This is a genomic window from Caulobacter segnis (genome assembly GCF_031454995.1).
Classification (GTDB): Bacteria; Pseudomonadota; Alphaproteobacteria; order Caulobacterales; family Caulobacteraceae; genus Caulobacter; species Caulobacter segnis_E.
In genome coordinates, this window is the sequence record NZ_JAVDRV010000002.1 from 1140445 (window position 1) to 1343793 (window position 203349).

General features: G+C 67.4%; 204 protein-coding genes, 3 tRNA genes, 6 pseudogenes and 1 riboswitch (1 of these 214 only partly in view). Of the genes and pseudogenes, 73 read left to right on the forward strand and 140 right to left on the reverse strand.

The window, feature by feature from the left end; all coding sequences use genetic code 11:
• The 3 genes from J2728_RS11210 to J2728_RS11220 form a co-directional block, all read right to left on the reverse strand.
• On the reverse strand, nt 1-898 hold the 5' portion of the coding sequence (locus tag J2728_RS11210) for a homoserine dehydrogenase (RefSeq protein WP_309999116.1). Its footprint begins 392 nt before the window's first position; the window shows 898 of its 1290 coding nt (coding positions 1-898); the start codon lies at nt 896-898; its stop codon lies off the left edge, out of view.
• A 36-nt stretch (nt 899-934) separates the two neighbouring features.
• Entirely contained in the window at nt 935-2155 is a 1221-nt protein-coding gene (locus J2728_RS11215; protein ID WP_013078823.1) for an LL-diaminopimelate aminotransferase, read from the reverse strand.
• A 109-nt stretch (nt 2156-2264) separates the two neighbouring features.
• Nucleotides 2265-2681, reverse strand: coding sequence for a hypothetical protein (locus J2728_RS11220; RefSeq protein WP_309999118.1), 417 nt, complete (start codon nt 2679-2681; stop codon nt 2265-2267).
• A 114-nt stretch (nt 2682-2795) separates the two neighbouring features.
• Between J2728_RS11220 and J2728_RS11225 the strand changes: the two genes are divergently transcribed.
• A complete protein-coding gene (locus J2728_RS11225; RefSeq protein ID WP_309999122.1) occupies nt 2796-4766 on the forward strand; it encodes a class I poly(R)-hydroxyalkanoic acid synthase in 1971 nt (656 codons plus the stop codon).
• Here J2728_RS11225 and argC read toward each other — a convergent pair.
• The 3 genes from argC to rplM all read right to left on the reverse strand — a co-directional run bounded on the left by argC (nt 4763) and on the right by rplM (nt 6764).
• Complete coding sequence (argC, locus tag J2728_RS11230) at nt 4763-5716, reverse strand: N-acetyl-gamma-glutamyl-phosphate reductase (RefSeq protein WP_309999124.1); 954 nt, start codon at nt 5714-5716, stop codon at nt 4763-4765. The two genes, J2728_RS11225 and argC, sit on opposite strands and share 4 nt — an antisense overlap.
• A 97-nt stretch (nt 5717-5813) precedes the next feature.
• Entirely contained in the window at nt 5814-6287 is a 474-nt protein-coding gene (gene rpsI / locus J2728_RS11235; protein ID WP_004624294.1) for a 30S ribosomal protein S9, read from the reverse strand.
• Between the two features lie 3 nt (nt 6288-6290).
• A complete protein-coding gene (gene rplM, locus J2728_RS11240) occupies nt 6291-6764 on the reverse strand; it encodes a 50S ribosomal protein L13 (protein WP_013078819.1) in 474 nt (157 codons plus the stop codon).
• Nucleotides 6765-7000: 236 nt separating this feature from the next.
• Here rplM and J2728_RS11245 point away from each other — a divergent pair, with 236 nt between their 5' ends.
• Nucleotides 7001-8401, forward strand: a complete 1401-nt coding sequence (locus J2728_RS11245; protein ID WP_309999131.1) for an alkaline phosphatase PhoX — start codon at nt 7001-7003, stop codon at nt 8399-8401.
• A 767-nt stretch (nt 8402-9168) separates the two neighbouring features.
• On the opposite strand, the gene J2728_RS11250 is transcribed toward J2728_RS11245, so the two are convergent.
• On the reverse strand, nt 9169-10671 hold the full coding sequence (locus J2728_RS11250) for an alkaline phosphatase (protein WP_309999133.1): 1503 nt from the start codon (nt 10669-10671) through the stop codon (nt 9169-9171).
• Nucleotides 10672-10748: 77 nt separating this feature from the next.
• Entirely contained in the window at nt 10749-11780 is a 1032-nt protein-coding gene (locus J2728_RS11255; protein WP_309999134.1) for a COX15/CtaA family protein, read from the reverse strand.
• 138 nt (nt 11781-11918) lie between these two features.
• On the opposite strand from J2728_RS11255, the gene J2728_RS11260 reads away from it, so the two are divergent.
• Nucleotides 11919-12170: a GlsB/YeaQ/YmgE family stress response membrane protein gene (locus J2728_RS11260; RefSeq protein ID WP_309999136.1), complete on the forward strand. Its 252-nt coding sequence runs from the start codon at nt 11919-11921 to the stop codon at nt 12168-12170.
• A complete protein-coding gene (locus J2728_RS11265; RefSeq protein ID WP_309999137.1) occupies nt 12167-12394 on the forward strand; it encodes a DUF2842 domain-containing protein in 228 nt (75 codons plus the stop codon). The genes J2728_RS11260 and J2728_RS11265 overlap by 4 nt, the downstream gene beginning before the upstream one ends.
• 85 nt (nt 12395-12479) lie before the next feature.
• Here J2728_RS11265 and J2728_RS11270 read toward each other — a convergent pair.
• The 7 genes from J2728_RS11270 to J2728_RS11300 form a co-directional block, all read right to left on the reverse strand.
• Nucleotides 12480-12556: transfer RNA gene (locus tag J2728_RS11270), tRNA-Pro, on the reverse strand.
• Between the two features lie 83 nt (nt 12557-12639).
• A complete protein-coding gene (locus tag J2728_RS11275) occupies nt 12640-13065 on the reverse strand; it encodes a MerR family transcriptional regulator (protein ID WP_309999139.1) in 426 nt (141 codons plus the stop codon).
• A gap of 10 nt (nt 13066-13075) precedes the next feature.
• Complete coding sequence (locus tag J2728_RS11280; RefSeq protein WP_066686891.1) at nt 13076-13378, reverse strand: integration host factor subunit alpha; 303 nt, start codon at nt 13376-13378, stop codon at nt 13076-13078.
• 199 nt (nt 13379-13577) lie between these two features.
• The gene (locus J2728_RS11285; RefSeq protein ID WP_309999140.1) at nt 13578-14555 is read right to left on the reverse strand and encodes a beta-ketoacyl-ACP synthase III; all 978 of its coding nucleotides are present in this window, start codon (nt 14553-14555) and stop codon (nt 13578-13580) included.
• Nucleotides 14552-15637 carry a phosphate acyltransferase PlsX gene (plsX, locus tag J2728_RS11290; protein WP_309999142.1) on the reverse strand — a complete coding sequence of 362 codons (1086 nt, stop codon included), beginning with the start codon at nt 15635-15637 and terminating at the stop codon, nt 14552-14554. The genes J2728_RS11285 and plsX overlap by 4 nt, the downstream gene beginning before the upstream one ends.
• A 96-nt stretch (nt 15638-15733) precedes the next feature.
• Nucleotides 15734-16273, reverse strand: coding sequence for a YceD family protein (locus tag J2728_RS11295; RefSeq protein WP_309999144.1), 540 nt, complete (start codon nt 16271-16273; stop codon nt 15734-15736).
• Nucleotides 16258-16788 carry a ubiquinol-cytochrome C chaperone family protein gene (locus J2728_RS11300; RefSeq protein ID WP_309999146.1) on the reverse strand — a complete coding sequence of 177 codons (531 nt, stop codon included), beginning with the start codon at nt 16786-16788 and terminating at the stop codon, nt 16258-16260. The genes J2728_RS11295 and J2728_RS11300 overlap by 16 nt, the downstream gene beginning before the upstream one ends.
• Nucleotides 16789-16909: 121 nt before the next feature.
• Here J2728_RS11300 and J2728_RS11305 point away from each other — a divergent pair, with 121 nt between their 5' ends.
• Together J2728_RS11305 and J2728_RS11310 are read left to right on the forward strand one after the other, a co-directional pair.
• Nucleotides 16910-17395: an outer membrane protein assembly factor BamE gene (locus tag J2728_RS11305; protein ID WP_309999149.1), complete on the forward strand. Its 486-nt coding sequence runs from the start codon at nt 16910-16912 to the stop codon at nt 17393-17395.
• A gap of 252 nt (nt 17396-17647) precedes the next feature.
• Nucleotides 17648-18202, forward strand: coding sequence for a response regulator (locus J2728_RS11310; RefSeq protein WP_309999151.1), 555 nt, complete (start codon nt 17648-17650; stop codon nt 18200-18202).
• Nucleotides 18203-18266: 64 nt separating this feature from the next.
• Here J2728_RS11310 and J2728_RS11315 read toward each other — a convergent pair whose 3' ends face one another.
• From J2728_RS11315 to glyA, 7 genes are all read right to left on the reverse strand, one after another.
• Nucleotides 18267-20405, reverse strand: coding sequence for a sodium-translocating pyrophosphatase (locus J2728_RS11315; RefSeq protein ID WP_309999153.1), 2139 nt, complete (start codon nt 20403-20405; stop codon nt 18267-18269).
• 260 nt (nt 20406-20665) lie between these two features.
• Nucleotides 20666-21157: a hypothetical protein gene (locus J2728_RS11320; protein WP_309999154.1), complete on the reverse strand. Its 492-nt coding sequence runs from the start codon at nt 21155-21157 to the stop codon at nt 20666-20668.
• 98 nt (nt 21158-21255) lie between these two features.
• Nucleotides 21256-22314: a thiamine-phosphate kinase gene (gene thiL, locus J2728_RS11325; RefSeq protein ID WP_309999155.1), complete on the reverse strand. Its 1059-nt coding sequence runs from the start codon at nt 22312-22314 to the stop codon at nt 21256-21258.
• Complete coding sequence (gene nusB, locus J2728_RS11330) at nt 22274-22723, reverse strand: transcription antitermination factor NusB (RefSeq protein WP_309999156.1); 450 nt, start codon at nt 22721-22723, stop codon at nt 22274-22276. The genes thiL and nusB overlap by 41 nt, the downstream gene beginning before the upstream one ends.
• Nucleotides 22720-23184 carry a 6,7-dimethyl-8-ribityllumazine synthase gene (gene ribH, locus J2728_RS11335; protein WP_299003844.1) on the reverse strand — a complete coding sequence of 155 codons (465 nt, stop codon included), beginning with the start codon at nt 23182-23184 and terminating at the stop codon, nt 22720-22722. The genes nusB and ribH overlap by 4 nt, the downstream gene beginning before the upstream one ends.
• Before the next feature lie 61 nt (nt 23185-23245).
• A complete protein-coding gene (nrdR, locus tag J2728_RS11340) occupies nt 23246-23719 on the reverse strand; it encodes a transcriptional regulator NrdR (RefSeq protein ID WP_013078801.1) in 474 nt (157 codons plus the stop codon).
• A gap of 122 nt (nt 23720-23841) precedes the next feature.
• Nucleotides 23842-25128, reverse strand: coding sequence for a serine hydroxymethyltransferase (glyA, locus tag J2728_RS11345; protein ID WP_309999159.1), 1287 nt, complete (start codon nt 25126-25128; stop codon nt 23842-23844).
• 164 nt (nt 25129-25292) lie between these two features.
• Between glyA and J2728_RS11350 the strand changes: the two genes are divergently transcribed.
• Nucleotides 25293-25739 carry a Ros/MucR family transcriptional regulator gene (locus tag J2728_RS11350; protein ID WP_309999162.1) on the forward strand — a complete coding sequence of 149 codons (447 nt, stop codon included), beginning with the start codon at nt 25293-25295 and terminating at the stop codon, nt 25737-25739.
• A gap of 100 nt (nt 25740-25839) precedes the next feature.
• Here J2728_RS11350 and hemA read toward each other — a convergent pair whose 3' ends face one another.
• The 6 genes from hemA to J2728_RS11380 form a co-directional block, all read right to left on the reverse strand.
• Complete coding sequence (gene hemA, locus J2728_RS11355; protein WP_309999163.1) at nt 25840-27066, reverse strand: 5-aminolevulinate synthase; 1227 nt, start codon at nt 27064-27066, stop codon at nt 25840-25842.
• 157 nt (nt 27067-27223) lie between these two features.
• Nucleotides 27224-28120 carry a 3-hydroxyisobutyrate dehydrogenase gene (gene mmsB, locus J2728_RS11360; RefSeq protein ID WP_309999164.1) on the reverse strand — a complete coding sequence of 299 codons (897 nt, stop codon included), beginning with the start codon at nt 28118-28120 and terminating at the stop codon, nt 27224-27226.
• 68 nt (nt 28121-28188) lie between these two features.
• Nucleotides 28189-28992 (reverse strand): class I SAM-dependent methyltransferase, encoded by an 804-nt coding sequence (locus J2728_RS11365; RefSeq protein ID WP_309999166.1) that lies wholly within the window; start codon nt 28990-28992, stop codon nt 28189-28191.
• 57 nt (nt 28993-29049) lie between these two features.
• Nucleotides 29050-30102, reverse strand: a complete 1053-nt coding sequence (locus J2728_RS11370) for an enoyl-CoA hydratase/isomerase family protein (RefSeq protein WP_309999168.1) — start codon at nt 30100-30102, stop codon at nt 29050-29052.
• Nucleotides 30103-30118: 16 nt separating this feature from the next.
• Complete coding sequence (locus tag J2728_RS11375) at nt 30119-30727, reverse strand: histidine phosphatase family protein (RefSeq protein WP_309999170.1); 609 nt, start codon at nt 30725-30727, stop codon at nt 30119-30121.
• A gap of 7 nt (nt 30728-30734) precedes the next feature.
• Nucleotides 30735-31874 carry an isobutyryl-CoA dehydrogenase gene (locus J2728_RS11380; protein ID WP_309999172.1) on the reverse strand — a complete coding sequence of 380 codons (1140 nt, stop codon included), beginning with the start codon at nt 31872-31874 and terminating at the stop codon, nt 30735-30737.
• Nucleotides 31875-32132: 258 nt separating this feature from the next.
• Here J2728_RS11380 and J2728_RS11385 point away from each other — a divergent pair, with 258 nt between their 5' ends.
• The 6 genes from J2728_RS11385 to J2728_RS11410 all read left to right on the forward strand — a co-directional run bounded on the left by J2728_RS11385 (nt 32133) and on the right by J2728_RS11410 (nt 37727).
• On the forward strand, nt 32133-32597 hold the full coding sequence (locus J2728_RS11385; protein WP_309999173.1) for a DUF2147 domain-containing protein: 465 nt from the start codon (nt 32133-32135) through the stop codon (nt 32595-32597).
• A gap of 135 nt (nt 32598-32732) precedes the next feature.
• Entirely contained in the window at nt 32733-34232 is a 1500-nt protein-coding gene (locus tag J2728_RS11390; protein WP_309999174.1) for a flavin-containing monooxygenase, read from the forward strand.
• 79 nt (nt 34233-34311) lie between these two features.
• Nucleotides 34312-35313, forward strand: a complete 1002-nt coding sequence (gene hemB / locus J2728_RS11395) for a porphobilinogen synthase (RefSeq protein ID WP_309999175.1) — start codon at nt 34312-34314, stop codon at nt 35311-35313.
• A gap of 1 nt (nt 35314) precedes the next feature.
• Nucleotides 35315-36178 carry a helix-turn-helix domain-containing protein gene (locus tag J2728_RS11400; protein ID WP_309999176.1) on the forward strand — a complete coding sequence of 288 codons (864 nt, stop codon included), beginning with the start codon at nt 35315-35317 and terminating at the stop codon, nt 36176-36178.
• 30 nt (nt 36179-36208) lie between these two features.
• Nucleotides 36209-37297 (forward strand): serine hydrolase domain-containing protein, encoded by a 1089-nt coding sequence (locus J2728_RS11405; RefSeq protein ID WP_309999179.1) that lies wholly within the window; start codon nt 36209-36211, stop codon nt 37295-37297.
• Between the two features lie 34 nt (nt 37298-37331).
• Entirely contained in the window at nt 37332-37727 is a 396-nt protein-coding gene (locus J2728_RS11410; protein ID WP_309999180.1) for an NUDIX hydrolase, read from the forward strand.
• Between the two features lie 64 nt (nt 37728-37791).
• On the opposite strand, the gene J2728_RS11415 is transcribed toward J2728_RS11410, so the two are convergent.
• Nucleotides 37792-38418, reverse strand: a complete 627-nt coding sequence (locus J2728_RS11415) for a TetR/AcrR family transcriptional regulator (RefSeq protein WP_309999181.1) — start codon at nt 38416-38418, stop codon at nt 37792-37794.
• 70 nt (nt 38419-38488) lie between these two features.
• Here J2728_RS11415 and J2728_RS11420 point away from each other — a divergent pair, with 70 nt between their 5' ends.
• The 3 genes and pseudogenes from J2728_RS11420 to J2728_RS11430 all read left to right on the forward strand — a co-directional run.
• Nucleotides 38489-39328: a metal-dependent hydrolase gene (locus tag J2728_RS11420; protein ID WP_309999469.1), complete on the forward strand. Its 840-nt coding sequence runs from the start codon at nt 38489-38491 to the stop codon at nt 39326-39328.
• 120 nt (nt 39329-39448) lie between these two features.
• Complete coding sequence (locus J2728_RS11425; protein WP_309999183.1) at nt 39449-40426, forward strand: c-type cytochrome; 978 nt, start codon at nt 39449-39451, stop codon at nt 40424-40426.
• Nucleotides 40427-40438: 12 nt separating this feature from the next.
• Nucleotides 40439-40531 (forward strand): annotated as a pseudogene (locus tag J2728_RS11430) (hypothetical protein); the annotation flags it as partial.
• 45 nt (nt 40532-40576) lie between these two features.
• Here the strand turns inward: J2728_RS11430 and glyS are convergent.
• The 4 genes from glyS to J2728_RS11450 form a co-directional block, all read right to left on the reverse strand.
• A complete protein-coding gene (gene glyS, locus J2728_RS11435) occupies nt 40577-42850 on the reverse strand; it encodes a glycine--tRNA ligase subunit beta (RefSeq protein WP_309999186.1) in 2274 nt (757 codons plus the stop codon).
• Between the two features lie 6 nt (nt 42851-42856).
• Nucleotides 42857-43756, reverse strand: coding sequence for a glycine--tRNA ligase subunit alpha (locus J2728_RS11440; RefSeq protein ID WP_309999188.1), 900 nt, complete (start codon nt 43754-43756; stop codon nt 42857-42859).
• 98 nt (nt 43757-43854) lie between these two features.
• Entirely contained in the window at nt 43855-44796 is a 942-nt protein-coding gene (locus J2728_RS11445) for a fasciclin domain-containing protein (protein WP_309999190.1), read from the reverse strand.
• An 84-nt stretch (nt 44797-44880) separates the two neighbouring features.
• Entirely contained in the window at nt 44881-45231 is a 351-nt protein-coding gene (locus J2728_RS11450) for a DMT family protein (protein ID WP_309999191.1), read from the reverse strand.
• A gap of 328 nt (nt 45232-45559) precedes the next feature.
• On the opposite strand from J2728_RS11450, the gene J2728_RS11455 reads away from it, so the two are divergent.
• The 3 genes from J2728_RS11455 (at nt 45560) to J2728_RS11465 (ending at nt 48371) form a co-directional block, all read left to right on the forward strand.
• Nucleotides 45560-45898: a P-II family nitrogen regulator gene (locus tag J2728_RS11455; RefSeq protein ID WP_004623580.1), complete on the forward strand. Its 339-nt coding sequence runs from the start codon at nt 45560-45562 to the stop codon at nt 45896-45898.
• Between the two features lie 22 nt (nt 45899-45920).
• Nucleotides 45921-47450 (forward strand): ammonium transporter, encoded by a 1530-nt coding sequence (locus J2728_RS11460; protein ID WP_309999194.1) that lies wholly within the window; start codon nt 45921-45923, stop codon nt 47448-47450.
• Between the two features lie 117 nt (nt 47451-47567).
• Entirely contained in the window at nt 47568-48371 is an 804-nt protein-coding gene (locus J2728_RS11465) for a lipid II flippase Amj family protein (protein WP_309999195.1), read from the forward strand.
• Here J2728_RS11465 and J2728_RS11470 read toward each other — a convergent pair.
• The 4 genes from J2728_RS11470 to J2728_RS11485 all read right to left on the reverse strand — a co-directional run bounded on the left by J2728_RS11470 (nt 48368) and on the right by J2728_RS11485 (nt 53422).
• On the reverse strand, nt 48368-49003 hold the full coding sequence (locus J2728_RS11470) for a peptidylprolyl isomerase (RefSeq protein ID WP_309999197.1): 636 nt from the start codon (nt 49001-49003) through the stop codon (nt 48368-48370). The two genes, J2728_RS11465 and J2728_RS11470, sit on opposite strands and share 4 nt — an antisense overlap.
• An 11-nt stretch (nt 49004-49014) precedes the next feature.
• Nucleotides 49015-49887, reverse strand: coding sequence for a 4-(cytidine 5'-diphospho)-2-C-methyl-D-erythritol kinase (locus J2728_RS11475; RefSeq protein WP_309999199.1), 873 nt, complete (start codon nt 49885-49887; stop codon nt 49015-49017).
• 41 nt (nt 49888-49928) lie between these two features.
• Entirely contained in the window at nt 49929-51662 is a 1734-nt protein-coding gene (locus J2728_RS11480) for a tetratricopeptide repeat protein (protein ID WP_309999200.1), read from the reverse strand.
• A gap of 89 nt (nt 51663-51751) precedes the next feature.
• Nucleotides 51752-53422 (reverse strand): electron transfer flavoprotein-ubiquinone oxidoreductase, encoded by a 1671-nt coding sequence (locus J2728_RS11485; protein ID WP_309999201.1) that lies wholly within the window; start codon nt 53420-53422, stop codon nt 51752-51754.
• A gap of 211 nt (nt 53423-53633) precedes the next feature.
• Here J2728_RS11485 and J2728_RS11490 point away from each other — a divergent pair, with 211 nt between their 5' ends.
• Both J2728_RS11490 and J2728_RS11495 read left to right on the forward strand, forming a co-directional pair.
• Nucleotides 53634-54452, forward strand: a complete 819-nt coding sequence (locus J2728_RS11490; protein ID WP_309999202.1) for a uracil-DNA glycosylase — start codon at nt 53634-53636, stop codon at nt 54450-54452.
• Between the two features lie 57 nt (nt 54453-54509).
• On the forward strand, nt 54510-56108 hold the full coding sequence (locus J2728_RS11495; RefSeq protein ID WP_309999203.1) for a lytic transglycosylase domain-containing protein: 1599 nt from the start codon (nt 54510-54512) through the stop codon (nt 56106-56108).
• An 8-nt stretch (nt 56109-56116) separates the two neighbouring features.
• Here the strand turns inward: J2728_RS11495 and J2728_RS11500 are convergent, their stop codons facing one another.
• The 6 genes from J2728_RS11500 to J2728_RS11525 form a co-directional block, all read right to left on the reverse strand.
• The gene (locus J2728_RS11500; protein WP_309999205.1) at nt 56117-56581 is read right to left on the reverse strand and encodes a cell wall biosynthesis glycosyltransferase; all 465 of its coding nucleotides are present in this window, start codon (nt 56579-56581) and stop codon (nt 56117-56119) included.
• A gap of 253 nt (nt 56582-56834) precedes the next feature.
• Entirely contained in the window at nt 56835-57935 is a 1101-nt protein-coding gene (locus J2728_RS11505; RefSeq protein WP_309999206.1) for a PA0069 family radical SAM protein, read from the reverse strand.
• 140 nt (nt 57936-58075) lie between these two features.
• Nucleotides 58076-59341 carry an RNA polymerase sigma factor gene (locus tag J2728_RS11510; RefSeq protein WP_309999207.1) on the reverse strand — a complete coding sequence of 422 codons (1266 nt, stop codon included), beginning with the start codon at nt 59339-59341 and terminating at the stop codon, nt 58076-58078.
• Nucleotides 59338-59709 carry a YciI family protein gene (locus J2728_RS11515; protein WP_309999208.1) on the reverse strand — a complete coding sequence of 124 codons (372 nt, stop codon included), beginning with the start codon at nt 59707-59709 and terminating at the stop codon, nt 59338-59340. The genes J2728_RS11510 and J2728_RS11515 overlap by 4 nt, the downstream gene beginning before the upstream one ends.
• An 18-nt stretch (nt 59710-59727) precedes the next feature.
• On the reverse strand, nt 59728-60777 hold the full coding sequence (locus J2728_RS11520) for an acyltransferase family protein (RefSeq protein ID WP_309999210.1): 1050 nt from the start codon (nt 60775-60777) through the stop codon (nt 59728-59730).
• Nucleotides 60778-60796: 19 nt separating this feature from the next.
• Nucleotides 60797-62047, reverse strand: coding sequence for a class I SAM-dependent RNA methyltransferase (locus J2728_RS11525; RefSeq protein WP_309999211.1), 1251 nt, complete (start codon nt 62045-62047; stop codon nt 60797-60799).
• Between the two features lie 166 nt (nt 62048-62213).
• Here J2728_RS11525 and J2728_RS11530 point away from each other — a divergent pair, with 166 nt between their 5' ends.
• The gene (locus J2728_RS11530) at nt 62214-62825 is read left to right on the forward strand and encodes a hypothetical protein (protein WP_309999212.1); all 612 of its coding nucleotides are present in this window, start codon (nt 62214-62216) and stop codon (nt 62823-62825) included.
• Nucleotides 62826-62972: 147 nt separating this feature from the next.
• On the opposite strand, the gene J2728_RS11535 is transcribed toward J2728_RS11530, so the two are convergent.
• Nucleotides 62973-63710 carry a TlyA family RNA methyltransferase gene (locus J2728_RS11535; protein WP_309999213.1) on the reverse strand — a complete coding sequence of 246 codons (738 nt, stop codon included), beginning with the start codon at nt 63708-63710 and terminating at the stop codon, nt 62973-62975.
• Between the two features lie 120 nt (nt 63711-63830).
• Here J2728_RS11535 and J2728_RS11540 point away from each other — a divergent pair, with 120 nt between their 5' ends.
• Nucleotides 63831-65318, forward strand: a complete 1488-nt coding sequence (locus J2728_RS11540) for an amidase (RefSeq protein WP_309999216.1) — start codon at nt 63831-63833, stop codon at nt 65316-65318.
• 15 nt (nt 65319-65333) lie between these two features.
• Here J2728_RS11540 and J2728_RS11545 read toward each other — a convergent pair whose 3' ends face one another.
• From J2728_RS11545 to J2728_RS11555, 3 genes are all read right to left on the reverse strand, one after another.
• Nucleotides 65334-65693, reverse strand: coding sequence for an iron chaperone (locus J2728_RS11545; protein WP_309999218.1), 360 nt, complete (start codon nt 65691-65693; stop codon nt 65334-65336).
• Nucleotides 65694-65717: 24 nt separating this feature from the next.
• On the reverse strand, nt 65718-67472 hold the full coding sequence (locus J2728_RS11550) for a class I adenylate-forming enzyme family protein (protein WP_309999219.1): 1755 nt from the start codon (nt 67470-67472) through the stop codon (nt 65718-65720).
• A 123-nt stretch (nt 67473-67595) separates the two neighbouring features.
• Complete coding sequence (locus tag J2728_RS11555) at nt 67596-68969, reverse strand: serine hydrolase (protein ID WP_309999221.1); 1374 nt, start codon at nt 68967-68969, stop codon at nt 67596-67598.
• A 171-nt stretch (nt 68970-69140) separates the two neighbouring features.
• On the opposite strand from J2728_RS11555, the gene J2728_RS11560 reads away from it, so the two are divergent.
• The 3 genes from J2728_RS11560 (at nt 69141) to J2728_RS11570 (ending at nt 72299) form a co-directional block, all read left to right on the forward strand.
• Complete coding sequence (locus tag J2728_RS11560) at nt 69141-69794, forward strand: HAD-IA family hydrolase (protein ID WP_309999222.1); 654 nt, start codon at nt 69141-69143, stop codon at nt 69792-69794.
• 289 nt (nt 69795-70083) lie between these two features.
• Nucleotides 70084-71064 (forward strand): GlxA family transcriptional regulator, encoded by a 981-nt coding sequence (locus tag J2728_RS11565; RefSeq protein WP_309999223.1) that lies wholly within the window; start codon nt 70084-70086, stop codon nt 71062-71064.
• Between the two features lie 170 nt (nt 71065-71234).
• The gene (locus J2728_RS11570) at nt 71235-72299 is read left to right on the forward strand and encodes a M23 family metallopeptidase (protein ID WP_309999224.1); all 1065 of its coding nucleotides are present in this window, start codon (nt 71235-71237) and stop codon (nt 72297-72299) included.
• Between the two features lie 132 nt (nt 72300-72431).
• On the opposite strand, the gene J2728_RS11575 is transcribed toward J2728_RS11570, so the two are convergent.
• The 4 genes from J2728_RS11575 to J2728_RS11590 all read right to left on the reverse strand — a co-directional run bounded on the left by J2728_RS11575 (nt 72432) and on the right by J2728_RS11590 (nt 78125).
• On the reverse strand, nt 72432-75155 hold the full coding sequence (locus J2728_RS11575; protein WP_309999225.1) for a valine--tRNA ligase: 2724 nt from the start codon (nt 75153-75155) through the stop codon (nt 72432-72434).
• Nucleotides 75156-75281: 126 nt separating this feature from the next.
• Nucleotides 75282-75848 carry a pole-organizing protein PopZ gene (popZ, locus tag J2728_RS11580; protein WP_309999227.1) on the reverse strand — a complete coding sequence of 189 codons (567 nt, stop codon included), beginning with the start codon at nt 75846-75848 and terminating at the stop codon, nt 75282-75284.
• A 133-nt stretch (nt 75849-75981) separates the two neighbouring features.
• Nucleotides 75982-77424, reverse strand: a complete 1443-nt coding sequence (locus J2728_RS11585; RefSeq protein WP_309999228.1) for a TolC family outer membrane protein — start codon at nt 77422-77424, stop codon at nt 75982-75984.
• A 128-nt stretch (nt 77425-77552) separates the two neighbouring features.
• Nucleotides 77553-78125 (reverse strand): protein-L-isoaspartate O-methyltransferase family protein, encoded by a 573-nt coding sequence (locus tag J2728_RS11590; protein WP_309999229.1) that lies wholly within the window; start codon nt 78123-78125, stop codon nt 77553-77555.
• 292 nt (nt 78126-78417) lie between these two features.
• On the opposite strand from J2728_RS11590, the gene J2728_RS11595 reads away from it, so the two are divergent.
• The 3 genes from J2728_RS11595 (at nt 78418) to J2728_RS11605 (ending at nt 81965) form a co-directional block, all read left to right on the forward strand.
• Nucleotides 78418-78615: a hypothetical protein gene (locus J2728_RS11595; RefSeq protein ID WP_309999230.1), complete on the forward strand. Its 198-nt coding sequence runs from the start codon at nt 78418-78420 to the stop codon at nt 78613-78615.
• A gap of 98 nt (nt 78616-78713) precedes the next feature.
• Nucleotides 78714-79787: a glycosyltransferase family 4 protein gene (locus J2728_RS11600; protein WP_309999231.1), complete on the forward strand. Its 1074-nt coding sequence runs from the start codon at nt 78714-78716 to the stop codon at nt 79785-79787.
• A gap of 15 nt (nt 79788-79802) precedes the next feature.
• The gene (locus J2728_RS11605; RefSeq protein ID WP_309999233.1) at nt 79803-81965 is read left to right on the forward strand and encodes an amylo-alpha-1,6-glucosidase; all 2163 of its coding nucleotides are present in this window, start codon (nt 79803-79805) and stop codon (nt 81963-81965) included.
• Nucleotides 81966-81972: 7 nt separating this feature from the next.
• Here J2728_RS11605 and J2728_RS11610 read toward each other — a convergent pair.
• From J2728_RS11610 to J2728_RS11620, 3 genes are all read right to left on the reverse strand, one after another.
• Nucleotides 81973-82047 (reverse strand) — tRNA-Asn (locus J2728_RS11610).
• Nucleotides 82048-82202: 155 nt separating this feature from the next.
• A tRNA-Asn gene (locus J2728_RS11615) sits at nt 82203-82277 on the reverse strand.
• 212 nt (nt 82278-82489) lie between these two features.
• A complete protein-coding gene (locus J2728_RS11620) occupies nt 82490-83194 on the reverse strand; it encodes a glutathione S-transferase N-terminal domain-containing protein (protein ID WP_309999235.1) in 705 nt (234 codons plus the stop codon).
• 164 nt (nt 83195-83358) lie between these two features.
• Here J2728_RS11620 and J2728_RS11625 point away from each other — a divergent pair, with 164 nt between their 5' ends.
• Entirely contained in the window at nt 83359-83781 is a 423-nt protein-coding gene (locus tag J2728_RS11625) for a hypothetical protein (protein WP_309999237.1), read from the forward strand.
• A 1-nt stretch (nt 83782) separates the two neighbouring features.
• Here the strand turns inward: J2728_RS11625 and J2728_RS11630 are convergent, their stop codons facing one another.
• Genes J2728_RS11630 through J2728_RS11640 form a run of 3 tightly spaced genes read right to left on the reverse strand, consistent with a single transcriptional unit; the run spans nt 83783 to nt 86944 of the window.
• Nucleotides 83783-84220, reverse strand: coding sequence for a VOC family protein (locus tag J2728_RS11630; RefSeq protein WP_309999239.1), 438 nt, complete (start codon nt 84218-84220; stop codon nt 83783-83785).
• Between the two features lie 58 nt (nt 84221-84278).
• Nucleotides 84279-86207, reverse strand: coding sequence for an ABCB family ABC transporter ATP-binding protein/permease (locus J2728_RS11635; protein WP_309999471.1), 1929 nt, complete (start codon nt 86205-86207; stop codon nt 84279-84281).
• A complete protein-coding gene (locus J2728_RS11640; protein WP_309999241.1) occupies nt 86138-86944 on the reverse strand; it encodes a hypothetical protein in 807 nt (268 codons plus the stop codon). The genes J2728_RS11635 and J2728_RS11640 overlap by 70 nt, the downstream gene beginning before the upstream one ends.
• A gap of 74 nt (nt 86945-87018) precedes the next feature.
• On the opposite strand from J2728_RS11640, the gene J2728_RS11645 reads away from it, so the two are divergent.
• Entirely contained in the window at nt 87019-87627 is a 609-nt protein-coding gene (locus J2728_RS11645) for an LOG family protein (RefSeq protein WP_309999243.1), read from the forward strand.
• A 103-nt stretch (nt 87628-87730) separates the two neighbouring features.
• Nucleotides 87731-88057 (forward strand): DUF8200 family protein, encoded by a 327-nt coding sequence (locus tag J2728_RS11650; RefSeq protein ID WP_309999245.1) that lies wholly within the window; start codon nt 87731-87733, stop codon nt 88055-88057.
• Nucleotides 88058-88136: 79 nt separating this feature from the next.
• Here J2728_RS11650 and J2728_RS11655 read toward each other — a convergent pair whose 3' ends face one another.
• The 4 genes from J2728_RS11655 to J2728_RS11670 all read right to left on the reverse strand — a co-directional run bounded on the left by J2728_RS11655 (nt 88137) and on the right by J2728_RS11670 (nt 92160).
• Entirely contained in the window at nt 88137-88271 is a 135-nt protein-coding gene (locus J2728_RS11655) for a hypothetical protein (protein WP_309999472.1), read from the reverse strand.
• Between the two features lie 400 nt (nt 88272-88671).
• Entirely contained in the window at nt 88672-89811 is a 1140-nt protein-coding gene (locus J2728_RS11660) for an acyl-CoA dehydrogenase family protein (RefSeq protein WP_309999247.1), read from the reverse strand.
• A 101-nt stretch (nt 89812-89912) separates the two neighbouring features.
• Nucleotides 89913-91127 carry an acyl-CoA dehydrogenase family protein gene (locus tag J2728_RS11665; protein ID WP_309999248.1) on the reverse strand — a complete coding sequence of 405 codons (1215 nt, stop codon included), beginning with the start codon at nt 91125-91127 and terminating at the stop codon, nt 89913-89915.
• Between the two features lie 151 nt (nt 91128-91278).
• Complete coding sequence (locus J2728_RS11670; protein WP_309999250.1) at nt 91279-92160, reverse strand: nicotinate-nucleotide--dimethylbenzimidazole phosphoribosyltransferase; 882 nt, start codon at nt 92158-92160, stop codon at nt 91279-91281.
• A gap of 97 nt (nt 92161-92257) precedes the next feature.
• Here J2728_RS11670 and J2728_RS11675 point away from each other — a divergent pair, with 97 nt between their 5' ends.
• Nucleotides 92258-92485: a DUF1289 domain-containing protein gene (locus J2728_RS11675; RefSeq protein WP_309999251.1), complete on the forward strand. Its 228-nt coding sequence runs from the start codon at nt 92258-92260 to the stop codon at nt 92483-92485.
• A gap of 4 nt (nt 92486-92489) precedes the next feature.
• On the opposite strand, the gene J2728_RS11680 is transcribed toward J2728_RS11675, so the two are convergent.
• The gene (locus tag J2728_RS11680) at nt 92490-92813 is read right to left on the reverse strand and encodes a hypothetical protein (protein WP_309999252.1); all 324 of its coding nucleotides are present in this window, start codon (nt 92811-92813) and stop codon (nt 92490-92492) included.
• A gap of 280 nt (nt 92814-93093) precedes the next feature.
• Here J2728_RS11680 and J2728_RS11685 point away from each other — a divergent pair, with 280 nt between their 5' ends.
• Nucleotides 93094-93612, forward strand: coding sequence for a TIGR02281 family clan AA aspartic protease (locus tag J2728_RS11685; protein WP_309999254.1), 519 nt, complete (start codon nt 93094-93096; stop codon nt 93610-93612).
• 2 nt (nt 93613-93614) lie between these two features.
• Here the strand turns inward: J2728_RS11685 and dusA are convergent, their stop codons facing one another.
• Complete coding sequence (gene dusA / locus J2728_RS11690; RefSeq protein ID WP_309999256.1) at nt 93615-94628, reverse strand: tRNA dihydrouridine(20/20a) synthase DusA; 1014 nt, start codon at nt 94626-94628, stop codon at nt 93615-93617.
• Between the two features lie 185 nt (nt 94629-94813).
• On the opposite strand from dusA, the gene J2728_RS11695 reads away from it, so the two are divergent.
• From J2728_RS11695 to J2728_RS11720, 6 genes are all read left to right on the forward strand, one after another.
• Entirely contained in the window at nt 94814-95209 is a 396-nt protein-coding gene (locus tag J2728_RS11695) for a DUF2946 family protein (RefSeq protein ID WP_309999257.1), read from the forward strand.
• 148 nt (nt 95210-95357) lie between these two features.
• The gene (locus J2728_RS11700; RefSeq protein ID WP_404979750.1) at nt 95358-97376 is read left to right on the forward strand and encodes a TonB-dependent receptor family protein; all 2019 of its coding nucleotides are present in this window, start codon (nt 95358-95360) and stop codon (nt 97374-97376) included.
• A gap of 202 nt (nt 97377-97578) precedes the next feature.
• Nucleotides 97579-98040 (forward strand): copper chaperone PCu(A)C, encoded by a 462-nt coding sequence (locus J2728_RS11705; RefSeq protein WP_309999259.1) that lies wholly within the window; start codon nt 97579-97581, stop codon nt 98038-98040.
• Nucleotides 98040-98621, forward strand: coding sequence for an SCO family protein (locus J2728_RS11710; protein WP_309999260.1), 582 nt, complete (start codon nt 98040-98042; stop codon nt 98619-98621). Before J2728_RS11705 ends, J2728_RS11710 begins: the two co-directional genes overlap by 1 nt.
• 100 nt (nt 98622-98721) lie before the next feature.
• Nucleotides 98722-100887, forward strand: a complete 2166-nt coding sequence (locus J2728_RS11715) for a transglycosylase domain-containing protein (RefSeq protein WP_309999262.1) — start codon at nt 98722-98724, stop codon at nt 100885-100887.
• Nucleotides 100888-101069: 182 nt separating this feature from the next.
• A complete protein-coding gene (locus J2728_RS11720; protein WP_309999263.1) occupies nt 101070-101723 on the forward strand; it encodes a DUF2799 domain-containing protein in 654 nt (217 codons plus the stop codon).
• A 3-nt stretch (nt 101724-101726) separates the two neighbouring features.
• Here the strand turns inward: J2728_RS11720 and J2728_RS11725 are convergent, their stop codons facing one another.
• Together J2728_RS11725 and cobO are read right to left on the reverse strand one after the other, a co-directional pair.
• On the reverse strand, nt 101727-102131 hold the full coding sequence (locus J2728_RS11725) for a DUF1636 domain-containing protein (RefSeq protein WP_309999265.1): 405 nt from the start codon (nt 102129-102131) through the stop codon (nt 101727-101729).
• Complete coding sequence (gene cobO, locus J2728_RS11730; protein ID WP_309999267.1) at nt 102128-102766, reverse strand: cob(I)yrinic acid a,c-diamide adenosyltransferase; 639 nt, start codon at nt 102764-102766, stop codon at nt 102128-102130. Before cobO ends, J2728_RS11725 begins: the two co-directional genes overlap by 4 nt.
• Nucleotides 102767-102796: 30 nt before the next feature.
• Nucleotides 102797-102975, reverse strand: a riboswitch (cobalamin riboswitch).
• A gap of 176 nt (nt 102976-103151) precedes the next feature.
• Here cobO and J2728_RS11735 point away from each other — a divergent pair.
• Nucleotides 103152-104192 carry a substrate-binding domain-containing protein gene (locus J2728_RS11735; protein WP_309999269.1) on the forward strand — a complete coding sequence of 347 codons (1041 nt, stop codon included), beginning with the start codon at nt 103152-103154 and terminating at the stop codon, nt 104190-104192.
• Between the two features lie 55 nt (nt 104193-104247).
• Here J2728_RS11735 and J2728_RS11740 read toward each other — a convergent pair whose 3' ends face one another.
• The 4 genes from J2728_RS11740 to J2728_RS11755 form a co-directional block, all read right to left on the reverse strand.
• Nucleotides 104248-104631: a GFA family protein gene (locus J2728_RS11740; RefSeq protein ID WP_309999271.1), complete on the reverse strand. Its 384-nt coding sequence runs from the start codon at nt 104629-104631 to the stop codon at nt 104248-104250.
• A gap of 96 nt (nt 104632-104727) precedes the next feature.
• Nucleotides 104728-105066 carry a hypothetical protein gene (locus J2728_RS11745; RefSeq protein ID WP_309999272.1) on the reverse strand — a complete coding sequence of 113 codons (339 nt, stop codon included), beginning with the start codon at nt 105064-105066 and terminating at the stop codon, nt 104728-104730.
• Between the two features lie 15 nt (nt 105067-105081).
• Nucleotides 105082-105720, reverse strand: a complete 639-nt coding sequence (gene mepK, locus J2728_RS11750) for a peptidoglycan L,D-endopeptidase MepK (RefSeq protein ID WP_309999273.1) — start codon at nt 105718-105720, stop codon at nt 105082-105084.
• 75 nt (nt 105721-105795) lie between these two features.
• Nucleotides 105796-107295 (reverse strand): L,D-transpeptidase family protein, encoded by a 1500-nt coding sequence (locus J2728_RS11755; RefSeq protein ID WP_309999275.1) that lies wholly within the window; start codon nt 107293-107295, stop codon nt 105796-105798.
• A gap of 220 nt (nt 107296-107515) precedes the next feature.
• Here J2728_RS11755 and J2728_RS11760 point away from each other — a divergent pair, with 220 nt between their 5' ends.
• From J2728_RS11760 to otsA, 4 genes are all read left to right on the forward strand, one after another.
• Complete coding sequence (locus J2728_RS11760; RefSeq protein ID WP_309999280.1) at nt 107516-109315, forward strand: glycoside hydrolase family 15 protein; 1800 nt, start codon at nt 107516-107518, stop codon at nt 109313-109315.
• 104 nt (nt 109316-109419) lie between these two features.
• Nucleotides 109420-112299: a porin family protein gene (locus tag J2728_RS11765; RefSeq protein WP_309999282.1), complete on the forward strand. Its 2880-nt coding sequence runs from the start codon at nt 109420-109422 to the stop codon at nt 112297-112299.
• Between the two features lie 118 nt (nt 112300-112417).
• On the forward strand, nt 112418-113203 hold the full coding sequence (gene otsB, locus J2728_RS11770) for a trehalose-phosphatase (RefSeq protein ID WP_309999284.1): 786 nt from the start codon (nt 112418-112420) through the stop codon (nt 113201-113203).
• Nucleotides 113200-114690 (forward strand): alpha,alpha-trehalose-phosphate synthase (UDP-forming), encoded by a 1491-nt coding sequence (otsA, locus tag J2728_RS11775; RefSeq protein WP_309999286.1) that lies wholly within the window; start codon nt 113200-113202, stop codon nt 114688-114690. Before otsB ends, otsA begins: the two co-directional genes overlap by 4 nt.
• On the opposite strand, the gene J2728_RS11780 is transcribed toward otsA, so the two are convergent.
• Nucleotides 114687-115703 carry an AraC family transcriptional regulator gene (locus J2728_RS11780; protein WP_309999287.1) on the reverse strand — a complete coding sequence of 339 codons (1017 nt, stop codon included), beginning with the start codon at nt 115701-115703 and terminating at the stop codon, nt 114687-114689. The genes otsA and J2728_RS11780 overlap by 4 nt on opposite strands.
• 169 nt (nt 115704-115872) lie before the next feature.
• On the opposite strand from J2728_RS11780, the gene J2728_RS11785 reads away from it, so the two are divergent.
• A complete protein-coding gene (locus tag J2728_RS11785) occupies nt 115873-116694 on the forward strand; it encodes a DUF2306 domain-containing protein (protein ID WP_309999289.1) in 822 nt (273 codons plus the stop codon).
• Between the two features lie 112 nt (nt 116695-116806).
• Here the strand turns inward: J2728_RS11785 and J2728_RS11790 are convergent, their stop codons facing one another.
• The gene (locus J2728_RS11790; RefSeq protein ID WP_309999291.1) at nt 116807-117175 is read right to left on the reverse strand and encodes a BlaI/MecI/CopY family transcriptional regulator; all 369 of its coding nucleotides are present in this window, start codon (nt 117173-117175) and stop codon (nt 116807-116809) included.
• Nucleotides 117176-117360: 185 nt separating this feature from the next.
• Here J2728_RS11790 and J2728_RS11795 point away from each other — a divergent pair, with 185 nt between their 5' ends.
• The 3 genes from J2728_RS11795 (at nt 117361) to J2728_RS11805 (ending at nt 120690) form a co-directional block, all read left to right on the forward strand.
• Nucleotides 117361-118185: a 2-keto-4-pentenoate hydratase gene (locus J2728_RS11795; protein WP_309999293.1), complete on the forward strand. Its 825-nt coding sequence runs from the start codon at nt 117361-117363 to the stop codon at nt 118183-118185.
• A gap of 30 nt (nt 118186-118215) precedes the next feature.
• Complete coding sequence (locus tag J2728_RS11800) at nt 118216-119505, forward strand: MFS transporter (protein ID WP_309999294.1); 1290 nt, start codon at nt 118216-118218, stop codon at nt 119503-119505.
• A 126-nt stretch (nt 119506-119631) separates the two neighbouring features.
• Complete coding sequence (locus J2728_RS11805; protein ID WP_309999295.1) at nt 119632-120690, forward strand: oxidoreductase; 1059 nt, start codon at nt 119632-119634, stop codon at nt 120688-120690.
• A 165-nt stretch (nt 120691-120855) separates the two neighbouring features.
• Here the strand turns inward: J2728_RS11805 and J2728_RS11810 are convergent, their stop codons facing one another.
• Nucleotides 120856-121152 carry a GIY-YIG nuclease family protein gene (locus J2728_RS11810; RefSeq protein WP_309999296.1) on the reverse strand — a complete coding sequence of 99 codons (297 nt, stop codon included), beginning with the start codon at nt 121150-121152 and terminating at the stop codon, nt 120856-120858.
• Nucleotides 121153-121250: 98 nt separating this feature from the next.
• Between J2728_RS11810 and J2728_RS11815 the strand changes: the two genes are divergently transcribed.
• Nucleotides 121251-122489, forward strand: coding sequence for a PQQ-dependent sugar dehydrogenase (locus J2728_RS11815; RefSeq protein ID WP_309999297.1), 1239 nt, complete (start codon nt 121251-121253; stop codon nt 122487-122489).
• A 53-nt stretch (nt 122490-122542) separates the two neighbouring features.
• On the opposite strand, the gene J2728_RS11820 is transcribed toward J2728_RS11815, so the two are convergent.
• On the reverse strand, nt 122543-125422 hold the full coding sequence (locus J2728_RS11820) for a TonB-dependent receptor (protein ID WP_309999300.1): 2880 nt from the start codon (nt 125420-125422) through the stop codon (nt 122543-122545).
• Between the two features lie 264 nt (nt 125423-125686).
• Here J2728_RS11820 and J2728_RS11825 point away from each other — a divergent pair, with 264 nt between their 5' ends.
• Nucleotides 125687-127237 carry a tryptophan halogenase family protein gene (locus J2728_RS11825; protein WP_309999301.1) on the forward strand — a complete coding sequence of 517 codons (1551 nt, stop codon included), beginning with the start codon at nt 125687-125689 and terminating at the stop codon, nt 127235-127237.
• 72 nt (nt 127238-127309) lie between these two features.
• Complete coding sequence (locus tag J2728_RS11830) at nt 127310-127537, forward strand: CsbD family protein (protein ID WP_309999303.1); 228 nt, start codon at nt 127310-127312, stop codon at nt 127535-127537.
• 10 nt (nt 127538-127547) lie between these two features.
• Here the strand turns inward: J2728_RS11830 and J2728_RS11835 are convergent, their stop codons facing one another.
• Together J2728_RS11835 and J2728_RS11840 are read right to left on the reverse strand one after the other, a co-directional pair.
• Nucleotides 127548-128162, reverse strand: coding sequence for a hypothetical protein (locus J2728_RS11835; RefSeq protein WP_309999305.1), 615 nt, complete (start codon nt 128160-128162; stop codon nt 127548-127550).
• 163 nt (nt 128163-128325) lie between these two features.
• Nucleotides 128326-129690 (reverse strand): cation:proton antiporter, encoded by a 1365-nt coding sequence (locus tag J2728_RS11840; protein WP_309999306.1) that lies wholly within the window; start codon nt 129688-129690, stop codon nt 128326-128328.
• Between the two features lie 206 nt (nt 129691-129896).
• Here J2728_RS11840 and J2728_RS11845 point away from each other — a divergent pair, with 206 nt between their 5' ends.
• Together J2728_RS11845 and J2728_RS11850 are read left to right on the forward strand one after the other, a co-directional pair.
• On the forward strand, nt 129897-130136 hold the full coding sequence (locus J2728_RS11845) for a type II toxin-antitoxin system Phd/YefM family antitoxin (protein ID WP_309999307.1): 240 nt from the start codon (nt 129897-129899) through the stop codon (nt 130134-130136).
• Nucleotides 130136-130636 (forward strand): PIN domain-containing protein, encoded by a 501-nt coding sequence (locus J2728_RS11850; protein WP_309999308.1) that lies wholly within the window; start codon nt 130136-130138, stop codon nt 130634-130636. The genes J2728_RS11845 and J2728_RS11850 overlap by 1 nt, the downstream gene beginning before the upstream one ends.
• A gap of 3 nt (nt 130637-130639) precedes the next feature.
• On the opposite strand, the gene J2728_RS11855 is transcribed toward J2728_RS11850, so the two are convergent.
• Together J2728_RS11855 and pip are read right to left on the reverse strand one after the other, a co-directional pair.
• Nucleotides 130640-131380, reverse strand: coding sequence for a hypothetical protein (locus J2728_RS11855; RefSeq protein WP_309999310.1), 741 nt, complete (start codon nt 131378-131380; stop codon nt 130640-130642).
• Nucleotides 131381-131436: 56 nt separating this feature from the next.
• The gene (gene pip / locus J2728_RS11860; protein ID WP_309999311.1) at nt 131437-132522 is read right to left on the reverse strand and encodes a prolyl aminopeptidase; all 1086 of its coding nucleotides are present in this window, start codon (nt 132520-132522) and stop codon (nt 131437-131439) included.
• 70 nt (nt 132523-132592) lie between these two features.
• On the opposite strand from pip, the gene J2728_RS11865 reads away from it, so the two are divergent.
• From J2728_RS11865 to J2728_RS22290, 3 genes and pseudogenes are all read left to right on the forward strand, one after another.
• The gene (locus J2728_RS11865; RefSeq protein WP_309999312.1) at nt 132593-132901 is read left to right on the forward strand and encodes a DUF1244 domain-containing protein; all 309 of its coding nucleotides are present in this window, start codon (nt 132593-132595) and stop codon (nt 132899-132901) included.
• 62 nt (nt 132902-132963) lie between these two features.
• Nucleotides 132964-133653 (forward strand): helix-turn-helix transcriptional regulator, encoded by a 690-nt coding sequence (locus tag J2728_RS11870; RefSeq protein ID WP_309999313.1) that lies wholly within the window; start codon nt 132964-132966, stop codon nt 133651-133653.
• Nucleotides 133654-133932: 279 nt separating this feature from the next.
• Nucleotides 133933-134082, forward strand: a pseudogene (locus tag J2728_RS22290) (hypothetical protein); the annotation flags it as partial.
• Between the two features lie 248 nt (nt 134083-134330).
• Here J2728_RS22290 and J2728_RS22295 read toward each other — a convergent pair.
• Nucleotides 134331-134452, reverse strand: a pseudogene (locus tag J2728_RS22295) (hypothetical protein); the annotation flags it as partial.
• Between the two features lie 15 nt (nt 134453-134467).
• Here J2728_RS22295 and J2728_RS11880 point away from each other — a divergent pair.
• Nucleotides 134468-134797 carry a hypothetical protein gene (locus tag J2728_RS11880; protein ID WP_309999314.1) on the forward strand — a complete coding sequence of 110 codons (330 nt, stop codon included), beginning with the start codon at nt 134468-134470 and terminating at the stop codon, nt 134795-134797.
• On the opposite strand, the gene J2728_RS11885 is transcribed toward J2728_RS11880, so the two are convergent.
• From J2728_RS11885 to J2728_RS11915, 7 genes are all read right to left on the reverse strand, one after another.
• Nucleotides 134794-135900 carry a sugar kinase gene (locus J2728_RS11885; protein ID WP_013078702.1) on the reverse strand — a complete coding sequence of 369 codons (1107 nt, stop codon included), beginning with the start codon at nt 135898-135900 and terminating at the stop codon, nt 134794-134796. The genes J2728_RS11880 and J2728_RS11885 overlap by 4 nt on opposite strands.
• 6 nt (nt 135901-135906) lie before the next feature.
• Entirely contained in the window at nt 135907-136581 is a 675-nt protein-coding gene (locus J2728_RS11890) for a bifunctional 4-hydroxy-2-oxoglutarate aldolase/2-dehydro-3-deoxy-phosphogluconate aldolase (protein WP_062099881.1), read from the reverse strand.
• A 687-nt stretch (nt 136582-137268) separates the two neighbouring features.
• Nucleotides 137269-139998: a phosphoenolpyruvate carboxylase gene (gene ppc / locus J2728_RS11895; protein ID WP_309999316.1), complete on the reverse strand. Its 2730-nt coding sequence runs from the start codon at nt 139996-139998 to the stop codon at nt 137269-137271.
• A gap of 174 nt (nt 139999-140172) precedes the next feature.
• Nucleotides 140173-140928, reverse strand: a complete 756-nt coding sequence (kduD, locus tag J2728_RS11900) for a 2-dehydro-3-deoxy-D-gluconate 5-dehydrogenase KduD (protein ID WP_309999317.1) — start codon at nt 140926-140928, stop codon at nt 140173-140175.
• Between the two features lie 156 nt (nt 140929-141084).
• Nucleotides 141085-141927, reverse strand: a complete 843-nt coding sequence (gene kduI, locus J2728_RS11905; RefSeq protein WP_309999319.1) for a 5-dehydro-4-deoxy-D-glucuronate isomerase — start codon at nt 141925-141927, stop codon at nt 141085-141087.
• Between the two features lie 24 nt (nt 141928-141951).
• The gene (uxaC, locus tag J2728_RS11910; RefSeq protein ID WP_309999320.1) at nt 141952-143415 is read right to left on the reverse strand and encodes a glucuronate isomerase; all 1464 of its coding nucleotides are present in this window, start codon (nt 143413-143415) and stop codon (nt 141952-141954) included.
• A gap of 108 nt (nt 143416-143523) precedes the next feature.
• A complete protein-coding gene (locus J2728_RS11915) occupies nt 143524-144597 on the reverse strand; it encodes a LacI family DNA-binding transcriptional regulator (protein WP_309999321.1) in 1074 nt (357 codons plus the stop codon).
• A 158-nt stretch (nt 144598-144755) separates the two neighbouring features.
• On the opposite strand from J2728_RS11915, the gene J2728_RS11920 reads away from it, so the two are divergent.
• Nucleotides 144756-146264, forward strand: coding sequence for a UxaA family hydrolase (locus J2728_RS11920; RefSeq protein ID WP_309999322.1), 1509 nt, complete (start codon nt 144756-144758; stop codon nt 146262-146264).
• A gap of 83 nt (nt 146265-146347) precedes the next feature.
• Nucleotides 146348-147796: a mannitol dehydrogenase family protein gene (locus tag J2728_RS11925; protein ID WP_309999324.1), complete on the forward strand. Its 1449-nt coding sequence runs from the start codon at nt 146348-146350 to the stop codon at nt 147794-147796.
• On the opposite strand, the gene J2728_RS11930 is transcribed toward J2728_RS11925, so the two are convergent.
• From J2728_RS11930 to J2728_RS22300, 3 genes and pseudogenes are all read right to left on the reverse strand, one after another.
• On the reverse strand, nt 147793-148353 hold the full coding sequence (locus tag J2728_RS11930; protein ID WP_309999325.1) for a sugar transferase: 561 nt from the start codon (nt 148351-148353) through the stop codon (nt 147793-147795). The two genes, J2728_RS11925 and J2728_RS11930, sit on opposite strands and share 4 nt — an antisense overlap.
• A 15-nt stretch (nt 148354-148368) precedes the next feature.
• A complete protein-coding gene (locus J2728_RS11935) occupies nt 148369-151017 on the reverse strand; it encodes a coiled-coil domain-containing protein (protein WP_309999326.1) in 2649 nt (882 codons plus the stop codon).
• A gap of 291 nt (nt 151018-151308) precedes the next feature.
• Nucleotides 151309-151381 (reverse strand): annotated as a pseudogene (locus J2728_RS22300) (hypothetical protein); the annotation flags it as partial.
• A 227-nt stretch (nt 151382-151608) separates the two neighbouring features.
• Between J2728_RS22300 and cysD the strand changes: the two are divergent.
• Together cysD and cysN are read left to right on the forward strand one after the other, a co-directional pair.
• Complete coding sequence (gene cysD / locus J2728_RS11945) at nt 151609-152574, forward strand: sulfate adenylyltransferase subunit CysD (RefSeq protein ID WP_404979736.1); 966 nt, start codon at nt 151609-151611, stop codon at nt 152572-152574.
• Nucleotides 152574-154481 (forward strand): sulfate adenylyltransferase subunit CysN, encoded by a 1908-nt coding sequence (gene cysN, locus J2728_RS11950; RefSeq protein ID WP_309999332.1) that lies wholly within the window; start codon nt 152574-152576, stop codon nt 154479-154481. Before cysD ends, cysN begins: the two co-directional genes overlap by 1 nt.
• 61 nt (nt 154482-154542) lie before the next feature.
• Here the strand turns inward: cysN and J2728_RS11955 are convergent, their stop codons facing one another.
• Together J2728_RS11955 and metG are read right to left on the reverse strand one after the other, a co-directional pair.
• A complete protein-coding gene (locus tag J2728_RS11955) occupies nt 154543-155757 on the reverse strand; it encodes an MFS transporter (protein WP_309999475.1) in 1215 nt (404 codons plus the stop codon).
• 4 nt (nt 155758-155761) lie between these two features.
• Nucleotides 155762-157471, reverse strand: coding sequence for a methionine--tRNA ligase (gene metG / locus J2728_RS11960; RefSeq protein ID WP_309999333.1), 1710 nt, complete (start codon nt 157469-157471; stop codon nt 155762-155764).
• 160 nt (nt 157472-157631) lie between these two features.
• On the opposite strand from metG, the gene J2728_RS11965 reads away from it, so the two are divergent.
• Nucleotides 157632-158045, forward strand: coding sequence for a DUF1761 domain-containing protein (locus J2728_RS11965; RefSeq protein WP_309999334.1), 414 nt, complete (start codon nt 157632-157634; stop codon nt 158043-158045).
• A 12-nt stretch (nt 158046-158057) separates the two neighbouring features.
• Here the strand turns inward: J2728_RS11965 and J2728_RS11970 are convergent, their stop codons facing one another.
• The 4 genes from J2728_RS11970 to J2728_RS11985 form a co-directional block, all read right to left on the reverse strand.
• Nucleotides 158058-159335, reverse strand: coding sequence for an MgtC/SapB family protein (locus tag J2728_RS11970; protein WP_309999336.1), 1278 nt, complete (start codon nt 159333-159335; stop codon nt 158058-158060).
• 17 nt (nt 159336-159352) lie between these two features.
• Nucleotides 159353-160885 carry an acyl-CoA carboxylase subunit beta gene (locus tag J2728_RS11975; RefSeq protein WP_309999337.1) on the reverse strand — a complete coding sequence of 511 codons (1533 nt, stop codon included), beginning with the start codon at nt 160883-160885 and terminating at the stop codon, nt 159353-159355.
• Between the two features lie 114 nt (nt 160886-160999).
• Entirely contained in the window at nt 161000-161329 is a 330-nt protein-coding gene (locus tag J2728_RS11980; RefSeq protein ID WP_309999339.1) for a YnfA family protein, read from the reverse strand.
• A complete protein-coding gene (locus J2728_RS11985; RefSeq protein ID WP_309999340.1) occupies nt 161326-162048 on the reverse strand; it encodes an ATP12 family chaperone protein in 723 nt (240 codons plus the stop codon). The genes J2728_RS11980 and J2728_RS11985 overlap by 4 nt, the downstream gene beginning before the upstream one ends.
• Nucleotides 162049-162102: 54 nt before the next feature.
• Here J2728_RS11985 and J2728_RS11990 point away from each other — a divergent pair, with 54 nt between their 5' ends.
• The 3 genes from J2728_RS11990 to J2728_RS12000 all read left to right on the forward strand — a co-directional run bounded on the left by J2728_RS11990 (nt 162103) and on the right by J2728_RS12000 (nt 165964).
• On the forward strand, nt 162103-163548 hold the full coding sequence (locus J2728_RS11990; protein ID WP_309999343.1) for a DUF1800 domain-containing protein: 1446 nt from the start codon (nt 162103-162105) through the stop codon (nt 163546-163548).
• Nucleotides 163545-164819 carry a DUF1501 domain-containing protein gene (locus J2728_RS11995; RefSeq protein ID WP_309999345.1) on the forward strand — a complete coding sequence of 425 codons (1275 nt, stop codon included), beginning with the start codon at nt 163545-163547 and terminating at the stop codon, nt 164817-164819. The genes J2728_RS11990 and J2728_RS11995 overlap by 4 nt, the downstream gene beginning before the upstream one ends.
• Before the next feature lie 107 nt (nt 164820-164926).
• Nucleotides 164927-165964, forward strand: coding sequence for a MerR family transcriptional regulator (locus J2728_RS12000; protein WP_309999347.1), 1038 nt, complete (start codon nt 164927-164929; stop codon nt 165962-165964).
• Between the two features lie 45 nt (nt 165965-166009).
• On the opposite strand, the gene J2728_RS12005 is transcribed toward J2728_RS12000, so the two are convergent.
• Nucleotides 166010-167008 (reverse strand): RluA family pseudouridine synthase, encoded by a 999-nt coding sequence (locus J2728_RS12005; protein ID WP_309999348.1) that lies wholly within the window; start codon nt 167006-167008, stop codon nt 166010-166012.
• On the reverse strand, nt 167005-167388 hold the full coding sequence (gene crcB, locus J2728_RS12010) for a fluoride efflux transporter CrcB (protein ID WP_309999350.1): 384 nt from the start codon (nt 167386-167388) through the stop codon (nt 167005-167007). The genes J2728_RS12005 and crcB overlap by 4 nt, the downstream gene beginning before the upstream one ends.
• Before the next feature lie 165 nt (nt 167389-167553).
• Here crcB and J2728_RS12015 point away from each other — a divergent pair, with 165 nt between their 5' ends.
• Nucleotides 167554-168783, forward strand: coding sequence for a hypothetical protein (locus tag J2728_RS12015; protein ID WP_309999352.1), 1230 nt, complete (start codon nt 167554-167556; stop codon nt 168781-168783).
• On the opposite strand, the gene J2728_RS12020 is transcribed toward J2728_RS12015, so the two are convergent.
• The 11 genes from J2728_RS12020 to J2728_RS12070 all read right to left on the reverse strand — a co-directional run bounded on the left by J2728_RS12020 (nt 168780) and on the right by J2728_RS12070 (nt 177722).
• Complete coding sequence (locus J2728_RS12020; protein ID WP_309999353.1) at nt 168780-169289, reverse strand: CC0125/CC1285 family lipoprotein; 510 nt, start codon at nt 169287-169289, stop codon at nt 168780-168782. The genes J2728_RS12015 and J2728_RS12020 overlap by 4 nt on opposite strands.
• Before the next feature lie 12 nt (nt 169290-169301).
• Nucleotides 169302-170117, reverse strand: a complete 816-nt coding sequence (locus tag J2728_RS12025) for an RluA family pseudouridine synthase (protein WP_309999354.1) — start codon at nt 170115-170117, stop codon at nt 169302-169304.
• Nucleotides 170114-171415 (reverse strand): replication-associated recombination protein A, encoded by a 1302-nt coding sequence (locus J2728_RS12030; RefSeq protein WP_309999356.1) that lies wholly within the window; start codon nt 171413-171415, stop codon nt 170114-170116. Before J2728_RS12030 ends, J2728_RS12025 begins: the two co-directional genes overlap by 4 nt.
• A gap of 40 nt (nt 171416-171455) precedes the next feature.
• Nucleotides 171456-172895, reverse strand: a complete 1440-nt coding sequence (locus J2728_RS12035; protein WP_309999358.1) for a DegQ family serine endoprotease — start codon at nt 172893-172895, stop codon at nt 171456-171458.
• 93 nt (nt 172896-172988) lie between these two features.
• Nucleotides 172989-174242, reverse strand: coding sequence for a TCR/Tet family MFS transporter (locus J2728_RS12040; RefSeq protein WP_309999359.1), 1254 nt, complete (start codon nt 174240-174242; stop codon nt 172989-172991).
• The gene (locus J2728_RS12045) at nt 174239-174733 is read right to left on the reverse strand and encodes an SRPBCC domain-containing protein (RefSeq protein WP_309999360.1); all 495 of its coding nucleotides are present in this window, start codon (nt 174731-174733) and stop codon (nt 174239-174241) included. Before J2728_RS12045 ends, J2728_RS12040 begins: the two co-directional genes overlap by 4 nt.
• Nucleotides 174730-175059 carry an ArsR/SmtB family transcription factor gene (locus J2728_RS12050; protein ID WP_309999362.1) on the reverse strand — a complete coding sequence of 110 codons (330 nt, stop codon included), beginning with the start codon at nt 175057-175059 and terminating at the stop codon, nt 174730-174732. The genes J2728_RS12045 and J2728_RS12050 overlap by 4 nt, the downstream gene beginning before the upstream one ends.
• Nucleotides 175056-175391 carry an MmcQ/YjbR family DNA-binding protein gene (locus J2728_RS12055; RefSeq protein WP_309999364.1) on the reverse strand — a complete coding sequence of 112 codons (336 nt, stop codon included), beginning with the start codon at nt 175389-175391 and terminating at the stop codon, nt 175056-175058. The genes J2728_RS12050 and J2728_RS12055 overlap by 4 nt, the downstream gene beginning before the upstream one ends.
• Nucleotides 175388-175840, reverse strand: a complete 453-nt coding sequence (locus J2728_RS12060; protein WP_309999365.1) for a VOC family protein — start codon at nt 175838-175840, stop codon at nt 175388-175390. The genes J2728_RS12055 and J2728_RS12060 overlap by 4 nt, the downstream gene beginning before the upstream one ends.
• 114 nt (nt 175841-175954) lie before the next feature.
• Nucleotides 175955-176329: a hypothetical protein gene (locus tag J2728_RS12065; RefSeq protein ID WP_309999366.1), complete on the reverse strand. Its 375-nt coding sequence runs from the start codon at nt 176327-176329 to the stop codon at nt 175955-175957.
• Nucleotides 176330-176495: 166 nt separating this feature from the next.
• Complete coding sequence (locus tag J2728_RS12070) at nt 176496-177722, reverse strand: alkaline phosphatase family protein (protein WP_309999367.1); 1227 nt, start codon at nt 177720-177722, stop codon at nt 176496-176498.
• Between the two features lie 171 nt (nt 177723-177893).
• On the opposite strand from J2728_RS12070, the gene J2728_RS12075 reads away from it, so the two are divergent.
• Both J2728_RS12075 and J2728_RS12080 read left to right on the forward strand, forming a co-directional pair.
• Nucleotides 177894-178811 (forward strand): ABC transporter ATP-binding protein, encoded by a 918-nt coding sequence (locus tag J2728_RS12075; protein ID WP_309999369.1) that lies wholly within the window; start codon nt 177894-177896, stop codon nt 178809-178811.
• Nucleotides 178811-179638, forward strand: a complete 828-nt coding sequence (locus J2728_RS12080) for an ABC transporter permease subunit (protein WP_309999371.1) — start codon at nt 178811-178813, stop codon at nt 179636-179638. The genes J2728_RS12075 and J2728_RS12080 overlap by 1 nt, the downstream gene beginning before the upstream one ends.
• 375 nt (nt 179639-180013) lie before the next feature.
• Here the strand turns inward: J2728_RS12080 and rplQ are convergent, their stop codons facing one another.
• The 28 genes and pseudogenes from rplQ to J2728_RS12220 all read right to left on the reverse strand — a co-directional run bounded on the left by rplQ (nt 180014) and on the right by J2728_RS12220 (nt 194678).
• The gene (rplQ, locus tag J2728_RS12085) at nt 180014-180427 is read right to left on the reverse strand and encodes a 50S ribosomal protein L17 (protein WP_066684384.1); all 414 of its coding nucleotides are present in this window, start codon (nt 180425-180427) and stop codon (nt 180014-180016) included.
• 200 nt (nt 180428-180627) lie between these two features.
• Nucleotides 180628-181644 (reverse strand): DNA-directed RNA polymerase subunit alpha, encoded by a 1017-nt coding sequence (locus J2728_RS12090; RefSeq protein ID WP_013078664.1) that lies wholly within the window; start codon nt 181642-181644, stop codon nt 180628-180630.
• Between the two features lie 76 nt (nt 181645-181720).
• Complete coding sequence (gene rpsK / locus J2728_RS12095) at nt 181721-182110, reverse strand: 30S ribosomal protein S11 (RefSeq protein WP_013078663.1); 390 nt, start codon at nt 182108-182110, stop codon at nt 181721-181723.
• Between the two features lie 13 nt (nt 182111-182123).
• The gene (gene rpsM / locus J2728_RS12100) at nt 182124-182492 is read right to left on the reverse strand and encodes a 30S ribosomal protein S13 (protein ID WP_004616895.1); all 369 of its coding nucleotides are present in this window, start codon (nt 182490-182492) and stop codon (nt 182124-182126) included.
• Between the two features lie 175 nt (nt 182493-182667).
• Nucleotides 182668-183237: an adenylate kinase gene (locus J2728_RS12105; protein WP_309999376.1), complete on the reverse strand. Its 570-nt coding sequence runs from the start codon at nt 183235-183237 to the stop codon at nt 182668-182670.
• 133 nt (nt 183238-183370) lie between these two features.
• Entirely contained in the window at nt 183371-184726 is a 1356-nt protein-coding gene (gene secY / locus J2728_RS12110; protein WP_309999378.1) for a preprotein translocase subunit SecY, read from the reverse strand.
• Between the two features lie 219 nt (nt 184727-184945).
• Nucleotides 184946-185431, reverse strand: a complete 486-nt coding sequence (rplO, locus tag J2728_RS12115) for a 50S ribosomal protein L15 (protein ID WP_013078660.1) — start codon at nt 185429-185431, stop codon at nt 184946-184948.
• A gap of 163 nt (nt 185432-185594) precedes the next feature.
• On the reverse strand, nt 185595-185780 hold the full coding sequence (rpmD, locus tag J2728_RS12120; RefSeq protein WP_058348448.1) for a 50S ribosomal protein L30: 186 nt from the start codon (nt 185778-185780) through the stop codon (nt 185595-185597).
• 3 nt (nt 185781-185783) lie between these two features.
• Nucleotides 185784-186389 carry a 30S ribosomal protein S5 gene (rpsE, locus tag J2728_RS12125; protein WP_309999381.1) on the reverse strand — a complete coding sequence of 202 codons (606 nt, stop codon included), beginning with the start codon at nt 186387-186389 and terminating at the stop codon, nt 185784-185786.
• A 10-nt stretch (nt 186390-186399) separates the two neighbouring features.
• Nucleotides 186400-186750 carry a 50S ribosomal protein L18 gene (rplR, locus tag J2728_RS12130; protein ID WP_252634392.1) on the reverse strand — a complete coding sequence of 117 codons (351 nt, stop codon included), beginning with the start codon at nt 186748-186750 and terminating at the stop codon, nt 186400-186402.
• Nucleotides 186751-186753: 3 nt separating this feature from the next.
• The gene (gene rplF, locus J2728_RS12135) at nt 186754-187287 is read right to left on the reverse strand and encodes a 50S ribosomal protein L6 (RefSeq protein WP_309999383.1); all 534 of its coding nucleotides are present in this window, start codon (nt 187285-187287) and stop codon (nt 186754-186756) included.
• A gap of 18 nt (nt 187288-187305) precedes the next feature.
• Complete coding sequence (rpsH, locus tag J2728_RS12140) at nt 187306-187704, reverse strand: 30S ribosomal protein S8 (protein WP_013078656.1); 399 nt, start codon at nt 187702-187704, stop codon at nt 187306-187308.
• A 10-nt stretch (nt 187705-187714) separates the two neighbouring features.
• Nucleotides 187715-188020 carry a 30S ribosomal protein S14 gene (rpsN, locus tag J2728_RS12145; protein WP_013078655.1) on the reverse strand — a complete coding sequence of 102 codons (306 nt, stop codon included), beginning with the start codon at nt 188018-188020 and terminating at the stop codon, nt 187715-187717.
• Nucleotides 188021-188043: 23 nt separating this feature from the next.
• Nucleotides 188044-188601, reverse strand: coding sequence for a 50S ribosomal protein L5 (gene rplE / locus J2728_RS12150; RefSeq protein ID WP_010919139.1), 558 nt, complete (start codon nt 188599-188601; stop codon nt 188044-188046).
• The gene (rplX, locus tag J2728_RS12155; protein ID WP_309999387.1) at nt 188594-188908 is read right to left on the reverse strand and encodes a 50S ribosomal protein L24; all 315 of its coding nucleotides are present in this window, start codon (nt 188906-188908) and stop codon (nt 188594-188596) included. The genes rplE and rplX overlap by 8 nt, the downstream gene beginning before the upstream one ends.
• Nucleotides 188908-189276 (reverse strand): 50S ribosomal protein L14, encoded by a 369-nt coding sequence (gene rplN / locus J2728_RS12160; protein WP_010919137.1) that lies wholly within the window; start codon nt 189274-189276, stop codon nt 188908-188910. The genes rplX and rplN overlap by 1 nt, the downstream gene beginning before the upstream one ends.
• Before the next feature lie 17 nt (nt 189277-189293).
• A complete protein-coding gene (gene rpsQ, locus J2728_RS12165) occupies nt 189294-189533 on the reverse strand; it encodes a 30S ribosomal protein S17 (RefSeq protein ID WP_013078652.1) in 240 nt (79 codons plus the stop codon).
• Nucleotides 189534-189543: 10 nt separating this feature from the next.
• Nucleotides 189544-189735 carry a 50S ribosomal protein L29 gene (rpmC, locus tag J2728_RS12170; protein ID WP_004616922.1) on the reverse strand — a complete coding sequence of 64 codons (192 nt, stop codon included), beginning with the start codon at nt 189733-189735 and terminating at the stop codon, nt 189544-189546.
• 5 nt (nt 189736-189740) lie between these two features.
• Nucleotides 189741-190172, reverse strand: a complete 432-nt coding sequence (rplP, locus tag J2728_RS12175; RefSeq protein WP_309999392.1) for a 50S ribosomal protein L16 — start codon at nt 190170-190172, stop codon at nt 189741-189743.
• 13 nt (nt 190173-190185) lie between these two features.
• The gene (gene rpsC / locus J2728_RS12180) at nt 190186-190938 is read right to left on the reverse strand and encodes a 30S ribosomal protein S3 (protein ID WP_013078650.1); all 753 of its coding nucleotides are present in this window, start codon (nt 190936-190938) and stop codon (nt 190186-190188) included.
• Nucleotides 190938-191318 carry a 50S ribosomal protein L22 gene (rplV, locus tag J2728_RS12185; RefSeq protein ID WP_013078649.1) on the reverse strand — a complete coding sequence of 127 codons (381 nt, stop codon included), beginning with the start codon at nt 191316-191318 and terminating at the stop codon, nt 190938-190940. The genes rpsC and rplV overlap by 1 nt, the downstream gene beginning before the upstream one ends.
• A gap of 2 nt (nt 191319-191320) precedes the next feature.
• Entirely contained in the window at nt 191321-191599 is a 279-nt protein-coding gene (gene rpsS / locus J2728_RS12190) for a 30S ribosomal protein S19 (protein WP_309999395.1), read from the reverse strand.
• Nucleotides 191600-191602: 3 nt separating this feature from the next.
• On the reverse strand, nt 191603-192442 hold the full coding sequence (gene rplB, locus J2728_RS12195) for a 50S ribosomal protein L2 (protein ID WP_309999397.1): 840 nt from the start codon (nt 192440-192442) through the stop codon (nt 191603-191605).
• A gap of 4 nt (nt 192443-192446) precedes the next feature.
• Nucleotides 192447-192743, reverse strand: a complete 297-nt coding sequence (locus tag J2728_RS12200) for a 50S ribosomal protein L23 (RefSeq protein WP_010919129.1) — start codon at nt 192741-192743, stop codon at nt 192447-192449.
• A complete protein-coding gene (gene rplD, locus J2728_RS12205; RefSeq protein WP_013078647.1) occupies nt 192743-193381 on the reverse strand; it encodes a 50S ribosomal protein L4 in 639 nt (212 codons plus the stop codon). The genes J2728_RS12200 and rplD overlap by 1 nt, the downstream gene beginning before the upstream one ends.
• Nucleotides 193381-194145, reverse strand: coding sequence for a 50S ribosomal protein L3 (gene rplC / locus J2728_RS12210; protein WP_013078646.1), 765 nt, complete (start codon nt 194143-194145; stop codon nt 193381-193383). The genes rplD and rplC overlap by 1 nt, the downstream gene beginning before the upstream one ends.
• Before the next feature lie 13 nt (nt 194146-194158).
• Nucleotides 194159-194467, reverse strand: a complete 309-nt coding sequence (gene rpsJ, locus J2728_RS12215) for a 30S ribosomal protein S10 (protein WP_004616952.1) — start codon at nt 194465-194467, stop codon at nt 194159-194161.
• A gap of 13 nt (nt 194468-194480) precedes the next feature.
• Nucleotides 194481-194678: pseudogene (locus tag J2728_RS12220) on the reverse strand (hypothetical protein).
• Between the two features lie 402 nt (nt 194679-195080).
• On the opposite strand from J2728_RS12220, the gene J2728_RS12225 reads away from it, so the two are divergent.
• Entirely contained in the window at nt 195081-195839 is a 759-nt protein-coding gene (locus J2728_RS12225; RefSeq protein WP_309999402.1) for an outer membrane protein, read from the forward strand.
• Between the two features lie 93 nt (nt 195840-195932).
• Here J2728_RS12225 and J2728_RS12230 read toward each other — a convergent pair whose 3' ends face one another.
• The 3 genes from J2728_RS12230 to fdhD all read right to left on the reverse strand — a co-directional run bounded on the left by J2728_RS12230 (nt 195933) and on the right by fdhD (nt 199987).
• A complete protein-coding gene (locus tag J2728_RS12230) occupies nt 195933-196784 on the reverse strand; it encodes a GIN domain-containing protein (protein ID WP_309999403.1) in 852 nt (283 codons plus the stop codon).
• Nucleotides 196785-196874: 90 nt separating this feature from the next.
• A complete protein-coding gene (locus J2728_RS12235) occupies nt 196875-199172 on the reverse strand; it encodes an FdhF/YdeP family oxidoreductase (protein WP_309999404.1) in 2298 nt (765 codons plus the stop codon).
• Entirely contained in the window at nt 199172-199987 is an 816-nt protein-coding gene (gene fdhD / locus J2728_RS12240; RefSeq protein WP_309999406.1) for a formate dehydrogenase accessory sulfurtransferase FdhD, read from the reverse strand. The genes J2728_RS12235 and fdhD overlap by 1 nt, the downstream gene beginning before the upstream one ends.
• A gap of 118 nt (nt 199988-200105) precedes the next feature.
• On the opposite strand from fdhD, the gene J2728_RS12245 reads away from it, so the two are divergent.
• Together J2728_RS12245 and J2728_RS12250 are read left to right on the forward strand one after the other, a co-directional pair.
• Nucleotides 200106-201749 carry an FAD-dependent oxidoreductase gene (locus J2728_RS12245; RefSeq protein ID WP_309999409.1) on the forward strand — a complete coding sequence of 548 codons (1644 nt, stop codon included), beginning with the start codon at nt 200106-200108 and terminating at the stop codon, nt 201747-201749.
• A 10-nt stretch (nt 201750-201759) separates the two neighbouring features.
• Nucleotides 201760-202065 carry a UBP-type zinc finger domain-containing protein gene (locus J2728_RS12250; protein WP_309999411.1) on the forward strand — a complete coding sequence of 102 codons (306 nt, stop codon included), beginning with the start codon at nt 201760-201762 and terminating at the stop codon, nt 202063-202065.
• A gap of 471 nt (nt 202066-202536) precedes the next feature.
• On the opposite strand, the gene J2728_RS12255 is transcribed toward J2728_RS12250, so the two are convergent.
• The gene (locus J2728_RS12255) at nt 202537-202782 is read right to left on the reverse strand and encodes a hypothetical protein (RefSeq protein ID WP_404979738.1); all 246 of its coding nucleotides are present in this window, start codon (nt 202780-202782) and stop codon (nt 202537-202539) included.
• Nucleotides 202783-202968: 186 nt separating this feature from the next.
• Between J2728_RS12255 and J2728_RS12260 the strand changes: the two are divergent.
• Nucleotides 202969-203118 (forward strand): annotated as a pseudogene (locus tag J2728_RS12260) (hypothetical protein); the annotation flags it as partial.
• Nucleotides 203119-203196: 78 nt separating this feature from the next.
• Here the strand turns inward: J2728_RS12260 and J2728_RS12265 are convergent.
• Nucleotides 203197-203349: EF-Tu C-terminal domain-related protein (locus tag J2728_RS12265; protein WP_473701036.1), on the reverse strand; the 153-nt coding region annotated here is incomplete at its 5' end.

Consider the following 203349-nt stretch of genomic DNA (forward strand, 5'->3'; position numbering starts at 1 on the left):
GCCCCTGGATGAAGATCCGGCCGATCCGCGTGCCCTCGATGAACAGGGCGTTCAGCGCCCCGCCGGCCTGGGCCAGCGGATGATCCAGCGGGACTAGCGACGGATGGACCTTCACCGCGACGCCGTCCTCGGCCTTGGCGGCGCCGGCGATCAGCTTGATGCGATAGCCAAGGTCCTTGGCCAGCTTGATGTCGAGCAGGTCGACGTCGCTGATGCCCTCGATCTCGGCCGCCTCGAAGTTCGGAGCGCAGCCAAAGGCCAGGGCGGCCAGGATGCTGATCTTATGGCCGGCGTCGAAGCCGCCGACGTCCATGGTCGGGTCAGCCTCGGCGTAGCCCAGGCCCTGGGCTTCGCGCAGCACGTCGGCGAACGAACGGCCCGTCTTCTCCATCTCCGAGAGAATGAAGTTGCAGGTGCCGTTGAGGATACCCGCCACGCTGATGACGTCGTCGCCGACCATCGCCTCGCGCAGCATCTTCACCGCCGGGGTGCCGCCCATGACGGCCGCCTCGAACAGCAGCGGCACGCCTTGGGATTCGGCCAGGGCGGCGAGTTCGGCGCCGTGCACGGCGATCAGCGCCTTGTTTGCCGTGACCACCGGCTTGCCGGCCTTCAGGGCGGTTTCGACGGCGGCCTTGGCCGGACCGTCGGAGCCGCCGATCAGCTCGACGAAAAGGTCGATGTCCGGCGAGCCGGCCAAGGCCACCGGATCATCGAACCAAGCGAGGTTCGAAATATCGACCGAGCGCGGGCGCGACTTGGACCGGGCCGAGACCGCGGTCACGACCGCCTTGTCGCCGGCCGGCGCGAAGCCGGGACGCTCGGCCAGGAACCGCAGGAGACCGCCGCCCACGGTGCCCAGGCCCGCGACGCCGACGCGCCAGGTCTTGTTGGTCATCTTCGAGTCCTCGTTACGCCGTCGGGAAAGGCCTGATCAGGCCTGTTCCATCTTGTTGTGGGCCTTGGCCAGGATGGAGTCGGCGTTGGCGATGAATTTCTTCACGTTGCGCGCCGCTTGGCGGATGCGGTGCTCGTTCTCGACCAGGCCGATCCGCACGTAGCCCTCGCCATACTCGCCAAAGCCGATGCCGGGAGCGACGGCGACGCCGGCCTCCTCGATCAGCAGGCGCGAGAACAGCATGGAGCCGGCCTCGCGGTACTGTTCGGGGATCTTGGCCCAGGCGAACATCGAGGCTGGCGGGTTGGGGATGTCCCAGCCCGCGCCCTGCATCGACTTGATCAGGGTGTCGCGACGGCTCTTGTAGATGGCGCGGATCTCATCGACGCAATCCTGCGGGCCGTTCAGCGCCGTGGCGGCCGCGACCTGCACCGGCGTATAGGCGCCGTAGTCCAGATACGACTTCACGCGAGCTAGCGCCGCGCAGATGCGGCTGTTGCCGACCACCATGCCCACGCGCCAGCCAGCCATGGCGTAGGTCTTCGACAGCGAGTTGACCTCGACGGCGATGTCCTTGGCGCCGTCGACCTGCAGCACCGACGGCGGCGGGTTGTTGTCGAAATAGATCTCGCCATAGGCCACGTCGCTGATGACCAGCAGGTCGTGCTTCTTGGCCAGCGCGATGGCGTCCTTGTAGAAGTCCAGATCCACCCACTGGGCGGTCGGGTTCGACGGATAGGACAGGATCAGGACGCTCGGCGGCGGCACCGAGTGCTTCACCGCGCGGCTGATGTTGGAGAGATACTCCTCCGGCGACAGGGCCGGCACGTGACGGATGATGCCGCCAGCCATGATGAAGCCGAAGGCGTGGATCGGATAGGCCGGGTTCGGGCAGATGATCACGTCGCCCGGACCGGTTAGGGCCTGGGCGAGGTTGGCGAAGCCCTCCTTCGAACCCAAGGTCGCGATGACTTCGGTGTCGGGGTTCAGCTTCACGCCGAAGCGGCGACCATAGTAGTTGGCCATGGCCTTGCGCAGGCCCGGAATGCCCTTCGAGGCCGAGTAGCGCCCGGCCTTAGGGTCCTTGGCGGTCTCGATCAGCTTGTCGACGATATGCTGCGGCGTCGGCATATCGGGATTGCCCATGCCGAAGTCGATGATGTCGGTGCCCTCGGCGCGAAGGCGCGCCTTGATCTTGTTGACCTCTTCGAAGACGTACGGCGGCAGACGACGGATACGGTGGAAATCGGTGCTCATGACGGCTCGTTGCGCCGCGTCGGCGCTTTGGGAGCGGAAAGTCGGGCATGGATAGACCCCGAGCGGGGCCAAGCCAAGCCAGTTCAAGGAAGATTATGCCTCCGTCGCCCTATTGGGGCTGAGACGGAGGCGCGCTAGCTCGGCCGCGAGCCGCGCGGGCGAAGGCTTCGGTGTTGGCGCGGTCGGTCTCCGTCGGCGCTTCGAAGGCCGGGGGCGTGACTTCGCGGCGAGCCTTGGCGGCGTACGACTCGGTTTCCTTGAGTTCCCAGGTGCCCGGCGCGGTGGCGCGCGAAAGCGCGTCGCCGGCGGCCCGCTGCTGGGCGACGGCCTTACGGATCTGGCCAGCGCTCGGGATGTCGCTCGGGATGGCCGGAATCTCAGACAGCTTGCGGCGCGGCCCGCTGGTCTTGGCGGCGCTGGCGACCGCGGCGGCCACGGGAGAGCTGGGGTCCACCGGCGCGGACTTGAACGGGTTCGCGCAGGCGCTCGCGCCGGCCGCGAGGCCGACGATCAAACCGAGACGCATGATTTTGCGGGTTTCGCCGTTCATTGGTTCTGGTCTTATGCGATGATCGCGACAAGCGAAAGGCATTCGACGTCGCTTTTCGCGAACTGGCTTTGGACAAGCGGAGGAAACCTCATGGCCACGGCGAAGGCCGCCCCCAAGCCCAAGAAGAAAGCCGCACCGAAGAAGGCGCGGGCCCCGTCGAATACGGCCCCTTCGCCCGAGACCGACCGCTCGCAACCGCCGCCCAAGACCGAGTCACCGAATCCATCGGCGGGCGCTTCGCCCCCCCCGGCGTTCGACACGCTGCTGTCGCCCGAGCAGGTGAAGCTGGTGGAGACCCTCTCGGCGAACCTGGCCCGCGCGGCGGTCACCGCCCAGGGCGCGATCGCCGAGGCCGCCTTGCGCCAGGCCGACCGGCCCTCGTCTCTGACGCCCGATCCTTTCCACGTCGCGCCGGCGCTGAACGAGGTGATGACCCGCCTCGCCGCCCAGCCCGACCGACTGGTGCGGGCCCAGGCCGATCTGTTCAGCCGCTACATGGACCTTTGGCAGTCGGCGGCCCGTCGCGCGGCGGGCGAGAAGGTCGAACCCGTGGTGTCGCCCGCGCCCGGAGACAAGCGCTTCAACGATCCGGACTGGGTCGCGAACCCGATGTTCGACATGATGAAGCAGTCGTACCTGCTATCGTCGAACTGGCTGAACAGCCTGGTGGCCGAGGTGGACGGCGTGGATCCCGCCACCAAGCGTCGCGTCGAGTTCTTCACCAAGATGCTGACCGACGCCTTCTCGCCGTCGAACTTCCTGATGTCCAATCCGGCCGCCTTGCGCGAGGCGGTCCAGACCCAGGGCGAAAGCATCGTCCGGGGCATGGAGAACTTCGCCGCGGACCTTGAGCGCGGCGGCGGACAGCTGGCGATCAGCCAGACGGATCTGGCCAAGTTCAAGGTCGGCGAGAATGTCGCCACCGCCCCCGGCAAGGTCGTCTATCAGAACGACATCCTGCAGCTGCTACAGTTCGCCCCCAGCACCGAGACGGTTTGCGAGATCCCGCTGCTGATCTTCCCGCCGTGGATCAACAAGTTCTACATCCTGGACCTGCGCCCAGAGAACTCGATGATCCGCTGGCTGACCAGCCAGGGCTTCACGGTCTTTGTCGCCTCCTGGGTCAATCCGAACGAGGCGCTCGCGGCCAAGACCTTCGAGGACTACATGATCGAGGGCGTCTACGACGCCACTCAGCAAGTCATGACCCAGTGCGGCGTCGATAGGGTCAACACCGTCGGCTACTGCATCGGCGGCACCCTGCTGTCGGTCGCCCTGGCCCACATGGCCGCGCGCGGCGACCAGCGGATCAACTCGGCCACCTTCTTCGCCGCCCAGCAGGATTTCGCCGAGGCTGGCGACCTTCTGCTGTTCACCAACGAAGAGTGGCTGAACGAGATCGAGCAGCGGATGGATCAGGCTGGCGGCTTCCTGCCCAGCCAGTCGATGGCCGACACCTTCAACGCCCTGCGCGGCAACGACCTGATCTGGTCGTTCTTCGTCAGCAACTACCTGATGGGCAAGGAGCCCCGCCCCTTCGACCTACTGTTCTGGAACGCCGACCAGACGCGGATGCCCAAGGCCCTGCACCTGTTCTATCTGCGCAATTTCTACAAGGATAACGCCCTGGCCAAGGGCGCGCTGACGATCGGCGGCGAGCGGTTGGACCTGTCGAAGGTGAAGATCCCGGTCTTCGTGCAGTCTTCCAAGGAAGACCATATCGCGCCGTATCGCAGCGTGTTCCGGGGCGCGAAGCTGTTTGGCGGTCCGGTGACCTTCATGATGGCCGGCTCGGGCCATATCGCCGGGGTGATCAATCCGCCCGGCGCGAACAAGTATCAGCACTGGATCAACGAGCGGACGTGCGAGTCGGTCGAGGCCTGGCAGGCCGGCGCCAAGGAGTTCCCGGGGTCCTGGTGGCCCTATTGGGGCGAGTGGCTGAAAGCGCGCTCCGGCGGACAGCTCCCCGCCCGCGATCCGGCGAAGGGCAAGCTGAAGCCGCTGGAGGACGCGCCTGGCAGCTTCGTCTTGGTGAAGTCCAATCCGATCGACGCGGGCTAGAGGCCCGCGTCTTCCTTCAGGCCCAGCGCGATGTTCAGGTTCTGAACCGCCGCGCCCGACGCGCCCTTGCCCAGGTTGTCGAGCAAGGCCACCAGGCGGGCCTGACCGCTGTCGTCCGAGCCGAACACGAAGAGCTTCAGGCGGTTTGTGCCGTTCAGGCCTTCGGGGTCCAGGGTCGTCAGGGACTTGGCTTCGTCCAGCGACGCGACTTCGACGAACGCCTCGCCCTTGTAGTAGCTGTCGAGCGTCGCGTGGATCTCGCTGAGCGACGGCGCGCCGTTCAGGCTCGAGACGTGCAGCGGCAGCTCGACGATCATGCCCTGGGCGTAGCGGCCCACGGCCGGGGTGAAGATCGGACGGGTCAGCAGACCGCCGTGCTTTTGCATTTCCGGCACATGCTTGTGGCTCAGCGACAGGCCGTAGATGAAGTACGGTGCCCGGGTGTGATTGGGGGCGCTCTCATCCTCGAACTGGGCGATCATCGCCTTGCCGCCGCCCGTGTAGCCCGAGACGGCGTTGTAGGAGACCGGCAGGTCGGCCGGCAGGACGCCCGCGCTGACCAGCGGCCGCGTCAGGGCGATCGCGCCGGTAGGATAGCAGCCCGGATTGGAGATCCGCTTGGACGCCGCGATCTTGCCGCGCTGGTCCTTGTCCAGCTCGGCGAAGCCATAGGTCCAGTCCTCGGCCGTGCGATAGGCGGTCGAGGCGTCGATGATCACCGTGTCCGGATTGGTCACCAGCGAGACGGCCTCCTTGGCCGCGTCGTCGGGCAGGCACAGGATCACCGCGTCGGCGCCGTTCAGCATTTCGGCGCGGGCGGCCGGGTCCTTGCGCTTGTCCGGATCGATCGAGACCAGCTGGAGATCGCCGCGGGCCAGAAGGCGCTCGCGGATCTGCAGGCCGGTGGTGCCGGCTTCGCCGTCGATGAAGACCTTGGGGGCGCTCGCCATGGGCGGACTCCGATCCAGACAGAGACAGGGAAAAGACCAAGAAAAAGGGCGCTTCGGAAACCCGAAGCGCCCTTTTCCAAACGCGTACGAACCGCGTTTAGCGCTTCGAGAACTGGAAGCTGCGGCGGGCCTTGGCCTTGCCGTACTTCTTACGCTCGACGACGCGGCTGTCGCGGGTCAGGAAGCCGTGCGGCTTCAGGACCGGGCGCAGGCCGGGTTCGTAGTAGGTCAGAGCCTTCGACAGGCCGTGACGGATGGCGCCGGCTTGGCCCGACAGGCCCGAGCCTTCCACGGTCACGACGACGTCGAATTGACCGAGACGATCGGTCACTTCCAGCGGCTGGGCGATCATCATGCGCAGCACCGGACGGGCGAAGTAGACTTCCTGGTCACGACCGTTGATCGTGATCGAGCCCTTGCCCGGCTTGATCCAGACGCGAGCGATCGCGTTCTTGCGCTTGCCGGTCGCGTAGGCGCGGCCTTGGGCGTCGATCTTGGGTTCGGCCGGAGCGGCCGCTTCCGGGTTGCTGGACAGGCTGGCCAGCGCGTCAAAGCCTTGTGCGTCGGTCATGGCTTAGAGGCTCCGGATGTTCTTGGCGTTGCGGCCCGCGAAGTCGACGACTTCGGGGTTTTGCGCTTGGTGCGGGTGCTCACCGTTGTTGTAGATGAGCAGGTGGGTCAGCTGCTTGCGAGCCAGCGGGCTCTCCTTGGGCAGCATGCGCTCGACAGCCTTCTCCAGGACGCGTTCCGGGAACTTGCCGCCCAGCACCTTGCGGGGGGTGGTTTCCTTGATGCCGCCCGGGTGACCGGTGTGACGGTAGTAGACCTTGTCGTCCAGCTTCTTGCCGGTGAACTTCACCTTGTCGGCGTTGATCACGACGACGAAGTCGCCGCAGTCGACGTGCGGGGTGTAGTCAGGACGGTGCTTGCCGCGAAGACGCATGGCGATGAACGAAGCCAGACGGCCGACAACGGCGTCCTGGGCGTCGACCACGATCCACTTCTTCTCGACCTCGGCTGGCTTCAAGGAAGCCGTGATCTTCTGCATGGGATTGATCCGTAATTTCTAGGCGTCCGACCCCGAGAAATCCGGTTTCGTCCGTGTGAGGCGCGGCATGTACGGGAGGGTTCGCCACGTGTCAACAATCGCGCGACAAAAACTTACAAAACCCAATATAAACAAAGCCATAAGCGATGCGGTAACATAATACCACACATCCATGCTCAAAACTGTCATGAAAGGCGTGCATAGCGCTGAACGTTACATTCTAACAGGGGCGCTCCATGACCTTCTCCCGCCGTAGCTTCCTGGGCGCGACCGCCACCAGCCTGGCCTTCACCGCCTTCTCCGCCCGCGCCCAAGAGGAAGCCGTCGAGGCCGAGACCTATCTGAACGAAGTGCAGGGCTACGGCGCGCTGGTCCCCGATCCGAAAGGCATGATCGATCTGCCGCCGGGCTTCCGCTACCAGGTCATCTCCCAGGCCGGCGAGACGATGAGCGACGGCCTGCTCGTGCCCGGCAAGGCCGATGGCATGGGCTGCTTTCCCGTCGACGCCGAGCGCGTGCTGCTGGTCCGCAACCACGAGCTTTCGGTCAGCGACATCCACAACGGGGCGTTCGGCCTGAGCGAGCGCCTGATCGATCGCATCGACCGCTCCAAGGTCTGGGACTTCCAGAACGGTCAGCGCCCCCTGCCCGGCGGCACGACCACCCAGCTCTACAATCTCAAGACCGGCCAGACCGAGCGCCAGCACCTCTCGCTGGCCGGCACGCTGATCAACTGCTGCGGCGGCGTCACGCCCTGGGGCTCCTGGCTGACCTGCGAGGAGACGACGCTGGAGGCGGGCCTCGAGGTCGGCAAGGACCACGGCTGGGTGTTCGAGGTGCCCTCGGCCCATGTGGGACTCGTCGAGCCCGTCGCCCTGAAGGGCCTGGGCCGCTTCAAGCACGAGGCCGCCTGCATCGATCCGCGCACGGGCGTCGTCTATCTGACCGAGGACGTCGCCGACGGCCTCTTCTACCGCTTCCTGCCCAACGACCGCCGCGACCTGGCCGCCGGCGGCCGCCTGCAGGCCCTCGGCCTCGTGGACGCGCCTCGGGGCGGCGACACCCGCAATCAAGAAGAGAAGACCTTCCCCATTGGCGGCTGGAAGGCCGCGCGCTGGATCGACCTGGACGGCGTCGACAACCCGCATGACGACCTGCGCCGGCGCGGCCACGCCAAGGGCGCGGCGGTGTTCTGCCGGGGCGAAGGCGTGTTCTTCGGCCAGGGCGAGCTCTATTTCGCCTGCACCGCCGGCGGCGCGGCCGGCTCGGGCCAGATCTTCCGCTATGTCCCGTCGGCCGTGGAAGGCCAGGCCGGCGAGAAGGATCAGCCCGGCAAGCTGCAACTGTTCGTCGAAAGCCAGAACGACCGCGTCCTCGACTACGCCGACAATCTGGTCGTCGCGCCGTGGGGCCACGTGATCGTCTGCGAGGACCGCTATTCGGACACCCTGCGCAACCACCTGCGCGGCGTGACGCCCCAGGGCAAGATCTACACCCTGGCCCGCAACGTCTTCACGGGGAACTCCGAGTTCGCCGGCGCCTGCTTCTCGCCGGACGGCGGAACGCTGTTCGTGAACCTGCAGAACCCGGGCGTGACCCTGGCGATCACGGGACCTTGGGCGACGGTGAAGGCGTAGAACGGTCACGGCTGGTCATCCTCACGCGGCATGCCGCTGAAGGAATGGGAAGGGACGCGGAGCGCCGGACATCCGTCCGGAGGTTTGGAAGTTAAGTACCGTTTCGACGAAGCCAGACGCTCCGCGTGGCGCGTTATCCGGTGAGCCCGCGAGGCGCGGGGTTTTAACCCGCTCTCGCCGCTAGGCCCCCGACGGGCGGGCCGGGGCGACGACCCCGGTCCCGGAACGCCCGGGCGATTTCAGCCCGGACCCGCCGCGTCGCCGAAGTCTCCGCCGCCAGGGCTTCGTCCCGATGTTTCAGGGAGCCCGCCGCTGGACCGTCGCGAAGACGTCTTCCCGAAGAAAGACCGGCGAGCGCTTCCCGCTCGACCACCCCCGACAGCCGTCACGATCGCCGGCCGGACGTCCCTTCCAAGCCATCGGGTGAGATCAGTATGGGCGGGGTTTGAACGCGGATGATCCAGCGGCGTGTAAAAGTGATAAGTCATTGAAATCGTTCGGTTGGATTCCGGATACGCGGATGATAGAGCGCCGCGAACGCTCGTAGTTTTCCCTCTCCTCCCCCATCGGGGGAGGGGGACCGCCGAACGGCGGTGGAGGGGCCAGCCGAGCCAATCACCTCCACCGTCAGATCAGAACGGCGCGCTCTCCGCCGACCACAGGATGTGACCCCGCCGCACAAGACCCCTCCACCAGCTTCGCTGGTCCCCCTCCCCCGATGGGGGAGGAGAGTAACTCTGGTCTGGCTTCGCTCTTGCCGCCAACCCTCAGCGCTTCTTCACCACCTCGGCCTTGCCGTCGAACCCGAACGCGTGGCGCATGACCTGGAAGATGTAGCTCTCCTCGACGACGCCGCGCAGCAGATAGGCCCGCGGACCGTCGGCGAAGACACCGACGTCCTCGCCCGAGTGGGCGGCGCTGTAGAGGTTCACGACCGCCTGCTGGTGGTAGTCGATGTCGTCCAGGTCTTCCTTGGCCGGATCGGCGCGGGTGTCGGCGCCCAGCGGGCCGCCGGGACCCGTGGCGAACATCAGGGTCGTATAGGCCTTGCCGTCGGCGGCGATCGCCGGCTCGCCCTCGTTGCCCGCCACGCCCAGGATCGGCGCGTTGCGCGGCGCATAGCCCGAGATGACGAGGCCGTGGCTGTGATCGGCCGTGACCACGACCAGGGTGTCCTTCAGGTCGATCTTGCCCAGCACCGCCTCGACGGCCTTGGAGAACTCGACCGTCTCGCTCAGCGTGCGCTTGGCGTTGCCAAGGTGGCTGCCCATGTCGATCTTGCCGCCCTCGACCATCAGGAAGTAGCCGTTCGGGTTCTTGGACAGCACGTCGATGGCCGACAGCGCCATTTCCGACAGGGTCGGGACGCCCTGCCCCAGCACCGGACGCTCGACCTCGTAAGGCAGATGTTCCGACGCGAACAGGCCCAGCACGTGCTGGGTGTCGGCCGGTAGCGCCTTCAGCTGATCGACCGTGGTGACATAGGCGGAAGCCCGGCCCTCGGCCTTCAGCCACTCGGCGGTCAGGTCACGGCCGTCGCCGCGCTTACCGTCCTTGGCCTCCGGCAAGAAGCGCGAGCGGCCGCCGCCCATGACCACGTCCAAACGCAGGGCGTCCGGCGCCTCGACCAGCTGGCGGGCGATGTCCTTGCAGCCCGCCCGCAGCGCCTCGACCGGCATGTCGCCGTCGCCTTCCCAGTCGCGATAGGCGGTGTGGGCGTAGGCGCCGGCCGGCGTGGCGTGCGTCACGCGCGTGGTCGTGACAACGCCAGCGGCCTTGCCGTTGGCCTTGGCCAGCTCGGCCAGGCTCTCGACGGCATTGCCCTTTTCGGTCTCGCACTTCTCGCCGATCGCCGCGCCGGTCAGGCCGATGATCTTGTTGCGGGTCTTCACGCCGGTCATGATCGCCGTGATGCCGGCGGCGCTGTCGGTGACCTGGGTGTCGTGGCTGTAGGTCTTGGAAAGCGCCGCGTAGGACAGCTTCTCGAAGGCCAGCGAATTGGACTCGCCGTCGACGCCCTTCAGCTGGCCGTCATGGATGCGGCCGGCGGTCACCGTCGAAATGCCCATGCCGTCGCCCAGGAACAGGATGACGTTCTTGGCGCGGCCGGTGTTGGGAACCACGGTAAGTTGCCGGGCCAGGGCCGCCTCGCCCGCCTTGTAGTAGGGATCGGCGGCGCTGACCGCCGCCATTGGGCCGCTCGCCTGGGCGTGGGCGAAAGTCGAGATCGAGGCGGACGCCGCGAGGGCGAGAACGAGGGGGCGGATCAAGGCCAAGCTCCATGAGGAATTGGCCCGATTTGCTCCTGGCGTGTGACAGTTTTTCCGTCGGTGCGGCGGATCGCGAACTAGGGCCGCCGCACACGCCAGGCGAAGGCGGTCGCCGCCGCTAGCAGCACCGCGGCCCCCGCCTGGTGCAACACGCCCAGGGTGATTGGCACGGCCGCCATCAGCGTCCAGACGCCCAAGGCGGCCTGCAGGACCACGATCACCGCCAGGGCGGCGGCGATCACCTTGCTGCCGGTGGCCAAGGGCCTGTCGCGCCGCGCCACGACGGCGATGGCGATCGCCGCGACGAACAGGGCGTAGGCCATCAGACGGTGGTGCAGTTGCACGGCGCCCTGGCTGTGCGCCAGCGTGCCCCAGACGCCGTCTCCAAAATAGTCCGCCGGGAACAGCCGGCCGTTCATCAGCGGCCAGTCGTTATAGACCAGACCGGCGTCGTTGCCGGCGACGAGGGCGCCCAGCAGGCTCTGGAAGAACACCGCGCCCAAAAAGGCCAGCGCCCAGCCCCGCCAAGACGAGCGCTCCTCGACACGGGGCGAGCCGCTCCAGGCGTCCAAGGCCGTCCAGATCAGGACCACGAACAGCGCCAACGCCAGACCCAAGTGGATCATCAGCCGCTCGGGCGCGACCGAGACGCGTTCGGACAGGCCGCTCGACACCATCCACCAGCCGACCAGCCCTTGCAGGCCGCCCAAGCCGAGCATGACGGCGCAGCGCCAGATCAGGCGGCGCGGAATGTCCCGGCGGATCAGGAAGACGATGAACGGGATCGCGAAGACAAGACCGACGGTGCGGCCCAGCAGGCGGTGGGCCCACTCCCACCAGAAGATGCCCTTGTAGCCCTCCAGGGTCATGTCCGGATTGACCAGCTGGTACTGCGGGATCTGCTTGTAGAGCTCGAAGCTCTCGCGCCAGGCCTGGTCCGACATCGGCGGCAAGGCGCCCATGATCGGTTTCCACTGGGTGATCGACAGGCCCGAGTCGGTCAGGCGGGTCGCGCCGCCAACGACGACCATGGCGAAAACCATGGCGGCCACGATGAAGAGCCAGATCGCGACGGGACGCGAGCGGTCGGAACGCAGGAAAGACGTCATGGAGTCGGAAAAGCGTCACTTCTGGGCCGAAATGCGGCCGAACCCTCCCTACGCCCCCCTTGCGCGCGCATCAATGCCGTAAGCCTACGCATGACGAGGCGCGCGCATCGTGCCAAAAGCGCCGTCTAGGAGGAGCGGATGAGCGGTACGGGCGTCTTCGCGGCCGCGATGGTCGGCATCATCGCCGGCTGGATCGCGGATCATGTTCTCGATCGACGCCACTCGCTGTTCATCAAGCTCTTGGTCGGCGTGGTCGGGGCCTTCATCGGGGCCTTCACGGCCACGCGCATCGATCTTCCCATCGACGGGCTGGTCGGCGAGTTCACGGTCTCCATCGTGGGGGCCGTTCTCTTCCTGGCCTTGCTCGGCCTTATCCGGAGACCCGCGTGAACGCCCCCCTCATCCCCGCACGCCCGCGCAAGCTTATCGGCTCGATCGCGGTGATGGTCGTCCTGTTCGCCTGGATCTGGATCTTCACCAGTCTGTACGACCGCCTGCCCCAGAATCGCTTGGTGCACCTCGTCTATTTCGTGGCGCTGGGCATGGGCTGGATTCTGCCGGTGATTCCGCTGATCTCGTGGATGGGCAAGGCCGACAAGCCGGTCGTGAAATAGCCAAGTCCCACTAGAATAGGCTGGCGGACATGAAAAAGGGCCGCCTTTCGGCGACCCTTTCGGCTTCCGCAATTCCCGAAGGAAATGGTCGGAGCGACAGGATTCGAACCTGCGACCCCTTGACCCCCAGTCAAGTGCGCTACCAGGCTGCGCCACGCTCCGACGCGGAAGAGGCGCCCTTATAGGCGCCGGTCCGGGGTTGGGCAACTGCCATTTCGGACGAAATCGTCGGACCCGGAATCCCCCTAGCGGGAGAGCAGTCCGTCCAGCCGCGATTTGACCTCGGTAAGGTCGCGCAACATGAAGGCCAGACGCTCGCGGGCCTCGCCTTCCAGCCCCCGCGCGCCTTTGTCGAGTGCCCCGTAGTCCATATCAGCCGCCAGCTTGGCGGAGCCATTGGCGCCAAGGCCCGCGGCGATCACCTGGGCCAGGCCATGGTCGCGATGCAGCTTCTGCACGCCCTTGATGGTCAGGCCTTCGCTGTGGAGCAAGGTGCGGACGCCGTTCAGCACGGCCACGTCCTGAGGACGGTAGAAGCGCCGTCCGCCGGCGCGCTTCATGGGGCGGATGAAGGAGAACTTGGTCTCCCAGAAACGTAGGACGTGCTGCGGCACGCCCAGCTCGTCGGCGGCTTCGGAGATCGTGCGGAAGGCGTTCGGCCCCTTCGCCACCGCACGAATCCTAGTCGCCCAGGGCGCGGTCGATTCGCGCCTTCATGACCTGGGAAGCGCGGAAGCCGATCACGCGCCGCGGCTCGATCTCGGCGGGCTCGCCCGTCTTGGGATTGCGCCCCATCCGAGCTCGCTTGGCGCGAACCTGGAAGACGCCGAAACCGGAAAGCTTGACCGTCTCGCCCTTCTCCAGGGCCTCGGCCACCAGATCCAGGGTGCGCTCGACGAGGCCGGCGCAGTCCTGACGGGTCAGACCGACCTCCTCATGGACCGCCTCGCATAGGTCGGCCCGGGTCAAAGTAGAGCCCTTCATGCAACCCCCTCCACGCGTATCCTGGCGGCCCCGAGACCACCTCCGATAGAGCACTCGCGGCGGATAAGGACTGATTGCGGTCGCCCTCAACCGACCGCGCCCTCACCCACCGATGACCTCATGCCGTGATTATCGCGTGAAGTCAAAGGCTCAAGGTCAACAGTTCATGCCATCCGCGAAGCCCGCGCCATGATGCGCGTCAAAGGCGCAGAACGCAGGCGCCCCAGGTCAAACCGCCGCCCATGGCCTCGAGCAGCAGCAGATCGCCCTTCTTGATCCGGCCATCCTTGACCCCGTGGGCCAGGGCCAGCGGAATCGAGGCGGCCGAGGTGTTGGCGTGGGTGGCGACGGTCGAGATCACCTTGTCCTCGTCGATGCCGCAGCGATGGGCCACGCCGGCCAGGATGCGCTGGTTGGCCTGGTGCGGGATGAACCAGTCCACGTCGGCGACCGCGACGCCGGCCTTGTCGGCGGCGGCGTGAATCGCTTCGGAGATGTTGACCACGGCGTGCTTGAAGACCTGGTTGCCCAGCATCCGCAGCTTGCCGACCGTGCCCGTCGTCGACGGCCCCCCGTCGACATAGAGCAGCTCCTGCTTCGTGCCGTCCGCCCGCAGGGCAAAGCCCAGCATGCCGCGATCGTCGGTAGTCCCCTCGCCTTCGCCGGCCTCCAGCACCACCGCGCCGGCGCCGTCGCCGAACAGCACGCAGGTGCCCCGATCGCTCCAGTCCATCAGGCGGGTCATGGTCTCGGCGCCGATGACCAGGGCGCACTTGGCGTTGCCGCGCGCCACGAAGCCGTCGGCGACGCTCAGCGCGTAGACGAAGCCCGAGCACACGGCCTGGACGTCGAAGGCGATCCCGACCGGCGCGCCCAGCTTGCGCTGCACGATCGTCGCGACCGCCGGGAAGGTCAGGTCGGCCGTGGTCGTGGCGACAATGATCAGGTCGACGTCGGCGGGCGTCTTGCCGGCGGCGGCGAGCGCTTCCTTGGCGGCCTCGACAGCGAGGTCCGAGACCGGCTGGTCGTCGGCCGCCTGGTGACGTTGGCGGATACCCGTGCGCTCGACGATCCACTCGTCGCTGGTGTCGACGAACTTGGCCAGATCGTCATTGGTCACGATCTTGGGCGGCAGATAGGCGCCGACGCCCGTCACTACGCTACGAACTACGCTCACTCGGCCGCTCCCTGGGGATCCACGCCGGAATTGGGCTCCTCGCCGGAGGCTCCATCCTTGGCCGCGGCGGCGGTCAGGCGCTTCAGATTTCTGTCGATCTCGGCGCGGAAGTCGCTGCGCGCGAGGTTGGTCGCGACCCGGATCGCCGAGGCGAAACCGCCCGCGTCCGCGCCGCCGTGGCTCTTGACCACGATTCCGTTGAGGCCCAGCAGCGGCCCCCCGTTCACCCGGCCTGGGTCCAGGCGATGACGCATCTTTTTCAGCGCCCCCGAGGCCACGGCCGCGCCCAGCATCGCCAGCGGCGTCGAGGTCAGGGTGCTCTTGATCTCGTTCGAGAAGAATCGCGCGAGGCCCTCGGCGGTCTTCAAGGCGACGTTGCCGGTGAAGCCGTCGGTGACGACGACGTCCACGGTGCCGTAGGCGATGTCATTGCCCTCGACGAAGCCATGATAGTCGAAGTCCAGCTTGGTCTCGCGCAGGATGGCGTGCGCCTCGCGCACTTCCTCGTGGCCCTTCTGCTCCTCGGAGCCGACGTTCAGCAGGCCCACGGTCGGACGGTGCGAGCCATGCACCGCGTGGTGGAAGGCCGCGCCCATGATGGCGAACTCGACCAGTTGGGCCGCGTCGCTCTCGACATTGGCGCCGACGTCCAGCACCGCCGTCACGCCCTTCATCGTCGGCCAGTTGGCGACGATGGCCGGACGCTCAAGGCCCGCGCCCATGCGCAGGATCAGCTTGGAAATCGCCATCAGGGCGCCGGTGTTGCCGGCGGAGACGCAGGCGTGGGCCTCGTTCTCGCGCAGCGCTTCGACCGCGTTCCACAGGCTCGAGCCCTTGCCCCGGCGCATGGCCTGGGCGGGCTTTTCGTCCATGCCGATCGCCTTGTCGCAATGGCGGACTTCGCTGACCGCCTTGGCGGCGGGGTATTTGGCCAGTTCCGCCTCGATGGCGGCCCCGTCGCCGTGCAGCAGGAAGCGCACGCCCGGCAGCGCCTGGGCCGCCAGAGCGACGCCAGGCACCACGATCGAGGGGCCATGATCGCCGCCCATGGCGTCGATCGAGATGACTACGGATTGAGACACGTGGCGCTGAGAGCTCCGGCAGGCGGCCCGGCCGCCCCTCAAGGCGGCGGACGATACATCCGCGTGAATATCACGCAAGCGGTCGAGTCGGGGCGTCTAGCCCTGCTCGTCCTTCAAATTCAGACCTTTCAGCGCCGCGAACGGCGACAGTTCCACCGGTTCGGGCGGCTGGACGAAGACCGCGCCGGGCTTGCGGGGGAACGGATCCAGCTCCAGAGCCAGATGCTCGACCACGTAGCCGGACACGTCGACGGTCTGGCCTTCCAGCACGTCGGGCGGATCGTCGCCGTCGGGATCGGCGCCTAGATCGCCGAACTCCTCCTGTGGCGCGTTCTCGCTGTTGGCCGGCAAGACGCGGAGATTGAAGCGGGCGTCGATCGGGGTCTCGAAATCATCAGCGGTGGCGCTGCAGGTCTGGATCACCCGCGCGCGCAGGACGCCGGACACCTCCGCGCCGTCGAGCCACGAGGTCAGGAAGACTTCGGCCGAGAGCGCCTCCAGGCTGACGAGGCCCAGTTGCTTGGCGATCGCGCCGCGTTGCTCTTCGCTCGGCTCCAGGCGCAGCTTCACGGCGCCACGATCCACCTGGGACAGCGGAATCTCGCAGGGCCAGGGCGCGGTCACGGGTTCGGCCAAGTCACATCTCCTTGCAGCAGGGCGTCCAGCGGCAGGCCCGCCAGCGCCGCGCGCGTCTTGATCAGATAAGTGGTCAAGGCGGCGACGTCGCCCTCGCCTCTTTCCTCGAACGCGGTGCGGGCCAGGAAGTCGCGCGTCGCCGCATCGTCCGGAAGGCTGGCGACGGCCTCGTCATAGGCCTTCAGGCGGCCGTAGAAGGCGCCGGCCAGCTTCTTCATTTTCTTGCCGACGGCGGTGTCGGCCACGCCGATCTCGCGGAACGCGTCGTCGAGACCCTTCACGTAGGAATCAAACACCGCCTGCGACGTCTCCGCCGCCGCGTCGCCTTGCCCCTTCAGCCGTTCGATCAGGAAGATCACATGCAGGCTGAACAGCTCGAACCGGCCTTCCATCGAGTCGCGGACACCGAAATCGCGGTAGAAAGCGGCGGAACGCGCCTGCGCCACGGCCGAAGCGTAGAGCTTGGCTCCCGCCGCCTTGGCGGGCCTGGGCTTCAGCCATCGATCCAGAAACATTGAAACGCCTCGATTTCGCCGCGACATCCCGCTAGAGGCGGGGTCCGCTTTCACGCGGGCATTGAACTAAGCTCCCGCGGGCGATAGGTCAAAGTCTGCATTTTTCCGGTTCGGAGCCTTGATGTCTCGCCCCGCCGTTTTCGCCGCCGCCGCCCTGGCGCTGGCTCTCGCCACTTCGGCCTGCACGCCGCTGACGAGCTATTCCGGCTTCCAGGCCATCGAGGCCAGGCCCGCCGACATGAAGGTCGGCGAGGACAGCAAGTCCACGCTGATGGAAAAGCTGGGTTCGCCGTCGGCCGTTTCGACCTTCGACAACAACACCTGGTACTACATCTCGCAGACCACCGACCGGGTCGCCTTCTACTATCCGCGCGTGATCAAGCGCGACGTCGTGGCGATCAAGTTCAACCCGGCCGACGAGAAGGTCGCCTCGGTGAACACCTACACGCTGAAGGACGGCAAGGTCATCGCCTACAATGGCCGCGAGACCCCGACTCGCGGTCGCGAGATGACGATTCTCGAGCAGTTGCTCGGCAACGTCGGCCGCGGCGGCATGCTCCCGCAGGACGACGAGGCCCCCGGCCAGCGTCCAGGCGATCGTCGTTAAGCCAAAACACCATCGCAAGCTTTACGAAGCCGCTCGCCGCAAGGTGGGCGGCTTTTCTTATACCGCCTAGAGTATTCAAAGGCGGCGAAATTCAGTCGCGGCGGCGCGTTTACTGTAAATATAAAATTTACCTTTATTCTTGAGACACTTTGCCGCACTGTCACACCTCCTTAAACTGAACTTGAACGGCCCGGGAACTCTTCAGTCGCGCATGGCGCGCCAAGGAGTTCACGCAAGCGGAGGAGGCGCACTGTGGAGACGACGGACCTTCGCGCCCTATCCATCCTGCTGATCGACGACAACGCCAATATGCGCAGGGTGATCACCACCATCCTGAAGTCGGCGGGCGTTCGCAGGATCCATGAAGCCGACGACGGCTTGAGCGCCTTGCGGATCTTCCAGTCCAAGGAGATCGACATCATCTTCACGGACTTGGTCATGCAGCCGGTGGACGGCCTGGCGTTCGTCAAATGGGTCCGCACCTCCTCGGCCAGCCCCAACCGCTATGTGCCGATCATCATGATGACCGGCCACGCCACGCAGCGCACCTTGAACGACGCCCGGATGGCCGGCGTCACCGAGTTCCTGGTCAAGCCGCTGACGGCGCGGACGGTGATGCATCGGGTCAACGAGATCATCAACAATCCCCGCCCCTTCGTGCGGGCCAAGGAGTATTTCGGCCCGTGTCGCCGGCGGCGCATCGATCATGATTTCGTCGGCGTGGAGCGCCGCGGCGATGTGCCCATCGACGTGATCCCCAAGCCCCAGGATGCTCTCGTCGAGATGGATCCCGAAGAGGTCTACTAGCCGAAAAAGACAAACGCCCCGGAGTTTCCTCCGGGGCGTTCCAGTTTTACGGCCTTCCTCGTGATCAGCCGCCGTGGGCCAGGACCGCCAGCAGCAGCAGAGCCACGATGTTGGTGATCTTGATCATCGGGTTCACGGCCGGGCCCGAGGTGTCCTTGTAGGGATCCCCGACGGTGTCGCCGGTGACGGCGGCCTTGTGGGTCTCGCCGCCCTTCTTGTGCAGGACGCCGTTCTTGTCGGTGAACCCTTCCTCGATCACCTTCTTGGCGTTGTCCCAGGCGCCGCCGCCGCTGGTCATCGAGATGGCGACGAACAGGCCGGTGACGATCACGCCCATCAGCATGGCGCCCAGCGACGCGAAGGCGTCGACCTTGCCGGCGATGGCCTTGATGACGAAGAACAACACCACCGGCGAAACGACCGGCAGCAGGCTGGGCACGATCATCTCGCGGATGGCCGCCTTGGTCAGGATGTCGACGGCGCGGCCATATTCCGGCTTTACCTCGCCCGTCATGATGCCGGGGTTCTCGCGGAACTGGCGACGCACCTCGGCGACGACCGACTCGGCCGCGCGGCCGACGGCGGTCATCGACATGCCGCCGAACAGGAACGGCAGCAGGCCGCCGAACAGCAGGCCGACCACGACATAGGGGTTCGACAGATCGAAGGTCACCGGGCCCATGCCGTCGAAGAAGCTGCCCGGCGTCGCGTTGGCCGAGAAGAACTTCAGGTCTTCGGTATAGGCGGCGAACAGCACCAGGGCGCCGAGACCAGCCGAGCCGATGGCGTAACCCTTGGTCACGGCCTTGGTGGTGTTGCCCACGGCGTCCAGGGCGTCGGTCGTGACGCGGACCTCCGGCGGCAGACCCGCCATCTCGGCGATGCCGCCGGCGTTGTCGGTGACCGGGCCGAAGGCGTCCAGGGCGACGATGAAGCCGGCCAGCGACAGCATGGTCGTGGTGGCGATCGCGATGCCGAACAGGCCGGCCAGGTTATAGGTGACCACGATGCCGACGATGATCGTCAGGGCCGGCAGGGCCGTGGCTTCCAGCGACATGGCCAGGCCCTGGATCACGTTCGTGCCGTGACCCGAGACCGAGGCCTGGGCCACCGACTTCACCGGACGGAAGTTCGTGCCGGTGTAGTACTCGGTGATCATCACGATCGCGGCCGTGACGGCCAGACCGACTAGGCCGCAGTAGAACAGGCCGTCTGCCGTATAGGTGCGGGCCTCGGTCACGACAGGAACCGGAATCAGCTGGTGCAGCACGTACCAGACCGCCGGGATCGACAGGGCGCCGGTCACGATCAGGCCCTTGTAGAGCGCGCCCATGATGTTCTGACTCTTGCCCAGGCGGACGAAGAACGAGCCGATGATCGAGGTGACGATGCAGACCGCGCAGATGGCCAGCGGCAGCAGCATCATCGCGCCCACGGCCTCGTGGCCGCGGAAGAAGATCGCCGCCAGGACCATGGTCGCGACTGTGGTCACGGCGTAGGTCTCGAACAGGTCGGCGGCCATGCCGGCGCAGTCGCCGACATTGTCGCCGACGTTGTCGGCGATGGTCGCGGCGTTGCGGGGATCATCCTCGGGGATGCCGGCCTCGACCTTGCCCACCAGATCGCCGCCCACGTCGGCGCCCTTGGTGAAGATGCCGCCGCCGAGGCGGGCGAAGATGGAGATCAGCGAAGCGCCGAAGCCTAGGGCCACCAAGGCGTCGACGACGCCGCGGCCGGTGGGCTCAAGGCCGAGAACCTCCGTCAGCACCCAGTAGTAGCCGGCCACGCCCAGCAGGGCGAAACCCGCCACCAGCATACCGGTGACCGCGCCCGAGGTGAACGCCAGCGACAGCCCCTTGGCGAGGCCTTCGGAGGCGGCCTGGGCGGTGCGGACATTGGCGCGCACCGAGATCAGCATGCCGGCGAAGCCCGCCGCGCCCGACAGCACCGCGCCGACCAGGAAGCCGAGAGCCGCCCACAGGCCGAGCAGCAGGTACACGGCGACCAGGATGACCGCGCCGACGATCGAAATGGTGAGATATTGCCGCCGCAGATAGGCTTGAGCGCCCTCCTGGATCGCCGCGGCGATCTCCTGCATGCGTGCGTTGCCGGCCGAGGCCCGCATCAGACTGGCTGTCTGCACGGCGCCGTACAGCACCGCCAGCAGCCCGGCCCCGATGGCCAAATAAAGCCAAAGACTCATTAGGTTCTTCGCCCCTTCGCGCTTCTTTGCAACGAGGGGACGCCGATCCATCGACGGGGACCTTGAGCCAACTCAAACAAGCCAACTCAATCGCCGTCGAGGCCGACAGGCGGGCCTTATTGGCCTCGTGCCCCCTCGTTCTCCCTGAAATGACAACCGAACGGCGTCATCCGAAGAACACTGTCAGATGGCCGGGAGGCGCGCAACCCGCGTTGGCGCAAGCGATTCAGCGTGGAAAAGCGCCAGGGACTCCGCGGAAATCAGGGGTTGGGCGTGTCCGGCTTCTGTTGAAGCGCGCGCAGCACGGCGGCGTTCGGCGGCATGACATGCTGACGAGGAACCTGCTTGGCGATGTCCACGGCCGCGACCTTGCCCTTGCCGAACAGAACGGCGCATTGCCCCAGGACGAACGCCTGAAGGCGCGGTCCATCGACCTCCTGCCAGGTGTCCTGACGAACGAAGGGCGTGCGGTAGGCCGCGCGCATGATGGCGTCGCGCAGCGCGGGCTCCTGGGCCTTGAAGCTCTCCACCTCGGTGCCAGACGCGAGCCGGAGCGTCAGGGCCACGAAGACGTAGTTCACGATCCGGCCGTTGACGATGATGGGGATCGTCATCGAGCCGAGCTTGTAGGTGGGATCGAGCGCCTGGCCCTCCCCTTCCTTCTTCTTCTCGGAGCTGGCGAGCGCGGGGCCAGCCATCGTCGCGGCGGCGGCGAGGCTCAGCAACAATCGGCGAGAGAGGATCGAACTCATGCCCCGCTTCTAGCGAACGGAGCTTGATATTCCCCTACTGGCTCTGTCTTGGAGCGCGGCGGACGCCGAAACCGCTCACACTTTCGGCCGCCGCCGCTCTAGCCGTGCAGCCAGCCCAGGCGCGATGGCGTGACGTCGCGGCCCTTGTAATAGGCCGAGACGCCCTCGCCTTCGACGAACTCGCCGATCTCGCTGACCTTGACGCCGGCCGCGGCCGCGGCGATGCGGAAATTCCAGGCTTCGTTGGGGTCGACGGCGCAGACGATCTCATAGTCGTCGCCGCCGGACGCCAGGGAGATGCGGCCTTCGACCTGCTCGGGTTGGACGTCCAGCCAGGCCTGGCCGCCCGGCGAGAGCGGCAGGCGCTCGAGATCGACCCGCACGCGGCAGCCGCTGGCCTTGGCGATATGGCTGCTGTCGGCCAGCAGGCCGTCGGACACGTCGGCCGCGGCCTTGGCGTGCTGGCGCATGGAATCGCGAAGACCAATGCGCGGCTCGGGCTGGCGATAACGGCGAAGAAGCCCGCCATCTGGATCGGCCACCTCGCCCCATTGGGCCAGCAGGCCGAGCCAGCCGTCGCCGATCGTGCCGGACACCATGAGCTTGTCGCCAGGCTTGGCGCCCCGGCGCAGGATCGCCGCGCCTTGGGGAACCCAGCCCAGCAGCGTCGCCGACAGCACCAGCGGACCCGAGGTGGTCACGGTGTCGCCGCCCAGCAGCGAGATGTCGAAGAAAGCGCCGTCTTCCGCCAAGCCGCGCGCGAACGTCTCGCGCGAGGTGACATCCGAACCCGAAGGCCAGCCGACGGACAGGAAATAGCCGTAGGGCTCCGCGCCCTTGGCCGCGAGATCCGAGAGATTCGTCCGCAGCAGCTTGCGCGCCACCACGTCGAGCGCCTCGTCGACGAGGAAATGCACGCCGCCGACCATGGCGTCCTTGGTGATCACCAGGTCATAGCCAGGACGCGACGGCAGCACGGCCGCGTCGTCCAGCAGATCGAGCGCGGCTGGATCGCCTCGCGTCAACGGACGCAAGAGTCGTTCGATATGGTCGAACTCGGTCGCGGGCGCCACCGCTGTGGATGGCGCCTCGTCTTCAGCGAACCAGTCTTCTTCGTCAGTCTCTTGCATCACGGGCGATCGCGTCGAGGGCGCCATTGATGAAGCCTGACTCAGGACCCTCAAAAAAGGATTTCGCTATCTCGACATACTCATTGATGACGACTTCGGTCGGAACGTCCGGCCGATACATCAATTCGTAGGCGCCGGCGCGCAGGACGGCGCGCGCGGTGGCGTCCAGCCGCTCGAGCCGCCAGCCCGAGGCCAGACGCTTGACGATTCCCTGATCCACCTTGGCTTGCTGGGCCACGACGCCCTTGGCCAGGTCGGCGAAGAAGGTTTCGTCGGCCTGCGCCAGGCGTTCGCCCTCGACGTCGCGATCGAAGCGATGCTCGGAAAACTCGCGGATGACCGAGTCGACCCCGGCCCCCGAGACTTCCATCTGGTAGAGGGCCTGAACGGCCGCGAGGCGCGCGACCGAGCGCGGTTGGGTGCGGGGTGCGCTCATCTGCCGCGCCCCAGAAGCTGACGTTTCAGCGCGATCGTCTCAAGACAGGCCTTGGCGGCCGCGCCGCCGCGATCGCCTTCGCTGACCTTGGCCCGCGCCCAGGCTTGCTGTTCGTCGTCGACGGCCAGCACGCCAAAGCCGATCGGCAGGCGCCGACCGATGCCCAGGTCCTGCAGTCCGCGGGCGGTCTCGTTGGAGACGAGCTCGAAATGGTAGGTCTCGCCGCGGATCACGCAGCCCAGGGCGACATAGCCGTCATAGCGGCGGCCCACCGGGCCTTGGCCGGCGTCTTCCGCCAGGGCGATGGCCGTCGGGATCTGGAGCGCGCTGGAGACGGTGATCACGTCGTACTCGGCGCCATAGGCCTCGATCGCCTGGGCGGCCCCGCGCAGCAGCTCGTCGGAGACGCCCGAATGGCTTCGGCCCTCCACGATCAACAGGCGGATGTTGTCTTCAACCATCTAGCTCGACTCTCCACGGTCGCGTCGCGCGCGACCAGAAACACACATTAGGCTTAACGGACTATAGCTCTTCCTCGACGCTATCGCTTAGCCCCTCTTCGGTGAGGAACTTGGCGAAGTCGCCGGTTTCCTTGAAATCGCGATAGACCGAGGCGTAGCGGACATAGGCCACGTCATCGAGGGATTTCAACGCCTTCATGACCATTTCGCCGACCGTCGAGGACGGCAACTCGGTCTCGCCCATGCTTTCCAGCTGACGGACGATGCCGTTGATCATCCGCTCTACCCGTTCAGGGTCCACCGGGCGCTTCTGCATCGCCAGCGTGATCGAGCGCACAAGCTTGTCGCGATCGAACGGCGAACGCCGGCCCGAACGCTTCAGGATGATCAACTCGCGCAGCTGAACGCGTTCGAAGGTGGTGAAGCGGCCGCCGCACTCGGGGCACATCCGGCGACGACGAATCGCCGCGCCGTCTTCCGACGGACGGCTGTCCTTGACCTGGCTTTCGGCGTGTCCGCAGAAGGGGCAGCGCATGATATGGCCCCTCCCGCGAAGCCGCGAACGCGTTGGGCGAAGCTGTGAGCGGCTTCGCCGTTCAACGCGTTCGAAATCTTAGAAGTCGGCCTCTCTTGTACACAAGAGAGGCCGAGGCGCCATTAGTTGTAGATCGGGAACCGGGCCGTCAAGGCCAGCACTTCCTCGCGGACCTTGGCCTCGACTGCGGCGTTGCCGTCGAGACCGTTGGTGGCCAGACCGTTGACCACCTCGCCGATCAGCTCGCCAACGCGGGTGAACTCGGCTTCCTTGAAGCCACGCGTCGTGCCGGCCGGCGTGCCCAGGCGGATGCCCGAGGTGACCGTGAACGGCGCGGTGTCGAACGGCACGCCGTTCTTGTTGCAGGTCATGTGGGCGCGCTCGAGGCTATGCTCGGCGTCGCGGCCGGTCACGCCCTTGGGACGCAGGTCGACCAGCATCAGGTGGCTGTCGGTGCCGCCCGAGACGATGTTGACGCCCGACTTCAGCAGGGCTTCCGACAGCGCCCGCGCGTTGGCGATGATCTGGCTGGCATAGGCCTTGAACGACGGCTGCAGCGCCTCGCCGAAGGCCACGGCCTTGGCGGCGATCACGTGCTCCAGCGGCCCGCCTTGCAGACCCGGGAAGACGGCCGAATTGACCTTCTTGATGATGGCTTCGTCGTTGGTCAGCACCAGGCCGCCGCGCGGGCCGCGCAACGTCTTGTGCGTGGTGGTCGTGACGACGTGGGCGTGCGGGATCGGGTTCGGATAGGCCCCGCCGGCGATCAGGCCCGCGTAGTGAGCCATGTCGACCATCAGATAGGCGCCGACCTGGTCGGCGATCTCGCGGAACTTGGCGAAGTCGATTTCGCGGCTATAGGCGCTGCCGCCGGCGATGATCAGCTTGGGCTTCTCGCGCTGGGCGATCTCGGCCACGCCGTCATAGTCGATCAGCTGGTCCTGTTGGCGCACCGAATAGGACACCGGCTTGAACCACTTGCCCGACTGGTTGGCGGGCGAGCCGTGGGTCAGGTGGCCGCCGGCGGCGAGATCCATGCCCAGGAAGGTGTCGCCCGGCTGCAGCAGCGCCATGAACACCGCCTGGTTGGCCTGCGAGCCCGAGTGCGGCTGGACATTGGCGAAGCCGGCGCCGAACAGCGCCTTGGCGCGTTCGATGGCGATGGTCTCGATCTCGTCGACATACTCGCAGCCGCCGTAATAGCGCTTGCCCGGGTAACCCTCGGCGTACTTGTTGGTCAGGATCGAGCCCTGGGCCTCCAGCACGGCCTTGGAGACGATGTTCTCCGAGGCGATCAGTTCGATCTGGTTCCGCTGCCGATCCAGTTCGCGACCGATACGATCGAAGATATCGCGGTCGGCGGTGGCGAGGTCGGCGCCGAAAAAGGCGTTGAGGTTGGCTTCGGTCATCACGCTCTCCTGGGGCCGCGGGGAGTCGGCAGAGGCGCCCTCTTTAACGAGATGGGCGCGGCAATCAATCTTGGAACCACGCGCGAAGCTGTGCGTTGCAGTCGCGCAGGGCGGCTTAGTCCCCCCGCGAGATAACAATCACAGCAACGAGAGTGGGATATCTCATGGCGTCTCAGGGCGGCGGCACTTCGGAAACGGTCAGCGCGAATGGCCTCGACATCCTGGGCCTTAGCGCGGAGATCGTGGCGGCCTACGTAAGCCAAAACACGGTGTCCCAGTCCGCCATCCCGGAGCTGATCCGCACCGTGCACGAGGCGCTGAGCACCTTGAACAACGGTGGCGAACCCTCTCGGCCCATCGAAAAGGCCAAGCCGGCCGTCCCCGTGGGCCGCTCGGTTCAGCACGATTACATCGTCTGCCTCGAGGACGGTAAGAAGCTGAAGATGCTCAAGCGTTATCTTCGCTCGCACTACGACATGAGTCCCGAAGACTACCGTCGTAAGTGGGGTTTGCCGCCCGATTATCCGATGGTGGCGCCGGCCTACGCCGCGCGTCGATCGGATTTCGCCAAGAAGATCGGCCTCGGCAAGGGTGTCCGGCGCGGTAGCTGACCCCACTCCGAGCGCGACGCATGCGAACGCCGCCGGGCTCCGGCGGCGTTCTTCATATGCGCCATGTCGCGGTTGAAATAGGCTGAAGGAGGCGTCTTCCCTAGGCCGCGTAACCGCCCATGCGGGCGACGTTACAGTGGGCCCACAGCTTTTCCATCGCCGAGACCAGCTTGCGCATCATCTCGTCGCTGTGGAACGGCGTGGGCGTGAAGCGCAGGCGTTCGGTGCCGCGCGGAACGGTCGGATAGTTGATCGGCTGCACATAGACGCCGTGATCGGCCAGCAGCATGTCGCTGATCATCTTGCAGTGGACGGGGTCGCCGACCAGCACCGGGACGATGTGGCTTTCGCTGTCCATCACCGGCAGGCCGGCGGCGCGGAACATCGCCTTGAGGGTCGCGGCGCGCTCCTGGTGGATCTCGCGCACTTCCGGGTGCTGCTTCAGCCAGCGGACGCTGGCCAGGGCGCCAGCCACGAGGGCCGGCGGCAGCGAGGTGGTGAAGATGAAACCGGCGGCCATCAGCCGGATGGCGTCGATCACCTCGGCGTCGCCGGTGATATAGCCGCCCATCACGCCAAACGCCTTGCCCAGCGTGCCTTCGATGATGTCGATGTCGTCCATCAGGCCTTCACGCTCGGCGACGCCGCCGCCGCGCGGACCGTACATGCCGACCGCGTGGACTTCGTCCAGATAGGTCATGGCGCCGTACTTCTTGGCCAGCGCGATCGTGCCGGCGATGTCGGCGATGTCGCCGTCCATCGAATAGACGCTTTCGAAAGCGATCAGCTTGGGCGCGTCGGCCGGCGCGGCGGCCAGCAGCTCTTCCAGATGCGCCAGATCGTTGTGCTTGAAGATCTTGCGCGGACCACCGCCATTGCGGATGCCGGCGATCATCGAGGCGTGGTTCAACTCGTCCGAGAAGATGATCAGGCCGGGCAGGATCTTCTGCACGACCGAGAGCGAGGCCTCGTTCGAGACATAGCCCGAGGTGAACAGCAGCGCGGCTTGCTTGCCGTGCAGATCGGCCAGTTCCTGCTCCAGCAGGACGTGGTCGTGATTGGTGCCCGAAATGTTGCGAGTCCCGCCCGAGCCCGAGCCGTGCGCGTCGACCGCGTCCTTCATGGCTTCCAGCACGACCGGATTCTGGCCTTGGCCGAGATAGTCGTTGCTGCACCAGACAACGACTTCGCGTTCGGAGCCGTCCTCACGGGTCCAGTTGGCCCGAGGAAAAGCGCCGCGCTGGCGCTTCAGGTCGGCGAAGACCCGGTAACGGCCCTCGTCGCGGATCTGATCGACGGCGCTGCGGAACGCGGCTTTGTAGTCCATTGCGATCTCTAAACCGCCGGCCGATGGGCCCGGCGGTCCCCTTGATTACAGGCTCGGTTTTTCGCACCAAGCGTCTCGTGTGTCCATCTAAGGGCGTTTACCTAGGAAATGGAATTGGGCGTTTTGACCAACTCTCCGGACAAATCGCCACGATTCTTCAGGTCAGTTCCGCCAACTTGCCGCGCAAAAGCTGGATGACCGCCGAGAAGTCCTTACCCGCGAATCCGTTGGCGGCGAACAGGGCGTAAAGGGCCTCGGCCTGGGCGCCCATCGGCGTTGCGGCCCCGGTTTGGGCGGCGGCGGCTTGGGCCAGCTTCAGGTCCTTGAGCATCATGGCGGTGGCGAACCCGCCCTCGTAGCCACGATCGGCGGGGGTCTGTGGCCCGACGCCGGGTACGGGGCAATAGGTGCTGAGCGACCAGCACTGGCCCGAGGACTTGCTGGCGATCTCGAAGAAGCTTTCCGCGGCCAGGCCCAGTTTCTCGGCCAGGGCGAAGGCTTCGCAGACGCCCAGCATCGAGATTGCCAGCAACATGTTGTTGCAGATCTTGGCCGCCTGACCCGCGCCGTGGTCTCCCGCCCGGATCGTCGCGCGGGACATCGGCTCCAGCGCGCCCTCGACCGCCACGAAGTCGGCCGCGTCGCAGCCCACCATGAAGGCCAACGTCCCCGCCTCCGCCGCCATCACCCCGCCCGACACCGGCGCGTCGGCGAAGCGGAAGCCCGCCTGCCCCGCCTGACGCGCCACGTCGCGGGCGGTCTCGACGTCGATGGTCGAGCAATCGATCAGCAAGGCTGATTTCGGCGCGCTCTTGAGCACCTGCTCACCATAGACCGAGCGCACGTGGGGACCGGCGGGCAGCATCGTGATCACCACCTCGGCGTCGGCGACCGCCTCGGCGATCGAACCGGTGGCCTGACAACCGGCGGACACGGCGCGCTCCAGGGCGTCGGAGGACAGGTCGAAGGCGCGGACTTGATGGCCCGCCCCCGCCTGGTTGGCGGCCATGCCGCCGCCCATATTGCCCAGCCCGATGAACGCGACGCGGGTCATTCGCTACTCCCTGCGAAAGCGAACCGCGCCTCCTTGGGCGCGGCTCTTATGGTTCTGGGTCGCGTCCGTCAGCGCGCCGAGGCGGGCTTGCGGAACTTGTAGACGAACTGGTCGGTCTTGCCGCGGATCGACGGGTCGTAGACGTTGACCTTGCGGGTGTCGGCCGGAGCGCGCAGCACCCTGCTCTCGCCCTCGAAGATGAAGCCCGCCGCCGTGACCTCGGACTTCACCACCGCCGAGTCGATCCGGTGCAGGTCCTCGGTGTTGCGCAGGCCCGACCCCGCCTCGGCCGAGTGGTCGATGACGAGGTAGACGCCGCCCGGCTTCAAGGCCTTGAAGATCTGGCGGTTCACGACCGACAGGTCGGCCGGCCCCATGAACTTGTCGTGCATGTCGTGGTAGTTCTGGGCCGTGAACACCAGGTCCAACTTTTCCGGCGCGGAGAAGTTCGGCAGCGTGTTCAGGATCACCGTCACGTTCGAATAGACCGGATCGCGGGCGATGGCGTTCACCGCCGGCTCGCGCTTGGCCAGCTTGGTCAACTCGTCCGGCACATAGGCGTAGACCTTGCCCTTCGGCCCCACGGCCTTCGAGAAGATCCGCGTGAAATAGCCGCCGCCCGGGATCAGGTCGGCGACCTTCGCGCCCGGCTTGACGCCGGCGAAGGCCAGGACCTCCCCGGGGTGGCGGGCGTTGTCGCGGATCATGTCGGCCGCGGGACGGGACGGATCGCTGAGGGCGGCGGCGATGTTGGCCGGGATGGCCGCCGAGGCCGGGCCCGAGGGCGGCGGAGGCGGCGGCCCCAGCATCGGCTGCGTGGCGCAGGCGGCAAGGCCGAGCACGGCGACGAGACTGAGAAGCGGCTTACGCATGGCGATCCTTCCAACCGACACTTTATCGTTGTCGTCCACGTTAGCGCACGACACCCGCTACGTCAGCGGCGTCCATTCCTCGTCAGCCGGCAAGGGCGCGAAAATCTCGTCCAGCATGGCGTCGGTGACGTCCTCGAGCCGGGCGGGATTCCAGCGCGGGGCGTTGTCCTTGTCGATGATCACCGCCCGCACGCCCTCGATGAAGTCATGCTTGCGAACGACGCGCGAGCCGATCCGATACTCCATCGCCATGTTGTCGGCGAAGTCGGTCATGGCCGCGCCGCGCTTCAATTGCTCGAAGGCGACCTTCATCGTCTGGGGCGACTTGGTCTTCATGACCTCCAGCTGAGCCCGGCCCCAGTCACTGGAGTCGAGGGTCAGGAATTCGACGATCTCCTCGACGCTTTCGCCGACGAAAAGGCGGTTGAGGTCCTGCTCGAAGCCCAGCAGCGAGGCCTTGCCCGCGTCGGCGCGGTACTTGCGCAGCGTCTCGTCGATACGGCGCGGATCGGCGACGATCGCCTTCTTGAGGCCCTCGACCGCGCCGAACTCGACAAAGTGGGTGGCGACGCCCAGACGCATGCAATCCGCGCCCTTGATCCGCGCGCCGGTCAGGGCCAGCCACAGCCCCGCCTTGCCCGGCAAACGCGGCAGGTACCAGCCGCCGCCGACGTCCGGAAACAGGCCGATGCCGGTCTCGGGCATGGCGAAGGTCGTGCGCTCGGTGGCGATCCGCACGTGGGCCGGCATCGAGATCCCGACCCCGCCGCCCATGACGACACCGTCCATGATCGCCACGACCGGGGTGTCGTAGGTGAACAGGAGGTGGTTCAGCTGGTACTCGGTGTGGAAGAACCGCCGGGCCTCGACGCCGTCCTTGGCGCCGCTCTCCGCCAGCATCCGGATGTCGCCACCGGCGCAGAAGCCGCGGTCTCCGGCATGGTCGATCAGGACCATGTAGATCTCGGGATCTTCCTGCCAGTCCAGCAGCGCGCCGATCATCGTCTCGCACATGCCCAGCGTCAGGGCGTGCAGGGCCTTTGGGCGGTTGAGCGTGATCCGGCCGACGTTCTTTTCGACGCGGATCAGGACTTCGGGGTCTTCGGTCATGGATGGCCTTGAAGGTTCAGGCGTGTTCGGCCGGTTCGGCGACCGGCGCGCAGTCGATCCGCGCGATGCCGCCGCCGACCAGACGGAAGACGGCGTCCTGGGGAATGTCCTGGCTCAGCGTCTCTTCCTTGGAGAGCCCCGCGTAGGCGCCGCGCAGCAGACGACCGGCGACGCCGTGGCTGACGACGATCAGGCGGCGCTCCGGCTCGGCCGCCTGCTCGGCCAGCCAGGCGCTAAGACGCGCCGTCATGGCCTCGTAGGTCTCGCCGCCCGGCGCGTGAAAGCCCCAGGCGTCGTCGCCGAGCAGATGGGGGTGTTCGCCCCTCACCTCTTCGCGAAGCCGCCCGGACCATTCGCCGACATCGATCTCGACCAGTCGCTCGTCCAGTTCGACCGCCAGGCCCAGACGCCCGGCGATCGCCTCGGCGGTGTGACGCGCCCGGCGCAGCGGGCTGGCGACCAGCCGCCAAGGCGCGCGCTCGGTCGCTGGCACGAGATCGTCCAGCAACGCCGCCATCGCCCTCGCCTGCGCCTGCCCCAGAGGCGTCAGGTCGGATTCCAGCCGCCCTTGCAGGCGCCCCTCGCGATTGTGGAAGGTCTGGCCGTGGCGACAGAGATAGATCATCCGACGCTCATTGGCGGAACAGCTGGCGGGCGATGATGACGCGCATGATCTCGTTGGTCCCTTCCAGGATCTGGTGCACCCGCAGGTCGCGGACAATGCGCTCCAGCGGATAGTCCTGGAGGTAGCCGTAGCCGCCATGCAGCTGCAAGGCGTCATTGGCCACCTGGAAGCCGGCGTCGGTGGCGAAACGCTTGGCCATGGCGCACAGCTTGGTCGCCTCGGGATGCTTGCTGTCCAGCGCATGCGCCGCGCGGCGCACCATCAGGCGGGCCGCCTCCAGCTCCGTCGCCATGTCGGCCAGCTTGAACTGCAGGGCCTGGAAATCCTTCAGCGGCCGGCCGAACTGGTTGCGGGTCTCGAGGTAGGCCTTGGCCGTGTCGAGCGCGAACTGGGCGCCGCCCAGCGAGCACGAGGCGATGTTCAGCCGCCCGCCATCCAGGCCCATCATGGCGAAGCGGAACCCCTCGCCCTCCTGGCCGATGCGGTTCTCGACCGGCACGCGGCAGTTGTCGAAATTGACCTGGGCGGTGGGCTGGGCGTTCCAGCCCATCTTGCGTTCATTGGCCCCGAAGCTGAGACCCGGCGTCCCCTTCTTGACCACGAAGGCCGACACGCCCTTGGCGCCCTCGCCACCCGTGCGGGCCATCACGACATAGATGTCCGAGACGCCGCCGCCGGAAATGAAAGCCTTGCCGCCGTTCAGGACATAGTGGTCGCCGTCCAGCTTGGCCGTCGTGCGCATCGCCGCGGCGTCCGACCCCGAGCCAGGCTCGGTCAGGCAGTAGCTGGCGATCAGTTCCATCGTCGTCAGGCGCGGCAGGTAGCGGTGGCGCAGCTCGTCCGAGCCAAAGCGGTCGATCATCCACGAGGCCATGTTGTGGATGGTCAAATATGCGGCGGTTGGCACGTCGCCGTAGCTCAGGGCCTCGAAGATGATCGAGGCGTCGAGACGCGACAGCCCGCTGCCGCCGACCTCCTCGTTCACATAGATGCCAGCGAAGCCGAGCTCGGCGGCCTGGCGCAAGACGTCGACGGGAAAGTGCCTCTTCTCGTCCCACTCCGCCGATCTCGGGGCAAGCTGTCCCTCGGCGAACGCGCGGGCCGCATCCTGGATTGCGACCTGATCCTCGTTCAGCGCGAAATCCATGCGCGGCAACCTCCCATACGGGGCAGAACAGCCCTCACTTCTTTTCGTCTGACTGCGGCGCCAAGGGCCGACTGTCAATCACGCGCGAGGCGGGGCTTTGGAACGGTTCGCCCGCCGAACGAAGGTGTGACCTGAAATCCTCCGTTACACGACTTGAATCGGCGGAACGGCCACACCCCTTGATAACCATCGTCATTCGGCCCAAATGGCGAACTTCGAGTCTGAACGTTCTCAACCATAAAATTTGCATCAACGACTATGCGCTTCGTGAAACTTGCAATGGCCGCCCTGGCGGCGGCCCTCGGTATGCTGGCGATCTCCGCTTCGGCCCACGCGGCCGAGGGCGGCGACATCTCGCGCAGCTATGGCGTCTGGCGCAATCCGAAGAACAGCGTCCATCTAGAGATCAAGGACTGCGGCCCCAGCACCTGCGGCGTCGTGGTCTGGGCCAGCCCCAAGGCCGAGGCCGACGCGCGCAAGTCGGGCACGGACACCCTGATCGGCAAGCAGTTGCTGCGTGACTTCGAAGCCCAAAACAACGGCGCGCTGAAGGGCCGCGTTTGGGTGCCCACCCTGAAGGTCACGCTGGTCGGCACCGCCGAGATCGTCGATCCCAAGACCATGCGCGCCAAGGGCTGCGTGATCGGCAACTTCCTGTGCAAGTCGCAGCTGTGGACCCGCATCGACAGCCCTTCGGTCCTGGCCTCGCGCGCCGCGCCCTAGGCGCGGCCTCCGCCGCTTTCGCTTGATTCAAAGCAAGAGCCGCGCGACCCTCTAAGTGTACAGTGATCACTTGAGCGTCCGACAGAGACGCCGAGCGATCCAGGCCGCGCGACGGCCGGCACGGGAGGAAAGAGCATGGACGAAGCGGCGACGCTTCCAAGGACCGCGCGCGACGCGGCTAGTGAACACTTCGACGTCATCATCGTCGGAGCCGGCATCTCCGGCGTCGGCGGCGCCTATCACCTGACGCACCAGAGACCCGGAACCCGCTTCGTGGTGCTGGAGGCGCTGGAAAGCTTCGGCGGCACCTGGCTGACCCACACCTATCCCGGTATCCGATCGGACAGCGACCTCTACACCTTCGGCTATCGCTTCAAGCCCTGGGTCGGTCCGCCGATCGCCACCGCCGGCGAGATCCTGAGCTACATGGGCGAGGTGATCGAGGAGAACGATCTCTCCCGCCACATCCGCTATCGCCGTCGGATAACCAACGCCGCCTGGTCCAGCCAGGACAAGCTGTGGACGCTGACCGTCTCGGGCCCCGACGGCGTCGAGACCTACACCACGAACTTCCTCTGGATGTGCCAGGGCTATTACCGGCATTCGGTCGGCTACACGCCCGAGTGGCCGGACATGGACCGCTACAAGGGCCGGATCGTCCATCCCCAGACCTGGCCGAAGGACCTGGACCTGAAGGACAAGAAGGTCGTCGTCATCGGCTCGGGCGCCACGGCCGCGACGCTCGTGCCCGCCATCGCCGGCGACTGCGCCCACGTCACGCTTCTGCAGCGCTCGCCGACCTATTTCGTGCCGGGGCGCAACGAGAACGAACTGGCCGACATGCTGCGTCAACTGGAGATCGATGAGCGCTGGATCCACGAAATTGTCCGCCGCAAGGTGCTGTTCGACCAGAACGAATTCACCCGGCGCTCCATCGCGGAGTCCGAGGCGGTGAAGACCGAGCTGCTGGAGGGCGTGAAGATGTTCCTCGGCGAGGACTTCGACATCGCCAAGCACTTCACCCCTCGCTACCGCCCCTGGCGGCAACGGATCGCCTTCGTGCCCGACGGCGACCTCTTCCAGGGCATCGCCTCGGGCAAAGCCTCGGTCGTCACCGACGAGATCGAGCGCTTCACCGAGAACGGCTTGCTGCTGAAATCCGGCCAGGAACTGGAAGCGGACGTCATCGTCACCGCCACGGGCTTTGATCTTAGCGTCCTGGGCGACATCGCCTTCGCGATCGACGGCAAGCCTCTCGATTTCGCCAGCACGGTCACCTATCGCGGCATGATGTTCACCGGCGTGCCGAACCTCGTCTGGGTGTTCGGTTATTTCCGCGCCAGCTGGACCCTGCGGGCCGACATGATCGGCGACTTCGTCTGCCGCCTCCTCGCCCACATGGAGCGGAAGGGCAAGAAGCAGGTCGAGGTGGCCCTCCGCCCCGAGGACAAGGACATGAAGATCGGCGGCTGGATCGATCCCGAGGACTTCAATCCGGGCTATCTGATGCGAAACATGCATCTGCTGCCCAAGGCCGGCGACAAGCCTGAATGGCGGCACACCCAGGACTATTGGAACGAAAAGGAGATCTTCCCGAAGATCGACCTCGACGACGCGGCGTTCCGCTATTCGTGATCGCTTTCAGCGGACCTGCGGGCGGCCTTAAGGGGTCGCCCGTCTTGCCTCGGCGGGCGGCGCGGTCCAAATCAACGCCATGACCACGCCGCCCCTCGCCCCGTATCCGCACACCCGCCTGCGCCGCGTGCGCCAAGCCGACTGGGTTCGTCGCCTCGTCCGCGAGACCGAGGTGCGGCCCTCCGATCTGATCTGGTCGATGGTGGTGCACGAGGGCGAAGGGACCATTCCGGTGGCTTCGATGCCTGGCGTCGAGCGCCTGTCGGTGAAGGAAGCCGCCAAGGCCGCCGTCCGGGCGCGCGATCTCGGCATTCCCGCCATCGCCATCTTCCCGCACATCGACGGATCGCGGAAGGACGCGGCCGGCTCGATCGCCGCCGATCCGGACGGCGTGATCCCCCGAGCCGTCAAGGCCATGAAGGACGCCGCCCCAGAGGTCGGCATCATGTGCGACGTGGCCCTGGACCCCTTCACCGACCACGGCCATGACGGCGTGGTCGAGGGCGGCAAGATCCTCAACGACCCCACCATCGACCGCCTGATCGAGCAGGGCCTGATGCAGGCCGAGGCCGGCGCCGACATCCTGGCCCCCTCCGACATGATGGACGGCCGCATCGGCAAGCTGCGGGCGGCGCTGGAAGCCGCCAGCCACCAGGACGTGATGATCATGTCCTACGCGGCCAAGTACGCCTCGGCCTTCTACGGCCCCTATCGCGACGCCATCGGCTCGGCCAAGCTCTCGGCCGGCCAGGGCGATAAAAAGACCTATCAGATGGATCCGGCCAACACCGAGGAAGCCATCCGCGAGGTCGCCCTCGACATCGCCGAGGGCGCGGACATGGTCATGGTCAAGCCGGGCATGCCCTATCTCGACATCGTCCGCCGCATCGTCGACGAGTTCCGCATGCCGACCTACGCCTTCCAGGTGTCGGGCGAGTACGCGATGATCATGGCCGCCGCCCAGAACGGCTGGATCGATAAGGACCGCGCCATCCTGGAAAGCCTGACCGCCTTCAAGCGCGCCGGCGCGGCGGGGATCATCACCTACTTCGCCCCCTGGGCGGCGGAGAAGCTGGGCTAGCATGGCCGCGCCGAGAACCGCCTTCAGCCAAGGCCGGTTCTACGGCGCCCCGACCGTCGAACGTCAGCTCCCCGGCGTGCGCCTCGCGCATCTGGAAGCCACCAAGCGCGCCGACCACGTCGACGAGCACAGCCACGACGACGCCCACTTCGTGCTGGCCACCCACGGCCGGTACATCACCACCGCCGCCGGGCCGGAAACCGAAGGCCCGGTGCTGGTCTACAACCCGCCGGGCGTCGTGCACCGCGACCGCTTCGTCGACGGCGGCGGATATTTCCTGGCCGTCAGCTTCGAGGCCGCAGACTGGCATGCGCTGGCCGACGCGGGTCGAGGCGCGGCGATCGACGCGCTGCGGCTGACCGGTCCCACCGCCCGCCGCGCGGCGTTGCGGCTGACCCGCTCTCTGCTGGCCCGCGACGCCGAGACGCTATCGCTGGAAAGCCTGAGCCTGGAACTGGCCGCTCAAGCGATCACGCCGGTGTGGGATGGCGACAAGCGCCCCTCTTGGCTCGACCGCGCCGAGACCTTCCTGGCCGACGCCTTCGACCAGCCCATCAACGTCGCCGACCTGGCCGCCGTCGCGGGCGTGCATCCGGTCCACCTGGCGCGCGGCTATCGTCGCTGGCTGGGCGCGGCGCCGGGCGACCGACTGCGCGCCCGTCGTCTGGAGCGCGCCGCCGACCTGCTCATGCGCGGCCGTGACCCGATCGGCGAGATCGCCCTGGCCTCCGGCTTCTGCGACCAGAGCCACCTCAATCGCCAGTTCCTAAAGGCCTATGGCGTCACGCCTGGCGAGTTCGCGCGGCTGTGCGGCCGCCGGCCGGTTGTTGCAAGCGTCCAAGACGAGGCCGCCGGCGCCGCCTAGACGGCCGAGATCCTTTGTGGAGTTCCCGCCTTGAAAGTCTTCGCGTTCGCCGCCGCCCTCGTGCTCGCCCCCGTGTCCGCGAAGGCCGCCGACTGGACCACCGCCGCGCCCGCCGCCGAGGGTCTGTCCGCCGCGAAGCTGGAGGCCATGTCGGCCGCCATCAAGGCCGGCGAGTTCCAGAAGATCACCAGCGTCCTGGTCGCGCGTCACGGCAAGCTGGTGTTCGAAGCCTACTACGACCAGGAGGGCGCCGAGGCGCGCCGCAACACCCGCTCGGCCACCAAGACCGTCACCGCCATGCTGGCCGGCGCGGCCATCGCGCGGGGCGCGCTGCCCAGCGTGGATGCGCCGATCAAGGCCTACCTCAAGGGCCGCCCGCCGGCGGCCAACCCCGATCCGCGCAAGGACAAGGTCACGGTCGAGGACCTCCTGACCATGAGCTCGATCGCCGAGTGCGACGACGACAATTCGTTCTCGCGCGGCAACGAGGAGCGGATGTACCTGATCGAGGACTGGGTCGGCTTCTATCTGGACCTGCCGGTGCGCGGCTTTCCCGACTGGAGCCCGCGCCCGGAGGCCTCGCCGTACGGACGCGCCTTCAGCTACTGCACCGCCGGGGTGGTGACCCTGGGTCAGGTCGTCCAGAACGCGGTCGGCAAGCCCCTGCCCACCTTCGCCGACGAGGCGCTGTTCAAGCCGCTCGGCATCGAGGCGCCGCGCTGGCAGATGTCGCCCCTGGGTCTGGCCATGGGCGGCGGCGGCCTGGGCCTGCGCGGCCGCGACCTCCTCAAGCTTGGCCAGCTCTACGCCAATGGCGGACAGTGGAACGGCAAGCAGGTTCTGCCCGCCGACTTCATCAAGGCGTCGGTCACACCCCACGCCAACGCCCGCGAGAACACCGACTACGGCTATCTGATCTGGCTGCAGACCTTCGCCGGACCGGATGGCGCCGGCCACAAGGCCTGGGTGATGAGCGGCTCGGGCGGCCAGAAGGTCGCGATCGTCCCCGACCTCGACCTGGTGGCCGTGATCACCACGACAAACTTCGGCGTCCGCCAGCCGCACGCCATCTCCGAAAAGCTGATCGCGGAACACATCCTGGCGGCGGTCGAGAAATAGCGACCCGACTCTCGGACGCGGCTAGGCTCTGGCCATGACTCGCGTCCTCGACATCGTCACCGCCGTGATCCGCGACGAAACCGGCCGCATGCTGCTGGTCCGCAAGCGCGGGACCTCGATCTTCATGAAACCCGGCGGCAAGCGCGACGCCGGCGAGGACGACCTGACCACCCTGGCGCGCGAGCTCAAGGAAGAGCTGGGCTGCCGACTGGTGGCGGCCGAGCGGCTTGGCCATTTCAGCGCCCCGGCCGCCAACGAGGCGGGCTTCACCGTCCAGTCGGCGACCTACCTGGCGACGGTCGAAGGCGACATCGCGCCACGCGCCGAGATCGAGGAGCTGGTTTGGATCGACCCGGCCGCGCCCGGCGACCTGCGGCTAGCCCCGCTGTTGACCCAGCAGGTGCTGCCGGCCTTGGCGAACACCCGATAGCCGCCTTCCTGGGCCTTGTGCCCAGGAAGGCGTGGTTTACGCACCGCCTGAATGTCGATCCGTCCTAACCCTTCGAGGCCAAGGCGCTGATCCGCCCTTGAACCATTTCCAGCGCCAGTTCGCGCGCGCGTTCGGGCGGACGCCCCAGCAACTCCGAGAGGGTCGGGCCGAACAGTCCCGTCCCGACGGCGAGGATGATGTTCAGCAGGATGAAGTCGACGACTTTCTCGCGCTCAAGGCCCAGGTCCTGCGCCAGGCGAGCCTGGATGACCTCGTCGACCACGTCTCGCACCAGGGTCATGCGCCGGCCCTCGCCGGTCAGCTCCAGCCAGGCCGCCAGCCGGGCCGCGCCCTTGGCCTCGAACGCCTCGAACAGGGCCTGAGCGCCGAAACCCGGCGTCGCGCCGCCCGTGTTGAAACCGGTGATGACCTTGTCGGCCAGGGCGCGGATCATCCGCTCCATCAGCGCCGTCTCGACGCCGGCGATCGAACCGAAGTGGTGGATCACATTGGCGTGGACAACGCCGGCCGCCTTGGCGACGTCCGCCAGCTTCAGCGCCTGGGGGCCCTGCTCGACCAGGATCGCCTCGGCGGCGGCCAGGATGTTCTCGCGCGCGGCCTCGGGCGAGCGGCGGACTCGGGTCGGACGGGGCGCGGACGCTTCTATTGACATTTTTGTCAGTATAACCAACTCTGAGGCTCGAAGGCCGATGTCCAAGCCCTAAACCGGCGGAGCCCAGAACGCCATGACCCTCGCCCCCATGCCGCCCAAGCACACGCCCGACGACCTCGACGTGGCCCCGCGCGACATCCGTTTCGCTCTCGACTCAGCGCGCCAAGGCCACTGGCTAGGCGGCGACCCGCTCGGCACGGCGGTGTTCAACGCGCTGTCGCTGACCTTCCCCGACGGCGAGCGGATGTTCATGGACGCGGTGAAGGCCTATCGCGACCGCCTGACCGGCAAGCTGGCCGAAGACGCCCGGGGTTTCATCGCCCAGGAGGCGATCCACTCGCGCGAGCATCATCACCTGAACAGCCTGATCGACCGCGAGCGCTACCCGGTGGCCGAGGTCGAGGCGATGATCCGCAAGCGCGTGACCTTCGCCCGTGACCGGGGTCCGATGGCCATGCTGATCTCGACCATCGCGCTGGAACACTTCACGGCCATGATGGCCGAGATGCACGCGCGCCATCGCGACCTCTTCGCCACCACCGATCCCGAGATCGAAAAGCTGTGGCGCTGGCACGCCATGGAAGAGACAGAGCACAAGGCCGTCGCCTATGACGTCTTCCTGGAGGTGACCAAGGACTGGTCGCCGCTGAAGCGCTACTTCATCCGCTGCCGCGCGATGGCCCTGGTGACCTACATGTTCACCCGCAACATCACCCGCTACGCCGCTCGCCTGCTGGAGACCGACGGCTACACGCCCGAGGCGGCGCTGAAGGCGGTGAAGCGCTATGTCTGGCGCGAGCCGGGGATCTTCAGCCGCGGCGCCAAGACCTATTTCGCCTGGTACCGCCCCGGCTTCCACCCCTGGGACCAGGACGACCGCGCGCAATTCGCCGACTGGAAGGCCGAGTTCGACGCGGCCGCCGCCTGAGGCTTGCCGGGGTAAGGCCGGTCGGCTAGGGCTTCGCCGCCGTAGCCTATCCGCGGGGGTCGGAGCCACGGCGATCGAAGCGCGACGTGATCTCGCGCTCGTCATGCCGGGGGGCTTCGAATGCGATTGGGCGCGGTGTCGTCGACGATGATCCTGGGCGGAGCCTTGCTCTGTCTCGCCGCCTGTCAGCCCAAGTCCGAGTCCCCGCCCGGAGCCCTGCTCGGCTGGGCCTATCCGCAAGGCCCAAAGCGCAATCTGCCGCCCTATCCCAGCGGCCTCCAGCGCATCCCCGGCAGCGCCGTGACCTATATGGGCGAGGCGCTGAACAAGGGCGCGGGTCCGCCCGACTGGTTCCCAAGCAGCCATCCGCCCGCGCCCGAAGTGGTCGCCCAGGGGCGCAAGGGGCTGATGGCCTGCGCCGAGTGCCACCAGATCGGCGGCGGCGGCTCGCTGGGCACGCCGAACCTGGCGGGGCTCTCGGAAGACTACATCATCCAACAGGTGCGCGAGTTCCGCGACGGCCGGCGCGTGTCGTGGAGAGCCGACTGGCCCACGAACCAGGACATGATCAAGGTCGCCAAGACCGTCACCGACGAGGAATTGGCCGCCGCCGCGGCCTACTACGCCGCCCTGCCCTACAAGCCGCGCGTGCGGGTCGTGGAGGGCGAGACCGCGCCGGCGACCAAGCCGAACTACTACGGCTGGCTGGATCTCGACCCCGGCAAGCCGCCCCAGCGCTTGAACGGCCAGGTGATCGAGGTGGCCGAGGACTGGCCGCGCATGCTGCTGGCCGATCCGAGCGCGGTGATCGTGGTCCACGCGCCGATCGGGGCGACGGCGCGAGGCGAGGCCCTGGCGGCCAGTGGCGGCGGTAACGGCCAGGCTTGCGCGGCGTGTCATGGCCCAGGGCTGAAGGGCTCGCCGGTCGCTCCGGCCCTGGCCGGGCGCTCGGCGGCGTATCTCGCGCGGCAACTGCTGGACATCAAGACCGGCGCGAGGCGCGGCCCCCTGGTGAGCCAGATGCAAAGCCCGGCGAACGGTCTGAGCGACGAGCAGATCCGCGACCTGGCGGTCTATGCGGCGTCGTTGAGGCCTTAGGCTAGATCTCAGCTGAATAACCAGTGTCATCCCGGCCGAAGCGTAGCGTAGAGCCGGGACCCAGGGGCGGCGCGCACAGCGCTCCGTCACCCCCTGGGTCCCGGATAACGCCTGCGGCGTTTCCGGGATGACACGGATATTGAGCGGAACCTACCCCGCGATCAGACCAAAGTCCGCCACCTGACCCATGGCGTCGCGCACAGCCGCCAACGTCCGCAGGCGGTTGTCGCGGTGCTCGGGGTCGTTGACGAAGACGCCGTCCAGATAGGCGTCCACCGGACCGCGCAGGCCAGCCAGCTGGGCCATGGCGCCGGTGAAGTCTTCCTTGGCCAGGGCGTCGGCCAGCGGGCCTTTCAGCACGCGCAGGGCGTCGTAGAGCTGGACCTCGGCGGCGCTGTCGGCGGCCGGAGCCTCCGGCTCGCCGCTCGGCAGAGCGCCCTTCTTCTCCTCGGCCTTGAGGATGTTGGAGGCGCGCTTGTAGCCGGCCAGCAGGTTCTTGCCGTCGTCGGTCTTCAGGAAGCCGTCCAGGGCCTCGACCCGCGCGACGATCCGCGCCAGGTCGTCGTCGCCCAGGGCGAAGACGGCGTCGACGAGGTCGTGACGCTTGCCTTGATCGCGGAGCGTGACCTTCAGGCGGTCGGCGAAGAAGGCCAGAAGTTGGTCCATCGCAGGCAAATAAGCATTTCGCCATTCAATCCCGCTTCGATGGCCAGCGAACGCGCGAGCTATCTTTTCAGCAGCAGCCAAGACGCCCTCAGAAGCTGAGTCCGGAACCTTTGCAGCAGCTTCCATGATTGAGAATGCATGCAGAGCTTCTTCCGAGAGCGCGATCTCAACCTCACTGTCGGAAATCCGGGCCGACAGCTGCGAATTGATCACTCCAGCTCGGACCCTTTGGTAGATTTCTTCGACCTCAACTTGGAGTAGGCGCGAAGCGTGACCTTCCAACAGGTCACGTAGTGGCATTGAATTTCCGCTCTCGAGAATAACCCGGATCACGCCCAGCGCCGCCCGACGCAGCGCGTACGGGTCCTTGCTGCCCGTCGGCTTCTCGTCGATCGCGAAGAAGCCGACCAGGGTGTCCAGCTTGTCGGCCAGGGCCACGGCGATCGCCAGCGGCGAGGTCGGAACGGCGTCCGAGGGGCCTTGCGGCTTGTAGTGGTCCTGGATCGCGGCGGCGATCTCGGGGTCGAGGCCGGCCTCGCGGGCGTAGTAGCCGCCCATCAGGCCCTGCAGTTCCGGAAACTCGCCGACCATGCCCGAGGCCAGGTCCGCCTTGGCCAGCCGCGCGGCTTCCTTGGCTTTCTCGACATCGGCGCCGACCAGCGGGGCGATCTCGCCGGCCAGGGCGACGATGCGCTCGACGCGCTGAGCCATCGTGCCGAGCTTGGCGTGGAAGGTCACGCCGTTCAGCTTCTCAAGCCACGGTTCGAAGCCGGCCTTGCGGTCCTCGTCCCAGAAGAAGCGGGCGTCGGACAGGCGGGCCGACAGCACCTTGGCGTTGCCGGCGGCGATCACCTTGCCGCCGTCGGCGGCCTCGATGTTGGCTATGGTGATGAAGTGCGGAGCCAGACCCGGCTGGCCCGGCTTCTTCACCGCGAAGTACTTCTGGTGCGTCCGCATCGAGGTGCGGATCACCTCGGGCGGCAGGTCCAGGAACGACGGATCCATGTCGCCCAGCACCGGCGTCGGCCATTCGGCCAAGCCCGCGACTTCGTCGAGCAGCCCCTGGTCCTCGACCAGCTCCAGATGACGCGCGAAGCACAGGGTCTTGCAGCCTTCCAGGATGCGCGCCTTGCGCTCCTCGACGTCCAGCACGACGAAGTGCTTCTCGAGGCCCGCGACATATTCGTCGAAGTCCTTGGCCACGAAGGGTTTCGCCTCACCCATGAAGCGGTGGCCCTCGGTGACGTCGCCGCTTTCGACGCCCTCGATCGAGAACGGCACGACCTCGCGGTCCAGCACGCACAGGATGCGCTTCAGCGGCCGCACCCAGCGCAGCTTCTTGTAGCCCCAGATCATCGACTTGGGCCACGGGAAACCCCGGACGATGGCCTCGACCATCTCGGCGATGATTTCGGCGGTCGGGCGGCCCTTCTTTTCGATGAAGGCCATGTAGACGCCGTCGCGCTCGACCAGCTGGTCTTGCGTCAGGCCGGTCTTGCGCAGGAAGCCTTCCATGGCTTGCGGCGGCGCGCCGACGCGGGGGCCCTTCAGCTCTTCCTTGCGGTCGGCCTGGGCCAGCGGCAGGCCTTCGGCCACCAGGGTCAGGCGACGCGGGCCGGCGAAGGTGGTCAGGGCCTCGGGCAGGAAGCCGGCGGCGGCCAGGTGCTCGCGGGCCATGCGCTCCAGGTCCTTGGCGGCCTGGGCCTGCATGCGGGCGGGGATCTCTTCCGAGAACAGTTCGAGGAGAAGTTGGGGCATCGTGACTTACGCGGCTTCCTGCTGCTCGACCCAGGCGCTGGCGCACATCTTACAAAGGTCGCGGATGCGGCCGATGTAGCTGGCGCGCTCGGCGACGGCGATCGCGCCGCGGGCGTTCATCAGGTTGAAAAGGTGGCTGGCCTTCAGGACCATGTCGTAGGCGGGCAGGACGAGCGACTTGCCCTGATAGGAGCGAGCCAGCATCAGCGGCACCTGCTCTTCCATCTGCTCGAACTGCTGCTTGAGCACGGCCACGTCGTAGCCGTGGAAGTTGGCTTCCGACTGCTGGCGCTCGTTCTCCAGGAACACGTCGCCATAGGTCGTCGCGCCCAGGGGCGAGTCCGGATCGTTGAACGGCAGGTCATAGACGTTGTCGACGCCGAACACGTACATGGCCAGGCGTTCCAGGCCATAGGTCAGCTCGCCCGCGACGGGGCTGACGTCCAGGCCGCCAACCTGCTGGAAGTAGGTGTACTGGCTGACTTCCATGCCGTCGCACCAGACTTCCCAGCCCAGGCCCCAGGCGCCGACGGTCGGATTTTCCCAGTCGTCCTCGACAAAGCGGATGTCGTGGGTGCGCAGATCCAGGCCGATCGCTTCCAGCGAGCCGAGATACAGGTCCTGCATGTTCTCGGGGTTCGGCTTCAGGATCACCTGATACTGATAATAGTGCTGCAGGCGGTTGGGGTTCTCGCCATAGCGGCCGTCGCCCGGACGGCGCGAGGGCTGCACATAGGCGGCGTTCCAGGGCTTGGGACCCAGAGCGCGGAGCACCGTGGCCGGGTGCAGCGTCCCCGCCCCCACCTCGACGTCGTGCGGTTGCAAGATGATGCAACCCTGCCGGCTCCAATAGTCATGGAGCGTCAGGATCAGGCTTTGGAAGGACTTGGGTTTTTCGCGCGACATCAATCGAAGCAGGCCTAGAAAAAAGTCGGCGGACCATAGGGCCCGCCGACCGGTGCTTCAAGCGATGTCCGGCGCGTGTCGGACGAAAGTCCGCGCGCCTAGTTGCCCTTGGGCGTGGTGTGCTTGCCGGCGTTCGACATCGGCGCGCCGTACTTGGCGCGATTGGCGGTCGTGTCGGCCACCGGGCCGTTGGAGACGACGTTCGGATCGCCCGCCTTCAGCTTGGCCTGGGCGTCGGGCGACTCCGAAGACAGCCGCACGACACCCGAGGCGCTGACGCCAGCCGCCGGAGCGGCCATGGCCGAAGGCGTCGCGGCCGGATCGGAGGCCATGTCCGTCGAGGTGACGGGCGTCGCGGGCGTGGGATTGGTCCCGGGAACTTGAGCGCCGGCCTGCTCGGCGGGCGCCGGCGCGGAGACCTGCTCGTTGGCGGCGACGTTCATGGTGGCGCTGGCGTCGGTCGCCGCCGGAGCCGATGCGGCCTGCAGGCCCGGGACATCCTTGGGCAGCAGCACCTTGTCGACGACGTGCAGCACGCCGTTGCTGGCCATGACGTCGGCCTGAACGATGTTGGCGCCATCGACCATCGGCGTGGCGCCGCTGCCGTCCAGCATCAGGGGCGAGCCCTCGACGCTCTTCACCTCGCCCTTGGCGCCGTTGATCTTGCTGGAGTCCACCTTGGCGTTGATCAGGTGGTAGGTCAGCACCTTCTGCAGCATCGGGCCGTTTTCCGGCGCCATCAGCTTATCCCGTTGGTCGGCCGGCAGGGCGGCGAAGGCCGCGTCGGTCGGGGCGAACAGGGTCAGGTTCTGGTTGGTCTTCAGGACGCTGGTCAGATTCACCGACGAGACGGCCTTCAGGAAGGTGCTGAACTGACCCGAGGCCTGGGCGGTCTGGATCAGGTCGCCCTTGGCGACGACCGGCGAGGCTGCGGCCGGCGCCTGCGCGGCGGGCGCCGTGTCGGTGGCGGTCTGGGCGTGCGCCGCGCCGGCCATCAGGGCGATCGCGGCGGCGGCGGTGAGGAGGCGCTTGGTGGTCATGATCGAGTTCCTCTCGGTTCGAGCGGTTTACGCCCAAGCCTGGGACTCGGTTCCCAGATCACGCCCTCGTGATTATCTTGACCGTTACTTGAAGAAGAACACCATCGCCGCGCCGCAGACGATCAGGCCAAAACCGACCAGGGTGGTCCACTTGATCGCCTCGCCCATATAAAAATACGAGAATAGCGTAAAGACGATCAAGGTAATCGCCTCTTGGCCGGTCTTAAGCTGAGCCGTGGAATACATGCCGCTGCCAATCCGATTGGCCGGGACAGCCAGCATGTACTCGGGAAGCGCGATCAGCCAGCTCGATAGGATCGCCACGGGCAAGGCCAGGCTTTTGTGCTTGAGGTGGCCGTACCAGGCGAAGGTCATGAAGATGTTGGACGCCACCAGCATCAACCACGGCGCGATCTTCAGGACGAGGGGCGACATGTAGGCGGTCTCCGGGGCGGATCCATGGGAAGCGCGGCACCCTAGAACAAGTGACGTCGCCCGCGCCAGGGCCGTCCCGTCAGACAAAAACGCTGTTTTCTGACGCATCCAGGGCGTCGCGCGCTCAAAAATTAGGCGCCACGCCCAATTCCTTTCCGAAACCTTTTCCGCGCGCGCCTTCACGGAACCGTCGTCGATAGCTTGGCCCGGCCGGGGAAAACGACGCGGCGCGTGAAGGCGCGGCGTCGGCGGTGATCACACCGGGGGCGATCTCGCTTCCCACAACCAAGCAAACAAGCCCGCGTCGCGGCGGGCCGGAGCAAGGCGGATGAAACTGATCATAGCGGTCGTCAAACCCTTCAAGCTGGACGAGGTGCGCGAAGCGCTCGTCGCCGCCGGCGTTGAAGGTCTGACGGTGTCGGAAGTGAAGGGCTACGGCCGCCAGAAGGGCCAGACGGAAATCTACCGGGGCGCCGAGTACCAGGTGAATTTCGTGCCGAAGGTGAAGCTCGAAGCGGTCGTGGACGACGCGTCCGCCGCCAAGGCGGTCGAGGCGGTGAAGGCCGCCGCGGCCACGGGCAAGATCGGCGACGGCAAGATCTTCGTCCTCAATGTCGAGGAAGCCGTCCGCATCCGCACCGGCGAAACCGGCTCGGCCGCGCTGTAATCGGGAACAAGGGGATACCGAGATGAAACTCACCTTCAAACCGCTGGCGGGGCTTATGCTCGCCGCGACCATCGCGGGGGCTCCGCTGGGGGCGACCGCCTTCGCCCAGGAGACCGCGCCCGCGCCGGCCGCCGCGACGGCCGCGCCCGCCGAGGCCGCGCCGGCTCCGGCGGCGGCTCCCGCCGAAGCGCCCGCCGCCGCCCCGACCATCGAAGACAAGATGGACAAGGGCGACAACGCCTGGATGCTCACCTCCGCCCTGCTGGTTCTGCTGATGATCCTGCCGGGCCTGGCCCTGTTCTACGGCGGCCTGGTGCGCGCCAAGAACATGCTGTCGGTCATGATGCAGGTCTCGACCGTGGCCCTGATCGGCTTCGTCGCCTGGATGCTGTGGGGCTATAGCTTCGCCTTCACCGACGGCGGCGGTCTCGACAAGTTCGTCGGCGGCTTTGGTCGGATCTTCCTGAAGGATGTCACCCCAGCCAGCAACGTCGCGACCTTCTCGACCGGCGTCGTGATCCCGGAACTGACCTTCATCGCCTTCCAATCGACCTTCGCGGCGATCACCGCCGCCCTGGTGGTCGGTTCGCTGGTCGAGCGCATGAAGTTCGCCGCCATCGTCGCCTTCGCCGTCCTGTGGCCGCTGCTGTCGTACTACCCGATGGCTCACATGGTCTGGTGGTGGCCCGGTCCGAACGCCATCGCCCTGGCTCCCGAGGATCCGGTGAAGTCCGGCCTGCTCTGGGGCTTCGGCGCCCTGGACTTCGCCGGCGGCACCGTCGTCCACATCAACGCCGGTATCGCCGCCCTGGTCGGCGCCCTGATCCTCGGCAAGCGTCAAGGCTACGGCAAGGAGCCGATGCCGCCGCACTCGCTGACCCTGACCCTCGTGGGCGCTGGCCTGCTGTGGGTGGGCTGGTTCGGCTTCAACGCCGGTTCGAACCTGGAGTCGAACGGCTACGCCTCGCTGGCCATGGTCAACACCTTCATCGCCACCGCGGCCGCCGGCCTGTCGTGGATCATCGCCGAATGGGCCACCCGCGGTAAGCCGTCGGCTCTGGGCCTGGCTTCGGGCATCGTCGCCGGCCTCGTGGCCGTCACCCCGGCCGCCGGCTTCGCCGGTCCGATGGGCGCCCTGATCCTGGGTCTGGTCGTCTCGCCGATCTGCATCGTCTTCTGCTCGGTCGTGAAGAACGCGCTGAAGTACGACGACAGCCTGGACGCCTTCGGCATCCACGGCATCGGCGGCATCGTCGGCGCCATCGGCACGGGCCTGCTGGTCAACCCCGCCTGGGGCGGCGCTGGCGTCGTCGACTACACCAGCTGCGGCAAGGACGGCGACTTCTCGACCTGCGACAGCGCCGTCTACGACATGGGCGTCCAGGTGCTGGCTCAGGTGAAGGCCGTCGGCGTCACGATCATCTGGTCGGCCGTGGCCTCGGCCATCGTCTTCTTCCTGATCAAGCTGGTCATCGGCCTGAAGGCTTCGCCGGAAGCCGAGGAAGAAGGCCTGGATATCTCGGAACACGGCGAGCGCGCCTACCACAGCTAAGGCTGGCGTAGGCCCTCACCGAGGGACCGAAGGGCGCGGAGAGCGATCTCCGCGCCCTTTTCCTTTCGCGACTCTTCCCGGATCGGCAAAGCTGCGCTGGCTCGACCGGAGATCGTCATGGACGCCCAACTCTTCCTCCTCTGCGTCCTGACCTTCGTGATCCATTTGATCGGCGCCCTGGCCTATGCGGTGCGGATCGCCGGCGTGCGCACGCGCCGCATCGCCATGTCGTTCGCGCTGTTCAACGTCCTGGTCCTCGTCTCGCGCGCCTCGAACGCCTTCCAGGGCCCGTTCCTCTCGAAGCGTGTCGAGACCAGCTTGACCGCGGACGCCGGTGCGCGATTGCTGTCGGACTTCCAATGGCTGATGGCCAGCGCCAGCATGGCGGCGCTGATCGGCGCCCTGGCCATCCCCACCGCGCAGCGCCTGTTCACCCGCGCGGTGGCCCACTTCCAGGTCCACCGATCGATCCCCAAGCTCTTGATGCACGCCTTCGCCAAGGGCGGGCTGTCCTACGTGCGCCAGTCAGTCGCCATACCCTCGCCCACTCATCTCAAAGGTATGAGGCAGACGATCGAGGTTCCAGCGCGCATCATCGTGCTGAACGTGCTGGCCCAGGCCCTGCTGACCGTGGGCGTGTTCGCCCCGCTGTATGCCGGCTATCTCGACCCGCAATTGCGAGTGACGGCCGTCAGTCTTTCGTCGGTGATCAACGGCGTGGCGACGATCCTCCTGTTCGTGCTGATCGACCCATGCCTGTCGATCATGACCGACGACGTGATGGAGGGACGCGTCAGCGAACCCGCCTTCCGCCGCGCCGTCGTCTGGTTCGCCGGCAGCCGGGTGGCCGGCACCGTGCTGGCTCAGCTGCTGCTGGTCCCCGCAGCCAATACCGTGGTGATCTTGGCGCGGATGATCTAGAGCCGCCGCGCGCTGGTGATCGGCACGACTGGGTCCAGCATCTGGCCTTCCATGACCGGATTGGTCGCCTTGCCCGGCGTCGGCAGGTTCAGGATCTTGTGGACGATCTCCATGCCCTTGATCACCTGACCAAAGGCGGCGAAGCCCAGGTTGTCGCCCTCGCCCGCCGGATTGGCGTCCAGGTACGGCGCCTCGCCCACGCAGATGAAGAAGTCCGAGTCGCCCGTGCCGGGCTCCTTCCGAGCCAGCGACACCGTCCCGTCGACGTGACGAAGCCCCGTCTGGGTGGTCGGCTCGTGCGCGATCGGCGGCAATAGCCTCTTGGGATCGCCCTGCAGGCCGCCCTCGATCAGGCCGTAATCGACGGGACTGTTGGCCTTGGCCGAGCGCCAGAAGCTGGCGCCGTCGTAACGCTTCTCGTCGACATAACGCAGGAAGTTGGCCGTGGTCAGCGGGGCTTGCTTGACCTTGAGCGCGATCACGATCGGCCCAAGGCTGGTCTCCAGCGACACCAGCACATCGCCTGGCCCCGGCACGATCGGCGCGGGCGCCAAGTTCAGAATCTGGGCTGACGCCAGGCTAGGCGCGACGGCCATCCCGCCGAGAACCGTCAAGACATCACGGCGCTTCATGCGTCTTTCTCCTAGCTCAGGCGGCAGCGCCGCACCCACCAGTCGGGCCGCTCCGCCTCGATCCGTTCGGCCAGGGTCTCGGCCTCGATGTCGCCCGCGCAAAGGGCGAAGGAGGTCGCGCCCGAGCCGGACATCCGGACCAGAAGACTCTCGGGCTGGTCGCGCAAAACGTCCAGCGCCTCGCCAATTTGAGGCCGCAAGGCCACGGCGGGCGCCTCGAGATCGTTGCGCGTGGCGACGGCCAGCCAGCCGGCCGCCTCCTCGGCGCTCTCCAGCGCGGCCGGCAAGCGTGGGCGCTCGGCGCCGTCGGGATGCACGGCGGCGTCATAGGCGCGATAGACGGCGCCGGTCGGCGACGGCACGCCCGGATTGACCAGCACCGCGTGCAGCGGCGGCAGCGTTGGCGCGGGCGAGAGCACCTCTCCCCGCCCCTCGGCCATCAGCGCCGTGGCGCGGAAGCAGGCCGCGCCGTCAGCCCCGAGACTGGCCGCCAGAGGCTCCAGATCGTCGTCCGAGAATTGCGGCGCCAGGGCGTCGCGCAGCAGCTTCAAGGCCGCGCCGGCGTCGCTGGATCCACCGCCCAGCCCCGCCGCGATGGGCAGCCGCTTGTCCAGGATCAGGCGGTAGGGCGGAACCGGTCCGCCCAGCCTGGCGTGGAACGCGCGCGCGGCGCGGAGGACCAGATTGTCCTCGCCGGCCGGGATACTCGCGCCGAACGGCCCGGTCGTCTCGAAGGCCGGCGCGTCGCTGGGCTGGATCATCAGCTGATCGCCGACATCGGCGAACACCATCAGGCTGGAGATGGGATGATAGCCCTCCGCGTCCGGCCCGCCGACATGGAGGAACAGATTGACCTTGGCGGGCGCGAAGGCGGAAAGCCGCATGACTCTTCAAAGCTCGGTTGCGAAAGCGGCCGTGCGATAGCTCAGTTGTGGGCCACCGTCGACTTGACGATCGGCGCCGTCGCCGGGCCCAGGCCGTTCTTCAGCTTGGCCTCGGCCTCCGTCTTTCGCTTGTCGTCGGGTTCGAGGCTCAAGACGCGTCGCCACTGGAAGGTCGCCTCGGTCTTGCGCCCCACCCGCCAATAGGCGTCACCCAGATGGTCGTTCACGTCCGGATCGCCGGGCTCCATCTCGACGGCGACCTCGAGCTTCTCGACCGCGGTCTTGTAGTCGCCCAACCGGTAGTAGGCCCAGCCGAGGGAGTCGAGCATGGCGCCCGACTGCGGCCGCGCGTCGACCGCCTTCTGCACCATCGCCAGCGCCTCCTTCAGGTGCTCGCCGCGATCGATCCACGAATAGCCCAGGAAGTTCAGCAGTTCGGGCTCATCGGGATTGAGCTTCAGCGCCGCTTGCAAGTCGCGCTCGGCCTCGGGCCAGCGCCCGCCTTGCTCCAGCGACACCGCCCGCAGATAGAGCAGACGCCAATCCGGAGCTTCGGCTTCGCGGGCGATCACCGGATCGAGCACGGCCACCGACTCGTTCCATTGGCCGCCGGAGCGCAGGAGGTCGGCCAGCGCCACCTGGGCGTCGCGATTGTTGCGCGCCGCCGTTGCTGCGGCGCGGGCCACCTCCAGCGCCTTGGCCTTGTCGCCCAGGTCGTTGAGCGACCAGGCGGTCTTGGTCTGGGCGGTGACATAATGGGGCGAGGTCGCCGGGACGTTGGCGAAAGCCTCGATCGCGCCCTTTGGATCCTCGTTCTGGTTCATCAGGTCGCCCAGCAGGACCCAAGCCTCGTCACGGTTGGGATCCAGCCGCAGCGCCAGGCGCAAATAGGCCTGAGCGAACTGCACCTGACGCTCGCCGGCGAAGGTGGCGGCGCAGGCGATCAGCCCCTCGGCCGCGCCCTGACGGATGGTCGGCGCGGGCGGCGGCGCGCCCTTGGCGGCGGCCCGAGCGCGGGCGCGCAGAAGACCAAGATCATTGGGCGCGGCGCGCAAGGCGCCGTCGTACAGCGCCACGGCGTCGTCACGGCGCTTCCGACGCTCCAGGAACGCGCCATAGTCCAGGGTGAAGATGCTGGCGGTGGCGGCGTTGGCGGTCAGCGCCTTGTAGTCGGTCTCGGCCTCGTCATAACGCTTAGCGCGCTCGAGCAGACGGGCCTGCCCCTGCTGACCGAAGAACTGCACGAGCTTGTCGTTGCGCAGGGTCGGCTGCACGACCGCGCCGTCCTTGTCCCCCGCGAGAGCGGCCGCCCAGGGGCCTAGCAAGGCGGCCGCCTGCTGGTGCGGGAAGCCCGGCGGCGAGGTCGTCAGCAACGTCCGCGCGGTCTTGCCGTCGCCCACCGCGATCGCCTCGACCACGCGGGTCAGCACGCTGAGCCGCTTGACCGCCTCGGGCGCGTCGGCGGCCGTCGGCGCCACGGCGGCGGCGCGGGTGATGTCGCCAGCCAGCAGCAAGGCCGTGAACGCCCGCTCGCCGATCACGCCCGGATCGTCTCCCAGCGAAGCGGCGGAATCGAAATAGGTCGCCGCCTGGCTGGACTGGCCGTCGCGCAAGGCCGCCTGGCCCGCCAGGAACTGGCCGTAAGCGCTGCGAGTGTCGAACAGCGGCGAACCCAGCGCGATCGGGCCCCGCATCGTGATTTCGCGCGGCACGCTGGAACAGGCGGTCAGGGCCGCGAGGGAAACGCAGGCGAGAAGGACTTTGATACGCGTCATGGCCGCACCCTCCGAGGTTTCGAGGCGGTCCGCAACAAAAAGCCTCCCGGCGTGAACCGGGAGGCTCGCCAGCGCGCCGGGCGCGGCTGCTACATGTTCGGATAGTTCGGTCCGCCGCCGCCCTCCGGCGTGGTCCAGACGATGTTCTGCGACGGATCCTTGATGTCGCAGGTTTTGCAGTGGACGCAGTTCTGGGCGTTGATCTGGAACCGCGGATCCTGGCCCTGCTCGTTGTAGAGCACCTCATAGACGCCGGCCGGGCAGTAGAGGCGCGCCGGCTCGCCGTACTTGGGCAGGTTCACGGCGATCGGGATCGACGGGTCCTTCAGCTTCAGGTGCGCCGGCTGGTCTTCCTCGTGATTGGTGGCCGACAGGAACACCGAGGACAGCTTGTCGAAGCTGATCACGCCGTCCGGCTTGGGATAGACGATCGGCTCGTAATCCTTGGCCAAGCCGGTCGAGGCGGCGTCGGTCTTGTCATGCTTCAGCGTGCCGAAGAACGAGAATCCGAACAGGTGGTTGGTCCACATGTCCAGCATGCCGAACGCGCCGCCCAGGGCGGTGCCGAACTTGCCCAGCAGCGGCTTGGCGTTGCGGACGACCTTCAGCTCCTTGGCCACCCAGGACTTTTCGTAGGACGTCTGGTAGGCGGTCAGCTCGTCGCTGGCGCGGCCGGCCTGCACGGCCTCGAACGCGGCCTCGGCGGCCAGCATGCCGGTCTTGACGGCGTTGTGGCTGCCCTTGATGCGCGGCACGTTGACGAAGCCGGCCGAGCAGCCGATCAGGACGCCGCCCGGGAAGGTCAGCTTCGGCACCGACTGGTAACCGCCCTCGGTGATGGCCCGCGCGCCGTAGGCGATGCGCTTGCCGCCTTCCAGGTGCGGCCGGACTGTCGGATGCTGCTTGAAGCGCTGGAACTCGTCGAACGGCGACAGCCACGGGTTCTTGTAGTTCAGGTGCACGACGTAGCCGATGGCCACGTAGTTGTCCCCGAAGTGGTACATGAAGCTGCCGCCGCCGGTCTTGCTGTCCAGCGGCCAGCCCGTGGTGTGCTCGGCCAGGCCCGGCTGGTGCTTTTCGGGCGGGACCTGCCACAGCTCCTTGACGCCAATGCCGTACTTTTGGGGCGACTTGCCTTCGTCCAGCTTGAACTTGGCGATCAGTTGCTTGGCCAGCGAGCCGCGCACGCCCTCGGCGATGAAGACGTACTTGCCGTGTAGCTCCATGCCCGGCTGGTAGTCCGGCTTGTGATGACCGTCCTTGGCGATGCCGACGACGCCGACGACGACGCCCTTCACCGAGCCGTCCGCGTTCCACACCAGGTCCGAGGCCGCGAAGCCCGGATAGATCTCGACGCCCAGCTCCTCGGCCTTGGTCGCCAGCCAGCGGGTGACGTTCGCCAGCGAGGCGATGTAGCAGCCGTGGTTGTGCATGAAGGGCGGCATGGCCCACATGGGCAGGGAAAGCTCGCCCTGCGGCCCCAGCAGCTTGAAGCGGTCCTTGGTGACCGGCGTTTCGAGCGGCGCGCCCTCGTCCTTCCAGTTCGGGAACAGCTCGGAGAGGCCCTTGGGATCGATCACCGCGCCCGACAGGATGTGCGCGCCGACTTCCGAGCCCTTTTCCAGCAGGGCGACCGAGATGTCTGTCCCGGCCTTGACGGCCATCTGCTTGAGCCGGATCGCGGCCGAGAGCCCCGCGGGACCGCCGCCGACGATCACGACGTCGTATTCCATCGACTCGCGTTCGAGGTCTTCGCTCATGGGATCTCCCGGCTAGGCCCTGCGGCCCGTCTTATAACTGTTTGAATCACAGCTTATCCGAACGTGACGCGGAGGCGGTCAAGCGTCCGGCGTAATTTTTCGCTGCGTCGCAGCGTGGATAAGGGTTTCCAAACGCTCCTCGGTTCCGAATTCGGTGGGCGATCCGCCAAAACCGCTGACTTTTGGGGTCATCACCCTTTATGACGGTGACATGAGCCCCGCCGTCGATCAACGCGCCGTCGAGAGCCTGCTGGCCTTTTGGGCCGACGCGGGCGTCGAGGTCTCTTACGCCGACGCGCCGATCGATCGCCTGGCCGAGGGCGTGGCGATGCTGCGGGCCAAGAGCCAGCCGCCGCCTCCCCCGCCGCCGATGCGCCCAGGCCTCGCCGCGGTGCGCGGTCCGGACGTCGGCGCGGCGATCGCCACCGCCAAGGCCGCGGCCGCGGCCTGCCAGGATCTCGACAGTCTGGCCGCGGCCATCGCCGCCTTCGACGGTTGTCCGCTGAAGTCGCAAGGGGCCAAGCAGGCGGTGTTCTCGCGCGGCGTCGCCGACGCTCCGCTGATGATCATCGGCGAAGGTCCCGGCGCCGACGAGGACGCTCAAGGCGCGCCGTTCGTTGGCCGCGCGGGCAAGCTGCTGGACCGCATGCTGAAGGCGGCCGGTCTGGAAGACCGGGTCTTCATCACCAACACCGTCTTCTGGCGGCCGCCCGGCAACCGCACGCCCACGCCGCAGGAGCAGGCCGTTTGCGCCCCCTTCGTCGAGCGCGCCATCGCGCTGGTGAAGCCCAAGATGCTGTTGTTGGCCGGCGGGGCTTCGGCCAAGGCCATGCTCAAGCGCGACGAAGGTATCCTGTCGATGCGCGGCCGCTGGTTCGAGTGGCTGTCCGAGGACAAGGCCACCGAGTTGCCGGCCATGCCCACCCTGCATCCGGCCTTCCTGTTGCGAACGCCGGCCCAGAAAAAGAAGGCGTGGCAAGACCTTCTCACATTAACCGAACGGCTTGATCGGCCGGAACGACCCCACTAGAAGTTTCGCCGACCAGTTGAACGGGGACGCGCGACTTCGGGGGCGCGCGGATGGCTTTTGCAGCTTTGGACTCGCGCTCTGGCCGCGCTTTCGGCCGTTTTGCTGTGTTTCTCGATCGCGCACGCCAGCGCGCTTGAACCCCTCTCGCGGGAAGACGCCGGCGCCTATCGCGCCGCCTTCGCCGCCGTCGATCGCGGTGACTTCGACGCGGCCGAGGCGGCTCTGGCCACCGCTCGCGACCGCGGCCTGGCCGGTCGCCTGGCGTTCGCCAAGCTGATGCATCCGACGCTCCACGCGGCGCGCTACGACGAGCTGACCGGCTGGCTGAACCGCTATGCCGACCAGGCCGGCGCCGAGCGCGTCTATGCCTTGGCGCTGAAGCGCAAGCCGGCGAGCAAACGCGTCGCGCCGCCGCCCGTCCCCACGCTGTTCGTCGCCGGTGATCGCGGTCCGCCGCCGACCGACAAAGGTCGCGCCGCGCGCGAGGCCTATTATTCCGGCGATGTCCGCCGCGCCCTGACGCTGGCCGTCGCCAGCGGCGAGCGCTGGATCGCGGGGCTATCGGCCTATCGCCTGGGCGACGCCGACCAGGCCCAGAACTTCTTCGAGCAGGTCGCCGACGATCCCAATCAGGACGAATGGCTGCGGGCCGCCGGCGCGTTCTGGGCCGCGCGCGCGGCCAGCCAGGCCGGCGGCGAGGATCGCGCCCGCCAGTTGCTGGTGAAGGCCAGCGCGGCGTCCCACACGTTCTACGGCATGATCGCCGCGCGACAACTGGCGCTGGCGGGCGTGGCGGCGCCCCACGATGTGGAAGATCCGATCGCGGCCCTGATCACCCGCGCCTCATATTCCGGGCCCGACAGCGCCTCGCTGGATCGCCTGCTGCGAACCGATCCGCGCGCCCATCGCGCCGCCGCCCTGGCCCAGATCGGCCGCTGGCGCGAGGCCGGAGAGGAGTTGCGCGCCGGCCTCTCCCTGGCCAACACCGAAACCCTGCGTGGCGACTGGACCACCCTGGCCCTGGCGCTGAACGCCAACGCGCCGCTGAACGCCGGCCGCCCCATGCGCCGGGTTGGCGGCGAGGACTATCCCCTGCCCGCGCTGGAGCCGATCGGCGGCTTCACGCTGGACAAGGCCTTGGTCTACGCCCTGGTGCGTCAGGAAAGCCGCTTCGACCCGATGGCGGTCTCGAACGCCGGCGCCGTGGGCCTGATGCAGGTGATGCCGGTCGCCGCCGCGCGCGCCGCCGGCGACGACAAGCTGCTGGCCGACACCACGCCGCTGTTCGATCCGGCCTTCAACCTGCGGGTGGGCCAGGACTACTTCACCTGGCTGATGGATCGCGGCCTGCGGAGCCCCGACATCCTGCGCGCCGTCGCCGCCTATAATGGCGGTCCGGGCACGCTGAACCGCGCGCTGCAACAGCTGGGCGCGGACTGCGACAGCCTGCTCTTGATCGAGAGCCTGCCGTTCCAGGAGACCCGCAACTACGTCGAGAAGGTCATGGCCAGCTACTGGACCTATCGCCGACTGATGGGCGCCGAGAACCGCACGCTCGACGCCGTGGCCAGCGGCGCGCGCCTCGTGGACTTCCGCCTCGATCCCAAGGTCCAGCAAGTCACCTCGATCGGTGAACTGGTCAGCGGGCTGCCGTAGCGGGACGACTAATAGGCCAGTCGGCGCGCCTTCAGCGTTTTCGCCAAGGCCCGCTCGTCGCCGGCGCTCGTCGGCCAGTCCAGCCGCCGAACCAAGACGCCATGCAGGCGCGGCGACCACTTCGCCATAAGCCCGCCGGGCGCCGCCAGAACCGCTGGAGTCACGCCGCCGCCCGCCAGATGCTTCTCCAGAGGCTCGCGCCAGCCGTCTCGCAACACTGGCGCCGCTCGCAGCGTGAGGATCCAGTCTCCCCGCGCCGCCGCCGCCCCAGCCGCGAAGCAGGATGCGGCATCGCCGTCGATCTCGACCAGGCGCGCGCCGCTATCCTCGACCAAGGCCTCGACGCCCGGCTCGGAGGCGCCGACCAGGATCACCTCCTTGACCAAGCCATCCACGGCGGCGGGCACCAGCATGGCCATCTGAGAGGCCAGGCCCTGCAGGTCTTCGGAAGCGAGCAGCACGACGGAGATCATGCCCCTGCTTCGCCAGCGGACCGTCTGGGGTCAAGCGGCAAAGCCCGTCCTAGTCCAGATAGACAATTGACCCGCCTTCCTGGGCCTCGTGCCCAGGACCCATAGTTCCACTGTCGTTGAATTCGACCAGTGACCTTGGCCTATCAGCTCCGCTCACCCTCAACGTCGGAGCTGGCCGCAAGCATGGGTCCTGGGCACGAGGCCCAGGAAGGCGAGATTCTAGTTAGACCGCCTTGTTGACCGGCGCCCCGCCCTAACCGAACAAGTCCATCTGGGCGCCGCCCAGCACGGGGCGCTTGAACTGGGTGCAGTCCAACGGCGTCCACGGCTGATCCAGACCGAACTTCTTCACCGCCAGGTGGAAGCGCTGGCGCAGCACCTCGGCCACGGGGCCCTCGCCCGTCATCCGCTCGCCCCATCCGGCTCGGTAGGTCTCGCCTCGCCGCACCTGGCGCACCAGCGACATCACCCGCCGCGCGCGGTCGGGATGGTCGGTCTCCAGCCACTCCTCGAAGAGCTGGGCGATCTCGCGCGGCAGCCGCAGGGCGACATAGCCCGCGCCGCGCGCCCCAGCCTTGGCCGAGGCCTCCAGCACCGCCTCGACCTCGTGGTCGTTGAGGCCGGGAATGGCCGGGGCGAACATCACCGTCACCGGAACACCCGCCTCGGTCAGCCGCCGCACCGCCTCGATCCGCTTGCCGGGCGTGGCCGCGCGCGGCTCCATGCTTCGGGCCAGCTTGCGATCGAGCGTGGTGATCGAGATCGCCACCCGCGTCAGCTTCCGCTCGGCCAATCGCGCATAGATGTCGAGGTCGCGCAGGATCAGCGCCGACTTGGTGATGATCGTGAACGGGTGGCCGCAGCGCTCCAGCACCTCGATCACCTGCCGCGTCACGCGAAGCTGCTTCTCGTCGGGCTGGTACGGATCGGTGTCGCCGCCGATGTGGATCGTGGCGGGCGTATAGCTGGCCTTGGCCAGCTCCTTCTCCAACAGTTCGCCCGCGTGCGGCTTGAAGAAGATCTTGCTTTCGAAGTCGAGGCCCGGCGAAAGCCCCAGATAGGCATGGTTGGGCCGGGCGTAGCAGTAGATGCAGCCGTGGCTGCAACCGCGATACGGATTGATCGAGCGGTCGAAGCCGACGTCGGGACTCTGGTTGCGGGCGATGATCGTCCGCGACTTCATCGGCTGCAGCTCGGTCTTCAGTTGCTTGGGTTCTTCCTCCTCGCTCCAGCCGTCGTCGAAGGCCTCGCGCTCCAGCGCCTCGAACCGTCCCGTACGGTTGGAGCGCGCGCCGCGTCCCCTAGGAACAGGGCTATTGGGAACCGCGCCCTTGATGTTCGTCGCCTGGGCCATGATCGGATCATGCCACGCAACCGGAACATTTCAAGAACATTTGATCGGAGCGCTCGGTCAGTAGGCGATGACGACGCCTCAAATCGAACCCAGGGAGTGACCCTCAGCCCGTTGATGGAGCTTGCCTTTCGCCCCCTCTTTCAAGCGCCGTGCGAGGTCCTGTCCGCCTCCGCGCTCAGTCGGTCCAGGTAGACGCGGATGCTGGCGGCTTCGGCGGCGGAGTTGGCCAGGGATATCGCTCGGTCGAAGGCCCGGCGCGCCTCGTCGCGTCGCCCAGCCCCCAGCAGGAACGCGCCGCGCGCGCCGTGATAGTGGAAATAGCCGTCCAGCCGGGCGCCCAGGGGCTCGACCATGGCCAGCGCCGCCTCGGGTCCACGCACCTTGGCCGTCGCCACCGCCCGGTTCAGGGTGATCACCGGCGAAGGCTGCATGATCTCCAGCGTGGCGTAGAGCTGGTCGATCCCGCGCCAGTCGGTGTCCTCGGGACGCGGAGCCCGCGCGTGCAGCGCCGCGATCGCCGCCTGCACCTGATACGCTCCAGGATCGCGCTTGAGCATCGCCTTGTCGATCAAGGCAAGCCCCTCGCCGATCATCTTGCGATTCCAGAGGCTTCGGTCCTGATCCTCGAGCAGGATCGCCGCGCCGTCAGGGGCGAACCGAGCCTCGGCGCGGGCATGCTGCAACAGCAGCAAGGCCGTCAGCCCCATCATCTCCGGCTCGGCCGGGAACAGGCGCAGCAGCAGGCGCGCCAGCCTGATCGCCTCGTCGCAGAGCCCGCCCCGGGCCTCGAGCGCCCGACCACTGGCCGAATAGCCCTCGTTGAACACGAGGTAGATCATGGCCGCCACTGCCGCGAACCGTTCGGCGCGTTCCACAGGCCGCGGCGCCTCGAACGGCGCGTCGCCCGCGCCGATCCGGGCCTTGGCGCGGGTGATCCGCTGCTCCATGGCCGCCTCTCCGACCAGGAAGGCGCGGGCGATCTCGCGCACCGAGAGGCCCGAGACGATGCGAAGGGCCAGGGCGATCTGCTGGGTGGCCGGGAGGTCCGGATGGCAGCAGATGAACAGCAGCCGCAGGACGTCGTCGCGATAGTGCGAGCCGTCCAGGCGCTCGGCCGCCTGGGCCTCCGCGTCCTCCAGGTCGGAGAGCAGCTCCTCCGGTGGTAGCGGCGCGTTACGGCTGGTCTTGCGGACCGCGTCGATGGCGGCGTTGCGGCCGACCATGATCAGCCAGGCCGTCGGATCGCGCGGCGGGCCGTTCTTGGGCCAGGCCTTCAACGCGCGCAGGCAGGCGTCCTGGAATGCCTCCTCGGCCGCGTCCATGTCGCGGAAGTAGCGCAGCAGCGCCGCCATGGCCTGGGGCCGAGCGGCGACGACCGCGCCCTCGATCCAGGCCAGGTCGGTCATGCGCCGGCCTGGCCCGGCTGGAACAGGGCGATCGGCCGAATCTCGTAGGAGCCGCCGGGATTGGCCTTGCCCAGGTCCTTGGCGATCTCGAGCGCCTCGTCCAGCGCGCCGCAGTCGACGACGTAGAAGCCCAACAGCTGCTCCTTGGTCTCGGCGAACGGGCCATCCAAAACGAGCGGCGGATCGCGGTCCTTGCGCAGGGTCGTGGCGGCCGTGGTCGGCATCAGGCGAGCGACGGGACCCAGCCGGCCTTCCCGCGCCAGGCGCTCCTGCACGGCGCCGAGCTTTTCCATGACGGCGTCCTCCTCGTCCTTGGACCAGGACCAGACGACGTCTTCTTGGTTGTAGCAAAGAATGGCGTAGAGCATGGCGATCCTCGTTCCTCCCTAGGACGGAAGACTATCGCCGCTTCCGACACCCGGCCGAGACTTTTCTAGCCACGTCCGCAGGCGACGCCGGACCGGCTCGTCATAGAGCTTCAGCACCGCCCAGGCGCCGAAGATGATCACCGGGATGGCCACCAGGGCGAAGCCGAGCGGATAGCCCTTGCCGCCGATGGCCCGGAAGCCGCGCAGCATCAACTCCCAGCCCAACCAATGCAGCGCATAGAGCGGATAGGAAATCGCGCCGGACACCCGGCAGAGCGCGCCCAAACGCCCCTGAGGATCGCGCCGCCCCGCCAGCACCATCAGCGGAAAAACCACGCTCACGCAGACGAAATCGTAGAGCCAATTCAACGGCGTCCACGGAACACTCATCACAGCCGCCAGCACGACCGCCAGCGGCCAGACCGGCGCGCTCCAGGCCGTGAAGGCCTGGATGCGATAGCAGCCCCAGCCCAACAGGAAGGCGAAGATCGTCCGCAGGAAGCTGATCCCGAAGGTGCCGCGATCCCAGCCGGTCAGCACCCCGCCCATGCCGTGGGCGACATAGAGCATGACGGGCGCCAGCAGCACGACCATCAGCACATGGCCCATCACGCCGAGACGCCGGATCGGGAACCAGGCCGCCCCCACGACTAGCTCGAAGAACAGCGACCAAGCCGGCGGATTCAAAGGAAAAAGCGGCGAGAAGCCATCGTCGCTGGTCCAGACGCGCGGGATCATCAAGAGACCCAAGCCCAGCCAGCCCGGCACTCGCTCGCGGTGCTCGATGATCACCGTGGCGCCCAGCAGCATGGTCAGGGCGATCAGCGGCCACAGCCGGATCAGCCGCTGGCGCATGAAGCCCAGCCAGCCGATCTCGCGCCGGCCATAGGCGTGGGCCAAGACGAAGCCCGACAGGCAGAAGAAGAAGTCGACGGCGAGGTAGCCATGAGGGACCAGGCCATGCCGGCCTGTCCAGCTGCCGATGTGGTAGAGCATGACGCCGACGGCCGCGACGCCGCGCAGGCCGTCCAGCGCCTCGAACCGTCGCCCTGCCTCGTAAGCCGCCAAGCCCCGCCCCCGCTTGCCGTCAGCGCGTGAAGACGCCGACCAGCTCGATGTGCGGCGACCAGACGAACTGGTCGACCGGCAGCACCTTCTCCAGCCGGAAGCCGGCCTCGACCAGGGCGCGGGCGTCCTTGGCGAAGGTGCCAGGATTGCACGAGACGCTGATCACCTTGGCGACCTTGGACTTGGCGATTTCGACCGTCTGCTCGGCGGCGCCCGCGCGGGGCGGGTCGATCACGACGACGTCGGTCTTGGCCAGCTCCGTGCTCAGCACCGGGCGACGGATCAGGTCGCGCGCCTCGGCCTGGATCGGCTTCAGGCCCGACGTCGAGCCCATGGCCGTCTTCAGCGCCTCGATCGCCGGCGCGCTCATCTCGGCGGCGTGCACCGCGCCGATCTCGGCCAGACGGAAGGTGAAGGTGCCGACGCCGCAATAGAGGTCGGCCAGGCGGCTGGCGCCCTGCGCCTCGGCCACGGCGAAGTCGACCATGGCCCGCTCGGCGGCCGGCGCGGCCTGGAGGAAGGCGCCCGGCGGCAGGGCGACCACCGCGGGACCCAGCTTCACCAACGGCTGACGCGCGCCATAGACGGTCTCGCCGGCCAGGGTGACGCGGGCGAAGTCGCCCTCGCTCGCCGCCATGGCCGCCCGCATGCGGGCGTCGGCCGACAGGCCGCCGCTCTTGCGCTCGACCCCGGTGACATCGATGTCGAGGCCGGTGCCGGTCAGGGTGACGTGCAGGGTCGGCGCGGACTTCGGATGCTCCAGGAACGGCTCGGCCAGGCGCGCAAGCGCTGGCAGGGCCGCCACGAGGCGCGGATCGGTGACCGGACACTCCTGGATCGGCACGAGGTTCCAGGAGCGACGCTCCTTGAAGCCCAGCAGCGCGCCCGCGCCCTTGGGTCCCTTGCGGGCGTGCAAGGCCACACGGCGACGCGAGGCCGGCGGGGCGGCGAAGGTCGGCAGGATCTCGGTCTCGAGGCCCTCCATCGACAGCTGAAGGCGGATCTGCTCGGCTTTCCAGGCGAGATAGGGCTCGGCCGCCCAGTGCTGCAGGGCGCAGCCGCCGCAGGTCCCGAAGTGGCGGCACGGGGGCGTCACGCGATCGGGACTGGCGGACAGGATTTCGGCGACCTCGCCACGCACGCCTTCCATCTTGGCCAGCACCCGCTCGCCGGGCAGGGTCAGGGGCACGAAAGCCGCGCCCTTGCCCTCCGCGTTGCGGGACAGGCCGTCGCCCTGGGCGCCGACCGCGTCGATCGTCAGTTCTCGCATCTCGTATCCGTTTCGGCGCCGAGAACGGATCATCCGGCGCGCAAGGGCCGTCCATACCGCGTGGGAAGGAAGCTGAATACCTCGGTCAGGCGCCGTTCATGTTGGCCACGCCATAGCTTGGACAACGAACGGACCGGGGCTCGCCCCCAAAATGACAAGCTCTCTCATGACCATGACCGCCACCAAGAGCAGGACCACCACGATGAAGACCGTTCTGGGCGTCACCGTCGCCCTCGTCTGCGGCGTTCTCACGCCGACCCTCGCCTCGGCCCAAGCCTATGGCTCGGGCGGCGCCTATGACCAAAGGCCCTACTACGATGAGTGCCAGCGCTCGACGACGCAGCGCGGCACGGGCGGCGGCCTGGCCGGCGCCGGCATCGGCGCGGCCATCGGCAGCGGCATCGCGGCCAAGGGCGCGCGCACCGAGGGCGCCGTGCTCGGCGGCCTGCTGGGCGCGGTGATCGGGACCAATGTCGGCAAGCACTCGGCCGCCTGCACGCCTGGCCGCGCGCCGCCGCCTCCCCCGCCGCCGGTCGCCTACAACGAGCCGCCACCCCCGCCCTCGTATGAAGACGTCCGCCGCGACGCCGAACGCGACAGCTATTACGAGCGCAGCTACGAGCGCCACGAAGGCTATCGCGTGGCCGACCGTCCGCAGGCCGACATCAACGGCTGCACCCTGGCCGAAAGCCCCATCTATCTGCCCGACGGCCGCGTCCAGAAGCGCTTCGTGCGCGTCTGCCCGGACGCCAACGGCAAGTATCAGGTCGTCGACTAAGCGACCCGCTGACTTGTGAAAGACGATCGGCCGTTCCCTCGGGAGCGGCCGATTTCGTTTCAGCGCATTTTCAGACGAAGTGGAGACCGGTTCGTCGTCCGAAAATGCGTAAAGCAAAGGACTAGAGCCTTGTCCGACTTTGTCGGATCAAGGCTCTAGCTTGGTCGCCCAGACGAGGCGCTCGACTTGGCCCTCGCCCCCGGTGATCGGGCTTTCGGCGAGACCCTTCACGGACCAGCCCGCCGCTTCCAGGAAGTCGACGATCTCGTGCTCGACGCGAGCGATGACCTCGGGGTCCTTGACCAGCCCGCCCTTGCCGACGTTTTCGCGACCGGCCTCGAACTGCGGCTTGATCAGCGCCATGAGATCCGCGCCCGGCATCGCCAGGCCCAGGGCCGCTGGAAGCGCCTTGGTCAGCGAGATGAAGCTGACGTCGCTGACGACCAGCATCGGCGCTTCCGGGATCGTGTTGGCGTCCAACGCCCGCGCGTCAACGCCGGACAGGTCCACGACCCGATCATCGGCCCTCAGCTTGGCGTGAAGCTGGTCGCGCCCGACGTCGACGGCGAACACCTTCACGGCGCCGCGCGACAGCAGGACCTCGGTGAAGCCGCCGGTCGACGCGCCGACGTCCGCCGCGATACGTCCCTCGACCGGGATCGGCCACAGGTCCAGCGCGTGGACCAGCTTCAGCGCGCCGCGCCCCACCCAGGGGTGAGCGGCTTCCGCCACGATCTCGGCCGCCTCGTCGACGCTTTCCGAAGGCTTGGCGACCGTCTTGCCCGCCACGGTCACGCGCCCCGCCTCGATGGCCGCGCGGGCCTTGGCGCGGCTGTCGAAGACACCCCGCTCGACGAGCAGCTGGTCGATACGCTTGCGGGCCACGACGCCTCCCCGAAAACCGAGAGCGCCGTTTAGCACGGGGTTGCGGTCAAGGTCTCTTCCGGGTCAACTTAACAACGATCACCGGCGCGTCAGACGCCGGCCAATGGGAGTGAACAATCCATGCGTTTCAGCCGTCGCGGTCTTTTGGCCGCCACCGCCGCGATCGCGGCCGCGCCTTCGGCCTTCGCCAAGCCCAAGTCGTCCGCCGCCCCCGCGCCGTGGACGCCCGACGCCACCGAGTTGGCCGGGCGGGTCAGCCGCAAGGAGGTCAGCGCGGCCGAACTGGTCGAGGCGGCGATCCAGCGGATCGAGACGCTGCAGCCGCAGGTCCAGGCCCTGGTCGCCTCCGACTTCGAGCGCGCGCTGGACAAGGCCAAGACCGGAAAGCTCTCCGGCCCGTTCGCGGGCGTGCCGTTCCTGGTCAAGGACCTGGATCCCTACAAGGGCCTGCCGACGCGCTACGGCACGCGCGTCAGCCTCGGCGCCAAGCCCGAGAAGGAGCAGACCGCCTATATCGACGCCTTCGACGCGGCCGGCCTGATCACCTTGGGCAAGTCGGCGACGCCCGAATATGGCTTCCTGCCGACGACGGAGCCGATGGGTTTCCTGCCCACGCGCAATCCCTGGAACACCAAGCACTCGTCGGGCGGCTCGTCCGGCGGCGCCGCGGCGGCCGTGGCCTCGGGCATGGTGGCGATCGCCCACGCCAGCGACGGCGGCGGCTCGATCCGCATTCCCTCGGCCAATTGCGGCCTCTTTGGCCTGAAGCCTTCGCGCGGGCGGATGATCCCCAACCGTCCTAGCAGCTGGGGCATCGACCTGTCGGTCTCGCACGTGCTGACCCACAGCGTCCGCGACTCCGCGGCCATGTTCGCCGCCACCGAGCGCACGGACACCGGCGCGCCGCTCAAGCCAATCGGCATGATCGGTCAGCCTCTGAAAAAGAAGCTGAAGGTCGGACTTCTGATGAACGGCGGCACGGGCCTGGCGCCGGATTCCGAGGTGCGGACCGCCGTCGAGAACGCCGCCAAGCTGCTGAGGGACCTGGGCCACCGGGTCGAGCCGACCGTCCTGCCGATGGACGGTGCCCAGTTCGGCCAGGACTTCACCGTGCTGTGGGCCAGCGGCGCGGCCGAGCTGGTCGGCGGCGTCACCAAGGCCATGGGCCGCAAGCCGGACGCCAGCATGCTGGAGCCCTTCACCCTGGGCATGGCCGAACTGGTCGGCAAGCTGCCCAAGGACGCCCTGCCCGCCGCCATGAAGCGCCTGAACGCCTCGATCGGCGCCTATGACGCCTGGCTCACCCAGTACGACGTCATCCTGTCGCCGGTTCTGGGCAAGCCGCCGGTCGAGCTGGGCTATGTCGCCGGGTGGGTTCCGTTCGAGGAGCTGCAGGCGCGGCTGATGGCCTATGTGGGCTACACTCCCGTGCAGAACGTCGCCGGCGCCCCGGCCATGAGCGTGCCGCTGCACTGGACCGCGAATGGCCTGCCCGTGGGCGTCCAGATCGCCGGACGCGCCGGTGGCGAGGCCCTTCTGTTCCAGTTGGCCTATCAGTTGGAGCAAGCCCAGCCGTGGGCGCACCGGAGGCCGCCGGTCAGCGCCTAGGTTTCCGCGGGGCGCTTAGGCGCCCCGCACCCGCGCCTGAACGTGCTCAAGCATCTCCGCGATCAGGTCGAAGTCCATCGCCTCGGGCCGTCGCCAGCGCACGCAGCCCTTGCCGTGATCGACGCCCGCGAGGCGATCGGCATAGGCCTCAAGCGCTGACTGGCCGGCATAGAGGGAGATGTGCTGCTTCTGGCTGTTGAAGGCGATCCACGGCAGCTTGGGCGGACCATAGGCCGGCATGCCGAACGCCATCAGTTCGTGCTCCGCCCCAAACGTCCCGAGACAGAGCGCCCGCAAACGGTCCAGGGCCGGGCGACGCTCGGCCGAGACTTCCAGCATGAAGTCGTCCACGCTCGTCGCCTTGGACTGGACCATCGTCGCGCCTCCCGCGGGGAGGGGCTACCCCTCCACGAACACCTTCTTCAGCTCATTCTTCATGATCTTACCGTTGGCGTTGCGCGGCAAGGTCTCGTGCCAGAACACCACCTTCACCGGCACCTTGAAGGCCGCCAGGCGGTCGGCGACGAAGGCGCGCAGCTCGGCCTCGGAGGCTTCCGCGCCGGGCTTCAGGGTGACGACCGCCGCCGGCTCTTCGCCCAGCGTCTTGTGCGGGATGCCGACCAGGGCGGCGTCCATGACCGCCGGGTGGTCGTAGAGGCAGTTCTCGACCTCGATGCAGTAGATGTTCTCGCCGCCGCGGATCAGCATGTCCTTGGCGCGGTCGATGATGAAGCAGAAGCCCTCGGCGTCGAGGCGGGCCAGGTCGCCGGTGCGCACCCAACCGTCGACGAAGGTCTGGGTCGTGGCTTCCGGCTTGTTCCAGTAGCCGCGCACGACCTGCGGGCCCTTGCACCACAGTTCGCCGACCTCGCCGATCGGCAGCTCGCGATACGGCGCCTCGACGGTCATGATCTTGAGGTCGGTGACCGGCACGGCGGGGCCGCAGCTGTCGGGACGGTTTTCATAGTCCTCGGCCGAGTTGCTGGTCGCCGTCGCCGAGGTCTCGGTCATGCCCCAGCCGTTGCCTGGCGAGGACTTGGGCCAGATCTCCTTGATCTTGCGCACCAGCTCCGGCGCCGAGGGCGCGCCGCCGTAGGCCACGGCCTCGATCGAGGAGAGGTCGTACTTGTCACGGTTCGGGTGCTCGATGATCTGCCAGGCGATGGTCGGCACGCCGCCCATCTGGGTCAGCTTTTCGTCCTGGATCACCTGCATGGCCCGCTCGGCGTCCCACTTGCGCATCATGACGAGCTTGGCGCCGGCGAACAGCGACGGGTTCAGAACCGCGAAGCAGCCGGTGGCGTGGAAGAACGGCACCGACAGCAGCGCGCCCTTCTGCGGCGCGCTCGGATCGGGCTGCGGCGGCGCTTCGCCCCGGCGCAGGAAGGCGCGGGCCGACGCCGCGGCGGCGGCGAAGATGTTGCTGTTGATGTTGCGATGGGTGGCGATCGCGCCCTTGGGCTTACCCGTGGTGCCCGAGGTGTAGAAGATCGTGGCGTCGTCGTCGGCCGTCAGCTCGACCGCCGGCAGCGGCTTGGCTTCCAGCGCCGCCCAGTCGTTGGCGCCGCCGATCACCGCCTCCAGATGGACGACGTAGGGGTGGCTGATCTCTTCGGGCGAACGGCTGACATAGACCCGTTGCAGCTCCGGACAGTTGTGCAGGTGTTCGGTCAGGCGCTCGTAGCGCTCGACGTCGACGATGGCGACCTTGGCGCCGGAGTCGATCAGGCCGTACTCCAGCTCCGGCCCCGTCCACCAGGCGTTCAGCGGCGTGACGATCGCGCCCAGGGTCAGGCCCGCGTAGAAGGCCACCGGCCATTCGGGCACGTTGCGCATCACGATGGCGACCCGGTCGCCCTTTCGCACGCCAAAGGCCTGAAGCTCGGCCGCCATGTGGGTGACGGCGCGATAGAAGGCCTCGAAGCTGACCCGCTCGTCCTCGTGGACCATGAAGATCTTGTCGCCGTGGGACCGCCCCATCAGCAGGGTCTCGCGTAAGGTCGGCGGGGCATTCTTCCAGACCCGGGTCTTCACGCCCCGGATCTCGACCTCCTCCATCTCGCCCGGCGTGCCTGGCTGGGTGATCAGCGCGTAGGCTTGCTGGAGCGACATGGCGGGCCATTGAATGGGCTTGGCGGCGGCGGCCTGGGTCATGATGCTTACTCTCCCGGTGTGTCGCGCCTTTTTGAGCGAGCGCGTTCATCGCCCAGAGAGCACAGCCGGAAGCCGGATGCAAACGTGCGTTTGAGCCCAGGAGATCATTGATAAGTTACAAGCCTAACCGGGCTGCTTTTTGAGCTTTTCCAGCCATTGCGCGGCGTTCTTGTTCGCGGGATCCAGCGCCAGGGATTTGTCGTAGGCGGCGATCGCCGAAGCCGTGTCTCCGTTCGCCGCATACGCTTCGCCCAGACTATCGAAGGCGTTGGCGCTGTTCGGGTTGAGGTCGGCGGTCAACTTCAAAACCGCTAGGGCCGAGCGCGGCTTGCCGAAAGCCAGCAGGCGGTAGCCCCAATCGTTCAACTCGTGCTCGTCGGCGACGAAGTGTGGGTTGGCGGCGCGAAACTTGGTGATCGTCGCGGCCGGATCGAGCCCCTCCTGCCCGCTCAGCGCGGCGCGGAGCGCTGGGACGCCAGTGAGGGCCATGCCGGGGATGAAGCCCCGCGCGATCTCGTCGATCAGGTCCTCGGGCGCGGAGCCGGCCAGATTGGTCAGAATCACCACCCCGACCTTGTCATCCGGATAGAGATAGACCGCCGAGCGGCTGCCGCCGGTCATGGCCACGGCGCGGCGCCCGGACCGCTCAAGGACGAGCCAGCCCATGCCCCACTGGCCGGGCTTGCCATCATTGTAGGCCACCGGCGTCCACATCATCGCCTTGCTCGATGACTTCAGCAGCGCCTCGCCCTGCACCGCGATCAGCCATCGGGCCATGTCATCGGCGGTGCTGACGACACCGGCGGCCGCGCGGTGCAACGGCGAGAAGATCTCGGTTCGCACGGTCGGCTGATCAGGTTGCGCCTTGCGATAGCCGTACGACACCACGCGCCCGGGATCGGCGTCGCGCGTATCGCCAAAGCCGCTATGGCTCATGCCGGCCAGGGCGAACTGCTCGTCGGCCAGGGTCGCGTCGCGCGGTCGGCCGCGCAGGCCGTTGATGGCCATCTGGACCAGCGCATAGTTGGTCTGGTTGTACTCGAACCGCTCGCCAGGCTGGAACCGGATCGGCTTGGCCAAGGTCGCGGTCCAGGCGGCGCTTCCATCCCCATCACTGTCGTTGAAATCGGGCAGGCCGGAAGTATGGCTGAGCAGGCGACGAACCGAGATGCCGCGCCAGGCCCCTGGCAAGCCGTCCACATAGGTCCCGATCGGCGCGGCCAGATCCAGACGTCCCGCCTCGACCTCGCGCATGGCGGCCACGCCCGTGAAAGCCTTGGTGATCGAGTTGATCGGAAACCGGGTCGCCGGTGTCACCGGCGTCTTGTTGGCGAGGTCGGCCACGCCATAGGCGCGAGACATCACGATCTTGCCGTCCTTGACCACCGCGATTTGCAGACCCGGTATGTGCTGCTCGGCCATGGCCCGGCGGACGATCGCGTCGGCGCGCTCGACGGGACTCTGCGCCGCCTGGGCGGTGGCCGCCAAGCCCAGCATTGATAGTCCAAGACCTAGAGCTTTCACGATCGCACCCCCTATTTTCCAGCGGGAGGAGACCAGCCCACGGCGGCATGGCCCAGTTAATCCTTGGTCATGAACCCGCCCTGGACATCACGCGTCCCGAGGCCGATGACCCTGGCTTCGTCTTCCGTTGCCTGGAGCGTCGTCTTGTCCGAGTCCCCGCTGTTTCCCGATCGCCAATTCGCGGCCTTCCTGTTCGACATGGACGGCACCATCCTGACCTCCATCGTGGCGGCGGAGAGGGTCTGGGCGAACTGGGCGCGCAAGCATGGCTTGGATGTCGAGGCCTTCCTGCCCACCATCCACGGCCGCCGCACGATCGAGACGATCGCCGGTCTGGGGCTCGAGGGCGTCGATCCGGAAGTCGAGGCGCGGGCGGTCACCGAGGCCGAGCTCGAGGACGTCGAGGGCATCGACGCGATCGAGGGCGCGGCGGCGTTCCTGGCCGGGCTGCCGGCCGATCGCTGGGCCGTGGTAACCTCCGCGCCGCGCGCCCTGGCCGAACGGCGGATCACGGCGGCCGGCCTGCCCCTCCCCACCGTCATGGTCGCCTCCGAGGACGTCTCGCGCGGCAAGCCGGCGCCCGACTGCTTCCTGCTGGCCGCCGAGCGCCTGGGCCATCCGATCGCCGACTGCCTGGTGTTCGAGGACGCCCCCGCCGGCATCGCCGCCGCCGAGGCGGCCGGGGCCAGCGTCGTGGTGGTCACCGCGACGCACAGCCATCCCCTGGAAACGCCACATCCCGGCATTGAGGGGTATGGATCGCCGAGGGCGACGGCAGACGGCGCGCTGAGTTTCTAGACCAAATCCGCCTTCCCAGGCCTTGTGCCTGGGACCCAACGTTCAGCCGTTCGGACATCAAAAAGGGCGCGCCCACGATGACGCGCCCTCTTCTGCAATATCGAGCCTAGCCGCCACATGGGTCCTCGCCACAAGGGCGTGTGTTCACTGGAACCGACATTGCTTGACGGTGGCAATCTGAAGGTCCGGACAGGGCATCTCTGCTTGCGTCTTTGTTCTGGGACGGGATGGCTGAAAGTGTCGGAAGTTTAGCATTTGCGCCAACGCGTGCCGGCGCTATCTCACTGACATGCAGAGATCCGCTCAGGCCAAGATATCGGTGCAAATTCTCGGCTTCGACGGGGTACAGGCGTTGGATGTCGTCGCCCCCCTGGAAGTCCTCGCTGGCGTTCAGGTTTCCGGTCTGTCGGGTTATGAGGTCAGCTTGGTAGGGCTGCAGGACCGACGGTTTACATCGGAGACAGGCATCGTCTTCGAAGCGCATTCCGACAGTTCGACAAACCTGCCCGCAGACGTGGTGATTATCCCGGGCGGCTCTGGGCTGCGTCGGCCGGATACCCTGAAAGCGGCAAGTCAATGGGTATTAGCTAAGGCCAAGAGCGCGAAGCGCGTTGTTTCTGTTTGTACGGGTACCTATGCCTTGGCGGCCGCTGGTCTGCTGAATGGTCGCCGTGCAACGACGCATTGGCGCTTTGCCGCCGACCTAGCACAGCAATACCCTGCGATAGATATCGATCCGAACGCCATCTTCATCAAGGACGGCCCTATTTACACGTCTGCGGGGATTACCGCTGGCATCGACTTGGCGCTCGCGCTCGTCGAAGAGGATTTCGGTTCAAGTGCGGCGCTAGAGATGGCCCGCGAGATGGTGGTTTTCCTCAAACGGCCGGGCGGTCAGGCGCAGTTTTCCCAGCCACTGTCATCGCAGATAAGAAGCGCTGACCGCTTCTCCGATTTGATCGCCTGGATGGTCGCCAATCCCGGCGAAGATCAACGACTTGAGGTTCTGGCGGCCAAGGCTTCCATGACAGTCCGAACGTTTTCGCGCCGGTTCAAAGAACAACTCGGCCGATCGCCGGCTCGTTACGTAGAGGATCTGCGCCTTGACGCGTCACGATCACGACTCGAACGCCGGCATGAGCCGATCGGCACGCTCGCGATGGATCTCGGGTTCGCCAGCGATGACGCCTTCGCGCGCGCCTTCTTTCGCCGCTTTGGCGTACGCCCCAGCAGCTATCGAGATCACTTCCAGACAAAAGGCGCGGCATGATCCCCGGAACCCGACGAGCAGTTCTTATGGGTGGCGCACTGGCTCTCAGTGTGCCCGCCGCCGTCCAAGCCAAAAGCGGTGCCTTGTCTAGTGGCTACACCTGCCCCCCTTGCGGTTGCGTCATGCATGGGCGCCTGTTTTCTTCGCCGGGGCCCTGTCCTGTTTGCGGTATGGCCCTCATCCCCTCAGCGGCTATCCTTGATGAGGCTACTGCGGATTTTCCGCCAGTACAGTTGGAGATGCGTGTGCCGTTTGCGCCAACGGCTATCCCCAGTGGCGGTCGCGAGCACCTGATCTACGAACTGCACCTGCGCAACTTTGGAAACAGGCCCCTGGCGATCAGCGAGCTCGAGGTCCACGACGCGAGCGTCAATACAACGCTGGCGACCTTCAAAGGGGCGAGCCTGGAAGCGTTGATAGCTCCTATCGGCCAAGGCGCGTTGACGGTGGGCGACGGGCTGATGCTTGGAGGCGGCCGCAGCTGTGTCGTTTTCATGCGGCTCATCAGTGAGGGTACGGCTCCGCTGAAGTTACAGCATCGGATGCGCTCGGGCGATGAGTTCACGACGGCTGCGGTAATCGACGTTGTCCCGAGGCGGACCCTCAGGCGGCTCGGACCGCCGGTGAAGGGGAGCGATTGGGTTCCCACCAACAACGCTGGAGAGGACTCCCATCACCGTATCGGCCTACTCGCCGTAGATGGTAGCGCCTGCATCGCCCGGCGCTATGCGATTGACTGGAAGCGTCAGCGGAGCGGCGCATGGTTCAATGGGGATCAGACAGATGTGCGCGCCTATCACGCCTATGGCCAGACCGTTGTCGCTGTGGCTGATGCCACTGTCGTCGTCGCGCTCGACGGCTTTCCAGACAACAGGCCGCGAACGGATGCCAGCTTTGCGCCCGCGCAGGAGCTATCCCTGCATTCGGTTGGCGGTAACGTAGTTACTCTTGATCTAGGCGGCGGACTGTTTGCCTCCTATGCGCACCTGCAACCTGGTAGCTTGGAGGTCCGAGTTGGTGACCGTGTAAGACGCGGGCAAGCTCTGGGCGCTATAGGAAATACCGGGGACAGCCGGTGGCCGCATCTCCATTTTCAGGTCAGCGATGGTCCAAATCTGCTGGGTTCGGAGGGGGTTCCTTATGTGATCGACGCCTACAGCGAATTGGCAGGCGATCAAAGAATGCAAAGACGCAACGAGATGCCAATGCGTGACGTCAGGATCGATTTCATTTGAGGCATTGGCGACGCCCGTAATCCACCCCCGAACGGACCATTGACGTGTTCACGATCAGCGCAAGGGACCAGCGGTTTCCAGTACCGGTGCATCCCCCCATTTCAGGGCAAGGAAGGCAGGTCTAGGTCGTCTTTACCCCACCGACGCCAGCCGTCCGAGCGCCGCCTCGAGCTTGGCCTTGGCCGCTTCCGCCTCGGCCAGACGCTCGCGATTCTCCTCGACCACCTCTTCCTTGGCGCGGGCCAGGAAGTCGGGGTTGCCGAGCTTCTTGTTGACCTTCTCGATCTCGCCGACGTGGCCGGCGATCTCCTTGGTCAGGCGCGCCTTCTCGGCGGCTAGGTCGATGAAGTCGGCGATGGCCAAGGCGCCGGTCGCCTCGCCCATCACGATCGGAACAGAGCCGGCGGGCGTGGCGTCGGCCTCGCGGGCGCTGTCGAGACGCGCCAGGGTCAGCAGCAGGTCGCGGTGGCGGGCCAGACGGGCCTTGGTCTCGGGACCAGCGCCGACGACGCTGAGCGCGGGCTTGGCCGACGGCGGCACGTTCATCTCGGCGCGGATCGAGCGGATCTCGCCCACGGTCTCGACCAGCCAGCCGATCTCGGCCTCTGCCTCGGCGTCGATCCAGTCGGCGGGCAGCTCGGGCCACTTAGCCGAGATCAGCATGCTCTCGCGGGCCGGGCCGACGAATTCGGCGGTCTTCTGCCACAGCTCCTCGGTGATGAACGGCATCACCGGGTGCAGCAGCTTCAGGATCACGTCCAGCGCCCAGGCGGCGGTGGCGCGGGTCTCGGCCTTGGCCGCCGCGTCATCGCCGTTCAGGATCGGCTTGGCCAGCTCCAGGTACCAGTCGCAGAACACGTTCCAGACGAAGCGGTACAGCGCGCCGGCGGCCTCGTCGAACGACGGGGCTTCCAGGGCCTTGGTGACCTCGGCCACGGTCTTGACCGTCTCGCCGCGGATCCACTTGTTGATCGGCTGCTGGACGGTGGCCGGATCGAAGCCCTCGACGCGCACGCACTCGTTCATCTGGGCGAAGCGCGAGGCGTTCCACAGCTTGGTGCCGAAGTTGCGATAGCCCTCGATGCGCTGCTTGGAGAGCTTGATATCGCGCGCCTGACCCGACATCGCCGTCAGGGTGAAGCGCACGGCGTCGCAGCCCAGTTCGTCGATCAGGATCAGCGGATCCATCACGTTGCCCTTGGACTTGCTCATCTTGGCGCCCTTCTCGTCACGGACGAGGGCGTTGATGAAGACCTGCTTGAACGGCGCTTCGCCCATGAAGTGGATGCCCATCATCATCATCCGGGCGACCCAGAAGAAGATGATGTCGAAGCCCGTCACCAGGGTGCTGGTCGGGTAGAACTTGGCCAGGTCGGCGGTCTTCTCGGGCCAGCCCAGGGTCGAGAACGGCCACAGGGCCGAGCTGAACCAAGTGTCGAGGACATCTTCGTCCTGAGTCAGGACGACGTTCTCGCCGAACTGGGCCTTGGCCGCGGCGTAGGCGGCTTCCTCGGTCTCTTCGACGAAGATCGAGCCTTCCGGCCCGAACCACGCCGGAATGCGGTGGCCCCACCAGAGCTGGCGCGAGACGCACCAGGGCTCGATGTTGCGCAGCCATTCGAAGTAGGTCTTCTCCCAGTGCTTGGGCTCGAAGACGGTCTCGCCGCTCTCGACCGCCTTCAGGGCCGGCTGGGCCAGGGTCTTGGCGTCGACGTACCACTGGTCGGTCAGGAAGGGCTCGATGACCACGCCCGAACGGTCGCCGTGCGGGACCATGTGCTTGGTCTTCTCGATCTCCTTCAGCCAGCCCTCTTCCTCGGCGCGGGCGACGATGGCCTTGCGCGCGACGAAGCGGTCCATGCCCTGGTACTCGGCCGGAACGTTCTCGTTCAGCTTGGCCTCGACCGTCAGGATGTTGATGGCTTCCAGGCCCGCGCGCTTGCCGACGCCGAAGTCGTTGAAGTCGTGGGCGGGCGTGATCTTGACCGCGCCCGAGCCCTTGGTCGGGTCGGCGTAGTCGTCGGCGACGATCGGGATGCGGCGGCCGACGATCGGCAGGGTCACGAACTTGCCGACCAGGCCCTTGTAGCGCTCGTCGTCCGGGTGAACGGCGACGCCGGTGTCGCCCAGCATCGTTTCGGGACGCGTGGTGGCCACGACGATGTAGTCGCGGGTCTCGAACTGCGTCGGCTTGCCGTCCTCGTCGAAGGCGATCGGGTGCTGGTAGGTGACGCCATCGGCCAGCGGATAGGCGAAGTGCCAATAGGCGCCGTCGACCTCCTTCTGCTCGACTTCGAGGTCGGAGATGGCGGTCTGGAACTGCGGGTCCCAGTTGACCAGGCGCTTGTCGCGATACAGCAGGTTCTGCTTGTGGAGCTGGACGAACACCTTGCGGACGGCGGCCGACAGGCCTTCATCCAGGGTGAAGCGCTCGCGCGACCAGTCGCAGGACGCGCCCAGGCGGCGCAGCTGGTTGGTGATCGCGCCGCCGCTCTCGGCCTTCCATTCCCAGACCTTAGCGACAAAGGCGTCGCGGCCCATGTCGCGACGGCCGATGTTGCCAGCGGCGGCCAGCTGGCGCTCGACGACCATCTGGGTGGCGATGCCCGCGTGGTCGGTGCCCGGCAGCCAAAGGGCGGCCTTGCCGCGCATCCGGTGGAAACGGGTCAGCACGTCCTGCAGCGTGTTGTTCAGCGCGTGGCCGATGTGCAGCGAGCCCGTCACGTTCGGCGGCGGGATCACGATGACGAACGGTTCGGCGCTCGGATCCTCGACGGGCTTGAAGGCCCCGGAGGCCTCCCAGGCGGCGTACAGGCGGGGTTCGACGGATTTGGGATCGAAGGTCTTTTCGAGCATGGCGGTGGGGATATGCCATCTGCGGCCCGCTCGGGGAACCGGCGGGGCCTGGATTTGTGGGGTAATTCGCAACGAAAAAGGCGGCCGCCGCGGCGACCGCCTCGATTCTTCGCCGATCGAGCGCGCCTAGGGGCGACCGCGAGCGATGCGCTGGACTTCTTCCTCGACCTTGGTTTCCACGATACGCGGCAGGTTCTGGTCCAGCCACTCCTTGAGCAGCGGGCGCAGCAACTCGCGCACCACGTCTTCCAGCGTGCGGCCATCCTTGGGCATCAGCAGGGCCGAGCTCAGGCTGCCGAACGCCGAGGCGGCGGCCGAGGCGGCCGTTTCACCGACCAGATTATCAGCGGCTTCGTCGCGGTTGAAGGTCGGGACCGAGGGCGGCGGGGCCGGCTCGAGCTCGGGCTCCGAAGCGGGCGGCGAATAGACGTCGATGTCACCCACGGTCTCGAGCGGCGGCTCGGCCTCCACCTCGGGTTCGATCGGATCGGTCAGTTCAAGAACGTCTTCGCCGTCCCCCTCGCCCGCGAAATCCATGGCCGGTTCGGGTTCTGGCTCCAGCAGCGGCTCGGGTTCGGCCGCGGGAGCCTCCTCGGCCGCAGGCTCCGCCGGCGCGTCATCTTCGGAGATGATGCGCCGGATGGAGGCGAGGATTTCCTCCATCGTCGGTTCTTGAGAGCTCTGGTCGGACATGTGCGGGGGCCGTCGTAAGAAATACGAATCTGTACGCACGTCGCCGCGCGTTAAGCCACGATGGTGCAGACTTGAGCAGGTTAAGCAAGCTTAAGGATAAGCCGTGGGCTGAAACGACGCGGGATAACCGCGTCTACTTCGCCCCACTTTGAGCTTTCACCGACGGCGCGCCCACCTTGTCGACGGCTTGCACCACCGGCTCCCACGGAACCCAGCCGACGCTATGCGTCACCCGGTTGTACGACGTCTTCGGATCGTAAGCCGTCGTGTTGGCCGCGAGCTTGGTCACGCCCAGCTGGCCCATGGCCTGCAGCACCACGGCGCTCGCGACATATTCGTCGCGGCGGGCGCCGACCAGGGCGAGCTCGGCGTTCGACAGTTCCAGCTGGGCGTTCAGCACGTCCAGGGTCGTGCGCAGGCCCACCTGCTGCTCCTGGCGCACGCCTTCGAAGGCGATCCGCGTGGCGCGCACCTGCTCCTCGTTCGAGACCAGGTTGGCGCGCGAGGCCAGAAGATTGCTCCAAGCGTTGGAGACCTGCTGGATCGCGGTGCGCTTGGCGCTCTCGGTGGCGCCGCGGGCGGCGTTCTCGCGCTCGGTGGCGGCGCGGACCTGCGAGGTCGTCAGACCGCCGGTGAAGATCGGGATCGAGGCGGTGATCGCGCCCGAGACGGTGCGGTCGTAGTCGTCGAACTGGCTGCCGACGCCCGAGCGCTTGTCGGCGGCATAGCCCAACGAGGCGCGGGCCGAGACGGTCGGACGATAGCCGGCCTTGGCCACGGCGACGCGGGCGGCGGCGGCTTCTTCGCTGTAGCGGGCCGAGGTCACGCCCGGATTGGCGCTCTGGGCGGCCTCGAAGGCCTGATCGACCGAGGCGGGCAGCAAGGTGGCCAGGCTGGGCTCGGGCGCCAGTTCGCCCGGCGTCTGGCCGACCACGGCGGCGTAGGCCGCGCGGCTGACTTCCAGCTGCGCCTGGGCCGAGGACATGCCGGCCTTGGCCGCGGCGAGACGCGCCTGTGACTGAGCGACGTCGGTGCGGGTGATCTCGCCGACGTCGAAGCGGGCGTTGGATTCGTCGAGCTGGCGCTGCAGGACCGCCACGTTCTCCTTGGCGATGCGCAGGCGCTCCTGATCGCGGCGGACGTCGACATAGGCCTGGACGACATTGACCAGGACGTTCTGCTCGACCGCGCGCAGGTTCTCGCGGGCGGCCAGCACATCGGCCTCGGCGGCGCTGAGGTTGGCGCTGGCGCGCCCCCCCGTATAGAGCGGCTGGCTGATCGACAGGGTCGCGGAGCTGCCCGAGACCTTCACGTCGGGGCCGGTGTCGGGGGTGGCCTTCGAGCCGGTGACGTCCAGCTCACCGCCGATCGTCGGGCGGAAACCGGTCTTGGCCTGTACCACGCCCTCGTCGGTGATCCGGGTGCTGGCCCGCTGCTGCTGCAGGGTCGGGTTGGTCTGGTAGGCCAGGGCGATCGCGTCGGCCAGGGTTTCGGCATGAGCGGCGGAAAACACGCCCGCCATCAGGCCGGCGCTGCAAGCGGCGGCCAGCAATCCGGCCCGTCGACGGTTCGACATCTAGGTTCTATCCCCAATCACGCGAAGCTCGCGTACCACACTATGAGGCGTGTAAGTCGGACCGCCAGCCGTCGCTAGTTAAGCTTTTTTCACGCGGACGTTGCGACGCCCGCCCGCGCGAAGTCGCCCTAGAAGCTGAAGCCGGCCTCGACCTCGAAACCGGCCAGGATCGGCGGCGAGGCGTCGAAGGCCTGGCGACGACCCACGCCGTCCTCGGCGCGAAGATAGATGACGGCGCGCCCGACCGGACCGGTGCGCTCGATCACGCCCAGACGGCCGCCGACGGCCAGGGCGTCTTGCCACGACTTCGGCGCGGCCGCGACGGCGCCCTCGCAGATGATCACGTCATAGTCGCCGCCGGGAACGGCCTTCAGGTCATCCCCTTCCAGGCGGGTGACCGACAGACCCATCGCTTCCATGACGGCGGCGGCGTAGGGCGCGGCGATCGCCAGGGCCTTCTCGCCCTCGCGCGGCTTCAAGTTCTGCAGCAGCTTGCCCACTTCGCGCGGGCGCAGCAGCCAACGGCCGGGCGCGTATTCGATATCGGTGTCGGCATAGGCCAGATAGGCCTTGGCGGCGGGGACCACCGCCTCGCGCGGCGTCACGCGGAGGGCGTCCTGCAGCGGCAGGTCGGTGACGTCGGCGGTGCGAATCTGGCTCTCGACCATGTTCAGCCGCGCGGCGGCGAAGTCGGTGCTCATGGAATCCCTCGAAGGACTGGACTTTCGAGCAGGCTTATAGGTCCGGCGGTCGCCCAAACGCAATGCGATCGCGCGGCGCGGGCCGGCTAAAGCGCGCCGCCGAACGGCCTTAAGGGTGACAACAAAGCCTGAAGGGATGAGGGAAAGGGCAAACCACGGGATTTGGGGCGCCAATCGGCCATTTGTCACTCAACGCAGATTGATCCCGCGCGGTTTATGGTAAAGGTAACTCTACCATTGGTGCTCACCCAGGGGGGAAGCCAAAACACGTCGGCTTTGTGAGGTTTTTATCATGCTTAACGCGAATGTCGTGATCATCGGGGCGGTGGTTGCGCTGGTCGTGATCTATTTCCTGCCGCAATTTACAACCGCGGCGCGCAAGGCCTATGGCCGCTGGCGCAGGCACAGACGAGATCTTCGCCTGGAGCGCGAGCGGCTGGCTCGCGAGGAGCGTATGGCGCGCACAGCGCAAAACACCTCGCCGCAATAAGGCGACAACGAGGCCGCGGCGGAACAAAAGCCGGCCAACGGAACTCTTTGGAGGCGGCCCCCAACGCCGCCTCCAGTTCCTCGTCCAAGGTTCGCCGCATGAAGATCGCCCAGATCACGCCCCTCTATGAGGCCGTTCCTCCGCGTCTGTACGGAGGCACCGAGCGCGTTGTCGCGCACTTGACCGACGCCTTGGTTGATCTCGGGCACGAGGTCACCCTGTTCGCAAGCGGCGAGGCCGAGACCAAGGCCAAGCTGGTCGCGGTTCGGGATCAGGCGATCCGGCTCGACCCCGCTCCCCTGAAATCAGACCTGGCGGCGCACATGGCGCAGATCGCCGAGGTCCGGGCGATGGCGGGCGAGTTCGACGTCATCCACTTCCATACCGACATGATCCACTTCCCGTTCTTCGCGGATCGGGCGGAGAACACGCTGACGACCCTTCACGGCCGTCTGGACCTGAAGGACCTGCCGGCGGTCTACAAGCGCTGGCCGCAATTCCCGCTGGTCTCGATCAGCGACGACCAGCGCCGTCCGCTCCCGTTCGCGAACTGGGCCGGCACCGTGCATCACGGAATGAACGCCGACATCTATGGCTACTCGGAAAAGAGCGACGGCTATCTGGCCTTCCTCGGCCGAATCTCCCCCGAGAAGCGCCCCGACCGCGCGATCAACCTGGCCAAGCGCCTGGGCAAGCGCCTGAAGATCGCGGCCAAGGTGGACGCCGCCGACCGCGCCTATTTCGAGGACAAGATCGCGCCGATGATGCTGGGCGAGCCGCTGATCGAGTTCATCGGCGAGATCGGCGATAGCGAAAAGTCGGCCTTCCTCGGCGGCGCCGACGCCCTGCTCTTCCCGATCGATTGGCCCGAGCCCTTCGGTCTGGTGATGATCGAGGCCATGGCCTGCGGCACGCCGGTCATCGCCTATCGCTGCGGCTCGGTGCCCGAAGTCATCGATCACGGCCTCACCGGCTTCATCGTCGATAACGACGAAGAGGCGCTCGCGGCGATCAAACAGGTCGAAAGCTTGGATCGAAAAGCGGTGCGGCAGCGTTTCGAGCAGCGGTTCTCGTCCGAGGCGATGGCTCGGCGTTACGTCGCGCTCTATGAACGGCTGCGCGACGGCGCCGCCGTCTATCCGTCCTTGGTCGAGCTCGCGGCGAGCGCATGACGTGAAGGAGGGGCAATGGACGATCTCGCACCGGCTATCGAGGCGCCGGTCGATTACGGGGTGACGGCGGAGGTCCGCGCACCGCAGAATCTCTATGCCCTGAAGGACAAAGACACCTTCATCGTCGCCGACCAGTTCGGTGATATCGCCGGACAAGGCGATGGTCTGTTTCACAACGATACGCGAATTCTATCGCACTACCGCCTGACCCTGGGCGGCCACGCGCCTTCCCTGCTGTCCGCCGCCGTCGCGCACGACAACGTCTTTTTCACCTGCAACGCGACCAATCAGGCTCTGCCCTATCCTGGCGGCCCCATGGGCCCGCCAGGCGTGCTGCATATCGAGCGGAAACGGTTCCTGTGGGGCGAGCGCCTTTACGAACGAATTCGCTGCGTGAACTACAGCCGCGACCTCGTCCTCCTGCCGATGGCGATCGAATTCGACGCCGACTTTCGCGACATGTTCGAGGTTCGCGGCACGCGCCGCGCCCGGAGGGGCGAAAAGGGCCCGCCGCATATCGACGGCCGTCGGGTCTCCTACAGCTATGTCGGCCTGGATGGCGTCGAGCGATCCTCCTTCGTCAGCTTCTCTGACGCGCCGTTCCGCCTGAGCGCCCACAAGGCGGAGTTCATGTTCAGCCTGCAGGCCGAGGGCGTGATCGAGCTCTATATCGAGATCGGCGCGGTCGACGGCCACGTCCCCAGCCGCGAGCGATACCGCGACGCGGCCGCCCAAGCCCGCTGGGACATGCGTTCGCGCCGTCGCCACGGCGCGCGCCTGAAGAGTTCGGGCCGGCTGTTCAACGAGTGGCTGGGCAAGTCCCGCTCGGATCTCGCCCTGCTGACGACACGGATGGAGACCGGCCCCTACCCCTATGCCGGCATCCCTTGGTTCTCCACCGCCTTTGGCCGCGACGCGATCATCACGGCCTGGCAGATTCTTTGGTTCGAGCCGTCGCTGGCCAAGGGCGTGTTGCGCTATCTGGCGGCGCATCAGGCCCAGGAGCGCTCGGCGTTCCGCGACAGCGCTCCGGGCAAGATCATGCACGAGACCCGCAAGGGCGAGATGCCGGCCTTGGGCGAAGTGCCATTCGGCCGCTACTACGGCGGGGTCGACACCACGCCTCTATTCGTGGCTCTGGCGGACGCCTATCAGGCCCGGACGGGCGACGACCGGCTGATCGACGAGCTCTGGCCCGCGCTGGTGCGCGCCATGCACTGGATCGAGCATGACGGCGACAGCGATGGCGACGGCCTGATCGACTACGCGCGCGGCCAGGACAGCGGGCTTTCCAACCAGGGTTGGAAGGACAGCGAGGATTCGGTCTTCCACGCCGACGGCCGATATCCCTCGGGTCCTATCGCCTTGGTCGAGGTTCAGGGCTACGCGTTCGCCGCCTATCGCGGCATGGCGCGACTGGCCGAGCGCCGGGGCGAGGTCGGCCAGGGCATGCTCTGGCGCCAGAAAGCCGAACGCCTGCGCGAGAAGGTCGAGACACTCTTCTGGATGGAGGAGCGCGGCTACTACGGCATCGCCGTCGATGGCCAGGGCCAGCTTTGCCGCGTGTTGTCGTCGAACCCGGGTCACCTGCTGTTCTGTGGCCTGCCGACGCCGGAACGGGCGCGCGAGGTGTCCGACAGATTGCTCTCGGGCGCCTTCAACTCCGGGTGGGGCCTGCGAACGCTGGCCTCCGGCGAGGCGCGGTTCAATCCCATCAGCTACCACAACGGCTCGGTCTGGCCGCACGACACGGCGCTGTGCGTGATGGGTCTGTCCCGATATGGCGAACGAGACGGCGTGGTGAAGCTGACGGCCGATCTTTTCGAGACCGCCAGCCGGATGGGCATGCGCCTACCGGAGCTGTTCTGTGGCTTCCCACGCTCGCCGGGCGAGCCGCCGGTGGCCTATCCGGTGGCCTGCCTGCCCCAGGCCTGGGCCGCCGGCTCCGTGTTCATGATGCTGCAGGCGTGCCTGGGCATCACCATCGACGCCAATCGCAACGAGATCATCCTGGTCGACCCTCGCCTGCCCATCGGCATCGACCGCCTGCGTGTCGAGCACCTGCGCGTGGGGTCCGAAAGCGTCGACCTGACGTTCGAGCGCCAGGGCGACCGGGTCACGGTCCACACCGAGGGCGGCGCGCCGATCACGATCCGGTCCAAGCCGGTCTGGGATTAAGGGGGAGTGGCTCCGCGGGTAGGATTCGAACCTACGACCAGCCGGTTAACAGCCGGCTGCTCTACCACTGAGCTACCGCGGAACAGGTCGCTCTCAAGAGAGGCCGCGTGATAGCCGCCGCGCGGAGTCGATGCAAGCGGCGAACACCGCCGGCGTCGAGACAAATGCACGCGGCCGCCGGGTGCGGCGGCTAAGCTTTCGGATGTGAGAAATCTTCCGGAGAAGCGAAAGAAAGAGTGGCTCCGCGGGTAGGATTCGAACCTACGACCAGCCGGTTAACAGCCGGCTGCTCTACCACTGAGCTACCGCGGAACAGGTCGCTCTCAGAAGAGGCCGCGTGATAGCCGCCTCCCCGCGGCGATGCAAGCGCCTTGTTCTAAAAAAACAGCCCGGTACGAGACCGGGCTGTGGAAAGTCAGTGATGGTGGTGCGCCTTCAAAGAAGACGCGCGCAGGGTCGGGCGATCGTGGTTAACCAGACCCTAATTCTTAACGCGGAGGCGAAAAGGTCGCAGGCCCCTCGCCTCACGCGCGCTTGGGGATGTCGAGGCCGCGCTGAACGGCCGGTCGCGCCAAGCCCCGCTCCAGCCAGCGGGGCACGTGTTTCAGGGCCGCGTAGTCCACCAGATCGCTCGCGCCATAGAAGCCGACGAGATTGCGGACCCAGCCCAGTGTGGCGATGTCGGCGATCGTGTACTCGTCGCCCATGATCCAGGAGCGATCGGCCAGGCGCCCTTCCAGCACGCCCAGCAGCCGCTTTGATTCGGCGGCGTAACGGTCTCGCGGACGCTTGTCCTCGTAGTCCTTGCCCGCGAACTTATGGAAGAAGCCCAATTGGCCGAACATCGGCCCGATGGCCGCCATCTGGAAAAAGACCCACTGCAGCGTCTCGTAGCGGGCGGCCGGATCGGTCGGCAGGAACTGGCCGCTCTTGTCGGCCAGATAGACCAGGATCGCGCCGGATTCGAACAGAGCCAGCGGCTTCCCGCCCGGGCCGTTGGGATCGATGATCGCCGGGATCTTGCCATTCGGGTTCAGCGACAGATAGTCCGGTTCCCAGGTTTCGTTCTTGCCGATGTCGATCAGGTGCGGCTCGTACGGCAGACCCGTCTCTTCCAGCATGATCGAGACCTTCACGCCGTTGGGCGTCGGCAGGGAATAGAGCTGGATCCGGTCGGGATGCTGGGCGGGCCAGCGGCGGGTGATCGGGAAGGCGGACAGATCCGACATGCGGTGAACCTCACGTTCGCTCCGGATCGGAGCCGCCAGGATCTGGCGTCTCGCCCCGTGCATTTCCAGTGCCGAAGTCTACCCAAAACGTGAAGTTCGCGCTGGGAGTGCTTTCCTCGCACAATGAACCCGGCTATCGGGAGCCCTCGGGGGGCTACAAGTAAATGGCGACTGCTGACGATCACTGGCCAGAGACGCTGAACCGCGTCGCCGCGATCCTGGATTTCGAACTCACCAACGAAAAACTCGGCGCGAACACCACCAGGCCCAGCTTCAGGATGCGCGCGGTCGCGCCTTCGGACCTGTCCGCCCTTCCGGTGATGGTCGAAACGGCCGTGCGGGCCGGACTGGAGATCGACCGGCTGATCTCCCTGCCCGGTCCGGGGGCCTTCGACGTCCAGGCGCGCAAGGTCCGCCAAGCCCTGGTGGAAGCCCTGAACAAGGAGCCTCCCGGCGCGGCCCGCTCGCCGTTCGTCACCGGCTACAAGACCGCCTATCGCGTCGAGCTGGCGCGGGTGATCTGGAAGGCCATCGCCGACGCGCCGGTCCGGCGCTTGGAAGACCTGGCCCGCGCCCGTCTCGTTTGACCTACCAGGCGCCGGTATTGGGCATGGACGCCCATGGCTCGGCCGGCGACAGAGCGCCATCCTGCAGCAGTTCGACAGAGATGCCGTCCGGCGAGCGCACGAACGCCATGTGGCCGTCGCGCGGGGGACGGTTGATCGTCACCCCCATGTCCATCAGGCGCTGGCACGTCGCGTAGATGTCGTCGACGCGATAGGCCAGGTGACCGAAGTTGCGGCCGCCCAGGTACTCTTCGTCATCCCAGTTGTAGGTCAGCTCGACCATCGGGGCCTTGCGCGTCTTGGCCATCTCGACGTCTTCCGGCGCCGCGAGAAACACGAGCGTGAAGCGGCCCTTCTCGTTCTCCATCCGGGACATCTCCTGGAGCCCCAGGCCCTGGCAGTAGAACCGCAGCGAGGCGTCCAGATCGCGGACGCGAACCATGGTGTGCAGATAGCGCAAGGCGGAACTCCTCTGGAAACGTCGTCGATATAGTCTCCCCGCCGGGCGCGGCGAAGGCCTAAACCGGTTCGCGCTCGCGAGTCTGGCGCCGCCACAGGGCGGCATACTCGCCGCTGGCCTCCAGCAGCGCTTCGTGTCGGCCGCGCTCGACCACCTTGCCTCGCCGCAGCACCACGATCTCGTCGGCGTCGGCGATGGTCGAGAGCCGGTGCGCCACGACCAGCGTCGTGCGTCCCGCCCGCGCCTTGCGCAGCGTCGCTTGGATGGCGGCCTCGGTCCGGCTGTCCAGCGCGCTGGTCGCCTCGTCCAGGATCAGCACGCGCGGATCGGCCAGCAGGGCCCGGGCGATGCCGACCCGCTGGCGCTCGCCGCCGGAAAGCTTCAGGCCGCGCTCGCCGACCTTGGTGGCCATGCCCTCTGGCAGGTTGCGGATGAATTCGCCGAGCTCCGCCGCCTCCGCCGCCGCCCAGACCTCGGCCTCGGTCGCCTGGGGCCGGGCGAAGGCGATGTTGGCGGCCAGGGTGTCGTTGAACAGCGCCACGTCCTGCGGCACCAGCGCCACCGCCCGCCTCAGCGAGGCCTGGGTCAGCGCGCGCAGATCATGCCCATCCAGGGTGATCCGGCCCTCCTGCGGATCGATCATCCTCAGGGCCAGTCTCACCAGCGTGGTCTTGCCCGCGCCCGAGGGGCCGACAATGGCCACGGTCGTTCCCGGCGCGAGCGTCAGCGAGACGTCCGCCAGGCCCTCGGAGCGGGCGCCATGGCGGAAGGAGACCTTCTCGAACGCCACCGCCCCGCCCCTGCGATCGGCGCCGGGCGGCAGGTCGATGGCGTCCGGAGCGTCGGCCACGTCGGCGCTCTGTCGGCGCAGCTCCATCATCGCCTCCATGTCGATCAGCGACTGGCGGATCTCGCGATAGGCGAAGCCGAGGATGTTCAGCGGGGCGTAGAGATTGATCAGGATCAGGATGGCCGCCGTGACGTCCCCGGGCCCGATGCGACCGGTCGCGGCCTCCGCCCCCGCCAGCACCGCCATGCCGCCCAGGCCCACGCTCATCACGGCCGCCTGCACCATGTTCAGCAGGTTCAGCGAGTTGGTCGCCTTGATCTGGGCTTCGCCATAGCGATCCAGCGCCCCGCCATAGCCGGCGACCGCCCTCTCCTCCGCGCCGAACGACTTGACCGTCTCGTAGTTCAGCAAGGCGTCCACCGCGCGGCCCGCGGCCTCGGCATCGGCCTCGTTCAGAACCCGACGATGGCCGATGCGCCAGTCCGAGATCGCGAAGGTCAGATAGCCGTAAACCGCCACGGTGCCCAACGCGATGGCCGCGAACCGCCAGTCATAGGCCTTGGCCAGCACGACGGCGGCCATGATCAACTCGACGCCGGTGGGCGCGAGGTTGAAGGCCAGGCTGCGCAGCAGGAAATCCATCGACCGCGCGCCCCGGTCGATCACCCGCGACAGCGAACCGGTCCGCTTGGACTGGTGGAAGTCGATCGACAGCGACAGGGCGTGCGAGAAGGTCTCGACCGCCGCCCGGTTCTGGGCGGCCTGGGCGACCGGCGTGAAGATCGTGTCGCGAGCCTGGGGCGCCGCAGCCGAGACGAAGCGGACGAACGCCCAGCCGACCGCCAGGCCCGCGAAGGCCCAGCTCACGGCGACGGCGGCGCTCTGCCCCGCCGACAGCTGATTGACCGCCTTGCCCAGCATCAGCGGCGCCAGCACGCCCAGCGCCTTGCCGGTCAGCGTCAGGATCAGGGCGACCGCGACCCGCCAGCGCAGGCCGGGCGCGCCTGAGCGCATGACCAGCCGAACCAGATCGCCCATGGCGCTCCAGAACCGCACGGGCTGTTCGCCCTTGGCGATGGCGCCGGCCGCGGCCTCGCGCCCCCGCGCGGGCGGGCCGCCCATGCCCCTCATCGTGGCCCGCCGATCAGCAGGGTGGTCTGGATCCCGCCGCCGGGCGTCATCCAGTCGATCCGCCAGCCCTGCGGCGCGCGCTCGGCGCGGAACGGACCGGTCACCAGCGGCCGCGGAGGAGAGGTCACGACCGACACGGCCGTTTCGCCACCATCCCCCGCCACTTGGATGTCGTGGGGCCCCGGAGCCAGGGAATCGGTCAGGGAGATGAAGAACCGCCCCTCGTCGTCGGTGCGTCCGCCGCCGCGCGTCACGCGATCAACCCGGACATTCAGCCCCGCGCCCGGCGTCGCCACGCCAGACACCACCGCCCCGCCCTCGCGATCAAGATCGATCGCGAGGATGCGCGGCGAGGAAGACGACGCCGCCAAGCGTCGGGCGCCGGCGCCGGCGCGCAAGAGCGCCACGTCGCCGCCCTCGGCCACCATGACGTAACCCTCGGCCTGCACCGAGCGGCCCTCCCGGGTGGTCGAAAGACCGAACAGGCGGACGCCGGGGGCGTTGGCGACGGTCAGGCTCCAGCGTCCTTCCTTGTCGGACCGCCCCGACACGGTCTCACCGGTGGGCGAACGAAGGCGCAGATCGGTCTCGGCCGCGCCTTGGCCCGACAGCGTGATCGCGCCGCCAGCCCGCTGGACGCTCTCGACGATCGGCGGCGCGACATAGCCGGCCTCGGCGCTGTCGATCGTCTCCGGCGCGTCGACGGGCTTGGGCGCGCTAGGTCCGCAGGCGGCCAGCAGCGCCGCGGCCAATCCCCCCGCGACGATCGGCGGCTTGCAACCCCGGAAGCGAATCCTGATCATGCGCCCTCAAATAGGAACGGTTCGAAGGCGCGCGAGGCCGCGCGCCTTTCGTCTTTTGTGTGGAGTGGACGACGATGCCCAACGAGTCTAGCCGTCTGGGCTCGGTCTGCGTCTATTGCGGATCGTCCAACACCGTCGATCCCAGCTACCTGACGGACGCCCAATTGATCGGCGAGAGTTTCGCCAGGGCCGGCCTGAAGCTCGTCTATGGCGGCGGCGGCGTCGGACTGATGGGCGCGGCCGCGCGGGGCGCCCACTCGGCCGGCGGCGCGGTGCTGGGCGTCATTCCCAGCTTCCTGCGGGGACGCGAGCAGCCTTTCGACGACGTCGAGACCGTGATCGTCGAGACGATGCACGAGCGCAAGATGCTGATGTTCGAGCGCTCGGACGCCTTCGTCGTGTTGCCCGGCGGCATCGGCACCCTGGAAGAAATCGTCGAATTGCTATCTTGGCGCCGTTTAGATCTTCACCAGAAGCCGATCGTGTTCCATAACCCCGGCGGCTTCTGGGACCCGTTCTTCGCCCTCATCCGGCACACGGTGGATCTGGGACTCACCCCGCCCAGCCTGCTGAACGCCTGGCGCGCGGTCGAGAAAGCCGAGGACGTCACCCCCGCCCTGCTGAACTGGGACGGCGAAATCGACGTCGCGGGCGAACCGGCCGCGCTTCGCCAGTTGACTTAGTTTCTAAAAGAGACGCACTATGCTCGTGAGCCGACGGTCATCGTGGACCGCGTGTGCTCGTGCGCCGGAACTCCCATCCGGCGCGGGGATAGGGGACTAAGGAATGCGTACCGCTGCTCACGCGGGCCTGATGGCCTGCGCTCTCATGGCTGGCCTGTCGGCCGGCTCCGCCTTCGCCGCCGACAGCGAAGGCGCCTGGCTCAAGCTGAAGACGCCCGCCACCAGCGAGCAATTCATCCAGGACGGGTCGGTCTGGCGCTGCAAGGCCGAGGTTTGCACCACGACCAAGGTCCGGGCCCTCCCCGTGGCGCGCGCCTGCCGCAAGCTGGCCGGCCAACTGGGCGAACTGACCGCCTTCAACTATCGCGGCGAACCGCTGGACGACGCCGCCATCACCGAGTGCAACACGGCGGCCAAGCCGAAGGGCTAAAACCCAGGAAGAAGGCCTCCGCCGGTTCCGACAGAGGCCTTCGCCTTGGGGGTTGTAACACTTGGTGACACTTGGAGACTTACTTTCGTCCTGACTTGGCGGACGACTTGACGGGCTTCGGGCTCGAACGACCACCCACCAGCATCCCGCCCATGAAAGCGAACGAGAGCATGGCGTGGTTCATCTTCGATACGTTCATTGCGGCGCCTCCCAGATGATCGGTTAGGATCAGGAGACGCGCGCGGCTTACAGGGGTGGTCCCCTCCTAGTCGTCAGCGCGTCGAGATGAGGTTCGCGCCTCTAGCGTGCGTCGGCAACGCGACAAAACGCGCGAGCGAGCTTGTCCGACGGCCGCGCCAACGCCCTCGCCACAAGGGAAAATTCATCCGCTTACGCACAAACCAGGCGGACCCGCCGCTCCGCTCGGCGTCACGCGGGCCAAGCCGCGCGGGCGATAGGCGATTGTCCGCCCACCCCATCCCGACGCCAGGTTTACGTTCATGGGCGCCTTCAGCGGCGAGCCGCGGCGCGCTCATGAAAAGGCCGCCCGCGTCAGCGTGACGCGGGCGGCCCGGGTATTTTCGAGGGTTGCTCCGTGGACCGAGCCGCGCTCGTCAGGCCGCGGCGTCGAACGACAGCGACTCATAGCGCTTCAGATGGTGGTCCACCGAGCCGAAGAGCCCTTCGATCAGGCTGGCGCGCTTGAAGTAGTGGCCGATGGCCAGCTCGTCGGTCATGCCCATGCCGCCATGGATCTGGATGGCGTTCTGGCCCACGAACTTGCAGGCGCGGCCGACGCGGACCTTCATGGCAGAGACCGCCTTGGCGCGCTCGTCGGCGTCTTCCTCGAGCTTGATGGTGGCCATGTAGGTCATCGACACCGACTGCTCGACCTCGATGAACATGTCGACCATGCGGTGCTGCAGCACCTGGAAGTTGGCGATGGCCGTGCCGAACTGCTTGCGCTGCTTGGCGTAGTCCAGCGTGCCCTCGTGCAGCTTGCGCAGCACGCCCACGGCCTCGGCGCCGACGGCGGCGGTGGCCTCGTCGATGACCTTGTCGACCAGGGCCAGGCCATCCTCGGCGATCAGCGCGTCGGCGGGGACCGAGACGTTCTCGAAATAGACTTCCGAGGCGCGGTTGCCGTCGACGGTGGGATAGTCGCGGGTGACGATCCCCGGCAGGCTCTTGTCGACCAGGAACACGCCGACGCCGCCAGCGTCGCGCTGGGCCCCACCGGTGCGGGCGGTGACGATCAGGTGGGTGGCGAACGGGGCGCCGATCACCACGGCCTTGTGGCCGTTCAGGACCCAGCCGCCGCCGTCTTTCTTGGCGGTGGTCTTCAGGTCGCGCCAGGTGTAGCGGGCCTGCGGCTCGGCATAGGCGAAGGCGATGGTGGTCATGCCGCCCACGACGCCCTCGATCACCGAGGCGGCCCCGGCATAGCCCGAGTGCTTCATGAAGCCACCGCCGATGACGACGGTGCCGAGGTAGGGCTCGATGACCAGCGCCTTACCGAACTCCTCCATGATGATCATGTTGTCGACCGCGCCGCCGCCCAGGCCGCCCAGCTCCTCGCTGAACGAGGCCCCCAGGATGCCCAGCTCCTCGGCGAACGCCTTCCAGTAGTCGGCCCGCCAGCCGCTGTCCGAGCTGACGATCTTGCGGCGGGTTTCGAAGTCGTACTTGTCAGCCAGGAAGCTCGCGACCGTGTCGCGGACCATCGACTGCTCTTCGGTGAAGTTGAAATCCATCCCTGGGTTTCCGTTCTTCTATCGCCCGGCGTTCGAGCCGGGTCGTTGAAATATGAGAGGCGGAGTCCGTGCCGCGCCGCGGCCCGGTTGGGTCGCCGGCGCTAGAGCCCCAGCACCATCTTGGCGATGATGTTGCGTTGGATCTCGTTGGAGCCGCCATAGATCGACGTCTTGCGGACGTTGAAATAGGTCGGCGCGGCGCGGTGGGCGAAGTCGGGGCCGATCGGGTGGGCGTTGTCGCCGTCGGTCGGGAAGCCGCGGAAGTACGGCGCGCCGTAGTGGCCGGCGGCCTCCAGCACCAGCTCGGTGATCCGCTGCTGGATCTCGGTGCCCTTGATCTTCAGCAGGCTCGACTCCGGACCGGGGCCCTTGCCGGCCGCTTCACCGGCCAGGGTGCGCAGTTCGGTGTATTCCAGCGCCGTCAGGTCGATCTCCAGCTCGGCGACCTTGCGCTTGAACATCGGGTCCTTGATCAGGGCCGAGCCGTCGTCGGAGAGCTCGGTCGAGGCGATCTGGCGGATGCGTTCGATGCCGCGCTTGGAGCGCGCCACGCCGGCGATGCCGGAGCGCTCGTGGGCCAGCAGGAACTTGGCGCAGGTCCAGCCCTTGTTCTCCTCGTAGATGCGGTTCTCGACCGGCACCTTGACGTTCTCGAGCCAGACCTCATTGACCTCGTGCTCGCCGCCCAGAGTGATGATCGGGCGCACGGTCACGCCGGGCGACTTCATGTCGATCAGCAGGAACGAGATGCCTTCCTGGATCTTGGCGTTCGGGTCGGTGCGGACCAGGCAGAAAATCCAGTCGCCGTGCTGGGCCAGGGTGGTCCAGGTCTTCTGGCCGTTGACCAGATAGTATTCCTTGCCGTCGTCGCCGGTGAAGCGCTCGGCCTTGGTCTTGAGGCTGGCCAGGTCCGAACCGGCGCCCGGCTCGCTATAGCCCTGCGACCACCAGATGTCGCCCGACAGGGTCGGCGGCAGGAAGCGCTCTTTCTGCTCCGGCGTGCCGAAGGTGTAGATCACCGGCCCGACCATGTTGATGCCGAACGGCAGGATCGGCACGCAGTCGGCGCGGGCGGTCTCTTCCGACCAGATGTAGCGCTGAACCGAAGACCAGCCCGGACCGCCGTATTGGGTCGGCCAGGCCGGGGCCACCCAGCCCTTCTTGGCCAGGACGCGGTGCCAGGAGAGGAAGTCCTCCTTGGCCATTTCCTCGCCCTCTTCCTGCTTTTCGCGCAGGCCCGCCGGATAGTTCTCGGCGATGAAGGCGCGCACCTCATCGCGGAAGGCGAGGTCCTCGGGCGAGAAGTCGAGATTCATGGCCAGCTCCCGTTCCAATCGGCCTCTCTACGGGAGGCCGTTATTGCGTTTCGAGCGCCACGATATCGGTCGAACGACCGTTTGGAAAGATGACGTTAGCGTCAACGGAAGCAAACATGATCCACGTTCACTTAAGCTGAAGCCGATCCGCCTACCGAACCTCGCAGGCCAGCTTGACGAGAGCCAGGGCCGAGGCGCCGCCGACGCCCTCCTCGTCAACGATATCGAGCGCCAGAAGCGGGCGCTTGTCGAGGATGTCGAGCAGGCGGGCGTGTCCCTTGGCGGGACTCACATGCGCGGCGAGACAATGGTCGATCGCCGTTGGCTCGACCGCGCGGAGGATGGCCGCGGCGGCGCAGGCGGCATAGCCGTCCAGCAGAACCGGAACTTTCTGAACGCGTGCGGCCAGGATCGCACCGAGCACCGCGGCGGTCTCGCGCCCGCCCAGTTGACGCAGGATCTCAAGCGGATCGTCGGTCATGCCCTCGGCCTTGGCGCGGGCGACCGCGGCGGCGACGGGTTCGGGATCATCCGACCAGTCCGAGGCCTCGCCGCCGAACAGCGCCAGGCAGACGGCGGCGGCGGTGCGGGCCGGCTCCGCCACGATGACGCCGGGGATCAGCAGATCGGGCTGCTTGGCCAGGGCCTCCATGCCGAAGGCCATGGTGGCGGCGGCTTCCTTCTCGCTCATCGAGGGCTTTTCGACGGAGTCCGGCGACGGGCGGTCGATGGCGAGGTCGAAGGCCTCCAGCCCCGCGCCCTGGACGCCGGCCAGGCGCGAGACGGTCGCGCCGCCCGAGGCGATGGCTTCCAGACGGTCGCGGGCGTAGCCGCGCGGTCCCACGCCCTGGCGGGCGCCGGCGTACAGCGCCACCACCGGACGGTTCACCGCCGGCGGGCTCTTGCCGCTCCAAGCCGTGAGCCAGGCCGAAATCTCGGCGAGCCGCCCCCCCTGCTCCAGCGTCGGAGACGGCCCCGGCGCGGGCGGCGAGACGGCGAGTTGGCGGATGTCGGCGAAGGGCGAAGCGGTCATGAGCGCGGACTTAAACCCGTCCGCGCCCAAAGCAACCCCCGATGAGCCCGAGATCCGCCCGCTTGCGCGTCGGCGGCGGAGCGGAGATGCTTAGGCCATGACGACAGCGCAGCCGGCCAGACCGCCCCGCCCGATCGCTACGCCTTGCGTGAAGGTGTGCGCGGTGGATGGCGCGAGCGGCTACTGCCTGGGTTGCCGCCGCACCCTGGCCGAGATCGCCGGTTGGGCGAAGCTGAGCGACGCTGAACGGGCGGCGATCACCGCCGCCCTCCCCGATCGCCCGGACCCGATGGTCGCCCTGATGGCGGCGACCACGGGGCGCTGAGACCTTACTTGCCGCCGGCGAGATAGGCGGCGCAGGCGCCGTCGCGCTTGGCTAGCAGTTTGGCCTTCTTGTCGCCCTCGGCGGCGTCGGCCTCCTTGCGCGCCGACAGGATTTTGTTGTTGGCCGAGTTGAGCACGGCCAGATCTCGCGAAGCGCTCTCGGCCTTCAGGAAGGAATCTAGAGCGGTCGTATCGAGCTTGCCGAGATTTTCCGAGGACGCCAGGCCGCGACACCGCGCCGCCTCCAGATAATCCAGGTTCGAGACTCCAGCCTGCGCGACGCCGGCGAAAGCCCCAAAGGCGACGGTGGCGATGATCAGCGCTTTCATGGTGTGTTTCCCTCGATGAGCCATTTACTAGACGCCAACGGGATAGCGCCACGCGGAATACGAGAGAAGTTAAATCGAATACATGAATTATATTATATAAAACCCCAGAAACATTACTTCGATGTAATATTGACTGCCGTGGGATCGCATATTCCAGGTTCCAAAAAAGACGGCCGCGCGCCTCCACACAAAACGCCCGCCGGATTCACGCCTTGAAAACGCCTGCCTCCTAATGATTGAAGAAAGCCGCAGAAGCGGTCTTGGGAGCCTATAAGGCGGGATGTCTTCGATGTTTAGGTTCGCGGCGATCGCTTTGGTGGGCGCCCTGTCGGCGGTAGGCGCGGCCAAGGCCGTCGTCTCACTGGACGATCTGCGTCATCCGGATCTGCGCGCGCCTTCGGCCGCGACCGCCACCCTGGGCGGCTCCGACAGCGGCTCGGCCGAGATCACCAAGGACAGCGACGGTCACTTCTGGGCCAAGGCCGCCGTCGACGGCCACGACGTCCGCTTTCTCGTCGACACCGGCGCCACCGCCGTCTCGCTCAGTATGGCCGACGCCCAGCGCCTGGGCATCGACACCAGCAAACTCACCTACGACTACAACGTGATCACCGCCGACGGCCGCACCCGCGCCGCCTCGGTCAAGCTGGCCAGCGTCGCCATCGCCGGCGCCAAGGTGCGCGACGTCGACGCCCTGGTCATCGAGAAGGGCCTCGAAAATTCGCTGCTGGGCATGAGCTATCTGGGCCGCCTGTCTCGGTTCGAGGCCACGCCGGAAGCCCTGATCCTGCACCCCTAGTCTCAGGCGGCGGGCGCTGTCCGCTCCTCCCGCGAGGCCAGCGCCGAACGCACCGCGTCCAGGGCGCGATCCACCACATCCAGCCCCGCGCCGGCCTTGACGCCTTCGACCGTCAGGATGCGCCGCCACGCCCGCGCGCCCGGCAGACCATGGAACAGGCCCAGCATGTGCCGCGTCATGGCCGCCAGGTGCGTCCCCGCCGCCAGTTCCCGCGCCAGATAGGGCAGATAGCGCTCGACCGCCTCGAAGCTGTCGACGTCCGCGACATCCAGCCCGAACACCCGCCGGTCGACCTCGCCCAGCAGGCCGGCCTCGTGATAGGCCGCGCGGCCCACCATCACGCCGTCGACGCCATTGGCCAGATGCTCCAGCGCCGCGTCGACGCTGGGCACGCCGCCGTTGATCGCGATGGTCAGGCTCGGCCGCTCGCGCTTGAGCCGATAGACAAGGTCGTAGTCCAGCGGCGGGATGTCCCGGTTCTCCTTCGGCGACAGGCCTTGCAGCCAGGCCTTGCGGGCGTGGACGATGAAGTTGTCGATCCCGGCGGCGGCGCAGCGGTCGACCAGGGCGAAGAGGCTCTCCTCGGGATCCTGGTCGTCGACGCCGATCCGGCACTTCACCGTCGCGGGAACCTTCACCGCGCCCTGGATCGCCGCCATGCACTCGGCCACCAAGTCCGGCTCGCGCATCAGGCAGGCGCCGAAGCGGCCGCTCTGGACGCGGTCCGAGGGACAGCCGACGTTCAGATTGATTTCGTCATAGCCCCAATCCTCCCCGATCCGAGCGGCCTGGGCCAACTCGGCCGGGTCAGATCCGCCGAGCTGCAGCGCCACCGGATGTTGGCCGGCGTCAAAGCCCAGCAGCTTTTCGCGGTCGCCATGGACCACCGCCCCACTGGTCACCATCTCGGTGTAGAGCAGCGCGCGGCTGGACAGGACGCGATGCAGCGACCGGCAGTGCCGGTCGGTCCAGTCCATCATCGGGGCGACGGAAAATCGGGCGGGCTGAAACGTCATGGCCTTGCTTCGCGGGACGCCTCGGGCGCCGGCTTCGAGCGCGCGTATATAGGCCAGACCTCGGACGGACGCGACCCCGCCGCGCCGAACCCTTAGAAGCTCCGGATCAACACGGAGGCGACAAGCGCGGCGCCATCCCCTAAAGGGCTATCATCGTGACTTGCCCGCCGCTTCATCGCCGCCCCATGGCCCGCGCCGTCTTCATGACGCTCGCGGCGCTGGCGGTCGCCTTCAAGGTGATGATCCCGGCTGGTTTCATGACCGCGCCGGATCCGCGCAATGGCCTGCCGTTCGCCCTGGTGCTGTGCACCGGCGACGGCGCCAAGATCGTCCAGCCCGGCGAGGCCCTCGCCGGCCATCAGGACGAGAAGGGCGGCGCCGACAAGTCCGCGCACGATACGCCCTGCCCGTTCGCCGGTCATGGCGCGGCGGCCCAGCCGCCCAGCGCGGTCACGACGGCCAAGGTCGAATTCGTCGCCTACGCGCCAGCCGAACCCGCGCGCGCCACCTATCTCGCCCCGGGACGAGGCCTCGCCGCCCCGCCCCTGCCGGCCAGAGGTCCTCCCAGCCAGCTGATCTAGCCTTCGGCCGCGCGCTGGAGCGTAAGCGCCGCCCTGCGGTCGCGCCCGCTCGCGCACGCCCTTTCCGCCTTTTCAGTCTTGCTTGTCTGGCGCGCAATCCGCGCCCAAGGACCCTCTCATGAAGTCCCTCCTCTTGGCCGCCTCGACCATGGCTGTCTTCGTTCCGCCTGTCGCCCACGCCGCCGCGAAGCCCGAGGCTGACACCGAAGTCTCATCGGTCATCGTCACCGCCCGCCGCAATCCCGAGGACCCGCCTGTCGTCGCCGACGCCCGCAAGCGCCTGTCCGAGACCCCTGGCGCGGTGTCGGTGATCTCGCAAGAGAGCTATATCAACCGCCAAGCCCTGGCGCTCGACGACATGCTGCGAGACGCGCCCGGCGTCTACGCCCAGCGCAAGTGGGGCGGCGACATCCGCATCTCGATCCGCGGCTCGGGCGTCGGTAACGCCAACCACAACCGAGGCCTCCTGATCGCCCAGGACGGCGTGCCGCTGAACGAGGCCGACGGCTACGGCGATAGCCAGGTCGCCGACCCGCTGAACACCCGCTACGCCGAGGTCTATCGCGGCGGCAACGCCCTGCGTTTCGGCGGCGCTCTGCTGGGCGGGGCGATCAACATGGTCACCCCCACCGGCAAAGACGCAGGCTTCGCAAACCAAGTCCGGATCGACGGCGGCTCCTACGGCCTGCTGCGCGAGCACGTCGCCATCGCTCGTCAGCCGGGAGACTGGGACGTCTACGCGGCCGCCACCAACCAGACGAGCCAGGGCTGGCGATCGCAGAGCCAGCAGAACATCCAGTTCGGCAGCCTAAGCGTAGGCCGCTCGTTCGGCCAGGACCGCGAGGTGCGCGTCATCGTCAACGGCTCGAACATCAACCAGGAAATTCCTGGCGCGCTGACACTGGCGCAGTTCAACGCCAATCCGCGCCAGACATCGGCCGGCAACGCCAACGCCGACCAGGGCCGCAACCAGCGAGGCGCGCGCGCCTCGCTGCGGACGACCTGGCGCCTGAGCGACCAATTGGTCTTCGAGGGCGCGCTGTATGGCGTCTGGAAGGAGCTGGACCACCCGATCTTCCAAGTCATCGACCAGGAAAGCCGCAACTACGGGGCTTTCGGCCGGTTCGACTGGGACGGCGAGATCGGCGGCAAACGCGCCGACGCCTTCTTCGGCGCCTGGTATCGCCAAGGCGATCTGGATTCTCATTTCTATATCAATCCACGCGGCGCGCGCGGGGCGTTGCAGTCGATCTCGTACCAAGACGCCAAGGCCATGGACGTCTTCGGCGAAGGCCGGCTGTTCGTCACCGAGCGTCTAGCCCTCGTCGGCGGCGCGACCTGGGGCCAGGCCGAACGCGATTACGCCAGCGTCGCGGTTCCAGGCGTAAAGAGCACATTCAATCTGGACGCTTCGAAGACCTACAACTGGATCTCGCCCCGCGTGGGCCTGCTCTGGCGGAACGACGCCGGCGATCAGGCCTTCGCCAACTTGACCCGTTCGGTCGAGCCCCCGAACTTCGGCTCCATGACCCCGATGAACACCGGCTTCACGCCCGTGAAACCGCAAAAGGCCTGGACGGGCGAAGTCGGCGCGCGGGGCCATCACGGCCCCTTCACCTACGACGTCACGCTCTACCGCGCCGAGCTGAAGGACGAGATGCTGCAGTACGCGGTCAGTTCGTCGATCCCGGCCGCCACCTTCAACGCCGATAAGACCCTGCACCAGGGGATCGAGGCGGCGCTCGACTGGGCCGTCGCGCCCAAGTGGCGGATCCGCCAGACCTGGACCTATTCGGACTTCCACTTCAAGGACGACGTCGACTACCGAGACAACCGCCTGCCGATCGTGCCCAAGCACTTCTACCGGTCGGAAGTCCGCTATGACGACCCGCGCGGTTGGTTCGTGGCCCCGTCGATCGAGTGGTCGGCCACCGATCAGTGGATCGACTACAAGAACACCCAGAAGGCCCCCGGCTACGCGATCCTGAACCTGAACGCGGGCTGGAAGGCGACCCCGTCCGTGTCGCTGTTTCTCGACGCGCGGAACCTCACGGACAAGGCCTATGTCTCCAACACCCAGGCCGCGACCACCTGGACCGCCGCCACCGCCATCCTGTGGCCGGGCGACGGCCGTTCGGTGTTCGGCGGCGTGACCGTCAACTTCTGATCCGACCATGTCTCGGAGCCTCGCGATGTCCAAAATCAAGACCCCTGAAAGCCCTCACGGAAACTCCACCTCACCCCATGGCGACCGTACCGCCGCGGCCCCTATTGTACCCGCTAGTCGGCGCGTCGCTGATCGCGGCCCTTTTGATCAATCTCGTTCTTCGGCGACTGACCTCGCCGCCCCTCAAAACTGGAGCCTGACCATGAAGACCCTGACCCTGATCGCCGTCTCCGCCGCGGCGATCGCCTCGGCCGCCCAGGCCGCGCCCTCCGCTAAGGTGGCCGCGAAGGTGGCCGCGACCAACGCCTGGTGTCGTCCCACGGTCGCCGGCGCGATGGCCGCCGGCTGCTACGTGACCCTGACCGCCAAGGGCGAGGACCGCCTGGTGGCGGTCGAGACTCCGACGGCCGACCACGGCGAAATTCACACCATGTCGATGGACGGCGGCGTGATGCGGATGCGCAAGCTGGCCGACGGCGTGGCCCTGCCCGCCGGCAAGACCGTGGCGCTGAAGCCCGGCGCCGACCACATCATGCTGATCGCCCCCAAGGCGCAGCTGAAAGAAGGCGCCAAGGTGCCGCTGACCCTGAAGTTCAAGAAGGGCGCGCCGGTGACCATCGAGGCCGTCGTCCAGATGCCTCCCATGTCGGGCATGGCCCACTGATGCGGCGAGCGCTTCTCGTCGCCGCGGCCGTGCTGCTGGCGGCCGCGCCCCTGGCGGCCTGCGACCGCCAGGGCGGCGCGGGTCCCGCCCGCTCGCTGGTCAAGATCGGCGGGCCGTTCAATCTGGTCGACATGAACGGCAAGCCGGTCACCGAGAAGTCGCTGCTGGGCAAGCCCACGGCGATCTTCTTCGGCTTCACCTATTGCCCGGAGGTCTGCCCGACCACGCTGACGGACCTGACGGTCTGGCTGAAGATGCTGGGGCCGGACGCCGACAAGCTGAACGTGGTGTTCGTCTCGGTCGATCCCGAGCGCGACACGCCCGAGCAGATGAGACTCTATCTCTCGAACTTCGATCCGCGCATCCAGGGCTTCACAGGGACGCCCGACGCCGTCGCCAAGGCGGCCAAGGCCTACCGTGTCTACTATCAGAAGGTCCCGCAGGATGGCGGTGGCTACACGATCGACCATTCCTCGTCGGTCTATCTGTTCGACGCCCAGGGCCAGTTCGTCGCCCCGATCGCCTACCAGTCGCCGCCGGATCGCGCCGTCCATCAACTGAAGGCGCTGGTGGCCGGCTAGCGCGCAAAAGAAAAGCCCGGCGACAAGGCCGGGCTTGGAAAGTCAGGGAGGAAACGCCCCAGGATAGGGCAGAGGCATCGGCCTCACGGGGAGGTCAATTATGATCGCCCCGTCCTCATTCAAGGGGCGTGGACGGAAAAACTTCCCGTTCCGCGCGCTTGGCTTGCCCGGGCCGTGTGGTATGAGCGCCGACGACGAGTGCGGGCGTGCGCCCGAAGCGAGCGCCGATCCCATGTCCGACGATCCGAACGACCTCGACCCCAACACCCCGCCGCGCCAGCCCAGTCCGCCGCGCGACCCACAAGCGGCGCTGGTCGAGCCCGCGCCGGCGCCGCCTCCCGAGGCGCCGCCCGAGCCCGAGCGCGCCACTCGCAAGCCCTTCTGGAAGCGCCATCTCTGGCTGGCCGGCGGGGCGGCCGCCGCGGTCGTCCTGGTCGTGGTTCTAGTCGCGTCCCTGTTCTGGTCCCTGCCGCTGAGCCGAGCGCTGGAGCCGCTGAACAACTCCGCCATCGTGCTGGTCGCCAGCGACGGCTCGCCGATCGCCAAGCGCGGCTCGTACAAGGAAGCGCCGATCGACGCGGCCAAACTGCCGGCCTATGTGCCCGGCGCCTTCATCGCGATCGAGGATCGACGCTTCTATAGCCACATGGGCGTGGATCCGAAGGCGATCGCCCGGGCCCTGGGCAAGAACGCCCAGGCCGGCGGCGTCTCGGAAGGCGGTTCGACCATCACCCAGCAGCTGGCCAAGAACGCCTTCCTGTCCAGCGACCGAAACTTGCGCCGCAAGGCCCAGGAGGCGCTGATCGCCGTCTATCTGGAAGCGCGCCTCTCCAAGGCCGAGATCCTCTCGCGCTACCTCTCGTCGGTCTATTTCGGCGACGGCGCCTTTGGCCTGCGCGCCGCGGCCCGCCATTATTTCGGCAAACAGCCCGAGCAGCTGTCGATCGGCGAGGCCGCCATGCTGGCGGGCTTGGTCAAGGCTCCGTCCCGCCTGGCCCCGACCAACAATCTCGACGGCGCCCGCGAGCGCATGCGCGTCGTCCTGGGCGCCATGGTCGAGACCGGCACGATCACCCAGGCGCAGGCCGACGAGGTCGGGGACGTTTCGCCGATCAAGGTCGAGGACAAGGTGCCGACCGGCTCCTACTTCGCCGACTGGGCCCTGCCCCAGGCCCGCGCCAGCATCGGCCCCCGCTATGGCGAGACGATCGTGCGCACCACCCTGGATCCCAAGCTCCAGGAAAAGGCCGAGAAGATCCTCAACGACTTCATCGCGCGCGATGGCAAGGTCCTGAACATCACCCAGGGCGCCCTGGTGGCCATGCGCAAGGATGGCCGCGTCGTCGCCATGGTCGGCGGCCGCGACTACAAGCAGAGCCAGTTCAACCGCGCCGACGGCGAGCGCCAGCCGGGCTCGTCGTTCAAGCTGTTCGTCTATCTGGCCGCCCTGCGCGAGGGCATGACCACCACCAGCCCGATCCTCGACACGCCGGTGCAGGTCAGCGGCTACATGCCCAAGAACCACGAGGGAAAGTACCGCGACCGCGAGATCCCGCTGATCAGCGCCTTCGCGGCCTCGTCGAACGTCGCGGCCGTCCGCCTGGCTCACGACCTGGGCCCGGCCAAGGTGATCAAGGTCGCCCGCGACCTGGGCATCACCGAGAAAATCCCCAACGACCTGACCATGGCGCTGGGCACCGGTTCGATGAGCCTGACGCGGCTGACGGCCGCCTACGCGTCGGTGGCGGCGGGCGAATATCCGATCGTCCCGCACGCGCTGGAGAGCTTCAACAAGCCCAGGACCACGCCGTATGATCCCAAGGTTCTGGCCGGCATGCGCGACCTGTTGCGCTCGGCCACCCATCGCGGCACGGGCCTGGAAGCGGCCATCGACGGCGCCTATGGCAAGACCGGCACCACCCAGAACTATCACGACGCCCTGTTCGTCGGGTACGTCGACGATCTGGTGGTTGGGGTCTGGGTCGGCAACGACGACAACAGCTCGATGAACGGCGTCGTCGGCGGCGGCGAGCCGGCCAAGATCTGGAAGGCCTTCATGCTGTCGGCCCTGGGTCGCGACGTCGCCTCGCGCCCCGTCGAGGATCCGCTGGAAGACCTAGGCCTGCCGCTGGAGGGCGAAATCGGCCCCGACGGCCTGCCGCTCGCCCCGCTGACCGTCCCCGCCGAGCCGGCCGAGCCGCCCGCCCCCGCCGCGCCGAACAGCGGCGCGCCGCAGGCGCCGCCGCCCGCGGAGCCCCGGCCCTAGGTCTCGGAGATCGCCCTCCCCGCTTAGGCTGTCGCGCGTCAAGCGGGCCGTCACCGAAACCATCGCGCTGGGCCGTGGCTACCCGTCGGTTCGGCGCGCCCGCGCCCTGAGCGCCGTTCAGCGACGGTTCACACGGCAAAGCTTTAGGTGCTTTCCATGGGCCAAGCCCTGGGGAGGTCGAAATGCGTGTTCATGTCGTGCGGTCCGTTGTCGTCGGAGCCTTGGCCGTCGGAGCCGCCTTGACGGTCGCCGCCTGCGCCACGCTTAGCGAGAAAGACTGCCTTCAGGGCGACTGGCGGGCGATCGGCTATATCGACGGCGCCGACGGCCGCGCCATGAGCCGGATCGAGGACCACGCCAAGGCCTGCCAGAAGACCGGCGTCACCCCCGACATGAGCCTCTACGCGCAGGGCCGCGACCAGGGTCTGATGCGCTACTGCACCGAGGCGAACGGTTTCCGCGTCGGCCGCGAGGGCCATTCCTATGTCGGCGTCTGCCCGCCGCCCGTCGAGCCGGAATTCCTGGGCGGCTACGCGGACGGCGAGCGGGTCCACGCCGCCGAGCGCCGGCTTTCCAGCGCGCGCTCCGACCTCAGCAGCGCGGACGCGCGGGCGGACAAGCGCGCCCGCCAGGCCGACGGCGTCGAGGACGAGCTGCGCAATCCCAAGCTCACGGACGAGCAGACCCGCGAATTGCGCGACCGCCTTCAGCGCTTGCGTCGCGAGCGCCGCGAGGCGATCGAGGACGGCCGTCGCGCCGAGTACGCGATCCGCGACGCCGAGCGCGAGGTCGACGACCTGAAGGCCCGCTACGCGCCCCACTACGGGTGGTGGTGAGGACTAGTCCGCCACCAGCTTCCCCGCCGGCGGCACGCGGACGATGAAATGGCCCTTCACGCCTTCGGGCCACTGGCGGTAGGGCACGACGCCCTCCTCGCTGTCGGCGTAGGCGATGGCGTAGTCGAGGATCGCCCGCGCGGCCTCGGCGGTCGGCTCGAAGCGGCCGAGGACGTAGCCGATCTTGCCTGGCGCGCGCAGGTGAACCGAGCAGTGCTGGCCGCAGTTGAACAGGCACGGCATGGTCTGGACCGCCACGCCCGAGCCCGCCGCGGCCTCGCGCAGGGCCGTCGCCAGCAACGCCCCGCCACGGACACCCTCCGGACTCTCCCGTTCCTCGGCCGAGAAGCGGCAGGTGTCGCAGACCACCACCGCCGGACCATCGTCCGCGTCGCGAAGGACGCTCAAAACTCGATCCCCGCCTGGGCCTTCACGCCGGCGCGGAACGGGTGCTTGACCTGGGCCATCTCGGTGACGAGGTCGGCGGCCTCGATCAGCGCCTCCGGCGCGTTGCGGCCGGTGATCACCACGTGCTTGCCCTCGGGCCGCGCGGCGACGACCTCCAGCACCTCGGCCAACGGCAGGTAGTCGTAGCGCAGGATGATGTTGAGCTCGTCGGCGACGACCATATCCCAGTCGTCGGGATCGAGGATGCGGGCCTTGATCACCTCCCAGGCCTGGCGGGCCACGGCGATGTCGCGGGCGCGGTCCTGGGTGTCCCAGGTGAACCCCTCGCCCATCGGCCGGAACTCCACCTGGTCGGGAAAGGCGTCGAACACCACCTTCTCGCCGGTGGTCATCGCGCCCTTGATGAACTGGATGATGCTGACCCGGTGGCCATGCCCGATGGCGCGGATGGCCATGCCCAGCGCCGCCGTCGTCTTGCCCTTGCCCGCCCCGGTGTGGACGATCAGCAGGCCCTTCTCGATGTTCTTCTCGGCCATCATCTTGGCGCGAGCGGCCTGGATGGCTTTCATCCTGGCGTTATGGCGCGCGTTCTTTTCAGCCTCTTGGGCCGCCTCGTCTTGCGTCTGTTCGGTCATGGTCCGTCCTTCGCCGGACACCCCGCCGGCCGCGTTGATGTGACGAAGGCCGGTCTCCTGGCTTACGCCCTCCCGTCGCGGCGCCTTCCCAGGACGGATCCCAGTGGCGTGAGGCCGTGACGATCGACGGACGATCACAGTTGCGGGGGCAGCCGCGGATTGTCACCGCGTTCCCGGAGGTCTTGCGAGCCTCCATGCCTTCGAGGTCCGGCGTAGACTTGGTCCTGACGGGGGTCAAGCCGATTGGGCGGGCTCCCCGCCATGGCCAAGCTTCGTCCGTCCACGGACACTGTCTCAAAACTGTCGTCTAACTGTGACAAAAGCCCAGGCATCGGTCCGGCATGTTCCCCCCAAGCTCTCTCCGGACGACACAGGATTAGACGACATGAACAAGCTCCTTGGCGCGGTCGCGACCATCGCCCTGCTCGCCGTCGCCGATCAGGCCCACGCGGCCCGCGACTACGTTTGGGCCGCCGGCTCCTCGACGGTGTTCCCGTTCTCCACGCGCGTGGCCGAGAACTACTCGAAGAAGACCGGCAAGAAGTCGCCCAAGATCGAGAGCCTGGGCACCGGCGGCGGCATCAAGATGTTCTGCGGCGGCGCCGGCGAGAAGTTCCCCGACATCGCCAACGCCTCGCGCCCGATGAAGAAGTCCGAATTCCAGGCCTGCCAGAAGGCCGGGGTGAAGGACATCGTCGAGATCAAGATCGGCTTCGACGGCATCGTCGTGGCGACCGACAAGCAAGGTCCGGACTTCAACTTCAAGCTCGAGCAGCTGTACCTGGGCCTGGCCGACCAGACCCTGCGCGGCGGCCAGCTGGTCAAGCAGCCCTATAAGAACTGGAACGAAGTCGGCCCGAACCTGCCCAAGGCCCGCATCCTGGCCTACGGCCCGCCGCCGACCTCGGGCACCCGTGACGCCTGGATCGAGCTGGGCATCGAAGGCGGCGCCGCCAAGCTGCCGACCCTGGCCAAGATGAAGGCCGAGGACGAGAAGAAGTTCAAGGCCACCGTCTCGCCGATGCGCACCGACGGCGGCTGGGTCGACGCGGGCGAGAACGACAACGCCATCGTCGGCACGATCGAGAAGACCCCGAACGCCCTGGGCGTGTTCGGCTACTCGTTCCTCGAAGAGAACGCCTCGCGCATCAAGGGCGCGTCGATCAACGGCGTGAAGCCGACGCCGGCCACGATCGCCAGCGGCCAGTATCCGCTGTCGCGCTCGCTCTACATCTACGTGAAGAAGTCGCAGGTCGGCGTCACGCCGGGCCTGAAGGAGTTCGTCACCGAGTTCGTGTCGGACGCCGCCACCGGTCGCGGCGGCTACCTGCAAGGCCGCGGCCTGATCCCGCTGCCCCCGGCTCAGCACCAGGCGATGAAGGGCAAGGCCGGCGCGATGCCCGCCATGCCGGCGCCGAAGGAATAAGGGCTTACCCTTCCGACCTTCTTGAAGGGCGGCGGCCTCCGGGTCGCCGCCCTTTTCATTTGGAGCCGAATGGAGCGTCGGAACAGCCCAGCGACCAAGGGGCTTCGTCCGGCGCGTATTCGTGGAACGACGCCCGGACGCCGGGATCGTCGTCCAGGCAACTGGCGGCGATGGCGACCACCCGTCCGCTTTCCGGATCGCCGAAGGCGGTGCCGCAGCGCTTGCAGAAGGTCCGGGTGAAGCGGAACGGCGGCCGGGGCCTGTAGCGGGTCAGCAGCGCCCTCCCCGCCAGCCAATGCAGGGCCTCGGCCCGCACATAGACATAGGCGGCCGAGCCGGCCTTTCGGCAGCGCGAGCAGTGGCAGGCGCCCATCATGGCCGGCGGCTCGAAAAGCTCGAACCGCACGCCCCCGCACATGCAGCTTCCCTTGATGGTCAAGCACATCTCCTTGATAGCTCAAGGAAACTGCGCCTCTCCTGCCGCCAGCGCGGTGTCAGCAGACGACGTTTCGGCGGTGGGGCCGGTTGTCGCGGCTCAATTCTGCTTGGCGCGCGAGGTCATGCCGACGGCGGCGGCGTCCTCGGCGACCTGAGGGTCGAGTTGGGCGGGTGGCGGCGCGGCGGACGGGGCTTCCGGCGGCGGCGCGGTCGCGGCCGGCGCGGTCGCGGCCGGCGGAGCCTGCTCGGAGACCGGTGCGTCACGCATAGCGGCCGCGGCCGCTTCGTCGGCGGCGGTGGCGCGCGGCTCGAAATAGTCCACGCCGTCGCCGTCGTCGGCCAGGCTCAGAAAGAAGATCGCCACGAAGGTTGTGAGGACGCCGAGAACGAAGCCGAGAAAGATCCAGCCGAACCGATTGCCACGACGCTCGCTCATTCTACCTCGCTTGGATCACGCGCCCTTCCACTGCCGGACGCGGCCGACGTCCACATGGACGAACCGGCTCTGCGGGTAATAACCCACGCCACCCATTCCGAGATCCAAGGCGGCCGCCCTTACGTGCTGGAGCGCCACGTCCTCGAGGTAGATGTCCATCGCCTTGCCTTCCATGTGAAGGCTGTGCTTGGCGACCTCGCCACTCCGATTGGCCAGCATCTTGTTGGTCGCCGGCGAGCGATAGCCGGAGATCACCTGGAATGGCGACTTGGCCTCGGTGCGCGCCTGGATCTTGGCCAGGATGTCGTAGAGGCCGGGGTCCATCGGGTGGACCTGATCGTTGCGATAGTCGCGCAGCACATTGTTCAGCGCCTGAACGGCGTCGGGAACATAGTCGCCATTTTCCCAGTAGACGGCTTCCAGTTTCTCGCCGGTGTGCACGTTGTGAAGGTGCACCCAGCGCGTCTCGACAGGCGCGGGGGGCGCCATCGGCGTGGGCCGCAAGGCCGGTGGGGCGGGAACCGGAGCCTCGCTCGGATGTTTCCCACCAAGGATCGCCCCGATGATGTCGTCGTCGGCGCGCGCGGCCGCGAGCGGCACGAGACCAGCCCCGAAAGCGCCCAGCCCCCACTGGAGCAGCTTACGTCGATGCATGCGTTTACGCCCTTACCCGACACTGAAGTGCGGGCAGGACACCGCAAGAAGATTAAGAATGCAAGCTGAGCCGGTTCACAGTGCGGCGATACGCTGCACCAGCGCCTTGTCCCAGCCGTATGGATCGTCCCGGAAGTTCACCTGTCCATCGGGGGTCACGTAGGCCGTCCAGTACAGCAGGAAAACCGCCATCTGCTGGGGTAGCTTGGCGCGAACCGTCTCGCCCGAGGCCAAGGTCGCGTCGATCTTCTCGGGCGTCCAGATCGGGTCGCCGGCCATCAGCAGCTTGATCAGCTCGATGGGCTTTTGAAGCCGCACGCAGCCGTGGCTGGCCAGCCGGCTGAAGCTGTCGAACTTCGAACGGCTAGGCGTGTCGTGCAGATAGACGCCGTAGGGATTGTTGAAGTCGAACTTCACCTGGCCCAGCGCGGCCTTGGGTCCGGCCTTCTGCTGCAAGCGACTCCCGCCGTCGCCGGTCGGGATCACGATGAAGTCGTTGCGCGCCAGATAGCCGGGATTGGCCTTCTCCTTCGGCCAAAGCTCCTTGGTCGCGATCGACTGAGGGACGTTCCACGGCGGGTTCAGCACGATGCTGTGGATCATCGACGTCAGCATCGGGGTCTCGTCGCCCGGGCGACCGGTCACGGCGCGCATGGTCAGGGTCGGCGCGTCCTGCTGGAACACGGACATCACGGCCGCGGCGACGTTCACCTGGATGCGGTCGGCCGGCAGGGTCTGGGGCAACCACCGCCAACGCTCCATAGTGGCCTCGATCTGGTCGATCCGCCGCTCGACGGGAACGTTCAGGGCGTTGAGGGTTCCCGGCCCGACGACGCCGTCCGGGTCGAGGCCAAAGCGCTTCTGGGCGCGCTGCACCGCCTGGACCAGGGCCGGGTCGTAGACGTCGCTATCCGAGCGGACGACCGTCGGGTCCTCGGCCGCCAGCCGCGCCCGGAGCGCCTTCACGCGCGGATCGGCCATGCCTTCGGTCAGACTGGGGCCCGTCGGAACCGGACGCCAGCCGCCATGGGCCGCGAAACCGCGATAGGTCGCCAGGCCCGTCATCAGGGTCTGGTAACCCGTATACGGCGGCGGCAGGCTTGAGAGCCAAGCGGCCACCCGATCCTGCTGGACCGCGGCGGCGAAGTCAGGCGCGGGGTCGTACGGATCCGGGCGCAGCCCCCACTCGGTCATGAAGGCGCTGGTCGGCAGACGACCAACATGGACCGAGCGGGCGTAGGCGAGCGTCAGATCGATTAGCCGCGCCTGGCCCTTGGCGCGGGCGGTGGGGTCTTGGTCGGCCATCTGGGCCAGCGCGGCGTCCGGCGCGAACATCTCGGTCGGCAGGCCATGGGCGTCGGCCCCGCGCAGCGCCCGCGCCAAGGCCTCGGCCTGGGCTGCGCTCAGCGAGAGAGCCGCGAGATCGACCGCCGGCGGCGCCGGGACCACCGGGGCGGTCTGCGTCTGACGGCCGAGGGCGACGGGTGGGCTCTGGGATTGGGCCAAGACCGACGAGACGGGCAACATGCTCAGCGTCGCCGCCAGGACGCCGCAGGATCTCAAAACTCGCTTCACCGTCACTCTGTCCGCCGTGCTCGCGCGGCCGCGCCGCGTCGTGAATTCGAGATGGTCGCGCGAGCCTTCGCCGTCAACGCGATGGACGCCGCCCCCACACTCCGCCGCCCCACTGACGACGGATTTCTCAAGGATAGGAACCCGCAAGCCACACTGTTGGTTTCACTCCCCGAACGGGGACCGCTGGGGGCGGGCCAAAAGGGGCGCAAGGAACAGAATTTTGGACAAGAAGACGCTCGACCTCTTTCCGATCGGCAATTGCGCGGTCAGCGCGCTGATCGACACCGCCGGACGCTTCGTCTGGGCCTGCGCGCCGCGCGTCGATTCCGATCCCGTGTTCAGCGCCCTGCTCGACGACGCCGATCCCGACGCCGAGGCGGCCAAGGGCCTTTGGGACGTACAGGTCGAGCGCCGGGCCGAGGTCCGCCAGGGCTACCTCCGCAACACGCCGATCCTGCGCACCGAGATCGCCGACCAGGACGGCGCGCGCATCGAGATCATCGACTTCGCGCCCCGCTACGAGCAGTTCGGCCGCATCTTCCGTCCCACGGCCTTCATCCGCCTGATCAGGCCGATCGTCGGGGTGGCGCGGATCACCCTGCGCCTGCGGCCGACGGCCGCTTGGGGCGCCAAGGTCGCCGAGCACACGCGCGGTTCGCATCACATCCGCTACCTTTGCTCGGACATGACGATGCGCCTGACCACCGACGCGCCCGTCTCGCATATCCTGGAAGAGCGCACGTTCCGGCTCGAAAAGCCGATCGCCATGTTCATGGGCGCGGACGAGGGCTTCGAGGCCCCGGTCGGCCCGACCTGCGAGCGGATGCTGCGCGAGACCGAAAGCTACTGGAAGCAATGGGTGCGCGGCCTGGCCGTACCGCTGGAATGGCAGACCGCCGTGATCCGCGCCGCCATCACCCTGAAGCTCTGCATGCACGAGGAGACCGGCGCCATCGTCGCGGCCCTGACCACCTCGATCCCCGAGCACGCCGACAGCGGCCGCAACTGGGACTATCGCTACTGCTGGCTGCGCGACGCCTATTACGTGGTCCAGGCCCTGAACCGGCTTGGCGCGGTGGACGTGCTCGAAAACTATCTCGGCTATCTGCGCAACATCGTCGACCGCGCCGAGGGCGGTCACATCCAGCCCCTGTTCGGCGTCGGCTTCGAGGAAGTGCTGACCGAGCGCGTGGCGCCCGACCTGCCCGGCTATCGCGGCATGGGCCCGGTGCGCGTGGGCAACCAGGCCTACGAGCACATCCAGAACGACGTGTACGGACAGATCGTACTGTCGACGGTGCAGGCCTTCTTCGACGAGCGCCTTTTGCGTCCGGCCACGGTCGACGACTTCGAGGCGCTGGAGCCGGTTGGCGAGCAGGCCTTCCGCCTGCACGACCAACCCGACGCCAGCCTTTGGGAGTTCCGGGGCCGGGCCAACGTCCATACCTATTCCTCGGCCATGTGCTGGGCGGCGTGCGATCGTCTCGGCAACGCCGCCGAGAAGCTGGGCCTGACGGAAAAGGCGGCCTTCTGGAACGCCCGCGCCGCCCACGTGCGCAAGGTGATCGAGGAGCGCGCCTGGAACGCGGACCTTGGCCGCTTCGCCGCCACCTTCGAGGGCGCCGAGCTCGACGCCTCCTTGCTGCAACTGGTCGACCTGCGCTTCCAGAAGGCGGAGGACCCACGCAACCTGGCCACGCTCAAGGCCGTGGAGGAAGGCCTGCGACGCGGCGCCTATCTGCTGCGCTACGCCATCCCCGACGACTTCGGCTCGCCCCAGACCGCGTTCAACATTTGCACCTTCTGGCTGATCGAGGCGCTGCACCTGCAGGGCCGCTCGGACGAGGCGCGGGCCCTTTTCGAGGACATGCTGAGCCGCCGCACCGGCGCGGGCTTGCTGTCCGAGGACATCGGCTTCGCCGACGGCGAGCTTTGGGGGAACTATCCGCAGACCTATTCGCTGGTCGGGCTGATAAACTGCGCGGTGCTGCTGAGCCGTCCTTGGACATCGGTCCGCTAGGCGTCGCCGGGCGGGGCTGTTGCAATCTCGGCAAACACTGAAATCCGGATGCTACATCCGGCGTGCATCGGCGATGTCGGGACATCGAGACTTCGGAGTAACTTTTGACGAGCCGTAAGTTGGCCCTGGTTGGTTTCCTGGGATGCGTCGCCGCGAGCGCCGCCCAAGCCCAGGAGACCAAGCCCCCCGTCCCCGCTTCCCAAGCCAAGCCCGCCGAGCCCGTCCCGGTCCCCGCAGCGGCGCGCGCGCCTCAAACCCCTCCAAAGCCCGTGACGCCCGAGGATCTCGACACCGAGGTCGAGGCCATCACGATCACGGCTAGCGGCAAGCCGTTCGGCGCGGTGCTGGGCGACATCCCGCCGGAGGAGACCTTCACCGCCGCCGACGTGCGCTCGTTCGGCGTCTCGTCGATGGAGGACCTGCTGACCGAGCTGACGCCGCAGACCACCAGCGGCCTGGGCGGCGCTCCGGTTCTGCTGCTGAACGGCCGGCGCATCTCCGGTCCAGGCGAGATGCGCGACATCCCCACCGAGGCCATCCAGCGCGTCGAGATCCTGCCCGAGGAAGTGGCGCTGAAGTACGGCTACACCGCCGACCAGAAAGTCGTGAACATCGTGCTGCGCCAGCGCTTCCGCGCCTCGACCGTGGAGGCCACGGTGGGCGGCTCGACGGCGGGCGGTCAGGCCAGCGAGCAGCTCAACTGGAGCCAGCTGCGGCTGAACCGCGAGGGCCGCACGAACCTCGCCATCAAGATCCAGAACAGCGACCAGCTGCTGGAGAGCGACCGGGATCTGGTCAGCCGCTCGAGCGGCGGCCTCTATGACTTCACCGGCAACATCGCCTCGGTCTCGGGCGGTCCGTTGACGGCCCTGAGCGCCCTGGCCGGAACGCCGGTGACCGTCGCCGGCGTGCCCACCTCGGCCGCCACGGGCGCGCCCAGCCTGTCGGCCTTCCTGCCCACGGCGGGACTGGCCAATACGAGCGACATCACCGACGACCGCACCCTGCTACCGCGCAATCGACAGCTGTCGATCAACAGCGTCACCAACCGCACGGTCCTCGACAACGTCTCGGCGACGCTGAACGTGGGCCTGACGGCGTCACGGAGCGACTCCCTGCAGGGCCCCGCCCGCGCGCGTCTCGTGATCCCTGGCGCCGATCCCTTCTCGCCGTTCGGCCAGGACGTGGCGCTCTACCGCTATCTTGGCGAACGCGACGCGCTGGGGCAGACGAACCGCAACTTGGCGGGCCACCTGGGCTTCACCCTGAATCGCGACACCGAGGACCTGCGGCTGTCGCTGACCGGCAATTACGACCACGCGATCAGTAAGACCGAGACCGACCGCGGCTTTGATCTGACCGACGTTCAAGCGCGACTGACCGCCTTGGACCCGACGCTCAATCCGTTCGCGCCGCTGACCGGCCTGTCCCTCAACACCGATCGAGCGCGCTCGACCACCGACAGCGGCGACCTGCAGTTCGTGGCCAACGGCGCCCTGGCCAAGCTGAAGGCCGGGGACCTCTCGACCACCCTGAAGCTCGGCGTCACGGGCTCGCGCCTGACGGCGACCTCGCGGCGTTCTGGCGTGGACAGCGACAGCGAGCTCTCGCGCGGCGACGCCAACGCCCAGGTGAGCTTCGACCTGCCGCTGGCCAGCCGTCGAAAGGGCGTGCGCGCCGGGATCGGCGATCTGTCGACCAACTTGAACCTCGCCGTCCGCTCGGTGTCGGACTTCGGAAGCCTGACGACGATCGGCGGCGGCGCGACCTGGTCGCCGGTCAAGCCGGTCAGCTTCATCGTCTCCGCGACTCGCCAGGAGAACGCCCCCAGCATCAGCCAGCTGGGCAATCCGCTGATCACCACGCCCAACGCCCAGGTCTTCGACTATGTGCGCGGCGAGACGGTGGACGTCACCCGGGTCACCGGCGGCAACGCGAACCTTCGCGCCGAGACCCGCAACGTCCTGCGCCTGGGCGCGACCTGGAAGCCCGACCAGGTCCAGGGCCTGTCCCTGACCGCCAACTACAGCCGCGTGCGGATCGACAACCCGGTCGCCAGCTTCCCGGCCGCGACGGCGGCGGTCGAGGCCGCCTTCCCCGATCGGTTCACGCGCGACGCCAACGGCGTCTTGACCCGGATCGACACCCGCCCGGTCAACTTCGCCAAGCGCGAGAGCGAACAGATCCGCTGGGGCTTCAACTTCTCGCGCCAGATCGGCAAGACGCCGCCGCCACGGCCCGGCGACGTACGCCCGCGCTTCGTCGGCGGCCAGGACGCGCGTCCGACCGCCGACGCGGCCGATCGCCCGCAACCGCCGGCGACGGACACGCCATCCGATCCCAACGCCCAGCAGCAGGCCCAAGCCCCCGCGGTTGGCGACACCGTTCCGCGGACCGGCTTTGACGGCGGCGGACGGGGCGACGGCGCGCGCGGCCCCGGCGGAGGTTTCGGCGGTGGCGGCTTTGGCGGTCGTGGCGGCGGCGGCAATCCGCGCGCCACCCGCCTGCAGCTGGCGCTGTTCCACACCATCCATCTGAAGGAACAGGTGACGATCGCCGACGGCGTTCCCGTGCTCGACTTGCTGAACGGCGACGTGATCGGCTCGGGCGGCGGCCAGGCGCGCAACGAGGTCGAGGCCCAGGCCGGGATCACCCGCTACGGCCTTGGCGCGCGCCTCACCGCCAACTGGAATAGCGGCACTCAAGTGGCGGCGGGCGCTGGCGGCGCCACGACGGACCTGGACTTCTCGAGCCTGGCCACCGTGAACCTGCGCCTGTTCGCCAATCTGGGCGCCCGACGCGAGCTGGTCCAGCGGTATCCGATCCTGCGCGGGACCCGCCTGACACTCGCCGTGAACAATCTGTTCGACGAGAAGCAGACCGTCCGCGACGCCAACGGCGCCATCCCGGTCACCTACCAGCCGGACTATCTGGATCCGCGCGGACGGGTCGTGCAGTTCAGCGTCCGGAAGCTTCTGTTCTAGCGGCCTCCGCGCGCTCACTCCCCGCGCACAAACCCGTGAGCTTCAGCGTGACCGGGGATCGAACCCGGCCGTTCGGCGTTCTTGGCGGATGTTGCTTATAGATGAGGGGGTTCTCGTCATGACCGCGGCTACGCCGGTCGTGCGGGCGGAGTCCGTCGATTTCTCGCCCCCGCCACTCAATCTCGCCCGCCGCCCGGCCTTGTTCCTGGACCTCGACGGCACCCTGGCGCCGATCATGCCGCGCCCGGACGACGTCGGCCCCGACGCCCGCCGCGCGGACGTTCTCGCGCGTCTGCGCGAGCGGTTCGAGGACCGCGTGGCCGTGGTCAGCGGGCGATCGCTGCCCGACCTCGACCACATCCTGGGCGGCGGCGTGACGTCGATCGCCGCGATCCATGGCCTGGTGCGCCGCACCGCCGGCGGCGGCGTGGTCGAGCTTCAGCCCCATCCGGGCCTGGACGACGCGCGCCGCATCCTGGGCGAACTGGCCGACTGCGAGCGCGGCCTGCTGTTCGAGGACAAGACCCTCAGCGTCGCCCTGCACTATCGCAACGCCCCGGCCTGCGCCGAGGCCGTGATCGAGGCGGCCGAGCGGCTGTCTCAATCCACCGGCCTGGTCCTGCAGCTGGGCGACATGGTGGCGGAGCTTCGCACCCCCGGCGCCGACAAGGGCTCGGCCGTCGCGGCCTTCCTGAACGAGGCGCCGTTCGTGGGCGCCACGCCGATCTTCGTGGGTGACGACCTGACCGACGAGGACGGTTTCGCCGCCGCCCGCCGCCTTGGCGGCTTTGGCGTGCTGGCCGGAAAATCGCGCCCGACCCAGGCCGACTTTCGCCTGGACGGCCCCGACGCCGTGCTGGGTTGGCTGGAGCGCCTGGCGCGAACGGCGGAGGTCCACGCATGAGCCGTTTGATCGTGGTTTCGAACCGGGTGAACCCGCCCAATCCCGCCGAGGGCGGCGAAGGCAGCGTCGGCGGCCTGGCCATGGCCCTGGCCGCGGCGCTGCGCGAATATTCCGGCATCTGGTTCGGCTGGAGCGGCAAGACCATCCCGGAGTTCACCGGCCAGCTGAACATGCAGCGGATCGACGGCGTCACGGTCGCCACGGTCGATCTCGAGGAGACCGACTACCAGGAATATTACAACGGCTACGCCAACAAGACGCTATGGCCCCTGTTCCACTACCGCGTCGACCTGACGGCCTACGACCGCTCGTTCGGCGAGGGCTATGACCGGGTCAACAAGCGCTTCGCCGAGACCCTGGCGCCGCTGATCGAGCCGGACGACATCGTCTGGGTGCACGACTATCACCTGATCCCGCTGGCGCGCGAGCTGCGGCGGATGGGCGTGACCAACCGGATCGGCTTCTTCCTGCACATCCCCTGGCCCGCCCACCAGCTGGTCGTCACCCTGCCCCGCCACCGCCAGTTGGTGGAGGCCTTGTTCGATTACGACCTGATCGGCTTCCAGACCGAGGAATCGCTGCAGGCGTTCGAGGGCTATGTCTTCTCGGAGGTGCAGGGCTCGAAAAACGCGCGTGGCGAACTGGTCGCGTTCGGCCAGCGCACCCGCGCGGAGGCCTTCCCGATCGGCGTCGACGCCCAGGACTTCGCCGAGATCGTCCAGAGCGATAACGCCCGGAAGACCTACGACCGGATGATGGCCCACAGCGTCTTCCGCAAGATGATCGTCGGCGTCGACCGCCTGGACTACTCCAAGGGCCTCGAGGAACGGCTTATCGGCTTCGAGCGCTTCCTGCACGAGCATCCGGACATGCGGCGCGAAGTGATGCTGTTGCAGATCGCGCCGCTGTCGCGCGACCAGGTCGAAGCCTATCAGGATCTGCGCGGACGCCTCGACGGCCTGATTGGCCGGATCAACGGCGCCTATGCCGAGATGGACTTCACGCCGATCCGTTACGTCAATCGCTCGTATCGACGCGACGAGTTGGCGGGCGTCTATCGCGCGGCCAAGGCGGCGCTGGTCACGCCCCTGCGCGACGGCATGAACCTGGTGGCCAAGGAATATGTCGCGGCCCAGAGTCCCGAGGACCCGGGCGTGCTGATCCTCTCGCGGTTCGCCGGCGCGGCGCGCCAGATGAAGGACGCGCTGATCATCAATCCCAACAGCCCCGAGGAAATCTCCGACGCGCTGGAACGCGCCCTCTCCATGGGCCAGCCGGAGCGTAAACGCCGCTGGGAGGCCTTGTTCGAGAACGTCAGCCGCGAGGACGTCACCGCCTGGCGCGACGACTTCGTGGCCGCGCTGCGGGGGCGGCCGGGGCCGGACGGCGATGACGAGGAGGTCCCGCAGCCACCCGTCCGCACGCTTGACGTGGCCGCCAAGGCGCTGAGGGCGCAAGGGCCGGAAGCGACGGCGATGCGGGGCTAGGGATCGCCGAGACTGGCGCCTCGGAACGCGCGCGGCGTCACCCCGACGACCGCCTTGAAGGCTCGGTTGAACGGCCCGATCGATCCGAAGCCGCAGTCCAGGGCGATCAGCAGGATGGAGCGGCCGCGCAGCGCGGGGTCGGCCAGCATCTCCCTGGCCCGCGCCACCCTGTGAACGTTGAGCATCTGGTTGAAATTGGCGAAGCCGAGCGACGCGGTGATGCAGCGCGTGACCTTGTAGTCCGGCTCGCCTAGCCGGCGCGCCAGATCGGCGACCTTGAGGCTGGGCGAGGCCTGGATCTCTTCCTCGCGCAGCAATCGCGTGATGCGCCGCGCCAGGTCGGCGTCGTCCGGTGTCTGGCTCGCCCGGGCGCCGCGCCGCCCCCGAGGCGTCGCCAGGGGATGGCGGGCCCGGAACCAGACCGCTCCGCCGCAAAGCAGCAGCGCCAGGGACGCGCAGACCGTCTTTACCCGTTCGGCGACATCGTGATCGACGGCCGCGCCCGCCCCCGCCGGCTGATTGACGGCCAAGACGGAACTGCCCATGAGCAGCGCGTATACGGCCACGAAGATGACGCGGAAGCGCTTCTCGGCCGCCGGCAGCTCGCGACCAAAGCCGTTGAAGGGCTCGACGAAGGTCAACAGCAGGACCGTCGAGCTTCCCAGGGCGTGCGTGTTCTGGATCATCCGCGCGGCCGGACCTTCCAGCAGGCCCAGGATCGGGAACACCCCCGTCAGGAAGACGACCAGCGCCACGATGCGGGACCATCGCGCGTCGTGCTCGCGAGGATCAAAGAGCGCCCGCGTGAACAGCCATGAGAAGGCGCAGCCGGCCCCTCCGCCGATGGCCAGCGGCGCGGCCAGCATTCCGGCGTTGGCGCCCAGCAATTGACCCAGCACGAAGCAGGCGAGCGATCCGGAGGTCAGGGCCCAATGCGCCGCCAATCGCCCGGGCCGCTTCGGCGGCGTGGCGGGGGCGGTGTCCAAGGTCAATGAAAGCAGCGTCGAGTTCATACGCCATCTAGCCGGTTCGCCGCCCATCATCGCGCAGCTTCGCGCCGCCTTGTCGAGCCGGTCGCCGACGGAATCTTTGGTCGATTTCCAAATCGGCGAGACGACGCGCCGTCCGCCGCCTCATCGACTTGCCCGCGCCCGACCCGTCGTCGGCCGCCGAGGAGGTTCAATGTCGAGCAACGAAATTCCCGCGCGCGAAGCCAGCGTGGACGCGCGAAGCGTCTTGCGGTGGGCGGCCACCATCTGGTTCGCCGCCGCCGCCCTGGGCCAGGCGGCGTTCATCTATTTCATCCTGGCGTTCTATGGGACCCGCACGGCCTCCGGACGCTTCGCGGCTTGGAACGACAAACCGCTGATCACCGGCTACGTCCAGGACGACCACGCCGGCAACGCGATGTTCGCCGCCCACGTCCTGCTGGCCGCGGTGGTGACGCTGGCCGGACTGGCGCAGCTTGTCCCGGCCCTGCGGCGAGCCGCCCCGGCCCTGCATCGCTGGACGGGCCGGACCTTTCTCGTCGTCGCTTGTTTCCTGGCGCTGGGCGGCGCCTGGATGACGATCGCGCGCGGCAGCTACCTTTCGGTTGTCTCCGCCGTCGCCATAGCGCTGGACGCCGTCCTGATCCTGGTCTTCGCCGTCCTGGCCTGGCGCGCCGCCCTGGCCCGGCGCTTCGACCAGCATCGACGCTGGGCGATGCGCGCCTTCATGGTGGTCAGCGGGGTTTGGTTCCTGCGCGTGGGCCTGATGGGCTGGGTCGTCCTGAACGGACGCCCGGTCGGCATGACCCACCGCATGGACGGCCCAGCCGATATCGTCCTGGTGTTCGGCAGCTACCTCATCCCGCTGGCGATCCTCGAGCTGTATTTCGCGGCCGAACGAAGCGCGAGGCCGGCGCCGAAGCTGGCCGTGAGCGTGTTGATCCTCGCCTCGGCCGCCTATGTCGCGGTCGGAACCCTTGGCGCGATCATGATGATGTGGGGGCCGTACCTTTAGGCGCCAGAGCATTTTCCAGCAAGCGTGAAACCGCTGTCGGAAGATGCTCTAAACTTTTGAAACAGAACGCTTTTCATCCGATCCGATTGGGTCAATCGGATCGGAAAGGGCTCTAGCGCCGCTCTCCCAGGTCCTCGATCAGCTTCTTCAGCTTGTCGACCTCGTCCGGCTTGAGCGGGCGGTGCTGGGCGAAGTGGCTGATCAGCGGGGCCAGCTGGCCGTCGAACAGCCGGTCCAGAAGGCCCTGGCTCTCGGCCTGGACATAGGCGCTGCGATCAACCAGGGGGCGATAGCCATGACGCCCCTCGGCGCGCTCGGACTTGATCGCCTTCTTCTTCAAGAGGCGGTTGATCAGCGTCTTGACCGTCGCCTCGCCCCAGTTCTGCGCGCCGCCGACCTCGGCGACCAGCTCGTCGGCCGACAGCGGGGCGCGGCGCCACAGCGCTTCCATGACATGAGCTTCGGCGGCGGTGATATGCATGGCGCTTACGTCCGTAATTCTCGGCGACGCTATACGCGCTGTCGCCGGTGTCAAGCGGCCCGGCCTCCAGCCTGGACAACGGCCGGACGGTTAGCCCCTCATTGTCAATGACACCGGTTTCCACTAGAGACTCGGGCAAACCCGCCAAGCCGGGCTTGAGCCGAATTCCAGGGAGGATCCGCGGCGTGACCGTTTCCGAGGCCCACAGCGAGGCGTTCGCCCCCGCGGCCATTGCGCCCCAGTTCGTCAAGGCGCGCCAAGAAGGCGTTTCGGTGCCCGGCTATCCTGGCGACGTGATTCCCCCGACCATGGCCGACGGCTACGCGGTGCAGGACATCGCCATCGATCTGTGGCCCGACGAGCTGGTCGGCTGGAAGGTCGGGCTGGTCCCGCCGCAGCACCGCGAGCGCCTCGGCGCCGAGCGCCTGGCCGGCTGCATCTTCAAGTCCAAGGTCCAGCAGGCCAGCTCCGACGGCCAGCCGAACACCTTCCGCGCCATCGAGGGCGGCTTCTGCGCCGTCGAGGCCGAGTTCATTGTCCGCCTGGGCAAGGACGCCCCGGCCGACAAGACCCAATGGACCGCCGAGGAAGCCGCCGACTACGTGGGCGAGCTGCTGGTCGGCGTCGAGATCGCCGGCAGCCCGCTGAAGACCATCAACGCCCTGGGGCCCACCGTCGTGGCGTCAGACTTCGGCAACAATGATGGTCAGATCATTGGTCAGGCCATTTCCAACTGGCGCGATGTCGCCTGGGAGGATATGCCCGTCGAGACCATCATCAACGGCAAGTCGGTGGGCAAGGCGACCGCGGCGACCATTCCAGGCTCGCCGCTGGCGGCCCTGGCCTTCCTGCTGGGCGCGGTCGCCGCGCGCGGCAAGCCGTTGAAGAAGGGCATGATCGTCACGACCGGCGCCACCACGGGCATTCACGACGTGGCGGCCGGGGACGTGGCCCACGTCGATTTCGGCCCGTTCGGAACCGTGGACTGCGTCGCCGTTCCGGCGAAATAAAAGAAACAAAGGGAAGGAAGGCCAAGGTCCATGGACGTTTCAAAAGCGCCCCCACCAATGCCTGAAGGGCCCTCCGAGAAGATCGGACGGTACCGCTGGGTGATCGTCAGCCTGCTGTTCGCGGCGATGGTCATCAACTACGTCGATCGTCAGACGATCGGCCTGCTCAAGGCGGACCTGTCCAAGGAGTTCGGCTGGGACGAAAAGCACTACGCCGACCTCGTCTTCTACTTCCAGCTCGCCTACGCCGTGGCCTACGTGGCCTGGGGCAAGATCATGGACAAGATCGGGGCCCGCTGGGGCTTCGGCATCGCCTTCCTGATCTGGCAGGTCGCCCACATCGCCCACGCGGGCGCCAGCCACATCACCGGTTTCATCGCCGCGCGCATGGGCCTGGGCATCGGCGAGGCCGGCGGCTTCCCGGGCGGCATCAAGGCCGTGGCCGAGTGGTTCCCCAAGAAGGAACGCGCCTTCGCCACGGGCCTGTTCAACGCCGGCACCAATATCGGCGCCATCGTCACGCCGCTGGTCGTCCCCGGCATCGTGCTGGCCTTCGGCTGGCAGATGGCCTTCATCGTCACCGGCGTCGCCGGCCTGGTCTGGCTGCCGATCTGGCTGCTGGTCTATCGCCGCCCGCGCGAGGTCAAGCACCTGTCGGCTGGCGAACTGGCCCACATCGAGCAGGATCCGGCCGACCCGGTCGAGAAGATCGCCTGGACCAAGCTGCTGACCAAGCGCGAGACCTGGGCCTATTCGCTGGGCAAATTCCTGATCGACCCGATCTGGTGGATGTTCCTGTTCTGGCTGCCGGACTTCCTGGGCAAGCGCTACGGCCTTGACCTGAAGACCTTCGGCCCGCCGCTGATCGCCATCTACCTGCTGTCGGACGTCGGCAGCGTGGCCGGCGGCTGGATGTCCTCGACCCTGATGAAGCGCGGCGCCAGCATCAACAAGGCGCGCAAGCTGACCATGCTGGTCTGCGCCCTGCTGGCCGTGCCCGTGATCTTCGCCTCCTACGCCAGCTCGGTCTGGCTGGCCGTGCTGATCATCGGCGTCGCCACCGCCGCCCACCAGGGCTTCTCGGCCAATCTCTACACCCTGCCCTCGGACGTCTTCCCGCGCGCCGCGGTTGGTTCGGTCGTCGGCATCGGCGGCATGCTGGGCGCGTTCGGCGGCATGGTGTTCTCCAAGTACATCGGCAACGTGCTGGAGAGCATCGGCACCTACGCCCCGATCTTCCTGGTGGCCGGCAGCGCCTATCTGATCGCCCTCCTGGTCGTCCACCTGCTGACGCCCAAGATGGAGCCGGTGAAGATCTAGAGCGCGTTAGGTTTAAGTGTGAGCGGTTAAACCGCCCGAACGCGCGGCAACAGACAAGTCGCGCTTCACGCGATCGCGATCCGGGCCGGGGAGCAATCCCCGGCCTTTTTCGTTTAAACCCGCGCCATGCCCCACTCTCGCACCGTGAACGTCGCCCTCGTCGGATATGGCTATGTCGGCAAGACCTTCCACGCTCCGCTGATCGCCGCCACGCCGGGCCTCGCGCTGGCGACCGTGGTGTCGAGCGATCCGGCCAAGGTCGCCGCCGATCATCCGGACGTTCGGGTCGTCGCCGACCTGGACGCCGCCCTCGCCGATCCGGCCATCGAACTGGTCGTAATCGCCACGCCCAACGCCCTGCACGCGCCCCAGGCGATCGCCGCGCTCGAGGCCGGCAAGCATGTGGTCGTCGACAAGCCCTTCGCCCTCTCGGCCGCCGAGGCTCGGACCATGGCCGACGCCGCCGACCGCGCCGGCAAGCTGCTGACCGTGTTCCACAACCGCCGCTGGGACAGCGACTTCCTGACCCTCCGGCGCCTGATCGCCGAGGGCGCGCTGGGCGAGATCGTCCAGTACGAGAGCCACTTCGATCGCTTCCGCCCCGTGGTTCGCGACCGCTGGCGCGAGCGGGCGGGACCCGGCGCGGGCGCGTGGATGGACCTTGGCCCACACCTGCTGGACCAGGCGCTCGCGCTGTTCGGCGCGCCGCTGGCGATCTCGGCCGACATTGGGATCCAGCGCCACGGCGCCGGAGCGGACGACTACTTCCACGTGGTGCTGCGTTACCCGACCCTGCGCGTCATCCTGCACGGCAGCCTGCTCACCGCCGCCAGTGATCTGCGCCTGGCGGTTCACGGGACCGGCGGCAGCTTCGTCAAGCATGGCCTCGACCCGCAGGAGGCCCAGCTGAAGGCCGGCATGATCCCCGGCGCGCCGGGCTATGGCCGCGACAGCCGCCACGGCGTGCTGACCACGGTCGAGAACGACGTCCAGCTCCACGCCGACGTCAGCCCCGAGCCGGCCGACTACCGCGCCTTCTATGCCGGCGTCCGCGAAGCGATCGTCACCGGCGCGCCCTCGCCCGTGCCGGTGGATGGGGCCCTGCGGGTGATGGACCTGCTGGAGCTGGCGCGGAAGGCGAGCGAAGAGCGGCGGGAGGTGGAGCTCAACCCCCTCACTCCATGACAATAACACCCGCCTTCCTGGGCCTTGTGCCCAGGACCCATGCGTCAGTGGGCATGGCCTTTGAGCGTTGGTTAGCAGCAACATCGCCAGCGCCCTCCCAACAACACCGAGCCTGGGCTCCACCATGGGTCCTGGGCACAAGGCCCAGGAAGGCGGGGAAATTAGCTAGATGAGGCTGTCGTAGAGATCATCCCAGTACGGGTTTTCGCGCTCGATCAGGTTGATCTTCCACTGCCTAGGCCACCGCTTAAGGCTGCGCTCGCGCTGGAAGGCGCTCACCATGTCGTCGTGTGGCTCGTACCAGACAAGACGCTTCAGCCCGTACTTCTTGGTGAACCCAGGGACCAGGCCTTCGCGGTGCTGCCAGATCCGGCGATTGAGATAACCCGTCGCCCCAATGTAGAGCGTGCCCAGCCGCTGGCTGGCCATCATGTAGACCGCGACGTAGCGCTCTTCTCGCATGACCGCAGAAGATCATGAGAACAAATAAAGAACAATATCTACCCGACCAAGGCGTGCGATCTAGCCCCCTCCCCCGAAACCGTCTTAAGCTCCCCGCCATGCGCACCTCCCTGCTGACCGCCGCCTCCGCCCTCGCCGCCGCTCTCGTGGCCTGTGGTCCCGCCCCCGCTCAGCCCGGCCCGACGTCCGGCCAAGCCGGCGCGCCCGTCGAGACCCGGCCGCCGAACGCCCCCGACCAGAAACCGGCTTTCGCGAACCAGACCCGCGCGCCGGGTCTGAACTCGAACACCCAAGGTGAGTACACGACGCTGGCCAGCGGCCTCGATCACCCGTGGGGCATGGCCTTCCTGCCGACGGGCGAGATCCTGGTCACCGAGCGGGCCGGACGGCTGCGGGTCCTGTCCAAGGACGGCAAGCTGTCGCCCGCCGTCGCCGGCCTGCCGGCTGTGTTCGCCGAGGGCCAGGGCGGCCTGCTGGACGTGACCCTGGACCCGGCCTACGCGACCAACGGCCTGATCTACTGGAGCTACGCCGAGGCCGAGGGCGGCGTGAACGGCACGGCCGTGGCGCGCGGCAAGCTCTCGCTGGGCGCCGCGCCGAAGCTGGAGAACGTCCAGGTGATCTGGCGCCAGGCGCCGAAGATGGACAGCGCCCTGCACTTCGGCGGCCGGCTGGTCTTCGCCCCCGACGGCAAGCTGTTCATCACCACCGGCGAGCGCTCGATCCTGGCGGGCCGCGTCCAGTCCCAGCACCTGGACGCCACCCTGGGTAAGGTGATCCGCGTCAACGCCGACGGCACGATCCCAGCCGACAATCCGTTCGTGAAGACGCCCGGCGCCAAGCCCGACATCTGGTCGCTGGGCCACCGCAACATCCAGGCGGCCGCCCTCGATCCGGCGGGCGTTCTCTGGACCGTCGAGCACGGCGCGCGCGGCGGCGACGAGCTGAACCGCCCCGAGCCTGGCAAGAACTACGGGTGGCCCGTGGTGACCTATGGCGAGGAGTATTCCGGCAAGCCCATCCCCGACAGCGTCACCCAGAAGGACGGCTTCACGCAGCCGGTCTACTACTGGGACCCGGTGATCGCCCCCTCGGGCATGGCCTTCTATGAGGCCAGCCTGTTCCCGACCCTGAAGGGCAGCCTGCTGATCGGCTCATTGCGCGAGCAACACGTCGATCGCCTGGTGCTGAAGGACGGCAAGGTGGTCGGCGAAGAGCGCCTGTTCACCGACATCGGCGGCCGCGTCCGCGACGTGCGCGTTGGCCCCGACGGCGCGATCTATGTCGTCACCGACGACGACAACGGCAAGGTGATCAAGATCACGCCGAAGCGCTAGCGCCCCATCCAGAAAGACGCGGGCGCGCCGAAACGCGCCCGCGCAGTCACGCCCTAGAACTTGTACTGCAGGCCCAGGCTGAACTGGCGCCCGGTGTGGGTGTAGACGAAGGTGCTGTCCCGGTCGGAGTCGATGAACTGCCGATTGAAGCGGTCGAAGATGTTCAGCCCTTCCAGCGACAGCTTGAAGTGGTCGTTGATCTGGTAGGAGGCGGCCATGTCGACCGTCAGGTTCGGCGAATAGCCTTCCAGGTCCTGCAGCGGATTGTTGGCCGGCAGGGCCACGATGGACTTGTCGCGGTACGAGGCCGAGACGCGGGCGCTGAACTTGTTGTCGTCGTAGTAGAGCGTGGCGTTGTAGGCGTTCTTCGACAGGCCGATCAGGTCGTTGGTGGTGACGCCGCCGGCCGCCAGGAAGTACTCGATCTGGCTGTCGACATAGGTGTAGTTCACCAGCGCCCCGGTGTGGCGCAGGAGGCCCGGCAGGAAGGTGAAGGCCTGCTGGTAGTTGATCTCGAAGCCCTTCAGCGGCCCGCCCGGCGTGTTCAGCGGACGGGTGACGGTGATCGGGGTGTTGTCCGGATCGACGCCCGAGGAACCCAGCAACGCCATCGGCAGGCCGGTCTGGCGGAAGGTCAGCTGCTGGGACTGGTTCTGAACGTAGGTCTCGATGTCCTTGTAGAAGAGCCCCACGCCCAGGATCGCGCCGGGCGCGAAGTACCACTCGGCCCCGACATCGGCGGTCCAGGCGCGGATGGGGTCCAGCGTCGGATTGCCCGAGGTGATCGACGGCGTGCCGGTCAGGTTCAGGCTACCGCCCGGCGTCAGGAAACCGAGGTCCGGCCGCGAGACCGTCTTGGCGCCGGAGAGGCGCAGGACGAAATCCGGCGTGACATCCACCGAGACGTTCAGCGACGGCAGCACGTCGTCATAGGCGTGCTCGGCCGTGACCTGCTGCGGGGTCAGGCCGATCTGGTAGCCGCGCGACTCCAACTCGGTGCGGGCGAAGCGGAAGCCCACATCGCCTCGGACCGGAACGCCACCGATCTCGGTGCGCAGGTCGGCCTGCAGATAGGCCGAGGTCACCTTCTCATCGACGCGCCGGATGCCGCCGTAGTTGGGCGTCAGGTTGTAGAGGCCGCTCTTGCCGTAGAGGTTCTGGTTGGCGACGAACTTGTCGTAGTCGATCGCCGCCCAGCTGGTCGGGAAGACGCCGCTGTCGATGCCATGGCCGCCGAAGCCGGACACCACCTTGGTCAGGTTCTTCAGCTCCGCCGACGTGAAGCTGGGGACCAGGAAGTTGTTCGGCCGCTGGAAGGTCGAGGTGTCGAACGAGAACTCGTCATAGTGCCCGCCGACCTTGATGGTCAGGGCCTCGTCGACGGCCCAGGCCAGGTTCAGATCAACGGTGCGATAGATGTTGGTCGTGAAGGTCTGGGCCAGCCGAACCTCGGCGTTCGGGGCGGAGAAGCTGTAGAGCGACGCATCGGCGACGTCGAAGCCGTGCGTGATGGTCGGCTGGTCCCGGTTCTTGCGGAAGTCGATCGTCATGCCCGTGTTCGGACGCTGGAACATGATCGTCGTCGTCATCGGCTGGTCGTAGTCCGACTTCGAGTAGCCGATCAGGCCCTTGACCGTGATCCGGTCCGTCAGCTCGTGCGTGCCCGCGAAGGTGTACTGCTGGAAGACGTTCTGGAACTCGTCGTGCTGAGTGTCGGAACGGACGTCGACGCCGTCGAAGCGGGCGTAGTCGACGTCATAGACCGTCTGGCCGAAGTTCACGCCAGCGGTATGGCTGGTCCCGGCGTTGCGCAGGACGAGCTCTCGCACGGCGGTCTGCGGCTTGCCGTTCTGGCTGATGGCGCGGGCGAACGAGAAGCCCTCCAGCCAGTTCTCCTCGCGCTTGACGTCGTAGTTCGAATAGAGGGCGTCGAAGCTGAGCGAGGTGCGCGAGGTGGGCTTCCACTGCAGGGCCAGGGTCGCGCCGGTGCGCTCCTGGTCGTGGTGGAAGCGGCCATAGCGCGGCAGGCGCGGGAAGAAGACGGTCGAGCGATTGGCCTGGTCGAAGACCGTGTCATTGGCGGCCGGACGGGCCACGCCGGTGGCGCAGTTGGCCGCGTCCGTGCCGTTGGCGGCGTTGTTGGCCGGGTTCTGCGTCGCGCGGCCCACGGGCGTGCAGAAGCCGCCGTCGACGGTCGCGGGGTTCCAGCCGCCCGAGCCCCACTGATCCTCCAGGAACTTCCGCTTGCTCCAGGCCAGCGACGCCTGGGCCCCGAACTGGCCCCAGGCCGTGTCCCAGCGGTTGCCCAGCACGGCGGTGACCTTCGGGTCGGAGTTCTTGGACAGGTCGTTGTAGCCGGCCGCCGCGCCCAGCACGAAGGTCAGGCCCTTCTGATCCAGCGGGCGCGCGGTCTCCAGGTCGACCGTCGCGCCCAGCGAGCCCTCGATCACCTCGGCCTGGGCGGTCTTGCGCACCGTGATGCCGCTGAACAGCTCCGAGGCGAAGGTGTTGAAGTCGAAGCCGCGGCCCAGGTTGGCGCCGCGATCGCTGGTCGTCGCGCCGCTGGTCGACTGGGCTTCCATGCCGTTGATGCGGACGCGGGTGAAGGCGGGCGGCAGGCCGCGCACGGTGATCGTCCGGCCCTCGCCGGCGACGCGGGTGATCGAGACGCCCGGCACCCGCTGGATCGACTCGGCCAGGTTGGCGTCGGGGAAGTCGGCGATGTCCTCGGCCTTGATGGCGTCGACCACGCCGGAGGACTGGCGCTTGACGCTCAGGGCGCTCTGCAGGCTGGCGCGGAAGCCCGTGACGACCACCTCTTCGACGGCGTTCTCTTCAACGGTTTGCGCCTTGGCCCCTTGAGCCATCATCGCGCCCGCCATGGCCAACGCGAGAACCGAACAGCCCGAATTCCAGCCGTGCTTGGACGACATACGACCCTCCTGACAGGGCCGGACTCACCGCCCCTTACGTTTCCAACCCGAAGCGACCGGTTAATCCGGTTCATCTCTCGTGATCCACATTTCCCATTTTATGGGAAGCAATCTCACAAGATAGACAATATATGTCCGACAAGTTTCAGGACCGCAAGCTCTGGTTAGGCGGCGGGCTGACGATCTGATCGCGCTGGAGGTCCGTTAGGCGACGATGAGCGTCTAAACGCGCCCCTGGCTCGCGAACTCTGGTATCTAATCCCCATGAAGCGCGGACGGAGCATCCTGATCGTGGGCGGCGGGACGGCCGGGTGGCTGACGGCCGCCTATCTAGCCAAGGCCCTGCGGATCGCCGAGCAGGCGCACCTGTCGATCACCGTGCTGGAGTCGCCCGAGATCGGCGCCATCGGCGTGGGCGAGGCCACCTTCCCCACTATCCGCGGCACCCTGCAGTTCCTGGGGATCGACGAGGCGCGCTTCATCCGCCAGACCTCGGCCACCTTCAAGCAGGGCATCCGCTTCGTCGACTGGGGTGACGCGCCGAGCGAAGGCCGCCGCCACAGCTTCTTCCACCCATTCGAGGCGCCGTTCTCGACCGACGGGGTCAGCCTGGCGCCCTACTGGCTGCTGCAGGACGAGGCGACGCGCGCGCCGTTCGCCGAGGCCGTGACGATCCAGGCCCGCGTGGCGGACGCGGCCCGCGCGCCCAAGCGCCCGCACGAGAGCGACTTCGCCGGCCCGCTGAACTACGCCTACCACTTCGACGCGGCGAAGCTGGCGCAGGTGCTGGCCGAGCGGGCGCAAGAGCTGGGCGTGCGCCACCTGGAGGGCCATGTCGGCGAGGCCGTCCTGGACGAGACCGGCGCCATCGCCCGCATTGTCTCGCCCGAGCACGGCGCGCTGACCGCCGACCTCTATATCGACTGCAGCGGCTTTAGGGCCGAGCTGATCGGCAAGGCGCTGAACGCGCCGTTCAAGTCGGCGCGGCCGGTGTTGTTCGCCGACCGGGCCGTGGCCTGCCGCGCGCCTTATGAGCGCCCCGACGCGCCGATCCAGAGCTACACCGTCGCCACCGCCCACGAGGCCGGCTGGCTCTGGGACATCGGCCTGTCGGGCGCGCGCGGCGTCGGCTGCGTCTATTCCAGCGACCACATCGACGACGACCGCGCCGAGGCCATCCTGCGCGCCTATGTCGGCGGGGCCGAGGTCGAGACCCGCCGCCTGACCTTCGAGGCCGGCTATCGAGAGAAGCAGTGGATCGGCAACTGCGTGGCCGTGGGGCTGTCGGCCGGCTTCCTGGAGCCGCTGGAATCGACCGGCGTCGTGCTGATCGAGGCGGCCGTGGCGATGATCGCCGAGCTCTTCCCGCACACCGGGCCGGTCAGCGCCCCGGCGCGCCGCTTCAACGAGCTGATGGCCGCGCGCTACGAGAACATCATCGTGTTCCTGAAGCTGCACTATGCACTGAGCCGCCGGCCCGAGCGCTTCTGGCGCGAGAACACCGACCCGGCCACCATCCCCGAGCGGCTCCAGGAACTGCTGGAACAGTGGCGTCACCGCCCGCCGGCGCGGTTCGACTTCATCCTGGATCTCGAGACCTTCGCCTTCTTCAACTACCAGTACATTCTGTACGGCATGGGGTTTCCGACCGATCTGGCCGACGGCGCGGACGAGTTTCCAGACGCGGCCGGCGCGGCCAAGCTGTTCGCCAAGATCCGCGGGTTCGCCGATCGCGCGACCCAGGACCTACCTGGCCATCGCGACCTGATCGCCCAGATCAACCGCTTCGGCTTCGAGGCGCGGGCGCTGGCCTAGGCTTCGCCTGGGATCGCTTGCGGCTGTGTCCGCGTTCTAGGACGCGACATACCCAAGCTTAGGAGCCTTCTGATGACCCATCGCCTTCTCCTCCCCCTGACGATCGCCGTCGCGGTGGCGGGCCTGGCAGCCTGCGACAAGGACGCCGGCCGCAAGCAGGAGACCGTGGGCAAGGTCCAATCCGGCGTCGGCGAAGTCATCGGCGACAAGGACCTCAAGGCCGAGGGCAAGAAGGACCAGGTCGCCGGCAACGTGAAGCAGGGCGAACTGAAGGACGCCGTTAAGGAAGCGAAGAAGTAACGCGGGAGGATCAGGCCCGGATGTCGTTGACCTTCGGGCGATCACCGAAAAAGTCCGCATATCCATTCGCCGCCGCCCATTCCGACAGCCCAAGGCGCGGCTGGCTGTTGGCCTGTCGAGAGACCCAGCCCTCCTGGGTCTCCGCCGTATCCAGGCCGGCGAACGTCCCGCCGACCGCCTTCAGGATCTGTTCGGCGCGCCACTTGGCCAGCTCAGGCCCCTTCATGCCCGGCGGATGCTCGGGGTCGATCTGGGTAGCGCCCGGACCGCTCATCACGCCGCTGTTGTAGACCGTGGCGATCACCTCGCCATTCTTGGTGACCTGGCCATAAGGCTGGTCGTTCTGGGCGGCAGCGGCGTCCTTTGCGGCATTAACCCAGCCTTCCAGCATCTCGTGCCAGGCCTTGGCGCGCGCCTCCATCTCCGGCCTCTGCTGCTCCAGCAGCGCCATGCGCGCCTGGATCTCGCCGCTGGTCAGCGGCGCCACGCTCAGGGGGGGCTTGGGGGCGAGTTGCGGCCGTTCGGCCGAAGTCACGTCAGGTTCGAGGGTGAAGGCCGGGGCCGACGCCGCCTGGCTCGCGGGCGCGTAGACGGACGGCTGGGACGAAACCGCATTGATCGACATGGGGGCTCCTGCGGGCAAACGGGGCGACTTCGCAGGAAGCGGCAGCAAGCGTCGTGCCAGACGCTTGCCACTTCTTTTCAATCCCTTAGCAAACCCACACTCGCGAGAAACGCAACCTTCGGCAAATGCTGCCGACTAAAGGTTGCACAACCCCCGATCGAAATCAGGCCCGAGCGCCGTCCGGCACGGCGTCCAGCTCGCCGCTGGCGCGGGCCTTCTTGCCGTAGACGACCTCGAACAGCGGGCTGGCCATCACCGTTGTGACGATGGCCATCAGCACCAGCATCGCGAACAGCGTCGGACCAATGATGCCCTTCTGCAGGCCGATGTTGATGATGATCAGCTCCATCAGGCCGCGCGAGTTCATCAGCGCGCCGATGCCCATGGCGGTGCTGTGGCTCTCGCCGGTCAGGCGGGCGGCGGCGTAGCAGGCGCCCCACTTGGCCAGCACCGAGGCGACCAGGATCCCGAGCGCGATCAGCAGCAGCTCCGGCGAGTTGACCATGTCCATCCGGGTGTTCAGGCCCGAATAGGTGAAGAACATCGGCAGCAGCAGCACGACCGCGATCGGCTCGACCTTCTTCTTCAGCTCCTCGACGAACAGGCCGCGCGGCATGAAGACGCCCAGCAGGAAGCCGCCGAAGATGGCGTGGATGCCGACCGCGTCCATCACGAAGGCCGACAGGCAGAACGCCATCAGGGTGATGGCCAGGACGGTCAGGCTCATCTCGCCGTCGCGCTCGACCATGCGGCCCAGCGGCGCCAGCACACGCTTGCCGAACAGGACCATGAAGACGACGTAGGTCAGGCCTCCCCCGATCGCCAGGATCGCCAGGCCCGGCCCGCCGCCGAAGGTCGCCAGCACCAGGGCCAACACGCACCACGAGACCGCGTCGTCGAAGGCGCCGGCGGTCAGCGACAGCGTGCCCAGCGAGGTCTTGGCCAGGCCCCGCTCGTTGATGATCCGAGCCAGCATCGGGAAGGCCGTCAGCGCGATGCACGCGCCCATGAACAGCGTCGCGTTGGCCTGGCTGATGCCCGCCGCGAACAGGCCAGGCACCTTCAGCAGGAACGGCGTGATGATCGCGGCGATCAGGAACGGCGCGGCGATGCCGGCGAACGAGACGCTCATCGCGCTCTTGGCCTTGGCCCTGAAGTGGCCCGCCTGGAAGCTGGTGCCGACCATGAACATGTAGAGCCCGACGCCCAGCTGCGAGCCGACATAGAGGACGTTCTTGGTCTCCTTGGGGAACAGCGTCGCCTGGAAGTCGGGGAACAGAAGTCCCAGCAGCGATGGCCCCAGGACCACGCCGGCGATCATCTCGCCCACCACCTGCGGCTGGGCCAGCAGCTTCTTGCCGAGCCAGCCGACCACGCGGCAGGCCAGCAGGATCACGGCCAGCTGCAGGAAGAAATGGATGGAAAAGTCGCCCGGCGCGTAGCTGTGGGCGGCGGCCGCGGTGGCCGGACCGTGCGGCGACAGGATCTCTGACGCGGTCTTCAATGTGTCGGCAAGCAGGTCGGACACTGGTGTTAGCCCCCTAACGGATCGTCTTGGCTTTACGCCTTGTCGCCATGCCGACCAGAGAACCGCCTTCCGCGCAATCCCCGGAAAGCGTTTTTGACGCAAGCGTCAGAAGATTGTTTTTGCTGGCGAATTTTCTGTTGCCGGAACAACACTATGTAGTAACGTACCTACAGACAGCCTTGTCATTCCCAGCCCGCGAGCGCGCGATGAAGGTCCTCACCAGCCGCGAGTTCAATCAGGACGTCAGCCAGGCCAAGCGCGCGGCGCGACTCGAGCCGGTGTTCGTTACCGACCGCGGCAAGCCCACCCACGTGCTGATGAGCATCGAGACCTATCGCCGGCTGACCGGCCAGACCGAGACGATCGTCGACCTGCTGGCCATGCCCGCGCCCCTGCACCCGCTGGACCTCGACGCCGCCCGCGCGCCCGAGACGTGGGAGCGCTGATGCACCTTCTCGACACCGAGGTCGTGTACGCCCTGCGCGAGGCCAAGAGCGGCCGGGCCGACGCGGCGCTGACCGCTTGGGCGTCCGGCGCGGCGCGCACCAGCCTGTTCGTCTCGGCCCTGACCTTGCTGGAGTTGGAAACCGCCGTCGCCCGCGCCGAACGCAAGGACAAGGCGCAAGGGACCGCGCTGCGTGACTGGCTGGACAACCGTGTCGCCCCCGCCTTCGACGGGCGCATTCTGCCGATAGACGCCGCCGTGGTCCGTCGCCGGGCCAGCGTGCCGCTGTCCGACGGCCGAGACGCCTTGCTGGCGGCCACCGCCCTCGAGCACGGCCTGACCCTGGCGACCCGTGACCTCGCGGCCTTCGCCAAGGTCGTGCGCCTGAAGCTGCTGAATCCCTGGACCTACAAGCCCGAGGTGGCGGAGGAAGACGAGGACTGGGGCCAGGCCGCCAAGGCCGGCGCGCAGTGGTTGCGCAACATCTTCGTGCGCGGCTGAGCCCTACTGGACGCCCGAGGTGTCGCCCGCGGCGGCCACGATGGCCGTGAACGGCGCCAGCGGCGCCGCGACAACCGGCGGCGGCGCGGGCGCGGCGGCGACATGGACCGGAACGGCCTCGGCGGCGACCAGCGGAGGCTTCGGCGCGGGCTTGGCGGAGACATAGACCGTGCGCTCGCCCTGGCAGGTCCCGGCGTTCATCAGGCCCTTCAGATAGCCGCGCCGCACGAAGCCGGCCTTGATCGCCTCGCGGACCTGCTGGTCGTGACGCTCGGCGCCGGTCAGGCGGCGGACCCACCCGCGCATCGGGATCACGTCGGTGATCGTGCTGGCCACGACGCCGAGCATCGGCCGCGACAGGCTCTCGTCCTTGTTGTCGTCCTTGGGGTCGTCGTAGTCGTCGCCCAACACGGCGTCGAGCCGCTCGATCTCGGCCTTAAGCGGCGCGCAGCCGGTCTTGGGCGGGGCATACGGATCGGCGACCGCGGTCTTCAGAAGGTCGGGGATCTCGGAGCGCACGACATTGATGTCGCGCAGCGGCGCGACGACGGCCGAGCCGAGATTGTCGGTATTGGCCTCCGACGAGGTCTGGGGCGCCTTTTGGCGCTTGCCCGCCACCGCCGCGTCGGCCGCCCCGATCCCCACGCACAGCACCAGGACGGCCGCGCCGCAATGGCGTAGAGCGCCGACGGGAGGCTTTTGGACGGGCGGCGACATACGGGTGACCTCGCGAGGTTGATCCATGCCCGTTCAACCCGGGAACGGCCCCGCTCGTTCCGCCGCGCGCGCGTTCGTGATCCCTAGACCCTCGGCAGCCCGTCCATGATCGCCGTCAGGGCCAGGACCGTCTGGCCTTCCATGACGCTGTGGCCGGCGTCGGTGATCACGTAGGTCGCCGGCGGCGTTCCCGCCTTCTCCAGTGCCTGGACCAGGCGCGAGGCCTGGGTCAGCGGGCAGACCTGGTCGAACCGGCCGTGGACGATGTGGACCGGCACGTCCTTGAGCGCCCCGACGCCGTCGGTGATTTCGTCAGGCTTCAGGAACAGGTCGTGGGCGAAGAAGTGGGCCTCGATCTGGGCGAAGCTCAAGGCGAACTCGGCCTCGCCGAACTTACCCGGATCGCTGGCGGACGGGATCATGTTCGAGATCGTCCCCTCCCAGACCGACCAGGCCAGAGCCGCTTGTAGCTGGCGCTGGCGCTCGGGTTCGGTGGTGGGAACGCTGTCGAAGATCGCCTTGTAGGCGCCCATCATGTCGTCGCGCAGCTCGGCCGGAATGACCTCGACGAAGGCCTTCCATTCGTCGGGATAAGCGATGTAGGCGCCCGGCTCGGTCAGGCCGTAGGGCTTGCCGGCGAAGGTGGCCGCATTGCCCTGGTACATGTAGAGCAGGTCCTCCTTCGACCCCAGGAAGATGCCGCGCAGGATCAACGAGGCGACCTTGTCCGGATGGCGGATGGCGTAGACCAGCGCCAGCGTGCTGCCCCAGCTGCCGCCGAAGACGTGCATCTTGCCGGTGATGCCGAGTTCGTCGCGCAGGGCGTTGATGTCGGCGACGAGGTAGTCGGTCGTGTTGTGCGCCAGGGCCTTCTCCGGCCCGTCGGCGGCCACGGTCGGGCGGCTCTTGCCGCAGCCGCGCTGGTCGAACAGGATCACGCGGTAACGATCCGGATCGAAGAAGCGCGACATCACCGGCGCGCAGGCGCCACCCGGCCCGCCGTGCAGGAACATCACCGGCTCGCCGTCGGCGCGGCCGTATTCCTCCCAGTAGAGCTCGTGATCCGGCGCGGTGTCGACCCGCAGCCAGCCGGTGCGCAGAGGCTCGCCCTGCGGATAGGTCCACTCGGTGGTCACCTTGCTGGTCGTGCGAAGCCGCGAGAAGTCCATGGTCGAATCCTGTCGAATGCGGAAGCGATACTCTCTAGAGGAAATGCGGCCCTAATCCGAGCAAACGACCATGACCATCGAGATCGAAGACCGCCACGCCGCCGCCGCTTTCCGTCGCCTGGTCGAGCACCTCCAGATGCGCGCCGACGCCCAGAACATCGACCTGATGGGCCTGGCTGGCTTCTGCCGCAACTGCCTTGGCGACTGGGTCAGCGAGGCCTCGGACGGCGCGATCAGCAAGGAGGCCGCCCGCGCGGCGGTCCACGGCATGCCCGCCGCCGAGTGGAAGGCCAAGCACCAGACGCCCGCCACGCCCGAGCAGCTGGCGCGCATGGAGGCGAGCCTGGCGCTGAACGCGAAACTGCGGGGCGAAGCTTAAGCGCCCCGTTGCGAGCCTCGACCGAAGCGTGCTGATCTGCCCGCGTTCGTCCTGGGGTCTCCATGCCTGACCTTTCGCGCCTGTCCGACGCCGAGCGCCGGGCCCTGCTGCTTCTGTCCCAAGGCCACACCGCCAAGAGCGCCGCCGCCCTGCTCGACACGACCGAAGCCGCCGTGAACGAGCGGCTGCGCGAGGCCCGCCGCAAGACCGGCGTCGGCAGCAGCCGCGAGCTGGCGCGCCTGGTCTCCCAAGAAACTCGTGACGAGAAAATCGGGGTGGCCGGACGCGACGCTCATGCGGCAGTCGGGCGGCGTGTCCTCAACCTCCGGGCCCGCTGGCCCGTAATTCTGGGAGTCTCCGCCTTGGTCATCCTGGCCTCCGTCGTCGGCGCCGTCACCGCCCTGGCCGTCTCCGGCCAAGCCGCCCCGGACCCCGCCACGCCGCCGCGCGTGGTCGCCACCTACCCCAAGCCCGGCGACGTCGTCCCGGCGGGGCCGTTGACGCTGAAGGTGACGTTCGACCGGCCGATGCAGCCGGGATGGTCCTTTGTGAACCGGGACCTGGCCAGCTTGCCGCCCTGCGACTGGAAGCAACCGCGCCAGTCGCCCGACGGGCGCAGCTTCTCGGTGAGCTGTAAGCTTGAGCCCGGTCACACCTATTGGATCGGCTTCAATAGCGCCAACCACAAGAACTTCGCCTCGACGGAAGGCGTTCCGGCGACACCGGCGGGGCTGCCGTTCTCGGCGAAGTAGCGCGCCAACGCTCGTAAAGGGACGGGCCTAGAGTCCCTCTCTCTTTGAGAGAGGGAGGGGCCCATGCGCAGCATGGGGGGGGGTGAGAGGTTTCACCCGCTCCAAATTGGGCGCGGCCGCAAGCTACTGGAAGAACAGATGATTTCGAGGCTGACCTCGTAACCTCTCACCCTCCCGCGCCTGACGGCGCGGGCCCCTCCCTCTCTCCAGGAGAGAGGGATTTCGTGGGCGCTCCACAAGCGTTCGGGGAATCTCGTCCTCCCCTCCCAAACCGGCCTTATCCTGTTTGCACCTCGAGGCACTGGGGAGGGCGCGCGGCCAGCGACCTTCGCGGCTTCGGGGGGCGGTCGAGCGGGGACAGGTTCGAGGGGGATACTCGAACGGTCCGGGGATCTGGTTGCTGGCCAGACCCGCCCGCCGCTGGCGTGGTTGGAGGCAAAAGGGCGCGTCTGGCTGCAAGCCCGTCCTCTTCGACCGCTAGGGCTCCCGGAAACGGGAGGCCTGGGTCCCGGTAAGGCCTGAACAAGGCCACCCGACGGGACGCTGATGGAAAACGATCGCGCGAGGCGTCTGGCTTCGTCGAAACGGTAACTACTACTCACACTCCGGACGAACGTCCGGCGCCTCGCATCCCTCCCCGAAACTCACGGTCGCACCGCTGAGCGGTTTCCACGTGCTCCAATCCTCCCCCTAGCGGGGGAGGTGTCGGCCCGAAGGGACGACGGAGGGGGAAGAGGCAAGCTCGGCGGGACTTCCCCCTCCGGCGCTTCGCGCCACCTCCCCCGCTGGGGGGAGGATTTCAGGAGCTCCCCAAATGCCATCGCCTCGAAAGCCACGCCTCAAGCACTCCACCGGCGGCACCCGCGCCAGCCGTCGGCACATCCGCGACAAGAACCGCGTTCAGGCCATGCTCATGGCCCGGTTCATCGCGCTTCACGACCAGATCGAACGCCGCAAGCAATACACCTATCGCGGCGCGTACGGCGCGATCAGCTACTTCAAGCCGGGGGAGCCTATTCCGCCGGGCTACCAGAAGGTCGAGTACGACGAGGACGGCAACGAAACCCCGCCCTACGTCAAAGAAAAAGTCCCCGGCCTTGCGGCCGAGGACTTCTCCTTGTTCTTCAGGGAACGAGAGCTTTAGCGGATGACCCGCGCGCCCTTGCCCTTCATCACGGCCTCGACCTCGGCGGCCTTCACCATCGAGGTGTCGCCCGGGGTGGTCATGGCCAGGGCGCCGTGAGCCGCGCCGTACTCGACGGCGGCCTGCGGACCCTTGCCCTCCATGAAGCCGTAGGCCAGGCCCGAGGCGAAGCCGTCGCCGCCGCCGACGCGGTCGTAGATTTCCAAGTTCTCGCGCATCATCGAGGCGTAGAACTGGCCGCCGGCGTACAGGATCGCCGACCAGTCGTTGACCGAGGCGGTCTTGGCGTTGCGCAGCGTGGTCGCGGCGACCTTGAAGTTCGGGAACTCCTTCACGGCCGTCTCGATCATCTTCTTGAAGTTGGCCGGGTCGATCGAGCTGATGTGCTCGTCCAGGCCTTCCACTTCGAAGCCGAGGCAGGCGGTGAAGTCTTCCTCGTTGCCGATCATCACGTCGACGTACTTGGCGATGTGACGGTTGACCTTCTGAGCGCCTTCCTTGCCGCCCTGCGACTTCCACAAGCTAGCGCGGTAGTTCAGGTCGTAGGAGACGATCGTGCCGTACTTGCGGGCCACTTCGACGGCCTCGATCACGGCTTCGGCGGTGTTGCTGGCCAGGGCCGCGAAGATGCCGCCGGTGTGGAACCAGCGCACGCCTTCCTCGCCGAACAGCTTTTCCCAGTTCACTTCGCCGGGGCGGATCTGCGAGGCGGCCGAGTGACCACGGTCCGAGCAGCCCAGGGCCGGGCGGACGCCGAAGCCCTTTTCGGTGAAGTTCAGACCGACGCGCGTGTTGCGGCCCAGACCGTCGAAGTCACGCCAGATGACGTGCGACTGGTCGACGCCGCCCTGCATCATCAGGTCCTCGACCAGCCAGCCCAGATCGTTGTTCGGCAGGGCCGTGACGACGGTCGAGCGCTTGCCCCAGCACTTGCGGAAGGCGCGGGCGACGTTGTACTCGCCGCCGCCTTCCCAGACGTTGAACTGACGGGCGTTGCGGACCCGGCCGAAGCCCGGGTCGAAACGCAGCATCACTTCGCCGAAGCTGGCGCAGTCCCACTTCGTTTCCGAAGCCGGGCGGATGTTCAGGATGTTGTCGGTCATTTGGTCTTAGGCCTTCCCACGAACCTTCTTGATCAGATCGACGGTCTCGCGGACCTTCTTGGAGATGCCCGCGTAGTCCTTGGCGTCCAGCAGCTCTTGCGTGATCAGCTTGGAGCCCATGCCGGCGGCGACGATGCCCGCGCCGAACCACTTCTTCACCGACGCCTCGTCCGGATCGACGCCGCCCGTCGGCATGATGCGGGTCCAGGGCATCGGGCCCAGCACCGCCTTGACGAAGTCGGGGCCGCCGACCGACGAGCCCGGGAACACCTTGACGATCTCGCAGCCCAGCTCTTCGGCGTACGAGATTTCCGAGGCCGAGCCGCAGCCCGGCGAGTACGGGATCTTGCGACGGTTGCAGACCTTGGCGACGTCGGCGTTCAGGATCGGGCCGACCACGAACTTGGCGCCGTTGGCGATGTAGATGCCGGCGGTCGGGGCGTCGACGATCGAGCCCACGCCCATGATCACGCGCGGATCGGCCTTATCGAAGTAGCGGGTGACTTCGTAGAAGACGTGGCTGGCGAAATCGCCGCGGTTGGTGAACTCGATGCAGGGCGCGCCGCCATCGGCGCAGGCCTGGATCACGTTCTTACAGACCTCGACGTCGGGGTGGTAGAACACCGGGATCACGCCCTGTTCCATCAGGGCGGTCAGCACCGCCATACGGTCTTTCACCATCTCAAACTCCTTCCCGAAGGCTCGTTCTTGCGCGGACCGCCGGAAAGAGGCCCGCGAGAGCAAAATTTCGCCGATGCCGGCTCAGGGCGTTCCCTTAGACCGCGTTGCGCGCAGGCGCCACAACTGGCTTGCCGCGACGTCAAACTAAAGGGCGGATGCGAGGCCGGGCCGTCGGGCTCGGTCGCTCGCGCGAAACTTACTGGTCCTCGTTTCCTTCCCCGAACCTTTTCCTCGCCTCCCCTCGCCCGACCGCCGGCGCAAAAGTCAGGGCGCCGGCATGACCCGACGCCCCGGAGTTCGCGCAGGAGCGAGCTCAAAGAGCCGCGAACGAGACGGCCGACCACGTCGCCGAACCGAAACGTTATGACACCGGTGTCACGTCCACGAAGGAGGAAGTGGCCAGGCCACTTAGCCACCGGTGTCATGTGCAGATAAACAGAAACCGATGGGGAGCGCAAGCGGGGCGAACGTCCGATTTGAAGGCGGACAAGATCTTGAAAACGAAAGACTTTGCAGGGGTGAAAGAACGGGGTTTAGCAGCCCGGCCTCCCGGTGAAGGTCGGAGCCCGGATTCATCCGAGACCCTTGCGGATGACGCGCCTGGCGACCTCGCCTTCCCGCCGCGTCGGTGGGTTCGATCCGCCCCCCCGGCATTCGCCGGGGAGATCGGCGTCTTGAGCGGTCACATCACCCCGTGTTGCGCAGCCCCGCCGCGATGCCGGCCACCGTCAGCTGGATCGCCAGGCGCAACTCCTCGTTCTGGTCCCCCGTTCGACGCCGCGATAGCAGCTCAAGCTGCAGGTGGTTCAGCGGATCGACGACGCGGCCGGCCAGGGCGACGGACTCGGCCAGGTCCGGCTGGTTGTCCAGCAGGCTGCTCCCACCCCGAATGGCCAGGGCCAGCTCGGTCGCCCGCTCATGCTCGCGCCGGATGGCCGCGAAGATCCGCTGGGCGTTTTCCTTGTCCGGCGACAGCTCCACGTACCGCGAGGCGATCGGCATGTGGCTCTGGGCCAGGGCCAGCTCCATGTTCGACAGCAGCGAGGCGAAGAAGTCGAAGCCGCCGGCCAGGTCGCGCAGCTGCTCGACCGACAGGCCGGCGCGATCGACACCCGAGGCGAAGCCGTACCAGCCCGGCAGCATGAACCGCGACTGCGACCAGCTGAACACCCACGGGATGGCCCGCAGGTCCTCGATCTTGCGGCTGGCGGTCCGGCTGGCCGGACGGCTGCCGATATTGAGGCCGACGATCTCGCTGATCGGCGTGACCGACCAGAAGAAGTCCTCGAAGGCCGGGTCGTCATACACCAGGGCGCGGAAGCCGTGGAACGAGGCGTCGGCCAGGGCCGTCATGGCCGCGTCGACCTTGGCGTCGGGCTTCACGACCGGCCGGTCGCTGGACATCAGAACGGCGGCGGCCAGGCCATCGAGATTGCGGCGGGCGGTGGGCTGGTCGCCGAAGCGGCGGGCGATCATCTCGCCCTGCTCGGTCATGCGGATGCGGCCCTGCACGGTGCCGGCCGGCTGGGCCAGCACGGCCTCGGCCGCTGGTCCCCCGCCGCGGCCGACACTGCCGCCGCGGCCGTGGAACAGCTGCAAACCGACGCCCATCCGGTCGGCCTCGCGGGCCAGGGCCGAGGCCCCGACCGCGACGCCGCGCCGGCTGGCGACGTATCCGCCGTCCTTATTGCTGTCGGAGTAGCCGAGCATGATCTCCTGCACCGGCCGATCGCCCAGGATCGAGCGGGCCAGCGGCAGCTCCAGCCACTGGCGCAGCACGGCCGGGCCGTTCTCGAGGTCGCCGATGGTCTCGAACAGCGGCGCGACCTTGACCGAGGCGCGCGGCGCCGCGCCGCCCCAGACCAGGCCGACCTGCTTGAGCAAAACCAGCGGCTCGAGGATGTCGGACAGGGTCGCCGACTTCGAGATGATGTACGCCCCGAGGCACCCGTGGCCGTAGTCGCGCACCGCCTGGGCGGCGGCCGTCATGGTCGCCAGCTCCCGCGTCGTCTCCTCGCTGTAGGCGGTGAACGGCGAGACCAGCGGCCGCTGGTGCGACAACTCTTCGATCAGCAGCTTGCAGCGGGCGTCCTCGTCGAGCTTCAGGTAGGCGACGCCGGAGCCGGCGCGCTCGTAGAGCTCGTGGATCGTGCGCTCGTGGACGTCGGCGTTCTGGCGCAGATCCAGACTCATCAGGTGGAAGCCGCAGGCCTTCACCACGTCGACAAGGGTGCGCAGGGCCGTGCCCACCAGGCGCTCGCCGCCGTTGCGCTCCAGGCTGTCGATGATCACGGACAGGTCCGCGACGAAGGCGTCCGGATGGCCGTAGGGCTCGACGTCGGTGTCGCCGTTGGCGAAAGCGACGGGCTGGCCGGTCAGCTTCTGCGACACGGCCGTCAGGCGGTCGAAGATCAGCTCCAGCGCCAGGCGGTAGGGCTCGTCCAGACGGTGGACCGACGGGTCGCGAGTCTGGGCCGCCAGGGCCAGCAGCTCTTCGGACACCGGCGTGTAGGCCGTCGAGACAGCCAGGTTCGACCACAGCTTGCGGACCTCGCCGGCGTACCAGTCGAGGATCACGCGGGACTGGCTGGCGAAGGCCAGCTTCAGGGTCTCGCCGTTGACGCCAGGGTGGCCGTCGCGGTCGCCGCCCAGCCACGAGCCCAGCTTCAGCAGCGGGGCCAGATGGCCGTGCTGGCCGATCTTGCCGGTCCAGTCGCCATAAAGGTCGATGATCGCCGGCAGGATCGAGGTGCGGACGATCGACAGCGCGTTGCGGATCTCGTCCTTCACCGTGATCCGCTCGGGCCGGTAAAGGCGCGTCCGCCACATCAGGGCGATCTCGCGGAACAGGCTCTCGCGGATCTCGGCCTCGAGGTCCGGCGGCAGATGGTGGCGGCGCAGGGCCATCAGGCGCGAGATCTCGGTCTCGCGGTCGACCATGCTGCGGCGGCGCACCTCGGTCGGGTGCGCGGTCAGCACCGGCACGACGTTCATGGCCGCGAAAGTCTTGGCCAGGTCCTCGTCGGTCTTGCCCTGGCTCTTCAGCCGCTGGACCGCGTCGACGAGGGTGCGAGGACGCTCGTCGCCCGGCTGGGCGTCCGCCTCGGCGTGACGTCGCCGGCCGGCGACGTCCTCGCCGATATTGGCCAGCAGCGACTGGCTGGCGAAGGCGCGGGCCAGGAAGACGGCCTGGTCGGTCGAGAGGTCCGAGAACAAGCGGTCCAGCACAGGCGCGTCGCCGTTGGCCACGTCCTCGTGCGAAGCCACCTTGCGCGCCCGGGCCACCAAGGCCGCCGCCTCCTCGCCTTCCAGATAGGCGATCGCCTCCACCAGCAAATCGCTCAGCAGATTGGCGTTCTTGCGGACGTGTTGGCTGGTCGGACGATCGACGTCGATCGACAGGGCCGGGTTGCGCATGCGCGGACTCCAAGGACCCCAAGCGGCGGGATCCTATGCGGACAGGGGGTTCGAGGGCGCGTCGCGGCGGGGAGGCCTGACGCTAGGGCGCCCTCTAGCCGTCTTCACCTGGCGAGAAAACCCACCCCGCACGATGGTTGCGCTACCATCGGCCGATTGCGTGCTTTTATTTCGTCAGCGGGCCAACCAGCCACCATCCACGGGCAGAGTAATCCCTTGGACGTAGTCCGAAGCCGGCGAGGCCAGGAACACGGCGGCGCCGCCGATGTCCTCCGGACGACCCCAGCGACCGGCCGGAATGCGCGCCAGGATGGCGGCGTTACGGTCCTGGTCGGCGCGCAGGGCCTCGGTGTTATTGGTGTCGAAATAGCCCGGCGCGATGGCGTTGACGTTGATCCCCTTGGTCGCCCACTCGTTGGCGAGGATCTTGGTCAGACCGGCCAGGCCCGACTTGGCGGCCGTGTAGGACGGCACGCGGATGCCGCCTTGGAACGACAGCAAGCTGGCGATGTTGATCACCTTGCCGCCGCCCTGCTTCAGAGCCTGCTTGGCGAAGGCCTGGGTCAGGAAGAAGACGACCTTCAGGTTGGTGTCCATCACCGCGTCCCAGTCGGCCTCGCTGAACTCGATCGAGTCCGCGCGGCGGATGATGCCGGCGTTATTGACCAGGATGTCGGCCTTGCCGAAGGCGGCGACGGTCTCGTCGACCACGCGCTGGACGGGCTCGATCGAGCCGAAGTCGGCCTTGATCGACAGGAACTTGCGGCCCAGGGCCTCGACGGCGGCTTGGGTTTCGGTCGGCTCGCTGCGGCCCGCGGCGGCGATGTCCGCGCCGGCGGCGGCCAGGGCGATGGCGATCCCCTGCCCGATCCCGGTGTTGGCGCCGGTGACGAGCGCGACCTTGCCTTCGAGGCTGAACGGATTGGCCATGGTTCTGATTTCCTGATCCAAAAATCGTGTCATCCCGGAAGCCTCGCAGAGGCTATCCGGGACCCAGGGGCTACCGCTCAGTGCGCGATCCTGGGTCCCGGGTCTTCGCTACGCTTCGCCCGGGATGACACGGAGAAAGCGCCTGGCCTTGCGGCCCTACTTCAGCTGGCAGATGTCCAGCACGTTCATGTCGGTGTAGTCGAGGTTCTCGCCGCCCATCGCCCAGATGAAGGTGTAGTTGGCGGTGCCCGAGCCCATGTGGATCGACCACGGCGGGCTCATCACGGCTTCCTCGTTGGCGATCACGATGTGACGCATCTCGTCCGGCTCGCCCATGTAGTGGAAGACCCGGTCGTTCTCGCCCAAGCCGAAGTAGAAATAGGCTTCCGAGCGGCGGTCGTGCAGGTGGGGCGGCATGGTGTTCCAGACGCTGCCCGGCTTCAGGACCGTCATGCCCAGCAGCAGCTGGGCCGACTTGCAGGTGGTCGGCACGATGTACTGGTAGATCGTGCGCTCGTTGGAGGTCTCCAGCGCGCCGCGCTCCAGGGCGACGGCGTCGGCGAAAGCCAGCTTCTTGGTCTCGAACGCGGCGTGGGCCGGCAGGCTGACCAGGTAGAAGCGCGCGGCCTGGCCGCCCACGCCTTCGAAGGTCACGTCCTTGGCGCCCATGGTCACGTACAGGCCGTCACGCGGCACGATCTCGTAGGCGACGCCGTCGACGGTGATCTTGCCGGTGGTCTCGCCGACATTGATCACGCCCAGCTCGCGGCGCTCCAGGAAGGGGTGGCCAGCGGCCGAGGCGGGCTCGGTCTGGTCGGGCAGCTTGATCGGGCTGGTCGCCACGACGCCGCCGACGACGAAGCGCTCGGCGTGGTTGTAGGTCAGGACGATCTGGCCGTCCTGGAACAGGTCCTGCATCAGGTAGCGGTCGCGCAGGTCGTCGTTGCTGACCGCGAACATCATGTCCGGATGGGTGGCGTGATAGGTCTTGGCGAACATCGGGAAGTCTCCGGAAAGGGTGTTCTATTCTGCGGCGGCGCGCAGCGCGGCGGGGCGAGCCCAGTCCGGACGCTGGTCCAGCTTGTAGGCCTTCTTAGGCAGGTTGTACGTCAGATCGACGATCAGCTCCTCGGCCTCGACCAGGTCCATCCGGTGCTCGGCGACCATGCGGGCCAGGAACGCGCTGTCGACGCGGCGGGCCACGTCGTGACGGGCCGGGATCGACAGGAAGGCGCGGGTGTCGTCGTTGAAGCCGACGGTGTTGTAGAAGCCGGCGGTCTCGGTGACCTGCTCGCGGAAGCGCATCATGCCTTCCGGGCTGTCGTGGAACCACCAGGACGGACCCAGCTTCAGCACCGGATAGTGGCCGGCCAGCGGGGCCAGTTCGCGGCTGTAGACGGTCTCGTCCAGCGTGAACAGGATGATCGACAGGCGCGGATCGTTGCCCAGGCGGGTCAGCAGGGGCTTCAGCGCATCCACGTACTCGGTGCGCATGGGAATGTCGGCGCCCTTGTCGCGGCCGTGCGAGTTCAAGAGGCCGACATTGTGGTTGCGGTGCGAGCCGGGGTGGATCTGCATGACCAGGCCGTCGTCGAGGCTCATCTTGGCCATCTCGGTCAGCATCTGGGCGCGGAACAGCTCGGCCTTTTCAGGCGTCACATTGCCCTTCACCAGATCGGCGAACAGGGCCTCGGCCTCGACGTCGCTCAGGTCGGCGGTGGCCGCCGTCGGGTGACCATGGTCCGAAGAGGTCGCGCCGGCCTCGATGAAGGCCTGACGGCGCAGGCGGTGCGCCTCGAGATACGACTTCCAGCTATAGACGTCCTTACCGGACACCTCGGCGAAGCGCTCGAACGCGCGCGGCCCGCGCTCGTCCTCGAAGTCGATCACGGCGTCGGGACGGTAGGCGGTAATGACGTGGCCGCCCCACCCGCTCTCGCGGATCGCCTTATGGTGATCGAGACTCTCGTGCGGCCCCTCGGTCGTGGCCAGGGTCTCGATGTTGAAACGATCGAACAGCGCGCGCGGGCGATAGGCCTCGGTCGCCAGGGCCTCGGTGATCCGGTCGTAATACGCATCCGAGTTCGAGGCTTCGAGGAACTCGGTGAAGCCAAAGACCTGGCTGAACACGTGGTTCAGCCACACCCACGAGGGCGTGCCGCGGAACAGGTGGAAGTTGCTGGCGAACACCCGCCAGGCCTCGCGCGGATCGGTGTCGGGGACGCCCGCCTTGGACCGCACCTTCAACGCGTCAAGACTGATCCCCTGGCTGTAGAGCATCCGGAACAGGTAGTGATCCGGCGCCAGGAGCAGGTCAGTGGCGTCCTGGAACGGCGCGTTGGTCGCGAACCAGCTGGGGTCGGTGTGGCCGTGGGGACTGATAATCGGCAGGTTCTTGACCAGACCGTACAGGCCGCGCGCGTAGGACCGGGTGGTCGGGTCGGCCGGAAACAGCCGATCATCATGGAAATTCAGAGGCCTGGGCATGGCTTTACGTCTGCTCCCTGTGTGACCGGCGACTTCGCGATGAGCCGCTTCGGCTCGCTTGGTAACCGGTGTCATGTCCCTATGCAAGCCGCGGGCGGCCGCAAGCGTTTATCCCGGAACCGGGCCTGAGGACTCGCGCACCACCAAGCTCGGCTCGGTGGTCGTCATATCGTGGGGCTCGCGGCGCTCGACGCCCAGCAGCTTCTCGGCGGCCATGCGACCGATCTCGCGCGTCGGGGTGCGGACGGTGGTCAGCGGCGGCCACACGGCCTGGGCGATCTGGAAATCGTCGAAGCCAACGACGGTCAGGTCCTGGGGCACCGAAAGGCCCGCCTTCCGCGCCGACTGGAGCACGCCCGCGGCCATTTCGTCATTGCCGCAGAAGATCGCGGTCGGCCGAGGATCGCGCGCCAGCAGGACGTCGCCGCAAGCCATGCCGGACTCGAAGGTGTACCCGCCCTGGACGATATCCTCCGGCGCCAGCTTCAGGCCGGCCTCGGCCAGGGCGTCCTCGAATCCCCCTCGCCGCTCGTGCGACGATCGGAAGCTCTCCGGGCCCGAAATGAAGGCGATCCGGCGATGCCCGAGAGCCAGGATATGCCGCGCGGCCTGAGCCCCGCCCAGCCGGTCGTGACCGACGATCATGTGCTCGGGCTTGTCCAGCTCGACCGAGGCGATGCGGATGTACGAGCAGCCGATCTCGTTGAGCAGCTTGGCCACGCGGTCGTCCTCGGACACCGATGGCGGCAACACCACGCCGAACAATTTCTGGCGCTCGACGAAGGCGCGGATGTCGGCGAGGAACGTCGGACTGGAGCGATCGCAAGGGTGAACCACCAGCTCGAAGCCAGAGCCCCGAAGCCCGTCCAGCAGGCCCAGTTGCATGTTCACGACGTACTGCGGATTAGGGTTGTCGTAGATCATGCCGATCAGGAACGACCGGCGGAACGCCAGCCCCCGCGCCTGCGGATCGGGCGCGTAGCCCCACTCGGCGATCACCGCCTCGATGCGCTCGCGGGTTTCGTCGCGCACGAAGGGGGACTGGTTGATAACGCGCGAGACGGTCTTCTTCGAAACCCCGGCCAGGCGCGCGATGTCGTTGATCGTCGCTCGGCGGCGCCCGCCCTCCACACCGGTCTCGGTCTCGTCCGGAATCGAGGAAGGCGTATTCGAAGGGGTCACGGCGTTTCCAACGGCTTGTATGTTTTCTTTTGTCATACTCTAGGGAAGCCGGGATCGCCACCTACGACGAAAGGTCTGCTTGCCGTCGATCTGACACCGGTTACCATGTCACTGATCTTTTCTTTTGGCGATCCCAGCCGTAACGGCGACATTTCACGATGACTGTAACGCTCCAGCCTCAGCGCGAATCTATCCACCCGGTCGATCCGCGGGACCATGTCGCCACGACCCTGCGCGACATCGCCAACGGCGAGGCGATCGACCTGCATGGCCGGACCATCATCGCGCGCGCGGACATCCCCAAGGGTCACAAGATCGCCATTCGCGCCGCGAAGGCCGGCGAGGATGTCCTGAAGTACGGCTGGCCGATCGGCCTAGCCCTCGCCGACATCGCCGTGGGCGATCATGTTCACGTCCACAATGTCGCCACCCGCCTAGAGGGCGTCGAGGACTTCGCTTGGACGCCGGCGGAGCCCGAGCCTCGGCATGAGGTCGCGCCGCGCGCCTTCCAAGGCTATCGCCGCAAGAACGGCCGGGCCGGTACGCGCAACGAGATCTGGGTGCTGTGCACCGTGGGCTGCGTCGCCAACACCGCCCGCCGCATCGCCGAGAAGGCGAACCAGCGCTTCGCCGGCCGTGTCGACGGCGTCTTCGCCTTCCCTCACCCTTTCGGCTGCTCGCAGCTGGGCGACGATCTGACCCACACCCGCAAGCTGATCGCCGCCCTGGCCAGCCACCCCAACGCCGGCGGCGTGCTGCTGCTCGGCCTGGGCTGCGAGAACAATCAGTTGAAGGCGCTGCTGGAGAGCGCGCCGGAGATCGACCGCGAACGCCTGCGCGGCTTCACGACCCAGATGGTCGAGGACGAGCTGGAGGACGGTCTCGCCGCCGTGGAGGCGCTAGTCGAGATCGCCGAGCGTGACCGCCGCGAGCCGATCCCGATCTCCGAACTCGTCGTCGGCCTCAAGTGCGGCGGTTCGGACGGCTTCTCGGGCGTCACGGCCAATCCGTTGGTCGGCCGCATCGCCGACAAGGTGGCGGACGCGGGCGGCACGCCCGTGCTGACCGAGATTCCCGAGGTGTTCGGCGCCGAGGGCGTGCTGCTGGCCCGCGCCGCCAGCCGCGAGATCTTCGATGAAGCCGTCTGTGTGATCGACGACTTCAAGCGTTACTTCATCGACAACAACCAGCCGATCTACGAGAACCCCTCGCCCGGCAACATCGCCGGCGGCATCACCACTCTGGAGGAGAAGTCGCTCGGCGCCGTGCAGAAGGGCGGCCGGGCGCCGCTGGTCGAGGTGCTGCGCTACGGCGAGCGCGTGGGTCCGCACGGCCTCACCCTGCTGGAGGCGCCGGGCAACGACGCCGTCTCGTCCACGGCCCTGACGGCCGCCGGCGCGACCGTGATCCTGTTCACCACTGGACGCGGCACCCCGCTCGGCTTCCCCGCGCCGACCCTCAAGATCGCCTCGAACTCGGGTCTCGCCCAACGTAAGCCCGGCTGGATCGACTTCGACGCCGGCCAGGTGTTGGCCGGCGTCTCGATGGACGACGCCGCGGACGCCCTGATGGATCTCGTCGTCGAAACCGCGTCTGGCCAATCGACCAAGGCCGAGCTGAACGGCGAGCGCGAGATCGCCATCTGGAAGACCGGCGTGACCCTCTAGAAATTGGTCAAGCCAATTGTCAGCGAGGCCGGACTACAGCATGTAGGCGGCCTGAACGTTCCTCCGATCCCAAGGCGCTTCCCTTGACGGCTTCCTCCGAGACCTCCTCCGCCCTGCGTCTGAGCGCGACCAGCTATCCCGGCGCGATCCCGGGCGTCGCCCTGCCCGCCTACGACCGCGACAAGGTCGAGATCGGCGTCGTCCATTTCGGTCCCGGCGCCTTTCACCGCGCCCACCAGGCCTTCTATTTCGACCAGCTGCTGGCGACCGATCCGCGTTGGGGCATCTGCGCCGTCTCGCTGAAGAGCCCCGGCGTCCGCGACGCCCTGGAGCCGCAGGACGGTCTCTACACCCTGGCCCAGCTGGACGCCGAGACGACGTTCCGCGTGATCGGTTCGATCCGCGAGGTGCTGGTGGCGCCGGAAGATCCGCCGTCCGTCTTCGCCCGCCTGGCCGCGCCGACGACTCGCATGGTCACCCTGACCGTCACCGAAAAGGGCTACACCCTGTCGGCCGAAGGCGGTCTGGACGAAAGCCATCCCGATATCGTTCACGATCTCGCCAACCCGCGCGAACCCAAGAGCGCCGTGGGCTACATCGTCGAAGGCCTGCGCCGTCGTCACGCGGCGGGCCTGGCTCCGTATGCCGTCGTCGCCTGCGACAACCTCGCCGACAACGGCTGGCGCCTGAAGGCGGCCGTGGTCGCCTTCGCCGCCAAGCTCGACGCCGATCTCGCCGCCTGGATCGAGCGCGAAGGTCGCTTCCCGCGCACGATGGTCGACAGCATCACGCCGGCGACGGACGACGCCCTGCGCGCTCGGGTCCTGGCCGCGACCGGCCTGGAAGACGCCTGGCCGATCCAGCGCGAGGCCTTCACCCAGTGGGTCGTCGAGGACGTGCTGCCTTCGGACGCGCCGGACCTCGCGAGCGTCGGCGTCATCCTGACCGACGACGTGCGCGGCTTCGAACGCGCCAAGCTGCGCCTGCTGAACGGCGTGCATTCCACGCTCGCCTATGCCGGCATCCTGCGCGGCCACGAGACGGTGTTCGAGGCGGTCAGCGATCCGGCCCTGGAGTCGCTGGCCCGCGAACTGATGACGCAAGACATCATCCCGACCCTGACCGCGCCGCGCGGCCTCGACCTGGCGCAATACGCCGAGGCCATCCTGGCCCGCTTCCGCAATCCCGAAATCCGCCACTACCTGTCGCAGATCGCCTGGGACGGCTCGCAGAAGCTACCTTTCCGCATTCTCGGCACGCTGACGGAGACGCTGGAAGCCGGCCGCTCGATCGACCGCCTCGCGATCCCGCTGGCGGCCTGGATGCGGTTCATCGCCCTGCGCGCCAAGGCCGGCGAAGCGATCACTGACCCGCTGGTCGAAAAGCTGACGGCGCTCGGCGCCGCGTCGACTGGCGAGGCCAAGACCGACGTGGCAGCCTTCCTGGCGCTGGACACGGTCTTCCCGACGGCGCTGGCGGGCAATCCGACCTTCGTCGCGGCGCTCGAGAAGGCCTACGCCGACCTGGCCTAGCGGGTCACGCCCTTGGCGGTCAGCACCGGCACGACGGTGCTGACCAAGACCTTCAGGTCGAACAGGAACGAGCGCCGGCGCAGATATTCCGCGTCCAGGGCGACCTTGTCCGGAATGGTCAGCTCGTCGCGGCCGTTGATCTGCGCCCAGCCCGTCACGCCGGGACGTAGCACGTCGACGCCGGCGGCCTTGCGCGCTGCGATCAGGTCATCCTGATTGAACAGCGCTGGGCGCGGCCCGACCAGGCTCATGTGGCCGACCAGCACACTCCACAACTGCGGCAGCTCATCCAGGCTCAGCTTGCGCATCAAGGGCCCGACGGGCGTCAGCCAGCGGTCGGGATTGTCCAGCAGGTGGGTCGCGACCTCGGGCGTGTCGATCCGCATGGTGCGGAACTTGGGCATTGGAAAGAGGGCCGAACCCTTTCCCACCCGCTGTGACCAATAGAGCCCGGGCCCCGGCGAGGTGATCCGCACCGCCAGCCACAGGGCAAGCATCGGCGCGGCCAGCACGATCAGGCCGACCGTCGCCGCCAGCAGGTCAAAGGCGCGTTTCAAGTCGAGCTTCCGGAACTAGCCCAGGTCACCGCTGGCGGCGTCGAGCAGCAGATAGGCCCGCCCAGCGTCCGACGATAGCAGCGCCGCCAGCAAGAAGCCCTCGCGATCCTGCCCGGCCGCTTCCTCGACCATGCCAGCGTAGCGTTTGATGAACCGCTCGGCGTTGCCCTTCAGGGTCGCGTCCGAGAACAGGCGACGGACCAGGCGGCGGATGGCGGCGGGCGCCAGCCGCTTGACGACCTCGCGACCACCGCCAGCGTCACCTGTCTGCAGGGCGGCGGCGATCTCGTCGATGCGTGGACGCGGCAGAAGAGCGTGCGGGTCGATGCCCATGGCCGTGATCTCGGCGGCGAGCTTCTCGCCGAGTGCGGCGTCGCCCGGCGAACTGCTTTCGATGCCAGACAGCAGATTGCGCCAGCTCCAGCCGTTTTGGGCCTCGCCCTCGCCGGCGGGCGAAGCGGCCTTGCGGCTGTTGGCCTGCTCGAACACCGAGCGGAACTCCTCGTCCGTCGCGGTGGGCGTCAGCCGAAGACGGCGACGGTCGCCTGAAGGCTCGGCCTCGTCGTCGAACTCCGCCATCGGCAGAGGCTGAGGATGGGAGGGCTTGGCGGGCGCCGGGGCGGCCGGGGCGCGCCCCTTGGCGGCCGACGAAGACGCCGCACGCGCGGCCACCGTCGAGACACCCGCCGCGGTGACGGCGCCGGCCGCTTCGCTGAGCATCTCGTAGTTGCGCCGCACGCGCTCCTGGAACGCCTGGTCGATCGCCGCCGTCTCGTCGGCCGTGCGCCGGACGGCGTTCATCAGCTGCTCGACGCCCTGTTCGATCGATACACGGACCTCCGCCGCCTTCAGCAGGGCCTCGGACGGCAGTTCAGCGGTGCGCTTGCCGATCTCCGAAAGCATCGCCTCCAGTTCGTCCAGCGTGCCACGGGCCGCTTGCACGGAGTCCGCCAGTTTCTGCGACGTCCGCGCCCCGGCCTGTTCGACCATCTGGGCGGAGTGCTCGATGATGTCGCGCGCCTCCTCCATCCGAGACTCGAAAACCGCGTCGGCTTTCTGACCGGCGGCGAAGGCGATTTCGTTGAGTTGGTCCACGCGAGTGCGGGCGGCTTCGAGGCGAACCTCCACGCCCTGGGCGGCCTTCAACGCGGCTTCGGCCATGGCCTCCATGGCCGCCTTCAGCTCTTCCTCCAGCAGCGTCCGCTGGTTCTCGGCGACGTCGCCGATCCTCTCAAGGGTCTTCTGGGCGTCCTCGGCCAGAGCGTCTTGGCGGACCTTGGCGCCATCGGCCATTTCGCGGAACTGATCGGCGGCGGTGCTGATCAGGCCGCGCAGGATCTCGGCGCCCATGGCGGCCTGATCGGACAGTTCCGTGGCGCCGACGCGCGTATAGGCGACGAATTCGGTCAGCTGCGCGGTGCGGGTCTCGGCCTCGGCGGCGAAGTCCTCCTGCTCCGAACGCAGGGCTTGGCTGACTTCAAGCAGCGCCGCGCGCTGCGCGGCGAGCGTCTTCTCGACGGCCGCGACCTGATCGCTGACACCCAAACCGGCCGATTCGAGACGGGCGACCTGACGCGACAGATCCTCGGATCCGACGCGCGCGGCGTCCGAGGCTTCGGCCGCCGCCGCGGCCAGATCGGCGGCGCGGGCGGCGAGCGCGGCCTCGGCCTCGCGCAGTTGGGTTTCGGCCAAGTCCGAGGCCTCGGCGACCATGCGGGCCTGGCTGCCGATGGCGTCCACCACCGCCGTGGAGCGGGCGTCCAGCGACTGAGACAGGGCCTCCATGGCGGTGCGCTCGTGACCCAGCCCCTGGGCGAGCTGGTTGGCCATGCGCGCCGACTCGGCGGCGGCTTCAGCGAGCCGCGCGGTCTCCTCCGCGAGGGCCTCGCGGAGGGAGATGATATGTTCGCGAGCCCGTTCAGCGGCGACGGCGGCGTCGTCGACGCCCTGACGCATGGCGTCCACGGCGCTGGACGCGCTGACGGCGGCCAAGGCGGCGGGCGTGACGATGCGGTCGGTCATGGTCCGCGTGCGGCGAAGCTCGTCGGAAATTCCCGTCGCCTGCCGCAGCAGATAGGCCCCCAGCAAGGTCATCAGCGCCGGCCCGATCGCCAGGCTGGCGAAGACCGTGAAGGCGAAACCCTCGACCTGGAAAGCGGGCACGCCGCGGGCGTAGCCAAAGGCGAAGGCGATCGGGGCCAAGGCCCAGAGCGCGGCGATCGCGGACGCTAGAGTCCAGAACAAAGCGCCCGACATGCGACGCGGCGCGTCATCGGTCTCCAGCGTCACAGACGTTTGCGAGGCCGAAGAGCCGAGATGGAGGGACGCTTCGCGCTTCTCGGCCTTGGCGGGCGCCGCGCGTTCCGGTTCGGCGATCGGCGCGAGCGGCTGAGCGGTCGACAGAGTCGTATCGGGGTTCAGCGCTGGTTCGGCGAAACTCTTCGGCGGCTGAGCCTCGGCCTCCCGGCGGCGACGCGAGCGCATCGTCGGCGGAGGAACATCCAGATCGTCATGGAGGGTCAACGGCTCGGCCGAAGGCGGCTCGATCCCGGGATCGGAGAACGACGCCGATTCGGGAGGCTCGGGCGCGGCCGTGCTCTCCTCCACCGGTGGAGCCGTCGGCGTCGCGGAGAAATCGAACGGTTGTCGCTTCTTAGGCTTCATACACAGCCGGTGTCCCAGGGCGTCGGCGGGGGGCGCTGAAACAGCCTTCGCGCGCCGGCCCCACCTTCGCGTGTCGGATGAACCTAACGGTGAAAAGCCTTGACGAAAAGCGGCTTTGGTTGCGTTCGCACAGGTGCGACGCCTGATCGCGGCCTTATGCCGGCCTGGAAACAGCGGAGGGGGCGATGCCGGAGACCGGTTGAGGCTTGGCGGCCTCCGCGCGCGGCGAGCGCGCCACGGTCTTCACCGCATGGCTTCGGCTGGCCTTGTTGGCGCGAGACTCCGTCGCGACGCCGAGCTGGCACAGCGCGAAGGAGGACAGCCAAACGACCGCCACCGCCAAAATTTCCGCCAAGAAGGCCATGTCCGCCTCAAGAACCGATAGCGACGTTATGCGAGAGTCTCGCGCGCCGCGCGAGTGAAAATTCCGTCATGAAAGCCAAGGCTCTCACGTAGCCGCCAAGCCAACTGACAGCGCCCTCAGATTTCCGGCGGTTGCCGAGCGCGCCGCCGGGGCATAGGTCGCGGCATAAGTTCGGCGCTCTCCTCCAACCGGGCAGCCCGAAAATTTTCCCTTTGCGGAACGTCGCCTTGGCCCTTACCGAATTCAAACATGAAGCGCTCCAGCCGGAACCGATGACGACTCAGATTTCGCCGGCCCGCCTGACGCACCTCCAGCGCCTGGAGGCCGAGAGCATCCACATCCTGCGCGAGGTGGCCGCCGAGTGCGAACGGCCTGTCATGCTGTATTCGATCGGCAAGGACAGCGCGGTGATGCTGCATCTGGCCGCCAAGGCGTTCTATCCCAGCAAGCCGCCCTTCCCGCTGCTGCACGTCGACACGACGTGGAAGTTCCGCGACATGTACGCTCTGCGGGACCGGATCGCCTCTGACCTGGGCTTCGACCTGATCGTCCACAAGAACCCCGACGCCGAGGCGCGCGGCATCAATCCCTTCGATCACGGCAGCGCCCTTCACACCGATCTCTGGAAGACCGAGGGGCTCAAGCAGGCGCTGAACAAGTATGGCTTCGACGCCGCTTTCGGCGGGGCTCGTCGCGACGAGGAGAAGAGCCGAGCCAAGGAGCGTGTCTTCTCGTTCCGCACGGCCGAACACCGCTGGGATCCGAAGAACCAGCGGCCCGAGCTCTGGAACCTCTACAACACCCGCAAGCACCCGGGTGAAAGCCTGCGCGTCTTCCCGATCTCCAATTGGACCGAGCTGGACGTCTGGCAGTACATCCATCTGGAAAACATCCCGATCGTGCCGCTGTACTTCGCGGCCGAGCGGCCCGTGGTCGAGCGCGACGGCGCATTGATCATGGTCGACGACGACCGCTTCCGCCTGCGCCAGGGCGAAGTCCCCCAGATGAAGAGCGTTCGCTTCCGCACCCTGGGCTGCTACCCGCTGACCGGGGCGGTCGAGAGCACCGCCGCCACCCTGCCCCAGGTCATCCAGGAAATGCTGCTGACCACGACCAGCGAGCGCCAGGGCCGGGTCATCGACCATGACCAGTCCGCCTCGATGGAGAAGAAGAAGCAGGAGGGCTACTTCTGATGGCGCACCAGTCCGCCCTGATCGCCCAGGATATCGAGGCCTACCTGCACCAGCACCAGCACAAGTCGCTGCTGCGCTTCATCACTTGCGGCAGCGTCGACGACGGCAAATCCACCCTGATCGGCCGCCTGCTGTACGACAGCAAGATGATCTTCGAGGATCAACTGGCGGCTCTCGAAGCCGACAGCAAGAAGGTCGGCACCCAGGGCGGGGCGCTCGATTTCGCCCTGCTGGTCGATGGCCTGGCCGCCGAGCGCGAGCAAGGCATCACCATCGACGTCGCCTACCGCTTCTTCTCGACCGAGAAGCGCAAGTTCATCGTCGCCGACACGCCCGGCCACGAGCAGTACACGCGCAACATGGTCACCGGAGCCTCGACCGCCGACGCGGCCGTGATCCTGATCGACGCGCGCAAGGGCGTGCTGACCCAGACCCGCCGCCACAGCTATCTCGTCAGCTTGCTTGGAATCCGCCACGTCGTGCTGGCGGTGAACAAGATGGACCTGGTCGGCTGGGACCAGGGCGTGTTCGACAAGATCGTCGCCGACTACCGCGCCTTCGCCGAGCGGATCGGCCTGGAGGTCTTCACGCCCATCCCGATCTCGGGCCTGGGCGGCGACAACATGGCGACCAGAAGCGACGCCACGCCCTGGTTCGACGGCCCGATCCTGATGGACTGGCTGGAGAGCGTCGAGGTCGAGGACGACTTGCGGGCGGGTCCCTTCCGCATGCCCGTCCAGTGGGTCAACCGCCCGAACCTCGACTTTCGGGGCTTCTCGGGTCTGATCGCTTCGGGAACCATCAAGCCGGGCGACCGCATCCGCGCCCTGCCCTCCGGCCGCGAGAGCCGCGTGGCCCGGATCGTCACCCTGTCGGGCGACCTCGACCAGGCCGTGGCCGGCCAGTCCGTCACCCTGACGCTGGAGGACGAGATCGACGTCTCCCGCGGCGACGTCATCGCCGCCGCCGACGCCCCCGCCCCGGTCGCCAACCAGTTCGAGGCCATGCTCGTCTGGATGGACGACGAGCCCTTGCCCCCGGGACGCACCTATCTCTTGAAGATCGGCGCGCGGACCGTGGGCGCCAGCATCACCGACATCAAGCACCGCGTGAACGTCAACACGCTGGAGCACACGGCCGCCAAGCGGCTCGAGCTGAACGAGATCGGGCTCGTGAACCTCTCGCTCGACCAGGCGATACCGTTCGAGGCCTATGCCGCCAATCGCCAGATGGGCGGCTTCATCCTGATCGACCGCCTGAGCAATCGCACGGTTGGCGCCGGGATGATCAACTTCGCCCTGCGGCGCGCCGACAACATCCACTGGCAGCACACCGACGTGACCAAGGCCTCGCGGGCGGCGCTGAAGGCCCAGCGCGGCCAGGTCGTCTGGCTGACGGGCCTCTCCGGCGCGGGCAAGTCGACCATCGCCAATCTGGTCGAAAAGCGCCTGCACGCCCTGGGCCGCCACACCTATCTGCTGGACGGCGACAACGTCCGCCACGGCCTCAACAAGGACCTCGGCTTCACCGAGGAGGACCGGGTCGAGAACATCCGCCGCGTCGCCGAGGTCGCCAAGCTGATGGTCGACGCGGGCCTGATCGTGCTGACCGCCTTCATCTCGCCGTTCCGCGCCGAGCGCCAACTGGCGCGCGATATCCTGGAGCCGGGCGAGTTCATCGAGGTCTTCGTCGACACGCCCTTGGCCGTGGCCGAGGCGCGGGACGTCAAGGGTCTCTACAAGAAGGCCCGCTCGGGCCAGCTGAAGAACTTCACCGGTGTAGACAGCCCCTATGAGGCCCCGGAGAGCCCGGAACTGCGGATCGACACCACCGCCATCGATCCCGTCGAGGCGGCGGAGCGGATCGTGGCCTGGCTCGAGGGCCGAGAGCTCGACTACACCATCTGACGGCCAGAGCGTGGTAGCCGGAAAGCGGACGCCGGTTTCGGCGGCCATCACGCTCCAAAACTCAATAGCGGAGCCTGTCTTGAGACAGGCTCCTTGACTGGCGGGCAAGGACGATCGCGCCGATCAACCCAAGCCCCGCCATGCCCGCGGTCGCCAGATAGCCGAACGTGCCCAGCGCGTCGAACAGCGGCCCCGAAGCCAGGGTCGCGATCCCCAGGGTGAAGCCCGACGACAGCGCCGAGTTGATCGCCTGGGCCGGCGAGGCCGCGGCGGGCGGCGCCAGCTTCTCGATCAGACGAAGCGACGCCAGGAACGAGGCGGCGAAGGTCAGGGCATGCAGCCCTTGCAGCGGGAACAGCGCCCAAAGCGGCGGCGCGAAGGCGTAGGCGGTCCAGCGGATCACCGCCGCCAGGGCGCCGAGGATCAGGAACCGCTCGGGACCCCAGCGGCGGCGCAGGGGCTCGAGGAAGAACATGAAGCCGACCTCGACGGCGACCCCGACGCCCCACAGCACGCCGATCATCGGCTCGGAAATGCCCTGCTTGCGCCAGAGGATGGCCGAGAAGCCGTAGTAGAAGGCGTGAGCGCCCTGGATCAGGCCGGCCGTCACCACCGCCAGCACGAAGGTCCGGTTGCGCATCAGGTCGCCGAGGCCCTTCCAGCGCTCGGCCTTGCCCGGCTTGGCGCCCTCGGCGTGGACTCGTTCCGGCGGCACCAGCCAGGCGGCCGCCAGGGCGCCGACGAAGCAGGTCGCGACGATCCAGATCGCGATGATGGTCGGCGCCGCGAAGGTCAGGATCGCGCCCATCAGGAGGTTGGCCGCGATGAAGGCGCTGGACCCGGTGCCGCGCGCCAGGCCGTAGTTGAAGCCCTCGACGCGCGCCCGCCGCAGGGTGATCACGTCGATCAGCGGCGAGACGGTCGACATCAGGGTCTGGCCGACGAACCAGGCCAAGATCAGCCAGAACAGGTTCGCGCCCAGCAGCAAACCCGCGTAGCCCAGGCCCGCCCCGATCAGCAGCAGCACCATCGGGGTGCGCCGCAGCTTGAAGCCGTCGGCCCAGACCGCCAGGACCGGACCGGTGAACGGCTTCAGCAGCAGCGGCACGGCCAGGATCAGGCCGATCGCGCCGCCGCTCATGCCGCGATCCCTGAGGAACGTGCCCGCGTAAGGCAGGCTGACGCCCGAAACGAGGAATAGCGAGGCGTAGAACAGGCAAAGCCGGACGAGGGTTGGGAGCCCCTTGCCGTCCGCCTGGTTGTCCGCCCCCGCGATCACCCTAGTCCGCGCCGCCGAAGCGGGCCGTCCATTCGGCGATCTGGTCGTCGTCGATCTTCTTGAACAGGACCTCCGGAACCGTGATCGCCTGGCCGACCGTCAGCTTGGAAAGCTCGGCCGCCCCATCGTTCGATGGCCACGCCGCCGGGAACTCCAGGCCAAACGCCTCGCCGATCTTCTCGGCCGCGAACGGAATGAACGGGGCGGAGATCTTGGCGTAGAGGGCCGCCAGGTTCAGGGCCGTGCGGACGATGACGGCGGCGCGGTCGCGATCGGTCTTGATCGCGGTCCAGGGCGCGGCCTCCTGCAGATACTCGTTGCCGACCACCCAGAGCGCCCGCAGCGCCTGGGCGCTCTTGCGGATTTCGATCGCGTCCATCTGTTCGGCCAGGTCGGCGAGGCGCGCCGAGACGTCGGCGAACAGCTTCTCCTCCAGCGGGCCAGGCTGACCGCCCTCGGGCACGACGCCGTCGAACTTGCCTTCCGTGAACTTCAGGATGCGGTTGACGAAGTTGCCCAGCACGTCGGCCAGGTCGCGGTTCACGGCGCTGGCGAACTGCTCCCAGGTGAAGGCCGTATCGCTGCCTTCCGGCGAATTGGCCGTCAGGTACCAGCGCCACAGGTCGGGCGGCAGGATGTCCAGCGCCGCGTCCATGAAGACGCCGCGCTTGTTCGAGGTCGAGAACTTGCCGCCGTACCAGTTCAGCCAGTTGAAGGCCTTGAGCATGTCGACGCTCTTCCAAGGCTCTTCCGAACCCAGGATGGTCGCCGGGAAGCTGACCGTGTGGAACGCCACGTTGTCCTTGCCCATGAACTGGACGTAGCGGACGTCATCGGCGCCCTCGTCGGTGCGCCACCAGCGCTTCCAGTCGCGGTCGGGCGAGCCCTCGGCCCACTCCTGGGTCGCGGCGATGTATTCGATCGGCGCGTCGAACCAGACGTAGAAGACCTTGTCCTCGAAGCCCGGGCGCGGGACCCCGTCCTTGGCCACCGGGATGCCCCAGGCCAGGTCCCGGGTGATGCCCCGGTCGATCAGGCCCTCGTCCAGATGCTTGTAGGCGATCGAGCGCGCCAGTTGCGGCCAGTCGGCGTGGCTGTCGACCCAAGCGCGGATCTTGTCGGCCATCTTGGTCTGCAGCAGGTAGAGATGCTTGGTGTCGCGCACCTCGATGTTCCGCGAGCCCGAGATCACCGAGTACGGATTGATCAGGTCGGTCGGGTCCAGCAGGTTGCCGCAGTTATCGCACTGGTCGCCGCGCGCCTTCTCGAAGCCGCAGCGCGGGCAGGTCCCCTCGACATAGCGGTCGGGCAGGAAGCGCTTGTCGTCGACCGAATAGACCATCTGGTCGACCCGCTCTTCGATCAGGCCGTGGTCTTCCAGGGCCTGGCAGAAGTGCTGGGTCAGGCGATGATTTTGCGGCGACGACGAACGGCCGAAATGGTCCCAGGACAGCCCAAAGGCCCGCCCAACATCATGCTGCAGCACGTGCTGTTCGGCGCAGTAGGTGGCGACGTCCTGGTTGGCGGCGGCGGCGGCCAGCTCGGCCGGCGTGCCGTGCTCGTCGGTGGCGCAGATGTAGAGCGTCTCGTGCCCGCGAGCCCGCTGGAAGCGCGCATAGACGTCGGCCGGCAGCATCGACCCCGCCAGATTCCCCAGGTGCTTGATGCCGTTGATGTACGGCAGGGCCGAGGTGATCAGGATGCGAGCCATGCGGGCGCGGCCTTTCGGGCAAGTCGGACGAAGCAAAGAAGCGTCCGCATATAGAAGGACCGGGCGCGAAACGAAAGCTCTCGCCCGTTGACCGAACGCCGTTATCAGGCGCAGCTTTCCTCACAGGAACCAAGCAAGGTCCGCTTTCGGGAGAAAGCCCATGAAATCCGTGAATTGGATCGGCCTCGTGGCCGCGCTCGTCGCGGGGCAAGTCTTTGGTGCGGTCTGGTACGGAAACCTGTTCAGCGTCGCCTGGGCCAAGGCCATGGACCTGACCGAGGCTGATTTCGTCGGCCAGGAGTGGCGCATGGCCCTGGGCGTGCTGAACATGCTGCTGATCCTGCTGGCGCTGGACCTCGCCATGCGCCGGCTCGAGACGCGCGGCTGGCTTGGCGGCGCCAAGCTGGGGGCCTTCATCGGCCTGTTCTTCGGCGCGACGGTCTCGGCGCTGAACTATATCTACGCGGCTGGGCCTTTGGTGCTGCTGCTGATCGACGGCGGCTATCAGGTGGTGTCCTACACGCTGCTCGGCGCCTTGCTCAGCGGCTTGAGGCGCACGCCGAAGGCCGAGTAAGCGCGCGGGTCTTTAGAACACCACCGCCAGCGCCGCGACGCCCGCCAGGCCGGCGAGGAAGGTCACCAGCAGCGGCGCGGCCGCCTTCGCGCCCGCCGAGCCCCGCGCGATCGTGAAGGCCAGGCCCGCCTTGACCAGGGTGTTGGCCAGGATCGGGGCGGCCAGGATCAGACCGGCCAGCTTGGGGGTCAGGCTTCCCGCCGGCAGGCGGCTCATGGCGATGATCGCGGCGTCGACATCGACCATGCCGGAAATCCCTAGAACGGTGGCCAGGCCCGCGCCGCCGAAGGCCTGCATGGCCCAACGGCCGGCTAGCGTGATCACCATGACCAGGCCCGCCAGCAGCAAGGCTGGACCCAAGTCGAAGGGATTGCGAACCGAAGGCGCGGGGCCCTCGCTCGCCGACGTCGACTTTAGCCTCAGCGCCCAGCCGACATAGGCCGCGCCTACTAGGCCCGCCGGCGCCGCCACGAGCGAAAAGGCCGACAGCGCGAACGGCGCCAACACCGCGACAAGGACCAGCACCCGCACGATCATCACCGTGGAGGCTAGGGCGATCCCGGCGACCAGCACCCTCGCCTCACCGTCCGATTTGCGAATCCGAGCCGCCATGGCGGCGGTGACCGCGGTCGAAGACACCACCGCCCCCACACCCGCCGTGGCCAGAACCCCCTTCTCGGCGCCCAGCCTCCGGCTGGCCGCGTAGCCGATCAGCGACAGGCCCGAGACCAGCACGACCACCATCCAGATCTCGCGCGGGTTCCAGGCATCCATCGGCCCGAATTCGCGGTTGGGCAGCAGCGGTAGGATGGCCAGCGAGATCAGGGCGAAGCGGACGATGGCCTGAAGTTCGAGCTCGCTCAGCCCCTCCACCCACTCGTGCAGTCGACGGCGCTGGGCCAGGATCAAGGTGGTCAGCGCGGCGAGCACGCAGGCCAGGGTCCATTGGCCCGCGGCGGCCAGGGCCCCGAGGCCCAAGGTGATGATGCCGACGACGGTGGTGGTGGCGCTGAGGTCGTCCTTGGCGGCGGCGCGCGCATAGCCGATCAGCAGGGCCGCGGCCGCCGCGATCAGGATGGCCGCGCCGATCAGCGGCGAGACCCGCGCCGTCGCCTCCCCCGCCACGCCGCCGGCCAAGCCGAGAAGCGCGAACGTGCGGATGCCCGCCACCCGCGCGCCGTCAGGCTCCAGCCGATGCGCCCAGCCGCGCTCGACGCCGATCAGCAGCCCCAGCGCGAACGCCAGGCCCACGCCGGCGAAAGGCGACAGGGCCTGGATCCATTCCGACAAGGGCGTCGCCTCCGCAGTTAGAGCGGAATGTTATCGTGCTTCTTCCAAGGGTTGGAGAGTTCCTTGCCCTTAAGGCTCTTCAGGCCCCGGACAATCCGGCGGCGGGTGCCGTGGGGCATGATCACGTCGTCGATATAGCCTCTGGAGGCGGCGACGAACGGATTGGCGAAGGCGTTCTTGTACTCGGCCTCGCGGGCGGCCAGGGCCTCGGGGTCCTTGGCTTCCTGGCGGAAGATGATCTCCACCGCCCCCTTGGCGCCCATCACCGCGATCTCGGCGGTTGGCCAGGCGTAGTTCAGGTCGCCGCGCAGGTGCTTGGAGCTCATCACGTCATAGGCGCCGCCATAGGCCTTGCGGGTGATGACCGTGATCTTCGGAACGGTGGCCTCGGCGTAGGCGAACAACAGCTTGGCGCCGTGCTTGATCAGGCCGCCGTACTCCTGCTTGGTCCCCGGCATGAAGCCCGGCACGTCGACGAAGGTCAGGATCGGGATGTTGAAGGCGTCGCAGAAGCGCACGAAACGCGCGGCCTTGCGGCTGCTGTCGATGTCGAGCACGCCCGCCAGCACCTGAGGCTGGTTGGCGACCACGCCGACCGTCTCGCCGTCCATCCGGGCGAAGCCGCAGATGATGTTCTTGGCCCACTCGCTGCTGATCTCGAAGAAATCGGCCTCGTCGACGACCTTCAGGATCAGCTCCTTCATGTCGTAGGGCTTGGTCGGATCGGCCGGGATCAGCGTATCGAGGCTGGGCTCCTCGCGCAGGACCTCGTCGAAGCTCTCGCGGTCGGGCGCCGGCTCTCGGTTGGACGACGGCAGGAAGTCCACCAGTCGGCGCACCTGGGTCAGGGCTTCCAGGTCGTTGTCGAACGCGCCTTCCGCCACGCCCGACTTGGCGGCGTGAACGCGGGCCCCGCCCAACTCCTCGGCGGTGACCACCTCGTTGGTGACGGTCTTCACCACGTCCGGTCCGGTCACGAACATATAGCTCGTGTCCTTCACCATGAAGATGAAGTCGGTCATGGCGGGGCTGTAGACGTCGCCCCCGGCGCAGGGCCCCATGATCACGCTGATCTGCGGCACCACGCCCGAGGCCATGACGTTCTCGAGGAAGATGTCGGCGTAGCCGGCCAGGCTGTCGACGCCCTCCTGGATGCGCGCGCCGCCGGCGTCGAACAGACCGATGATCGGCGCGCCGACCTTCATGGCCTGACGCTGGACCTTGACGATCTTGGCCGCGTGCGCGCCCGACAGGCTGCCGCCGAACACGGTGAAGTCCTTGGAGAAGACGTAGACGACCTTGCCGTTGATCGTGCCCCAGCCGGTGACGACGCCGTCGCCGGGCACCTTCTGGTCCTGCATGCCGAAGTCGGCGCAGCGGTGCTCGACGAACATGTCGAACTCCTCGAAGGAGCCTTCGTCCAGCAGGAGGTCGATCCGCTCCCGGGCGGTCAGCTTGCCCTTGGCGTGCTGGGCCGCGACACGCGCCTCGCCGCCGCCGGCCTTGGCCTGCTCGCGACGACGATCCAGTTCCTCAAGAATGTGCTGCACCCGCGTACTCCCCTGCCGGACTTATTCGTTGGCGGCGTTCCGCCTTATGCAGCAGGCGTAGCGAGGGTGAAGGCTTGGCGCAAGACGGACCTTGCGGCAGCGCAGCATAGCCTTTCAGGTCGTTCGCGAGCCGAACAGGATGATCCCCGCCCCGGCCAGGCAGACCGCGGCGCCGATCAGATCCCAGCGGTCGGGACGCGCGCCCTCGATCAGACGCATCCAGACGATGGAGACCACGATGTAGATCCCGCCATAAGCCGCGAACGCGCGCCCCGCCACGCTCGCGTCGATCCTCGTGAGCAGCAGGGCGAAGGCGATCAGGGAAAGGGTCCCCGCGCCAGCCCACCACGGCGAGCGGCCCAGCCGCAGCCATGCCCAGAACGCGAAGCAGCCGCCGATCTCGGCCAGGGCCGCCAGGCCGTAGAGGGCGAAAGCCTTGGTCACCGCAACGCCGCGAACCAGCGGTCGATCATCGTCGCCTCGACGGCCAGGGCCTCGGCGCGCGCCCTGGCCTCGGCGTCCTGCCCCCACTGCTCGGCCTGGAAGATCTCGTCGAGACGGGACAGGTCCAGCGCCCTCTGGCCGGTCAGACGGCCGGCGCGGACGGCCAAGGCCAGGATCGCCGAGCCGAACAGGCCCGCGGCGAAAGCGGTCCCGGTCAGGGTGAAGTCGTCCAGGGTCAGGGCCAGGGCCTCGACCGAGGCCAGGGTGGCGGCCGGCTGGGGCTGATGGATGACGCCGGCGACGTGATTGAAGGAAAGGCCATGCTCGGCCTTGGCCCAGTCGAGCATCGCGCCCCACTCTCGCGCCTGCCGCTCGACCAGCGCGGTCGGGTGCTCGGCGCGATAGCACAGATGGTCCGACGCGGCGTAGGCGGCGACCTCGCCGGCGACCTCGGCCCGGGTCTCGGACACGCGGTCGATGGCGGTGAAGGCCAGGCGCGAGGCCGGCATCAGGCTGTTGTCGATGAATTCGACCTGCGCCTCCCACTCGGCGGCGATCAGCTCGGCCAGGGCTTGGGTCGGCAACACCAGCGGGTTCCTGGCCGGCGACTTCGGCGTACGGCCATCCAGCTGGACGGCGAAACCGTTCTCGACCGGCGCGGCGGCGGCCGCCTTGTAGAAGCGCTTGGGTTTCAGCAGCAGCTCGGCTTTGTCGGACACGGGAAACTCGTTTTTCAGGCCGCCCGCGACGGAAAGGCGCCGGGCCCGCGTTGAATGGGCAATGTCACGTCGTCGCGCAAGGGAGAGCGGCTCTTGAGCCTGCCCAGCAAGGACATGATGGCCGCGATCGCCGTCACCCGCTTCGGCCTCGGCGCCCGCCCGGGCGAGATCGAGGCCGCCAAGGCCGATCCGAAGGGTTTCCTAGCCGCCCAAATCCGCCGCGAGGGCGCGGACCTGCCTGCCGATGGCGGCGAGACCTCGGCCGATCGTTTCGGACAGATGCGCGACTTCCAGCGGCAACGGAAGATGGAACGCGAACAGAAGGACGGCCAAGGCGACAAGACCGCCGCCAACGCTCGGACCTTCAAGGACGCTCAGCGCGACCTGCGCGACAAGGTCGGCGCCGACTTTCTGGCGCGCGCGCGGCTGGCGACCAACACGGACGCGGCCTTCCGCGAGCGCTGGGCGCTGTTCTGGGCCAACCACTTCACGGTCTCGGCGACCAAGCAGATCACATCGGTGCTGATCGGCCCGTTCGAGCGCGAGGCGATCCGGCCCCACGTCTTCGATAGCTTCGAGAACCTGCTGGTGGCGTCCTCGACCCACCCCGCCATGCTGACCTATCTGGACCAGGCCCAGTCGATCGGACCGAACAGCAAGGCCGCGGGCGCCGCCGCGCGTCGGGCCAGCCGAAGGGCCGGGCTCAACGAGAACCTGGCGCGAGAAATCCTGGAGCTCCACACCGTCGGCGTGGACGCCGGCTATGGCCAGGCGGACGTCACCGAGTTCGCGCGCGCCCTGACCGGCTTCTCGATCGGCCGCGACACCGAGGATCGCGCCGGTCAGTTCGTGTTCCGCGAGGCCGCCCACGAACCGGGCGCGCGGACGGTCATGGGCCGCCACTACGGTCAGCAAGGCCTGAGGCAGGGCATGGCCGTGCTGAGCGATCTCGCGGCCCATCCGCGCACGGCGCGTCATGTCTGCGGCAAGATCGCTCGCCACTTCGTCTCGGATACGCCGCCGTCGTCGCTCACGGAACGGCTGGAGCGACGTTGGATGGAGACCGGCGGGGACCTCGCCAAGGTCGCTAAGGCGCTGATCGACAGCCCCGAGGCCTGGGACCCGGCGCCGGCCAAGTTCAAGACACCCTATGAGTACACGCTATCGACCTGGCGACTGGTCGGGGCCGAGCCGTCCGCGATCGAACGCCTCGCGCCGATCCTCACGGGCCTGGGCCAAAAGCCCTTCTCCGCCCCCTCCCCCAAGGGCTGGCCCGAGGACGCCCAGACCTGGGCCGCGCCGGACGCGCTGATCAAACGCATGCAGTGGGCGCAAGGCTTCGCCGCCGCCGTCGCCGACCGCTCCGATCCAAACGCCCTGGCCGTCGTGGCGCTCGGGGCGCGCCTGACCCCCGCCGTCGCCAAGGCCGTCTCGCGGGCCGAGACCCGTCGCGAAGCCTTCGCCCTTCTCGTGATGAGCCCGGAGTTCCAACGCCGATGAACGCTCCTCTGAACCGCCGCGCGCTGCTGGGCCTTGGCGCCAGTCTCGGCATCGGCGTCACCTTCCTCGGCGGCCAGGCCTTCGCCGCCTCCGAGCGCGACTTGGCCAAGAAGAAGCTCGTCGTCGTGATCTGTCGCGGCGGCATGGATGGCCTGTCCGTCTCGCCGCCCGTGGGCGATCCCAACTACGCCGCCTTGCGCGGCTCCATCGCGTTCAAGCCCGAGGACGTGCTGAAGCTGGATGGGACCTTCGGCCTGCACCCCGAGCTTTCCGCGGTGCACGCGCTGGCGATGAAGGGCCAGGCCCGCATCGCCCCGGCCATCGCCAGCCCCGACCGCGCCCGCTCGCACTTCGAGGCCCAGGACGTGTTGGAAACCGGCGCGGCGGGCGTCTACGGCGCCGAGACCGGTTGGCTGAACCGCACCCTTGAGGCCCTGGCGCCGGTCCGGAAGGTCGAGGGCCTGTCGGTCGGGACCACCGCGCCGCTGATCCTGCGCGGCGAGGTGCAGGCGGCCAGTTGGTCCCCCGGCAAGGGCGTCGACGAGAGCGCGCGCCTACCGACCTTGCTGCAGGACCTCTACAAGACCGATCCGCTGCTGGGCCCAGCCTTCGCGCGCGGACTGGAGACCGAGACGATGGCCCAACAGGCCATGACCGCCATGGCCGCGACCCCGGCCATGAACATGGCGGCCGCCTCCACGCCTTCGATGGCCGGTCCAGCGCCGATGTCAGCCACCATGGCCAACGACCGCCGCAATCGGCAGGGCGGCGAGGCGGCGCGCAAGCTTGGATCGACGCTTGGCGGCTTCATGATCCAGCCGGCCGGCCCCCAGATCGCGGCCATCTCGCTGGACGGCTTCGACACCCACGCGGGCCAGCCCGGCCAGATCGCCACGCGCCTGTCCTACCTGGACGCGGTGCTGGACGGCTTGCACACCGGTCTCGGGACGGAATGGAAGAACACGGTGGTGATCGTCGTCACCGAGTTCGGACGCACGGCGCGGGTCAATGGCACGGGCGGCACCGACCACGGCACGGCATCGACCGGCCTGATCCTGGGCGGCGCCCTCAAGCCCGGCGGCATCGTCGGCGATTGGCCGGGCCTTTCGCAAAACGCCCTGTTCGAGAACCGCGACACCGCCCCCACCCTCGACATGCGCGCGCTCTTCAAGGGCGTCCTGGCCGAGCACATGGCCGTCGACCGCGCGGCGCTGGAGGGCAAGGTGTTTCCCGATAGCGCCAGCGCCAAGCCGGTGACGGGGCTGGTCTAGCCCAAGGGACGCCGCCCGTTTCCAATAGGATCCCAGGCCCCGCCCTCTTGACCCGTCCCCTGGGGCCGGCCTCATGGATATGACGGTCAGCAACAACGAGGCGAGTCATGCGTGCGTCCGTCGATGTCCTAAGCCCCTCCGAAGCCGCCCGGCAGCTTGGCATTTCAGCCAAGGCGCTTCGCATCTACGAGGAGCGCGGTCTCCTTCGCCCGACAAGAACCGCCACGGGCTGGCGCGCCTACGGACCGGACGAGATGCGACGCGCCGCCGAGATCGTGGCCCTGCGGTCGCTGGGCTTCAGCCTCAAGCAGGTGGACCGCGTCGTGAGCGGCGTCGCCGATGGCCTGGAGCCCGCGCTTGGCGCCCTGCGAACCCGACTGGAATCGGAGCGCGACCAACTCAGCCGGCGACTTGAGAAGATCAGCGCCCTGAGGCGCGCCCTGGCGCGCGGGGAGGCTCCCACCCTACCGGACATCGCGGGCTTGGCGGCGGCGCCCGCCCCCGTGGTCGCGGGCTTCAATCTTCCGTGGCCCTGGGGCGGGGAATGGTTTGAGGTTCGCGGCGTCCGTGCGCTCAACTACATCGTCGGCCCCTTGGGCAGCGGCAAGACGAGGCTGGCGCAAAGGCTCGCCGAGCAGCTTCCCGACGCCGTTTTCATAGGGCTCGATCGTATCGAGCGCGCCGAGGAGGCAAGGCGAGCCTTGGCGATCGACCCCGAATTACGTGAGCGCGTCGAGGCGTCGCTTGCGTGGCTTGTGGAGGACGGCGCGACCGCGTCCGACGCCCTGCTCACGCTCGTGGCCGGCCTGGAACGGGGCCGGTCGAACATTCTCGTCATCGACATGGTCGAGCAGGGGCTGGACGAAGCCACGCAGCGGGCGGTGATCTCCGATCTGCGCCGGCGCGCGCGCGAGCGCCCGCCGCTGTTCATGCTGACGCGCTCGTCCACCATCCTGGACCCGGCGGAAGCCACCGCGGATGAAGCGGTGATCTTCTGCCCGGCCAATCACGCGCCGCCGTCCACGGTTCGCGTCACCCCGGGCGCGCCGGGCTACGACGCGATGGTCAGTTGCCTTGGACCGCCCGATGTCCGGGCCAGGACGGAGGGCATGATGGCGCTGATGCCCAGCCCCGAGGCCCCATGAAGGGACCTTCCGAGGTCCGCCAAGAGGCGGAGCGGATCGGCGGCGCTACCGCCGCTTGGTCTGCCGACGCGCGAACGGTTCGGCATCGGCCTCGTCTTCCGAGAAGCCGAACTTGCGGAAGCCTTCCTTCATCTCGGGGCTCAGCGGCGCTTCGATATGCAGCATGCCGGCCGAGGGGTGCGGCAGCAGGATCGAACGGGCGTGCAGCTGCAGCTTCAGCCCCTCCGACAGCGGCGCGGACTTCTCGTCGCCATACTTGGGATCGCCGAGGATCGGGTGGCCCATGGCCTTCATGTGAGCGCGCAGCTGGTGGGTGCGGCCGGTGTGCGGGCGCAGCGCCATCCAGGTCACACGCGGTCCCGCGCGGCTGATGGTGACGAATTCCGTCTCGGCCGGTTGGGCGTCCGGATCCTTGGGCTGAGCGGGCACCACCAGCTCCCGATCGCCGACCCCGCGCTTGGCCAGGTGCAGCTCCATCACGCCCTCGGTCGGGTGCGGGTTGCCAGCGACGATGGCCCAGTAGGTCTTTTGCGCCTTGCGCTTGGCGAAGGCGCCCGAAAGGCGAGCCGCGGCGCTTGGCGTCTTGCCCAGCAGCAGCACGCCGGAGGTGTCGCGGTCCAGGCGGTGGACCAGGCGGGGGCGATCGACGCCCTCGCCCCAGGCGCTCAGCAGCTTGTCGATGTGCTTGGTGGTCTTGGTGCCGCCCTGGACAGCCAGGCCTGCGGGCTTGTTGAGGGCCAGGACCTCCTCGTCCTCGTAGAGCACCATCGACTTGGCGTAAGCGACGTCGCGCGCCGACAGCTTGTTCTTGTCGGCGGGATCGGGCGCGTCGGGCAGCGGCGGCACGCGGATCTGACTGCCGGCCGCCAGCTTGGTGTCGGCCTTGGCCCGCGAGCCGTCGACCCGAACCTGGCCCGAGCGGAACAGCTTGTTGAGCTGGATGTGGTTCAGGTGCGGCCAGCGGCGCTTGAACCAACGATCCAGGCGCACCCCGTCCTCGCCGGCGTCGACATAGAGGGTGCGGACTTCCTTGGTGCTGCTCATGCGAAGATCCTGCGGGCGATCAGAAGGCCCGCGAACAGGGCCGCAACGGACAAAAGCACGCTGGCGGCGGAATAGGAAAAGGCCTGCAGATAGGCGCGCTTCTGAATCATTAGCGCCGTCTCCAGGGAGAAGGACGAAAAGGTGGTGAAGCCGCCCATGACGCCAACGCCGAGCAGCACCCGCCACGGCTCGCTTGAGGCGGCCCCGCGATGCGCCAGCCACGAAGCCAGACAGCCCATCAGAAAACCGCCCACGACGTTGACGGTGAAGGTTCCATACGGCCAACCCGAGCCGAAGGTCCGTAAAGCGCCTACCCCCACAAGGTAACGCGCGACCGAGCCGACGGCCCCGCCGGCGGCCACGAGAAGCAGTTTGTTCATGAAAGTCTTATGCTCCGAGCTGCCCGCAACGCCAAGCTCTCAAGATTGTTCCCTTGATTTTCCCCGATTTCTTTCAAGGTAAACAACTTTGGAAACCCTATTTCATCACCACTCGTTAAGCGCGCGGACGGCAATTTGTCGCTGTATTTCGTAAAGCGCAGAGCCATGTCCCGCCCACTCCCTTCCTCCGACGCGACCGAACGCGTGGCCCTCCCCGGGCCGGTGCTTCAGCGCCTCGCCGGGACGGATCTAGTCGCGCGCGGCTCGGTCAACGTCATCAGCGTCAAGAGCATCCGCATGTGGGCGGGCGACTGGTGGGCTCAAAAGCGCACCGACGTCTGGACCTATGTCGAACGCAAGCTTGCCGAACACCTGGACCGCAACGACTTGCGCGCCCGCATCTCGGAAAGCGAATTTCTGATCGCCACGAACCACGAGCATGGCCTGGCCGCGCAGGCGACCAGCGTCCGTATCCTCGAGGACGTGCTGACCCATCTGCTGGGCGCGGCCGATCCGGCCGACCTCGGCATCCGCTCGGTGATCGGCGTCGAGGGCGGCCAGGCCGTCTGCAAGCGCATCGATCCGACGGTGATCCTGGCGGCTCGGGCGCGTCGCGACTCGGAACGCTCGCCCGTTCGTATCGCCGTCGACCCGGCCGACGAGGCTCGCCGCACCCCCGTGGCCTTCACCACCGCGGCCGGCGCCGCGCTCCGAGTGGACTTCACGCTTGAGCACGTGGTCAACCTGCGCCGCAACATCACCACGGCCGTGCGCATCGAACCGATGGTCACCCACCTGGCCAGCGGCCGTCAGGCCTCGGCCCGCGCCCTGACCAAGCTGTCGGACCGCGACATCGCGTTCATTGACGAGTCGACCCTGAAGTACGCGGCGGTCTTCGCCCGTTCGACCCAAGGCCCACACACGCCTGAACTGATCCTCCCCGCCTCGTTCCGTACGCTGGGCACCCAGCGCGGCCGCGACCTGCTGACCGGCACCGCCGGTCTCTCGCTGGGTTTGCTGCGAGGCGGCGTGATGATCGAACTGGTCGACGTGACCCGGGGCACGCCCGCTGGGCGCCTGCTGGAGGTCGTTGGCCTGCTGCGCGCCCTCACCCACGGCGTGATCGCCCGCGTGCCGCCGGATCGCGAGGCTCTGCGCGTGCTTCGCGACGCGCGCCTGGCCGGTCTGGCGCTCGACGCCTCGGACCTGACGGGCGACGCCGGCAAGATCGCCATGGACATCATGGCGTTCGGGCGCGACGCGCGAGGCTTGGCGGCCACCACGATCCTGCAAGGCTTGCCCGCCGAAGGCTTCTTCGCGGCCGCGGAGACGGCGGGCCTCAGCCACGCGTCTCTGCGCGCGGCCTATCCTCTAGGCAAGCAGGCGGCGGCCTAGGTCCGGCCGCGCCCGTAGCCGACGGTCTTGACGATTTCGCGGGCGTCATAGGCGTCGCGATCCCGCGGCGTCGGCCCTTTGCCGAACACCACCTCGATCGATTGCGCGAACGACGGACCGGGACCGAGGTCGAAGCTCGTGCCCAGACCCAGGCCAAAGCTGGATCGGCGGCCAAAGCTGGCCGAACCGCCGCCGACCGACATGCGCGGACCGCGATCATAGCCAGAGGCCGCGGTCGAGCGGTCAGCGATCCGGAACCAGTCGTAACCGTCGCGCAACGCCAACTCGGCCGCGCGCAGCAGCGCATAGTCGGCGATCTGGGCCTCCTTGGCCCCGGGCCCGCCTTGGAAGGTCACGCGGTAGCGACCCGCCTCCAGGCGGTACTCGGAATAGCCGACGTCATTGGGCGCGCCCGCCTGGGCGCGATAGACCGTAGGCGTGCTGGCGCAGGCGGCTAGCACCAGACCAGACAGGGCGGCGGCGATCAGGGGTTTGGCGATCTTCATGGGGTTGCCTCTTCAGACCTGTTCAACGGCGTCCGACGCCGGCTGTTCCGGAATCAGCAGGTCCAAGGCCTTCAACATGGCGATGAAATCGGACGGAAGCGGGGCCAGTATCTTGCGCTCGCCGCCCAGCGGATGCGGGAAGGTCAGCCTGGCGGCGTGCAGCATCAGGCGCGGCACGGCGACGCCGCCCAGCATCAGCGCTCCGCCGTAGCGGCTGTCGCCGGCCAGAGGGCGGCCGATCGAGGCCATGTGGACCCGCAATTGATGCATGCGGCCCGTGTCCGGCGACAGCTCGACCAGGGCGGCCGTGGCGTTCGCCGCCAGGGTGCGATAGCGACTGCGCGCGGTCTCCGCTTCGGGATGGTCCGGGGCGCAGACGCGCATATAGGCCTCGCGGCCGATCGACTCGCGACGCAGCGGGCTGTCGATCATCCCGCCCTTGGGCTCCGGCGCTCCGGGCGCGACGATGGCCAGGTAGCTCTTGCGGAAGCGCTTGGCCATCATGGCCTCGCCCAGGAAGGCCGCGCCCGGCTTGGTCTTGGCCGTCAGGATCACGCCAGAGGTGTCGCGGTCCAACCTGTGGATCAGGCGAGGCCGGGCCTTTCCGGGCTTGGCGAACGCCCAAAGCAGATCATCCAGCGTGTGGGCCTTGATCCGCCCGCCCTGGCTGGACAGGCCCGCTGGCTTATCGAGCGCGATGATCGCCTCGTCCTCGTACAGCACCCACGATTGGGCCGCCGCGACCTCTTCCGGCGTCAGGGTGATCGGACACTCGACGGCCTTGGGCTTGGCGACACCGGGAGGACGGCGGAATTTCGGACTGCTCATTTGCCGTCCTTACGCACCTTGCCCCAGGCTTCCAAGCGTTCGCGCGCCTTGGCCTCGGCGCCGACGGACTTTGGCTCATAGAAACGCCTGCGCTCCATGCCGTCCGGGAAGTAGTTCTGGCCGGACACGCCGCCCTCGACGTCGTGGTCGTAGGCGTAGCCGTCGCCATAGCCGAGCGACTTCATCAGCTTGGTCGGCGCGTTGAGGATGTGCGACGGCGGCATCAGGCTGCCGGTCTCCTTGGCGGCGCGGCGGGCGGCCTTGTAGGCGACGTAGACGGCGTTCGACTTGGGCGCGCTGGCCATGTGGACAACGGCCTGGGCCAGGGCCAGTTCGCCTTCCGGGCTGCCCAGGAAGTCGTAGGCGTCCTTGGCCGCCGTGGTCAGCAGCAGGGACAGCGGATCGGCCGCGCCGATGTCCTCCGAGGCCATCCGCACCAGGCGACGGGCGATGAACAGCGGGTCCTCGCCCCCCTCCAGCATCCGCGCCAGCCAATAGAGGGCCGCGTCCGGATCGCTGCCGCGCACCGACTTATGCAGGGCCGAGATGAGGTTGTAGTGCTCCTCGCGGTCCTTGTCGTAGGCGGGGCGGCGCTTCTGCAGGAACTGGCCCAGCTGGGTCGGGTTCAGCGGGCTATCGGTCCCGATCGAGAACAGGGTCTCGGCCAAGGTCAGCAGGTAGCGGCCGTCGCCGTCCGCCATGGCTACCAGGGCCGAACGCGCCTCGGCGTCGACAGGCAGCGGCCGACTCTCGGCCGCCTCGGCGCGCAGGAGAAGCTGCTCCAGCGAGTCCTCGGTCAGCCGCTTGAGCACGAAGACCTGGCAGCGCGACAGCAGAGCGCCGTTCAGCTCGAACGAAGGGTTCTCGGTCGTGGCCCCGACCAGGGTGACAATCCCCTCCTCCACGAAAGGCAGGAAGCCATCCTGCTGGGCGCGGTTAAAGCGGTGGATCTCGTCGACGAACAGCAGCGTCGACTGGCCGGCCATGCGCCGGGCGCGGGCCTGCTCGAAGGCCTTCTTCAGGTCGGCGACGCCCGAGAACACCGCCGAGATCTGCTGGAACTCGTAGCCGCCGGCCTTGGCCAGAAGGCGGGCGATCGTGGTCTTGCCGGTGCCCGGCGGCCCCCACAGGATCATCGAGGCCAGACGGTGGGCGGCCGCCATGCGGCCGATGGGCCCCTCGGGACCGAGCAGGTGCTGCTGGCCCACCACCTCGTCGAGGCTTTGGGGCCGCAGGCGGTCGGCGAGCGGCGAAGGCGCGTGGGGCGTCAGGCCGGCGGCCTGGAAGAGATCGGACATGATGAGTCCGTTTCTAGCAGGCAGCCGGCCCCAAGTCGCGTCAGGTCGAGAAACGGGCGCTGATCCGCTGGCCCTGGCGCTCGATCGTCACGGTCCAGGCGCGTCCCTGGCCGGCGGTCGCCGCCGCGAGTTCGGCCACGGTGTTGACGGGGCGGCCGTTGACCTCGCGGATGAAGTCGCCAGGACGCAGACCCGCGTTCAGCGCGTAGCCCTGCCCCACGCGGGTCACCAGCACGCCGCGACCAGCGAACGGATCAACGTTCAAGTCCTGGGCCACGGCCGGCGAAAGGTTGACCACCGTGGCGCCGTCGAACGGGTTGCGACCTTTGATGACGCGCTCGTCGCGGGCTGGCGTATCCGGCGCGGCCTCGGCTCGCACGGTCAGGGTCTGGTCGCGGTCGCCTCGACGGATCTGCATCGTCACCCGATCGCCAACCTTGTGCGTGCCGATGGCGAAGGCCCCGCCCCCCTCGTCGTTCACGGCCTGGCCGTCGATCGAGAGGATCACGTCGCCCTCCTTCAGACCCGCGCGATCGGCCGAGGAGCCAGGATAGATCTGGGCGACCAGAACGCCGCGCGGGGCGGCCATGCCCAGACTACGGGCGATCTCGCCGGTCACGGGCTGGCCCTTCACGCCCAGCCAGGGCCGCACGACGCTGTGGCCGCCGCCGAGCGCGGCGTTGACCACCTGCTTGACCACGGCCGCCGGAATGGCGAAGCCGACACCGCTGGACGAGCCCGAGCGCGAGATGATGAAGGTGTTGATGCCGACAAGGTCGCCATCCATGTCGACCAGCGGACCGCCCGAGTTACCGGGATTGATCGCCGCGTCGGTCTGGATGTAGCTGCCGAAGTCCGCCGCCCCGACATCGGTGCGCGCCAGGGCCGAGACGATGCCGTTGGTCACGGTCTGGCCGACGCCGAACGGATTGCCCAGGGCCAGCACCAGATCGCCAACCTCGAGCTGCTCCTGGTCGTCGATGGCCATCACCGGCAGGCGCTCGCCCTTGGTGTCGATCTTCAGCACCGCGAGGTCGGCGCGCGGGTCGTCGAGCAGGACGGTGGCTGGAAACTCCCGGCGGTCGGCGAGCTGGACGGTGATGTCGCCATTGCCCTCGACGATGCCTTCGATGTTGTGGTGGTTGGTGATGATCACCCCGTCGGCGCGAACGATCGCGCCGGAACCCAGCGAGCCTTGCACCTGCTCGCGCGGCGCGCCGCCGCCCATGAAGAAGTCCCAGAACGGATCGACGCGCTGGCGCACCACCCGGCGGCTGGCGACGTTGACGACGGCGGGAGCGGCCTTCTTCACCACCGGCGAGAACGAGGCCTTCATCGAGGCCGGATCGCTGGGCGCGCGCCGGTTCGGCTGGGCCAGATCCGGGATCGACTGGGCGTTCGACTGGCCGTTCGGATTGGAACAGGCGGCCAAAAGGACGACGACGGGCAGCAGGGCGCGAAGGTTGCGCATGGTCTTCAAGGATAGCTCCTCACGGTTCCTAGCGAACTCACCGAAGGTTTCTGGCGAGTCTAAGGCGGCGAAAGGTCAAGGTTTCGGCGTTGGCTTAAGCCCTCAGGCCGTTTGGGGTTCCAAGGCGGGCGCGGGTCTAGCCCTGGCCCAGGCCAGCAAGGTCGCGCACAGCATCAGGCCCGCGGCGATCAGCACCGGCAACCCCGGCAGATGCAGGGTCGCGTCGTGGCGCACGGCGAAGGCGAACGGCAGCAGGAATAGCGACGGACCGATGATCGACGAGACCCCCATCAGCGCCGAGTTGGCGCCCTGCAGCTGCCCTTGCTCGTTGGGCGCCACGCGGCGCGTCATCAGGCCTTGCAGGCCCGGCATGATCAGCCCCGACAGCGCGAACAGCGGCAAGCCGCACAGATAAAGCAGACCCGTGGGGGCCAGGGCGTAGACCATGAACCCGGCGAAGCCCGAGAACAGGCCGATCAGCAGGGCGCCGCGCTCGCCCACGGCCTTGACCACCCGACCGACGACCAGCGCCTGGACGATGATGCTGGAGATCCCGCTGGCCATCAGGGTCAAACCGATCACGCCCGGCGTCCAGCCGTAGCGGAAGCCCATGTAGAGCACGAACACGCTGGGCAGCACGTTGTGCGCCAGCTGGAACAGGAAGCCGACGCCGGCGAGATCCAGCAGGCCCTTGTGACGGCGCAGCAGATGAAGGGAGCCCAGCGGATTGGCCGCTTTCCAGTCGAAGCGCGCCTGACGACGCTCGGGCGGCAGCGATTCCGGCAGGACGAAGAAGCCGTACAGCCAGTTGCACAGCGCCAGGGCGGCGCAGACCAGGAACGGCAGGCGGTGATCGAAGGTCCAGAGCCAACCGCCCAGCGCCGGACCAAAGGTGAAGCCGACCCCGAACGCCGCGCCCATCAAGCCAAAACCCTTGGCGCGGGTCTCCGGCGTGGTCACGTCGGCGACATAGGCGCTGGCGGTCGAGAAGCTGGCGGCCGTCATGCCGTTGAAGATCCGCCCGACGAACAGCCACCAGAGGCTGGGCGCGAAGGCCATGAACAGGAAGTCGACTCCCAAGCCGAAGATCGACGTCAGGATCACCGGCCGGCGACCGAAACGGTCGGACATCAGCCCGAGGACCGGGGAGCAGAAGAACTGCATCACGCCCCAGGTGGTGGCGAACAGCACGTTCCAGTCCGCCGCCGCGGCCGTGTCGCCGCCGCCGAACGACTTCACCAGGTTGGGCAGGACGGGGATCATCACCCCAAGGGACAGGACGTCCAGGATCGCGGTGATGAAGATGAAGCTCAGCGCCGCCTGGCGCTTGCCCCCCGTGATCCGCGTACCGCTCATGCCTCGCCCTCCCCGGCCGCCCCTAGTTGGCGGCTGTTCGTCCGCGTCGCAAGCCCCGCCAGCAGCGCGCACCACCATTCGCCGTGCCTGTGCAGGAACACCGCGTTGGGAAAGCCATGGCGCGCGACGCTCTCGTCGGGGACGGCGTCCCAGCCGCGATGCTCCACGGTGACGCGCGTCCCAGCCTCCACGGCTTCGAACCGGACCTCGACCTCGGTCTCGACGCCCGGCGGGAAGCTGGCCTGACGCCAGCCCAAGACAAGACGCGCGCCGCGCTCCCAAACCCGGACCGTCCCGACCTCGAACACCTTGCCAGACGCCAACCGCTCAACGAGCCGGCCCTGCTCGAAGGCCATGACGCCCGGCGAGCGCGGCGTGAACGAAAACAGCGGATTGGGTCGCCACCACAGGCCGATATCGTTGACGAACGCATCGAACACGACATCGCGGGGAGCGTCGATCCGCAGAGCAACCAGGATCTTGGAACTCACCGCGCCTTGACCTCGACATGGGCCTTCAGCGCCGAGAGCTGATCGACCCAGTGATCCTCGGCGACGTCCAGCCAAGCCTTGAGCCGCGCCATCGGCTCGGGCCGCAAGCGATAGACCCTCACCCGGGCGTCGAACTCTGGATGGCTTTCCTCGACGAGGCCCGATTGGCGCAACGCGCGCAGATGGCGGCTCATGGCCGGCGGCGAAAGGCCGAGGGCTTCGGCCAGTTCGCCGGCCCGACGCGGCCTCTCGCGCAACAGGTCGACCGTCCGCCGCCGGTGCGGATCGGCCAAGGCCGCTAGGGTCCGGTCCAGGGCCTCGCTCACAAGTTCGCACCGAGCAGTTTCTTGGGCGCGACATTGCGCCAGGCGTCCAGGAGCGCGCCCCGCGCCGTGGCTTCGTCGCAAGCGGCAAGGCGCAGCCTTGTCGCCCCGCCCTTCCCCCAGCCCCCCGGGACTGGCGTAAAGATCTCTGGCTCGGCGGCCACGCGTATGTCCTGCTGGTCGGGCGTCAGCTTGACCATCGCCCAGGCCGCGTCGGGATTGCCCAAGGTCGCGAAGATCTTCCCACAGCGGAAATCGACCGTGCCCATGTGCGCGCCCTCGACCGCCTGGGGCAGCGCCAGCGCGAGCCGGCGGAAGTCGTCGGGGGTGATCATGCCGATGGCGCGGTGATCTTGTGACCGCCGCGGGCCTCCATCTCGGCGATCGACACCGCCTCGATGGATGCGGCGACGGTCCAGATGTGGCCTTCGAGATCATGGCAGCGATAGGTGCGGTCGCCGTAGAACTGGTTTTCGGGTTCCGCGAAGATCACCGCCCCGGCCGCTCGCGCCCGCGCGCAGTGGGCGTCGACGTCGCCGTCGAGCTGAATATGCACGGTCTGGGTCGTCTTGCCGCCGACCATGCCCGGACTGGCGATCCGCTCGTGCCAGGGCGAGCCGATCATGAGCGTGGACTCGCCATGGGTCATTTCGCAGTGGGCTAGCCGTCCCTGGTCGTCCTCGACCAACAGGGTGACCTCGAACCCGAACGCCCTCTCCAGCCACGCGACCGCGGCCTTGGGATCGTCATAGATGACAGCCGAGATGAGACCGGGACGAGCCATGCCGCCGCTCCTTATCATAAGGAGCAATATTTAACGCATATCGAAACTAATTCAGCAAGAGCTTGATGAAACGCGCGCCCGGAAAGGGCCGGACGCGCGCCATCGCGGAGTGGGTCAGGCCGGCTCGAGCGTCTTCGCCTGAGCGCTCAGCTGCTTGACGTAATCGTCCTCGCTGGTGAACGGGATCTCCTTCACGTCGATCAGAAGTCGCTGGTTCGAGCCGACGATCAGGATCTTCGGAAGGTACATGCCGTTGAACGTGCCTTGGACGGTGTAGGGCGTCGTTCCCTTCCCCAGCGGCCCCGTCCAGCCCATGACGTCGATCGCCATGCCGCCGACGAAGTCTGGATCACGCACCAGCTTGATGCCCGTGGTGAAGTTCGGCGCATTGCCTTTCACGGTGACGGAAAAGAACCCCGGTGTCCGCAGACCCGTCCACACGTAGGTGGCTTCGGCGGTGTCGAAAGGTTCGGGACCATAGAAACCCATAACGTTCTCCCTAATCTGGTTGAACCGCTCCTCGGGGCGAGGAGCGCGGGCGTCGCCGACGGTCAGTGGCGCCTGGGCCGAATTGATACACCCCGGCTTCGCGGAATACATGCCTTGGTTGCATTTATTGACCAATATCGCGTCAAGCGCGAGCAAACCGTCGCCGCTATTTCAGGGCTTGTTCGACGATCTTCAGCGATCCGTCACCCGCCTCGGGCTTCACGCCGGTGATCTTGGCCAGCAATTGATAGACATCGACATTGTCGAACACCGGCAGCGCCACGCCGGTCTTGAACGACGGACCGCGGGCGATGAAGACCGCGCGCATGAGCGGATCATAGGGGTCGAACCCGTGAGCGCCGCCGTCCTTGCCGTCCCACTGGCTTGGCTTGGCCTTCGCGGCCAGCGTCGTGGTGTACCATCCCGTCTCGGACAGGCAGACGATGGCGGGCACCCGCGGGTTGCGGCCGTAGTGGAAGCGGGCTGGGATAGCGCCCTTCTTCCAGCAGGTCATGTGCGGGAGCGGCTTGGAGAGGAACGTCTTCTCGACCACCTTTCGTTGGCCCGGCTTGGGCGTGAACATGGTCACCGCTCCAGCGGTGACCAGCTGAATCCTCAAGACATCGACAAGATCGTCCAGCACCACCCGATTGGCGGCGGGCAGCGGCGCCATGCCGTGGTCGGCCACGATGACGATGTCGGTGCTCTCGAAGCGCCCGCGCGCCTTCAGACCCTCGACAAGCCGCCCCAACGCGGCGTCCACCGAAGCGGCGGCGGCGCGCACTTCCGCCGACTCCGGGCCGTAATGGTGGCCTTCGGTGTCGACGATGTCGAAATAGAGAGTCGAGAAGGCGATCGGCGGGCCATCGGCGCTATCCAGCCAGGCCAGCATCTGGTCGACCCGGGCTTCGCCGGACATGGTCGCGTCGAACTTCACCCAGCGCGAGGGGCGCACCCCATCGATTTCGACCTCCGAACCGGGCCAGAACATCGCCGCGGCGCGCTTGCCTTGCCGCTGCGCGGTGACCCAAAACGGCTTGGCCTGGCTCCACCACGCGGCTTCAAGGCTGCGCATGGTGAACTTTTCAGCCGAGACGCTCGGGTCCAGCATGATGTTGGCCACGATGCCGTTGCGGTCGGGACGCTTGCCCGTGATCAGCGTGTAGTGGTTGGGAAAAGTCACCGACGGAAACGACGGACGCATCGCCGCCCGAACCCCACCCTCGGCCAAAGCCTTCATGACCGGGGTGTCGCCACGATCCAGATAGTCCGCTCGGAAGCCGTCGATCGAGACCAGGATCGTCAGATGCGGCGCCTTCTCCCGCGCGTGAGCCGATCCGGCCAGCATCAGGCCGGCGACGAAGAGCAGCGACAACAGGCGGCGAAGGATCATGGCGGAGCTCAACTTGAAACGGCCGTTTCGGGCGTGTTCGGACATGGATGTTGCCGCCGTATGACGACCAACGTTCGGAAAGGCGTGACGGCGACTTAACTTGGCGATCTTCCGACGGCTGGCCATAGTCCCTGCGTCGAGCCGACTCGGTCGGCGTCCGGGATTCGTCGCATGTCGATCGCCCTCGAGGCCGACCGCCTCACCAAGACCTATGGGGCGGTGCGCGCCCTCGACGAGTTCTCCATCGCTATCCCCGCCGGCGGCGTGTTCGGGATCCTGGGCCCCAATGGCGCGGGCAAGAGCACGCTGTTCCGGATCGCTCTGGGCCTGGTGCGGCCGACCAGCGGCGCGGCGCGCCTGTTTGGCGCCGCGCCCGGCGACATCACCGCCCTGCGCAAGGTCGGGGCCATGATCGAGACTCCGCGCTATCCGCCCTATCTGACCGCGCGCGACACCCTGACCATGCTGGCGCTGGAAAGCGGCAAGAAGGACGCCGACATCGGCGGCTGGCTGGAGCGGGTCAGCCTGACCCACGCCGCCGATCGCGCCACCAGCGGCTTCTCGGTCGGCATGAAGCAGCGCCTGGGTCTGGCCGCGGCCTTTCTGACCAAGCCCGAGCTGGTGATCCTGGACGAACCGACCAGCGGCATGGACCCGGCCGGCATCCAGGAGATCCGGGCCTTGATCGTCGACCTGGCCAAGCGCGAGGGCGTGACGGTCATCCTGGCCAGCCACCAGCTGGACGAGGTGAAACGCGTCTGCGACCGCGTCGCCATTCTCTCCCGCGGCAAGGTCGTGGCCGAGGGCGGCGTCGCCGAACTCACCGCCGGCGAGGCCCGCCTGCGCCTGACCCTGGCTTCTCCGCTTGCCCCCGCCCTGGCGATCCTCGGCGATCGCGGCGAAGCCGACGGCGCCGACGCCGTGCTGGCCGACATCCCCCGCGCCGAGGCCCCCGCCGTCATCCGCGCCCTGGTCGAGGCCGGCGCGGAGATCGTCGAGGCGCGCTGGCGCGAGGTCGATCTGGAGGGGGTCTATCTGAAATCGCTTGGCCAGACGCCCACGGCCGCCACCTCGGAAGGAGCCGCCTGATGCTCGCCGACGCCATCGCCGCCGAACGCTTCCGCCTGCTACGCGACCGTTCGACCTTGTTCTGGGGCTTCTGCTTCGCGCCCCTGGTGGGCTTCCTGCTCAATGTGGGCGGCGACCTCTTCCTGCGCTTCGTGATGAAGAAGCCCCTGCCCGGCCTGGCGGTCGGCCTGGTCGATCAGGTGATCAAGGCGCTGTCGAGCGGCGCCTCGACCTTCGGCGCGCTGTTCCTGATGATCGGCGCCGCGGCAGTGCTCGCGGGCGACTACCGCTGGGAGACCTGGCGGCTGCTGACCCCGCGCAACACGCGCCAGAACCTGCTGCTGGCCAAGCTGGTCGTCGTCGGCGAGGCGGTATTTTGGAGCCTACTGCTGTCGGCCGTGCTGTCGGCGCTCGCGGCGGTGGTCGGCTCGGCCATCAATAGCAAGGCGCTGGCGATCTCGCTGCTCGACCGCAACCCGTTCGATATCGTCGGCGTGCTGGCCATTACGTGGCTGGAGGCGATGACCCTGGCGGCCTTGGCGGCCTGCGTCGGCGTGGTCTCGCGTTCGACGATGGGCGTGGTGATCGCGTGCCTGGGCGTCCGCTTTGTCCAGACCATCCTGGCCGGCGCCCTGCGGATGACGGAACAGGGGCCGCCCAGTTGGAAGCTGCTGTCCATCCCCGTCTTCGACGCGGACCTGCTGCGCGCCGCGCTGCTGGCCCCCGATCAGCTGGGCGCCGCTGGCGGCTCGGCGGGCGCGGCGCTCGTGGCCCTGCTCATCTGGACGGCGGCGCTGACGGCGGCGGCGGTGTGGCTGTTCCGGCGACAGGACCTGACCAAGGAGTGAGGGCGGCGACCGCCCCAGCCGAAGCGAAGTCGGTCTGGCCGCGGACAGGCTGTACATCCGCTATGGGTGGTGAGCGGACACTCAAAACCCCTCTCTCATGGAGAGAGGGAGGGGCCCGCGCCGCAGGCGTGGGAGGGTGAGAGGGTAGGCGAAGCCCGTGGACAATTCCTGGCGTGGTTGAGAGCGATGTGCCGGCATGCCGGCCGAGGGTGTAACCACTCACCCTCCCAAGCTTCGCTTGGGCCCCTCCCTCTCTCTAAGAGAGAGGGCTTTCGCGAACTTCCGACTAGGGTCGAAAGCCGACCGCCTAAGCGCCCAAACGAAAAAGGCCCCGGATCGCTCCGGGGCCTTTCGTCTCAGCTGACGCTGAAAATCTTAGTCTTCGGCTTCGTTCGTGTAGACCGGACCCGAGTCCTTGCCCTTTTCCGAGACGTCGCGGTCGACGAACTCGATGACGGCCAGCGGGGCGTTGTCGCCGTAGCGGAAGCCGGCCTTCAGGACGCGGATGTAGCCGCCCTGACGGTCCTTATAGCGCGGGCCGAGGACCGCGAAGAGCTTGCCGACTTGTTCGACGTCGCGAACCGAGCTGATGGCCTGACGACGGGCGTGCAGGTCGCCGCGCTTGGCCAGGGTGACCAGCTTTTCGACGATCGGACGCAGTTCCTTGGCCTTGGGCAGGGTGGTGACGATCTGCTCGTGCTTGATCAGCGAGGCCGACATGTTGGCGAACATGGCGGTGCGGTGAGCCGAGGTGCGGCCGAGTTTACGGTGAGCCTTACCGTGACGCATTTTCTATCTCCTGGGCGATCAGCCCGAACGGCGCAAAACCAGTGAGCGCCTGATTGTCACCAATCCTGGTCTTTCCCGACCGGGTCAGAGCGAAGCGCCGGGGCCCTCCACCGCGGTCGCGGCTTCAAAAGGCCCAGGCCGCCTTCCCTTCCGAAGAGAGGAGAAGCGGCCCGGATTAAGCGCGGATGGCTTCGAGGTTCTTAGATTTGGTCTTCGAACTTCTTGGCCAGGTCTTCGATGTTCTCCGGCGGCCAGTTCGGCACGTCCATGCCGAGGTGCAGACCCATGCCGGCGAGCACTTCCTTGATCTCGTTCAGCGACTTGCGGCCGAAGTTCGGGGTGCGGAGCATCTCGGCTTCGGTCTTCTGGATCAGGTCGCCGATGTAGACGATGTTGTCGTTCTTCAGGCAGTTGGCCGAACGGACCGACAGTTCCAGTTCGTCCACCTTCTTCAGCAGGGCCGGGTTGAACGGCAGTTCCGGCTTGGACTCGTCGGCCGACTTGGCCTTCGGTTCCTCGAAGGTGATGAAGATCTGCAGTTGGTCCTGCAGGATCCGGGCGGCGTAGGCCACGGCGTCCACCGGGGTGACGGCGCCGTTGGTTTCCACTTCCAGGATCAGCTTGTCGTAGTCCAGCGACTGGCCCTGACGGGTCGGCTCGACGCGATAGGCGACGCGCTTGACCGGCGAGTACAGAGCGTCGACGGCGATCAGGCCGATCGGCGCGTCTTCCGGACGGTTACGGTCGGCCGGGACGTAGCCCTTGCCGGTGTTGACCGTGAATTCCATCCGCACCGAGGCGCCGTCGTCCAGCGTGCAGAGCACGTGGTCGGGGTTCAGGATCTCGATGTCGGCCGGGGTTTCGATCTGGCCGGCGGTGACCGGTCCGGGGCCCGTGGCGCGCAGGGTCATGCGCTTGGGGCCTTCGGCGTGCATGCGCACGGCCAGTTGCTTGATATTCAGAACGATGTCGACGACGTCTTCACGGACGCCTTCGAGCGAGGAGAATTCGTGCACGACGCCATCGATCTGGATGGCGGTGACGGCTGCGCCTTGCAGCGACGAGAGAAGAACGCGACGCAGGGCGTTGCCGAGCGTCACACCGAAACCGCGCTCGAGCGGTTCGGCGACGATGCGAGCCTTGCGGCTAGCGTCGGCCCCGGTTTCGATCTGCGGCTTCTCAGGACGGATCAGCTCGTTCCAGTTTCTTTCGATCACGTGGTCGGTCCCTTGAACGCGGCTCGCCGGCCGCGTTTTGCGCAGCCGGCGAAGGAAGATTGTGGTCTAAAAAGTACTAGACGCGACGACGCTTGGGCGGACGGCAGCCGTTGTGCGGGATCGGCGTGACGTCGCGGATGGTCGTGATGGTCATGCCCGCGGCTTGAAGAGCGCGCAGGGCCGATTCACGGCCGGAGCCCGGGCCCGAAACGTTGACTTCCAGGGTCTTCACGCCGTGTTCCGCAGCCTTCTTGCCCGCGTCTTCGGCGGCCATCTGAGCGGCGTACGGGGTCGACTTGCGCGAGCCCTTGAAGCCCATCATGCCAGCCGAGGACCACGAGATCGTGTTGCCTTGGGCGTCGGTGATGGTGATCATGGTGTTGTTGAACGAGGCGTTCACGTGCGCCACGCCCGAGGTGATGTTCTTACGTTCGCGGCGTTTAACGCGACCCGGTTCCTTGGCCATCGGTCAGGCTACCTTACTTCTTCTTGCCGGCGATCGGCTTGGCCGGACCCTTGCGGGTACGAGCGTTCGTGTGAGTGCGCTGACCGCGGACCGGCAGGCCCTTACGGTGACGCAGGCCGCGATAGCAGGCCAGGTCCATCAGGCGCTTGATGTTCATCGAGTTCTCGCGACGCAGGTCGCCCTCGACGGTGTAGTCACGGTCGATCGTCTCGCGGATGGCGAGGACTTCGGCGTCGGTCAGTTGATTGACGCGACGCGCATCCTCGATGCCCACCTTCGTGATGATTTCACGAGCGGACTTTTGGCCGATGCCGTGAATGTACTGAAGCGCGATCAAAACGCGCTTGTTCGTCGGGATGTTGACGCCTGCGATACGGGCCACGTCTAATGTTCTCCTAGTCACGCACTAAAGACGCGAACGGCGCGCCCGGCTCGATCCAGAAGACCAAGACCGGCGCGCACGGATCGCGCCCTTTCGCGGAAGCGCCCCGTTATAGGGATCGTTTCGCTTCCGTCAACAACTGAATCCACCGGACATCCAGTGAACTCGGGCTTTCTTAGGCTACTCCCGAGAGAGCGGCGTCGATGGACGTGGCCACGGCTTCGACCGAACCCATCCCGTCCAGTTCCTTCAGCTTCCCCTGCCCTTGGTAATACGGCAGCAGCGGCGCGGTCTGGGCGTTGTAGGCGGCCAGGCGAGTCACGAAGACTTCCGGATTGTCGTCGGGCCGTCCCTGGTCTTCGAATCGTTTCTTGATCCGCTCGATCAGGGCTGGCTCGTCTACCTTGAGTCGGAGAACGACGTCGATCTTCTGGCCGCGCGCCGCGAGCATTTTATCCAGGGCTTCCGCCTGGGCGACCGTGCGCGGGAAGCCGTCGAAAATCGCGCCGCCGGCCGCCTCGGCCTCGGGCAGGCGTTCCTCGATCAGCGCGATGACGATCTCGTCCGTAACCAGCTCGCCGCGATCCAGCACGCCCTTGACGCGCTGGCCCAGTTCCGAGCCCGAAGCGATAGCGGCGCGCAGCATGTCGCCGGTCGAGAGCTGGACCATGCCACGCTCACTGACCAGACGCTTGGCCTGGGTGCCCTTCCCCGCCGCCGGCGGACCGAACAGGATCAAATTCATAGAAGCCCCTTCGCGCGTCACCGAGTCTGCGCCCGGTTGTCTCCCGGAGCAGACCTAGAGCCCCGACGATAAAAACGGAAGCCGGTTTTGTGACAAACCGGCTTCCGACGCTTGCAATTAAGTTGAAGCGTACCTAGCGGCCGCGACCGCCGCGCAGCTTCGACTTCTTGATGAGCCCTTCGTATTGGTGGGCCAGCAAGTGCGACTGGATCTGGGCAACGGTGTCCATGGTCACCGTCACGACGATCAGGATCGACGTGCCGCCCAGGGCGAACTGGTTCGACTTGATCGCCATCATCGCCAACTCCGGCGCCACGCAGACGGCCGTGATGTAGGCCGCGCCGATGACGGTCAGGCGGGTCAGCACGTAGTCCAGGTACTCGGCGGTGCGCTTGCCCGGACGGATGCCCGGCAGGAAGCCGCCGTACTTGCGCAGGTTCTCGGCCGTCTCCTCGGGGTTGAACACGACCGAGGTGTAGAAGAACGAGAAGAAGATGATCAGCAGGGCGTAGAAGATCAGGAACGCCGGGTGGCCATGCTGCAGCGCGCCCACCACGCCCGGCAGCCAAGAAGCCCAGGCCGGCAGGTTGGTGGTCTGCACGAACTGCATGGCCGTGGTCGGCAGCAGCAGCAGGCTGGAGGCGAAGATCGGCGGGATGACGCCCGCAGTGTTGATCTTCAACGGCATGAAGGAGCTTTCACCACCGATCATGCGGTTGCCTTGCTGGCGCTTGGGATAGTGCACCAGCAGACGGCGCTGCGAGCGCTCCATGAACACGATGGCCAGGATGGCGGCCACGCAACCGATCACGATCAGGAACAGCGGGGTGTAGTTGCCCGAGGTCTGCCCCTGGACCAGCATCTGGCCCAGCACGATCGGCAGGCGCGCGACGATGCCGGCGAAGATGATCAGGCTGACGCCGTTGCCGACGCCGCGGCTGGTGATCTGCTCGCCCAGCCACATCAGGAACAGGGTGCCGCCGGTCAGGGCCACGACCGTGGAGACGACGAAGAACACCTGGCCGATACCCTCGACCACGACGCCCGGCTGGGCCGCCAGGCCCATAGCGATCGAGGCCGACTGCACGACGGCCAGAACCACGGCCAGGTAGCGGGTGTACTGGTTGAGGGTCTTGCGGCCCGCCTCCCCGCCTTCCTTTTTCAGCTTTTCCCACGGCGGATAGACCGTGCCCATCAGCTGCACGATGATCGAGGCGCTGATGTAGGGCATCACGTTCAGCGAGAAGATCGCCATCCGTTCGACGGCGCCGCCCGAGAACATGTTGAACATGCCCAGGATGCCTTCGGAGTTGTTGTTGAACAACCGCGCGAAGGCGTTGACGTCGATGCCGGGGATCGGAACGTAGGAGCCCAGACGATAGACGATCAGGGCGATGATCGTGAACCAGATACGCTTGTGAAGTTCGCTCGCCTTTTGGAACGACGCGAAATTCATATTGGCTGCGAGTTGTTCGGCGGCCGAGGCCATACAGATCCCCACGACTCAGGAGCGCGATAGCCGAAAGCTGATACCGCTTCGGCGGCGATCGCGCTCTGAAATTAGGTTTCCCGGACCAGGCTGATCCGAGGAGAGCGCCACAAATAGGTGAGGCTCGCCGCGATGTCACGGCGAGCCTCGTAATTCTGTCATCCCGGTCGAAACGGTGTCCCGGAGCGCTAGGCGCTCAGCGGGATGACATCAGCCTTTTTAGGCTTCGGCTTGCGCCTTGGCCTTCTTGGTCACGGTGACCGAACCACCCGCGGCCTCGACGGCCTTGATGGCGGCTTCGGTGGCCGAGTAGACGGTCAGCTTCAGGGCGGTCTTGATCTCGCCCTTGCCCAGCAGCTTCACACCGTCCAGTTCGCGACGGATCACGCCGGCGGCGACCAGTTCAGCGGCGCCCAGCTCGGCGCCCTTCTTGAACTTGCCAGCGGCGACGGCCTGCTCCAGGCGCCACAGGTTCACTTCGGCGAACTCCAGGCGGAAGGGGTTGTTGAAGCCGCGCTTCGGCATACGCATGTGCAGCGGCATTTGACCGCCTTCGAAGCCGTTGATGGCGACGCCCGAGCGCGCCTTCTGGCCCTTCACACCGCGACCGGCGGTCTTGCCCTTGCCCGAACCGGGGCCGCGGCCAACGCGCATGCGGTTCTTGGTCGAGCCTTCTTGCGGGGCGAGTTCGTTCAGCTTGGTCATATGTGCCTCTCCTTGGAGATCTGCGCCCAGCCATCGGCTGGACTCGGCTTTTGAAAACAGAGCGCGCTTAAAACCCTAAAACGACCGAAAAATCAAATAGGGATTTCAAACGAAAACCACCCCGGCTTTCACCGGGGTGGCGTATTTCGCGTCTTGTAGAGGACTACTCGACGATTTCCAGCAGGTGCGCGACCTTGCGGATCATGCCGCGGACCGACGGGGTGTCTTCCAGCGTGGACACGCGGCCCAGCTTGTTCAGACCCAGACCGGCGAGCGTGGCGCGCTGGTCCTTTTCACGACGGATCGGGCTGCCGGTTTGGCGCACCGTGACTTGCTTAGCTTCAGCCATGACTTAACCCTCGATGGCTTCCGGCGCCGAGGCGCCGTCGGCGCGACGGCCGAGGATGTCACCAACCTTCTTGCCGCGCTTGGCGGCGATCTGGCGGGGCGACGATTGCACCTTCAGGGCTTCGAACGTGGCGCGCACCATGTTGTACGGGTTCGAGGAACCCGTCGACTTGGCCACGACGTCCTGGACGCCCAGGGTTTCGAGAACCGCGCGCATCGGACCGCCGGCGATGACGCCGGTGCCGGGAGGCGCCGCGCGCATCATCACCTTGCCAGCGCCCCAACGGCCAGCGCCGTCGTGGTGCAGGGTGCGGGATTCGCGCAGCGGAACGCGGATCATCGTCTTCTTGGCTTCCTCGGTCGCCTTGCGGATGGCTTCCGGCACTTCACGCGCCTTGCCATGACCGAAGCCGACGCGGCCCTTTTGGTCGCCAACGACCATCAGAGCGGCGAAGCTGAAGCGACGACCACCCTTCACGGTGGCGGCGACGCGGTTGATGTGGACGAGCTTTTCGACGATGTCGCTGTCGACCCGCTCTTCGGGGGCGTTGCGGTCGCGACGGTCACGGCGTTGACCGCCTTCACCGCGCTGTTGGTCACCACGAGCCATTTTCGTTCCCTTAGAAGTTCAGGCCGGCTTCGCGCGCGGCGTCGGCCAGGGCTTTCACCCGGCCGTGGAAGATGTAACCGCCACGATCGAACACGACGTCCTTGACGCCCTTTTCGATGGCGCGCTCGGCGACGAGCTTGCCGACAGCGGCGGCGGCATCCTTGTCCGCGCCCTTGCCTTCGGCTTCCAGAGTGGAAGCCGACGCGAGGGTCACGCCGCGTTCATCATCGATGATCTGGGCGTAGATGTTCTTCGACGAACGGAAGACCGACAGACGCGGACGACCGTTGGCGAGGCTCTTGAGGCGGGTGCGAACGCGCTGAGCGCGCTTGGCCGCCGATTCACGAGGAGAGAGCGCCATGGCTTACTTCTTCTTGCCTTCCTTGCGGCGAACCTTCTCGCCAGCATAACGCACGCCCTTGCCCTTGTACGGCTCGGGCGGACGAATGCGGCGGATCTTCGCGGCAATCTCGCCGACCGCCTGCTTGTCGATGCCGGCGATCTTGATTTCGGTTTGCTTCGGCGTGGCGAACGTGATGCCGGCCGGAGCCGCGACGTCCACATCGTGGCTGAAACCGAGCTGGAGGCTCAGGGCGGTGCCCTTCATGGCCGCGCGGTAACCGACGCCGACCAGTTCGAGGTTTTCCTCGAAGCCGGTGGTCACACCGTGAACCATGTTGGCCACCAGCGTGCGGGACAGACCCCACATGCCCTTGGCGCGCTTCGTGTCGACGCGCGGGGTCAGCAGGAGCTCGGAGCCCTCTTGCTTGACCTCGACTTCGTCGGCGATCGTCCACGACAACTGACCCTTGGGGCCCTTCACCGTGACCGTCTGACCCGCGAGCGTCAGGGTGACGCCCGAGGGGATTGCGACGGCTTTCTTACCGATACGTGACATGCTCTTTCCCTCCCGCGCCTAGTAGACGCGGCAGAGGACTTCGCCGCCGACATTAGCGTCGCGCGCGGCGGTGTCCGACATGACGCCCTTCGGCGTCGAAAGGATCGAGATGCCCAGGCCGTTCTTGATCGGCTTCAGGTCCTTGATCGACGAATAGACGCGACGGCCAGGCTTGGACACGCGGCTGATCTCGGCGATCACGGGCTCACCGTCAAAATACTTGAGCTCGATCTCGAATTCGGGGAACGCACCGGGCTTCTCGACCAGCGAGTAGCCGCGGATGTAGCCTTCGTCGGCCAGCACGTCGAGGACGCGGGCGCGCAGCTTGGAAGCCGGCGTCGAGACCTTCGAGCGCTTGCGCGTCGCGGCGTTCTTGATGCGAGCGATCATATCGCTCAGGGGATCGTTCATCGACATCTGATCGTCCTTACCAGCTCGACTTGACGAGGCCGGGGATCTGCCCCTGCGAACCCAGTTCGCGGAGAGCGATACGGCTCATCTTCAGCTTGCGGTAATAGGCGCGCGGACGGCCCGTGACTTCGCAGCGATTGCGGATGCGGATCGCGGCGCTGTTACGCGGCAGCTTGGCGAGCTTGAGGCGAGCTTCGAAGCGTTCCTCGAGCGGCAGGCTTTCGTCGTTGGCGATCGCCTTCAGCGCGGCGCGCTTTTCGGCGAACTTCTTGACGAGAGCCCGAACGGCTTCGTTGCGGTTGACGGCGCTTTTCTTGGCCATGGTTTCTTTCCCTTCCCGCTCTCTTAGTTCACGAACGGGAACTGGAATTCCTTCAGGAGAGCCTTGGCTTCCTGGTCGGACTTCGCAGTGGTGCAGACGATGATGTCCATGCCCCAGATCTGTTCGATCTGGTCATAGTTGATTTCCGGGAACACCAGGTGCTCCTTCAGGCCCATGGCGTAGTTGCCACGGCCGTCGAAGCTCTTGCCGTTCAGGCCGCGGAAGTCCTTCACGCGCGGCAGCGCGATCGTGACCAGGCGGTCGAGGAATTCGTACATCCGGTCCTTGCGAAGGGTGACCTTCGCGCCGACCACCATGCCTTCGCGCAGCTTGAAGCCGGCGATGGACTTGCGGGCCTTGGTGGCGACGGGCTTTTGGCCGGCGATCGCCTGCAGGTCTTTCAGAGCGGTCTGGGCCTTCTTGGAGTCGGCCACGGCCTCGCCGATACCCATGTTCAGGACGATCTTGTCCAGCTTGGGGATCTGCATCTCGTTGGTGTAGCCGAACTGTTCCTTCATCGCGGCGCGGATGCGCTCGCGATAAACGGTCTTCAGCCGGGGCTCGTAAGCTTGATCAGCCATTGATCACCTCGCCGGTCGTCTTGGCGACGCGCACCTTCTTGTCGCCTTCGATCTTGAAGCCGACGCGGGTGGGCTTGCCGTTGGAATCCACGACGGCGACGTTCGAGACGTGCAGCGCGGCTTCCTTGTGCTTGATGCCGCCTTGCGGGTCGGCTTGGGTGGCCTTGGTGTGACGCGAAACCATGTTCACGCCTTCCACGACAACGCGGTTGTCCTTCGGCAGGACTTGCAGGACCGAGCCTTGCTTGCCCTTATCCTTGCCGGCCAGAACGACGACGCGGTCGCCCTTCTTGATCTTAGCGGCCATTACAGCACCTCCGGAGCGAGGGAGATGATCTTCATGTGGTTCTTGGCGCGCAGTTCACGAGGAACCGGGCCGAAGATCCGCGTGCCGACCGGCTCGCTCTGCTTGTTCACGATCACCGCGGCGTTCTTATCGAAGCGGATGACCGAGCCATCCTTGCGCTTCAGATTTTGATTCACCCGAACGACGACGGCGCGAAGCACGTCACCCTTCTTCACGCGACCGCGCGGAATGGCTTCCTTGACGGAGACGACGATGACGTCGCCCACGCTGGCGTAGCGACGGCCTGCGCCGCCCAACACCTTGATGCACATGACCCGGCGAGCGCCAGAATTGTCAGCGACTTCCAGGTTAGTTTGCATCTGGATCATGGTCTAAACCTTCCAGATTAAGCGGAAGCCTTGGGAAGTGCTTCCCAGGTCTTCAGCTTGGACTTCGGAGCGCACTCGATGATGCGGATAGCTTCACCGGCCTTGTACGCGTTGGCTTCGTCGTGCGCGTGGTACTTTTTGGACTGACGCACGATCTTCTTCAGAACGGGGTGGACGATGGTCCGTTCGACCTTCACCACCACGGTCTTGTCGCCCTTATCGGAGACGACGACCCCTTCGAGGATACGCTTGGGCATATCGTTCTCCTTAAGCCGCGGCCTTGGCGCGCAGCACGGTCTTGATCCGCGCGATATCCTTGCGGATCTCGTTGACGCGGTGGGTCTTCTCGACCTGACCCGTGGCGGCCTGGAAGCGCAGGTTGAACTGCTCCTTCTTCAGGCTGATCAGCGTGTCGGCCAGCTGGTCGGGGGTCATACCCCGGATGTCAGCGATTTTCATGAGCCTCAGGCCTCCTGAGCCACGCCCGCATCGATGCGGGTGACAACACGGGTGCGGATCGGCAGCTTGGCGGCGCCCAGGCGGAGAGCTTCACGCGCGACATCGTCCGGCACGCCGTCGATTTCGAACATGATGCGGCCCGGAGCCACGCGAGCGGCCCAGTAATCCACGGCGCCCTTACCCTTACCCATCCGGACTTCGGCCGGCTTGCCGGTGACCGGCACGTCGGGGAAGATACGGATCCAGACGCGGCCTTGACGCTTCATCTGGCGGGTGATGGCGCGACGAGCCGCTTCGATCTGGCGAGCCGTGATGCGCTCCGGCTCGACGGCCTTCAGGCCGTACGAACCGAAGTTCAGCAGGGTGCCGCCCTTCGAAGCGCCGTGGATGCGGCCCTTGAACTGCTTGCGGAATTTGGTCTTCTTCGGAGACAGCATGGCGATCTAATCCTTAGGCGCGATCGCGACGGTCACGACGGTCGCCCCGGTCGGGACGATCGCCGCGCTCACGGCCGCCACCTTCGCCGGCGGGACCGGACTCGGTGGCCAGGCGCTTGTCGAGCGCCATCGGATCATGCTCCAGCACCTCGCCTTTGAAGATCCAGGTCTTCACGCCGATGATGCCGTAGGTGGTCTTGGCTTCGGCGAAACCGAAGTCGATGTCGGCGCGCAGGGTGTGCAGCGGCACGCGACCTTCGCGGTACCACTCCATCCGAGCGATTTCAGCACCGCCGAGGCGACCCGAGACGTTGATCCGGATGCCCTTGGCGCCGAGGCGCACGGCCGACTGGATCGAACGCTTCATGGCGCGACGGAAGGCGATACGACGCTCGAGTTGTTGAGCGATCGACTCGGCCACCAGCTGAGCGTCGGTTTCCGGCTTGCGGATCTCGACGATGTTCAGGTGGACTTCGCCCTCGGTCTGAACCGACAGATCCTTGCGGAGCTTGTCGATGTCAGCGCCCTTCTTGCCGATGATGACGCCCGGACGAGCGGCATAGATCGTGATGCGGCACTTCTTGTGCGGACGCTCGATGATGATGCGCGAGACACCAGCTTGGTACAGGCGCTTCTTCAGGGCGGCGCGGACCGCGAGGTCCTGATGCAGCATCTTGCCGTACTGGGCGCCGTCGGCGAACCAACGGCTGTCCCAGGTGCGGTTCACGCCGAGCCGCAGCCCGACCGGATTGACTTTCTGACCCATTAGGCGGCCTCACCCAGTTCGCGGACCACGATCGTGATCTCGGAGAACGGCTTCTCAACGCGCGTCGCGCGACCGCGAGCGCGGGGCGAGAAACGCTTCATGATCAGGTTCTTGCCCACATAGGCCTCGGCGACGACCAGGGAGTCGATGTCGAGGTTGTGGTTGTTCTCGGCGTTGGAGATCGCCGAGTACAGCGCCTTGCGGACGTCCTGAGCGATACGCTTGTGGCTGAACTCGAGCTCGTTGAGAGCGCGCTGGACGTTCAGGCCACGGATGGACTGAGCGACCAGGTTCAGCTTGCGGGCGCTGGTGCGCAGGGTGCGAACCTTGGCCATCGCTTCGGCGCCGTCGAGGCGGCGAGCTTGCTTTTGCTTGGCCATGATTACTTCCTCTTGGCCTTCTTGTCGGCGGCGTGACCCGGGAAGTTCCGGGTCGGCGCGAATTCGCCGAACTTCATGCCGACCATGTCTTCCGACACCAGCACGGGAACGTGCTTGTGGCCGTTGTGCACGCCGAAGGTCAGGCCGACGAATTGCGGCATGATCGTCGAGCGACGCGACCAGGTCTTGATGACGTCCTTGCGGCCCGACGACAGAGCGACATCGGCCTTCTTCAGGAGGTACCCGTCGACAAACGGGCCTTTCCAGACGGAGCGGGTCATGGCTTAGCGGCCCTTCTTCGCTTTGTGGCGCGAACGGATGATGAACTTGTCCGTGGCCTTGTTGACGCGGGTCTTGGCGCCCTTGGTCGGCTTACCAGCCGGGGTCACCGGGTGGCGACCGCCCGAGGTACGGCCTTCACCACCACCGTGGGGGTGGTCGACCGGGTTCATGGCGACACCGCGGACGTGCGGGCGACGGCCCATGTGACGAGAACGACCGGCCTTGCCGAGGTTCTGGTTCATGTGGTCGGGGTTCGAAACGGCGCCGACGGTGGCCATGCACGAGTCGAGCACCATGCGCAGTTCGCCCGAGTTCAGGCGGATCTGGGCGTAGCCGGCGTCACGGCCGACCAGCTGGGCGTAGGCGCCAGCCGAACGGGCGATCTGACCACCCTTGGCGGGCTTCAGCTCGATGTTGTGGATGATCGTGCCGATCGGCAGCGTGCGCAGCGGCGAGGCGTTGCCCGGCTTCACGTCGACCTTCTCGCCGGTGACGACTTCGTCGCCGGCCTTCAGGCGTTGCGGGGCCAGGATATAGGCCAGCTCGCCATCGGCCTGATACTTGATCAGGGCGATGAAGGCGGTGCGGTTGGGGTCGTACTCGAGACGAACGACCGTGGCCACGCCTTGCTTGCGACGCTTGAAGTCGACCAGACGGTACAGGCGCTTGGCGCCGCCGCCACGGAAACGGACCGCGATACGGCCGTTGCCGCCGCGACCGCCCGACTTGGTCAGGCCTTCGACGAGCTTCTTCTCGGGCTTGCCCTTGTGAAGTTCGCTGCGGTCGATCAGCACCAGGCCGCGCTGGCCGGGGCTGGTCGGGTTGAATTGCTTCAAGGCCATCTGATTAGAGCCCCGTCGTGATGTCGATCGACTGGCCTTCGGCCAGCGTCACGATCGCTTTTTTGACGTCGTTGCGACGACCCACGATGCCGCGGAAGCGCTTGGTCTTGCCCTTGGTCACGATGGTGTTGACCTTGGTCACCTTGACCTTGAACAGCTCTTCGACGGCGGCGGCGATTTCGTCCTTGGTCGCGTCGTTGGCCACCTTGAAGACAACCTTGTTCTGCTCGCTGAGCAGGGTCGTCTTTTCGGTGATCACCGGCGACAGGATCGTGTCGTAGTGGCGAGCGGTGGCGGCCATTAGGCGGCTTCCTTCTCAGCGAAACGAGCCGAGATCGCTTCGACCGCGTCCTTGGTCAGGACGAGGGTCTGGCGACGCAGCACGTCGTAGACGTTCAGGCCGGCGTTCGGCAGGACATCCACGTTCGGGATGTTGCGGGCGGCGAGCTTGAAGTTCGCGTCCACTTCCGGACCGGCGATGACCAGGGCGTTCTTCAGACCGATCTTGTCGAAGTTGGCGCGCAGGGCGGCCGTCTTCGGATCCGTCAGAACGGCGCTGTCCAGGACGACCAGCGAGCCCGACTTGGCCTTCGACGACAGAGCGTGCTTCAGGGCCAGGGCGCGGATCTTCTTGGGCAGGTCGAAGGCGTGGCTGCGGACCACGGGACCGTGGGCCTTGGCGCCGCCGACGAACTGGGCCGCACGGCGCGAGCCGTGACGGGCGCCGCCGGTGCCCTTCTGCTTGTACATCTTCTTGCTCGTACGAGAGACCTCGTTACGAACCTGAATCTTGTGGTTGCCCGAGCGGCGCTTGGCCAGCTGCCAGGTCACGACGCGCTGCAGGATGTCGCCGCGGATGTCGTCGATGCCGAAGATGGCGTCGTCGAGATCAACGGAACCGGCCTTGCCGCCGTCCAGTTTGATGACGTCGAGTTTCATTAGCCTTCGCCCTCTTCGGTCGCAGCCGCGGGGGCCTCTTCAGCGGGGGTTTCAGCGGCGGCCGGAGCCTCGCCAGCCTTGCGGAAGGCGCCCGGACGCGGAGCGTCGGCAGGCAGGGCCTTCTTCACGGCGTCGCGAACCTTCACGTAGCTGCCCTCGTGGCCGGGGACAGCGCCCTTGACCAGGATCAGGCCGCGCTCGACGTCAACCTTCCAGACGGTGACGTTGAGGGTGGTGACGGTTTCTTGACCCAGGTGACCAGCCATCTTCTTGCCCGGGAACGTACGGCCCGGATCCTGGCGGTTACCGGTCGAACCGTGCGAACGGTGCGAGACCGAAACACCGTGGGTGGCGCGGAGACCACCGAAGTTCCAGCGCTTCATGGCGCCGGCGAAACCCTTACCGACGGTCACGCCTTGGATGTCGACCTTCTGGCCGGCGACGAAGTGGTCGGCCGTCAGTTCGGCGCCGACTTCGATCAGGGCGTTTTCCTCGACGCGGAATTCGGCGACGACGCGCTTCGGCTCGACGGCCGCCTTCGCGAAGTGGCCGCGCAGAGCCTTGGAGGTGTTCTTGGCCTTCTTGGCGCCAGCGCCGAGTTGCAGGGCGGTGTAGCCGTCCTTCTCAACGGTGCGCACGCCCGTGACCTGGCAACCGTCGAGCGACAGAACGGTGACCGGCACGTGCTGACCGGCTTCATCGAAGAAGCGGGTCATGCCGAGCTTCTTGGCGAGGACGCCAGTGCGTTGGGTGGGGAGAGTCATAAGCGGGCCCTCCTTACAGCTTGATTTCGACGTCAACGCCGGCCGACAGGTCGAGCTTCATCAGCGCGTCCACGGTCTGCGGAGTCGGGTCAACGATGTCGAGAACGCGCTTGTGCGTACGGATCTCGAACTGCTCGCGCGACTTCTTGTCGACGTGCGGCGAACGGTTGACGGTGAATTTCTCGATAAGCGTGGGCAGGGGGATGGGGCCCCGCACCGTCGCGCCCGTGCGCTTGGCCGTATTGACGATCTCGCGCGTGGAATGATCCAACACGCGGTGATCGAAGGCCTTGAGCCGGATGCGGATGTTCTGACGATCCATATCGCTCGGTTTCCTAGTGGGCTGCGCCCGCGTCTCGAACCATTTCAAAGACCAACTCGGAACCCAGATGGGCTCCGTACGCAGCGTCCGCAAAACAAAATCCCCAACAGTCGCCTGTCGGGGGTGAAGACCAGATATCGCGCCACTTCCTAGAAAGGTTTGGCGCTATGTCCGGGCGTCTCGCGAACCGCGTTTGAGCCCTAGAGCTCACAGCCGGTCCAACAGAGGCGCGCTTGTACGTTCCAGAATCGGTTTCGTCAAGCGCTCTGTCCGGTTCGTCTCGTCCGCAAGGACTCGAGTCGTCGGGCGGGACCTGGATAGGCGCCCGAGGCGCCTCGCGCAAGACCCCCGCAAACATAACGTCGGTCGACTTTTAACACATTCAGACCAAAGCGAGGAATGAACGTGCGCCCGCGAGCGCGTAGTCGGAATTCTCGCCTCCGCAAGTGTCACAAAAATGCATTATTCGCCTCTCAAGCGTCGCTGCTGGTCTTGAGCGACCACCCAAACCTCCATAGATGCCGCCCCTCCCCGGCGGACTGGGCGGCCCCTCCCCCCAACAACGACCGCCCCGCCAGCCGGAGGAGCCACAGTCACTAAGGGGATAGACCCAATGCGTACCAAGCTCTTCGCCACCGCCGCCCTGATCGCCGCCGCCGTCTCGGCCCCGGCCTTCGCCCAGAACGTGGGTTCGGTCGGCGCGGCCGTGAACTACACCGACATCAACACCAAGCTCGGCGGCGGCCACGGCTCGTCGGCCGTGATCGACGGCTCGGTCGCGATCCCGCTGCAAGGCGCCTGGACCGTGACCGCCAACGGCGACGTCTCGATCTCGGACAACGACCTGTCGGACGACACCATCGCCTCGGGCGCCGCCCACCTGACCACCAAGATCGGCGACACCTGGCGCGTCGGCGGCTTCACCGCCCTCTCCCGCCCGGCCAACGACACCGTCTGGGCCGTCGGCGGCGAAGCCCACAAGTACCTGTCGAACGTGACCCTGTCGGGCGTCGCGGCCTACGGTCAGTCGAACGACCTGGACGCCGACCTCTACACCGTCCGCGGCGACGCCCGTTACTTCGTGACGGACAACTTCCGCCTGGACGCCGGCGCGGCCTGGTCGCGCATCGACACCAACGTCAATGCTGACCTGTGGGACGTGAATGTCGGCGGTGAGTACAAGTTCACCAACTCGGGCTGGTCGACCTTCGCCAAGTACACCCACAGCGAATCCGACGACCTGGCCGACCTGAACGCCGACGCCATCAAGGTGGGCCTGCGCTACACCTTCGGCGGCAGCCTGAAGGACCGCGACCGCGCCGGCGCCGACCTGATCTCGGCCGGCGACCTGTTCGGCTTCGGCGTCCGCTAAACACGGAACGCTGGACCAAGGGTCCGGACATGAAGAAGGCCCCGGGAGCGATCCCGGGGCCTTCACTCTATATATATATGTGTGTGGCGCGGCCTACTGGCCGATGATGACGTCGCCCGAGCCGGCCACGTGCTTTTTCACCGGGCCGTTGACCTTGGCGATCTTGACGTCGCCCGAGCCCATCACGCTGACCTCGACCGCGTCGGCCTCGCCATTGAACGTCACGTCGCCCGAGCCCATCACGCTGACTTCGATGGCGCGGCTACGGCCACCCGCGACGGTGATGTCGCCGGAGCCGGCGATGTTGCCCTCGAGCTTGCCCGAAATGCTCGCGGCCCGAACGTCGCCAGACCCAGCGATGTTGGCCTCGAGGTCGCCAGCGATCGCCTGGGTGCTGACGCTGCCCGAACCGGCGATGCTGATTTCCGCCGAACCCGCGGAGCCCGTCCGGGTGTCGCCCGAGCCGGCCTGGCTGACTTCCAGTTTTCCCTTGGTGTTGGCCACCGTCCAGTTGCCGCAGCCGGCATTACCCAGCTCGACGCTATCGGAGCGGCCGATGTCGCCGAACACGGCGCCGCCGGCCCCCACCTCGACGTTCATCGGCGTGCGGATGGCCACTTGCGGAATGTTGTCGTAGGCCACCTCGCCCACGCCTCGCACTCGGATCGAAGCCTTGCCGTTGTGACTGTTGCAGCCGTTGATCCGGCCCCTGCGCAAATTGCCGTCGATGACCACGTCGGCGCCATTGGTCCTCAGAGTCAGCGGCAGGCTGGCGTTGGTGGTCAGGAACTCGACCTTGATGTCGGACCGGTTCTCCGGAATGACGACGACGCGGGCGACGGCGTCCTTGATCTTCACGGACGGCGCGGCCTGGGCGGCGCCGCCAACGGCCGCGGTGGTGGAAATGGCGGCGGCCAGAACGGCCAGGGTGGTCATAGCGCGCATCGGTAAGCTCCCCATCGGATGCGTGTATCTCGATGGGGGCAAGCTAGCGGCGCTTCATCCGAACCACGACTTAATTCGCGGTCATGACCTCTAAGTCATGGAGCGCCATTCCGCCTGATGCCGTCGCACCCGCACCGGCGCGGACTTGTAGGCGGGCGTGCCCGAACGCTGATCGTGGTCATCCAGCGCGATGACGACATTGGTCTCGGGATAGTAGGCCGCCAGACAGCCCGGCGGGATGTCGCGCGCCACGATCGTGAACGCTCGCGCCACGCGCTCGCCGCTCTCGTCGAAGGCCGCGCCGACGTCGATCAGGTCGCCTTCGGACAGCCCCATCCGCGCCATGTCCTCGGGATTGGCGAAGACGACGTCGCGCCGCCCGAACACTCCCCGATACCGGTCGTTATTCCCGTAGATGGTCGTGTTGTACTGATCGTGGCTGCGCAGGGTGGTCAGGATCAGCACGTCGGGATCGCCCCGGCGCGGATCGCCGCCCTTGGGGTCGAAGACCAGGAAGTTGGCCTTGCCGGTCGCCGTCTTCCATACCCGATCCGAAGGCCCCACCGGCAGACGGAAGCCGCCCGGGACCCGGACCTTCTCGTTGTACCCTGCGAAGGCCGCCGGGAAGACTCGGGCGATCAGGTCGCGGATCGCGTCATAGTCGTTGGCGAGGCCAGTCCAGTCGATCAGCGGATCCTGGCCGAACGTCGCCGTCGCGATCCCGGCGACAATCGCGGGCTCCGATAGCAGGTGCTCCGACGCCGGCGGATTGAGGCCGCGGGAGGCGTGGACCATGGACATGGAATCCTCGACCGTCACCGACTGGCGCACCCCTGCCCGCACGTCCAGCTCGGTCCGGCCCAAGCACGGCAGCAGTAGCGCGGCCTTGCCGACCAGCAGGTGCGTACGGTTGGGCTTGGTGGCCACGTGCACGGCCATGTCCAGCTTGCGCATGGCCGCGAAGGTCCGCACCGGGTCGGGCGCGGCGACGGCGAAGTTGCCACCCAGGCCGACGAAGACCTTGGCCTCGCCCCGCTCCATCGCCGCGATCGTCTCGATCACCGTGTGGCCGTGGGCGCGGGGCGGCTCGAAGCCAAAGACGTCGCGGATCGAGTCGGACAGCGCCTCCGAAGGCTTCTCCCAGATACCGACCGTGCGATTGCCCTGGACGTTCGAGTGGCCTCGCAACGGACAGATGCCCGCGCCCGGCCGGCCGATATTGCCCTTCAGCAGCAGCAGGTTGACCAGCTGTTGCACGGTCTGGGAGCTATCGCGGTGCTGGGTAAGGCCCATGCCGTAGCAGAGGATCGTCGCCTTGGCCTTGGCGTAGGTCGCCGCCGCCTCCTCGATCCGAGCGCGTGGCAGTCCGCAGCCCGCCTCGATCGTCGCCCAGTCCAGCGCCTCGAGGTGGGCCGCAAGGGCTTCGAAACCGGTGGTGTGCTCGGCGATGAAGTCGCGATCCAGCACGCCACCGTCGCGGGCCTCCAAGGCCAAGACGGCCTTCATCATCCCCTGCACCAGCAGGGCGTCGCCGCCGATGGTCAGTTGGTAGTAGGCCGAGGCGATCGGGGTCGAGGACAGGGTCGCCATCTCGACCGGGTCCTGCGGCGAGGCGAACTTCTCCAGCGCCCGCTCCCGCAGCGGATTGAAGGCCAGGATCGTCGCCCCGCGCCGGCTGGCCTCGCGCAAGGTCGCCATCATCCGCGGGTGATTGGTGCCGGGATTGTGCCCGAAGCACAGGATCAGGTCGGCGTGGTCGAAGTCCTCCAGCGTGACCGAGCCCTTGCCCAGGCCGATCGAGTCCGGCAGGCCAACGCTGGTCGGCTCGTGGCACATGTTCGAGCAGTCGGGGAAATTGTTGGTGCCAAAGCGCCGGCCCAAGAGCTGATACAAGAACGCCGCCTCGTTCGAGGCCCGGCCAGAGGCGTAGAACTGCGCCTGGTTCGGATCGGCCAGCGCCTTCAGCGCCGCGCCGCTTCGGGCGAAGGCCTCGTCCCAGGTGATGGCCTTGTAGCGGTCGTCGGCCGGATCATAGGCCATGGGCTGGGTCAGCCGGCCCAGGTCCTCGATGGCGTGGTCGCTCCAGGTCAGCAGCTCGCTGACGGTGTGGCGGGCGAAGACCTCGGGGGTCGCGCGCTTGCTGGTCGCCTCCCACGCCACGGCCTTGGCGCCGTTCTCGCAGAACTCGAACGACGAGGTGTGCTTGGGATCGGGCCAGGCGCAGCCCGGGCAGTCGAAACCCTCCGGCTGGTTGGCCCGCATCAGGGTTTTACCGCCCTCGACCACCGTCTCCTGATCGACCAGGGCGCCGGCCACCGCCTTCAGCGCGTCCCAGCCGCCGGCCGGATGGCGATAGGGGCGAACGCCCGGGGTCTTCTCATTCGCCATCAGACGGGCTCCGGCTGGGTTTCGATCAGGCGCTCGCCGCCGGCGAACACCGCGTGGCCATCGGCGCGGGCAAGGGCCACGAGCGTGATCCCCGCCTCTTCGGCCTTGGCGATCGCCAGGTCCGTCGGCGCCGAGACCGCGACCAAGATCGGGCAGCCCATCCGCGCGGTCTTCTCGACCATCTCGAACGAGCAGCGGCTGGTGACGACGACGAAGCCGCTCGCCGCGTCGATATCGGCGCGCGCCAAGGCGCCGGCCAGCTTGTCGAGCGCGTTGTGACGACCGACGTCCTCGCGGACCAAGACGAGCCCGCCCTCCGTCGAGAAGAAAGCGGCCGCGTGGGTGGCCCGGGTCAGCCGTCCGAGCGCCTGCTGTTCCTCCAGCGTCGCGAGCGCGGCGGGGATGGCGTCATGCCGGATGCGCGCCCCCGGCCCCACCGACGGCAGCGGCCGCACCGCGTCGGCCAGTCGCTGCACGCCGCACAGCCCGCAACTAGAGCGCCCTTCGAGATTTCGGGGCCGCGCCTTGCGGGCCAGGGCGCCGGGCGCGAAGGCCACGTCGACCAGGACGCCCAGGTCTTCTTCCTTGATGGTGACGGCGGTCACGTCGCCCGCCCTGGCGACGCCTTCGGTGATCACGAAGCCCAGGGCCAGTTCGTCCAGATGCTCCGGCGTCGCCATCAGCACCGTGTGCGGACGACCATCGAAGGACAGGCCAACCGCCGTCTCGCGCGGCGTGATCCGTTCGAAGGGTCGCGCGGCGTGGTCGGCGCGCCATTGGACGGCGGAACGAGGAGCGACGGATGAACGCGACATGCCGGAAGCCTACTCCGAGGGCGCCGGGCGGTATAGTCGATGACGAAACGGCGTGATTGTTCAAAATCGTCCTCGATCAGCCCATGACCAAACGTCAATCGTGGCGCAATCTCTGGTCATGGCTGGCACCACCTTTGAAACCCGTCGCGCCCAGATGTTTCCCCGGCTGGGCCCCGATGAGATCGATCGCTTGCGCCGCTTCGGCCAGGTCATCCAGGCGCGCTCGGGCGAAGCCCTGGCCACGGCCGGCGTGGCCTCGCCTGGCCTGTTCGTGGTGCTGGCCGGCCGCGTGGCGATCAGCCGCCGCGACGCCAACCGCGAAAGCCAACCGATCGTCGAGCACGACGCCGGCCAGTTCATTGGCGAAATCGCCCAGCTCTCGGGCCGGCCTTCTCTGGTCGACGTCGCCGCCCTCACCGACGTCGAGGTGCTGCTGATCTCGCCCGAGCGTCTGCGCGCGGTGCTGGTGGCCGAGGCCGAACTTGGCGAAATGATCATGCGCGCGCTGATCCTGCGGCGGGTCAGCCTGATCGAGACCGGCGCGGGCGGGCCGATTATCATCGGCCGCGCCACCGACGCCGAGGTGATCCGCCTGGCCGGCTTCCTGGCCCGCAACGGCCATCCCTACCAGAACCTCGATCCGGACCAGGTGGACTGCGCCAAGGTGCTGATCCAGCGGTTCGAGGTCGACGAGAGCGAGCTGCCGATCGTCCTGTGCCCAAACGGGTCGATCCTGCGCCAGCCGACCAACCACCAGTTGGGCCGTTGCATCGGCCTGGTCGGCCCGATCGACGAGAGCAAGGTCTACGACGTCGCCGTGGTCGGCGCCGGCCCGGCCGGGCTGGCGACGGCGGTCTACGCCGCGTCCGAGGGGCTGTCGGTGCTGGTGCTGGACACCCGCGCCTTCGGCGGCCAGGCCGGAGCCTCGGCGCGGATCGAAAACTATCTCGGCTTCCCCACGGGGATCTCGGGCATGGCCCTGATGGGGCGCGCCCATGGCCAGGCCCAGAAGTTCGGCGCGGACCTCGCCATCCCCGACGAGGTCGCCTCGTTGGCCTGCGAGGACGACGGCCTTCACCGCTATCGCTTGGCCCTGGTCAGCGGCGAGAGCGCTCACGCCAAGACGGTGGTGATCGCCAGCGGCGCTCGCTACCGACGCCTCGACGTCGACAATCTCGACCAGTTCGAAGGCTCCAGCGTCCACTACTGGGCGTCGCCGCTCGAAGCCAAGCTCTGCGCGGGCCAGGAGGTCGCCCTGGTCGGCGCCGGCAACTCGGCCGGCCAGGCGGCCGTCTACCTGGCCAGCCACGTCAAGAAGGTCTGGATGATCGTGCGCGGCCAGAGCCTGGCGGCCACCATGTCCCGCTACCTGATCGATCGCATCGAGAGCACGCCGAACATCGAGGTGGTCGTCCGCGGCGAGGTCGTCGCGCTGGAAGGCGAAGGCGGCCAGCTGTCGGCCGTGCGCTGGCGTGGTCCGGGTGGCCAGGAGACCACCCAGGCGATCGGCCACCTGTTCCTGTTCATCGGCGCCGCGCCGAACACCAGCTGGCTGAACCAATGCCAGGTCGAGCTCGACAACCACGGCTTCGTGCGGACCGGGACCGACCTGGCCCCCGGCCACCCGCTGCTGCAGACCAGCCGCAAGGGCGTGTTCGCGATCGGCGATGTCCGGGCCGGCTCGGTCAAGCGGGTCGCCGCCGCCGTTGGCGAAGGGGCCCAGGCCGTCGCCGCCATCCACGCCTATCTGGCCAACGCCTAAGGAGCCCCCGATGGCCTGCATGCACGGCGACGCGATCCGCCTGGTCACCCCCAGCGCCAAGGGCTGCGAGGAATGCCTGAAGACCGGCGGCTGGTGGGTGCACCTGCGCCTGTGCCGGACCTGCGGCCACGTCGGCTGCTGCGACGACAGTCCCAGCAAGCACGCCTCCGCCCACTTCCGCGCGACCCGTCACCCGATCATCGAGGGCTATGACCCGCCCGAGGGCTGGGGCTGGTGCTTCATCGACGAGGAGTTCGTCGAACTGCCGGATCAGACGAAGCAGGTGGGGCCCATTCCGAGGTTCGTGGAGGGCTAGGCGCGACGCGGCGCCCTTCCGCCGGTTGAGCCGGCGGGCTTGGGAGGCGGCGGAGCGTCCGGGCAGGGCCCGGATGAGTGTTTAGTGGAGTACCGTTTCGGCCGAGGCCGGAGCGCTCCGCGTGACCTGTGCTCCGGAGCCCTCGACGCGCGGGGTCTTAACCCGCTTCCGAAAGAGGCCCCGGGCGGGCGGAGGAAGATGCGTTCCCTCCGGACCACGCGGGCGATTTCAGCCCGCGCCTGCCGCGCCTGTCTCCCTCGCCGCCCGGCTTTCGTCCCGATGTTTCAGGGAGCCCGTCCGGATCCGTCGCGAAGGCGGCCCGAAGGCCAAGACCAGCGCTTCCCGCTCGATCACCCCCGCCGCTCGTTCGGTCGCCAGCTGAACGCCCTCCCCCGCGACGGGGCGAGGAGAAGTATGGGCGAGGTTTTGGGGGTGATGCGTCGATTTTGGATGGGCTCGTGGGTCGGGGGCTTAGGGTGTTGAGTTTGTTGGGGTTGGAAGGGGGAGCGCTCGTGCGCAGACGGGCGTTGAGATCCCTCTCCCATAGGGAGAGGGCGGGGCCCGCCGCGAAGCGGTGGGAGGGAGAGGGGTTACAAGGTTCGAGGCCCTGCCGGCGCTCCGTCCGACTCCGAAACCCCTCTCCCCGGCCCTCTCCCTCTGGGAGAGGGAGTCGCGTGCCCCTCCCTGTCCAGGAAGGGAGCCTTCCTTACATCTCACGGCGAGACGATCGCCGGGCTGTCCCGGTCACTCAAGGACGACGCTACGCGTCGCCGCGGCGCGGCCGCTCGGAGAGCGGTCCTTGACTGACCTGGTCAGTCCGGCACGCTGCCGCCTCCAAGAGATGTAAGGCTCACACCGACCTGGGGGTCGGCTTACGACCCATGACGGACGGTTGGAAAATCCTCCCCCCAGAGGGGGAGGAGGCCGAAGGCCGGAGGGGGAAGTCCCGCCGAGCCGGCTTCTTCCCCCTCCGTCGGCTTCGCCGACACCTCCCCCGCTGGGGGGAGGATCTTGTCCGACAGCCACCCATCTCGGACCTTGGCATCGTCCGCCCCGCCCCAAAGCAAAAAGGCCCCGGAGATCGCTCTCCGGGGCCTTCGCATTGTCAGCCGAAGCTAAGACGGTCGAGGATTACTCGACGATCTTCGCCACGACGCCGGCGCCGACGGTGCGGCCGCCTTCACGGATAGCGAAGCGGAGCTTCTCTTCCATGGCGATCGGGGTGATCAGCTCGACGTCCAGCTCGGCGTTGTCGCCCGGCATGATCATTTCCACGCCTTCGCG

Excerpts from the sequence above, each read along its gene's own strand:
- J2728_RS11215 (WP_013078823.1), bottom strand. The coding sequence starts at position 2,155 with ATGAGCACCGATTTCCACCGTATCCGTCGTCTGCCGCCGTACGTCTTC.
- J2728_RS11220 (WP_309999118.1), bottom strand. The coding sequence starts at position 2,681 with ATGCGTCTCGGTTTGATCGTCGGCCTCGCGGCCGGCGCGAGCGCCTGC.
- J2728_RS11225 (WP_309999122.1), top strand. The coding sequence starts at position 2,796 with ATGGCCACGGCGAAGGCCGCCCCCAAGCCCAAGAAGAAAGCCGCACCG.
- argC (WP_309999124.1), bottom strand. The coding sequence starts at position 5,716 with ATGGCGAGCGCCCCCAAGGTCTTCATCGACGGCGAAGCCGGCACCACC.
- rpsI (WP_004624294.1), bottom strand. The coding sequence starts at position 6,287 with ATGACCGACGCACAAGGCTTTGACGCGCTGGCCAGCCTGTCCAGCAAC.
- rplM (WP_013078819.1), bottom strand. The coding sequence starts at position 6,764 with ATGCAGAAGATCACGGCTTCCTTGAAGCCAGCCGAGGTCGAGAAGAAG.
- J2728_RS11245 (WP_309999131.1), top strand. The coding sequence starts at position 7,001 with ATGACCTTCTCCCGCCGTAGCTTCCTGGGCGCGACCGCCACCAGCCTG.
- J2728_RS11255 (WP_309999134.1), bottom strand. The coding sequence starts at position 11,780 with ATGACGTCTTTCCTGCGTTCCGACCGCTCGCGTCCCGTCGCGATCTGG.
- J2728_RS11260 (WP_309999136.1), top strand. The coding sequence starts at position 11,919 with ATGAGCGGTACGGGCGTCTTCGCGGCCGCGATGGTCGGCATCATCGCC.
- J2728_RS11280 (WP_066686891.1), bottom strand. The coding sequence starts at position 13,378 with ATGAAGGGCTCTACTTTGACCCGGGCCGACCTATGCGAGGCGGTCCAT.
- J2728_RS11300 (WP_309999146.1), bottom strand. The coding sequence starts at position 16,788 with ATGTTTCTGGATCGATGGCTGAAGCCCAGGCCCGCCAAGGCGGCGGGA.
- J2728_RS11305 (WP_309999149.1), top strand. The coding sequence starts at position 16,910 with ATGTCTCGCCCCGCCGTTTTCGCCGCCGCCGCCCTGGCGCTGGCTCTC.
- J2728_RS11315 (WP_309999153.1), bottom strand. The coding sequence starts at position 20,405 with ATGAGTCTTTGGCTTTATTTGGCCATCGGGGCCGGGCTGCTGGCGGTG.
- J2728_RS11320 (WP_309999154.1), bottom strand. The coding sequence starts at position 21,157 with ATGAGTTCGATCCTCTCTCGCCGATTGTTGCTGAGCCTCGCCGCCGCC.
- thiL (WP_309999155.1), bottom strand. The coding sequence starts at position 22,314 with ATGGCGCCCTCGACGCGATCGCCCGTGATGCAAGAGACTGACGAAGAA.
- nusB (WP_309999156.1), bottom strand. The coding sequence starts at position 22,723 with ATGAGCGCACCCCGCACCCAACCGCGCTCGGTCGCGCGCCTCGCGGCC.
- ribH (WP_299003844.1), bottom strand. The coding sequence starts at position 23,184 with ATGGTTGAAGACAACATCCGCCTGTTGATCGTGGAGGGCCGAAGCCAT.
- nrdR (WP_013078801.1), bottom strand. The coding sequence starts at position 23,719 with ATGCGCTGCCCCTTCTGCGGACACGCCGAAAGCCAGGTCAAGGACAGC.
- glyA (WP_309999159.1), bottom strand. The coding sequence starts at position 25,128 with ATGACCGAAGCCAACCTCAACGCCTTTTTCGGCGCCGACCTCGCCACC.
- J2728_RS11350 (WP_309999162.1), top strand. The coding sequence starts at position 25,293 with ATGGCGTCTCAGGGCGGCGGCACTTCGGAAACGGTCAGCGCGAATGGC.
- hemA (WP_309999163.1), bottom strand. The coding sequence starts at position 27,066 with ATGGACTACAAAGCCGCGTTCCGCAGCGCCGTCGATCAGATCCGCGAC.
- mmsB (WP_309999164.1), bottom strand. The coding sequence starts at position 28,120 with ATGACCCGCGTCGCGTTCATCGGGCTGGGCAATATGGGCGGCGGCATG.
- J2728_RS11365 (WP_309999166.1), bottom strand. The coding sequence starts at position 28,992 with ATGCGTAAGCCGCTTCTCAGTCTCGTCGCCGTGCTCGGCCTTGCCGCC.
- J2728_RS11370 (WP_309999168.1), bottom strand. The coding sequence starts at position 30,102 with ATGACCGAAGACCCCGAAGTCCTGATCCGCGTCGAAAAGAACGTCGGC.
- J2728_RS11375 (WP_309999170.1), bottom strand. The coding sequence starts at position 30,727 with ATGATCTATCTCTGTCGCCACGGCCAGACCTTCCACAATCGCGAGGGG.
- J2728_RS11380 (WP_309999172.1), bottom strand. The coding sequence starts at position 31,874 with ATGGATTTCGCGCTGAACGAGGATCAGGTCGCAATCCAGGATGCGGCC.
- J2728_RS11385 (WP_309999173.1), top strand. The coding sequence starts at position 32,133 with ATGCGCTTCGTGAAACTTGCAATGGCCGCCCTGGCGGCGGCCCTCGGT.
- J2728_RS11390 (WP_309999174.1), top strand. The coding sequence starts at position 32,733 with ATGGACGAAGCGGCGACGCTTCCAAGGACCGCGCGCGACGCGGCTAGT.
- hemB (WP_309999175.1), top strand. The coding sequence starts at position 34,312 with ATGACCACGCCGCCCCTCGCCCCGTATCCGCACACCCGCCTGCGCCGC.
- J2728_RS11400 (WP_309999176.1), top strand. The coding sequence starts at position 35,315 with ATGGCCGCGCCGAGAACCGCCTTCAGCCAAGGCCGGTTCTACGGCGCC.
- J2728_RS11410 (WP_309999180.1), top strand. The coding sequence starts at position 37,332 with ATGACTCGCGTCCTCGACATCGTCACCGCCGTGATCCGCGACGAAACC.
- J2728_RS11420 (WP_309999469.1), top strand. The coding sequence starts at position 38,489 with ATGCCGCCCAAGCACACGCCCGACGACCTCGACGTGGCCCCGCGCGAC.
- J2728_RS11425 (WP_309999183.1), top strand. The coding sequence starts at position 39,449 with ATGCGATTGGGCGCGGTGTCGTCGACGATGATCCTGGGCGGAGCCTTG.
- glyS (WP_309999186.1), bottom strand. The coding sequence starts at position 42,850 with ATGCCCCAACTTCTCCTCGAACTGTTCTCGGAAGAGATCCCCGCCCGC.
- J2728_RS11440 (WP_309999188.1), bottom strand. The coding sequence starts at position 43,756 with ATGTCGCGCGAAAAACCCAAGTCCTTCCAAAGCCTGATCCTGACGCTC.
- J2728_RS11445 (WP_309999190.1), bottom strand. The coding sequence starts at position 44,796 with ATGACCACCAAGCGCCTCCTCACCGCCGCCGCCGCGATCGCCCTGATG.
- J2728_RS11450 (WP_309999191.1), bottom strand. The coding sequence starts at position 45,231 with ATGTCGCCCCTCGTCCTGAAGATCGCGCCGTGGTTGATGCTGGTGGCG.
- J2728_RS11455 (WP_004623580.1), top strand. The coding sequence starts at position 45,560 with ATGAAACTGATCATAGCGGTCGTCAAACCCTTCAAGCTGGACGAGGTG.
- J2728_RS11460 (WP_309999194.1), top strand. The coding sequence starts at position 45,921 with ATGAAACTCACCTTCAAACCGCTGGCGGGGCTTATGCTCGCCGCGACC.
- J2728_RS11465 (WP_309999195.1), top strand. The coding sequence starts at position 47,568 with ATGGACGCCCAACTCTTCCTCCTCTGCGTCCTGACCTTCGTGATCCAT.
- J2728_RS11470 (WP_309999197.1), bottom strand. The coding sequence starts at position 49,003 with ATGAAGCGCCGTGATGTCTTGACGGTTCTCGGCGGGATGGCCGTCGCG.
- J2728_RS11475 (WP_309999199.1), bottom strand. The coding sequence starts at position 49,887 with ATGCGGCTTTCCGCCTTCGCGCCCGCCAAGGTCAATCTGTTCCTCCAT.
- J2728_RS11480 (WP_309999200.1), bottom strand. The coding sequence starts at position 51,662 with ATGACGCGTATCAAAGTCCTTCTCGCCTGCGTTTCCCTCGCGGCCCTG.
- J2728_RS11485 (WP_309999201.1), bottom strand. The coding sequence starts at position 53,422 with ATGAGCGAAGACCTCGAACGCGAGTCGATGGAATACGACGTCGTGATC.
- J2728_RS11490 (WP_309999202.1), top strand. The coding sequence starts at position 53,634 with ATGAGCCCCGCCGTCGATCAACGCGCCGTCGAGAGCCTGCTGGCCTTT.
- J2728_RS11500 (WP_309999205.1), bottom strand. The coding sequence starts at position 56,581 with ATGATCTCCGTCGTGCTGCTCGCTTCCGAAGACCTGCAGGGCCTGGCC.
- J2728_RS11505 (WP_309999206.1), bottom strand. The coding sequence starts at position 57,935 with ATGGCCCAGGCGACGAACATCAAGGGCGCGGTTCCCAATAGCCCTGTT.
- J2728_RS11510 (WP_309999207.1), bottom strand. The coding sequence starts at position 59,341 with ATGACCGACCTGGCCTGGATCGAGGGCGCGGTCGTCGCCGCTCGGCCC.
- J2728_RS11515 (WP_309999208.1), bottom strand. The coding sequence starts at position 59,709 with ATGCTCTACGCCATTCTTTGCTACAACCAAGAAGACGTCGTCTGGTCC.
- J2728_RS11525 (WP_309999211.1), bottom strand. The coding sequence starts at position 62,047 with ATGCGAGAACTGACGATCGACGCGGTCGGCGCCCAGGGCGACGGCCTG.
- J2728_RS11530 (WP_309999212.1), top strand. The coding sequence starts at position 62,214 with ATGACCATGACCGCCACCAAGAGCAGGACCACCACGATGAAGACCGTT.
- J2728_RS11540 (WP_309999216.1), top strand. The coding sequence starts at position 63,831 with ATGCGTTTCAGCCGTCGCGGTCTTTTGGCCGCCACCGCCGCGATCGCG.
- J2728_RS11545 (WP_309999218.1), bottom strand. The coding sequence starts at position 65,693 with ATGGTCCAGTCCAAGGCGACGAGCGTGGACGACTTCATGCTGGAAGTC.
- J2728_RS11550 (WP_309999219.1), bottom strand. The coding sequence starts at position 67,472 with ATGACCCAGGCCGCCGCCGCCAAGCCCATTCAATGGCCCGCCATGTCG.
- J2728_RS11555 (WP_309999221.1), bottom strand. The coding sequence starts at position 68,969 with ATGCTGGGCTTGGCGGCCACCGCCCAGGCGGCGCAGAGTCCCGTCGAG.
- J2728_RS11565 (WP_309999223.1), top strand. The coding sequence starts at position 70,084 with ATGCAGAGATCCGCTCAGGCCAAGATATCGGTGCAAATTCTCGGCTTC.
- J2728_RS11570 (WP_309999224.1), top strand. The coding sequence starts at position 71,235 with ATGGCCCTCATCCCCTCAGCGGCTATCCTTGATGAGGCTACTGCGGAT.
- J2728_RS11575 (WP_309999225.1), bottom strand. The coding sequence starts at position 75,155 with ATGCTCGAAAAGACCTTCGATCCCAAATCCGTCGAACCCCGCCTGTAC.
- popZ (WP_309999227.1), bottom strand. The coding sequence starts at position 75,848 with ATGTCCGACCAGAGCTCTCAAGAACCGACGATGGAGGAAATCCTCGCC.
- J2728_RS11585 (WP_309999228.1), bottom strand. The coding sequence starts at position 77,424 with ATGTCGAACCGTCGACGGGCCGGATTGCTGGCCGCCGCTTGCAGCGCC.
- J2728_RS11590 (WP_309999229.1), bottom strand. The coding sequence starts at position 78,125 with ATGAGCACCGACTTCGCCGCCGCGCGGCTGAACATGGTCGAGAGCCAG.
- J2728_RS11595 (WP_309999230.1), top strand. The coding sequence starts at position 78,418 with ATGCTTAACGCGAATGTCGTGATCATCGGGGCGGTGGTTGCGCTGGTC.
- J2728_RS11600 (WP_309999231.1), top strand. The coding sequence starts at position 78,714 with ATGAAGATCGCCCAGATCACGCCCCTCTATGAGGCCGTTCCTCCGCGT.
- J2728_RS11605 (WP_309999233.1), top strand. The coding sequence starts at position 79,803 with ATGGACGATCTCGCACCGGCTATCGAGGCGCCGGTCGATTACGGGGTG.
- J2728_RS11620 (WP_309999235.1), bottom strand. The coding sequence starts at position 83,194 with ATGTCGGATCTGTCCGCCTTCCCGATCACCCGCCGCTGGCCCGCCCAG.
- J2728_RS11625 (WP_309999237.1), top strand. The coding sequence starts at position 83,359 with ATGGCGACTGCTGACGATCACTGGCCAGAGACGCTGAACCGCGTCGCC.
- J2728_RS11640 (WP_309999241.1), bottom strand. The coding sequence starts at position 86,944 with ATGATCAGGATTCGCTTCCGGGGTTGCAAGCCGCCGATCGTCGCGGGG.
- J2728_RS11645 (WP_309999243.1), top strand. The coding sequence starts at position 87,019 with ATGCCCAACGAGTCTAGCCGTCTGGGCTCGGTCTGCGTCTATTGCGGA.
- J2728_RS11650 (WP_309999245.1), top strand. The coding sequence starts at position 87,731 with ATGCGTACCGCTGCTCACGCGGGCCTGATGGCCTGCGCTCTCATGGCT.
- J2728_RS11660 (WP_309999247.1), bottom strand. The coding sequence starts at position 89,811 with ATGGATTTCAACTTCACCGAAGAGCAGTCGATGGTCCGCGACACGGTC.
- J2728_RS11665 (WP_309999248.1), bottom strand. The coding sequence starts at position 91,127 with ATGAATCTCGACTTCTCGCCCGAGGACCTCGCCTTCCGCGATGAGGTG.
- J2728_RS11670 (WP_309999250.1), bottom strand. The coding sequence starts at position 92,160 with ATGACCGCTTCGCCCTTCGCCGACATCCGCCAACTCGCCGTCTCGCCG.
- J2728_RS11675 (WP_309999251.1), top strand. The coding sequence starts at position 92,258 with ATGACGACAGCGCAGCCGGCCAGACCGCCCCGCCCGATCGCTACGCCT.
- J2728_RS11680 (WP_309999252.1), bottom strand. The coding sequence starts at position 92,813 with ATGAAAGCGCTGATCATCGCCACCGTCGCCTTTGGGGCTTTCGCCGGC.
- J2728_RS11685 (WP_309999254.1), top strand. The coding sequence starts at position 93,094 with ATGTCTTCGATGTTTAGGTTCGCGGCGATCGCTTTGGTGGGCGCCCTG.
- dusA (WP_309999256.1), bottom strand. The coding sequence starts at position 94,628 with ATGACGTTTCAGCCCGCCCGATTTTCCGTCGCCCCGATGATGGACTGG.
- J2728_RS11695 (WP_309999257.1), top strand. The coding sequence starts at position 94,814 with ATGGCCCGCGCCGTCTTCATGACGCTCGCGGCGCTGGCGGTCGCCTTC.
- J2728_RS11700 (WP_404979750.1), top strand. The coding sequence starts at position 95,358 with ATGGCTGTCTTCGTTCCGCCTGTCGCCCACGCCGCCGCGAAGCCCGAG.
- J2728_RS11705 (WP_309999259.1), top strand. The coding sequence starts at position 97,579 with ATGAAGACCCTGACCCTGATCGCCGTCTCCGCCGCGGCGATCGCCTCG.
- J2728_RS11710 (WP_309999260.1), top strand. The coding sequence starts at position 98,040 with ATGCGGCGAGCGCTTCTCGTCGCCGCGGCCGTGCTGCTGGCGGCCGCG.
- J2728_RS11715 (WP_309999262.1), top strand. The coding sequence starts at position 98,722 with ATGATCGCCCCGTCCTCATTCAAGGGGCGTGGACGGAAAAACTTCCCG.
- J2728_RS11720 (WP_309999263.1), top strand. The coding sequence starts at position 101,070 with ATGCGTGTTCATGTCGTGCGGTCCGTTGTCGTCGGAGCCTTGGCCGTC.
- cobO (WP_309999267.1), bottom strand. The coding sequence starts at position 102,766 with ATGACCGAACAGACGCAAGACGAGGCGGCCCAAGAGGCTGAAAAGAAC.
- J2728_RS11735 (WP_309999269.1), top strand. The coding sequence starts at position 103,152 with ATGAACAAGCTCCTTGGCGCGGTCGCGACCATCGCCCTGCTCGCCGTC.
- J2728_RS11745 (WP_309999272.1), bottom strand. The coding sequence starts at position 105,066 with ATGAGCGAGCGTCGTGGCAATCGGTTCGGCTGGATCTTTCTCGGCTTC.
- mepK (WP_309999273.1), bottom strand. The coding sequence starts at position 105,720 with ATGCATCGACGTAAGCTGCTCCAGTGGGGGCTGGGCGCTTTCGGGGCT.
- otsB (WP_309999284.1), top strand. The coding sequence starts at position 112,418 with ATGACCGCGGCTACGCCGGTCGTGCGGGCGGAGTCCGTCGATTTCTCG.
- otsA (WP_309999286.1), top strand. The coding sequence starts at position 113,200 with ATGAGCCGTTTGATCGTGGTTTCGAACCGGGTGAACCCGCCCAATCCC.
- J2728_RS11780 (WP_309999287.1), bottom strand. The coding sequence starts at position 115,703 with ATGAACTCGACGCTGCTTTCATTGACCTTGGACACCGCCCCCGCCACG.
- J2728_RS11785 (WP_309999289.1), top strand. The coding sequence starts at position 115,873 with ATGTCGAGCAACGAAATTCCCGCGCGCGAAGCCAGCGTGGACGCGCGA.
- J2728_RS11790 (WP_309999291.1), bottom strand. The coding sequence starts at position 117,175 with ATGCATATCACCGCCGCCGAAGCTCATGTCATGGAAGCGCTGTGGCGC.
- J2728_RS11800 (WP_309999294.1), top strand. The coding sequence starts at position 118,216 with ATGGACGTTTCAAAAGCGCCCCCACCAATGCCTGAAGGGCCCTCCGAG.
- J2728_RS11805 (WP_309999295.1), top strand. The coding sequence starts at position 119,632 with ATGCCCCACTCTCGCACCGTGAACGTCGCCCTCGTCGGATATGGCTAT.
- J2728_RS11810 (WP_309999296.1), bottom strand. The coding sequence starts at position 121,152 with ATGCGAGAAGAGCGCTACGTCGCGGTCTACATGATGGCCAGCCAGCGG.
- J2728_RS11815 (WP_309999297.1), top strand. The coding sequence starts at position 121,251 with ATGCGCACCTCCCTGCTGACCGCCGCCTCCGCCCTCGCCGCCGCTCTC.
- J2728_RS11820 (WP_309999300.1), bottom strand. The coding sequence starts at position 125,422 with ATGTCGTCCAAGCACGGCTGGAATTCGGGCTGTTCGGTTCTCGCGTTG.
- J2728_RS11825 (WP_309999301.1), top strand. The coding sequence starts at position 125,687 with ATGAAGCGCGGACGGAGCATCCTGATCGTGGGCGGCGGGACGGCCGGG.
- J2728_RS11830 (WP_309999303.1), top strand. The coding sequence starts at position 127,310 with ATGACCCATCGCCTTCTCCTCCCCCTGACGATCGCCGTCGCGGTGGCG.
- J2728_RS11835 (WP_309999305.1), bottom strand. The coding sequence starts at position 128,162 with ATGTCGATCAATGCGGTTTCGTCCCAGCCGTCCGTCTACGCGCCCGCG.
- J2728_RS11845 (WP_309999307.1), top strand. The coding sequence starts at position 129,897 with ATGAAGGTCCTCACCAGCCGCGAGTTCAATCAGGACGTCAGCCAGGCC.
- J2728_RS11850 (WP_309999308.1), top strand. The coding sequence starts at position 130,136 with ATGCACCTTCTCGACACCGAGGTCGTGTACGCCCTGCGCGAGGCCAAG.
- J2728_RS11855 (WP_309999310.1), bottom strand. The coding sequence starts at position 131,380 with ATGGATCAACCTCGCGAGGTCACCCGTATGTCGCCGCCCGTCCAAAAG.
- pip (WP_309999311.1), bottom strand. The coding sequence starts at position 132,522 with ATGGACTTCTCGCGGCTTCGCACGACCAGCAAGGTGACCACCGAGTGG.
- J2728_RS11865 (WP_309999312.1), top strand. The coding sequence starts at position 132,593 with ATGACCATCGAGATCGAAGACCGCCACGCCGCCGCCGCTTTCCGTCGC.
- J2728_RS11870 (WP_309999313.1), top strand. The coding sequence starts at position 132,964 with ATGCCTGACCTTTCGCGCCTGTCCGACGCCGAGCGCCGGGCCCTGCTG.
- J2728_RS11880 (WP_309999314.1), top strand. The coding sequence starts at position 134,468 with ATGCCATCGCCTCGAAAGCCACGCCTCAAGCACTCCACCGGCGGCACC.
- J2728_RS11885 (WP_013078702.1), bottom strand. The coding sequence starts at position 135,900 with ATGACCGACAACATCCTGAACATCCGCCCGGCTTCGGAAACGAAGTGG.
- J2728_RS11890 (WP_062099881.1), bottom strand. The coding sequence starts at position 136,581 with ATGGTGAAAGACCGTATGGCGGTGCTGACCGCCCTGATGGAACAGGGC.
- ppc (WP_309999316.1), bottom strand. The coding sequence starts at position 139,998 with ATGCGCAACCCGGCCCTGTCGATCGACGTCGATCGTCCGACCAGCCAA.
- kduD (WP_309999317.1), bottom strand. The coding sequence starts at position 140,928 with ATGGCCAATCCGTTCAGCCTCGAAGGCAAGGTCGCGCTCGTCACCGGC.
- kduI (WP_309999319.1), bottom strand. The coding sequence starts at position 141,927 with ATGTTCGCCAAGACCTATCACGCCACCCATCCGGACATGATGTTCGCG.
- uxaC (WP_309999320.1), bottom strand. The coding sequence starts at position 143,415 with ATGCCCAGGCCTCTGAATTTCCATGATGATCGGCTGTTTCCGGCCGAC.
- J2728_RS11920 (WP_309999322.1), top strand. The coding sequence starts at position 144,756 with ATGACTGTAACGCTCCAGCCTCAGCGCGAATCTATCCACCCGGTCGAT.
- J2728_RS11935 (WP_309999326.1), bottom strand. The coding sequence starts at position 151,017 with ATGAAGCCTAAGAAGCGACAACCGTTCGATTTCTCCGCGACGCCGACG.
- cysN (WP_309999332.1), top strand. The coding sequence starts at position 152,574 with ATGGCGCACCAGTCCGCCCTGATCGCCCAGGATATCGAGGCCTACCTG.
- metG (WP_309999333.1), bottom strand. The coding sequence starts at position 157,471 with ATGGCTCGCATCCTGATCACCTCGGCCCTGCCGTACATCAACGGCATC.
- J2728_RS11965 (WP_309999334.1), top strand. The coding sequence starts at position 157,632 with ATGAAATCCGTGAATTGGATCGGCCTCGTGGCCGCGCTCGTCGCGGGG.
- J2728_RS11990 (WP_309999343.1), top strand. The coding sequence starts at position 162,103 with ATGGGCAATGTCACGTCGTCGCGCAAGGGAGAGCGGCTCTTGAGCCTG.
- J2728_RS11995 (WP_309999345.1), top strand. The coding sequence starts at position 163,545 with ATGAACGCTCCTCTGAACCGCCGCGCGCTGCTGGGCCTTGGCGCCAGT.
- J2728_RS12000 (WP_309999347.1), top strand. The coding sequence starts at position 164,927 with ATGCGTGCGTCCGTCGATGTCCTAAGCCCCTCCGAAGCCGCCCGGCAG.
- J2728_RS12005 (WP_309999348.1), bottom strand. The coding sequence starts at position 167,008 with ATGAGCAGCACCAAGGAAGTCCGCACCCTCTATGTCGACGCCGGCGAG.
- crcB (WP_309999350.1), bottom strand. The coding sequence starts at position 167,388 with ATGAACAAACTGCTTCTCGTGGCCGCCGGCGGGGCCGTCGGCTCGGTC.
- J2728_RS12015 (WP_309999352.1), top strand. The coding sequence starts at position 167,554 with ATGTCCCGCCCACTCCCTTCCTCCGACGCGACCGAACGCGTGGCCCTC.
- J2728_RS12020 (WP_309999353.1), bottom strand. The coding sequence starts at position 169,289 with ATGAAGATCGCCAAACCCCTGATCGCCGCCGCCCTGTCTGGTCTGGTG.
- J2728_RS12025 (WP_309999354.1), bottom strand. The coding sequence starts at position 170,117 with ATGAGCAGTCCGAAATTCCGCCGTCCTCCCGGTGTCGCCAAGCCCAAG.
- J2728_RS12030 (WP_309999356.1), bottom strand. The coding sequence starts at position 171,415 with ATGTCCGATCTCTTCCAGGCCGCCGGCCTGACGCCCCACGCGCCTTCG.
- J2728_RS12040 (WP_309999359.1), bottom strand. The coding sequence starts at position 174,242 with ATGAGCGGTACGCGGATCACGGGGGGCAAGCGCCAGGCGGCGCTGAGC.
- J2728_RS12055 (WP_309999364.1), bottom strand. The coding sequence starts at position 175,391 with ATGATCACCCCCGACGACTTCCGCCGGCTCGCGCTGGCGCTGCCCCAG.
- J2728_RS12060 (WP_309999365.1), bottom strand. The coding sequence starts at position 175,840 with ATGGCTCGTCCCGGTCTCATCTCGGCTGTCATCTATGACGATCCCAAG.
- J2728_RS12065 (WP_309999366.1), bottom strand. The coding sequence starts at position 176,329 with ATGGGTTTCTATGGTCCCGAACCTTTCGACACCGCCGAAGCCACCTAC.
- J2728_RS12070 (WP_309999367.1), bottom strand. The coding sequence starts at position 177,722 with ATGATCCTTCGCCGCCTGTTGTCGCTGCTCTTCGTCGCCGGCCTGATG.
- J2728_RS12075 (WP_309999369.1), top strand. The coding sequence starts at position 177,894 with ATGTCGATCGCCCTCGAGGCCGACCGCCTCACCAAGACCTATGGGGCG.
- J2728_RS12080 (WP_309999371.1), top strand. The coding sequence starts at position 178,811 with ATGCTCGCCGACGCCATCGCCGCCGAACGCTTCCGCCTGCTACGCGAC.
- rplQ (WP_066684384.1), bottom strand. The coding sequence starts at position 180,427 with ATGCGTCACGGTAAGGCTCACCGTAAACTCGGCCGCACCTCGGCTCAC.
- rpsK (WP_013078663.1), bottom strand. The coding sequence starts at position 182,110 with ATGGCCAAGGAACCGGGTCGCGTTAAACGCCGCGAACGTAAGAACATC.
- J2728_RS12105 (WP_309999376.1), bottom strand. The coding sequence starts at position 183,237 with ATGAATTTGATCCTGTTCGGTCCGCCGGCGGCGGGGAAGGGCACCCAG.
- secY (WP_309999378.1), bottom strand. The coding sequence starts at position 184,726 with ATGGCCTCGGCCGCCGAACAACTCGCAGCCAATATGAATTTCGCGTCG.
- rplO (WP_013078660.1), bottom strand. The coding sequence starts at position 185,431 with ATGACCAAGCTGAACGAACTCGCCCCGCAAGAAGGCTCGACCAAGAAC.
- rpmD (WP_058348448.1), bottom strand. The coding sequence starts at position 185,780 with ATGGCTGAAGCTAAGCAAGTCACGGTGCGCCAAACCGGCAGCCCGATC.
- rpsE (WP_309999381.1), bottom strand. The coding sequence starts at position 186,389 with ATGGCTCGTGGTGACCAACAGCGCGGTGAAGGCGGTCAACGCCGTGAC.
- rplR (WP_252634392.1), bottom strand. The coding sequence starts at position 186,750 with ATGGCGCTCTCTCCTCGTGAATCGGCGGCCAAGCGCGCTCAGCGCGTT.
- rplF (WP_309999383.1), bottom strand. The coding sequence starts at position 187,287 with ATGTCACGTATCGGTAAGAAAGCCGTCGCAATCCCCTCGGGCGTCACC.
- rpsH (WP_013078656.1), bottom strand. The coding sequence starts at position 187,704 with ATGTCGATGAACGATCCCCTGAGCGATATGATCGCTCGCATCAAGAAC.
- rpsN (WP_013078655.1), bottom strand. The coding sequence starts at position 188,020 with ATGGCCAAGAAAAGCGCCGTCAACCGCAACGAAGCCGTTCGGGCTCTC.
- rplE (WP_010919139.1), bottom strand. The coding sequence starts at position 188,601 with ATGGCTGATCAAGCTTACGAGCCCCGGCTGAAGACCGTTTATCGCGAG.
- rplX (WP_309999387.1), bottom strand. The coding sequence starts at position 188,908 with ATGGCCGCTAAGATCAAGAAGGGCGACCGCGTCGTCGTTCTGGCCGGC.
- rplN (WP_010919137.1), bottom strand. The coding sequence starts at position 189,276 with ATGATCCAGATGCAAACTAACCTGGAAGTCGCTGACAATTCTGGCGCT.
- rpsQ (WP_013078652.1), bottom strand. The coding sequence starts at position 189,533 with ATGCCCAAGCGTATCCTCGAAGGGGTCGTCGTCTCCGATAAGGGCGAC.
- rpmC (WP_004616922.1), bottom strand. The coding sequence starts at position 189,735 with ATGAAAATCGCTGACATCCGGGGTATGACCCCCGACCAGCTGGCCGAC.
- rplP (WP_309999392.1), bottom strand. The coding sequence starts at position 190,172 with ATGCTGTCTCCGAAGAAGACCAAATTCCGCAAGCAGTTCAAGGGCCGC.
- rpsC (WP_013078650.1), bottom strand. The coding sequence starts at position 190,938 with ATGGGTCAGAAAGTCAATCCGGTCGGGCTGCGGCTCGGCGTGAACCGC.
- rplV (WP_013078649.1), bottom strand. The coding sequence starts at position 191,318 with ATGGCCAAGCAAAAGCAAGCTCGCCGCCTCGACGGCGCCGAAGCGATG.
- rpsS (WP_309999395.1), bottom strand. The coding sequence starts at position 191,599 with ATGACCCGCTCCGTCTGGAAAGGCCCGTTTGTCGACGGGTACCTCCTG.
- rplB (WP_309999397.1), bottom strand. The coding sequence starts at position 192,442 with ATGGCCTTGAAGCAATTCAACCCGACCAGCCCCGGCCAGCGCGGCCTG.
- J2728_RS12200 (WP_010919129.1), bottom strand. The coding sequence starts at position 192,743 with ATGGCCGCCACCGCTCGCCACTACGACACGATCCTGTCGCCGGTGATC.
- rplD (WP_013078647.1), bottom strand. The coding sequence starts at position 193,381 with ATGAAACTCGACGTCATCAAACTGGACGGCGGCAAGGCCGGTTCCGTT.
- rplC (WP_013078646.1), bottom strand. The coding sequence starts at position 194,145 with ATGACTCTCCCCACCCAACGCACTGGCGTCCTCGCCAAGAAGCTCGGC.
- rpsJ (WP_004616952.1), bottom strand. The coding sequence starts at position 194,467 with ATGGATCGTCAGAACATCCGCATCCGGCTCAAGGCCTTCGATCACCGC.
- J2728_RS12225 (WP_309999402.1), top strand. The coding sequence starts at position 195,081 with ATGCGTACCAAGCTCTTCGCCACCGCCGCCCTGATCGCCGCCGCCGTC.
- J2728_RS12230 (WP_309999403.1), bottom strand. The coding sequence starts at position 196,784 with ATGCGCGCTATGACCACCCTGGCCGTTCTGGCCGCCGCCATTTCCACC.
- J2728_RS12235 (WP_309999404.1), bottom strand. The coding sequence starts at position 199,172 with ATGGCGAATGAGAAGACCCCGGGCGTTCGCCCCTATCGCCATCCGGCC.
- fdhD (WP_309999406.1), bottom strand. The coding sequence starts at position 199,987 with ATGTCGCGTTCATCCGTCGCTCCTCGTTCCGCCGTCCAATGGCGCGCC.
- J2728_RS12245 (WP_309999409.1), top strand. The coding sequence starts at position 200,106 with ATGGCTGGCACCACCTTTGAAACCCGTCGCGCCCAGATGTTTCCCCGG.
- J2728_RS12250 (WP_309999411.1), top strand. The coding sequence starts at position 201,760 with ATGGCCTGCATGCACGGCGACGCGATCCGCCTGGTCACCCCCAGCGCC.